The sequence below is a fragment of the Natrinema sp. DC36 genome (assembly GCF_020405225.1).
GTDB lineage: Archaea > Halobacteriota > Halobacteria > Halobacteriales > Natrialbaceae > Natrinema.
The window spans coordinates 500,744-722,094 of the sequence record NZ_CP084472.1 but is presented as its reverse complement, the minus strand read 5'-3'; the positions used below and the strand labels follow the sequence as shown (position 1 = coordinate 722,094).

General features: G+C 54.7%; 284 protein-coding genes and 4 tRNA genes (2 of these 288 running past the window's edge). 129 read left to right on the top strand and 159 right to left on the bottom strand.

Features of this window, described 5'->3' with window-relative positions:
- Both arsB and LDH74_RS04055 read left to right on the top strand, forming a co-directional pair.
- Positions 1-521: the 3' portion of an ACR3 family arsenite efflux transporter gene (arsB, locus tag LDH74_RS04060; RefSeq protein WP_226041256.1), read on the top strand. 640 nt of this gene lie to the left of the window's left edge; only the last 521 of its 1,161 coding nucleotides appear in the window; its start codon lies beyond the left edge, outside the window; the stop codon is at positions 519-521.
- Positions 522-533: 12 nt separating this feature from the next.
- Positions 534-1,004: a low molecular weight phosphatase family protein gene (locus LDH74_RS04055; RefSeq protein WP_226041255.1), complete on the top strand. Its 471-nt coding sequence runs from the start codon at positions 534-536 to the stop codon at positions 1,002-1,004.
- Positions 1,005-1,074: 70 nt separating this feature from the next.
- Here LDH74_RS04055 and LDH74_RS04050 read toward each other — a convergent pair whose 3' ends face one another.
- The 4 genes from LDH74_RS04050 to LDH74_RS04035 form a co-directional block, all read right to left on the bottom strand.
- The gene (locus LDH74_RS04050) at positions 1,075-1,797 is read right to left on the bottom strand and encodes a hypothetical protein (protein WP_345778548.1); all 723 of its coding nucleotides are present in this window, start codon (positions 1,795-1,797) and stop codon (positions 1,075-1,077) included.
- A 234-nt stretch (positions 1,798-2,031) separates the two neighbouring features.
- Positions 2,032-2,102, bottom strand: a tRNA-Gly gene (locus tag LDH74_RS04045).
- Positions 2,103-2,208: 106 nt separating this feature from the next.
- Positions 2,209-2,916: a class I SAM-dependent methyltransferase gene (locus LDH74_RS04040; RefSeq protein WP_226041253.1), complete on the bottom strand. Its 708-nt coding sequence runs from the start codon at positions 2,914-2,916 to the stop codon at positions 2,209-2,211.
- A gap of 319 nt (positions 2,917-3,235) precedes the next feature.
- Complete coding sequence (locus LDH74_RS04035) at positions 3,236-3,433, bottom strand: hypothetical protein (RefSeq protein WP_226041252.1); 198 nt, start codon at positions 3,431-3,433, stop codon at positions 3,236-3,238.
- Between the two features lie 409 nt (positions 3,434-3,842).
- Here LDH74_RS04035 and LDH74_RS04030 point away from each other — a divergent pair.
- From LDH74_RS04030 to LDH74_RS04020, 3 genes are all read left to right on the top strand, one after another.
- Positions 3,843-3,914: transfer RNA gene (locus LDH74_RS04030), tRNA-Ala, on the top strand.
- Positions 3,915-4,422: 508 nt separating this feature from the next.
- The gene (locus LDH74_RS04025; RefSeq protein ID WP_226041251.1) at positions 4,423-6,687 is read left to right on the top strand and encodes a PAS domain S-box protein; all 2,265 of its coding nucleotides are present in this window, start codon (positions 4,423-4,425) and stop codon (positions 6,685-6,687) included.
- A gap of 68 nt (positions 6,688-6,755) precedes the next feature.
- On the top strand, positions 6,756-7,481 hold the full coding sequence (locus tag LDH74_RS04020) for a DUF2071 domain-containing protein (RefSeq protein ID WP_226041250.1): 726 nt from the start codon (positions 6,756-6,758) through the stop codon (positions 7,479-7,481).
- Positions 7,482-7,508: 27 nt separating this feature from the next.
- On the opposite strand, the gene LDH74_RS04015 is transcribed toward LDH74_RS04020, so the two are convergent.
- Positions 7,509-11,606, bottom strand: coding sequence for a TaqI-like C-terminal specificity domain-containing protein (locus tag LDH74_RS04015; protein WP_226041249.1), 4,098 nt, complete (start codon positions 11,604-11,606; stop codon positions 7,509-7,511).
- A 351-nt stretch (positions 11,607-11,957) separates the two neighbouring features.
- Here LDH74_RS04015 and LDH74_RS04010 point away from each other — a divergent pair, with 351 nt between their 5' ends.
- On the top strand, positions 11,958-12,416 hold the full coding sequence (locus LDH74_RS04010) for an SPW repeat protein (RefSeq protein ID WP_226041248.1): 459 nt from the start codon (positions 11,958-11,960) through the stop codon (positions 12,414-12,416).
- A gap of 106 nt (positions 12,417-12,522) precedes the next feature.
- On the opposite strand, the gene LDH74_RS04005 is transcribed toward LDH74_RS04010, so the two are convergent.
- Together LDH74_RS04005 and LDH74_RS04000 are read right to left on the bottom strand one after the other, a co-directional pair.
- Positions 12,523-13,497, bottom strand: coding sequence for an SDR family oxidoreductase (locus tag LDH74_RS04005; RefSeq protein WP_226041247.1), 975 nt, complete (start codon positions 13,495-13,497; stop codon positions 12,523-12,525).
- 105 nt (positions 13,498-13,602) lie between these two features.
- Complete coding sequence (locus LDH74_RS04000) at positions 13,603-14,244, bottom strand: MSCRAMM family adhesin SdrC (RefSeq protein ID WP_226041246.1); 642 nt, start codon at positions 14,242-14,244, stop codon at positions 13,603-13,605.
- 327 nt (positions 14,245-14,571) lie between these two features.
- Between LDH74_RS04000 and LDH74_RS03995 the strand changes: the two genes are divergently transcribed.
- The gene (locus LDH74_RS03995) at positions 14,572-15,789 is read left to right on the top strand and encodes a tyrosine-type recombinase/integrase (protein WP_226041245.1); all 1,218 of its coding nucleotides are present in this window, start codon (positions 14,572-14,574) and stop codon (positions 15,787-15,789) included.
- Positions 15,790-15,910: 121 nt separating this feature from the next.
- On the opposite strand, the gene LDH74_RS03990 is transcribed toward LDH74_RS03995, so the two are convergent.
- The 43 genes from LDH74_RS03990 to LDH74_RS03780 all read right to left on the bottom strand — a co-directional run bounded on the left by LDH74_RS03990 (position 15,911) and on the right by LDH74_RS03780 (position 39,769).
- A complete protein-coding gene (locus LDH74_RS03990; protein ID WP_226041244.1) occupies positions 15,911-16,648 on the bottom strand; it encodes a hypothetical protein in 738 nt (245 codons plus the stop codon).
- Positions 16,557-17,099, bottom strand: coding sequence for a DUF5758 domain-containing protein (locus LDH74_RS03985; RefSeq protein ID WP_226041243.1), 543 nt, complete (start codon positions 17,097-17,099; stop codon positions 16,557-16,559). The genes LDH74_RS03990 and LDH74_RS03985 overlap by 92 nt, the downstream gene beginning before the upstream one ends.
- A gap of 34 nt (positions 17,100-17,133) precedes the next feature.
- Positions 17,134-17,814, bottom strand: a complete 681-nt coding sequence (locus LDH74_RS03980) for a helix-hairpin-helix domain-containing protein (RefSeq protein ID WP_226041242.1) — start codon at positions 17,812-17,814, stop codon at positions 17,134-17,136.
- 1 nt (position 17,815) lies between these two features.
- The gene (locus tag LDH74_RS03975; protein WP_226041241.1) at positions 17,816-18,238 is read right to left on the bottom strand and encodes a hypothetical protein; all 423 of its coding nucleotides are present in this window, start codon (positions 18,236-18,238) and stop codon (positions 17,816-17,818) included.
- A gap of 127 nt (positions 18,239-18,365) precedes the next feature.
- The gene (locus tag LDH74_RS03970; RefSeq protein ID WP_226041240.1) at positions 18,366-18,632 is read right to left on the bottom strand and encodes a hypothetical protein; all 267 of its coding nucleotides are present in this window, start codon (positions 18,630-18,632) and stop codon (positions 18,366-18,368) included.
- Positions 18,629-18,946 carry a hypothetical protein gene (locus LDH74_RS03965; RefSeq protein ID WP_226041239.1) on the bottom strand — a complete coding sequence of 106 codons (318 nt, stop codon included), beginning with the start codon at positions 18,944-18,946 and terminating at the stop codon, positions 18,629-18,631. Before LDH74_RS03965 ends, LDH74_RS03970 begins: the two co-directional genes overlap by 4 nt.
- A complete protein-coding gene (locus tag LDH74_RS03960) occupies positions 18,943-19,137 on the bottom strand; it encodes a hypothetical protein (RefSeq protein ID WP_226041238.1) in 195 nt (64 codons plus the stop codon). The genes LDH74_RS03965 and LDH74_RS03960 overlap by 4 nt, the downstream gene beginning before the upstream one ends.
- Entirely contained in the window at positions 19,134-19,508 is a 375-nt protein-coding gene (locus LDH74_RS03955) for a hypothetical protein (protein WP_226041237.1), read from the bottom strand. Before LDH74_RS03955 ends, LDH74_RS03960 begins: the two co-directional genes overlap by 4 nt.
- An 850-nt stretch (positions 19,509-20,358) precedes the next feature.
- Positions 20,359-20,477 (bottom strand) — tRNA-OTHER (locus tag LDH74_RS03950).
- Between the two features lie 360 nt (positions 20,478-20,837).
- Positions 20,838-21,320, bottom strand: a complete 483-nt coding sequence (locus LDH74_RS03945; protein ID WP_226041236.1) for a hypothetical protein — start codon at positions 21,318-21,320, stop codon at positions 20,838-20,840.
- On the bottom strand, positions 21,317-21,619 hold the full coding sequence (locus LDH74_RS03940; RefSeq protein ID WP_226041235.1) for a hypothetical protein: 303 nt from the start codon (positions 21,617-21,619) through the stop codon (positions 21,317-21,319). Before LDH74_RS03940 ends, LDH74_RS03945 begins: the two co-directional genes overlap by 4 nt.
- Positions 21,619-21,963 carry a hypothetical protein gene (locus LDH74_RS03935; RefSeq protein ID WP_226041234.1) on the bottom strand — a complete coding sequence of 115 codons (345 nt, stop codon included), beginning with the start codon at positions 21,961-21,963 and terminating at the stop codon, positions 21,619-21,621. Before LDH74_RS03935 ends, LDH74_RS03940 begins: the two co-directional genes overlap by 1 nt.
- Positions 21,960-22,604, bottom strand: a complete 645-nt coding sequence (locus tag LDH74_RS03930) for an HD domain-containing protein (protein ID WP_226041233.1) — start codon at positions 22,602-22,604, stop codon at positions 21,960-21,962. The genes LDH74_RS03935 and LDH74_RS03930 overlap by 4 nt, the downstream gene beginning before the upstream one ends.
- Positions 22,605-22,723: 119 nt before the next feature.
- Positions 22,724-22,957 carry a hypothetical protein gene (locus LDH74_RS03925; RefSeq protein WP_226041232.1) on the bottom strand — a complete coding sequence of 78 codons (234 nt, stop codon included), beginning with the start codon at positions 22,955-22,957 and terminating at the stop codon, positions 22,724-22,726.
- Positions 22,954-23,583, bottom strand: coding sequence for a hypothetical protein (locus LDH74_RS03920; RefSeq protein ID WP_226041231.1), 630 nt, complete (start codon positions 23,581-23,583; stop codon positions 22,954-22,956). The genes LDH74_RS03925 and LDH74_RS03920 overlap by 4 nt, the downstream gene beginning before the upstream one ends.
- The gene (locus LDH74_RS03915) at positions 23,580-23,720 is read right to left on the bottom strand and encodes a hypothetical protein (protein WP_226041230.1); all 141 of its coding nucleotides are present in this window, start codon (positions 23,718-23,720) and stop codon (positions 23,580-23,582) included. Before LDH74_RS03915 ends, LDH74_RS03920 begins: the two co-directional genes overlap by 4 nt.
- A 202-nt stretch (positions 23,721-23,922) precedes the next feature.
- Positions 23,923-24,387, bottom strand: coding sequence for a hypothetical protein (locus LDH74_RS03910; protein ID WP_226041229.1), 465 nt, complete (start codon positions 24,385-24,387; stop codon positions 23,923-23,925).
- Between the two features lie 47 nt (positions 24,388-24,434).
- Positions 24,435-24,722 carry a hypothetical protein gene (locus LDH74_RS03905; RefSeq protein ID WP_226041228.1) on the bottom strand — a complete coding sequence of 96 codons (288 nt, stop codon included), beginning with the start codon at positions 24,720-24,722 and terminating at the stop codon, positions 24,435-24,437.
- Between the two features lie 85 nt (positions 24,723-24,807).
- Positions 24,808-25,674: a hypothetical protein gene (locus LDH74_RS03900; protein WP_226041227.1), complete on the bottom strand. Its 867-nt coding sequence runs from the start codon at positions 25,672-25,674 to the stop codon at positions 24,808-24,810.
- Between the two features lie 64 nt (positions 25,675-25,738).
- A complete protein-coding gene (locus LDH74_RS03895) occupies positions 25,739-27,766 on the bottom strand; it encodes a hypothetical protein (RefSeq protein ID WP_226041226.1) in 2,028 nt (675 codons plus the stop codon).
- Positions 27,767-27,768: 2 nt separating this feature from the next.
- On the bottom strand, positions 27,769-28,206 hold the full coding sequence (locus tag LDH74_RS03890; protein ID WP_226041225.1) for an HNH endonuclease: 438 nt from the start codon (positions 28,204-28,206) through the stop codon (positions 27,769-27,771).
- Between the two features lie 61 nt (positions 28,207-28,267).
- On the bottom strand, positions 28,268-28,657 hold the full coding sequence (locus LDH74_RS03885) for a hypothetical protein (protein ID WP_226041224.1): 390 nt from the start codon (positions 28,655-28,657) through the stop codon (positions 28,268-28,270).
- Positions 28,658-28,698: 41 nt separating this feature from the next.
- On the bottom strand, positions 28,699-29,112 hold the full coding sequence (locus LDH74_RS03880; RefSeq protein WP_226041223.1) for a hypothetical protein: 414 nt from the start codon (positions 29,110-29,112) through the stop codon (positions 28,699-28,701).
- Positions 29,109-29,897 carry an AAA family ATPase gene (locus tag LDH74_RS03875; RefSeq protein WP_226041222.1) on the bottom strand — a complete coding sequence of 263 codons (789 nt, stop codon included), beginning with the start codon at positions 29,895-29,897 and terminating at the stop codon, positions 29,109-29,111. Before LDH74_RS03875 ends, LDH74_RS03880 begins: the two co-directional genes overlap by 4 nt.
- Positions 29,898-30,021: 124 nt before the next feature.
- The gene (locus LDH74_RS03870) at positions 30,022-30,192 is read right to left on the bottom strand and encodes a hypothetical protein (protein WP_226041221.1); all 171 of its coding nucleotides are present in this window, start codon (positions 30,190-30,192) and stop codon (positions 30,022-30,024) included.
- 291 nt (positions 30,193-30,483) lie between these two features.
- Entirely contained in the window at positions 30,484-30,816 is a 333-nt protein-coding gene (locus tag LDH74_RS03865; protein WP_226041220.1) for a hypothetical protein, read from the bottom strand.
- Positions 30,813-30,989 carry a hypothetical protein gene (locus tag LDH74_RS03860; protein ID WP_226041219.1) on the bottom strand — a complete coding sequence of 59 codons (177 nt, stop codon included), beginning with the start codon at positions 30,987-30,989 and terminating at the stop codon, positions 30,813-30,815. Before LDH74_RS03860 ends, LDH74_RS03865 begins: the two co-directional genes overlap by 4 nt.
- Positions 30,989-31,426, bottom strand: a complete 438-nt coding sequence (locus LDH74_RS03855; RefSeq protein ID WP_226041218.1) for a hypothetical protein — start codon at positions 31,424-31,426, stop codon at positions 30,989-30,991. The genes LDH74_RS03860 and LDH74_RS03855 overlap by 1 nt, the downstream gene beginning before the upstream one ends.
- A 74-nt stretch (positions 31,427-31,500) precedes the next feature.
- Positions 31,501-32,076: a hypothetical protein gene (locus LDH74_RS03850; protein ID WP_226041217.1), complete on the bottom strand. Its 576-nt coding sequence runs from the start codon at positions 32,074-32,076 to the stop codon at positions 31,501-31,503.
- 7 nt (positions 32,077-32,083) lie between these two features.
- Entirely contained in the window at positions 32,084-32,206 is a 123-nt protein-coding gene (locus LDH74_RS26420) for a hypothetical protein (protein ID WP_255680920.1), read from the bottom strand.
- Positions 32,207-32,281: 75 nt separating this feature from the next.
- Positions 32,282-32,875 carry a hypothetical protein gene (locus LDH74_RS03845; protein WP_255680919.1) on the bottom strand — a complete coding sequence of 198 codons (594 nt, stop codon included), beginning with the start codon at positions 32,873-32,875 and terminating at the stop codon, positions 32,282-32,284.
- An 82-nt stretch (positions 32,876-32,957) separates the two neighbouring features.
- Entirely contained in the window at positions 32,958-34,328 is a 1,371-nt protein-coding gene (locus LDH74_RS03840) for a hypothetical protein (RefSeq protein WP_226041215.1), read from the bottom strand.
- Between the two features lie 292 nt (positions 34,329-34,620).
- Positions 34,621-34,797 (bottom strand): hypothetical protein, encoded by a 177-nt coding sequence (locus LDH74_RS03835; protein WP_226041214.1) that lies wholly within the window; start codon positions 34,795-34,797, stop codon positions 34,621-34,623.
- Positions 34,794-35,303 (bottom strand): hypothetical protein, encoded by a 510-nt coding sequence (locus LDH74_RS03830; protein WP_226041213.1) that lies wholly within the window; start codon positions 35,301-35,303, stop codon positions 34,794-34,796. The genes LDH74_RS03835 and LDH74_RS03830 overlap by 4 nt, the downstream gene beginning before the upstream one ends.
- A gap of 23 nt (positions 35,304-35,326) precedes the next feature.
- A complete protein-coding gene (locus tag LDH74_RS03825) occupies positions 35,327-35,731 on the bottom strand; it encodes a hypothetical protein (RefSeq protein ID WP_226041212.1) in 405 nt (134 codons plus the stop codon).
- Positions 35,732-35,849: 118 nt separating this feature from the next.
- Positions 35,850-36,347 (bottom strand): hypothetical protein, encoded by a 498-nt coding sequence (locus LDH74_RS03820; RefSeq protein ID WP_226041211.1) that lies wholly within the window; start codon positions 36,345-36,347, stop codon positions 35,850-35,852.
- Between the two features lie 11 nt (positions 36,348-36,358).
- A complete protein-coding gene (locus LDH74_RS03815) occupies positions 36,359-36,688 on the bottom strand; it encodes a hypothetical protein (RefSeq protein WP_226041210.1) in 330 nt (109 codons plus the stop codon).
- A gap of 519 nt (positions 36,689-37,207) precedes the next feature.
- Entirely contained in the window at positions 37,208-37,396 is a 189-nt protein-coding gene (locus tag LDH74_RS03805; RefSeq protein WP_226041208.1) for a hypothetical protein, read from the bottom strand.
- A 17-nt stretch (positions 37,397-37,413) separates the two neighbouring features.
- Positions 37,414-37,779 (bottom strand): hypothetical protein, encoded by a 366-nt coding sequence (locus tag LDH74_RS03800; RefSeq protein ID WP_226041207.1) that lies wholly within the window; start codon positions 37,777-37,779, stop codon positions 37,414-37,416.
- 243 nt (positions 37,780-38,022) lie between these two features.
- The gene (locus tag LDH74_RS03795) at positions 38,023-38,325 is read right to left on the bottom strand and encodes a hypothetical protein (protein WP_226041206.1); all 303 of its coding nucleotides are present in this window, start codon (positions 38,323-38,325) and stop codon (positions 38,023-38,025) included.
- Positions 38,322-38,513 carry a hypothetical protein gene (locus LDH74_RS03790; protein ID WP_226041205.1) on the bottom strand — a complete coding sequence of 64 codons (192 nt, stop codon included), beginning with the start codon at positions 38,511-38,513 and terminating at the stop codon, positions 38,322-38,324. The genes LDH74_RS03795 and LDH74_RS03790 overlap by 4 nt, the downstream gene beginning before the upstream one ends.
- A gap of 90 nt (positions 38,514-38,603) precedes the next feature.
- Positions 38,604-38,903 carry a hypothetical protein gene (locus tag LDH74_RS03785; RefSeq protein WP_226041204.1) on the bottom strand — a complete coding sequence of 100 codons (300 nt, stop codon included), beginning with the start codon at positions 38,901-38,903 and terminating at the stop codon, positions 38,604-38,606.
- Between the two features lie 53 nt (positions 38,904-38,956).
- Complete coding sequence (locus LDH74_RS03780; RefSeq protein ID WP_226041203.1) at positions 38,957-39,769, bottom strand: hypothetical protein; 813 nt, start codon at positions 39,767-39,769, stop codon at positions 38,957-38,959.
- 320 nt (positions 39,770-40,089) lie between these two features.
- Between LDH74_RS03780 and LDH74_RS03775 the strand changes: the two genes are divergently transcribed.
- From LDH74_RS03775 to LDH74_RS03705, 15 genes are all read left to right on the top strand, one after another.
- The gene (locus tag LDH74_RS03775) at positions 40,090-40,509 is read left to right on the top strand and encodes a hypothetical protein (protein ID WP_226041202.1); all 420 of its coding nucleotides are present in this window, start codon (positions 40,090-40,092) and stop codon (positions 40,507-40,509) included.
- Between the two features lie 115 nt (positions 40,510-40,624).
- Positions 40,625-40,897, top strand: a complete 273-nt coding sequence (locus tag LDH74_RS03770) for a winged helix-turn-helix domain-containing protein (protein ID WP_345778547.1) — start codon at positions 40,625-40,627, stop codon at positions 40,895-40,897.
- Between the two features lie 299 nt (positions 40,898-41,196).
- Positions 41,197-41,493, top strand: a complete 297-nt coding sequence (locus LDH74_RS03765; protein WP_226041200.1) for a hypothetical protein — start codon at positions 41,197-41,199, stop codon at positions 41,491-41,493.
- A gap of 294 nt (positions 41,494-41,787) precedes the next feature.
- Positions 41,788-42,405, top strand: coding sequence for a hypothetical protein (locus LDH74_RS03760; protein WP_226041199.1), 618 nt, complete (start codon positions 41,788-41,790; stop codon positions 42,403-42,405).
- Between the two features lie 118 nt (positions 42,406-42,523).
- The gene (locus LDH74_RS03755) at positions 42,524-42,841 is read left to right on the top strand and encodes a hypothetical protein (RefSeq protein WP_226041198.1); all 318 of its coding nucleotides are present in this window, start codon (positions 42,524-42,526) and stop codon (positions 42,839-42,841) included.
- 38 nt (positions 42,842-42,879) lie between these two features.
- Positions 42,880-43,302 (top strand): hypothetical protein, encoded by a 423-nt coding sequence (locus tag LDH74_RS03750; protein WP_226041197.1) that lies wholly within the window; start codon positions 42,880-42,882, stop codon positions 43,300-43,302.
- Between the two features lie 39 nt (positions 43,303-43,341).
- Complete coding sequence (locus LDH74_RS03745; RefSeq protein WP_226041196.1) at positions 43,342-43,572, top strand: hypothetical protein; 231 nt, start codon at positions 43,342-43,344, stop codon at positions 43,570-43,572.
- Positions 43,569-43,769, top strand: coding sequence for a hypothetical protein (locus tag LDH74_RS03740; RefSeq protein WP_226041195.1), 201 nt, complete (start codon positions 43,569-43,571; stop codon positions 43,767-43,769). Before LDH74_RS03745 ends, LDH74_RS03740 begins: the two co-directional genes overlap by 4 nt.
- Positions 43,766-43,969: a hypothetical protein gene (locus LDH74_RS03735; RefSeq protein ID WP_226041194.1), complete on the top strand. Its 204-nt coding sequence runs from the start codon at positions 43,766-43,768 to the stop codon at positions 43,967-43,969. The genes LDH74_RS03740 and LDH74_RS03735 overlap by 4 nt, the downstream gene beginning before the upstream one ends.
- Positions 43,970-44,008: 39 nt before the next feature.
- Entirely contained in the window at positions 44,009-44,278 is a 270-nt protein-coding gene (locus tag LDH74_RS03730) for a hypothetical protein (RefSeq protein WP_226041193.1), read from the top strand.
- 235 nt (positions 44,279-44,513) lie between these two features.
- On the top strand, positions 44,514-44,750 hold the full coding sequence (locus LDH74_RS03725) for a hypothetical protein (protein ID WP_226041192.1): 237 nt from the start codon (positions 44,514-44,516) through the stop codon (positions 44,748-44,750).
- Positions 44,751-44,827: 77 nt separating this feature from the next.
- Positions 44,828-45,379, top strand: coding sequence for a hypothetical protein (locus LDH74_RS03720; RefSeq protein ID WP_226041191.1), 552 nt, complete (start codon positions 44,828-44,830; stop codon positions 45,377-45,379).
- Between the two features lie 614 nt (positions 45,380-45,993).
- Complete coding sequence (locus LDH74_RS03715) at positions 45,994-46,641, top strand: hypothetical protein (protein ID WP_226041190.1); 648 nt, start codon at positions 45,994-45,996, stop codon at positions 46,639-46,641.
- 596 nt (positions 46,642-47,237) lie between these two features.
- Positions 47,238-47,534, top strand: coding sequence for a hypothetical protein (locus LDH74_RS03710; protein WP_226041189.1), 297 nt, complete (start codon positions 47,238-47,240; stop codon positions 47,532-47,534).
- 409 nt (positions 47,535-47,943) lie between these two features.
- Positions 47,944-48,546, top strand: coding sequence for a hypothetical protein (locus LDH74_RS03705; protein ID WP_226041188.1), 603 nt, complete (start codon positions 47,944-47,946; stop codon positions 48,544-48,546).
- A gap of 281 nt (positions 48,547-48,827) precedes the next feature.
- Here LDH74_RS03705 and LDH74_RS03700 read toward each other — a convergent pair whose 3' ends face one another.
- From LDH74_RS03700 to LDH74_RS03685, 4 genes are all read right to left on the bottom strand, one after another.
- A complete protein-coding gene (locus LDH74_RS03700; RefSeq protein ID WP_226041187.1) occupies positions 48,828-48,989 on the bottom strand; it encodes a hypothetical protein in 162 nt (53 codons plus the stop codon).
- A 103-nt stretch (positions 48,990-49,092) separates the two neighbouring features.
- Positions 49,093-49,521 carry a hypothetical protein gene (locus LDH74_RS03695; RefSeq protein ID WP_226041186.1) on the bottom strand — a complete coding sequence of 143 codons (429 nt, stop codon included), beginning with the start codon at positions 49,519-49,521 and terminating at the stop codon, positions 49,093-49,095.
- Positions 49,522-49,567: 46 nt separating this feature from the next.
- On the bottom strand, positions 49,568-49,975 hold the full coding sequence (locus LDH74_RS03690) for an HNH endonuclease (RefSeq protein WP_226041185.1): 408 nt from the start codon (positions 49,973-49,975) through the stop codon (positions 49,568-49,570).
- Positions 49,976-50,531: 556 nt separating this feature from the next.
- On the bottom strand, positions 50,532-50,795 hold the full coding sequence (locus LDH74_RS03685) for a hypothetical protein (RefSeq protein ID WP_226041184.1): 264 nt from the start codon (positions 50,793-50,795) through the stop codon (positions 50,532-50,534).
- A gap of 336 nt (positions 50,796-51,131) precedes the next feature.
- On the opposite strand from LDH74_RS03685, the gene LDH74_RS03680 reads away from it, so the two are divergent.
- The 28 genes from LDH74_RS03680 to LDH74_RS03540 all read left to right on the top strand — a co-directional run bounded on the left by LDH74_RS03680 (position 51,132) and on the right by LDH74_RS03540 (position 77,533).
- Positions 51,132-51,665 carry a hypothetical protein gene (locus tag LDH74_RS03680; RefSeq protein WP_226041183.1) on the top strand — a complete coding sequence of 178 codons (534 nt, stop codon included), beginning with the start codon at positions 51,132-51,134 and terminating at the stop codon, positions 51,663-51,665.
- Positions 51,666-52,502: 837 nt separating this feature from the next.
- Positions 52,503-53,426: a hypothetical protein gene (locus LDH74_RS03670; RefSeq protein WP_226041182.1), complete on the top strand. Its 924-nt coding sequence runs from the start codon at positions 52,503-52,505 to the stop codon at positions 53,424-53,426.
- Positions 53,427-55,286: a hypothetical protein gene (locus tag LDH74_RS03665; RefSeq protein ID WP_226041181.1), complete on the top strand. Its 1,860-nt coding sequence runs from the start codon at positions 53,427-53,429 to the stop codon at positions 55,284-55,286.
- Between the two features lie 162 nt (positions 55,287-55,448).
- Positions 55,449-56,957: a phage portal protein gene (locus tag LDH74_RS03660; RefSeq protein WP_226041180.1), complete on the top strand. Its 1,509-nt coding sequence runs from the start codon at positions 55,449-55,451 to the stop codon at positions 56,955-56,957.
- Positions 56,958-56,959: 2 nt separating this feature from the next.
- The gene (locus LDH74_RS03655; RefSeq protein WP_226041179.1) at positions 56,960-58,339 is read left to right on the top strand and encodes a DUF2213 domain-containing protein; all 1,380 of its coding nucleotides are present in this window, start codon (positions 56,960-56,962) and stop codon (positions 58,337-58,339) included.
- A gap of 76 nt (positions 58,340-58,415) precedes the next feature.
- Positions 58,416-58,997 carry a hypothetical protein gene (locus LDH74_RS03650; protein WP_226041178.1) on the top strand — a complete coding sequence of 194 codons (582 nt, stop codon included), beginning with the start codon at positions 58,416-58,418 and terminating at the stop codon, positions 58,995-58,997.
- Between the two features lie 371 nt (positions 58,998-59,368).
- Positions 59,369-60,049, top strand: coding sequence for a hypothetical protein (locus LDH74_RS03645; RefSeq protein ID WP_226041177.1), 681 nt, complete (start codon positions 59,369-59,371; stop codon positions 60,047-60,049).
- A gap of 14 nt (positions 60,050-60,063) precedes the next feature.
- Entirely contained in the window at positions 60,064-60,234 is a 171-nt protein-coding gene (locus LDH74_RS03640; protein ID WP_226041176.1) for a hypothetical protein, read from the top strand.
- Positions 60,235-60,237: 3 nt separating this feature from the next.
- On the top strand, positions 60,238-60,660 hold the full coding sequence (locus LDH74_RS03635; protein WP_226041175.1) for a hypothetical protein: 423 nt from the start codon (positions 60,238-60,240) through the stop codon (positions 60,658-60,660).
- Positions 60,661-60,702: 42 nt separating this feature from the next.
- Positions 60,703-61,062 carry a hypothetical protein gene (locus tag LDH74_RS03630; RefSeq protein ID WP_226041174.1) on the top strand — a complete coding sequence of 120 codons (360 nt, stop codon included), beginning with the start codon at positions 60,703-60,705 and terminating at the stop codon, positions 61,060-61,062.
- Positions 61,063-61,082: 20 nt separating this feature from the next.
- Complete coding sequence (locus LDH74_RS03625) at positions 61,083-61,637, top strand: HK97-gp10 family putative phage morphogenesis protein (protein WP_255680918.1); 555 nt, start codon at positions 61,083-61,085, stop codon at positions 61,635-61,637.
- Positions 61,637-62,161 carry a hypothetical protein gene (locus LDH74_RS03620; RefSeq protein ID WP_226041172.1) on the top strand — a complete coding sequence of 175 codons (525 nt, stop codon included), beginning with the start codon at positions 61,637-61,639 and terminating at the stop codon, positions 62,159-62,161. The genes LDH74_RS03625 and LDH74_RS03620 overlap by 1 nt, the downstream gene beginning before the upstream one ends.
- A gap of 21 nt (positions 62,162-62,182) precedes the next feature.
- Positions 62,183-63,487, top strand: coding sequence for a DUF2586 family protein (locus LDH74_RS03615; RefSeq protein WP_226041171.1), 1,305 nt, complete (start codon positions 62,183-62,185; stop codon positions 63,485-63,487).
- A gap of 11 nt (positions 63,488-63,498) precedes the next feature.
- Positions 63,499-63,942 (top strand): hypothetical protein, encoded by a 444-nt coding sequence (locus LDH74_RS03610; protein ID WP_226041170.1) that lies wholly within the window; start codon positions 63,499-63,501, stop codon positions 63,940-63,942.
- A gap of 78 nt (positions 63,943-64,020) precedes the next feature.
- Positions 64,021-64,596 (top strand): hypothetical protein, encoded by a 576-nt coding sequence (locus LDH74_RS03605; protein WP_226041169.1) that lies wholly within the window; start codon positions 64,021-64,023, stop codon positions 64,594-64,596.
- Between the two features lie 536 nt (positions 64,597-65,132).
- Positions 65,133-66,743, top strand: coding sequence for a hypothetical protein (locus LDH74_RS03600; protein ID WP_226041168.1), 1,611 nt, complete (start codon positions 65,133-65,135; stop codon positions 66,741-66,743).
- Positions 66,744-67,172 (top strand): hypothetical protein, encoded by a 429-nt coding sequence (locus LDH74_RS03595; protein WP_226041167.1) that lies wholly within the window; start codon positions 66,744-66,746, stop codon positions 67,170-67,172.
- A 218-nt stretch (positions 67,173-67,390) separates the two neighbouring features.
- Positions 67,391-68,677 (top strand): hypothetical protein, encoded by a 1,287-nt coding sequence (locus LDH74_RS03590; protein ID WP_226041166.1) that lies wholly within the window; start codon positions 67,391-67,393, stop codon positions 68,675-68,677.
- Positions 68,677-69,123 (top strand): hypothetical protein, encoded by a 447-nt coding sequence (locus tag LDH74_RS03585; protein WP_226041165.1) that lies wholly within the window; start codon positions 68,677-68,679, stop codon positions 69,121-69,123. The genes LDH74_RS03590 and LDH74_RS03585 overlap by 1 nt, the downstream gene beginning before the upstream one ends.
- Positions 69,123-69,455 (top strand): hypothetical protein, encoded by a 333-nt coding sequence (locus tag LDH74_RS03580; RefSeq protein ID WP_226041164.1) that lies wholly within the window; start codon positions 69,123-69,125, stop codon positions 69,453-69,455. Before LDH74_RS03585 ends, LDH74_RS03580 begins: the two co-directional genes overlap by 1 nt.
- A gap of 6 nt (positions 69,456-69,461) precedes the next feature.
- Entirely contained in the window at positions 69,462-71,297 is a 1,836-nt protein-coding gene (locus tag LDH74_RS03575) for a baseplate J/gp47 family protein (RefSeq protein ID WP_226041163.1), read from the top strand.
- 2 nt (positions 71,298-71,299) lie between these two features.
- Entirely contained in the window at positions 71,300-72,481 is a 1,182-nt protein-coding gene (locus LDH74_RS03570) for a hypothetical protein (RefSeq protein ID WP_226041162.1), read from the top strand.
- 36 nt (positions 72,482-72,517) lie between these two features.
- Entirely contained in the window at positions 72,518-73,687 is a 1,170-nt protein-coding gene (locus LDH74_RS03565) for a hypothetical protein (RefSeq protein ID WP_226041161.1), read from the top strand.
- Positions 73,688-73,843: 156 nt separating this feature from the next.
- Positions 73,844-74,362, top strand: coding sequence for a hypothetical protein (locus tag LDH74_RS03560; RefSeq protein WP_226041160.1), 519 nt, complete (start codon positions 73,844-73,846; stop codon positions 74,360-74,362).
- Positions 74,362-74,676: a hypothetical protein gene (locus LDH74_RS03555; protein ID WP_226041159.1), complete on the top strand. Its 315-nt coding sequence runs from the start codon at positions 74,362-74,364 to the stop codon at positions 74,674-74,676. Before LDH74_RS03560 ends, LDH74_RS03555 begins: the two co-directional genes overlap by 1 nt.
- Positions 74,673-76,070: a hypothetical protein gene (locus tag LDH74_RS03550; protein ID WP_226041158.1), complete on the top strand. Its 1,398-nt coding sequence runs from the start codon at positions 74,673-74,675 to the stop codon at positions 76,068-76,070. The genes LDH74_RS03555 and LDH74_RS03550 overlap by 4 nt, the downstream gene beginning before the upstream one ends.
- 204 nt (positions 76,071-76,274) lie before the next feature.
- Positions 76,275-76,520 carry a hypothetical protein gene (locus LDH74_RS03545; RefSeq protein ID WP_226041157.1) on the top strand — a complete coding sequence of 82 codons (246 nt, stop codon included), beginning with the start codon at positions 76,275-76,277 and terminating at the stop codon, positions 76,518-76,520.
- 41 nt (positions 76,521-76,561) lie between these two features.
- Positions 76,562-77,533 (top strand): hypothetical protein, encoded by a 972-nt coding sequence (locus tag LDH74_RS03540; protein ID WP_226041156.1) that lies wholly within the window; start codon positions 76,562-76,564, stop codon positions 77,531-77,533.
- Positions 77,534-77,801: 268 nt separating this feature from the next.
- Here LDH74_RS03540 and LDH74_RS03535 read toward each other — a convergent pair whose 3' ends face one another.
- From LDH74_RS03535 to LDH74_RS03460, 16 genes are all read right to left on the bottom strand, one after another.
- A complete protein-coding gene (locus LDH74_RS03535) occupies positions 77,802-78,182 on the bottom strand; it encodes a hypothetical protein (RefSeq protein ID WP_226041155.1) in 381 nt (126 codons plus the stop codon).
- A complete protein-coding gene (locus LDH74_RS03530) occupies positions 78,179-78,793 on the bottom strand; it encodes a hypothetical protein (RefSeq protein ID WP_226041154.1) in 615 nt (204 codons plus the stop codon). The genes LDH74_RS03535 and LDH74_RS03530 overlap by 4 nt, the downstream gene beginning before the upstream one ends.
- 2 nt (positions 78,794-78,795) lie before the next feature.
- Positions 78,796-78,954, bottom strand: coding sequence for a hypothetical protein (locus tag LDH74_RS03525; RefSeq protein ID WP_226041153.1), 159 nt, complete (start codon positions 78,952-78,954; stop codon positions 78,796-78,798).
- A 26-nt stretch (positions 78,955-78,980) separates the two neighbouring features.
- A complete protein-coding gene (locus LDH74_RS03520; RefSeq protein WP_226041152.1) occupies positions 78,981-79,130 on the bottom strand; it encodes a hypothetical protein in 150 nt (49 codons plus the stop codon).
- A complete protein-coding gene (locus LDH74_RS03515) occupies positions 79,127-79,345 on the bottom strand; it encodes a hypothetical protein (protein ID WP_226041151.1) in 219 nt (72 codons plus the stop codon). Before LDH74_RS03515 ends, LDH74_RS03520 begins: the two co-directional genes overlap by 4 nt.
- A complete protein-coding gene (locus LDH74_RS03510; protein ID WP_226041150.1) occupies positions 79,338-79,691 on the bottom strand; it encodes a hypothetical protein in 354 nt (117 codons plus the stop codon). Before LDH74_RS03510 ends, LDH74_RS03515 begins: the two co-directional genes overlap by 8 nt.
- On the bottom strand, positions 79,675-79,866 hold the full coding sequence (locus tag LDH74_RS03505; protein WP_226041149.1) for a hypothetical protein: 192 nt from the start codon (positions 79,864-79,866) through the stop codon (positions 79,675-79,677). The genes LDH74_RS03510 and LDH74_RS03505 overlap by 17 nt, the downstream gene beginning before the upstream one ends.
- Positions 79,867-79,962: 96 nt before the next feature.
- Positions 79,963-80,214, bottom strand: a complete 252-nt coding sequence (locus tag LDH74_RS03500; protein ID WP_226041148.1) for a hypothetical protein — start codon at positions 80,212-80,214, stop codon at positions 79,963-79,965.
- 77 nt (positions 80,215-80,291) lie between these two features.
- Entirely contained in the window at positions 80,292-80,447 is a 156-nt protein-coding gene (locus LDH74_RS03495) for a hypothetical protein (protein ID WP_226041147.1), read from the bottom strand.
- Positions 80,444-80,671: a hypothetical protein gene (locus LDH74_RS03490; protein WP_226041146.1), complete on the bottom strand. Its 228-nt coding sequence runs from the start codon at positions 80,669-80,671 to the stop codon at positions 80,444-80,446. Before LDH74_RS03490 ends, LDH74_RS03495 begins: the two co-directional genes overlap by 4 nt.
- A gap of 2 nt (positions 80,672-80,673) precedes the next feature.
- Positions 80,674-80,937: a hypothetical protein gene (locus LDH74_RS03485; protein ID WP_226041145.1), complete on the bottom strand. Its 264-nt coding sequence runs from the start codon at positions 80,935-80,937 to the stop codon at positions 80,674-80,676.
- A gap of 138 nt (positions 80,938-81,075) precedes the next feature.
- A complete protein-coding gene (locus tag LDH74_RS03480) occupies positions 81,076-81,807 on the bottom strand; it encodes a hypothetical protein (RefSeq protein WP_226041144.1) in 732 nt (243 codons plus the stop codon).
- On the bottom strand, positions 81,807-82,040 hold the full coding sequence (locus LDH74_RS03475) for a hypothetical protein (protein WP_226041143.1): 234 nt from the start codon (positions 82,038-82,040) through the stop codon (positions 81,807-81,809). The genes LDH74_RS03480 and LDH74_RS03475 overlap by 1 nt, the downstream gene beginning before the upstream one ends.
- Before the next feature lie 2 nt (positions 82,041-82,042).
- A complete protein-coding gene (locus tag LDH74_RS03470; RefSeq protein WP_226041142.1) occupies positions 82,043-82,327 on the bottom strand; it encodes a hypothetical protein in 285 nt (94 codons plus the stop codon).
- A gap of 113 nt (positions 82,328-82,440) precedes the next feature.
- Positions 82,441-83,289, bottom strand: a complete 849-nt coding sequence (locus LDH74_RS03465; protein ID WP_226041141.1) for a site-specific DNA-methyltransferase — start codon at positions 83,287-83,289, stop codon at positions 82,441-82,443.
- A gap of 60 nt (positions 83,290-83,349) precedes the next feature.
- Positions 83,350-86,166: a DNA polymerase domain-containing protein gene (locus LDH74_RS03460; RefSeq protein WP_226041140.1), complete on the bottom strand. Its 2,817-nt coding sequence runs from the start codon at positions 86,164-86,166 to the stop codon at positions 83,350-83,352.
- Between the two features lie 216 nt (positions 86,167-86,382).
- On the opposite strand from LDH74_RS03460, the gene LDH74_RS03455 reads away from it, so the two are divergent.
- Positions 86,383-87,600, top strand: a complete 1,218-nt coding sequence (locus LDH74_RS03455; RefSeq protein WP_226041245.1) for a tyrosine-type recombinase/integrase — start codon at positions 86,383-86,385, stop codon at positions 87,598-87,600.
- Positions 87,601-87,721: 121 nt separating this feature from the next.
- Here the strand turns inward: LDH74_RS03455 and LDH74_RS03450 are convergent, their stop codons facing one another.
- From LDH74_RS03450 to LDH74_RS03240, 43 genes are all read right to left on the bottom strand, one after another.
- Positions 87,722-88,459, bottom strand: a complete 738-nt coding sequence (locus LDH74_RS03450; protein WP_226041244.1) for a hypothetical protein — start codon at positions 88,457-88,459, stop codon at positions 87,722-87,724.
- Positions 88,368-88,910, bottom strand: a complete 543-nt coding sequence (locus tag LDH74_RS03445; protein WP_226041243.1) for a DUF5758 domain-containing protein — start codon at positions 88,908-88,910, stop codon at positions 88,368-88,370. The genes LDH74_RS03450 and LDH74_RS03445 overlap by 92 nt, the downstream gene beginning before the upstream one ends.
- Before the next feature lie 34 nt (positions 88,911-88,944).
- Positions 88,945-89,625 (bottom strand): helix-hairpin-helix domain-containing protein, encoded by a 681-nt coding sequence (locus LDH74_RS03440; RefSeq protein ID WP_226041242.1) that lies wholly within the window; start codon positions 89,623-89,625, stop codon positions 88,945-88,947.
- A 1-nt stretch (position 89,626) separates the two neighbouring features.
- Positions 89,627-90,049 (bottom strand): hypothetical protein, encoded by a 423-nt coding sequence (locus LDH74_RS03435; protein WP_226041241.1) that lies wholly within the window; start codon positions 90,047-90,049, stop codon positions 89,627-89,629.
- A 127-nt stretch (positions 90,050-90,176) separates the two neighbouring features.
- Positions 90,177-90,443 (bottom strand): hypothetical protein, encoded by a 267-nt coding sequence (locus tag LDH74_RS03430; protein ID WP_226041240.1) that lies wholly within the window; start codon positions 90,441-90,443, stop codon positions 90,177-90,179.
- Positions 90,440-90,757, bottom strand: coding sequence for a hypothetical protein (locus LDH74_RS03425; protein WP_226041239.1), 318 nt, complete (start codon positions 90,755-90,757; stop codon positions 90,440-90,442). Before LDH74_RS03425 ends, LDH74_RS03430 begins: the two co-directional genes overlap by 4 nt.
- A complete protein-coding gene (locus LDH74_RS03420) occupies positions 90,754-90,948 on the bottom strand; it encodes a hypothetical protein (RefSeq protein ID WP_226041238.1) in 195 nt (64 codons plus the stop codon). Before LDH74_RS03420 ends, LDH74_RS03425 begins: the two co-directional genes overlap by 4 nt.
- Complete coding sequence (locus LDH74_RS03415) at positions 90,945-91,319, bottom strand: hypothetical protein (protein WP_226041237.1); 375 nt, start codon at positions 91,317-91,319, stop codon at positions 90,945-90,947. The genes LDH74_RS03420 and LDH74_RS03415 overlap by 4 nt, the downstream gene beginning before the upstream one ends.
- Positions 91,320-92,169: 850 nt before the next feature.
- Positions 92,170-92,288 (bottom strand) — tRNA-OTHER (locus LDH74_RS03410).
- A 360-nt stretch (positions 92,289-92,648) separates the two neighbouring features.
- On the bottom strand, positions 92,649-93,131 hold the full coding sequence (locus tag LDH74_RS03405; RefSeq protein ID WP_226041236.1) for a hypothetical protein: 483 nt from the start codon (positions 93,129-93,131) through the stop codon (positions 92,649-92,651).
- A complete protein-coding gene (locus tag LDH74_RS03400) occupies positions 93,128-93,430 on the bottom strand; it encodes a hypothetical protein (protein ID WP_226041235.1) in 303 nt (100 codons plus the stop codon). The genes LDH74_RS03405 and LDH74_RS03400 overlap by 4 nt, the downstream gene beginning before the upstream one ends.
- Complete coding sequence (locus LDH74_RS03395; RefSeq protein WP_226041234.1) at positions 93,430-93,774, bottom strand: hypothetical protein; 345 nt, start codon at positions 93,772-93,774, stop codon at positions 93,430-93,432. The genes LDH74_RS03400 and LDH74_RS03395 overlap by 1 nt, the downstream gene beginning before the upstream one ends.
- Positions 93,771-94,415 (bottom strand): HD domain-containing protein, encoded by a 645-nt coding sequence (locus LDH74_RS03390; protein WP_226041233.1) that lies wholly within the window; start codon positions 94,413-94,415, stop codon positions 93,771-93,773. Before LDH74_RS03390 ends, LDH74_RS03395 begins: the two co-directional genes overlap by 4 nt.
- 119 nt (positions 94,416-94,534) lie before the next feature.
- Positions 94,535-94,768, bottom strand: a complete 234-nt coding sequence (locus LDH74_RS03385) for a hypothetical protein (RefSeq protein WP_226041232.1) — start codon at positions 94,766-94,768, stop codon at positions 94,535-94,537.
- On the bottom strand, positions 94,765-95,394 hold the full coding sequence (locus LDH74_RS03380; RefSeq protein ID WP_226041231.1) for a hypothetical protein: 630 nt from the start codon (positions 95,392-95,394) through the stop codon (positions 94,765-94,767). Before LDH74_RS03380 ends, LDH74_RS03385 begins: the two co-directional genes overlap by 4 nt.
- Complete coding sequence (locus tag LDH74_RS03375) at positions 95,391-95,531, bottom strand: hypothetical protein (protein WP_226041230.1); 141 nt, start codon at positions 95,529-95,531, stop codon at positions 95,391-95,393. The genes LDH74_RS03380 and LDH74_RS03375 overlap by 4 nt, the downstream gene beginning before the upstream one ends.
- A gap of 202 nt (positions 95,532-95,733) precedes the next feature.
- Entirely contained in the window at positions 95,734-96,198 is a 465-nt protein-coding gene (locus LDH74_RS03370) for a hypothetical protein (protein ID WP_226041229.1), read from the bottom strand.
- A gap of 47 nt (positions 96,199-96,245) precedes the next feature.
- Positions 96,246-96,533, bottom strand: coding sequence for a hypothetical protein (locus LDH74_RS03365; RefSeq protein WP_226041228.1), 288 nt, complete (start codon positions 96,531-96,533; stop codon positions 96,246-96,248).
- 85 nt (positions 96,534-96,618) lie between these two features.
- On the bottom strand, positions 96,619-97,485 hold the full coding sequence (locus LDH74_RS03360) for a hypothetical protein (protein WP_226041227.1): 867 nt from the start codon (positions 97,483-97,485) through the stop codon (positions 96,619-96,621).
- Positions 97,486-97,549: 64 nt separating this feature from the next.
- Entirely contained in the window at positions 97,550-99,577 is a 2,028-nt protein-coding gene (locus tag LDH74_RS03355; RefSeq protein ID WP_226041226.1) for a hypothetical protein, read from the bottom strand.
- Between the two features lie 2 nt (positions 99,578-99,579).
- Positions 99,580-100,017: an HNH endonuclease gene (locus LDH74_RS03350; protein WP_226041225.1), complete on the bottom strand. Its 438-nt coding sequence runs from the start codon at positions 100,015-100,017 to the stop codon at positions 99,580-99,582.
- 61 nt (positions 100,018-100,078) lie between these two features.
- Entirely contained in the window at positions 100,079-100,468 is a 390-nt protein-coding gene (locus LDH74_RS03345) for a hypothetical protein (RefSeq protein WP_226041224.1), read from the bottom strand.
- A 41-nt stretch (positions 100,469-100,509) separates the two neighbouring features.
- Entirely contained in the window at positions 100,510-100,923 is a 414-nt protein-coding gene (locus LDH74_RS03340) for a hypothetical protein (protein WP_226041223.1), read from the bottom strand.
- The gene (locus tag LDH74_RS03335) at positions 100,920-101,708 is read right to left on the bottom strand and encodes an AAA family ATPase (RefSeq protein WP_226041222.1); all 789 of its coding nucleotides are present in this window, start codon (positions 101,706-101,708) and stop codon (positions 100,920-100,922) included. The genes LDH74_RS03340 and LDH74_RS03335 overlap by 4 nt, the downstream gene beginning before the upstream one ends.
- Before the next feature lie 124 nt (positions 101,709-101,832).
- Positions 101,833-102,003 carry a hypothetical protein gene (locus LDH74_RS03330; protein ID WP_226041221.1) on the bottom strand — a complete coding sequence of 57 codons (171 nt, stop codon included), beginning with the start codon at positions 102,001-102,003 and terminating at the stop codon, positions 101,833-101,835.
- A gap of 291 nt (positions 102,004-102,294) precedes the next feature.
- The gene (locus LDH74_RS03325) at positions 102,295-102,627 is read right to left on the bottom strand and encodes a hypothetical protein (RefSeq protein WP_226041220.1); all 333 of its coding nucleotides are present in this window, start codon (positions 102,625-102,627) and stop codon (positions 102,295-102,297) included.
- Entirely contained in the window at positions 102,624-102,800 is a 177-nt protein-coding gene (locus LDH74_RS03320; RefSeq protein ID WP_226041219.1) for a hypothetical protein, read from the bottom strand. The genes LDH74_RS03325 and LDH74_RS03320 overlap by 4 nt, the downstream gene beginning before the upstream one ends.
- Complete coding sequence (locus LDH74_RS03315) at positions 102,800-103,237, bottom strand: hypothetical protein (protein ID WP_226041218.1); 438 nt, start codon at positions 103,235-103,237, stop codon at positions 102,800-102,802. The genes LDH74_RS03320 and LDH74_RS03315 overlap by 1 nt, the downstream gene beginning before the upstream one ends.
- 74 nt (positions 103,238-103,311) lie before the next feature.
- The gene (locus tag LDH74_RS03310; RefSeq protein ID WP_226041217.1) at positions 103,312-103,887 is read right to left on the bottom strand and encodes a hypothetical protein; all 576 of its coding nucleotides are present in this window, start codon (positions 103,885-103,887) and stop codon (positions 103,312-103,314) included.
- Between the two features lie 7 nt (positions 103,888-103,894).
- On the bottom strand, positions 103,895-104,017 hold the full coding sequence (locus tag LDH74_RS26415; protein WP_255680920.1) for a hypothetical protein: 123 nt from the start codon (positions 104,015-104,017) through the stop codon (positions 103,895-103,897).
- Between the two features lie 75 nt (positions 104,018-104,092).
- The gene (locus LDH74_RS03305) at positions 104,093-104,686 is read right to left on the bottom strand and encodes a hypothetical protein (protein WP_255680919.1); all 594 of its coding nucleotides are present in this window, start codon (positions 104,684-104,686) and stop codon (positions 104,093-104,095) included.
- Between the two features lie 82 nt (positions 104,687-104,768).
- Entirely contained in the window at positions 104,769-106,139 is a 1,371-nt protein-coding gene (locus LDH74_RS03300; RefSeq protein WP_226041215.1) for a hypothetical protein, read from the bottom strand.
- A 292-nt stretch (positions 106,140-106,431) separates the two neighbouring features.
- A complete protein-coding gene (locus tag LDH74_RS03295; RefSeq protein WP_226041214.1) occupies positions 106,432-106,608 on the bottom strand; it encodes a hypothetical protein in 177 nt (58 codons plus the stop codon).
- Positions 106,605-107,114 (bottom strand): hypothetical protein, encoded by a 510-nt coding sequence (locus LDH74_RS03290; protein WP_226041213.1) that lies wholly within the window; start codon positions 107,112-107,114, stop codon positions 106,605-106,607. Before LDH74_RS03290 ends, LDH74_RS03295 begins: the two co-directional genes overlap by 4 nt.
- Positions 107,115-107,137: 23 nt before the next feature.
- Positions 107,138-107,542, bottom strand: coding sequence for a hypothetical protein (locus tag LDH74_RS03285; RefSeq protein WP_226041212.1), 405 nt, complete (start codon positions 107,540-107,542; stop codon positions 107,138-107,140).
- Between the two features lie 118 nt (positions 107,543-107,660).
- Complete coding sequence (locus LDH74_RS03280; RefSeq protein WP_226041211.1) at positions 107,661-108,158, bottom strand: hypothetical protein; 498 nt, start codon at positions 108,156-108,158, stop codon at positions 107,661-107,663.
- An 11-nt stretch (positions 108,159-108,169) separates the two neighbouring features.
- On the bottom strand, positions 108,170-108,499 hold the full coding sequence (locus LDH74_RS03275; RefSeq protein WP_226041210.1) for a hypothetical protein: 330 nt from the start codon (positions 108,497-108,499) through the stop codon (positions 108,170-108,172).
- Between the two features lie 519 nt (positions 108,500-109,018).
- On the bottom strand, positions 109,019-109,207 hold the full coding sequence (locus LDH74_RS03265; RefSeq protein WP_226041208.1) for a hypothetical protein: 189 nt from the start codon (positions 109,205-109,207) through the stop codon (positions 109,019-109,021).
- A gap of 17 nt (positions 109,208-109,224) precedes the next feature.
- Positions 109,225-109,590: a hypothetical protein gene (locus tag LDH74_RS03260; protein ID WP_226041207.1), complete on the bottom strand. Its 366-nt coding sequence runs from the start codon at positions 109,588-109,590 to the stop codon at positions 109,225-109,227.
- A gap of 243 nt (positions 109,591-109,833) precedes the next feature.
- Positions 109,834-110,136 carry a hypothetical protein gene (locus LDH74_RS03255; protein WP_226041206.1) on the bottom strand — a complete coding sequence of 101 codons (303 nt, stop codon included), beginning with the start codon at positions 110,134-110,136 and terminating at the stop codon, positions 109,834-109,836.
- Positions 110,133-110,324, bottom strand: a complete 192-nt coding sequence (locus LDH74_RS03250; protein ID WP_226041205.1) for a hypothetical protein — start codon at positions 110,322-110,324, stop codon at positions 110,133-110,135. The genes LDH74_RS03255 and LDH74_RS03250 overlap by 4 nt, the downstream gene beginning before the upstream one ends.
- A 90-nt stretch (positions 110,325-110,414) precedes the next feature.
- Positions 110,415-110,714, bottom strand: coding sequence for a hypothetical protein (locus LDH74_RS03245; RefSeq protein ID WP_226041204.1), 300 nt, complete (start codon positions 110,712-110,714; stop codon positions 110,415-110,417).
- A 53-nt stretch (positions 110,715-110,767) separates the two neighbouring features.
- A complete protein-coding gene (locus LDH74_RS03240; protein WP_226041203.1) occupies positions 110,768-111,580 on the bottom strand; it encodes a hypothetical protein in 813 nt (270 codons plus the stop codon).
- Between the two features lie 320 nt (positions 111,581-111,900).
- Here LDH74_RS03240 and LDH74_RS03235 point away from each other — a divergent pair, with 320 nt between their 5' ends.
- The 15 genes from LDH74_RS03235 to LDH74_RS03165 all read left to right on the top strand — a co-directional run bounded on the left by LDH74_RS03235 (position 111,901) and on the right by LDH74_RS03165 (position 120,357).
- The gene (locus LDH74_RS03235; protein WP_226041202.1) at positions 111,901-112,320 is read left to right on the top strand and encodes a hypothetical protein; all 420 of its coding nucleotides are present in this window, start codon (positions 111,901-111,903) and stop codon (positions 112,318-112,320) included.
- 115 nt (positions 112,321-112,435) lie between these two features.
- The gene (locus LDH74_RS03230) at positions 112,436-112,708 is read left to right on the top strand and encodes a winged helix-turn-helix domain-containing protein (RefSeq protein WP_345778547.1); all 273 of its coding nucleotides are present in this window, start codon (positions 112,436-112,438) and stop codon (positions 112,706-112,708) included.
- A gap of 299 nt (positions 112,709-113,007) precedes the next feature.
- Positions 113,008-113,304, top strand: coding sequence for a hypothetical protein (locus LDH74_RS03225; protein ID WP_226041200.1), 297 nt, complete (start codon positions 113,008-113,010; stop codon positions 113,302-113,304).
- A 294-nt stretch (positions 113,305-113,598) separates the two neighbouring features.
- A complete protein-coding gene (locus tag LDH74_RS03220; RefSeq protein ID WP_226041199.1) occupies positions 113,599-114,216 on the top strand; it encodes a hypothetical protein in 618 nt (205 codons plus the stop codon).
- 118 nt (positions 114,217-114,334) lie between these two features.
- Positions 114,335-114,652: a hypothetical protein gene (locus tag LDH74_RS03215; RefSeq protein WP_226041198.1), complete on the top strand. Its 318-nt coding sequence runs from the start codon at positions 114,335-114,337 to the stop codon at positions 114,650-114,652.
- Between the two features lie 38 nt (positions 114,653-114,690).
- Complete coding sequence (locus LDH74_RS03210) at positions 114,691-115,113, top strand: hypothetical protein (protein ID WP_226041197.1); 423 nt, start codon at positions 114,691-114,693, stop codon at positions 115,111-115,113.
- Between the two features lie 39 nt (positions 115,114-115,152).
- A complete protein-coding gene (locus tag LDH74_RS03205; protein ID WP_226041196.1) occupies positions 115,153-115,383 on the top strand; it encodes a hypothetical protein in 231 nt (76 codons plus the stop codon).
- Positions 115,380-115,580, top strand: coding sequence for a hypothetical protein (locus LDH74_RS03200; RefSeq protein WP_226041195.1), 201 nt, complete (start codon positions 115,380-115,382; stop codon positions 115,578-115,580). The genes LDH74_RS03205 and LDH74_RS03200 overlap by 4 nt, the downstream gene beginning before the upstream one ends.
- The gene (locus LDH74_RS03195) at positions 115,577-115,780 is read left to right on the top strand and encodes a hypothetical protein (protein ID WP_226041194.1); all 204 of its coding nucleotides are present in this window, start codon (positions 115,577-115,579) and stop codon (positions 115,778-115,780) included. The genes LDH74_RS03200 and LDH74_RS03195 overlap by 4 nt, the downstream gene beginning before the upstream one ends.
- Before the next feature lie 39 nt (positions 115,781-115,819).
- Positions 115,820-116,089 carry a hypothetical protein gene (locus LDH74_RS03190; RefSeq protein WP_226041193.1) on the top strand — a complete coding sequence of 90 codons (270 nt, stop codon included), beginning with the start codon at positions 115,820-115,822 and terminating at the stop codon, positions 116,087-116,089.
- Between the two features lie 235 nt (positions 116,090-116,324).
- Complete coding sequence (locus LDH74_RS03185) at positions 116,325-116,561, top strand: hypothetical protein (RefSeq protein WP_226041192.1); 237 nt, start codon at positions 116,325-116,327, stop codon at positions 116,559-116,561.
- A 77-nt stretch (positions 116,562-116,638) separates the two neighbouring features.
- Positions 116,639-117,190, top strand: coding sequence for a hypothetical protein (locus LDH74_RS03180; RefSeq protein WP_226041191.1), 552 nt, complete (start codon positions 116,639-116,641; stop codon positions 117,188-117,190).
- Positions 117,191-117,804: 614 nt separating this feature from the next.
- The gene (locus LDH74_RS03175) at positions 117,805-118,452 is read left to right on the top strand and encodes a hypothetical protein (protein ID WP_226041190.1); all 648 of its coding nucleotides are present in this window, start codon (positions 117,805-117,807) and stop codon (positions 118,450-118,452) included.
- Between the two features lie 596 nt (positions 118,453-119,048).
- The gene (locus LDH74_RS03170) at positions 119,049-119,345 is read left to right on the top strand and encodes a hypothetical protein (RefSeq protein ID WP_226041189.1); all 297 of its coding nucleotides are present in this window, start codon (positions 119,049-119,051) and stop codon (positions 119,343-119,345) included.
- Positions 119,346-119,754: 409 nt separating this feature from the next.
- Complete coding sequence (locus LDH74_RS03165; protein ID WP_226041188.1) at positions 119,755-120,357, top strand: hypothetical protein; 603 nt, start codon at positions 119,755-119,757, stop codon at positions 120,355-120,357.
- Between the two features lie 281 nt (positions 120,358-120,638).
- On the opposite strand, the gene LDH74_RS03160 is transcribed toward LDH74_RS03165, so the two are convergent.
- From LDH74_RS03160 to LDH74_RS03145, 4 genes are all read right to left on the bottom strand, one after another.
- Positions 120,639-120,800, bottom strand: a complete 162-nt coding sequence (locus LDH74_RS03160; RefSeq protein ID WP_226041187.1) for a hypothetical protein — start codon at positions 120,798-120,800, stop codon at positions 120,639-120,641.
- Between the two features lie 103 nt (positions 120,801-120,903).
- A complete protein-coding gene (locus LDH74_RS03155; RefSeq protein WP_226041186.1) occupies positions 120,904-121,332 on the bottom strand; it encodes a hypothetical protein in 429 nt (142 codons plus the stop codon).
- 46 nt (positions 121,333-121,378) lie between these two features.
- Positions 121,379-121,786, bottom strand: a complete 408-nt coding sequence (locus LDH74_RS03150; RefSeq protein WP_226041185.1) for an HNH endonuclease — start codon at positions 121,784-121,786, stop codon at positions 121,379-121,381.
- A gap of 556 nt (positions 121,787-122,342) precedes the next feature.
- Positions 122,343-122,606 (bottom strand): hypothetical protein, encoded by a 264-nt coding sequence (locus LDH74_RS03145; RefSeq protein ID WP_226041184.1) that lies wholly within the window; start codon positions 122,604-122,606, stop codon positions 122,343-122,345.
- 336 nt (positions 122,607-122,942) lie between these two features.
- Here LDH74_RS03145 and LDH74_RS03140 point away from each other — a divergent pair, with 336 nt between their 5' ends.
- The 28 genes from LDH74_RS03140 (at position 122,943) to LDH74_RS03000 (ending at position 149,344) form a co-directional block, all read left to right on the top strand.
- Positions 122,943-123,476 (top strand): hypothetical protein, encoded by a 534-nt coding sequence (locus LDH74_RS03140; protein ID WP_226041183.1) that lies wholly within the window; start codon positions 122,943-122,945, stop codon positions 123,474-123,476.
- Between the two features lie 837 nt (positions 123,477-124,313).
- Positions 124,314-125,237 (top strand): hypothetical protein, encoded by a 924-nt coding sequence (locus LDH74_RS03130; RefSeq protein WP_226041182.1) that lies wholly within the window; start codon positions 124,314-124,316, stop codon positions 125,235-125,237.
- Positions 125,238-127,097 (top strand): hypothetical protein, encoded by a 1,860-nt coding sequence (locus LDH74_RS03125; RefSeq protein ID WP_226041181.1) that lies wholly within the window; start codon positions 125,238-125,240, stop codon positions 127,095-127,097.
- A 162-nt stretch (positions 127,098-127,259) separates the two neighbouring features.
- Positions 127,260-128,768, top strand: coding sequence for a phage portal protein (locus LDH74_RS03120; protein WP_226041180.1), 1,509 nt, complete (start codon positions 127,260-127,262; stop codon positions 128,766-128,768).
- A gap of 2 nt (positions 128,769-128,770) precedes the next feature.
- Entirely contained in the window at positions 128,771-130,150 is a 1,380-nt protein-coding gene (locus tag LDH74_RS03115) for a DUF2213 domain-containing protein (RefSeq protein ID WP_226041179.1), read from the top strand.
- A 76-nt stretch (positions 130,151-130,226) separates the two neighbouring features.
- On the top strand, positions 130,227-130,808 hold the full coding sequence (locus LDH74_RS03110) for a hypothetical protein (protein WP_226041178.1): 582 nt from the start codon (positions 130,227-130,229) through the stop codon (positions 130,806-130,808).
- 371 nt (positions 130,809-131,179) lie between these two features.
- The gene (locus LDH74_RS03105) at positions 131,180-131,860 is read left to right on the top strand and encodes a hypothetical protein (protein ID WP_226041177.1); all 681 of its coding nucleotides are present in this window, start codon (positions 131,180-131,182) and stop codon (positions 131,858-131,860) included.
- 14 nt (positions 131,861-131,874) lie between these two features.
- Positions 131,875-132,045, top strand: a complete 171-nt coding sequence (locus tag LDH74_RS03100) for a hypothetical protein (RefSeq protein ID WP_226041176.1) — start codon at positions 131,875-131,877, stop codon at positions 132,043-132,045.
- Between the two features lie 3 nt (positions 132,046-132,048).
- Entirely contained in the window at positions 132,049-132,471 is a 423-nt protein-coding gene (locus tag LDH74_RS03095; RefSeq protein WP_226041175.1) for a hypothetical protein, read from the top strand.
- Positions 132,472-132,513: 42 nt separating this feature from the next.
- On the top strand, positions 132,514-132,873 hold the full coding sequence (locus tag LDH74_RS03090) for a hypothetical protein (protein WP_226041174.1): 360 nt from the start codon (positions 132,514-132,516) through the stop codon (positions 132,871-132,873).
- Between the two features lie 20 nt (positions 132,874-132,893).
- Positions 132,894-133,448 carry an HK97-gp10 family putative phage morphogenesis protein gene (locus tag LDH74_RS03085; protein ID WP_255680918.1) on the top strand — a complete coding sequence of 185 codons (555 nt, stop codon included), beginning with the start codon at positions 132,894-132,896 and terminating at the stop codon, positions 133,446-133,448.
- On the top strand, positions 133,448-133,972 hold the full coding sequence (locus LDH74_RS03080; protein WP_226041172.1) for a hypothetical protein: 525 nt from the start codon (positions 133,448-133,450) through the stop codon (positions 133,970-133,972). The genes LDH74_RS03085 and LDH74_RS03080 overlap by 1 nt, the downstream gene beginning before the upstream one ends.
- 21 nt (positions 133,973-133,993) lie before the next feature.
- Complete coding sequence (locus tag LDH74_RS03075; protein ID WP_226041171.1) at positions 133,994-135,298, top strand: DUF2586 family protein; 1,305 nt, start codon at positions 133,994-133,996, stop codon at positions 135,296-135,298.
- 11 nt (positions 135,299-135,309) lie between these two features.
- On the top strand, positions 135,310-135,753 hold the full coding sequence (locus tag LDH74_RS03070) for a hypothetical protein (RefSeq protein ID WP_226041170.1): 444 nt from the start codon (positions 135,310-135,312) through the stop codon (positions 135,751-135,753).
- Positions 135,754-135,831: 78 nt separating this feature from the next.
- On the top strand, positions 135,832-136,407 hold the full coding sequence (locus LDH74_RS03065; RefSeq protein ID WP_226041169.1) for a hypothetical protein: 576 nt from the start codon (positions 135,832-135,834) through the stop codon (positions 136,405-136,407).
- Positions 136,408-136,943: 536 nt separating this feature from the next.
- Positions 136,944-138,554 (top strand): hypothetical protein, encoded by a 1,611-nt coding sequence (locus LDH74_RS03060; RefSeq protein WP_226041168.1) that lies wholly within the window; start codon positions 136,944-136,946, stop codon positions 138,552-138,554.
- Positions 138,555-138,983, top strand: a complete 429-nt coding sequence (locus LDH74_RS03055; protein WP_226041167.1) for a hypothetical protein — start codon at positions 138,555-138,557, stop codon at positions 138,981-138,983.
- 218 nt (positions 138,984-139,201) lie between these two features.
- Complete coding sequence (locus LDH74_RS03050) at positions 139,202-140,488, top strand: hypothetical protein (protein ID WP_226041166.1); 1,287 nt, start codon at positions 139,202-139,204, stop codon at positions 140,486-140,488.
- Entirely contained in the window at positions 140,488-140,934 is a 447-nt protein-coding gene (locus tag LDH74_RS03045) for a hypothetical protein (RefSeq protein ID WP_226041165.1), read from the top strand. Before LDH74_RS03050 ends, LDH74_RS03045 begins: the two co-directional genes overlap by 1 nt.
- Complete coding sequence (locus tag LDH74_RS03040; RefSeq protein WP_226041164.1) at positions 140,934-141,266, top strand: hypothetical protein; 333 nt, start codon at positions 140,934-140,936, stop codon at positions 141,264-141,266. Before LDH74_RS03045 ends, LDH74_RS03040 begins: the two co-directional genes overlap by 1 nt.
- Positions 141,267-141,272: 6 nt before the next feature.
- Entirely contained in the window at positions 141,273-143,108 is a 1,836-nt protein-coding gene (locus LDH74_RS03035) for a baseplate J/gp47 family protein (protein WP_226041163.1), read from the top strand.
- A 2-nt stretch (positions 143,109-143,110) separates the two neighbouring features.
- Entirely contained in the window at positions 143,111-144,292 is a 1,182-nt protein-coding gene (locus LDH74_RS03030) for a hypothetical protein (RefSeq protein ID WP_226041162.1), read from the top strand.
- Between the two features lie 36 nt (positions 144,293-144,328).
- Positions 144,329-145,498, top strand: a complete 1,170-nt coding sequence (locus LDH74_RS03025) for a hypothetical protein (RefSeq protein WP_226041161.1) — start codon at positions 144,329-144,331, stop codon at positions 145,496-145,498.
- A gap of 156 nt (positions 145,499-145,654) precedes the next feature.
- Positions 145,655-146,173 carry a hypothetical protein gene (locus LDH74_RS03020; protein WP_226041160.1) on the top strand — a complete coding sequence of 173 codons (519 nt, stop codon included), beginning with the start codon at positions 145,655-145,657 and terminating at the stop codon, positions 146,171-146,173.
- Positions 146,173-146,487, top strand: coding sequence for a hypothetical protein (locus LDH74_RS03015; RefSeq protein ID WP_226041159.1), 315 nt, complete (start codon positions 146,173-146,175; stop codon positions 146,485-146,487). Before LDH74_RS03020 ends, LDH74_RS03015 begins: the two co-directional genes overlap by 1 nt.
- On the top strand, positions 146,484-147,881 hold the full coding sequence (locus LDH74_RS03010; RefSeq protein WP_226041158.1) for a hypothetical protein: 1,398 nt from the start codon (positions 146,484-146,486) through the stop codon (positions 147,879-147,881). The genes LDH74_RS03015 and LDH74_RS03010 overlap by 4 nt, the downstream gene beginning before the upstream one ends.
- 204 nt (positions 147,882-148,085) lie before the next feature.
- The gene (locus LDH74_RS03005; RefSeq protein ID WP_226041157.1) at positions 148,086-148,331 is read left to right on the top strand and encodes a hypothetical protein; all 246 of its coding nucleotides are present in this window, start codon (positions 148,086-148,088) and stop codon (positions 148,329-148,331) included.
- Positions 148,332-148,372: 41 nt separating this feature from the next.
- The gene (locus LDH74_RS03000; RefSeq protein ID WP_226041156.1) at positions 148,373-149,344 is read left to right on the top strand and encodes a hypothetical protein; all 972 of its coding nucleotides are present in this window, start codon (positions 148,373-148,375) and stop codon (positions 149,342-149,344) included.
- 268 nt (positions 149,345-149,612) lie between these two features.
- Here the strand turns inward: LDH74_RS03000 and LDH74_RS02995 are convergent, their stop codons facing one another.
- The 16 genes from LDH74_RS02995 to LDH74_RS02920 all read right to left on the bottom strand — a co-directional run bounded on the left by LDH74_RS02995 (position 149,613) and on the right by LDH74_RS02920 (position 157,977).
- Positions 149,613-149,993, bottom strand: a complete 381-nt coding sequence (locus LDH74_RS02995; RefSeq protein ID WP_226041155.1) for a hypothetical protein — start codon at positions 149,991-149,993, stop codon at positions 149,613-149,615.
- Positions 149,990-150,604, bottom strand: coding sequence for a hypothetical protein (locus LDH74_RS02990; protein WP_226041154.1), 615 nt, complete (start codon positions 150,602-150,604; stop codon positions 149,990-149,992). Before LDH74_RS02990 ends, LDH74_RS02995 begins: the two co-directional genes overlap by 4 nt.
- 2 nt (positions 150,605-150,606) lie before the next feature.
- The gene (locus LDH74_RS02985; protein ID WP_226041153.1) at positions 150,607-150,765 is read right to left on the bottom strand and encodes a hypothetical protein; all 159 of its coding nucleotides are present in this window, start codon (positions 150,763-150,765) and stop codon (positions 150,607-150,609) included.
- A 26-nt stretch (positions 150,766-150,791) separates the two neighbouring features.
- Positions 150,792-150,941, bottom strand: a complete 150-nt coding sequence (locus LDH74_RS02980; RefSeq protein ID WP_226041152.1) for a hypothetical protein — start codon at positions 150,939-150,941, stop codon at positions 150,792-150,794.
- Complete coding sequence (locus tag LDH74_RS02975) at positions 150,938-151,156, bottom strand: hypothetical protein (protein WP_226041151.1); 219 nt, start codon at positions 151,154-151,156, stop codon at positions 150,938-150,940. Before LDH74_RS02975 ends, LDH74_RS02980 begins: the two co-directional genes overlap by 4 nt.
- Positions 151,149-151,502 (bottom strand): hypothetical protein, encoded by a 354-nt coding sequence (locus LDH74_RS02970; RefSeq protein ID WP_226041150.1) that lies wholly within the window; start codon positions 151,500-151,502, stop codon positions 151,149-151,151. The genes LDH74_RS02975 and LDH74_RS02970 overlap by 8 nt, the downstream gene beginning before the upstream one ends.
- Positions 151,486-151,677 (bottom strand): hypothetical protein, encoded by a 192-nt coding sequence (locus tag LDH74_RS02965; protein WP_226041149.1) that lies wholly within the window; start codon positions 151,675-151,677, stop codon positions 151,486-151,488. Before LDH74_RS02965 ends, LDH74_RS02970 begins: the two co-directional genes overlap by 17 nt.
- Before the next feature lie 96 nt (positions 151,678-151,773).
- Positions 151,774-152,025, bottom strand: coding sequence for a hypothetical protein (locus LDH74_RS02960; RefSeq protein ID WP_226041148.1), 252 nt, complete (start codon positions 152,023-152,025; stop codon positions 151,774-151,776).
- Positions 152,026-152,102: 77 nt separating this feature from the next.
- Entirely contained in the window at positions 152,103-152,258 is a 156-nt protein-coding gene (locus tag LDH74_RS02955) for a hypothetical protein (RefSeq protein ID WP_226041147.1), read from the bottom strand.
- Positions 152,255-152,482 carry a hypothetical protein gene (locus LDH74_RS02950; protein ID WP_226041146.1) on the bottom strand — a complete coding sequence of 76 codons (228 nt, stop codon included), beginning with the start codon at positions 152,480-152,482 and terminating at the stop codon, positions 152,255-152,257. The genes LDH74_RS02955 and LDH74_RS02950 overlap by 4 nt, the downstream gene beginning before the upstream one ends.
- A 2-nt stretch (positions 152,483-152,484) precedes the next feature.
- On the bottom strand, positions 152,485-152,748 hold the full coding sequence (locus LDH74_RS02945; RefSeq protein ID WP_226041145.1) for a hypothetical protein: 264 nt from the start codon (positions 152,746-152,748) through the stop codon (positions 152,485-152,487).
- A 138-nt stretch (positions 152,749-152,886) separates the two neighbouring features.
- Positions 152,887-153,618 carry a hypothetical protein gene (locus LDH74_RS02940; RefSeq protein WP_226041144.1) on the bottom strand — a complete coding sequence of 244 codons (732 nt, stop codon included), beginning with the start codon at positions 153,616-153,618 and terminating at the stop codon, positions 152,887-152,889.
- The gene (locus LDH74_RS02935; RefSeq protein WP_226041143.1) at positions 153,618-153,851 is read right to left on the bottom strand and encodes a hypothetical protein; all 234 of its coding nucleotides are present in this window, start codon (positions 153,849-153,851) and stop codon (positions 153,618-153,620) included. Before LDH74_RS02935 ends, LDH74_RS02940 begins: the two co-directional genes overlap by 1 nt.
- Positions 153,852-153,853: 2 nt before the next feature.
- A complete protein-coding gene (locus LDH74_RS02930; RefSeq protein ID WP_226041142.1) occupies positions 153,854-154,138 on the bottom strand; it encodes a hypothetical protein in 285 nt (94 codons plus the stop codon).
- A gap of 113 nt (positions 154,139-154,251) precedes the next feature.
- On the bottom strand, positions 154,252-155,100 hold the full coding sequence (locus LDH74_RS02925; RefSeq protein ID WP_226041141.1) for a site-specific DNA-methyltransferase: 849 nt from the start codon (positions 155,098-155,100) through the stop codon (positions 154,252-154,254).
- Positions 155,101-155,160: 60 nt separating this feature from the next.
- The gene (locus LDH74_RS02920; protein ID WP_226041140.1) at positions 155,161-157,977 is read right to left on the bottom strand and encodes a DNA polymerase domain-containing protein; all 2,817 of its coding nucleotides are present in this window, start codon (positions 157,975-157,977) and stop codon (positions 155,161-155,163) included.
- 141 nt (positions 157,978-158,118) lie between these two features.
- On the opposite strand from LDH74_RS02920, the gene leuS reads away from it, so the two are divergent.
- From leuS to LDH74_RS02890, 6 genes are all read left to right on the top strand, one after another.
- Positions 158,119-160,854 (top strand): leucine--tRNA ligase, encoded by a 2,736-nt coding sequence (leuS, locus tag LDH74_RS02915; RefSeq protein ID WP_226041139.1) that lies wholly within the window; start codon positions 158,119-158,121, stop codon positions 160,852-160,854.
- Between the two features lie 188 nt (positions 160,855-161,042).
- Positions 161,043-161,336, top strand: a complete 294-nt coding sequence (locus LDH74_RS02910) for a HalOD1 output domain-containing protein (RefSeq protein WP_226041138.1) — start codon at positions 161,043-161,045, stop codon at positions 161,334-161,336.
- 92 nt (positions 161,337-161,428) lie between these two features.
- Positions 161,429-162,187 (top strand): J domain-containing protein, encoded by a 759-nt coding sequence (locus LDH74_RS02905; RefSeq protein WP_226041137.1) that lies wholly within the window; start codon positions 161,429-161,431, stop codon positions 162,185-162,187.
- Positions 162,188-162,309: 122 nt separating this feature from the next.
- Positions 162,310-162,912, top strand: coding sequence for a DUF420 domain-containing protein (locus LDH74_RS02900; protein WP_226041136.1), 603 nt, complete (start codon positions 162,310-162,312; stop codon positions 162,910-162,912).
- An 82-nt stretch (positions 162,913-162,994) separates the two neighbouring features.
- Complete coding sequence (locus LDH74_RS02895; protein WP_226041135.1) at positions 162,995-163,894, top strand: thiamine-phosphate synthase family protein; 900 nt, start codon at positions 162,995-162,997, stop codon at positions 163,892-163,894.
- Between the two features lie 4 nt (positions 163,895-163,898).
- Positions 163,899-164,612, top strand: a complete 714-nt coding sequence (locus tag LDH74_RS02890) for a class I SAM-dependent methyltransferase (RefSeq protein ID WP_226041134.1) — start codon at positions 163,899-163,901, stop codon at positions 164,610-164,612.
- 93 nt (positions 164,613-164,705) lie between these two features.
- Here the strand turns inward: LDH74_RS02890 and LDH74_RS02885 are convergent, their stop codons facing one another.
- Both LDH74_RS02885 and LDH74_RS02880 read right to left on the bottom strand, forming a co-directional pair.
- Positions 164,706-165,122 (bottom strand): thioesterase family protein, encoded by a 417-nt coding sequence (locus LDH74_RS02885; RefSeq protein WP_226041133.1) that lies wholly within the window; start codon positions 165,120-165,122, stop codon positions 164,706-164,708.
- Positions 165,123-165,449: 327 nt separating this feature from the next.
- A complete protein-coding gene (locus LDH74_RS02880) occupies positions 165,450-166,214 on the bottom strand; it encodes a DUF6775 family putative metallopeptidase (RefSeq protein WP_226041132.1) in 765 nt (254 codons plus the stop codon).
- 313 nt (positions 166,215-166,527) lie between these two features.
- Here LDH74_RS02880 and LDH74_RS02875 point away from each other — a divergent pair, with 313 nt between their 5' ends.
- Positions 166,528-168,084, top strand: a complete 1,557-nt coding sequence (locus LDH74_RS02875; RefSeq protein WP_226041131.1) for an alpha/beta hydrolase domain-containing protein — start codon at positions 166,528-166,530, stop codon at positions 168,082-168,084.
- Between the two features lie 301 nt (positions 168,085-168,385).
- On the opposite strand, the gene LDH74_RS02870 is transcribed toward LDH74_RS02875, so the two are convergent.
- Complete coding sequence (locus LDH74_RS02870) at positions 168,386-169,315, bottom strand: sulfide-dependent adenosine diphosphate thiazole synthase (RefSeq protein ID WP_226041130.1); 930 nt, start codon at positions 169,313-169,315, stop codon at positions 168,386-168,388.
- 356 nt (positions 169,316-169,671) lie between these two features.
- On the opposite strand from LDH74_RS02870, the gene LDH74_RS02865 reads away from it, so the two are divergent.
- Positions 169,672-172,152, top strand: coding sequence for a DNA topoisomerase I (locus LDH74_RS02865; RefSeq protein WP_226041129.1), 2,481 nt, complete (start codon positions 169,672-169,674; stop codon positions 172,150-172,152).
- A gap of 30 nt (positions 172,153-172,182) precedes the next feature.
- On the opposite strand, the gene LDH74_RS02860 is transcribed toward LDH74_RS02865, so the two are convergent.
- The 3 genes from LDH74_RS02860 to LDH74_RS02850 all read right to left on the bottom strand — a co-directional run bounded on the left by LDH74_RS02860 (position 172,183) and on the right by LDH74_RS02850 (position 176,308).
- On the bottom strand, positions 172,183-173,598 hold the full coding sequence (locus tag LDH74_RS02860) for an APC family permease (RefSeq protein ID WP_226041128.1): 1,416 nt from the start codon (positions 173,596-173,598) through the stop codon (positions 172,183-172,185).
- On the bottom strand, positions 173,595-175,253 hold the full coding sequence (locus tag LDH74_RS02855) for an ABC transporter substrate-binding protein (RefSeq protein ID WP_226041127.1): 1,659 nt from the start codon (positions 175,251-175,253) through the stop codon (positions 173,595-173,597). The genes LDH74_RS02860 and LDH74_RS02855 overlap by 4 nt, the downstream gene beginning before the upstream one ends.
- A gap of 413 nt (positions 175,254-175,666) precedes the next feature.
- Positions 175,667-176,308: a TlpA disulfide reductase family protein gene (locus LDH74_RS02850; RefSeq protein ID WP_226041126.1), complete on the bottom strand. Its 642-nt coding sequence runs from the start codon at positions 176,306-176,308 to the stop codon at positions 175,667-175,669.
- A 262-nt stretch (positions 176,309-176,570) separates the two neighbouring features.
- On the opposite strand from LDH74_RS02850, the gene LDH74_RS02845 reads away from it, so the two are divergent.
- Positions 176,571-177,251 (top strand): LysE family transporter, encoded by a 681-nt coding sequence (locus tag LDH74_RS02845; RefSeq protein ID WP_226041125.1) that lies wholly within the window; start codon positions 176,571-176,573, stop codon positions 177,249-177,251.
- 10 nt (positions 177,252-177,261) lie between these two features.
- On the opposite strand, the gene LDH74_RS02840 is transcribed toward LDH74_RS02845, so the two are convergent.
- Complete coding sequence (locus LDH74_RS02840; protein ID WP_226041124.1) at positions 177,262-177,933, bottom strand: HD domain-containing protein; 672 nt, start codon at positions 177,931-177,933, stop codon at positions 177,262-177,264.
- 235 nt (positions 177,934-178,168) lie between these two features.
- Between LDH74_RS02840 and LDH74_RS02835 the strand changes: the two genes are divergently transcribed.
- The 3 genes from LDH74_RS02835 (at position 178,169) to LDH74_RS02825 (ending at position 180,702) form a co-directional block, all read left to right on the top strand.
- Positions 178,169-178,585, top strand: a complete 417-nt coding sequence (locus LDH74_RS02835) for a cobalamin B12-binding domain-containing protein (RefSeq protein WP_226041123.1) — start codon at positions 178,169-178,171, stop codon at positions 178,583-178,585.
- The gene (gene meaB, locus LDH74_RS02830) at positions 178,582-179,676 is read left to right on the top strand and encodes a methylmalonyl Co-A mutase-associated GTPase MeaB (protein WP_226041122.1); all 1,095 of its coding nucleotides are present in this window, start codon (positions 178,582-178,584) and stop codon (positions 179,674-179,676) included. Before LDH74_RS02835 ends, meaB begins: the two co-directional genes overlap by 4 nt.
- An 81-nt stretch (positions 179,677-179,757) precedes the next feature.
- Positions 179,758-180,702: an alpha/beta fold hydrolase gene (locus LDH74_RS02825; protein ID WP_226041121.1), complete on the top strand. Its 945-nt coding sequence runs from the start codon at positions 179,758-179,760 to the stop codon at positions 180,700-180,702.
- Between the two features lie 27 nt (positions 180,703-180,729).
- Here the strand turns inward: LDH74_RS02825 and LDH74_RS02820 are convergent, their stop codons facing one another.
- The 3 genes from LDH74_RS02820 to LDH74_RS02810 all read right to left on the bottom strand — a co-directional run bounded on the left by LDH74_RS02820 (position 180,730) and on the right by LDH74_RS02810 (position 183,102).
- On the bottom strand, positions 180,730-181,386 hold the full coding sequence (locus LDH74_RS02820; RefSeq protein WP_226041120.1) for a DUF502 domain-containing protein: 657 nt from the start codon (positions 181,384-181,386) through the stop codon (positions 180,730-180,732).
- Positions 181,387-181,484: 98 nt separating this feature from the next.
- A complete protein-coding gene (locus tag LDH74_RS02815; protein WP_226041119.1) occupies positions 181,485-181,877 on the bottom strand; it encodes a Zn-ribbon domain-containing OB-fold protein in 393 nt (130 codons plus the stop codon).
- Positions 181,878-181,935: 58 nt separating this feature from the next.
- Positions 181,936-183,102, bottom strand: coding sequence for a beta-ketoacyl synthase N-terminal-like domain-containing protein (locus tag LDH74_RS02810; RefSeq protein ID WP_226041118.1), 1,167 nt, complete (start codon positions 183,100-183,102; stop codon positions 181,936-181,938).
- Positions 183,103-183,323: 221 nt separating this feature from the next.
- Between LDH74_RS02810 and LDH74_RS02805 the strand changes: the two genes are divergently transcribed.
- The 3 genes from LDH74_RS02805 to LDH74_RS02795 all read left to right on the top strand — a co-directional run bounded on the left by LDH74_RS02805 (position 183,324) and on the right by LDH74_RS02795 (position 186,517).
- Positions 183,324-184,391, top strand: coding sequence for a M42 family metallopeptidase (locus tag LDH74_RS02805; RefSeq protein ID WP_226041117.1), 1,068 nt, complete (start codon positions 183,324-183,326; stop codon positions 184,389-184,391).
- Positions 184,392-184,582: 191 nt separating this feature from the next.
- Entirely contained in the window at positions 184,583-184,828 is a 246-nt protein-coding gene (locus LDH74_RS02800) for a hypothetical protein (RefSeq protein ID WP_226041116.1), read from the top strand.
- A gap of 69 nt (positions 184,829-184,897) precedes the next feature.
- The gene (locus tag LDH74_RS02795; RefSeq protein ID WP_226041115.1) at positions 184,898-186,517 is read left to right on the top strand and encodes an SLC13 family permease; all 1,620 of its coding nucleotides are present in this window, start codon (positions 184,898-184,900) and stop codon (positions 186,515-186,517) included.
- Between the two features lie 216 nt (positions 186,518-186,733).
- Here the strand turns inward: LDH74_RS02795 and LDH74_RS02790 are convergent, their stop codons facing one another.
- Both LDH74_RS02790 and LDH74_RS02785 read right to left on the bottom strand, forming a co-directional pair.
- Positions 186,734-188,248: a PQQ-binding-like beta-propeller repeat protein gene (locus tag LDH74_RS02790; RefSeq protein WP_226041114.1), complete on the bottom strand. Its 1,515-nt coding sequence runs from the start codon at positions 188,246-188,248 to the stop codon at positions 186,734-186,736.
- Between the two features lie 229 nt (positions 188,249-188,477).
- On the bottom strand, positions 188,478-189,905 hold the full coding sequence (locus tag LDH74_RS02785) for a heme o synthase (protein ID WP_226041113.1): 1,428 nt from the start codon (positions 189,903-189,905) through the stop codon (positions 188,478-188,480).
- Between the two features lie 234 nt (positions 189,906-190,139).
- On the opposite strand from LDH74_RS02785, the gene LDH74_RS02780 reads away from it, so the two are divergent.
- Complete coding sequence (locus LDH74_RS02780) at positions 190,140-190,466, top strand: hypothetical protein (RefSeq protein WP_226041112.1); 327 nt, start codon at positions 190,140-190,142, stop codon at positions 190,464-190,466.
- Between the two features lie 84 nt (positions 190,467-190,550).
- On the opposite strand, the gene LDH74_RS02775 is transcribed toward LDH74_RS02780, so the two are convergent.
- Positions 190,551-190,850 carry a hypothetical protein gene (locus LDH74_RS02775; protein ID WP_226041111.1) on the bottom strand — a complete coding sequence of 100 codons (300 nt, stop codon included), beginning with the start codon at positions 190,848-190,850 and terminating at the stop codon, positions 190,551-190,553.
- A gap of 108 nt (positions 190,851-190,958) precedes the next feature.
- Here LDH74_RS02775 and LDH74_RS02770 point away from each other — a divergent pair, with 108 nt between their 5' ends.
- Positions 190,959-191,864, top strand: a complete 906-nt coding sequence (locus LDH74_RS02770) for a DUF3267 domain-containing protein (RefSeq protein ID WP_226041110.1) — start codon at positions 190,959-190,961, stop codon at positions 191,862-191,864.
- A 61-nt stretch (positions 191,865-191,925) separates the two neighbouring features.
- A complete protein-coding gene (locus tag LDH74_RS02765) occupies positions 191,926-192,213 on the top strand; it encodes a PadR family transcriptional regulator (RefSeq protein ID WP_226041109.1) in 288 nt (95 codons plus the stop codon).
- A gap of 699 nt (positions 192,214-192,912) precedes the next feature.
- Here the strand turns inward: LDH74_RS02765 and LDH74_RS02760 are convergent.
- Both LDH74_RS02760 and LDH74_RS02755 read right to left on the bottom strand, forming a co-directional pair.
- Positions 192,913-194,058 carry an acyl-CoA dehydrogenase gene (locus LDH74_RS02760; RefSeq protein WP_226041108.1) on the bottom strand — a complete coding sequence of 382 codons (1,146 nt, stop codon included), beginning with the start codon at positions 194,056-194,058 and terminating at the stop codon, positions 192,913-192,915.
- A gap of 123 nt (positions 194,059-194,181) precedes the next feature.
- A complete protein-coding gene (locus tag LDH74_RS02755; RefSeq protein WP_226041107.1) occupies positions 194,182-195,240 on the bottom strand; it encodes a complex I subunit 1 family protein in 1,059 nt (352 codons plus the stop codon).
- Positions 195,241-195,324: 84 nt separating this feature from the next.
- On the opposite strand from LDH74_RS02755, the gene LDH74_RS02750 reads away from it, so the two are divergent.
- Positions 195,325-195,975: a helix-turn-helix domain-containing protein gene (locus LDH74_RS02750; protein WP_226041106.1), complete on the top strand. Its 651-nt coding sequence runs from the start codon at positions 195,325-195,327 to the stop codon at positions 195,973-195,975.
- 42 nt (positions 195,976-196,017) lie between these two features.
- On the opposite strand, the gene LDH74_RS02745 is transcribed toward LDH74_RS02750, so the two are convergent.
- Positions 196,018-196,659, bottom strand: a complete 642-nt coding sequence (locus LDH74_RS02745; RefSeq protein WP_226041105.1) for an SDR family oxidoreductase — start codon at positions 196,657-196,659, stop codon at positions 196,018-196,020.
- Positions 196,660-196,822: 163 nt separating this feature from the next.
- Here LDH74_RS02745 and LDH74_RS02740 point away from each other — a divergent pair, with 163 nt between their 5' ends.
- Entirely contained in the window at positions 196,823-197,869 is a 1,047-nt protein-coding gene (locus LDH74_RS02740) for a phytoene/squalene synthase family protein (RefSeq protein WP_226041104.1), read from the top strand.
- Between the two features lie 73 nt (positions 197,870-197,942).
- A complete protein-coding gene (locus tag LDH74_RS02735; RefSeq protein ID WP_226041103.1) occupies positions 197,943-198,362 on the top strand; it encodes a thiol-disulfide oxidoreductase DCC family protein in 420 nt (139 codons plus the stop codon).
- A gap of 27 nt (positions 198,363-198,389) precedes the next feature.
- On the opposite strand, the gene LDH74_RS02730 is transcribed toward LDH74_RS02735, so the two are convergent.
- Together LDH74_RS02730 and LDH74_RS02725 are read right to left on the bottom strand one after the other, a co-directional pair.
- A complete protein-coding gene (locus LDH74_RS02730) occupies positions 198,390-199,697 on the bottom strand; it encodes a hypothetical protein (protein ID WP_226041102.1) in 1,308 nt (435 codons plus the stop codon).
- Between the two features lie 160 nt (positions 199,698-199,857).
- Positions 199,858-200,712: a 3-hydroxyacyl-CoA dehydrogenase NAD-binding domain-containing protein gene (locus LDH74_RS02725; protein ID WP_226041101.1), complete on the bottom strand. Its 855-nt coding sequence runs from the start codon at positions 200,710-200,712 to the stop codon at positions 199,858-199,860.
- 189 nt (positions 200,713-200,901) lie between these two features.
- On the opposite strand from LDH74_RS02725, the gene LDH74_RS02720 reads away from it, so the two are divergent.
- The 3 genes from LDH74_RS02720 (at position 200,902) to LDH74_RS02710 (ending at position 203,418) form a co-directional block, all read left to right on the top strand.
- Complete coding sequence (locus tag LDH74_RS02720) at positions 200,902-201,609, top strand: hypothetical protein (RefSeq protein ID WP_226042496.1); 708 nt, start codon at positions 200,902-200,904, stop codon at positions 201,607-201,609.
- A gap of 144 nt (positions 201,610-201,753) precedes the next feature.
- Positions 201,754-202,548, top strand: a complete 795-nt coding sequence (locus tag LDH74_RS02715; RefSeq protein WP_098724164.1) for an aldolase — start codon at positions 201,754-201,756, stop codon at positions 202,546-202,548.
- On the top strand, positions 202,549-203,418 hold the full coding sequence (locus LDH74_RS02710; RefSeq protein ID WP_226041100.1) for a class 1 fructose-bisphosphatase: 870 nt from the start codon (positions 202,549-202,551) through the stop codon (positions 203,416-203,418). It abuts the gene before it with no gap.
- A 28-nt stretch (positions 203,419-203,446) separates the two neighbouring features.
- On the opposite strand, the gene LDH74_RS02705 is transcribed toward LDH74_RS02710, so the two are convergent.
- A complete protein-coding gene (locus LDH74_RS02705; protein ID WP_226041099.1) occupies positions 203,447-203,707 on the bottom strand; it encodes a hypothetical protein in 261 nt (86 codons plus the stop codon).
- A 44-nt stretch (positions 203,708-203,751) separates the two neighbouring features.
- Positions 203,752-204,924 (bottom strand): hypothetical protein, encoded by a 1,173-nt coding sequence (locus tag LDH74_RS02700; RefSeq protein ID WP_226041098.1) that lies wholly within the window; start codon positions 204,922-204,924, stop codon positions 203,752-203,754.
- 467 nt (positions 204,925-205,391) lie between these two features.
- On the opposite strand from LDH74_RS02700, the gene LDH74_RS02695 reads away from it, so the two are divergent.
- From LDH74_RS02695 to LDH74_RS02680, 4 genes are all read left to right on the top strand, one after another.
- Complete coding sequence (locus LDH74_RS02695; RefSeq protein WP_226041097.1) at positions 205,392-207,281, top strand: acyl-CoA carboxylase subunit beta; 1,890 nt, start codon at positions 205,392-205,394, stop codon at positions 207,279-207,281.
- Positions 207,282-207,416: 135 nt separating this feature from the next.
- The gene (locus LDH74_RS02690) at positions 207,417-207,809 is read left to right on the top strand and encodes a DoxX family protein (protein WP_226041096.1); all 393 of its coding nucleotides are present in this window, start codon (positions 207,417-207,419) and stop codon (positions 207,807-207,809) included.
- 306 nt (positions 207,810-208,115) lie between these two features.
- Positions 208,116-208,466, top strand: coding sequence for a DUF5658 family protein (locus LDH74_RS02685; RefSeq protein ID WP_226041095.1), 351 nt, complete (start codon positions 208,116-208,118; stop codon positions 208,464-208,466).
- Positions 208,467-208,574: 108 nt separating this feature from the next.
- Entirely contained in the window at positions 208,575-209,675 is a 1,101-nt protein-coding gene (locus tag LDH74_RS02680; protein WP_226041094.1) for a plastocyanin, read from the top strand.
- 84 nt (positions 209,676-209,759) lie between these two features.
- Here the strand turns inward: LDH74_RS02680 and LDH74_RS02675 are convergent, their stop codons facing one another.
- From LDH74_RS02675 to LDH74_RS02665, 3 genes are read right to left on the bottom strand one after another with little or no spacing between them, the layout of a single operon-like run.
- Positions 209,760-210,395: a PH domain-containing protein gene (locus LDH74_RS02675; RefSeq protein ID WP_226041093.1), complete on the bottom strand. Its 636-nt coding sequence runs from the start codon at positions 210,393-210,395 to the stop codon at positions 209,760-209,762.
- The gene (locus tag LDH74_RS02670) at positions 210,373-211,041 is read right to left on the bottom strand and encodes a PH domain-containing protein (protein ID WP_226041092.1); all 669 of its coding nucleotides are present in this window, start codon (positions 211,039-211,041) and stop codon (positions 210,373-210,375) included. The genes LDH74_RS02675 and LDH74_RS02670 overlap by 23 nt, the downstream gene beginning before the upstream one ends.
- Positions 211,038-211,523: a MaoC family dehydratase gene (locus LDH74_RS02665; protein ID WP_226041091.1), complete on the bottom strand. Its 486-nt coding sequence runs from the start codon at positions 211,521-211,523 to the stop codon at positions 211,038-211,040. The genes LDH74_RS02670 and LDH74_RS02665 overlap by 4 nt, the downstream gene beginning before the upstream one ends.
- A 232-nt stretch (positions 211,524-211,755) precedes the next feature.
- Between LDH74_RS02665 and LDH74_RS02660 the strand changes: the two genes are divergently transcribed.
- Entirely contained in the window at positions 211,756-212,142 is a 387-nt protein-coding gene (locus LDH74_RS02660; RefSeq protein ID WP_226041090.1) for a hypothetical protein, read from the top strand.
- Between the two features lie 76 nt (positions 212,143-212,218).
- On the opposite strand, the gene LDH74_RS02655 is transcribed toward LDH74_RS02660, so the two are convergent.
- Positions 212,219-213,619, bottom strand: a complete 1,401-nt coding sequence (locus LDH74_RS02655; protein ID WP_226041089.1) for an NAD-dependent succinate-semialdehyde dehydrogenase — start codon at positions 213,617-213,619, stop codon at positions 212,219-212,221.
- Positions 213,620-213,738: 119 nt separating this feature from the next.
- Between LDH74_RS02655 and LDH74_RS02650 the strand changes: the two genes are divergently transcribed.
- The 4 genes from LDH74_RS02650 (at position 213,739) to LDH74_RS02635 (ending at position 217,357) form a co-directional block, all read left to right on the top strand.
- Positions 213,739-213,951 carry a transposase gene (locus LDH74_RS02650; protein WP_226041088.1) on the top strand — a complete coding sequence of 71 codons (213 nt, stop codon included), beginning with the start codon at positions 213,739-213,741 and terminating at the stop codon, positions 213,949-213,951.
- Positions 213,952-214,114: 163 nt separating this feature from the next.
- On the top strand, positions 214,115-214,981 hold the full coding sequence (locus LDH74_RS02645; RefSeq protein WP_226041087.1) for a CoA ester lyase: 867 nt from the start codon (positions 214,115-214,117) through the stop codon (positions 214,979-214,981).
- A gap of 108 nt (positions 214,982-215,089) precedes the next feature.
- A complete protein-coding gene (locus LDH74_RS02640; protein WP_226041086.1) occupies positions 215,090-216,343 on the top strand; it encodes a Glu/Leu/Phe/Val dehydrogenase in 1,254 nt (417 codons plus the stop codon).
- A gap of 246 nt (positions 216,344-216,589) precedes the next feature.
- The gene (locus LDH74_RS02635) at positions 216,590-217,357 is read left to right on the top strand and encodes a DUF6517 family protein (RefSeq protein ID WP_226042495.1); all 768 of its coding nucleotides are present in this window, start codon (positions 216,590-216,592) and stop codon (positions 217,355-217,357) included.
- 89 nt (positions 217,358-217,446) lie between these two features.
- Here the strand turns inward: LDH74_RS02635 and LDH74_RS02630 are convergent, their stop codons facing one another.
- Both LDH74_RS02630 and LDH74_RS02625 read right to left on the bottom strand, forming a co-directional pair.
- Entirely contained in the window at positions 217,447-218,589 is a 1,143-nt protein-coding gene (locus LDH74_RS02630; RefSeq protein ID WP_226041085.1) for an acyl-CoA dehydrogenase family protein, read from the bottom strand.
- Between the two features lie 58 nt (positions 218,590-218,647).
- Entirely contained in the window at positions 218,648-219,805 is a 1,158-nt protein-coding gene (locus tag LDH74_RS02625) for a hypothetical protein (RefSeq protein ID WP_226041084.1), read from the bottom strand.
- Between the two features lie 219 nt (positions 219,806-220,024).
- Between LDH74_RS02625 and LDH74_RS02620 the strand changes: the two genes are divergently transcribed.
- Positions 220,025-220,831, top strand: coding sequence for an RIO1 family regulatory kinase/ATPase (locus LDH74_RS02620; RefSeq protein WP_226041083.1), 807 nt, complete (start codon positions 220,025-220,027; stop codon positions 220,829-220,831).
- Positions 220,832-220,972: 141 nt separating this feature from the next.
- A protein-coding gene (locus LDH74_RS02615) for a hypothetical protein (RefSeq protein WP_226041082.1) crosses the window boundary here: on the top strand, positions 220,973-221,351 show its 5' portion. The gene runs 143 nt beyond the window's last position; the window shows 379 of its 522 coding nt (coding positions 1-379); its start codon is at positions 220,973-220,975; the stop codon falls past the right edge of the window.

The following is a 221,351-nucleotide window of genomic DNA, read 5'->3' as shown; positions in this document are numbered from 1 at the left end:
TTGGAATTCCGTTCGCAGGCGGCTTCCTGACCCGCTACGTTGGGACCCGCGTCAAAAGCGAAGCCTGGTACGATGATGAGTTCATTCCGAAGATCGACCCGCTAACGCTGGTCGCGCTGCTGTTCACCGTGATCGTGATGTTCGCCACGCAAGGGGGCGCCATCGTCGCCTCGCCGGGCGACGTCCTGTTGATTGCGGTACCGCTGACGATCTACTTCGTCGTGATGTTCCTCGTGAGCTTCGGGATGGGGCGCGGTATCGGCGCGGACTACTCGACGACGACCGCCATCGGGTTCACGGCGGCGTCGAACAACTTCGAGCTGGCGATCGCGGTTGCGGTCGCGGTATTCGGTGTCGGCTCCGGCGTCGCGTTCGCGACCGTCGTCGGCCCGCTTATCGAAGTCCCCGTCTTGCTTGCGCTGGTCAACGTTGCACTGTACTTCCAGCGAACGTTCGACTGGGGCGGCTTCGATACCGGGAGTCTCGATTCGTCCGCACCTGAGCCGACGACTGACGACTAACCACCAAGAACAATGTCATCCAATACTGAAGCAGACGATCCGATTCGCATCGCCTTCATGTGCGTCCAGAACGCTGGTCGCTCCCAGATGTCCACGGCCTTTGCGGAGCGGGAACGGGAGCGACGTGGTCTCGAGGACCGCGTCGAAATCCTCACTGGAGGAACCCACCCGGCCGACCACGTGCACGACGAAGTCGTCGACGTGATGGACGAAGCGGGATTTGACCTCTCCGACCGGACGCCACGAGAGATCACGCTCGACGAATTGCGCTCCTGCGACTACGTCGCTACGATGGGCTGCTCGACACTCGACGTCGGTGACGTTGGCGAAGCGGTCGATGTCCGTGATTGGGCGCTCGAGGATCCGGATAGCCAGGACCTCGAGCGAGTGCGGGAGACACGTGACGAGATCGAACGACGTGTGAAGGACCTGTTCGACGAAATGTGTGTACTCGATCCGAACGACTACTCGGGAGAGGCGTAGAAAGCGACGACTATTCCCACCTTCGTGGGCGGTACTGGACCTGAGTCAGCGGTACGTACACTCCTGGAGCTCAGTGCAACATATCGAGGAGAAAGATGAGAAGAAATCCGACGAAGAACAGCGTCGTGGATGTCGGTGTTTCCGGAACCTTCTGGGCTTTGACGAGGAGTTCCTCGGTCACCAGATACAGGAGGGCAGCAGATCCGAACGCGAGTACGAGCGCGATCGGAGCGCCCGTAACGCCGTCGAACACGAGTACGCCAGCGGTCACTCCGCTCAGCAGTAGAATTCCGAACCCGGCGGGGACGGCGAGTTTCTTCGGCGTACTCGTCTCTTCCGGGAGTGCTATGACGCCGGTAACGCCGAGAAAGAGGACCTCGATTGCGAGTGCCACTGCGATGAGAACGCCCGTGGCCGCCTCCGCCAGGAACGTTACGCCGATCAGGACGCCATCGATCAGCATGTCGATACTCACGGTGATCAGCAGGCCAGCAGCACCCGCCATCTTTCCGCCGATACCCCGCTTTTCGACGTACTTACTGAGTCGATGGATGCCAAGCATGGTGGCGACACCGATCGCAAATCCAACGACAACCACGGCCGGAGCCCGTGTATGGACATCCGGGAGCAGTTCGGCAGCGACGGCGGCGAACACGACGCCGGCCGCGAAGTGCTGGACGTTACTCTCCATTTGTGGTCCTGGCGTACGGTAGATAGCCACAATACCCCCGACGAGCGCAGCGACGACCGCCAACATCGTGTACGAAAGCGCTTGAACTAGGGTCCCAGCCATTCTACTAGTCATTGTGCCTCAAACTAGGTGAATGTACTCACCGTCACATTCGGGGTGAAGAAATACCCCCTGTCTACGGGCACGATATTTTCTCCTCACACTCCCTCGGACAGTGGGTGACTCGTTGGCGCCGTTGCCTCAGTACTGACGGTCTGGATACTTATCGCAGGCAGAGACGTACTGTACTGATACGGTCTTCGCTCGAGTGGACGCTGACGATGCGGAGAACGGCGATGCGCGGACCGGGATTTGAACCCGGGCCATGAGCTTGGAAGGCTCAGGTCCTACCACTAGACCATCCGCGCGCATTCTCGAATTTTCGTTCCACGTTTAAGGCTCTTCCTTTTCCTCGTGACCGCCCGCTGGCGATCAGCGTCGCCGAGTGGGAAATTAGCGATCTCCGAAACGGGATCAGTCGCCCGTCTCCGCACCTGCGACCGTCGCGTAACAGTTCCCGCTCGAGAGTTCCCACTCGAGTAGTGCGAGGTCGCTCTCGTCGAGATCGGCCTCGAACTCGTCGGGGGCGTAGATGTGGTAGAATCGATCGACCGGCTCGCCGCCTGGAAGGGTCCACTCGACCGTCGTATCGAATCCCTCGGTTTCCTCGAACCGGTCGTGTGCGGTCGACCACGCGCTGACCAGCGCGCGGCCGTCGGGGGCGAGCACTCGTGCGAGTTCGTCCAGACTCGCCCGGCGGGCCGCCCGCGTCGGTAGGTGGTGCAGCGTGGCAACGTAAACCGCGATGTCGATGCTGTCGTCGGCTAGCGGAAGCGTCGACGCGTCCCCCTGAACCAACTCGACGTCGAACCCGCGCTCGAGCGCGCGCTCCCGGCCCGTCTCAAGCAAGCCGCGGCTGACGTCGAGGCCGATCACCGACTCGAGGCGGGGCTCGAGGAGTTCGGCGTGGCGGCAGTTGCCGCAGCCGAGATCGAGTCCGACGCCGGCGCGCTCGGTCGCGTGGGCGTCGACGAAGGCCTCGACTTCGGGCCAGGCGTACTCCCGCGTGGATGCGAAGTGGGTCGCGATCCGGTCGTAGGTGTCGCGCACGTCGGCGCGGCGGGTGCACTCGTCGTCGTGGCTGTGTGTTCGATCGCGATCGCGACCTTGATCCCCGGCCATCGTCGGCTTTCGTCGGTGAACCCGCAAAAAATGTTCGTAACCCATCGAGGAGTTGCATATCGGTCTCTTGTGAGTATTCTCCACCCACTACGAACACCACGAAAGCCCCTGCTGGCTCCGGTCGAGGGACTCGCTGTGCGCGCTCCCGTCGGTCGCGTGCTTGCGTCGTCCGTCTTCCCGGAGCCAGCAGCCCCTTTCAGTCCCACCCGTATCGGCTGCTCGGGATGCCACCGCGGGTGGGACTGAAAGGGGCTTTCGTGGTGGTTTCGGTCATGCCCGTCTCTGCGGTCGCTCCGAGAACTCGTTACAACGGTCCGTATCAGAGCCGCTGGACCTGGCCGGGGCTGAGCCGACAGCCACACGGACCCGCGATATGCTCCATCGGCCCGCGAGTCGTCACCGTGATCACCGCGTCGTCGCACTTCGGACACGGCGGAAAGCTCGAGCGCTCGTCTCGATCGTCGTCGCCGTCACCGGCGGCTTCGGGCCCGCTCGAGCTCGAGTCGCGGTCGGTCATCGCGGCTCTCCGTTCGTGTTTCGGGCGTTGTTACTCGAGGGTCGGCGATCGCGGCGGTACTGGTGTCGTCGTGCGAGACGTTTATGTCTCGGTAGAATGAATTGAATCATGGCTTGCAAACCGCGCCGTTTGGAAGCCACGCTTCGGGTGCTGTAACACCCGGGGCATTTTAGCGCACGCCCCCGCGTTCGGAACCGTCGCTTCCGTTTCGATACTGTTTGTACTGTAACTTATAGCTGCTGGAATAAACGGTCTGCGTCGTGTTTCGGCGCGTTGGTGGGTGTTCGAGTCGGTTCGGATTCGCTCGAGAAAGAGGCAGTTGGATTCGTGTGAATGCGGGACTGTAACGGGGTCTCGAGGAATTCGAGGGGTTTATCTATTCCCGTCGGAAAGTGAGAGATGCGCTCGAGGGCTCGTAGATCAGGGGTAGATCACTCCCTTGGCATGGGAGAGGCCGCGGGTTCAAATCCCGCCGAGTCCACTGCGATTTTGGTGTTTCAACCCTTCTTGTTCCTGAATACGACTATATGAGGGTGTTCTGAAGACTATCCATGAGTCGAGGCTTACAGCTGCTTGTTGCGTAGTTATCTATTTCCTTTGCGACGATAGAATTAAATTGAAAATACGCTTTTACGCATATATGGTCCGTACCGACTTTTTCCTTGTGTTGATTACATATCTTTTAGCAGCACAGATATACCTGACCGCAGAAGGTAACACTACTCCCACCTTTATCGCAATTTCCATTATAGTCATTCTATTTGGAATACCAATCTACCTGATTGCCAATGTCATTGCGATCGTATTCGATCTACCAGGAGAACCAATCTTCAAATAGTATCTCCTAGAAGGGTGCGATTTCAGGCATTACTAGCCTGTATTTGGGGTAGCGGACCAGGAGAGATCGTCTTTCAGCGACCGAGAGATACCAATCTCTCGAAGGAGACCGTGCGGGGGACTTATTTGACTCGCTGATCATTTCCGCCAGTATGAGCGATCAGCGGGTGACGGCGGACGCGACTTTCTGGGGGGCGGCCGATGATGCCGCTGCCCTCCAGGGGTTCCGAACACTCGTGGAGACGACCGACGACGGGATCTACCGGCTCGACGCCGACGGTCACTTCGCCGCGGTCAACGACGCGTTCGCCGACCTCACGGGGTACGCACGCGAGGAACTACTCGAGGAACACGTCTCCGTGTTGCTCGAGAACGAGACTGGGGCGCTCGAGCGCTCGCTCACGAATCCGACCGAGAGCGACCTGCTCGAGTTCACCGTCCGGACCGCCGCAGGAACCGGGGTTCGCTGTGAAGTCCGCGTCAGTCCGATCGACGCGGACGACGTGCGAGGAACCGTCGGTATCGTTCACGACAGCACCGAGCGCGAGCGGGCCCGGAACCGCCTCGCGGAAGAGCGCGACATGTTCGCACAGGGGCCCGCCGTCGTCTTCAGGTGGGCGACCGAGGACGGCTGGCCGGTCGAGTACGTCTCCGCGAACGTCGAAGACGTGCTCGGCTACGCGCCGACCGAACTCGAGTCCGGGGCCGTCTCCTACGCCGAGTTGCTCCTCGAGGAGGAGCGCGACCGCATCGCCGGGGAGGTCGCGGCGAACAGCGACGAGACGACCGAGCGGTTCACCCACGACCCCTACCGCGTCCGGACGAGCGACGGCGACGTTCGGTGGGTGAAAGACACCACCAAGATCGTCCGCGACGAGAGCGGCGAGATCACGCACTATCTGGGCTATCTGGTCGACATCACCGAGCGCAGGGAGCACGAGCGCGCCCTCGAGCAGTCCGAACGGCGCTACCGCGCGCTCGCCGAGTCCGTCCCGAACGGGATCGTGACGCTGTTCGACCGCGGCCTCGAGTACACGCTGGCGGCCGGACAGGGATTCGACCGGATTCCCGTCGAACCGGCGGCGGTCGAAGAGCGGTCCGTCGGCGATATCTGGGGCGATACCGCCGGGGTCGAGCCCGCGTTCGAGGCGGCGCTCGAGGGCGACGAACGGTCGCTCGAGGTCGAGTACGCCGATCACGACTGGACCCTTCGCGCGGTGCCGATCACCGACGAGCGAGGGGACGTGTTCGCGGGGATGGCGATGGCACAGGACGTCACCGAGCGCACGGAACGCGAGCGGGAGCTGTCGAAGTACGAGACCATCGTCGAGACGATCGACGACGGAATCTACGTGAAAGACGAGGACGGCCGGTTCACGATGGTCAACGAGGCGTACGCGGAACTGACGGGCTACGACTGCGACGAGCTCATCGGGGAGCACGCCTCGCTCGTCGTCGACGAGGAGACGATCCAACAATCGCGAGCGATGCGAGCGGCCGAGACGGACGAGTCCGACTCGGCGATGGAGGCGACCATTCGAACGGCGGCCGGCGACCCCGTCCCGGCCGAAGGGACCTTCGCGACGCTTCGGACCGACGACGGCGAGGAGAAACGCGTCGGCGTCGTCCGAGACATCACCGAGCGCAAGGAGTACCGCCAGCAGCTCGAGGCGTCGAACGAACGCCTCGAACAGTTCGCCTACGCCGCCTCGCACGATCTCCAGGAGCCGCTGCGCATGGTCTCGAGTTACCTCCGATTGATCGAGCGACGGTACGCCGACGAACTCGACGACGACGGCCGGGAGTTCATCGAGTTCGCGGTCGACGGTGCCGACCGGATGCGCGAGATGATCGAGGGCCTCCTCGAGTACTCGCGGATCGAAGCCAGCGGTGATCCCTTCGAGCCGGTCGACCTCGAGACGGTGCTGGACGACGTGCTCGAGGACCTTCGCCTTCAGGTCGAGGAGAGCGACGCGGAGATTCGGATCGAGTCGTTGCCCACGGTCGAGGGCGATGCCAGCCAGCTCCGGCAGGTGTTCCAGAACCTGCTCGATAACGCCATCGAGTACAGCGGGGAGCAGCCACCGCGGATTCACGTTGAGGCCGACCAACGCGACACGGAGTGGGTCATCTCGGTTCACGACGACGGGATCGGTATCGATTCCGACGACGCCGACCGCGTGTTTCAGGTGTTCCAGCGACTCCACACTCACCAGGACCACGCCGGCACCGGGATCGGCCTCGCGCTCTGTCGGCGGATCGTCGAGCGCCACGGCGTCCGGCCGAACAGCGTGAGGCCGGGCTCGACGGACGAGCGAAGGGAGTCTGTCGGCGGCGAGATCTGGGTCGAATCCGAGTCCGGTGACGGGACAACGATCTCGTTCACCCTGCCGGCACCGACTGCCAGTGATTCCTGACCCGCCGCAACGAGCATCGCTTTCGAGAAACGGAAGCTGTTTTTTGCGTGGATACCGACGAGACAACGATGGCTATTCCGCTCGAGATGGGCTGGCGACACCTGCTGTTCGAGAACTGGCCGGTCGATCCGGCGATGATGGACGCGCATCTCCCCGACGCGCTCGAGGTCGACGAACACGACGGTGCCGCGTGGCTGTCGGTGATTCCGTTCACGAACGTCGCCGTCCGGCCGAAGGGGTTTCCCGAACGGGCCGGGATCCGATTGCCGGAACTCAACGTCAGGACGTACGTCACCCGCGACGGAGTGCCCAGCGTCTACTTCTTTAGCCTCGACGCACAGGGACTCGCGAGCGTCCTCGGTGCGCGCCTGTTTCATCACCTGCCGTACTACTACGCTCGCATCTCGCTCGACGTCGAGGCGACCCCGGAGGGGGACGGGGCCGACGGCCGGATTCGATTCAGCAGTCGGCGATGCCACCCCGGTAACCGACCGGCCGAGTACGAGGCGACCTATCGGCCGACCGACGAGCCGTTTTCGGCTCCCGACGACTCGCTGGGAGGGTTTCTCGTCGAGCGCTACCGGTTCTACACGGAGGCTCCCGACGGCTCGGTCCGGTATACGGACATCGAGCACGAGCCCTGGACGCTGTATCCGGCGACCGCCGACATCGAATCGAACACGGTGCTGGCCGCGAACGGTTTCGCGCACCCGGAGACCGACCCGGTCTACTTCTACAGTCCGGGCCTCGACGTCGTCGCGTCGCGGAGTGAGCGACTCGAGGACGAGCAGTAATCACCCGACTGGCCGAGCGAGCGCGGTCTACCACTGGCCCCCGAATTCGCGACGCACGATCTCGCGCTCCACGTCCGTCAGTCCGTACAGCGAGCACGCGCGATCGTCGATCCGCCGATCGGTCGCATCGATCGCCGCCTCGAGTTCCGCGGCCCGGTCTCGGGCGTCGAGAAACCGGCAAAGCCCGTCTTCGACCTCGTTCGGACGGGGCAGCGTCAGCGCCTCGAGGCGATCGAGTGGCGATATCGTCTTCGCGGCGGTCGGTCTGAAGCCGGCGACGCCGTCGCCCGCCTCGGTAGCGTAGGGGACGATGGCTTCGACGAGCGCCGCGAGTCGGGTCTCGACATCGACGAGTTCGACGGCCGGAATCGGATCGGTTTCCGCGTAGCCCCACCGATCGGTCTCGGCGGCCGCGGCGGGGTCGGGTTTGTACCGGACGGTCGCCGAGATGCGGACGATGTCCGAATCGCTCGAGTCGACCGCGACCGAACCGATCCGCAGGTTCGGGCACTCCTCGGTCGTCGACGCGAGTTTCGTCGCCGCGACGCCGTCCGTCCGTCGAGCGGCGTCGAGATCGCCGAGCGACGGCCCGTTTAGATCCCGACCGAGATAGTCGGGGACGTGCAGGTCGATCGCCGACCGTTCGGCGGTGAGCGCGAGCCGTTTCTCGACGGCCGCGACGAGTTCGTCGTCGGGACCGGCGGCCATCGGGATGGGGAGCCCCTCGAGCGTCGACTGGTTGATCTGCGGGAAGACGGCGCGGTACGCGGCGTGCGTGTAGTGGTGGTAGAACGCGAGCGCCGACGAGTGCAACGCGCCCAGGATGTGTTTCAACTCGGCCGGCGACTCGGCGTCGCTGCGGACGTTGTAGGTCGACTTGATCGTAGCGAGGTCGTCGGCGTCGTAGGTCCCGACGAGCGAGTCGCTGGTCTGCCGGACGAGCAGCTTCGGGCTCTCGTAGTTGGAGGCGACTTTCTCGAGGTCGGTCGGCTCGACGAACCGGAGTTCGTCGGCGTCGATCCCGTATCGGCACACCGCGCTCCCGGGGGCGATCGGGCGCGTCGTCGGCCCCGGCCGCTCCCGAAGGACGTCCGCTCGCTTGCTGATCTCCTCGCCGCGAGAGACGGAGACGGCGTCCCCCAGCGGCGGGTGGGCCGCGACGGTCGAGCAGACCGACCGCGTCTCGCGGTCGAGATAGATGAGGAACCGGTTCGCATCCGCTGCTTCGAACACGCTCGCGGGGATCGAATTCACGCGATCCGAGTCGGCGGAGAGCGACGCGAGGTCCGCCGCCGTCGTCGCGTCGGCACAGCGGACGTCAGTTCCGTCACCGCCGCTCACGAGGATCGCCGCGCCGCTTTCGACGCCGTCGAACGCGGTGCCGAGCCTGACGATTTCCGCGAGCGACGTCTCGCTCAGGACGTACTCCCGGATCGGCTCGTTCCCCTCGCGAGCGAGGATCGAATCGGGGACGACGATGCCGACCCGTCCGTCCCGGGACAGTCGGATCGACCGTTCGTAGAACGCGACGTAGAGATCGAACTGGTTCTCGGTCGCGCTGAACGCGTCCTCGAGGTAGGAGCGCAGGCTCGCGTCGATGGTCGCACTGATCGTCCCGCGCCCGGCGGTCGCGACCCAGGGCGGGTTGCCGAGTACCGCGTCGAAGCCGGGGGCCTCGACCCGGTCGTCGTCCCCGTTGGCGTTGGCGTCGGCGTAGAGTTCCGGAAACTCGAGTCCCCAGTGGAAGAAGCCCTCAGCGCTGGCCCGCTTCTGGGCCGCGGTGAACCACTCCGTTCGAGAGAGCGGGTCCCAGTCGTCGTCGCTCTCGAGCGCGGCAGCGAGCCGTTCGAGCGCGTCGTCAGGGACCCCCTCGAGCCCGAACTCGCGAGCGGTGTGGACGTTCGCCATCGCCTCGAGGCGCTGTCGCCGGTCGCGCCACTCTCGACCGTCCGTCCGCCCGAATACCCCGCCTCGAGTCGGCTCGGTTTCGAGACGCGTTGCGTCATCGCCGGTGAGATCGGCTCTCGACGCGCAGTCAGCGACCGCCTCGAGGTCGCTCCCGACGAGCGCGTTACCGGTTTTCAGGTGGTGATCGAGGGCCGCCGGCGGCCCCTCGGCGGACAGCGTTCGGAGTTGCAGCGACGCGGTCGCGAGCTCGACCGCGAGGGGATCCCGGTCGACGCCGTAGAGACAGCGCCGGGCGACCCGCCGCCGCACCTCGTCCACGCCGCGATCCGCCGGCACGGACTCGAGCCCCGCTCGAGCCGCCGCGTCTTCGGCGGCGACGATCTCCCGCGTCAGGTATTCGAGCGCGCACGTCAGGAAGTGGCCGGTCCCCATCGCAGGGTCGAGGACTGAGAGTTCGAACGCGCGCTCGGCGACTCCGTCCGTCCGGTCGAGATCGGCGTCGGCGAGCCCGTCGTCACGGTCGGCATCGACGGCGGCGAACTCCGTCCGTATCTCCTCGAGGAGCGGTCCGACCGTCTCCTCGACGACGTGTTCGACGACGTGCTCCGGGGTGTAGTACGACCCCGAGGCCTTCCGCTGGTCGCCGTCCGCGGTTAGATACACCTCGTTGGCCGCGACCGCGACGGTGTCGCCGTCGCTCGCGGGAACGTACTCACCGTCCGCGAGCGCCAGCGGTTCGTCGGCGATCGCGAGCCGGTACTCGAGCAGTCCCTCGTAGATGCCGCCGAGGCGGCGACCGTCGAGCGACGAGTAGTCGACGAACGGTTTCCCGCCGCTGTCAGTCCGCTCTCGAGCTAGCAGGTCAATAACTCTCGCCAGCGACGCGTCGCCGACGCGGTGGTTCTCGAGAAACCGTGCGGTACGACTGTCGTCCTCGTCGGCTCGATTTCGTCGGCCGATCGGCGAACCGAGGTCCTCGAGTCGCGACCAGAGCTCGGCCGTTCGATCGGTGTACGACGGACCCGAACCGTCGGATTCGGCCGCGACGGCTCGTGCGATCGACCGGAGGCTTGTCGACTGGACAGGCTCGGTACCGCTCTCCGCGCCTCTCTGTTCGTCGTCCCCATGTTTGTCGTCCCCGTGTTCGTTGCTCCCGCGTTCGTCGGGCAGTTCGGTGAGTCGCCGACGCCGACTCTCCGCAGCGAACGCGACGATGAGCCGAACGAGGACGACGAGGGAGGCGTCGTAGAGCAGGTCGAGCTCCCCGTGACCGGGAGCGTCGTCGGAGTCGGTCTCGGTGCGGTCTTCTCCGAGATCGTTCCCGGGATATCGACGGAATCCCCGCGCGAGGACCTCGAGGGCTTCGGCGGCGTTCTCCTCGAGCGTCGCCCCCATCTCACGGCTGAACTCGGCGGACCGGTCGTAGAGGTCGTCGAGAAGGCAGTTTCCCTCGGCGTCGTCGCGGAAGGCGTCGCGGCGGAAACACAGGTAGAAGTATTTGAACGTCTCGAGGTCCCCCGTCTCGAGCACGGCCGGCAGATCGATCTCGTAGTACGCGTCCAGGCGATGGCCCGTCCGCTCGGTGTAGAGTCGCCACCGTCGGCCGTTCGTGAGCACGGCCCACTCGACCGACGACTCGCGCAGAGCGGCGTGGATCCGGTAGCACGGGGTCTCGGCGTCGCGCTCGCGCTCACTGCCTCCGCGGGCCTCGAGCGCGCGCTCCCAGTGCCTGACGTCGGCGATCGCGACGATGGCTTCGTCACCGCTGTTGTCATTGTCGCCGCTGTCGCCGTTTTCATCACCGTCACCGCTGCCTTCGTCTTCATCACTGTCACTGCTATCGCCATCTTCGGTGCAATCGAACGCGTCGCGAGCGTCGTCGGACTCGAGGAAAACGTAGTCCGGCCGATATCGCGTTCGATCGGGCCGCTCGGTGCGCACGAACGAGTGTCCCAGCGCCTGGAACACGGGTCGAACGAACGTTTCCTCGAGTCGAGTGCGGCTTTCGCTTGCGGTCGATTTGCCGACTCGCTCCCAGCACGTGCGGATTTCCTCGAACGCCATTCGGAGTTCGTCTTCGTCGATCTCCTCCCACACGTCCGTTTCGGGGAGGCGATCCTCGAGGTATGCGCTCGAGAACACGTCGTGGCTGGTCCGGTAGTTGCACCCCTCGCGACGGGAGCTGTCGATGGGAGCGCCGACTCGGTTCCGGGACACCGCTTTCCTTTGCGTGATCCGAGTCGCGGCATATAGCTGTTCCCCCGGACGGGGGTTCCTCCCCGTCGGTTCGTCGGGCCGCCACCGCTCACTCACGACCGGTACCGTCTCGCTGGACCCGGGGCGTTCGCGTCAGACTCGAGAGTAATCCCGTCTTACCAGCCATCCGCATCTCACCCGGCATCTGCGGCTGTCGCCAGTCTCCGGTTGGCGTCCCGTAACGCCGATTTGGGGCCAGTCGTGATCGCTTACTCGAGACTGAGCGGGGCGATCTCACAGCCGATTTCCCCAGACGAGACGGAACGGTCGGTGCGGTTTTTCAGTCCGGTCAATGGAGTATCGGGAGACGCTATGAGCGAGTCCGCGGCCGACGACCCGACGACCGGCGAAGCGCACGCTCGCGGACGGGGTGAACCGGCCGGCCAGCGGTGGCTGAGCGGGATCGTCTCCCTGATCGGGCTGTGGCTGGCCGTCTCGCCGCTGGTCTACGAGACGGCCGACTCCGTGCTGTGGAACAACCTGTTGATCGGCGGCGCGATCGTCGTGTTCGCGGGCTACAACTACTACCGGATCACCAACGGTCACTCCACCAGTACCGGCGTGATGTCGCTGGCCGCCCTGCTAGCGCTGTGGCTCGTCGTCTCCCAATGGGCGATCGCCGGGCAGTTCGCGCTGGGCGGCCTCGAGGAAGCGAGCGAGGGCCAACTCTGGAGTAACGTCGTCTCCGGGTCGGTGGCCGCGGTACTGTCGGCGTACATCGCGTACGCCGGGGACCGCGAGGTCTCGAGGCAGGCGGCCACCGGAACGTGATCCTCGCTCGAACGGAATCTCCGACGGAACGCGGTGCCCCGAGCGGATACCGAACGGAGTTCGTTTCCTCGTCGGCGGTTCCGTCACCACCCTGTCGGCGGTTCCGTTACGGATACCGCTCCGAATCGGCGTCGGGTGTGCGTCGCTCGAGCAGGTCCAGGACGGGTTCGGTCGCGGCCAGTCGAATCCCGACTCGCGTCAGCCGATCTCGGATCGCGGCGGGAACGAGCGTGCCGTAGAGCGATCCGAGGAGCGGAACCGGACCGACGCGGTAGTGCGTGTCGGGGTTCGGGACGGTGGCGGCCTCCCGAATCGTCGCGGCGACTCGATCGGGCTCGTTGATCAGCGGACCGCCGCCCTCGACGGCGCGGACTCGCCGGAGAACGCGATAGAGATCGGTGTACTGCGTGGGTCTGACGACACTCCTGTTTCGGCGTTCGTCCGTGGTTCCCTCCGCGTCGACGTCGGAGCGCGACGGTGATCGCGCGGTCGCAGCCGCGTCGTCGATCGCCCGCAGGGCGCCGTCGTAGAACGGCGTTGCGACGACGCCGGGCTGGACGACGACGACCTCGACGTCCGAGCCGACCAGCTCCTGTCGGAGCGCGTCGCTGAGGCTCGCGAGCGCCCACTTCGAGGCGGTGTAGCCGCCGATGCCGGCGAGCGCGAGGCGATCCGCGGCGCTGGTGACGTTGACGATCCGGCCGCGGCCCCGCTCGCGCATTCCCGGCAGGACCGCTCGAATCAGCCGGTGGGGCCCGAAACAGTGGACGGCGAACTGGCGCTCGAGCAGGCTCGTCGGTACGTCTTCGACCGGCCCGAACTGGCCGTACCCCGCGTTGTTGACGAGGCAGTCGACGCCGCCGTCCTCGTCGCGGACGCGAGCGACGACGCGCTCGATGGCCTCGGGATCGGTCAGGTCCATCGCCGCGATCTCGGCACCGCGGTCAGACAGGTCCTCGAGACCGTTCCGATCGCTGTCTCGAGCGGTCGCGTAGACGCGCCAGCCGTCGGCCAGTAGCGCACGGGCCGTTTCGTAGCCGATGCCGGTGGAACAGCCGGTCACGAGGGCGGTCGAAGGCATGCTGCGGCCTACCACGACACCGGTAAAGGAAGTCCCGGTAGTCGAGTACGTGGAGTGTCACGGGTTGCGACGAATCCGGTGACGAAGCGCGGACGGACGCGCAGATCAGTCGTCGTCGAACGGTTCGTCATCACCGTCGAACGGCCCGTCGCCCTCGAACGGTCCGTCATCAGTGCCATCCGATGGACCCGCATCGTCAGGCGGGCCGGCGTTCTCGGGCGGTCCGGGGTCGCCTTCATCAGTGGATTCGTCCGCTCCGCCGGCTGGTTCGTCGCCCTCGTCGTTCGATCCGTCGTCTCCGAATACCCGCTCGAATAGATCGGGTTCGTCGTCGGACGAGTCGTCGATGGCGGACTCCTCGTCACTCGGCAGGTCGGAATCGGCTGGGCCATCGTCCTCGGTCGACGACGGATCGTCTTCAGGCTCACCGGTCGAACTGTCGTCGCCGGTGTCGTCGAGTCGGTTCTCGGTAGTCGTCTCGGTGGACGTTTCGGTAGTCGTCTCAGTGGACGTTTCAGTGGTTGACTCGGTTGTTGTCTCGGTAGACGTTTCAGTAGTTGTCTCGGATTCGCTCTCGTTCGACTGGGTGATCGACACGTCGTCGGACTCGAGCGACGAGGAGGTCGTATCGCCCGCCGTCATGCCCGGGGCGAAAAGCATCGCGAACGCTCCGAACACGAGCAGGACGACTGCGATGGTGGCGAGCAACGCCACGGTCGATGGAGAGTCGTCACGTCTGCCTGACATTCAGCTGATCGATACCGGACCCACCCGCTTTGTTAATTCCAGCCCACAGCGCTACAGGCATCGGATTCCCGCGCGTCGAACGGACGACACTGCTCTGCTCGAGCGGACTCGGCGTCGGCCGAGAACCACTTGGACGGATCCGCCGGCGGCCGCGATGTCCGATGAGACCGCCGTCTGCGGCCGAACAATGATATAGCCGGCCCACCGAGTGAAAGGCAACGGATCTCTCCGATAATGACGAGCCACTACGATCACGCGCAGGTACAGGAGTTCTGGCAGTAAGCATGATCCAAATACATTTATTCTTCCCCCGCAATGTCACTCAACATGGCAAAGTCAAACCGAGAGAGATACGAGAAATACAGAGATAGAATCCAGTCGTTAGAACAAGACGGTGTCATGTCCTCAGAGGACTGTGAAGCCATACTCGAGTTTCTCGATTCTGCCGATCCAGAAAGTGCGTTAATCAATGGTGATTCCATGTCTGATGGTACATTAGCAAGGTACGCATATACACTAAAACGTATCCCTGAGCTATCTGACTTTAATTTGAGTGATGCATCGGAGTACAAAATAAACAAGATCATGGATGATATACGACGTGGGAATGTCGATGGTGTGAAAGAGGGCGGTCTCACATCTGGATCGGTGCGGAACCACCAGTCCACAATACGGAAGTTCTACAAATACCATGATGATTTTAACGTCGATCCTGAAGAGATCATGCTCTTCGAACCGAATGATAGCTCCGTTGACGAGAGGGATATCCTCACCCGAGACGAATTCAATGCGATACGGAAAGCCGCACAACACCCTCGAGACAAAGCGTTAGTCGAATTGTTGGGATATACGGGACAGCGAATAGCAGCCATTCTCAACCTCCGACTTAAGGACATGAAACCCGAAGATGGAGTGTTTTATCTCAATACAAGTGATGGTGACATGAAGGGGGCTGAGGGGGCCAGATCATTGCTCTTGGCGGAGCACTCTGTAAGAAAGTGGAAGAATAATCACCCGTGTACTGACGACCCAGAAGCTCACTTTATTTGTAAAAAGAATGTCGATCAGAACAATGGTCAGGACTTAGGGGACAAGATGGACCATTCATCCATATACAGATTGCTTCAAAATATTGGTGAGAGAGCGGGGGTGGACAAACCTACCAACCCCCATAACTTCAGACACACGTTTGTTACGTGGGCGAAGAGAGATAAAGGAATGGACAATGATACGATTAAGCATATCATTGGTCATGACCCCGATTCCACCGTCATGGAGACAACATACGCCCATCTCACTGACGAGGATATGATGAAAAATGCTGAGCAGGCTGTAGGACTAATCGAAGAAGAGGACGATAGTCCGTTTGTTCCAGACAACTGTCCAGCGTGTCAGAAACCACTGGAAGGATCAGAACAATTCTGTCCAGACTGTGGGTCAAAAGTAGATATCGATGCGGATAAGGACGATATTGAGGAAAAATTAGACCAGTTCAGCGAAGACGAACTAATGGAGTTTATTCAAGAGAGGATGATGGGCAACTAACTCCTATGACACCGTAGGAGCGTGGCAACGAGATCCGATCTTTCATTCCCGTTTTCGGCATATATTTCCAATGCCAACTCGTTCTCTTGAATGAACGTCTCTAATTCTTCAAATTTTCCACTCATTTTACTTTCTGTGGTGGGGCGCAGAGATCTCGAACAGCCTCGACAGTGTAGTGGTCGGTCAGTTGGAACAACAACTCATCGAGAGAGTTGATCCGTTCCACACGGATGCTACTGTCGTCTACATCCTGATTGTACGGGCGGTCTCGCAGTGCGATAACTCGCTCTGGATCATTGGCAATGCGCTCTGCGAGGGCGGGTTTGTCGTCCACATACACGTCATAGTCCAATTCGTCCTTTTCCTCCGATGGGGCCAGGAAATTGTCGTACTCGACAGTGTAGTAGTCCAACCACGCCTTCACTTGCTCATCGACTTCGACGGGTGAGTACCCGTACTCACTCTCGAACGAATCGGCCAATTCGCCCGTGAGATTGTGGCGATGGGTGACGATATCGACAGTGTGTCCGTAGTCCCGAAGCCCGCTCGTCACCTCACGGAATGTTGCCCCACTCTCCATTGGTGGGATTTCTTCATGGTGGTTGTGCCAGAGGTTCTGTGAGACATGCATAAACTCCTTGTAATCGTCTTCAGTGGGGAAACCCCACTCCTGCATCATCTCTTCAGTAACTTGCTCACTGCGGGCACAGACGGCTTTGTGAGTGTTCGACAGCACGCCCTCCACGTCGAGACTGATTCGGACCATTTCAGTTGAAGTAGTCCGCTGCCTCTTCTCGAGTGGCGAAACAGTGAATTCCTCGAGTACATGCACGCCACGTCTGTGTATCCAGCGTTCCATCTGGTTCAACGAATCTCCCACGACGGTAAGTGAAGGAATGGTCGTGGATAGATCGGTCTTCAGTTTCTTTTTCAACCACTGGACCATCGTGTTTGTGGTAGAATTCACGGACATAGGCTTTGCTAACCCGCTTTTTCGAGTCTGTGGTATGGACGACCGTCTCACCAGCGGGGATCACCAGTTCGATAATATAAAACTGGCCTTTCTTCCAGACAACTCGAGGTTCGTCCAGTTCTTCAACCTTACAACTCTCGTCTTCGAGGTTGTCAAACTCGCCTGCCTCGAGTGCCGCTTTAAGCGACTCAACTGCGTCTTGCTCCCTCTCTCGCTGCGAATCGCGCATCCGCCGCAGCGTGCTCTTTCGTCGTTCTGCTCGACTAAGTTCCTGTTCCGTCTCTTCAAGTTCGTCTTTCAATTCAGCGACCGTCGAACTACGTGCAAGTCCTAACATTGTTGTAATCTTATAGCCAAAATTTTTTATCTGCTTACTCCGCTGCTACCGCTTCTGACGGAGAGTCAGCGGAGTCTCCGTCAACTTCTGAGTCCGATTCAGTCTCAGAATCTGCTTCCGCTTCAGACTCGGGGTCTTCAGCGTCGTCTTCGGTTTCAGTTTCCTCATCCCCAGTACTCCCATCCCCATCCGTATCGTCTTCCGACGTATTCGATTCGTCCGTTTCGGTGGAAGTGGATTCGGTCTCGGTGGATTCGTTCGATTCTCCATTTCCCTCATCCGAGTCAGATTCTCCATTTCCCTCTTCAACACTCCCGATGTCACCACGGATCTGGGAAACGGCGTGTTCGCCGAACCCATCAACGTCGAGAAGGTCTTCGTCAGCGGCGTTGTAGAGATCCTCAGCGGTCTCGAAGCCGTTCTCAACGAGGGTTTCTGCTCGAGTAGGACCGATTCCAGTGATAGTTTCGATATCCTCAATCTCGAGGATAGCGTCTGGAACGGGACTGTCTTCTTCCGCCCCATCGTCTTCAGTCGCCTCTTCTGCTTGACAGTCGTTTTCTGGCGGCGAACTGAACGTAACTTCGGTCTCGCCGTCCCCATCAACGTCACCCTCGACAGTACCGCCCTTACGGTAGAATCGGGCTGCGGCTGCGATTAGTGCAATTCCACCAACGACTACTCCCCCGCCAATGATTGATGCGTTTTCGATCATGTTAGCTTTCCTCTTCTTCGCTGTTTGGCGTGTTGACGACGACCTGACCGAACGAATCGATGTCTGCGTCCGCGGTCATTCCCTCGATGTTGGCGACGTGGTCGAACGTCACTTCAGCCGCATCAACACCGTTTGCCTCCGCAACGAAGGCCGCGAGCGGACTGTCAGCCTCATCGAGCCCGTCGTCTGGAATGGTAAATTCGCGTTGCGTCGTCCCGTAGATCTCACCGTCGTGGTAGAGAGTAGCGGGGAAAACGATGGTCTCCTCACCCATCTGATCGGGTTGTGGTTCTCGGTACACCGCCGAAAGCGCAAGCGTGGATTCACGCTTGTTGAGGATGTCTGCGAGTTGTTCGAGTCCGCTCTGTGTCTCCGTTCCACCGATACCGAATAGCGCCTTGAGGCCGTTTGCAATTCTTCCCATCTACACTTCTATATACGGGAGATACATACAAAAAGGTTGCGATGTACTTTCCGTTTAGTTACCAAGTGGTTTCTAAGACACAATCTCTAATTTTGTCTGAGAAGTAAGAGGCGCTTAGCGCCGAATGCTACCACATCATTGTGGCGTCTACTTCCGTCTCCCGCTCGTCAAGGATGTCCAAGATTCGAAAATACTGCTCAAGGGTGATCTGATCGGCCATGAACATCTCGGTAAGCGTGAACATGGTCATCATGATCTGCGACATCTCGAAGAATTCAGCCCGATCTTCCTCGAGATCTTCTTGCATATCGTCGTTGATATTGTCGTCGTTCAATTCAGCCAGTTCGCTATACGTCTTATCGCCATACTGCTCGAGGTATTCACTCTCGTTCATATGCTGTATTCGGCGTCTGGGATGATGATATTCGACGGAACGATACTTGCCGTTTTTAGAAACTCGTCGTGCTCTTCGATGTGCTCGAGGGTGTCAATCACGATTTGGGGGAGCGGATCGATATCATCAATGTGCCCCGCCCGATCGCCGTTAGAATCGTAGAATTTGATCTGGTCCACGACACCGTCGTAAACCTTCACCTCATCGAAGTAAACCACCATGTCCGTTCGACGGTCTTTGAAACAGTAGTGGTGTCCAGTTGATACAGGCATACACGTCGTAAGACGGAAGTTGGGCGTTTTGATCTCGCTCATTCTAATTCCATTGCCTCCATCTCAGCGACCAACATCGTCGCCTGTTTCTTACTGAAGCCAGCCTCCATGAATTCTTCGTAGAGCGTGTAACATGCCTGGGCGAGCGACGGTGCTGATTCTTCCAGAACTTCAGCTACCATCTCCATCTGTTCGACAGATTCCTGTTTAATCTCCTCTTCGGCGTGCATCATGCTGTTGCCTCCGTTTGGATACCACTTTCTTCGGCTCGAGGGGTGGGGGTTGAGTCTTCAGAACCCTCCTCTTCTCCATCGAGGTCGAGATGTTCGGTCGCTTTGGACAGACGACGGGCCAACTTCTTTCGAAGCCACCACGACCGTAGCGACTCATCCTCTCGAAGCGTTCGGAGGGCGCTGATAATTGTCGCCCACTCACCCACTTCAGCCGAGAACGTCCCATCCTCGTTGTCGATGATATCAACGTTCGAAAGGTCGTCCGCTTCATCCTCCAGTTCGATCTCTCGAAGATTCTCAATGGCTTGCGGAACAAACTCATCGAGTTGATTCTCCTCATTAGAACGAAGTCTAATTGGTATTCGAGTCACGTCTATTGATAGGTACTCTGGCTACAAAAACGTTACCATCTGGTAAGTACGTGGGGATAGAGAAAGCTTGTTGGTTTAATTCAAAGGGAGTGTGAATGGCACTCCCGCACTCCGAATCCCCGTTGTCGCGGGACTACGAAGCCATGTACGCTCCTCGAAAGGAGCACGTGGGTGTTGCTACTCGAGTATTATAATGTTTTCTAAAAAAGTGGAATCAGCATAGTGTAGAGGCTTCAACCACGTGAAAAGTACGCCACGATCATCACCCCGCGATATATGATTGGATCCTATCTCACTTCTGGTACAGTTTGGTTCCCACACCCACGTCCGTTAGTCGAGGGCGTTCTCTGTCTCACGTCCCTTAATACGGAGGACTATCTGAAGTTTCACCTTCAGGATCGTCGCATCCGCCAGGGCCATGATTTGATCCGCCATACTGTTGTGAGCTACTACCTCCCTACAGCGTTAGCAGACATGGTCATGTGGGCTTCAAGCCGAAACTGTCAAACGGCTCATACTCTTGCTCAGATGAACAGTAGGATGTCAGCCTTCTCCATTCACAGTTAGCATGTGTTCCGTGTGTGTTGACACAATCCGACTATGTAAGTCTCAGAGCCCTTCAGTGAGGGATCATTGTCTTACACGGCGGTAACAACCACGTCCGTGGGGGCTGCTCGAGGCGACCAGAGGATTACAAAGAATCATGGATTTACGCATCGACCTTGCCCCACTTTCGTGGCGTGAGCGATACTTAGTACACGCTGCCCAAAGGCGCGAGTGGGAGATGGTGGGAGTTGCACCCACACCCTTTTTGAGTTCTCTATTATGCTTGCAAGCTCGTTCTCCCGAATGGAAAGAGTGGGATTCGAACCCACGTTTGTGGTTAGATTCTCCAACGAATTTTATCCGTTGACCGCTCGCTTTTTCAGACGAGTCGGGACCACCGTGCTGCCACTACACTATCTCCCCAAATTGATCCGTGCTAACCTCGTATGGTGTCGAGGCCCCCGCGACTGGCACGAATCTGGTGCGGGTTTGGGTCAGTGCTTTGCCCATCTATACATAGGGACTGTGTATACTAAAAGGTTTCTATCTGGTCGTAATTTGGTAACTGGAGTGGTGTGGGGTTTAACCACATCTACGTACACATTCCTGTAACCACACAGTATTGAGAGGTAGAGCCACCCCGCGAAGTAACGGAGCCTGATCCCTTTCCAGGGACCAGAACAGTGAAGCCATTCCCGTTACAGTGATTCGTCCAATGCGTTGGAACGCCGCTTTCACGGCAATAATCTCTACGACATCTGGTAATAAAAGTCTTGTGAATTACTACGGATGTTCGATATCGTCTGGGGATATATTGAACAGAACTTCATCCGTGTCGATATTACGAACTTCAATTGTATTCCCATCCCCGTTGGTGCATGGTCCAACGAGTGCGCGTGGTCGTCCAGCCTTTACGATTGTAGCAACATAGATTTGCGAAAAACCGATATCGATTTCGTCGGTATCACTCACATCCCAGAGACCTTGAATCTCATCATGATCGATTGTCACCACATCGTCCTTCTCGAGATCGTCAACACCGTTGATCGTACCAGTATCCATGTTATCTACCGAATCGTTAATCTGCTCTTCTTTCCACTCCTCTATCTCCTCGTCAGTGCTGTTCCAACTGATATCAGCACTGTTCTTTGCGGCTGGACACGTGGATAGATTATTGCACGATCTCCGACCGTATTCATTAACCACGTTATCTCGTCCACAAACGTTGCACGTCTCGTCAGTCTCGTGTTTTTCGACAGTGTTCATTGTTTATCCCCATCGTATCGTTCACTTACTGCTAACTCTGCTACAATGTTTCCATCAGCATCGTATACCACAGGTTCCTTTTTCTCACGGATCAACCGTTTTGCCGCACTCGACAAGTATTCCTCACGTTCTCGAGTGCCGTGCATTCGACATGCCACCTCCTTGAAGCCGATATCCAGCGGCTTAAAGAAGATGCTACCATCGTGGGTTTCAGTTCTACTGCTGTGACTTGTGAAATAAACCTCGTACACATCATGTTCATCGGGCAGACGTGGGGCGTGATATTTTATTTTTGTCATTAGTATAGCATCTCCTCTTCAACGAATCGAAAGAACGATTCGTAGTGGTCAATCAAGACACTATCTCGCTCGAAATACTCGTGCCCACCAGTGGACCCGAGATCTGCTTTCATCCCAACAATTTCTTCGCTCTCCTCATCCCGCTCAACCGCGACGTATTCAACCCCACTTGGGTACATGAAGCCATTCTCATCAAGTACATCGAGACTGATGTGAACTGTTTCATTGTACGTTTCGAACGGGTATCCACTCCGCTGTCGAATGATGTCAAATTCCACTACGTCGTTCTTTGCACCAAACCGATAACCACTGACATTACATTCGAATAGGTTTACTACTGTCATCGTGAACCAACTCGAGGAAATGCGTCTTCGAGCGTTTCATGTGGGTCTTTAACGGGAATGCGCCAACCCTCACGACTCGCAGTCATGTCCGCAATGTGTACCATCTGCTCGAGGTGGGTAGTCGGATTATCTCCCTTCCCCCACGGACCCATGTGACTCTCGACAGCGTCAACGACCTTGTCTGGCAAATCGAAGTTTGCCTCGAGCCACTCTGCTGCGATAACATCATGGTTGTTAACCGTCCCATCGACGGACGTAGGCGGCTCACCATACTTCAGGATATCATGGATGATACACGCCGCTCGCCCGCATTCCACGTCTTCATCGGACATGAAACCCTGATTCACCATCGATTGATACAGTCCGTCGAACGCGGTACACACCCGCTTGGTATGCAGCCAGAGTCCGTGACGAGACTGGTGCTCAACTTGATGGTGGTTGCTCGCCGCTGGAGCCGTCCAGAAGTAATTTGGTGCTTCAGTAAGGACGTTGACCACCTCGTCGGCGAGGTCAGAATCTGATGGGGAGTCGGTGGAGTCCCCATCAATTTCCGAGTGCGGATTACACTCGGAACCGTCAATGTCCTCGATCTCTGGAAATCGTCGTAATACCTCTTCACGATCCAGTTCAGTTTCTCCCATCTACTACGTTAGTAGGTGGTAAGTAAGTAAAAGGTTTTCGGTGTGGGTTCGGTAAGTAAAACGCAGCGGACCCACAAATCAACGGTCAACTTGTTGACCGTAGGGGTAACTATTTGGTTCTACTCAGATGGGTGTCGAATAACTCGGTAGTTATCTTCAACCTCAATTCCTTTGAGGAATAAACGCCCTTCCAACGCATCAAGCGTGTGAGCCACCGAATCTGGGTGCCACCACACCACAGCCACACCACCAGTGTGCGCTTTCACTTCGGCGTAGAGATCTCCTTGACACGGGGTGGCAAATTTGATAATCGTTCCAATTTCAAACGGCCACATGTTGTTTTCTTCAGTCATGCTCGTCGGATCAGCGAAGTTAGCATACTCGAGTAGCCAGTCAGATCCTTGCCTGCGTCTTCGGTACTCTCGTTCTCCACGTCTGGTTCGTCCTTGAGGAAGAGGAGGTTGTACGCCCGTACGAGTTTGTCGAGAAGGCGCGTAATCACGTCGTCAGCGTTTTCTTCGAACGTGGAAGTCTTCTGGGGCGTGTCCGCAAGAATAACCGCTTCAAACGGCTCCACGTCGTCATCACTGCGTTTAGACTCAGACCACCCATCGGGGTAGAGATAAACGATCTGCGGTCCATCTTCATCGGCCATGACCCGTTTGAGAACACCCACCTTCTCCCAGGAATTACCGTAATCCCCCATCTTGTTCGTGACCGTATCGGCGGTCTCTTCAAGGACGTGGGCTGCCTCTGGACGGTCGTCGGTCTGTTCTAACACGACCGTAACATTATCGGGACCGAAATCCAACACCCCCTCCTCCTCGAGTTTGTCCATACCCGATGAACTAATATATCGTGAATTAATCTCATAATTTCCAGCACCCATTTTGGAAAAACTATACCCACCTTTTTTAACTACTTCACTTTCTTTTACTCGTTCCAGTTCGGACTCACTAAACTCAACTGTGTTACTCATTCTTCAATTTCTCCTTCATTTTGATCGAGAGTAAGTAGGGGACTGTCGCTACGATCAGCGTCACGGTCTTCACGAACCGAGTCGCTGTCTTCAATCTGTTGACGTATCTCATCGGTTTTGTCTGTATCGTCTCCCATGTCTACATGGTAAGTAAGAGGTACGTAAGTAAAAAGGTTGCGGAATCAAACATCAATTCCACAATTCACAGACCATCAGTTGATGGTCTGAGACTATCGGGCTACTGGAACGACCGATCGACTTGGTCGTGTCGATACCACTCGGCGTCTACGTTCGTTCCTGGCTGTACGGGATTGCTGATGATGTCTGGTGTGTTACTGTTCATGAGAAAGTTCGATCGACATTTTCGGGCTCATACCCCTCCGCATCGACGTTGTCACCAACGTCAACCCCCATCTCCTCCATCTCCTCTGGGAACATTTCCTCCATGAAGGCTTGCATGTCTTCAGCCTCGTTGTACGCTTCCATCAGTTCAATGCGCTCCTCGAACGCACTCTCAACGTCGAGATCGTTTTCATGGACGAATGCACCAATAGCGAGGATTACGTCGATAACGTCCTCCTCAAGTCCCTCTTTCCGCTCCTCGTCTTCGAACGGCTGATCCATACCTTCGGCCAACTCAACATTGGTCTGGGTGCCAAGGATGTCAGCCGCCCGCTGAACGATGAGGCGAGCGCCATGATCGGGCATTTCACCGTCGAATTCCTCTCGATTGTTTTCGACGGTAATCTCCGCCACATCCATGATCTTTGCAAAGGTCAGTGGGTCGTCTTCGTTGTCTCCCATCTATCTGTTAGTAAGTGGTAAGTACGTAAAAAGTTGTTGGTGTGTATCTATTCTGCGGGCTCTGGCGGTGCTTCTTGCGGTGGCTCTTGCGGGAGATCGATCACACCCGCGTTCGAGAGGACAGTGAGCGCCACACCGAGAGGAAGGTGAAACTCCACGTCATACAGTTCGCTCACAGCCGACTCGTTTCCACACATCACCTCACCCACTACATATGGATCTTGATTCTCAATATCTCCCTCTCGAGCGATAGCTAACGCTTGTTCGGGTGGTAGGTCTGAAACGTCGATAGAAACAGTTGCGTCTGGGCTGCTCATTACGGTATCGTCGTTCACCACGTCACTGACAAAACCTTTCGTCATCAACGTATACTACGAACTGGAATAAGAAAAAGGTTGCTATTTGGTTTCTACTTGGTAACTAAATAGTAGCTTCGACGGGGGTTCGACTCGATTCAATAATGTTATCTTCGTGGAATTCTTCAGGCCATTTATATTTGAACCCAGGAGGTATACCGTACTCATCTTCAAGCATATATTCTAACAACTCATATGATTCTTCTATATTCCAAACTGCATCACATATCACACCTCCGTCCCTTCGCTCACCAACTCCCCATCTATTCGGTCGTGGTAGCCCTACGTCTTCAAAATACCCCCCGACCTTTTCCTCACTATCTACTTCGTTGGAAAGAGATATTTTAATATAATCATTGCTATCGTGATCCACATAACACCCATCACCTACATACCAATGTTTTAATACAGTTGGTGTTAATTCAATGCCTTCAGACCACACCTTTTTACCACTGTCATACCATGATGCGAATTCGTTGAGATGGGGTGTATTGGACACCCCCCAATAATAACAATCATGATAGTTTTTCGAATCGGCGTTCGGGCGAAAATCATATTTGCGATTCAATTTAGCCCCCTCTTCCGCCGTTCTATACAGTGATACTCCAGTTCCAAGAATCTCAAACTCACTATCAAGAAACTCGAGATACTCCTTAGTAATCATCCTAACGTGTAGTCGGGGCGATTTACCATCCTCCCTACCCACACAACCGTCACCCATGACAAGTCCTGTAATTATTTCATACTGTCGTTGGGTTAAAGGAGGGTGTTGACATTCGGATTTGGACCAATGTTTTGAAATCGATTTGTATCTTTCACCACATGAATGACATTCATCCCACGACTGAGGTTTGTGTGAGGGAAATGATGTATGATAATGTTGATATAAACTCGCGTACTCATTCCCACATGTGACACAAACATCTCCCATACCAACAAATAATAGTCGTGGATATAAAAAGGTTACTAACTGGTAACTACACCACAACAACGCTTTATTCGATGTCGTGGACGACGAGATACATGCCTTCACCCTCGGGCTCGTCGTGCGATTCGAACACCTCCTCAGATCGTAGTTTCTTGATCGCGTTCTCGACGTTGCTCTGTGCCTGCCCACTCGAGATATCGCCCCACAGTGGACTGTCTGGGTCGAGCGGGCTATCGTCCTTATCACCACTCTGGTACGGTCGCTCCGCACGAACGTAAGGGAGACCACGATCGTCGGTATATTTCTCAACGGGGCTCGCACCAAGCATGTGAGACGTGGCGAGACCACCGTCAGCGTCTTCATCGAGATACTGCGGTTCAACTCTGCAATCATCCAGTGTCTCTCTAAGGGCGTCAGCGACAGCGTGCTCGGCTTCAGAAAACTCCACGTCGTCACCATCGCCTCCATCGGGACCGCGTCCCTGCGGGTCAGTGGAGTCGCTGGCGCGACTGCCAGCGGATACCCCACCTCCGAACGCTGAGAGACCATCCTCATTGCTCTCATCGGTCTCTGACTCGTCGTCACCATCGTCGCTCTGGATCATCGAGTTGTTACTGTCCAGAAGGTCTTCAGTCGTCTCAGTTGCCAGTTCCTTCTTGAACATCGATATCGTATCCGAGATAGGCTGGTCTCGAATCGGATCGGTGACGTGCTCGAACAGTTCGGCGTACTGTCCGATATTGGGGTGTCCGAACGTGCTCCCGCCAAGGAATTCGAACATGTGCGCCCCGTTCGGCCCATCTCCCTTGTGAATCTCGATGAGATAGTCCTCCTCCATTTGATTGAGAACACCATTGTTGGTGGTCGCATTATGGAGTTGGGACTTAGAAATCGCCGTGATGTCGGCGTGCTCATCGATGTACTTTGCGATATCCTTCAGCGTGGCCTGGACACCACCGTTTGGTCCCGTTCCGCCAACCCCGTTATGTGGGTCAGTGAGCGCCTCGATTACAGCGAACTTCTTTTCATCCATCCCGTGAGTGAGATTGAGGAGCAGATCTCGATACGAAATGACGTTCCCGATGTCTTGCGGCTCCGCAACGATGTGGTCTACACCGTTAATCTCCATCAACTCACGGTTGTGATAATTCAGTCGAGCGTGAGCCCGAATGTGGTTTGCAATCGCCTTCGCCCCACGCTTGCTGTCGGTTTTATTGTAATTGAGGATTGGGTCGAGGACCTTGAATGCAGCCCACCCATACGAGTCGATCGTTGGATGGTCGTTCACAGGCCACTCGATATCCTCGTCATACGGGATTGCAACGGGGTAGGAGTAGGTCTTTGGATCATCTTCCCATAGCGGGTCGAGCGGTCGAGGAATGCTCGCAATGTGGTTCTGAATTGCGTTCTTCCCCTCTTCGAAGTTGAAGTTGTATTCGAACTCCCGTTCGCCCGCCTCGACCTTTTGGTAATCGAACATCATCTTGGCGACGGCCCGATTGATGTCCTTGTCTGCCTCGACACGCACGGTCATTTGGCGAGTGCGCAACTCCCGAGGGATTTCGGCGTTATTCTCGTCAGCGAAAAGGAAAACGGTGGGCATTGCCTGCTTTTCGATCTCGTCCGCCCCACGTCCATCCTCACCTTCGTCAACGTTACGTGTGTGGCTAAACCCAACACCACGCTCGTCAGCGTCGTCGCCCGCACTCGACTTGACCATTTCCAACATCTTCCCTTGCATCTGCTGAAATTCAGCAAAGGCACCGATGTAGACCCCGTCCCACATACCACCCGAGTCAACAAGACCCATGTCAGACGTAGAACCAGTCCGCAGAAGCCAATGGTTCGGATAACCCTTGTCAACGTTCTGCTTCAGTTCTGTTTTCCCCTCACCGCTCTTTCCTCGAACGATGATCTGAAGATACTCATCTGGGTTTCGTGAAAGTCCACTCGCGTAGGCTGCGTTGAGTGCAAGGAACTGACCCTCGTTACCGACCATATCACTCCGAATCGCATCGACCAAATTCTCTGCGAAGTTATCTGCGACACTATAATCGGGCTCCGTCTCGTCACTTACTTCAATTTCGAAATCCATGTTTAAATATACTGACCGCTTTCATTTCTCTCACGATCCTGTTCAGAATGGTGGCGTCGGTGCTCACTCACACCCTTCACATCAATATTGTCTGGCCTATTGTCCCACCTAATTCCATTTTTGTGGTGAATGTCGGAACTTGTCACCTCGTCAAAGCCATGCTCTGAAACCGCGAGAAGACGGTGTACATATACACGAAGCACATCGTCTGATGTGTCCGCCCTCCACCACTCATAGCCTTGCTCACTGGTTTCAAAGGTGGCTGGACGAAGAGCCGCATACTCCTCCATACTTCTACCCTCAATGCCATGTCTCCGCCTCCAATGTCCAATCAGAGTGCGTGAAACGTCATATTTCTCGGCAATCTCACGGTCAGACATTCCACACCCCACATATAATCTCTGAAGTACCGATTTTTTCTGGTACTGCTTACCGTCCATTCTCACCAGATAATAGGCGCTGCTGCAATAAAAAGGTTCCTATCTGGTAAGTACTAAGCAATTACTGAGATCGGAGGGCGACTTTATACCCGTCGTACGTCGGCACGTCAGTCGGTTGCAACGTCTCGAGGATGTCGCCTTCATCAGTAAGTTCGAAACTAATTGGTCCAGTTTCTTGTACCATTTCATCACCTTCGTAAAAATAGACCCACAGATCCTTATTTTTCGGTTCTTCTTCGGGCTTGACGTACACTTTGACGTTCAAAGCATTACCTCTCCCAAGGGTACTATCTACGATTGGTGGACCTTCATGATCGTTGTGAACACCAAGGTTCTCTGCTACATCTGGCTCTTGTTTCTCGACATCTTTTTCGTCGTCACCTTCGTCCCCAGATGCTGAACAACCACTCAATGCTACTGCGATACATGTAACGAATGTTCTACGTCGCATGGCTACTGGTACGTAGAACTGAATGAAAAGACTTGTGACGCTTACTGTTCTCGAGCCCGAACAATAGCGGCCTGGATCTGGATGAGGAGCGCGGCTGTATCGGCTAACTCATCTTCAATCCGATCGAGATCATCTTCATATGGATCGAATTCGAACGAAGGTGGGTCGTCTACTGGATTACCATCCTCATCCTCGTAGATATTTTCGTGGACATCTCGAATATTAAAACCCAATCGTTCTATTTCCTTCAGCCCCGCCTTAAGTCCAAATTCACTGGGTTGAAGGTGAGGATCGGCCTCTTCAACCACCTCCGCAAGTTCCTCTTGCGTGGCGAGAAGCATGGTTCCAACGTCCTGAAGTCCCCACTTTGCCACGTTCGACGTGCTTTTCTCAAGCCACTGTCGAACGGCCTCATCAACTCGACGGTCGTAAATGAATTGATCGTGTTCGTTCATAGATACTGCGCGATGTGTTGGCTGCTGAGTCCGTCTGGGAACGGGTCTTCGGTGTACGGTTCGTACTCGAACCCGTCTGCAACGAAGTTACAAACCGAATTAACCTTGTTCTCGAACAGATCCTTCTCGAAATTGTTCGGAATGATATAGTCGTAATAATCGTCGTCCGTGAAGAATTTGATACAGTTCCACTCCCATAGTTCTCGCTGCTTCCGCTCATGGAACGTCGTATAGGAGTAGTCACCCTCACGTTCCTCAAGACGATCGTAACGGATGTCTGGAAGCGTCCAGATACTCACGGCAGTAACGTTCGTGAACCGCTCTCGAAACGCTTCAGCCTCTTCTGGCGACCGCACACCCGCCACGCACATGTTCTTCGAACGCGGAATCCCGCCTTGAGACAGAGACGTACAAAGTCCTCGAGCGAAGTGGTCTGCGCCTTCTTCAGCCTTCTTCTGTGCGGCCCACTCGCCAAGGGAATTATCATCCGTCTCGCCACCCGTCTCGGCTTCATACGCATACCGAACGTAGTCCGAAAACTCGTGTGACGTACCGTCGAGGGTCTCTGCTGCTACCTCAGCGGCGTACGTCTTCCCCGTTCCAGGCAGACCGATAAAGAGGAACACGTTCGCATCGATCTTGCTTGGTTCCCCATTGACCGTTTGAATCTGCTCGATCTCGACACTTGTCTCATCTTGGCTCTGTTGAACATTCATGGTAGTTTGCTCGAAATTTCGTAATTCGTACGCGCCTTCAAAACCCGAAGACTGTGTAGTGCCACCCACGTGTTCGGGTTATTGGTCCCTTTAACCCGAATGCCGAGTTTTCCATCGTGGTGAACCACTTCGAAATCGTCTATCGTTTCCATCCGATGGTAAGTAAGTGGTACGCAAATAAAAAGCTTCCTATCTATTCTATAGGAGTGAGGAATTTGATACGAACCATCTGCTTTCGTACCCACTCCCCGTCGATACTCGGATTGATCGTGTAATATTCCAGTTCCACTTCCTCAGCATCGTCTGGAACGTCGATCTCTTCACCGACCTCGGCCTCAATTAGATTTAGGGTGTATTTTGTCATTGTCCGATAACTGCATTTTTCGAACGGTGATTGGTTTTTCCACAGTGTTGACACTGGTGGTTGTGGTGATACCGCTTACATCGACATGACTGACAGTACAACGATCCGTGCTGCTCAACCTCGCTCATACTGCTGTATTCACCCCCTTACCGTTCGGACGAACGTCCGATTCGGTAATTCGGACATCGCCAGATGGATGAAGATCGCCCCCACTCTCCGTCAGCAGCGGCGAATCGCAGTTGTGTTCACTCGGTACGACCGTTCGCTGGCAAGTTGGACAATAGGCTTTATTCATGTTTCTGAGTGTACGAATTCGTCATACGTTTCGAGTTGTTCGGCAGACAGTTGACCGCCAGTCGGCCAATACGACCCAATGACGAGCGGTATTTCGTTGTTCTGTCGATCAGGCCACCATTCGCTAACCGTATACGGGTACCCATCGACCCACTCCTCGGCTGCATCTTCCAACATCTCTCGCTCGGTTTGGGTGAGGTTGCCCTTCGGAACAATGTGGATGCTCTGGTTATGAGCGTCCACTCGCTCGACAAGATCGTGGTTCTCTTTCTGAATTTCTAACGCTAACTCGAGTGCGCCGATCTGGAGTTTGTGGTCCGAATCGTTCATTCGGCGTCACCTCCCGCAATATCCACATCTTTAAACGTCTCTTCATGTCCGTCTTTAAACTCACAGTATAGCGATTCTCCAGGCTCGTCTGGATCATCAAGAACTTCGAAGTACTTGATGTTTGAGATAGGTTCGTAGCCTTGACTATAGGCGTGTTTAATGGTTAGTTCCATTATTCTTCAACCCCGTTGGGAGTGTAAATCGCTGTAATGTCGTTATACTCAGCAACTACACGCCCGTGAGTGGCGTCTGGATCGATCTCATCGATCTCCCCTTCCCCATCCCTCATTGCTTGTTCGATCTCCATGACGGCGCTCTCAACCGTCTCAAAATCCTCGTGGTCTTCGTTCCGCGAGAACCAGTCATTCACGCATTTAGCGAACGTGAACGTGTCGTCTCCAATACCGAGGGTTCGCATGTCCATGCGAATGTGTTGCGTCTCTGGGCACTGTGCGCCTTCCTCATAGAACGTCTCATCGTGACGAGAACTGGTCTGTGAGCCCAGAATTTCGACGTGGTCACACTGTTGGCGAAAAATGGCTGCACCATCTTCGAAGACTGGATCATCTTCGTCCAATGGTCTCCATTCGTGGGTATGGCTTCGTCCCATACCACTACCAAGTACCTACCACACTATAAAACTTTCCATACCAAACAATAACCGAAAAGAGACGTTATACTACGCTATGCAAACAGACCGTCAGACCCGCTACAACCGTCTGCTGTCACACCATCTTCCTCGCTTTCCGTGACGACATCGTTAATGGCGTCGTAGATGGGATTCGATTCCATGATGAGAGTGGCGCAATCATCATCCCGATGATACTGCTTGATCCAGTAATCCCCGTCAGAATCCTCATATACTTCGATAGGATTGTCTTCCCAAATCAGCGTGGCGGGATATCCGCGCAGTTCGGTTTCGTACTCTGGTTCAGTTTCCTCGACAGTAATCTCACGACCCTGTCGATAATACGTCCCCTCTTCTTCAGGAACCTCGATATCCTCTTCCGCATCGAATTCGGCAAGTACGTCTGCAAACTCACCGTTGGTTAGCGGGAGAATCGCATCCTCGGAACAGTGGCTCTTCGAAATCCAGTAATCCCCATCTTCATCCAGATAGATATCGACCCCTCCTCTGGTGGAGACCTTTGCAGCGTCGTAGCCCCCACCACCGAGTTCGTACTGGTAGTCGAGTTCAACCGTCACGTCATAGTCTTCGATACTGTGCTCGCCGTCTTCTGCTGGAATAGTTAGCGTCATTGTTGTGTTAGTTGAGTTTTTCGTACGCCCGACCGATGTTGAACATGCCGTACTCCTCGTCATCGTTGCTGAATGCCATTACCGCGCTGTCGAGTTGGCGTTGAGCGTCGTTCTTGTCTTCTTCGTTCATGGGTTGGGCTTCTCCGTATGTACATACGTGGTAAGTAAATAAAAAGGTTATGGTAACAACCCAACCCCAGTCCAATTAATACCCGTCAGGCCACTTGTATTCAAACCCAGGTAACGGGTCCCCCATATACTCAAACAACTCTCGAGTGGCGTCAGCCGACCAGACTACTTTAAATGCGTTCTCCGACTCATGGTAATAATTTGGTTCTGGTAAGCTTACATCTCTAAAGTAAGATGATATTTTGTCCACGTTTTTTCTCTCATTGTAACATGCGATGGAAACCCTAAACGCAGTGTTGGTATTATCAAAAGTCCCGTCCCCAACAAACCAGTGTTTCAGCGTTGTTGGTGTCAGATCAACACTATCAGGCCAAACCTTCTCACCACTATCATACCAGCCCGCAAATTTATCTAAATGTGGGTGTCGGCGGGTGGTTAGTACATAGAATGTCCCATTCCCATATCCTCCCCCATCATCCAGATCTCTCACTCGAATGTTAGTTGAAACGTTCCCCAACATCCCATCTACATAATTAACATATTCTTTTTCTTTAGAACCCACCCCAAAAGATGGGTTGCTACCGCTATGGTCAATCCATCCATCCCCCATCAAACATCCTGTAAAGAAATCATCTAAATGAGAAATGTCTGGATATGGACATGAAGACATGGCCCAGTGTTGACCAAGGTTCTCATAATCCGAGCTACAAAAATCGCATTTCATAAACTATACTAATAGAAACGGTATCTTCCTATAAGTCCCCAGTGTTCAGATGATCGGTGTTTGAATACACGACAGTTCGAATCGCGTCCACGTCGGGAGTTACGGAGAACTGTTCGGCGTTGAGTCCGACGAGCCCCTCGAGATCGGTCTTTCCATCCGCGCCCTCGAAGATATCATCGTCTGGATCAGCGTCCGTACGGCCAGCGATCTGCTCCGATATCATCTGACCGAACTGCTGCTCGTCTTCAGTGGGATGGTCAACACCGCTGTCGTCTGACTCATCCTCGTCGTCACCCATACTCACGTCGAACGAGGCACCAGACGTGTCAGTGTCGTTACCTTCATCACCACCGTCGATCTTCGGCTGCCAACCATCACCGTGGTACAGTTCGTAGACTTCGGTCGGATCATCTACGTCGAATTCTTCACAGATGATATCATCGATCTCTGGTTCGTAATGAAGGTCGATGTCGGTGGCGCTCTCGTAGTCGTCACCTTCGAAATCGTTGTAGGCGGTCGTCGCTTCCAACATCCGACCACCGTTATACCGATCGATTCCGATGAATACCGATTCTCCCTCGAGATCTTTCTGGAGAATAAGCGGACGAACAACACGCGGTGGACGACCGAGACCACCGTTCGACGCATCACGAGCGAGTTTCGAGCGGTCGGTACTATCGACGTTGTAGTTCTCCGTATCTCGGTCGAACCAACCGAGTGGGTGTTGAAGAACGCCTTTGACCAGATATCCGTCGTCCTTGTAACGAGCGGATGGGAGGCCGTTAATATCCAGCGCTCGAAGGATGAACTGACCTGCCATTCCCCCGTACCAAACCATCACTTCATCGTGGTCGAACGATTCAACTTCGGTGGATTGGAACGAACCCCCACCAACATCGATACCCGTCGTCTTTGTTTCACCGTCGAATTCTACCGTTTGAACCTCCACATCACGGTCGTTCTTATCGGCAATCTTGTAATCAACGGGGAGACGATAATCACGGAACTGGTCGTTCTCAGTATCCAGTTCGTTACCTTCACCGAGTGCAGCGTCGATTCGAACTACCGCATCGCCAATATCGACCTCGTCTACCTCGACACCGTTCACGTAGTCACCATCGTCCGCGAATGCAACCTTGAGATCGGCGTTGAATTCCGCAGCCGAATCGTGATAATCGCCTGGAATGTCTCGCTGCTTCCAGACAGAACCTTTCGGAACGGTCGGGTTTTTGAAAACAACACCAATACCAGTTCCAGTATCCTCGGTGTTGCTGTCAATCGTCGCGCTCGTGACGATATCCACAATCTCATCTCCCACAACGATCGAGTGGGGGTGCTGAGTGACCTGGGGATACGTCGTGTACCCGTCGTCGTCCGCGTTATTGTCTTCGTTGCTCATGCTTTGAACCTCATTGGGCACTTCACACTCATTAGTAGGTGGTATATATTAAAAAGCCTTTCGGTACGCATCTGGTAAGTAACACGCAACTGTGTGAGGCCAAAACATTCATTATCCTGTTGGGCTGTGGTAGGGACGTGGAATATTGCAACGTATGTCAATCGGGAAGAAAGGAAGACGAATTGAAAGAAAACTATCGTGGAATGCTCGAATGTCCAGACTGCGGAACGGAACTAAAAAAGAACAGTGCTCACGGTGGTAACGTCAAACGAGACCGCCACAATCACAAAAGTTAGATCCGCTCAATACGCTGGATGAACAACGTAAACAACCCCGTGAATACGGTAAGGAACACCGCACCACGGAGGGAGAGGTTGACCGCACCATACGTGAACGCGACGAACATCCCGATAAACAACAGCAGGACATCGGCGTGCTCAAACGTCCACGCAGTTACTCGGTGACTCACATTGCATCGGCCACCGTAGCGGATTCTTGTACGAGACCGTCTCCGAAACCAATCAGTGCGGTGTAATCCTTCGGTGCCCAGAAGACACCCGATTCGTCATGGAATTCGGAATCGCTCTGGTCAATCTCCTCGATCTGGCTGCGTCGGTCGTCCTCCTCCTCGAGCCACCACTGATCGACCGTGACTGCGTTTTTGCAGAGCCATGCATCACCCGAAACACCAAAGTTCGGTGTGACGAGTGCGAAGCGGTTTGGAACGGTCTCATCCCCCTTTTCGGACCCGCCGAACGTGTCCCAACAGAAGTTCTCCCACGTCGTACAAAGGAGGTAGTCCTTTGTCACTTCGAGCGGATTTCCACGGGATTGCGTCCGTTGTTTCGCTAACTCGATGAGACGCTCTGCCATGTCGCTGTTAATTTCTGGACCAAACTCGTTAGATTCAACGATCTGGACTAACTCATCCGATCCATATGCCGATACCACTTTCTTAGGGACTTGAACTGACATTATAAATATGGAGGTGACAGCGGTTAAATGTCGAGACTCGGCGCAGGATCGTACTCCTGCCTCCCCGCATCCGCATTGACGGTCTCGCTGTGGTGTCGCCCCCAGAGATCTATGAGAGCGGACGATATATCCGAGTATACGTCCCGTTTCAGTTGCTCTCGATAGTCGTTTGCCCACTGTTCGATCGCCTTGTTCAACGTCTCGGCGGCTTTCGGCGTGTGCGCGTAGATATCGACGGCGTTGTTCTCGAGTTTTCGCACGTTCTTTTGCATCCACTCGATATACCCCTTCGCTATCGAAGATTCCACATCATCACTGTGGTACGCAGCCCACTCACGCAACATCTGACAGAGATACAGCGCCTCATAGTCCTGAAGCGTTGTGTGAACAGCCTCCTCCCGCTTTGAAGGCATGTCTGGTTCAGCCATATGTTGCAAGTTGCTTCCGAAATTGTTACCGACCATGTCCATCTGAGTATAGTTTACGTGCATACTAAAGTGTTTCGTTATGGTATGTTAGTGGTAAGCTACTATCTTTAATTCGTGATTAACTGGTGTGTATCGTCAATCCACGCCTATCTGGGTCGTTCTCCACCGTAATTTCAGCCACATCAGAGTCCGTATCGTTGTCGTCATTACCCCCCTCGACAGCCGCTCCATCCTCAATCGGCTCTGTTTCAGCGCCCACAAGCGGCCCCCAAACACATTCCTCGAGCCTCTCTTCACCGACCTCGAGAACACCTTTAGCCACCGAATAATCGTCTTTCCCAGTCCGTACAACTGGGATTTGCACGCCAGACATCTCGAGTTTCGTTCCATTGAGGTCGGACGGGCGTCGTCCGATGTAGGCCAGGAATTGGAGCGTTGGGTTGAGGAGCGTGAAATCCCCGTTCGGAAGATCGTGGATATGGATATCACCACTCGGTCCACGGAACGTTACCCGTAGGACGTTCGTACCCGCACCCGTAGGACCGTTCTTCTGATCCCGCATTGGATCTTCGAACAGCGCGGCGGTCGTGTACTGTATCTTCTTTACAGTTCCCATTTTTGACGCATTCATAGTTCGGAAACAACAGATCGATCGACGCCTTCCTCTACCAGTTCGCATCGACGCCACACAGCCCCACACGTGCGGTGTGTCTGACTCTCCCCACTCCAGTACTTGAGCGCCGTCCGAATTTCGTATATCATCGCCGTCGTCTGGACGTGTCGCTTGATCTCGGTGGCTGGACCAAACTCGTCTCGCATCTCGAGTAGGCGGTCTCCATCGTAGAGCAGATCGTCACGCGAGATCTCGATTTGTTTCTCGACATCGACTTCGGGTTCTTGCGGGTCTGCGCGACGGTAGGCGTTTCCATCCGACGTGGCTTGCACGTTAGTTACCATCTACATCCCACTATAATGCGGGGTTGTTAATAAACCTTCTGGTATGGATATGGTAACAACAAATGAATGACACAAAAATCGCCAGAAATGTAATTAGGGGTGAAAATCGCAGATTTTCGATTAGGGGGTTAACCAACGGAGATGAGTCTGCGTGGCGAGTGTTGGTTAAAAATTAGAACGACGCTCGATCTTCAGCCGCACTCTGAATTAGTAAAATAATCAAATCTGTTCGGCGTTCGCCTTACGGTAGTAGTATAACCGTGCGTCTTCCACATTGCCCAATAGTAGGGCTATACGTGCGCGTTTTCCCCAATCCGTTTCGTGTTCACTCATGATTATTCAGGTAATCAAGCGCCTTCGTTTGGCGTGAACAGTGCATTTTCTACGTCTCGGGTGATAATACTTCTACACCTCTGGCAGACGTATTGGGCTGCTTTGTTCTCCGCTTTCTTCTCCTGATGTGCATCCCACGGGTACTTATGACCGAACAGTTTACAGCGAATGCTCATGATTATCTTTCTAATCAAGCCTGTTTTCGTGGTGCTCTGGATCCGTTGGACTGAACTTCTCTGCTATATCGTGGTACTGTTCGGTATTGAAGTATCCCACACGTTCGAGAAACACTTCAGCATCATCCATTGTAATATCCCACCGCTCTGCAAGGTCATGCATAGGATCGAAGGTATAAGCGTACTCTTCGTCGCTCATACGGTCGTTTTCTACCGTCATTCGTCGTTGAACACCTTGTTGATTTTCCAGTCGTCCCACGTCAAGTCATTAGGGATGTGGGACGCCATTTGATGAACTTTGCCCTCTCCAGCCAACTCGGGAATGTTGATATCCGCATTCTGATAATACGATCTAAAGAACCGCCCGTCTCGGTAATGTGTCTCCAGATATGAACTTGCCTTTACTGCTAACTCATCATCGTCATAAACGACGAGACCACCCACGTCAGCGATCGTTTTAAGGATCTCGACCCGCGGTATAGGCGAGCCCCACGATCCTCTAAGGCTCCGCATGACCATGTCTGCGTACACGTCTCGTTCACCGATATCGAGTGATTCGATGTACTCTCGTTTGTTATTCATTCTGCTAACACCTCTTCAATCGGATCTTCTAACTCTTCAAACTCGTCGTTTGGCAACAACAGCCAGCCTAAAATTCCAATTAGGCACTCTACCATCACCCAGGTTAGTATCAACGAACCGTGGACTGTGAGTAAGACCATTACCTTCACCAGTTTTAAGATCCCACGGTCGTCTTTATTCCAGATACTCTTCCACGATTTAACCACTTTCCGAATCAGTTTATTGTTGTATGATTGAATTGTCTTAATCATCGTTTTCCCTCATCTTTAACATCTCCATCTGCTCATCGTACACGACTCCCATATTATCGAGTGCGTCTTCGAGCGCCTCGAACGGGAATGCGTCGTTAGTGACAAGTCTGTGCAGCGCGAGAGCGGTTTTTTCAATGGCTTTGACCTCTTCTACCATCATTGAATCTCCACCATCATCACGCTGCTCTCTCGCCCTCATAAGCACTCCCAGTTGGAATGCGGTACTGCCGTGGCGATGCTCCTCGTGGTAATCGAGCAACTCGTTAATTCGTTTCTGTAGGTTGTTTCGTGTCATTGATCTCTCTCCTCTGGAACCGTGAACACCACGTGTCTCCCCACCATCTTCACATCAAGTGGGTGTCCTGATAACCCAAGTTGTTCTTTCACCGCCTCCGCATCTACTCCATGCTCCTCGAATCCGTCTGGAATATCATTATTCATCGTTCTACCCTCACCAATTTTTCTTCGAACCGCGTTCCGCATGTGGTACACTTCGCATCCACACCATCTCGGACATGAAGTTCGGTCACAAGACCGAGACACCCATCCTCTGGGCACTGACTCATTTCGTACTTACTCATCGTCCCACTCCAGGCACACGTCGAGGATTAGAACAGAACTGGTCGTCCCCGCGTATCCAGCCTTCACTTTTATCTCTTCAACTGGGATGTTGTTCGCCCAGAATTCTGATTCGATCTCGTCTGCGATTCGCTCAATTTCATCGAGCGTGCTTCCACGTCCGATCGACGCTTCCACAGACGGGTTGAACGAACTTGAAATGCCAGCGAAATCGGCCTCCTCTGGCAACATCTCCTTGATCTCCTCAAACTCGTCCTGCGTCCATTGACGGACATCGGTTGTTGTAATGGTCATGGCTTCTACCCTATCGTATACTTACCACGTACATACATAAAACTATCGAAGTTCTACAACCACGGCTCAATCTCGATCAAATCCTCGAGACGTTCCTCGCACTCGAGAATGTCTATGTCGCCACGCACGTACGCCTCTTTCGCTTCCTCAAGCGAGTCAGTGGTTACGGTCGTTTTCTCCGCGTAATCATTCTGCGGGTCATTGGGAGTGCCACAACCCCACTCTAAAATATTATCACTACAATCGTCGTTCTGTGATGTGTCTACGGTGCTGCGTTCGAACACCTCGAGAACGTTCTCGAAACTACCGTATTTCTCAATATACGGCTGTATCACATCCTCATCGATATCAGAAAAACTGTCTGCCTCGTCTAACTCAACAGCAAGCGGGAGGTGTTCGGTCTCAGTCAACATCGGCTCTGGTGGTAGTTCACCCGCATCAATACGCTCTTTCAACTCACCCAGAAGGGGGCTGTTAGCTAAACTACCAGAGTGAGGCGTTCCAGCGTACTGATCAGTGATATCATGGTTATCGACCAACAGACGGTCGTTATCCATCTTGATCTCTACTCCCTGGTACGTGGTCTGGTACTGGACATTCCCGTAATCTACACCACTGTTATCGACGGAAGATATACAAACTTTAACACCAGCACGAGTGTGTTTGTTACACTCCCTTGATAAGTTATTACATTCTACGGGACTTAGATCAGTTACTTCAATTTCAACCGTCCCTTCATCATTATGTTCATACACTTCCACATTCCTCGCACCTTGCTCATATGCCATTGCTGCAAGGTCTTGAAGTGATGAGACGTTCTCCGCCTCTGCAATCTCACTTTTCGAAAGCTCCATACTCTCTGTCATGTTATTAGAGGGTAACGAACGATGGTTTGATATCGCCCTCTCGAATGAGATCTGGAACCGTGTAATCACACTCACACTCGTCACACGTCCATGTCGGCTCATCCATTGTTGTTACTGCAAACTCCATGATGGAGTTGTGGTGTGGACAACGCTGCCCCTTCGGAATCGCGGTACCTACCTTCATACACCACTATTCAACACATAGGTACAAAAAACTTGCGTTTTACTTACCACTGATAACACACGTATGCGGAATACAAAATACAGTCGTGTAAAACATACCCGAAAACTTTAAGGCATATAGGTGGTAAGTACTGGGTATGAACATCGTAACAAACGGTGTGAGCGTGTATCATGAAGGAAACCAGATCGGTCGATGTGCTCGAGATCTCCATGCATCGGGGAGAAAGGGCGTCTTCGTCTGGTATAACGAGGGGCTGCGGCGTGCTCGCAAAGGTAAGTGGACGATGGATGTGTCGGTTGAGAAAAAGATCAGTGTGTCAATTAAAACAATCTTGGTTGCTGACGCATCTCGACACGCAGTTTACGCCATAGATCGTGAGGAATTTGTAAAATCGTCTACTACAAAGGGCCGTAGGAAACAGTATGTAGCAAAGGAGTCTGATGATTTCGTTGAAAAAGTGTCTGATAACCCAAACGATATTCTCAACGGGAATTTGTGGATAGAAAGCGGTAACAGGCCTGATACCCACTATCATGTAAAAGCCAATGAAGCATAACCATTCGAGAACGAACATTCCTATGGTATGAATCTTGTGGGCTTCTGACGATATTGTTACCACACCATAACCTTTTTATTATCTCCCGTCAAAGAGATGAGTGAAGACAAAAACAATGAATTGGGACAACGTCGGATATGTTATTAGTTCGCAGTACAGAATTGAAATTATGAAGCGGCTGGACGAAGGGCCAAAGACTCCGTCTGCAATGGCGAAACCAAACAGTGACATTCCCATTGCACACGTCTCTCGAGCACTCACTAACCTCCGTGAAAAGGATCTTGTAGAACTGCTCGTCCCAGAGGAGCGGAAGAAAGGACGAGTCTACGGGCTCACTGACGAAGGTGAGGCGATCTGGGAAGAAGCGAAGAAACAGGTAACTGCATGATACCTACCATCCACATACCAAATAGTAACAGTTATATGTATACAACTACTATACTGTAGTAGGGGGGAGTGTGGTCGGTTTGTGGGGTATAACTGTGCTAATTACTGTGTTGTATATTAACCGCACTGAAGTGCTGTAGCGGAGGCTGTTGCGGTATGGTTGTGGCGGAGAGACTTCTTGTATGCGGAGCGGTGGCTGTTGTGTTGCTGTAGTTACAATGTCGTATACACTGTCGTTAAACATTATCTGGTAACTACATCGGAATATTTATTACCCCACATGGTAAAGAAGTGGATGTGATGTCGAAAGCAGCCAACAACAGTGATTCGGGAACAGCGCCAACAGTCAATGGACACGCTCTCGACAGTGTTCAGGGCATAATACATGCCTTTTCATATCTCGGTGAGGAGTACAACAAAGGCGACATCTACGAGATCTCGACGTTGCACGGTCGTGATGCGGTTGCGATCGAGTCACGCACATCCCGATTTCAACACATGGATAAGATCCTCGCAGTTCACGGGAGAGACGTGCTCATCAGTGACATTACGTCACTGTCTGACGGTCGGCTCAAGATCGAGATAGTTGAGGAGTAGTTACCATTCCATAACAACTATATACCCACATGAATAACACATTCATGTAATGCAACCAGTTGAAGCCATTCAAGAACGGATTGACGACGGACAAATTATCGTGCTTTTGCAGGACGAATTTAACGAACCCCACGAGCGTGTCCGAACGACGTTCGAGGATTGTGATGCGCTCGAGTTGTACGCTCACCACTGTATGAGCGCGGCTGACCGTGAAAACGCTCGTGTCGAGCTTCACGAATTACGGTCATAGCTGATTTCGCAAGCCTTATTATCTGGTAACTACTATGTATGTATATGGGAGCAGATACCCACAGTACGGCGGTGCCAACGAATAGCGAACCAACCCTCCCCACCGACGATGTCCACGGTTTTCGAATTGAGTCTGTAGTTCACAAGAGTGGGTGTGATTACGCACTCGAAGATCAAGACGGGGATGTCTGGTTTTATCGGGATGGGTTGACTAAATCAGAGGTTGGTGGTTGTTTCGGAAGTTGGGACGGGACACTTAACGATCTCATTGAGGCGCTCATCGACTTCGCTGACTACGAGACCACTGACATAGGCGCTCGCCTGGACGAGATTGAGGCGCGTATCAGTGGCCTTGAGGAGACCGTCGAGGAGTTGAAGGGGAGTGAACAACCAGAAATGGATGATGAGTTGTGGTATAAATTCAGTGATGGTGGATACGACAAATTCTCTCGATCGAACGAGTCGGCTGTAATTGTGAACGATGAGGGTGCTATGAATAGAACAGTCGTTTCAAATAATATGTACGGTAGCGATGGTCAGGAGAATAGTGGATGGGGTGTTGATAGTACCATCCCAATGCCGTACCGAGGGGAGTATAATGAAGCGTGGAATGTTCGAAATCTCGAGACCCTCCGCGAGTCGGATCTGCCCTTCACTCCGTAAAGCGTAGTTCGCTATATCGATTCTTTTCGGTAGACTTCTCTGTCGATAATCTCGACAGCTAACTCATCGGTTGATCGAAACCGATAGAGTTATTATGAGGTAGCCATATGGTAGTAGTATGGGAAGTGAAGATCTGATCGTTGATGAAGTGGTTGCGACAGCAAAACGCATTGAAGCGATGGACGACCCAAGTGAAGAGCTTGATCCGTTTGAGATAAAAGTGGAAGCGTCTATCGACGGTGATATCAGTGAAATTATCGCCGTACTCACTACGGGCGGTCCGCATATCGAGGTTGCGTTATACGCGGGTCGAGTCGATGGATGGTGGGGCGGTGATGAACACACCGCTTCGATCATGGACGAAGATACCGAAACGCTACTCAGTCACCTCGCCGACCTACATCAAAGCTACTGGGAGAACAACGTCATCCAGTAATCGGCACACTTATTATGTGGTAAGTACATGGTTGTGGTATGGTAAGCGACCTTGTCGAACGGTTCAAAGAGGAATTTAATGCGGAAGAGGCATACGACATAGTAGCACACGCAACCGCTGACGATACATACGTCGGTGAAGACGGTATTGTCGCCCTCATTCCAAAAACCGAAATCAAATTCGGTGTTGTCGATCTCACCGAACTTGAGAGTGTGGGGTGGTCGCAGACAGACACTCTCGATGTCGATGGTAATATGACACGGACCTGGCGTTTCGAAAAAGAGGGTGTGCGTCATTACGTCACAGCCGAATACGTCGATCGCATTCTCGACGTGTTAGGTGAGGAACGCGAATATCTCAATAACAATTCCGAATCTCGGTTTGATCGAGGCAACGTCTATCCAGTCGTAATCGATGGTGGTGAGGACTACTGGTTCATGGTCTCACCTATCAAACTGTAAATCGGTACACTTATTATGTGGTAAGTACATGGTTGGTGTATGGTAGTCAGCGAGACACCCGATGCCGACCACGTTGAACAGATCAAAATTGGTGTAGCCGAAGAACACCTCGAAACCTATCCTGATAAACCAGACGATCATCCAAACACCATTACGGGGGAGGCGGAAGTCGAGATCGCTTTCGCTGATGGTGTTGAGTATGATCTCGATGTCGGTCCAGACGGTAACATCATCATTCAGTACTGGAAGAGTATGGAGGCGGAAGAATGAACGACGAGCGTCCGATCATTGACGACCGTGTGTTGATCGATGCTGGACGATTCACGTACAACGTGTCCAATATCTTCATTGATGGGGAGGGGACGACAGTAATTCGCCTTCGAGACGGCAACAGACACGTTGGAAAGACCAAAGAAGAGCTATACGAAAAACTCGATGAAGGGTGGAGCGTGGAGGAGAAACAATGATGAAACAAATTAGCATGGCCGTCGTTGTGCTCATCACCCTCGTTGGCACCCTTGCGTTCTGCGCTGCTGTAGGTGATGGTTTGTATTGGGCTGCTACGGGTGAACAAAACTTCTACGATCCAGTATTACTCGGGATCATAGGCGTCATGATCGCATGTTGCGGTGGGTTCGGTGTGTTCATCGTTGACGAAGAGTTGTAAAACAGAAGCTTTATTATGTGGTAGCCATATTGTACGAGTATGGCAAGTGAAGCCACCTCCGAAGAGGCAGAGGACATAATAATAACCGCGGAAGGCGTGCAGATCCGTGCGAACGAGACCGTCTCGACAGGCGAGTATGAGACGGGCAACGTTGGTGCGACGATCGATGCATCTGTCGAGGGTGTGGATATCACCAATGGACTACCAGACGAGGTTACACAACGCCTCTACGCCCTACAACGAACCATGCAAAACACGACGAAAGCGGCTGCGGAAGAGCGGAAGAAAGAGGCGGAAGGACTCAAATGAGAGTAGCATACGACGACGACAGCCACATGTACTTGCTTCAAGGACCAGGGGTCGGTATCTGGTTCAAACGGTGTGAGAAGCGAGGGAGCCGATTGGTGTTGTATAAATCACGTTCAATGGAAGAACGTGTGGGCTACGTCGATGGTGTCGATAAGGACAAGCTCGAGGTCGGAATGACAATGGTTCGTAACGATCTCGAAGAATTCGATCTCGAAGGAAATAACCAATATCAATAATGAACGGAGAACTACAACAATACATCGAGCAACTCAGAGAGTACGGTGATATCGACAAAGTCCACGTCCGCGATGATGAAGAAATCATCACAGTGATGAAAAATAATGAGGCGATGGGGCTCGGAAAACACGTTACAAAGAAATTCCTCGAGAATGGGTACGCGATCCTCGAGTGTGGTTACGGAAAGATCATGTTCGGACGTGTCGAACCGTCGTTTGAATTCTCAGACGAGTAAGATTTTCTTCTTACTTACCAACTGTGTGCTGAGTAGATACCACAAACTTTATGGTGTGGTAAGTACATGGATGTAGTATGGCAAGTGAAGCCAACTACGAAGTGACCGAAGATACGAACGGATCTGTTCGACGCAAATACAATACGCTAATAGCTCGAGACGACTGTGTGTTCACGTTCCTCGATGATACGTTCGTGTATCCAGATGATGAACGTGACTTTCATGGTGCGACTGGTACGCGCATGGTTCCCGTGACCGAGGAGGAGATGCAACGGCGGCGTGAGCAAATGCGAGATCCAGAATGGTCTGGACTACATCACATCTACGTTGAGCAAGTTGAAGACGGTCTTGACAAGTCGTGGACCCAGTGGATCGATGAACAGCTACGCATCGAGGGAGATCGACTGCTCTATGATCCGTCGTACGAACACAAGTACGGCGAGATCGTCCGTGAAAAAGTATCCCGTGAGTTGGGGATGGAAAATATTGTAGCCGTCGAATGCATCGGTGGGGGTCGCATGTTCTCTGGCGGTGAGAACGAAAATGAATGGGGGGTAGTGTACGATCAAGAGGCGGTTGCTGTGGCGTTCGATGCGGAGGAGGGACAGTTCCCCGACGACGGTTACTGAGAGGAGCATAGTCGTTTTCTGAGCGGTTTTTCAATTGGTTTGGTGGAAACCACGTGTCTTTTCTAAAAACAGTGTGGTGGGTGCCACAGCCACGTGAGGAGAGATCTGTGGGTGAGTTGCGCTCGAGCCAGAATTATAATTAGAACCGTTTTTAACTTTCCCCAAAAATCGCCAGAAATATTATTAGGGCCTATTTCGAGGTTGCTGAAAAAATCGCCAGAAATATTATTAGGACGCGATCTGCAAAGCAGATCACAATCCTCGCCGAAAATCGCAGATTTTCAATTAGGGTCTATTTCACTAATCTGATATTATCCCCTCGTTCCCTTCGGTCCACATAACTGGTGGTAATATTATCCTGAGTAATACTGATGGTGTGAGAAATACATCTGAGTAATATCGGCGAGCATAACTGTGGGTTATGCGGCGGTGTGATTTCATACACTCAAGTAATGGAGCGATCGACATAAAAGAGACCATGTCGGTAATATTTGTCACTCAATCCATTCGTGAGAGTAATATCCAATGATCGTATTTTCCATATCCTGTTACACGTGTGTGGTGCGTCGATATCGGTGGGTTTATGTGGGTCGGTATGTAAGTGGTAATTGGATATGAGCGATATAATCGTAACGGATAACGATACTCTCGACCGTGAGACCGCTGTGAGTAAGAGTCAAACACCGAACGGACACGCACCCTATGGTGTTGCTGGTATGTTCGTTGATGATGCACATATCGTATGCGCGGGCTGTGTGAGCGACGAAGAATGGCACAACGAAGATAACAGCGTAATGTTCGGTGATGCGGAAAGTGACTATCCTGGCACCCTTTGCGCCGATTGTGAAAAACCGCTCGACACTCACATTCTTGTCTACAAGTCACAAGATCCGAAGCTTTTCTTCAGGCTACGAATGTCTGAAGAATTGGGCGAGTATAACGAGTGTCTAACCATTGAACAAATCGCTGAGAAAGCGAAAGAAAAGGCCTATGAAATGGGATATGCGGAGGCAAGTCCCATTGAAGGTGAATACGGTGAAGGTGGCGAATTCGCCGATTCAAAACCCGAGGTTCCAACGGACTCCGCTCGTTGGGCTAACATTCTTGCCCCTAAGCTCCGTTCGATCGCTGGATACGAAGATAGTGGGTATGGTACCTATCAAGAGTTACCGATTGATGTCGTGCATGACATCTATAACGAAGATGTTTCCACCGCATTCCGTGAAGGATATTACGATTGTGCGGAGGGAAAAGAACAATGAAAACTGTTGCTTGCCACAGCGGTTGTAAGCGTGAATTTAAAGTCCCTGATAACCACAAGAATGATGTCGAATACTGTCCCTATTGTGGTGGTACGGAGATTTGGATTGAGCTATAAAACGGTTTGAAATAAAGTCAGTTATTTTTTGACCTTCGATTATTACTCTTGTGCATACCGCCACCTTTATGTGCGATGGTAACTAAGTGGTAAGTGTAACATGAGTAGAAGCCAACTCCCTGAAAAGTTCGTTGAAGCGCGTAAACGCCGTGAGAAACAGCGGGAAGTGAACGAGAGAAAGACGGATCAATGACGATCAAACCATACTGGGCTGCGGAAGTGACCGCGGTCGTTGTAACAGCGTTATTACTCATCGGTCTTGCACTAACATGATAATACAACACACGGTTGATATTGAACACTCGAGTGACATAATATCATTCGGTGGTACGTTTCAAGTCGGTAACTATTCTCATTCAGGATCGATCGACATTCCGAAACCGTAGCGGAGAGTCAGTTATTTTTTGGCTCCGAGTTATTACTGTGGCGCATTCCCAGGAAATCGGTAAGTTTATATGTGTGTATAAGTAAGTGGTATGTATGTCTCAAGACAAAGATACGGACGTACGACAGATAATAAACGCAGTCGCCGATGGTTGGAACGAATTTGACGGGCTCCCGCCATACTCTGCCGAATACGAACGTGATAAATTTGCACTGTCGATTCAGAAAACGAATTGTTATGAAATTTCACTTCATCATCCAAGTGGTGAAGATACGGGAATGGATGGATACGCAAAAACGAACGTGTTAGATCAAAGCGCATGTGATACTGTCAAAGAAGCTAAGAAAGTTGTGGAAAACTATTCTAACAATCCAAACGAATATCTGGGATAACTGAGACTTTTTTATTTGTCTCGAGAATATAACTGTGAGTTATACCGCCCTACAATGTGCATGATTCATTCGATGTGCTTGTATGCGGTATGCACGTAACGTAGGGAATCAGTCGGATCGACTGGAGAAACTGACCCACGGGCATTCTATGGCTTTCTATGAGTGTGTAGCAGTGGCTCAACGAGTGTAATACAGTGTTCAATGGGTGTGTACTCTTATCCGCAAATTATTATCTCGAGTAATATCCTCTTGTCTCGAGTGACTGCCATGCCTTGCGTACGCGGGAAACGAAAGCCTTATGTGTGTATGCACTAAGTGGTAAGTACGAGGCAACTCGTCGCGGGCTATCTGGTAAGCACATCCGCGTAAGATAGCCTAAACAAGCCACCAAAAACACAGTGATTCACCAATGTACAAAGCACACACGACGGTAAAACCGACGAATCTCGAAGGAAACAACGATATCGCTCGAGAGGACACACATCTGACTGAATCCGACCTATGCGATGTGTTGGGACGATGGTACGCCACAACCAACCCGAATCATGTCGAGTCATTCGTGCAAGGTGCGTACGATACGATCGCTCGAGTGAATTCGGTTTGGTACGACCGCATTCCTGTTCCAGTCATATGGACCGATGAGGATCCCTATGATAGTTTCGCTGATATGAAAGAGTCAGTCGCTCGAGATAATGAGCTTCGGGTGTTCAGTGGTGGTTCCACTCCAGAACACATGTCATGGGAAGATAACGTGAAGGCTCGAGCAGTGCATGATTGGTTTGGGCATCTCGAGTGTGATACCGACTTTTCGCTCGAGGGAGAGTATAAGAAATTTGAACACATCAAGGGGCGCTATCCCCGTTTCGTTCGCCCGCTATTGTTCACTGAGATAGTCGGTCAACGAGCGGCCGCATCCTACTACGATGGTTTCGGGTATCCCCGTTTCACACAAAAGGCACTGTTCGCTCCGTGTTATCTGCGTACCATGATGAGACATGCATTCAATGACTAACTCGAGTTAATTCAGGCACTAACTCGAGTGAAAGGCCCCCATCAAGATTAGCTTCGGTGGGGTGTCGCACGCTCGTTCCACTGGGGTCCATTAATTCCCCCTCTGTGTTGTAAAACGATAGCAGATATATGGAAACCGCCACCATGACTGTAAAAATTATTATTTTTGTGAGACGAGTTGCACCCAAATTTCCGCGCCCTTCCTACCGCTTAAAAGTTCCAGAAATATGATTAGGAGGGGTTACGCTCATTCATGAACGAGCATGAAACCGATCAGATGCATCATCGGGGAATGTCACTTTCATTACACCACCACTCATTTTCAGGTAGTCTGATGGGACACTTATAAACACCATCTACAGACATTATAGCCTCTGTTAGCTCATCAGAGTCGATATTGAATCCAGATACTTCTACAGTGTATTCATCTGCAATGAATGTCATAGCGTACCTCCACAGTACGGACAGTAACGCCAATTCCTATAGTTAGGCTGTTCTAACTCCATTCTATCGTACCACACTCGATTGCAGTTTGTGCATTCAACTTTCATACCGATACACCAGTCCAATTACAACCGATGATGTGTTCTGCTTGATGTTCCATGTCAACCATCAATTTAACGTTTGAGGGTCTATTATCTTGCTTATGTTTATTTATATGATGTACTTCAGTTCCATCTGCAAAGACAGCATGGGGGTCTTCTCCGTTTGCAATCACAAGGAGTTGATGAATATAAACTCCCTTGTTATCATCTCTACACCATGCTTTACGATATCCACGTGGATCTCGAACATATGATGCTATCGGAACTCCAGCACCGCCTGGTCCTCGAGCCTCTATATCGTATTTATCCAATTTCCTCCCAATAGTTCTGGCACTACAGTCAAGTTCATCACCAATCTCACTTTGACTCATCTCATCATCAATATACATTTTACGAAGCAACTCCTCATCTTCATATCTTTTACTCCCCATATACTTACTACGTACTACAGACTGATAAAAGTCACGGTTGTATCCATCAAATTGGTCCGCCATGCACCCTACCGTGACACGACTCGCAGAGGGTGATTAGGTTGCGAAACGTGTTGGTTCCTCCACACCCTAATGGAACGATGTGGTGGATCGGCGCTGAACTATTCACGTTCGTTCCACAGCCCTGGCACGTGTAGTCGTCCCGCTCGAGGACCGCAACACGCATCTCACGCCATTCGCTCTCCTCTGGGTAGTCAGCCATCTGAATACAGCCGAGTAGCTCGTCATACGGCTGTTGCTCGATCCAGTCGGTTGTGGCGATCACTCCAGCGTTGTCCTTCGATTTGACGCCTCTATACCAGACGTAGTTTGCAGAGTCGTGATGCGTAACAAGTATGTTCTCATCACGAGTCTTGTGCCAGTAATAATTACCGATACGGATGTGCTGACTCACGCTTGAAATAACACCTCTCCAGATTCGCTACACTCCCATCCCCCACATTTAGGACATCCAAATGTCTCTGCTTCAGCACCACATATTTTACACGTTTCTTCCCCGTCGAAATCAATGTGTCTCCCGTCCCATTCCGATGGGGGTATTTCTTCGTGGCTCATCCTTCCACGTAGATGTAGCCGTCGTATTCGACGTATAGCTCGTCTACATCAGACACGTCAATTGTTTCGATCTCTACATCCCTCGAACTATCTGATAGTAATTCAGTCATATTGATGGTCCTTGGTACTCGTAGTATTTCACATCAGTTGCATGGTACGGACACCCGTAGCAGTATCCACATTTGCTCCGCCCAGTAACGATATTAGGATGCGTCACGACAATGTTGTTCTCATATTCCCGTACAAGAGCCTGATATCGGTGTTCGCCCGTCCAAAACTGACTTGCGTAGTTCATCACGAATTTTGGCGACCTCGAGACATCTTGTATAGGTTCGGAATCAATCGCATCACAACCTCATCCCCCTCTTCTCCTTCAGGAACGTGGATTGTTCGAGTCACAGTGGAATCTCGTCACGATCGTAGCCCGCTTCAGCGATGCGGTCACGGACTCGTTGTCTGCGGTCAACACTCTCTCGCATCTTACGAGACTCTCTGATGAAGCGCATTTGTGCTGCTCGATGGTCGAGATATCCGAATGGGATATCATCTTCGTTTGCTTCACCCACAGCGAAGACAATAGCCTGATACTCCCCAGTATCAAGGTCCTCGAAGTATGTTACACCAACATTCTCAGTGAGTATATCAGTCCAATAGTCCATACTCTCCTCCTTATACTACTTACGTGTTACTTGCACTTTAATGTTCCGATTACAGACCTACGATTGTCACGACTGTCTCAATTCTCGCAACTGTTTTATATATTAGTTGTGTTCTGTGAGACGTGTTGTTAGCTTACGGACACTATTAGTCCCCCACTTAAAACGGGAAGAGGGGCTGGAAAAGCTACACCAATCTAATATCCCCTCTGAAATTAACTGGTAACTAAGTCGCAACATTTATGTGTCTGTGGTGCGTAAGGATAACTGTAAGTAATAGATATGGGAGTCGAATCGCATAATCTGTCTCGGAAGGCAAATGACGGTAGTCGAGATGATATGAGGGATGATCGGTACGACGAGCAGCGGTATGAGAGCCGTGACAGTCGATCTAATACCGATACTTCGTTTATCGAATACGATATAGATAGTCTTCAGGTTAGTCAGCGTCGGAAGAATGAGTATAAGCGGATGCTCCGTTGGCAGGAAGGTGAGGATCCGTACGACGCTTACTCATCCAATCGGAAGAGTCGTGAGCAGCAGAACCGAGAGGAATGGAAGCGACGGATTGTTGATACCTACACGTCTCATCTTGATCTAACTCGATATCAGAAGCAGCGAGTTAAGCACCTCACGCTCGATGTGATGCATATCAACTCGTTCGGTCACTTTTCCATTGAACAGATTGTTCTTGGAATTATCAACCGAGTTGCTCGAGAGGACGATCGTTGGATTGAGGACGAGAAAGGTTTCCAGAACCTCTGCATCGACGTTGGGTTTGAAGAAGGTGAGGTTGCTGGTCAGATGAAAACACTCCGCTCGATGGTCCGTGAGCGCATTCCGAGTGACAAGAAACGACAGCGTTGGGATTAGTTCGAAAGTTTAAATAGCATGTAAGACGTAATTACATGGTAAGTAATGAGCGTCTCAAGTTCATCGGCATCTTATACCAATATAGATACGGTTTGTGACAAGTGTGAAAAAGATTTTGACAGTGCCGAAGATCTAATAGTTCATCATACGAAGGTTCACACTCGAGGTGTGGATGGGGAGTACGAAGAATGTGATGAGTGTGATGAAGAATTTTACGACACTACATTGTATAGGCGACATTTATCAAGATCCCATGGGATAAGGAATGTTAGTAAAGTAGAAGTAGAATGTCACTGGTGTGAGGACGATCATTTGATTAACGAGGGTCAAGTGGGGCGATATGAAAGAACATTCTGTTCGAGAGATTGTCTTCACGAGTGGCAAAGTGAATGGATGAGTGGTGAAAACCACCATAATTGGAAAGGTGGGTGGAGTAGTGTAATATTTCCCAACGGTATGAGAGAAAAAGTTCTCGAACGGGATTATTACACGTGTAGATTGTGTAGAAAAACTGACGAGGAATCGAAGGAAGAACATGGTAGAGGATTGCATGTACACCATAGAACGCCACGAAGGTGTTTTGATAATGAAGATGAGTCTCATAGTCTCCATAATCTGATTTCGCTCTGCCCAAGTTGCCACAAACATATTGAATCAAAAATCGATCTTTTATAAGCGGGATACGAGATTACACTTTAAGTAGAACGAGTGTGAACCGATTGGTTCTCTCGTTCTGTTCGAGTCATTTCGCTGGGACCGAACGTGGCTCGTTCGTTTCTGCCCTTTATAGGTAGGAACGCCACCCCGACCACACCGTTTTGGTGTATCACTTCACTCATGGAACCTCCAGAACCTCCACACGACGATTACCCAGAGTCCTGGGAAACGTTTTGGCGTGGAGATGAACCGTGGGGTCGGACTGACGATGAAAAGGAGTTCTCGTTAGAGACGGGAAGTACGGAACCGACAGATGGTCGCTGTGGCGCACCAGTTCGTGATTACGAACGACGCTACGGCGAAGTCCGCTTCTGTACGCAAATGCCCGAATCTACGTTTGTAGAAGACGGTTCAGATTACTGCAAAACACACAAACAAATGGATGATCTAATGGAACGTGCCGACGAACTTTTCGAACATGGATACTTTGCAACGAACTTTATCAATTTTGCAAAGCACCTATCGCCTGAAAAGTTCCTTTTCGCCGTCGAGATGTTTGACGGTCTGACCGAACTTTCTCAGTTCGATCTCGAGGTGGAGCGTGTCGAACGTAACCTCGATACGTCTGGTTCTGATCTTATTCAAGAAAATTCGGTCAATGTTGAATTGCCGATGCCGCAGAGCGCCTTATACAAATTTCAGGCCACAGAATTGTGGTATGCAGCTCTCACCGAGGTTATGCAGCAGAACATGAAGGAGGTCGTGTTCAAAGACGGTGTCGCCGTCGATACGATTTCGCAGTCGGCTGATATGGAGGGGAAGATTACTGACACGAAAACGGAGAAAACTGAACATCATCTTCACCTCCCAATTTCCCGAGTCACGAAGGACATCAAAGAACACCTCAAGAACGGAGGTGTTGAGATCGATTCTGACGACGGTGGCGGCGTTCTGACGTTCCAGAAGAACGACTATACCCTATCGGTCAAGCCAGGTGAAGAATCGACTGACGACGAATCTGAGACGCCTGAGCCAATTTCTGCTGAACAGTTCACTCAAGAGATGGAGGACGACGGTGAAGCCGCAGAAATCGAATTAGAATAGATGACAGTACACCAGAACGTTCCAGACGAGTTGCGTCAGCGACTCCCACATGATATTAGACTGTATATCAGGAACTTCTGGCAGCATCCAAACGACCCAGAGCGGGATTACGACTTTTACGCCGACGACGGAGAGACGTTCCTGTCGTACATGGCTCACGAAGATGGGCCACTCGTCCCAGGTAACTGGGGAGACGTGGTCGTTCTGCTCTACGCTCGTGGTTGTCTGAAGACGACGACCGCGACAGCCGCAGCGGAGTGGGCTGTCTCAGAGTATCCGATGGTCGAGGTTGACGTTACTGCCCCACGGACGGAGCAGTTCGGTGAAGTGATGGACCGTTTCAAGTCTCACGTCAAACAGTCGGGACTGACATCGGTTCGAACCAAGAACAACGTCTCACACCAGAAGTTTGAGCGCCAACTCGAGAAGAGCAATGGAGACAAGGTCCACGTCGAGGCCGACGTAAAGGCACGATCGGCGTGGGGAGATGGTGACGGTCTGCGTGGTCTCCACGGTCACGTCGGTGTCATTGACGAGTTTCAGGACGTTGACGAGGGGATGTTCTCCACATTCCTCGAAGCAGTTGACCAGTCCGTTCCTCAAGTCGAATACTTCCCGACAATTGTTGTCATTGGAACGCCGAAAATGGCTAACTCTTTCTTCCACGAGTTGTGGGAGATGTCGGACCAGAAGTCTTGGGACGCCGACGAAGAGGCGTGGATCTCCCAGTCCGATGGTGACGAATTCATTCCTGTTGCACTCGAGGAGCAGCGAGAAGAACTTCGAGGAGAAGTAGAGGAGTTGGAAAAACACCTTGAAGGGTTGATTCGTGAGCGGTGGAATGAATATAAAACTCTCCACCGTGAGGACGCTCACACCGCCGATACGGAGTTTGAAACGGACGAGATCAAAGACATCCGTCGTGAGATAGAAGAGAAAACTGCTGCTGCTGATTCGATTGAGGGATATAAGGTCACTGGGTGGCACATCGATCAGTACGCTTCCCCGCTTCACGACGACGCTAAGATCGAGTTTAAGCGTCAGAAATACACGAAGAAGAAGTTTAAGAACGAAGTTCTGGCCGAGTTTTACACGCCAGAGAACGACCTACTGTCCGACAAGCACGTTGATGAGCGCCTCATCCCAGATAAGAGCTTTACCAACAAACGCGAGTTTGACGATAGTACGGTTGTAATGGGGGTTGACTGGGGTGGTGGTGGCGGTGAAGACGCATCTGATACGGTAATCGTCGTGGGTGAAAAGATCGAACACGACGATGAGTATACTATCGTCCTCCGTGACATCGAATTTATCGACTCTGATCTGAACAAGCAGGACGAGCTTGAGGAGGTCGAGAAGCGGATTCGAGACTATCAGGTTGATCGGGTCGCGGTGGACGAAGGATACGGTGCAAAGCAACGTGAGGACCTTCAGGACGGTAACAACATCTGGAACGACGATGGGTGGGATGACGTGTGTGGAGTTATTTACGGGAACATCAAAGACAAGGACAAGCCGAAGTTTTCCAATAACAACGCTCGTGACTCGGCGTTCTGTACGGTTGCACGCACCCACATGATTGAGGGGATGGTTGACGACTTTAAAAGTGGGAACATCGATATTCCTGCGGCGGACCTCTCCTTCGATCGAAACGGGGATGGGACGATGTTGAAGGATCAACTCACAGCCCCGTATACTGACCGAGTCGAAACGTCTGACGGGAAAAAGAAACTAAAAGTACTCTCCGATCGTAACGACGACGCTGCACATGCATTCACGTACATGTGGATTGCAGCAAACCGATTCGGGTCGCAACGGACGTTGAAAAGCATCTCGACCAACTCCCGTCGTGGATATTAAGTGATTTAAATGGCATTCGAAACTGACTCTACTCAAGAATCGTACGACGGGACTACGTCCCGAACCTCTACAACGACGTATTCGGAATCTGGGGCTCGAGCGACCAAGGGGATTGACACTCACGACGGTGACTCGTCTGACGAGGTTGATCCTCGGAAGCTTATGTCCGATCCCCACATTAATGACGTTCGGTGGCTCTATCGGACATCGTTTGCAAAGACGCTTGTTGATAAACCGATCAAAGACTCGTTTAAGAACGGGTTTGAGGTGAAGCGAACGGCAAGCGACAACACATCAAAGAGACTTAATGATGTGGAGGAAATTTACGAGGACACTGAGTTTGTACCGAAGTATAAACAAGCTCAGATGAAGGCGAGGCGGGACGGCTTCTCTCTGCTGTTCATGGTCCTTGAAGACGATTCGGACGGTGTTTACGAGGATCCCCTCGATGAAGATGTGTCTGTAAAGAACATTAAGAAGCTCCAGTGTCTTACGCTGGATGACATGTCCAAATACCACGGTGGCACTTCTCCGCCAACTGGCGAACTCGCCTCTCAAATACCGTATGACAGTGATGATTACGAGATTCGAGAGACGGGGATGGTTGTGGACATGGATCCGACTTCGGGGACTTATAAAGAACCACTCGGATACATCGTTGGACAAGATAATGCCCGCGGTGCTGAAGACGTAAACTTCATTCACGCAAACAGATGCTTCCATTACACGTGGAATACAGAGGTAGACAGTGATCTCGACCAAGACACTCTCGGCAATTTCGAGGGCGACTCGGTACTTGTCACCGTCTACCACATTCTTAAAGGAATTAAAAAGGGCAACTGGTCGATCATGCAGACGCTGTTCCGATATGCAGCGAAGCTATACCATGTTGCGCTTCCCGAAGACGCCGATGAAGAAGATCGGGAGAACGCTGAGGAGCAACTTCAGAACCTTAATGCGAAAGGCGAGTTGCTCACTCCGCATGGGTATGAGATAGACGATTTCCAGACTGACGGGCAACTACAGCCGAGGGAGTATTTCGACGTACTGTTCGATCAGGTCTGTGCGTCGATGGAGATGACCAAGTCCGTTCTCTTCGGCACTCAGAGCGGTGTTGTGAGCGGATCCGAGACGGACATTAAGAACTATTTCAATCAGGTCCAGCGCATTCGACAGTCCATCATGGACGAGGATCTGAAGGAATTTATTCAGCGGTATTACCGTATGATCGACGGACGGACGGATTCATACGGATATAAAGCCGAATTCGAGATCGATTGGGGGCCACTGTTCAAACTCTCCGATCTGGATCAGGCTGAAACGCTGAGTCGGACGATGCAGACGCTTAAAGCGGCTATTGACGGATTCATTATGACGCCGATGGAGGCTCGCTCCATTCTGAAAGAGGAATGGGCTGAGGCTGATATCGACTGGAATGATGAATTCTCGACGGAGGAAGAAGACTTCCTCAAAACGCTCAATATCGCCCAGATGGGTACTGAAGGGGCGTTGCCTGGAGGGTCTGAAATCAATGGTTCAACACAACAGCAAAACGGTGGTGGGATGGAACAAGGCCAAACCACCGCCTCTGAAGATCCGTCTACAGACAGTGAAATGAATGATGATATTCTCGACGCAATTGCTGAGAGAGTGGTTGCAAAGATGGACTAATTATGACTGACGATTATATTTTCACCCACGACGCTGCAACGGTCTCGTACGACTCGTGTGACGTTGATGGGATTACAGTTGACGACGATGGGACTGCTTCATTCGACTGGAATGAGATTCCCGTAGTCGAGATTGATGAACCGCCTCACGCAGAAGCGTTTGACACCGACGAGTACTACAAGATCGAGGATGCGACTGTCGCACGTCCGATCAAGCAGCCGTACCTCGTTGGTGATGAGATTGAGGTGTACAAGAAACCCGCAGACGAGCTTCGTCAAATGGCGTGGTCGCTCGATAACGCACCGTACACGCTCGAGCATCCCGACACGGGGATGGTGAAACGCACGGCTGACGTGCATGGATTCTGGCGAGACCCGCGTTACGACGACGATGAAGACCGTCTAAAGGAAAACCTCTACGTTCCGACGAACGACGATGATGCGAAGCGGTTCGTTGAGGAAAATCAGGACGTTTCGATCGGATTCTACAATCGTGTTCACGGCGAATACGATGGTGATACTGGGGATTTGACTGACGACGACGTTGATGGTTTCCAGGTCAACATGTATGGCGACCACATTGCTGGCGTCAAACGTGGACGCTGTAGTGGATCTGAGGGTTGTGGGATCAACCACGACCGATCCCACGAATCGCAGACTGGCGACCAGTCTGAGGGTTGCGGATTAGATCACGATTCGTCTGACGCACATGGCGAAGTGGTCTTGGAAACTGGAGAGACGCCGATTAATGCTGATGACGCTACAGATGGGGATAGCGAGGAAGAATGTACCCCATGTACTCAAACAATGACTGACGACAACAAGTTCGACATTTCCGTTGATCTTGACGACATGACGATTGATAGTATCGCAGAACAGTTCGACGCGGTTGCCGATCTTCGAGAGGAGCGTGATTCCGCTGTTGAAAGTGTTACCGAGATTCGGGAGGACCTCGATGAGCACGGCTTCGAAGTTGATGAAGACGAATGCCCGTGTGAAGTTGTTGACGATGTTCTCCACGACTATGAGGAGAAGGATGAGACTGTCGAGGCGGTAGAGGACGCTGTTCCAGAAGCGTTCAAGGACGCTGACTCGCTCGAGGACGCTATCGAAGAGATGGCAGACTCGTTTGCCGAGTATCGCAAGGGTGAGCGTGAAGAGGCGCTCGACGACCTTGAGGATCTCGGAGCAGACCGAGACGATTGGGATGAAGACTCTCTCGAGGATATCCGTGAAGAGATCGACCGCCGAGAAGAGGTTCTCGACGGGATCAATGTCGATGCGAAGGGCATTGAAACGGATAGCGGTGAAGAAACGACTGACGAAAACGTCGATACGACCTACAACGGCCGTCGTACTGTCGGACGTGGGTACAAGGCGTAACGGTTCTTTAAGTGTTTGATACGAGATTACACTTTAAGTAAGAAGCAGATACTACAACAGAAACTTAGATAAAACTATGGCAGTTCAATTTTACATCGAAAGTGCGGATCGAGCGTCTCAGAGCGGGGTCGCCAACGAGGAGATTGCCCCTGGTACGCTCGTTACTGACGAAGGCGCGGGTGTTACCCGATTTGCCTTTGCTGATGGGGAATACACGGGTCTTGCGCTATACGACCCCGAGTACCTCTCGGCCTATAATAACACCGTCGTTCAGCACGGTAGCACCACCTTTGACGAGACGTACGACGTTGACGACCGAGTTCGATACCATCCGAGTGAGGACTCGGCGGTTGTCAAGATTCGTACTATCGAAGAGGCCACTGCGGGCATTACAGCCAGTCCGAACATCGGACATGGTGATATCGTCGGCATCGTTGATGAATCCGATGCAGACGCTCCTACCTCGACGGGCCGAATTGTCGAGGAGGGGTACACCAACGACGAGAACGACGACGCCGCGTCTACGACGTTCAGTCGTGCGAATGGCAACTTCCTTGCGATCGGTCGGGCGTACCGACCTGGAAAGCAGAACAACGAGAATGTGACGGACTACGACGGTGTCGTTCGTACTGTTCTATTCTCTGAGGCGAAGAACTGAGGTAACTTATAATGACAACTACTTCCTTTCTGACTGAAGAAGCACAGACTCTCCTCGAACCCGACGAGGATCTTATGTTCGAGCGCCGTGGCCGCAGTCGCCGCGGTATTCGACGTGAACTTGCACCAACGACCGAAATGGAGCGCGGTACTCGGTATGTCGAGGAGGGTGACGGTGTTTACGCATCCCCCGAATCCGACATGCCAACGACCGATACTTCGGTCGGTGAAGTTCTCGGGAACGTTGACATCGTCCGACACGTCGGTGAAAACGTTCGAATCCCCCGCATGACTCACGGTCTCACTGTTGACGCGGAAGACCTCGAGATCGACGGTGCGGAAGAGAAGGTTCAGCGTTCGATGGACCTTCTGATGGAGACGTTCGACATTCAGGCCGATCTCCAGTTCCTCCTCGGCATTACTGACGAAGAGGGTACCTCGGTTCAGCCTGGGGTCTTTGAATGGATGGACAACAACATCAATCCTGATAACGTCATTGACGCATCGACGTATGACGTTGATACGGACCTCAATGGCGTTCCTGCCAACCTCATCGTTCAGGAGGCGTATTCCAACACGAGTGGCGAATACGTTGATGATGCGTGGGACATGGTCCTGTGGGACCACTCCACTCGAGCGCAGTGGAACCAGATCGATAATAACAGCGGCGTTCGACAGTCGTCCCAGTGGCTTGACCTTGGGTCTGACGCACAGAACGTCGGCCAGTCTCTCGTCAATGACGCTGTCGTAATTCCCGAAAAGATGGGGCTCACGACTGCGCCTGGAGCGGACGACTCGCTTAGTTTCGACATTCCGTTCCCCGACGACACGATGTATCTGGTCCCCGACCACGGTGGCGACTTCTTCCAGACCTACGAGCAGCCCGAACCAACGCTCGTTCAGGAACCCATCCGTAAGAACGGTGGGAAGATTGAGTACGAATACTACTGGCGTGGTGGGCAGGCATACGGATTCGGTACGCAGCGTGTCGATCAATACGATTACACCGCCAAGGACCTCGTTCGAATCGACAATGTGTCGAGCCTATTCTAATTGAGTGAATGGGAATGGCAACTGAAGAATCATATGATCCCTCATTTCGGGACAAACAAGCCGATGAAAGGCTTGACGAGCACGATGCTCGTATTTCTCGACTTGAAAAGGGATCTCTAATCGCTCTTGGTTTCTTCGTTGCTCAAGGAAATGAGATAGCAGATACCGTAATAGCGTTCATCTAACATATGCCCCTCCCCAACTTCGCAATCACGTCTGACGCAGAGCTTGAAGAGGCTGCCCGTGACAAGACGAGTTACAACGACTCGGTTGACGAATGGCCGTCTGCTCAAGCGTCTGGCAACATCGATGATGCGAAGCGTGTTCTCTACATGAAGACCCACTCTCAAAAGTGGTACTCTGATGTAGCGTATGGGCAAGCCCTTGTCGCTCTCACTGCAATGAAGGCGAAAGAGGCCGTCGAAAACGTCAATATCACTTCGTATGGTATTGGTGATGAACAAGTGGCGTTCTCTAACGCTAATCCAGAAACGAGTCAGCAGATTATTTCGTGGTCTGGAGAAGTGAACGATGGTATTGAGGAAAGCGAACTGGACTTTGATGGTGGCGAGTCACCATCGTTCAGCAACACAGCCTCATATATAGGGTAATAGATGACACAGCGATCATCTGGCTTTTCTCGAGGTCGTGCATTGGGTGGTATCACCCGCATCATTTCTGCTCGAGCAACTGCAAAGACATTCACGTCTGTTAGTCAGACGAAGAACAGCCTCGACCAGACCGATGAAACCACGTCGGAATACTCGGAGGATATGTGGTTGTTTGATCCAGAGGAACGCACCACATCTGAGGTCGCTGGTGAGCGCGTCAGAGGCGATCTGGGCGGTTTGATTATCGCTGAGGGGGATGGGTCGGGCAACTACGAAGAACCCGTTGAGCGTAACGACAGGATCGTTCATGGCGGCGTGGAGTACGAGGTCGATACGATCGTTGGTGTTCCCGACGACGAAGAGCCAAACTACTGGACCATTTCGTTTATTAGGCGACAATAATGGGACATAATATCAGTAGTGTGATTAGCGACATTGAGTACGTGAAGAAGGATCTTCGCCAGAATCTCATGTCCAAACTCGAGGGTGCAATGAAACTGCTCCTCGACACTGCTGTTGCCCACGTTGCTGATGATGCATATTGGCGTGGTGGTATTACTGCTTCACTCCGCTCTCATGGTGTAAAAACCGAACAGCGTGTGGGTGAAATGATGTTCTCCGTTGGAACAGATAAGAAGATTGCTCCGTATGCACCGTTCGTAGAATTTGGTACTGGCGCTCGTAGTGATGAGAAGGGGCCAACGTCAGTTCTCACTGGTAAACCCCACGAACATCCCCCAGGCTACCCGTATGATTCTCCCGATGTGAGTCCGAGTGAACTGATGGGTAGTATTCTCGAATGGATCAAGACGAAGCCAATTGAGACGGATAATATCTGGGCGTCGGCACGGAAGATATCTGAAACGATTGTGAAACTGGGGACGTATGCACACCCGTTCCTTCGTCCAGCGTGGTTCAAACATGAACTAAATCTCAAACGCGCAGTCCGTAGTGCGGTGAAGAAGACCTTCCGATAATGGCAACAAGGCGCAATATTCGTACGGCATTCTATGACGGGTTAGAAGTTGCATCTAACGGTCTTGTTGACCCAGATAACATCGGGGAAGAAGAGCCGAACGAAGAGGAAGACTATCCCGCGATTATCCACTCCGATGACCATCGAAAGGTTCGGATGAACGAGGGTAGTGGTGCTCCATCTGATCTTGTCCGTGATTCTAACGGAGACGTTATTCAGGAAATTTATACCAATGTTCACGAGGGGTCGTTCGGGGTGATGATTCAAGGAATGGACGAGAACCTTCGAGAAGATGTGTACGAGGCTGTCCATTCGTATTTCGAGAAATATGAACATCCAGCGTGGGACGAGACTGACATTCATACGGACGTAAAGTGGGTCAAGGTTCTCGACTCGAATTCTGAGGATAACACCGATGGGTCGCCCACTGTTCGTGGTGATAATCTGATTATTCGGATTGGATACACGAAGGAACACGTCAAAGACGTTGAGTCGATTGATAGTGTTCAAAGAACTATTAGTTAAATATACCAAGGTAACAAAAATATGGCAATTACTTACGGAAACACTGACATTCCATCTGCTCGAGTTACGGTTCGGAGTGGTGGCACGATTGCGATTAGTGCTGCGTTCTCTAACACCGCTGGACTCGTTGGTGTGATGGATACTGATAATGGTGAAGCCACGACTGGTGAAACCATTAGTATTAACTCGTCTTCTGACGCGGAAACACAGTTCGGTGAAACATCCGAGCTTACTGAACAGGTGAAGCTTGCATTTGGCAACGACACCTCGACGGTATATGCGTGTCCCGTCAGCGAGACTGAAGAAACTGAAACGTTTGACACGGTTTCGTCTGGAACTTTTTCGAACGTTCCAGCACTCGATCCGACTGTCCAGCCGAATCACGAGATTACGGCCCAGGATACTACGGAAGGTGCGTCGGTTACGGTAAACATCGTTCGTGAGGAGGGGGAGGATATTGCGAGCCCGACCGATGCAAACACGATTAACCTGAACCCGAACACTGGTGAGTGGGAGGCTGATGAGTCTTCCACGTATGAAATTACGTACACCCACGGTAGCTACAACGAGGCAATTCGGGGTGTTGTGAGCAAAGTTCCACGTCAAGTAGGTGTTTGTACCGAAAATAACCAGATCGTTGGCGAGCTTGGAACGCAACTTAGCGACTATGCAAACGATTTCGGCTTCATGCACGGTGCGTTCGGTCTCAATCCAGAGGTTGATTCCGCAACGTACACGAATTCGTATGACGACCGTCGTCTGATCGCTATCGCACCGTCTCGAGCGTACCTCGATGCTGCGAACGAGAACATGGTTCGGACAGTTGGTGCAGTTGTTGGGAAGCAGGCGTCCAAGGATCTGGGTGATAGCACGACGTATGAGACTGTTGCTGGATTTGCTGATCTTCACACGAAGTACACCAATTCGGAGCTTGGCACACTCATCGATGAGCAAGTTCTAACTCTCCGCCAAGGAGGTGGAATTAAGATTGTCAAGGATATGACTACCTCCACCGATCCTCGATTCGAGCGTATCTTTGCTTCCGAGATTACGGACGAGGCCACTGAAATTAGTCACCAGATTAGCCAGGGATACGTGGGTGAAGCGAACACTCTCACCAACCAGAAGTCTCTCGGAGAATCTCACGACAGTTCTTACAGTGAGATGGAGGACGATGCCCTTCTCGATAATTTCGATGTTGGGGTGTCTGAAGGGGGAGACAATCAGGTCGATCTCGATATCGCACTCGACATTGTTGACGTGATTGACACGGTTGACGTGACGATTACTGTTGGAGATGTCATTCGGAACGGAGGGGCAAGCTAAGGTGATTTATTATGACATGGAATCCTACTAACGCAAACGACGTTGAACTAATCGTCAGTCAGGTCGAACGGGACAATTCTGGTTCTCGTACTGGTGCGACGGAACTGGCTAATACGGCACGCATTGTCGTAGACGAATTCTCCATCGGAACGGAGGAAGACCTCTCTGGGCTGTCGGGAGTTGGAAACCCTCGAGCACTGGGCGTTTCGTCTGGTGACGTGGAAGACACGTTCTCGTTTACTGTGCAGGGCGAAGACGCTGAGCTATTCAAGGGTCTTGCCTCCGATAACGGTCGTGCAGTTGAGCTTGAGATCGTCGTCCGACTTGAAGACTATCGGGACAAGCTTACTGGGGCACGTGCTGGTACTCGCAACCTCTCTGGATCGAGCGGTGATGCAGTTGAATTCGAGGTTGAGGGTCTTGCAACTGGGCGTGATCCTGGTGACAATACGTAGAGTATAGAGCAGTCTAACTAATCGGTTGGTCGGGTGACACTTCGTCACCTGTCATGACACTATTAATAAGTCCTAACAATGAGCGATCTTTTTAAAACACGAGAAAAGGTAGAAAAAGGTGCGGAGTGGCGTGGAAACATTACGATTTCGATTGACGACGAGCAACAGAATCTTTGTGTCCGACAGCTACGTGACACGGAATTCTGGGAAGTGATGTCGTTGGTCGATACTGACGAACTTGAAGAACTTCAGGATAGTCTTCCCGAAGAGAAGATGGAAGACTTTCGTGAACTGCGAGATTCCGAGGAACTAACTGACGAGGAACAGTCTCGCCTCGATTCCCTTCAGGATGAACTTGAGGATGGTGAGGTCAATATGTTCGAAATCATCTCCTCGGATACTTTCAAAGGCATTCAGAAGGCCGCGAAGTATGGAGTTGAACCCGACAATGACGACAAGCGGGAGGCTCTGATCGAGTTTGGTGATAAGATCGAAGAGCAGTATGGTCGAACCACTCAAGAAGAGGCTGCGAAGTACATCAACAATCAGGTTATCCATCCTATGATCGATCGGGCAACTGGATTCGCTTCGTTCTCTATTGGCATCAAGTGTCTTACCGAGTCTATCGGTGACACGGGAAACTTAGAGAATTAGCCGAGTCAGACCAGGGAAACGAGATATTCGCCCTTCATGACAACGGGCGTAAGTTGTTCACCTCGGCACGAGATTGCACGCCAATGCAACGGTTTGTCTACGTAATGGCGAAGAACCATCACACAGACGATCCGAAGAAGGGCGACCCAAGCGGATATGAGAAGGGTCAGGACTTCCAGAATGCGACATCGAAGTTCTGACTAAGCACTTTTTTATGCGGTACAACACGTCGTAGACATATCTATCTCCATTCGTGATTTACCTTACTATAGAGACAACCGATGAGTATCATTCAGATAATTTCAAATTCATCGACATCTTAAAACGGGGGTTAAACTATCGCAGCAATTCAAAATCTCGAAGTTACTGTTGACGTTAATATTAAAAAGGCCATTGCCGCTCTTTCGGAACTACAAGACGAACTCAGAGACCTTGCAGCACAGATTGAAGCCGTTGACGCTCAAGGATCTGAGGGAATTGATATCAATACGAGCGTCGATAACCTTGACACCGAGTTAGCGAAGCTTAAAGCCCAGATGGAGGCGTTTGAAAAGTCTAACGAGGTTGAGATTATGGCAGACGGCGGTAATCTACCCGATCTATTTGGCGCTCATGATAGGGGACCGCTGGAAATCATGGGTCGTGGGGATTTTGACATCGATGATATCCAACCTAATATCGCCAAGATGAGCGAAGATATGAACGCTCAGATGTCTGCCGATATCAATGCAGCACTCGACAGTCCAAAATTCAATCGAAAGAGGGGCAGCCGTCTTTCCAAGATCATAGATAGTCTGGGAGATGGGGTGCGTGACACCCTTAAGAGTGTAAAGGATTTCAGACTCAATATGTCTGACATGCATAATCTCCTTGCCAACATCATGCCGTTGATGTTCACGTTCATCATGGCCATGCCCGCTGCTATTACGGCTCTTATGACGCTTGCCGCCGCTGCTATCTCTGCCGCCGCTGCATTCGGTGCAATCGGCATTCTTGGCGCTGTCGGTAGTGCAATGGGCGACAGTGGTGGAATGCCCGAAATGGAAGACTTCACGGAAATGTTCGAGGAGGTCCGTGATGATCTATTCGAGGCGTTTGCCCCACTCGCCGAGCGTCTCGCACCGCTGTTTGAAGACGGTCTTGACGGTCTCGAGAAGTTCTTCAACGAGGTCGCTGCGGAAGGCGACTCTCTTATGGCGCTGAGAGACTCTTCACGGGAGTTTGGGCGGTTCCTTATCGACTACATCCCTGGAGCCCTCTCTTCAATGGCTGGCACTGTGAAGGCAATGGCACCCGTCTTCGGGGCGATTGGGGAGTACCTTCAGGACACACAGATTCTCCGTACCTTCGTCAATCTGGCAATGGAATCGATGCCACAGTTGAAGGCACTTGCTGGTATGCTGATCGATGTTGCATACGCTCTTACGAAGACCTCTGTCGGATTCGTCATCGTGACGAACGCGGTCCTACAACTCTTCGGTGCTATCGCATCTATCTTCAACCTGTTCGGTATCACGAACGAGATGTTGGGGGTTATTGTGGGAAGCCTCCTCTCCCTTGCGTCGATCGTAGGAATTCTTAGTTTCCTTGTTGGGAATGCATTTGTCGGCGCTCTCGGCGCTGGTGTAGTGGCTATGTGGAACTTCTGGGCTGGTCTTATCGCTACTAACAACGCGCTTGGCTATCTTGCAGTGACGAATATAGGGAGAGCGGTCACATCGATGGTCGCATTCGTTAAGTCTCTCATCGTCGGTCAAACGTCGCTGATATCGTTTGCAGCAAGCGCGTTCACTGCGACGGGAGCATTGGCCGCATTCCTTACAGTCGCCTCACTCGGCGTTCTCGTCGGTCTTGGGGCACTTGCAATGGGGGCGGCAGAGAAGTGGTTAGGTCTTGCAGACGGGATTGATTCTGCAACAAAATCGTTGAAAGAATACGACAGTGTTGCGGGACGTGGTGGGGACGGAATGAATCCCTACCGAGACGGTGGCGCACCTCGAAGTGGTGCTGGATCTTCGTTCAGTACCAGTAGCGGCTCGAGTGTCACTAACTACACTGTCGAATCTACTGGAAATCGGAATAAGGACAATTCGAACCTCTCTGTATCGCAGTGGAGAATGGGGAGGACGAGTGGAGGACAAGCATAAATGTATGAAATTAATATCATTAATGAAGCGGGGGAACGTGACACACAACAGATTGAGTCTCGTGATGTCACGCTGATCGTTGACGGTGAAGAATTTAGTCCCACTGTTGTGGAGCGAATTGAGTATGACGATGAAGGTACTATGGACAGCACCAAAACCGTCTGTGGGGAGACTGAGAACCGTCGAGGGGGTGAGGAAGGCCCAGACATCACGGTTGAAGGAATCGTCGTAGAAGACGAACTGAGCGATCTGAAGGGGCTCAAGCGAGCGACCGAATTAGAGGTTATATCGCCAATTGATAAGAACGACGTTACGGTCAAACGAACGACCATCGAAATGAACACCGATATCATCCACATTATTCCGAATGGTGAAGAGCCGCAACTTGCATTCCCGTTCCAACTACAACTCCAGTATCCTGAAGCATGAGTGTCTCAACTGTTGAAGATACGTATATGGTTCGGGACTTGTCGTGTAAGTCCCCAGATACAGCACACGAGGCTGAGGTGCGAGTAGACGTACGTAACGGTGATGAGTGGGTTAGACTCCCCGTCACGCTTTGTGAGCTTTGGCTAAACAAAGATGGTCCGTCCGACCTCACTCGAACTGCGAAGGTGAAGATCCCAGTTGAATGGGGTGGGGAAGATATGACACAGTACATTAACGGATTTGACCCCCAGTCCGACACTCCGAATTCGCCCTTCGATCAGTGCAGAATCTGGTTCTACGACTTTCAGGATGAATACTATCAGGTAGAGCATTTCGGATACATCGGTGGTGTCGGACCCGCAGCAGAGAACGGTCAAATGAAGTTCTGGGTGTATGACGCAGCCGATCTTATGCGTGGAATTCCCGTTTCTAAATCGTTCGATGATGTCACCATACAACAGCTCCTCAATTTCGTTGTTCGAGGATATGATGATAACGGTGCCCCAGTCGGATTAGAGCATCGAACCATCTTTGACGATGTTGGAATGTATATCGCAGGCTTCCAGAACGTTCGGGTGATAAAGGATCATATCGATCCAACGGACCCAGATGTTGGAGGTGGGGAAGACTTTACGATTGAGGGAAGCCTTCCGATTGTTGGTTCTTTCCAACTCAATATCGATGATGTTATCGATGACATCTTCGAATTTATGCTCCCCAACGTTTCCGATATCATTGACGATCTCGTTGGTGGGGAGAAATCCTTCCGTCGAAATAGACACAACCTTGTCGATGTGATGGACTGGTTTGCTGGCCGTATAGGGGGGAAATGGCATTTCGAGCCAACTCCATACCGCCCAGTTCTATTCTTCGATAACACTGGTGACACTCGAGATAACGACGATCAGTTCGCTCGACGCTTGTTTAATGATAAATACATCGGTGAAGATTTCGAGGGAAATTACACTGATAATATAGACAAAGATTCGTTTGAAGATGTCACCGTGTTGGATAACCAAGCACTCTACGACATTAAACCGTTCAACACGATGCACGTACATGGTGAGGTTCCAGGCGATCTGAAAGCCACTATCTTACCGAACGTCAATAACGAATATTACCCGTATGCAGAACTGAAATATCCACCGCTTGTGGATAACGCTGGAGGATACGAGTATACTGCACCAGTAGTTAATTCGGACGATCTCACCCCGAAGCAAGCAGAGAAGACGGCGATAAACGAGTTTCGCCAACATCTCGAGGAGGAGACCGAGGGCAGCATTCTGCTGAAAGGGGAACCATACATCGCCCCATACGATTATATTAGAACCATTCCAGTGTGTAATGAGACGTACCCCAATCAAAATCTCGCCCCCATTACGTACGAAGTTAACTCCGTGAAACATACTCGGAGTGCAACAGAACAATACAAAACTGAACTTGGTGTGAGCCTTGTGTTTGACGAATCAAAGCTCGAAATCAACTCCGAATACAGAGAGGCATAATGGCGAAGAACAATCCTAAAAACCCACATACAAGAGACGAACAGCACATCCAACATGACATAGCACCACCGCTTTCGAAGGCGACGGTGATGTCTGCGGATAGTCACCCCGATGAAGACGGCTATCATGCGGTGAAGATCAAGGTTCGAGGTGAGAATTCGACCCAAATGGCGAGGGTTTTACCGTTCACAATTGGGTCTGCGTACGTTCCTCGGCAGGACGATGATGTCTCCGTCATGTATGGTGTCAACGATTCTGCGTGGATCGTAGGACCGTGGTATTCGTCTGAAAAGATTGCTGATGAACGTGCCAACCTCCCCGATTACGAGCCTGGAGAGGTCGTTCTCGGAAATCACACTGGGTCTAACATTCGAATTGATAACGACGGAGATATTCACATCAATTCTAACGATGGGGACGTATATATTAACGAGACCAAGCAATAATGTCAACTAACGAATTAACAGATATACGAATAGACGGTAACAGAGATATTGAAATCGGTCATTCGAATGATATTGCTGTTGTAAGTGGGCAAGCAAACGTCGAACAATCGATCTCCATTGCGACGAGCGATTCCATTTCGAAGTTTGTTGGGAGCCGCATTACTGGAACTAATATCAGTCTTCTCGAGAAGCGAGTTGAAGATGCGCTTGAGGACGATCCACAAGTCGGTGAAGTTCTCGACGTAACCATTCTTGAATTTGATAAGCGGAATGACACAATTGAAATCGGTGTCGAACTTGTTGAAGACGAAGATTTCACAATTGAGGTTTAAAATTACATGCCTGTTGAAGACGGAGAATATGTTGAACTAACGGAGAACGAGATTGTTAACGCACTCGAGAGCGAATTGCAAAGTGAATTTGGGAATAACATCGACCTAACAGAGTCGTCAGTTTTCTCAACATTCGCTGAGGTTATGGCGGCTGTTAGTAACGGCAACCAAGAACAGAGTCTTGGTGAAGTATACGAGAGTGGTTTTCTCGATACCGCAACTGGAGAGGATCTTGATCGCGTAGTCGCAATTGTCGGCATCCAACGCCGATCTGCTATCCACGCAACTGGTGTCCAGCAGTTCCGAAGTGATGATCCAGTCACAACGTCGTATAACATCCAGCGTGGAACGGTTATCCAAACTCAAGGAAACTCGTCTGCGCAGTTTGAGACCAGTGAGACCACGTATCTCCGATATATAGACGGGTTTGAAAGCGATGCGCTATCCGACTGGGGAGGTGACGTTGGAAGCGGTACGTTCGATACTGTTGCAATGAACGCGAGCGAGGGTTCAATCTCTCTCGAGGCAAATGCAACGAATGGAGACCACATCTACAAATCGGATGAGCTTGTCGATATTGGATCCACTATCGAATCCGATATCTATGCAGAAAGCAATACTGTTCCGACCTTCACATTCGGTGTTCAAAGCATTGACAACCACTATCAGGTTGCTATCGATACCAATTTAGGAGAAGTGCGAATTGAGAGAGTGGAGGATGGTGTTGTAGTTAATACTATTGACACACAGAATGAGACTGTTCCAACTGGAGAACACGTCCATCTTGTCGTTGATTGGTCTATTACTGGAAATATCGGTGTTGAAATAACTGACCAGAGTGGAAATAAGTATACCGCTGGTGGTGTTGACTCGAGTAATACCATTTGGCGAAACGGATATGTCGGATTCAAAAGTCTCGATAGTAGTGGGAACAAATACATCGATGAAATCAGCATGAGTGCTGTAAGTGTGAACATCCGTGCAATTAACGGGGGTTCTCACGGGAATGTTGGTGCCGAATCGATTAACGTCCTTCCTTCCCCACCCGCTGGCGTCGATGGTACGTCTAACCTCTACCCAACATCCGATCAGAGCTACAACGACATCAACGGAGATCCGTTCGTCGTCGGGCGTGGGGAGGAGGACGATGATAGTCTACGAGAACGTGCCAGGGACAGTGTTTCCAGCGGTGGTGACGCAACTGTCGCTGCCCTCACATCCGAACTGTTGAATGAAGTTAGTGGCGTTCGTTCCGTCACTCTATACGAAAATAAAACCAATTCAACAGATGTAGATGGGTTACCACCGTATTCATTCGAAGCAGTAGTGTTCGGTGGTGACGATCGTGAGGTGGCTGGAGCAATCTTTGATAAAAAGGCAATTACTTCCCGAGACCACGGTGGTGCTCACGGTACGGAACAGATTATAACCGTTACATCTGAATCTAATGGACAACAGTTCGACATCTCCTACTCCCGCCCCAGTTCTGTCAATATCGATATGGAGATGGATATTGTCGTCAATGATACGTATGTTGGAAGTGAGACTCTCAGAGACGAGATTGTTAGCTATGTTGGCGGTGTTAGCTCTGACGACACCGACGTTGTTGGACTTGAATCGGGTGAAGATGTTCACGCTAATGAGATAGAAGATATCATTCTCGGGGAAGATGAGACGGGTGTTATCGGATTCAATAACGATGCATCTGCGAACGACATCACGTTTACGCCAAGTACGACCACCAATAGCTACGGTCTTGAGGTGGTTAGCGTTGGTGAAAATGAGGTAGCTCAGACTGATGCTACTGACGGTAGTATTCAAATTAACGTCACAGAAATCTAATAATGAGTGAGTATATAGACGAAATAATCGATTCCAATTTCGATAGTTCTGATAACTGGACTATTGGCGGCGATGCAGCCATACGGAATGGGCGAGCCCGCATCACTCCAGAGAGTGTTGAGTCTGAAGGCAATATCACTCTCAGAAACCATCTCACTGAAAATGTATGGAGGTGTGATTTCAGACTCGACATAGAAAATGATGACTCTGGATCTGAACGAGAAGTGGCGATACTCTTCTTCCATGATGGTGTAGGAGAGTTATGGCAGCCAGATAACGGATACTACGTCTCGTTTGACCATGCCGACAATGAAGTTCGCCTCGTTCATCGAGTTGATGGGGAGGACAATATAACCCGATCGGGAGGGTTTGAGATTAGCGGGAACAGCAATGAGGAGAAACACCACATCCGTATTTCCTACGATTACGGGAATGTGAGTGTGTTGGTCAATTCACAAAACGCATTCGAAACGACAATTGAATCGCCAGACACCGAACATTCGAGATTCGGGTTTGGCGGTCGTACTGGATCTGACAATGCATCCGCACAGTACGTTGATAATGTTAAATTAAACACACTCACTACGAGGAATATAAGCGAGGCATCAAGCGAGTGGGATAATGGTGGTCTCACGTTTGGTGAGGGGTCTAACTCCTACAAGTTGATGCGAGCCCTCCTTTCCATCCGAGATAGGCAGGATCAGGCTCTTTACGACATCAAACGTGCCAAACACATCGATACTGCTGTTGGTGAGGAGCTTGACAAAATCGGCCAACTCGTTAACCTCGATCGGCGTAGTGGAGAAGCAGATGCAAAGTATAGAGCCCGTCTCAAAGTCCAGTTCCGTGTTGGGAATATCGGAACGACGTTTAATGAGTTTGTGGAGTTTGCTGCGTCGGTCCTTGAAACGACAGTAGACGAGATAAGCATCGGTTTTAGTTTCGATATCAATCCAGCCACAGTTGAATTTTCTGCCCAGTCGAATGTCTATGACAACGCGGCCCTCACCCGCCAAGAGGTTCAAGACTTCCTCTCTCGTGGCGTTCCTGCTGGACACGATGTTAACGCATCTGAGCAAGGAACGTTCATTCTCAAGGGAGATGATGAGCCAAACGACCCAGAATTAGGATTAGGGGGCGATAGCGGTGATGATAATGGAACACTTGCAGGAGATATTGTTTAGAGTCATTCGTGATTTATCTTACTATAGAGCAAACGTATGAGTGATTTAGAAAACGAATTCCCAAGTTGGGGTGAAACGGGCGAACTCCCCACGTCTGGGACGTATTATGAAAAGGGAGATCAGGTGAATGAAAAACACCTTGATGCGCTATGGTATAACATCAAGACCCATTTCGACTCGACAAACACCGCTATTCGAGATCGGATTAGGGATATCGAAGGTGATGTAATCCTCGACAGCGGGCTTGTCTCTTCAGAAGGCACTGGAACGCTCGAGATCGACGTGAGTGCGTCTTCTGAGGGAGCCTATGTTGATGGGCAAAAAACTGGATCGATCGGCTCCACGACCGTCACACTGTCTTCTAATGGTGGTACCTCCACTCGAACGGATTCGGTGTGGGTTAACACCAATGGGAGTGTCGGGAAAACTGACGGAGCTACGTCTGTTGCTACCGATCGAATGAAGATTGCTGAAGTGGATGTTGCAACTAACGACAGTGTTTCAGCGGTTCGGAATGTGGGTCGAGATCGTGTCCACACATTCGCATCTGAGAATAATCCCAGTAATCAGTCCGATGGGGATCTCTGGTACGACCTCCTATCTGACAAATTTAAAGGTCGTGTCGGAGGTGCATGGCGTAACTTCGCCACTGAAACGTGGGTAAATAATGGTATCCAATCGGAATTTAATACCCACGCAGCCGATGAAGGCAACCCTCACAACGTTACTGTTGGTCAGTTAGATGCGTATTCTACGAGTGAGACGTATTCTACGACACAAGCAGATTCTAACTTCGCTCCAGCAAGTCATAACCATGATGGGAGGTATTATACTGAAAATGAATCTGATTCAAGATATATTCAATCAATCCCATCAGAAACACAAGTAACCGCAACACAATCGGGGTGGGCCAACAAATCTGAATCACTAAATGAAATAATTGATGAATATGACGTTACAGTAGTCAATACAGATTCCAATTATGATGCCAATTACCGATATACAATGTCCTTTGAAAGTAGGACAGATATTGTACTAACGGGAACTCTACAAGAAAATGAATCAGTAACACTTACTGGTATTATAGACCCATCAGACAATCTTACTGGTACAACTATTGAGACAACCAATGTTAGTGGAGACCGTGCTGCAATGCAATCTGAATCATTTCACATCGTGGGATACCCACACAAACACGGAATATAATAATGCCAACAAGAGATCAACTTACGTATAAACGATTAAATGCATTGATTCGACTGATTACCGAAAATAACGAAACGGAAGCGGGTGAAATGCCGCCTATCAAATATCTAAATAGCATACAATATACAAAAAACCTCGATAGACCAGACAAAATATGTGAATACTGCCAAAAAGCAGGCGAGCATCTTCAAGATTATGAATCTGCTTAACGCTGACGACGACTGGATTGAATCGACACGTCGTTGGCTTTATCCTAAGCTACACCCATATCTGAAAAAGATCGGTGGATATGGTATCGGAACTGTTGGTGAAAATCAGTACGTTATGACAACCGAGATTAGTGAAGAACCACTCGAGGTGGAATTGGTTGATCTCGGTTTCGTACGCAATCCTATAGCGTGCTACAAGACTCTTGAGGACGGTCGAAAATCGGAAGGGTCGTGGGTCCTCTACCACAATGAAGCGCCTCAGATCGTCGCTGAGGGGATGCAACTACACGTTACGCTGTTCAATGATAATGGGGGTATGGGAATCTACGCCCATTACGAGCATGACTGGCGTGCTGATTGGTGGGCTCACCTCAATGAGAAAGACTTCAGCCCCGAGAAGGGTGTCGAGAAAGCGACCGAGGCGCTACATCCGATAGATAATGTAGAAGTAAAAACAGTTAAATAATGTCAGAATTTAGTTTTATAAGTTCAAAAGTTGACGTAGAAAGTGGTAGTAGTTTCATCCCAACCAGACACGATGATGAAGAAGATGTGTTCATTATCGACACGCTGATTTTAAGCGAATCGGTTGATGTGTTTTGGGAACGTGATGTTGACGAGGATGGTGAATTCGAAATATCGGTGAAACTCGATTCACTATCTTCTGGAATATCAAGCAATAATTCCATACCTGTTAATGAGTATAAGAATTCGCGTGTTAGAATTGTAAATACTGGCTCGGGTGTGGGGGACTTTACAGTTATGGGTGACCTTCTGTGAGTGGTCTAAACTCAACTGGATTGGGGGATCATGAGCAATTCGATTCGGTAAGTACAGGTGAGCTATCGAACATCGCTCGGTTCGTCTCTCCCGATGATTCGCTGTCCGATATCAACAGCGAACTCTCCACCCCTGGAGTGGTCTGGTTCAAGCAAGGCACATACTCGCTTAGTGGGACTGTCTCCGTGGGAACGGAAAACCTCACAATCGTCATCGAGGACGGGGCAACCGTTGAGTTGGCCGACGACGCTACACCGACGACGCTCATGGACGTACAGGGAGACGAGCACGATCTCCTCCTCTATAACAATGGCTACGATAGGGTTGATCTCATCTGCCGTGGAGAGTTAGACGGAAATCCAACGAGCCACACCACTCCGAAGGCATTTTACTGGGGTTCGTCACACGGATCTACACTCGATGGCCAAGGCGGTGAGATCCTTGGTGGCGTCGGATTCTTGACCGATTGTGACTCTGGTACAGTGAAGAACTGGCTAAGTACCTATGCAGGTGTTTCACAGGCAACTATCGGAGCGGAAGGGTGCCGTGGAACGACGTTCAAAAACATCAAGAAAGACGCATCTGACGGCGAGGCGCTTGACCTCAACGCTGCCAACGAGTACTGTAAGGTTGACACTGTAATCGGGATGGAGTGCAACGAAGTCTTGGACATCGACGCACGGAAAACGGAGATTCATAATGTCATTGGACGAAATGTAAGTAAACTCGTTGACATCAGTGGTGGCGGAGGGAATGGGCGCTTCAGCAGTCGGTACATCGAAAACGGAGACGGCATCACCGTAGACGGGATCAAGGGGGATTGCGGTGGCAACGCGATCTTCGTCAACGATACGAATAACAACACAGTGCAGGACCTCAAACTGCTGGGGATTGACATCGAGCAGACCGAATCCACAAACGATGTCCGCACCATCGACATCAATAGTGCTCACACCGACATGTGCAACGGGCTGAAGATCGAAGGGGCCGTCAGCCACCAGTCCACGGGAAAGGCTGCGGTGCAACTACGCGGATCTGGGCTGTCAAGTGGTCTGACTCTCGACCTCGATATCACAGCTCCGAACCAGAGTGGGATTTCGATTGAGTCGTTTGAAAATATCAGGGGGTCCGTGTATGTTCACGACTGCGGAGCAGACGGGTTTTTGACCACACAAAGAGTCAGCAACCTCGACATCACACTTCATACGATGAACAACGGCGGCGACGGAACCCAACTCAACGGCTCAGACCTCCAGATTAGTGGGGCAGCCTACGGTAACGGGGGGACGGATCTACTGCTTCAGGCTAACGCATCTTCCCCCGTCAGACTCGATATGCGATATGGGTCGTTCTTCGACGGGGGCAGTGTCGCTGTCGAGGCGAGTTATTCGTAATGTTCTGACGCCCTGTTGCCGCCGTTCGACACGCCAATCACACCTGAAAGAAAGTATATTTGGAATTTGGTAGTTATCGTGACGGGGGTGGGCCACCAATCGAAGTAACACGCAAGTAGTACGTAACAGTTAAGTAAGTACAGTTCTTATTAACGTATAGGGGGGAGTGCGGTGTGGTTTGGGGTCTAATGGTTCCAATTTTACATGGGAATAAAGACCTTAACAAAGAAGTTTATCGGAGAGCCGTGGTTGACCTTATTGTTTAGCAGCAAGGCGGTTGAAGAAATGGCGTATGCCTCGTCAGTGCTACCGCCAAAAATCGGTTTTCCGATCGAAGCACAGAAGATGCTGTCACTCGCCGTCGTTTCTGGCGTGTTGTGGTACTATTTTGGTGACGATGTCGAGGAGACAATTAACGAGACAGCGGAGTCTATCTCAGATGATGTATAACAGAACATTAAAGTGTACGCAGTACGTAAGTATATTATAAGATGAGTGTAAGTAGGAAAGTTCTGGACGGAGTTGGGCCAGACGGAATTGATGTCCGTCAATATACAGATCCTGATAATGGTGTCAAACTACCGTCTGTTACTACTGTCTTGAAGACTCGAGACGACGATAAGTCCAATCTATATGCTTGGCAGGATCGTAACGATGGTGAGGGTGACAACGCCCACCACGAGCATCTCTTTTGGTACAAGCGCAATCGGGGTACATTGTGCCACTGGTATGCCCTAAAGAAACTCGATGTGAATCTCGAGTGGTCTGAAGACGAAGCAGACTCATTCTGGGTTCTCAATAACATCGATAAGATCAATGACGATTCTGACATCTTCGTAGAAGATAGTCAACTCGGTGAGTTTGTTATCGACGGGTCTGACCACGAGGAGATTCACGACAGTTCTCCTCGAGACGTTCTTTACTCGGTCCTCAAATCACAACACGCTGTCGAGACGTGGGGTGAGTTTTATGATGAGTATGGGGCGTACGGAACCCACGACCATTATTCGGACGCCCTCACAGCACAGTGTAAGCGAGATCGAGAACACTTCGAGGATGTCTTTGACGAGATCGTCACGAAGCTTGGAATTGAGGACGAGCATGTACTTGCCGTCGAGGAATTCCTGTTCAACATCGAGGACGGATACGCTGGACAGGTCGATCTGGTGTACGAGTGTCCTGAGACGGGGGATGTTGTGGTCGCTGACCTGAAGACCTCCTCTGGCTGTTATGCAAAACACAAAATCCAAGGCTCTGCCTACGGGAATTCGGTGGAGAAACTACTCGGTCTTGACGTTGACCGATTAGAGGTGTGGCGCATTCATCCTGATAGCGGACAGTGGGCCGTTCACTGCCATGATGAACCGACCGAGATACATACGTCCAACTGGTGGAGGAAGTCGTTTGACGACCTACTCAGCGACTTCATGGACCTTGCAGACGACTTCGAGTATTCAGAATAATGACAGAGAAGCCAATTCACGAACCGTTCGAGTGTAGCGAGTGTGAAGGAGAGCTTATCTTAGATGGGGATGATAAGCGGTGTTCTGACTGTGGTCTCATCAACGGATATACCACAGTATCACGTACTGAAAGCCAAAACCCGTGGGAAGAGTGGTGGGACTACCGTCGAAACGATGATGACATTAGCGGTTGGTTCGGAAAAGACAGAATCACTATGGTCGGCGGATTTTTATCGCCCTGGTTTTCGGATGAAGGAGAGTTAGCGATCTAACGCTTTTCTGCAAACGTAACGTCTGTGAATTCGTAGTTGACCGTTCCAGCCAACTTTTCTCCTTCTGCAAAACTACCCAGATCAATATCGTAGTATATGTCTCTACAGTACCAGAGATACTTATATCCGTATAGAACTACAGTTTCTTCTTCTATACCACATCGCTCAAATTCTTTATAGATGGATGTGTAGCTATTTTCAACGAAGTCAAATTCTATCTTGAGTGTGTCCACCCCTTCATATGGGGTATTTAGACCGACACACAGACCGTCGATATCGTCTTGTTCGAGGTGGACCCTTGGGGTTTCGACTGCAAAACACCCCACCATAGCGGCAATTTGGAGATCCATCACCACTCGTGTTTCTATCTCGTTCATGCTGTTGCAGCCTCCGCCGAATCCAGTTCGAATGGTTGGATGCAGTGGTCTGGAACCCCAGTCTCGTATAAGATCTTTCGATGGTCGTCCAGGCCAGCGGTACTTGACTCCCAGTAGGATAGACACGGCTTCACCATAGAGATACTGTCAGAGGGCGTGAGACGAGCGCCATGCGTTTTCTCCTCCGCCTTGGTGATAGTAGACCATGCGTCGTCAAAGCCGCCCACGTCGCCCTCAAGACGCTTGAGTAGATATTCAGCGTGAAGGACGATGATCTCACGGTGGTCGAATTTGATACAGACGTATGCGTCTCCCCAGTTGGGTGTCCCCTCAATCAGTCGTTCAAGTTCCTCTTTCCCAGTTTCATCGTCATTCCCACCGCTCATAACGCTGACACGCTTTCCTTCGTCACCGCTACGTTTTTTCAGTTCGATGAAAGCACCGTGACAATGACCGTGATAATCTTGGGGCCATATTACCTCGAGATCATAGTACGTGTCTCGAGCGTTGCCAGAGTGGTCTGGAACGGCTGCATGGACGAACCGCTGATCGGTATCAACGACGATATCGTGAACTGTATCCAGTTCGAATGTGCGTCCTTTATTCGCCATTATCAGAGTAGTTGGGTGAGATGTCTAAGACCGTCAGACAGGATGAGGATCCCCACCAACATCATTGCTGTGTAGTATTTGTCTTCATATTCGTACTTTTCTCGGTCTTCGAACCAAGCCTTTGCGAATTCTACAGCACTGTAACCACCGACTCCAGTCATTACCGCTCCAAGTGTTAAGTCAATAATCATTCTTCACTCACCTCACTATCTGCCCGAATCGCATCCACATCCCAGTCAACTTCTTCTCTCATTTCTTTTAGTTCCTCCCACGCCTCTTCTGCTGTTTTTGAACCGTTCTTCGCTTGTTTAAACAACTCTGCTGCCCTATCGCTCATTCGAATGCCTCAATTGGAATTGTCAACTCTCCTCGGGTTCCGTCGTCGGCCTTAAATTCTATTAGGGTGTATCCGTCATTTTCCTTCACTCGTACTTCTGTGTCCCCGCCGAGGTCGAGGTGGGTACTTCCATTCGGTTTTGACGCTTTAAGTTCCCCGTCTACTGTATTGGCGTATTCAGACGGACCCAGTTTCTTGTATTCTCCCCTATGCATTACTCTTCACCCAGAAACACGTTCGCCCCCACATCTCACACCCAAAGGGCGGGTAATCGTCTTCAGGATCGTAGATTAGACCCCCCTCCGCTGCTCGACCCCAATCGTCTGGGTCGTGAACACTGTCGTTGGTGTGGACGTAGAGCGTGACCGCTTCATCGCACTCACAGTCGATTGCGTAGTACTTGTGGTTGTATACGTCGTCTGCCTCAATCCACTCTTCATCAGCGAACATAGGGCGGTCGCTGAGACACTCTTCAGTTACTTCGATCTCCTTCGTCTGATCGGGCTCTACGTCGCTGTAATCGTCTTGTCTATCGTGGTATAGTTTAACAGTTGCTTTCATAACAACTAACACTCTCTGCGATCTCGTTTGTCGATGTTGGTTCGTGCAATACCATTGCCATTAGTGCTGCACCAATTGTGATGTAGAAGAGCGCTTTTACAAACTCCTCAACACCACCGTCTGGACCGAAGAACGATGATAACCACTTCGGTCCTGTACTACTCTCCTGGCTCATTTCCGCTCGTTCAGATCGGTATATCTCATCACCCATTTGTTAGCATGATGAAGGTCAGTACAACCATCACTCCGAACACGATCTTTTGTATTCGATTCATACGTTGAATTTGACCACTGGGGAGAAGATGTGAACGGTCTTAAATTCTCCAGTCACCTTCGTCTCCCGCAGTTCTGGATTGCCGAACGTTGCTGTTTCATCTCCCTCAAGCGTGAACGACACCATCTTGTCCCACGGTGGGAGGAACGCATTGTGTTTGTTGAATTCGAATATGACGAGTGGCATGACCTGTTCACGGTGAACCTCACCGTAGAACACGTTCTCGGGCTCCGTTTCGACGTATTCCATGTCGAACACTCGTTTACATTCGAACGTCGCTGTGGGGCTCTCACCAATACGTTCTTTTAACTCGTCTGAGGTGTAACTCATTCCTTGTATCGAACTTCAACAGCCTGTTCTGTTTCACCATTTGGCGTCGTACCATCACGGATGTTGAAGTACGTCACATTTTCCTCGTTGTTCTCGATATCGTCAGCCGTATCTCGAAGGATGTCAGCGATATTTTTGTTGTGGTCGTTCATTCTTGAATCTCCTCGAGATCGATGAGCCGAGTTGTTTCAGCGTCTTGAGTGATTTTTGTTTCAAGTTCAAATCCAATCTTCACCACATCATCTGATTCTACAATTACGGAATCTGCGGCAGAATCAATGAGTGCTTCACCATCTTCGATATCATTTGCAAGGGTGTGAAGCGCTTCAATGATGTCTTCGGAGTTGATATCGTACGACGTAACCAGTAGTCCCATTATTATCGTGCCTCCTCGACAGCGTTGTGAACGTCATCTTTCACTTCGTCGTAGGCTGCTTGTTTTCGCTGTTGAAGGTCTTCATCATCGATCGTCTGCCCCATTCCAAACTCGTCGTCGGCGGTGTCGGTATGAGACCACGCCGAGGGCCACGAATATCCGTATAGTTCTACACCATCGTTTTGTGGAACGAATCGCACACCAACACCGTTTGACGCTTCTGCTTTGATCCGAGTCACACGGATATCGTCTTGGTCAAAGAACATTGTTTACACTCTATAGTAGGGTATCAAGCAATAAAAAGGTATCGAAATGGTAACTACGTGACTACAACAGATTGAGTGCCGCCCACACAAATAATACGACTGGGGTGAAGTAAATTAAAGCAATAAAAATTTGGTCACTCATAACACCTTTTCTGTGATGTAATCGAGGTTGTCGTATAGATCCTCGTTAGTACTCACGACGAGATTGCCGTCTGGTGCTCGAAACGTTCGATCAACAAGCGGGCAGTCACGTGCTGCGTCTTTACACTCGCCGTACGTGAGTCGGAGATCATCATCACTGTCGTAGTGGCGAGCCAGTTCTCCCCAGTACCAGTCGTGTGGAACTTCCATGATGATGTTCCGCTCACCCACCTCCTCGCTTTCCAAATCTACGAGTGTAAAGTACAGGAACACAGGAACGTCGTACGCCTCAGCCCAGTAGGAGTAGTGGGTGAGGTGACGGAGGTTGAACTTCCCAAGCCAGTCGGGGTTAGCTTTTGTCTTGATGTCGCACACGCCCTTGAGATCGTACTCTCGTTCTCCCTCGACGTGTTCACTGATTAGACCACCATCCGCCGCCACGCCTTCTTCAGACGACTTTGCAATGGACGCATCAGAGGGCCAGAACGTTGGCGCTCCGTAATCCCCTTGCGGTTCCCACAGCCGTAGGTCCATCTTATTGTCGAATATGAGCCCGTCTCCATCGTCGTGGCGCTGGTCGATGCCCCAGTTTTCTACCTCGAGACCAATCTGGTGGAGCCGCCCAGTGAGGTATGCTTCACCGATATCGTGCTTATCGTAGTTATTGACGAGACTGTTCCACTCTTCACGTTGCAGATCTTCGGGGTCCAATCGTTCTCTTCGTTCCATTACAATTCCTCTGCTGCGTTGAGTAGGCGTTCTGCCACCCTTTCGCTGATCTCATCTGGAACATGATCCAGACCAATGTTGTCGCGTTCAAACACCAAGTCTCCATTCTCGTATATCTTTACACTTATCTTGTAGAGAGTTCCAGTAATTTCATTGAAGTGAAACTCGTACTGCTCTGTACATCGTTCACCGTAGAGGTTCGCCCTTGTCTTCTGAGTTACTTCGAATGTCATTGTTACAGTGAATCAGTATCTCCTTCAGCCCAGTCCATCGCATTCTTCATTGCCTGGAGTTGGGTGTACTCGAGGAGGTTGATGTCTTTTAGAAGGTCGTATTCCAGTTCGTCACGGACTTGCCAATACTCACCGTTCTCACTATCTCGGATGAGGAGTAGTCCAGCCCGCTTTGCCTGCCAGATGGACAAGACGAGTGGTTTCACAGCGTGCTCAGATTCCGCATCACGTTCGATGCGGTTCTCGATGATCGAGATACCGCCCTCGATCTCCTCGTCAGTACGCATAGTACTTCCCTCCGTGGAATGCGTTCGGGAAGTTAACTGGTAATACAGGCCAAGTTGGACTTTGCATACCCAGTAGTAGGGCGTCTGGCTACAAAAAGGTTACTACTTGGTAACTACGCGGCAGCCACTTCTGCCTCAGATGTCTGGGCGTATTCCTCACCAATTTCAACACCGATATAATTTCTATCCAATTCGTCTGCAACTTTACCCACGGTACCAGATCCAGAGAAGGGGTCCAGAACAGTTCCACCTTCGGGGACACATGATTCGATGATCGGTTTTACAAGTTCCTCTGAGAACGTTGCATTGTGACCATCGGTGCTGCTCGATGTCGGTGTCTTCACCACATCACCTGGGTTCTTCTTCCCACCAGTCTTTGCCTCCACCTTAATGCTGTCGAGATCAAAGTAGTAATCCTGATCGACGGTGAAGAAGTAGAAGTGTTCCCACGACGTGTTCAGTCGATCTCGAACTGGGTGTGGGACAGGGTTGGACTTGTGCCACACCTTATCGTTTCGTAGAATGAAATCGTAGTCGTCAACCATCTCTATTACAAATCGTTCTGGCACGAGACAACGGGATTTTCGTGGAATAGACACATCGTTGTTCCAGTAGTTCTCCTCTGGGACAAACGATTCTTTAACATCCTCAGATGGGTCTTTCCACGCACCGTTGCCACTTCCAGAGTATTTGTCGTCAATGTTCACCCACATGGACCCGCTGTCCTTCAGCGCATCTTGATAGGAACTGAAAATCTCAGTGAGGTGGGAAACATAGTTCTGCGGAAACGGCTCTTGACCCAATTCACCATACCATCCGTCAGGCCACTCCATACGGGCGTCGGGGTACTTCCGCATCTTCCAGTACGGTGGAGATGTGATAATCGCATCGACGCTGTTATCGTCTAATTCATCACCGTTGGCAATGGAGAGCGCGTCCCCATGAATGATGGTTCCGACCATTACACATCAATAGAGGGACTGTGGTCATAAAAAGGTTACTACTTGGTAACAACTATGCAACTACATGAACGATGTGATGTCCGACTGTTCGCTGTCACTCAACGCTTCGTCAAATGACCAATTCAGCGGTCCCATGATCGGCCGCAAAGGATCTCGAAGCGTCTTCTCGATCATCGTATCGTAGTCAACGATGAACTCGTCTGGCACCCTCTCAGGATGCTCTACGGACAGCGCATCAACGACATCGCCGTCTTCTGCGGTCTCGGCGCTGTAGGTCTTCGGCCAATCGCCACGGACCTTGTCTATCGCAAGGAACTGTGGCTTCGAACCCTCACCCATCTGCTCCCAATCGAAATTCTCGTTGGCGTACTTAGCACCTCTGTAGGTGCTCGAGGGGCGTTTAGAGGCGCTACCGTACTCGCTTGGGTCCTGCCCCATCCCCTTCGGACGGGCGATATACGACAGCGGTTTCTCACCGTCTTTGATCTGCTCGACTGTGTTTTGTATCGCGTCATACGCTTCACGACGGGCCTCTTCACCATCATCGATACGGAGGATGGTCTCGATAACATCACTGACCATCTCCCGAGTAACGACAGCCCGATCAGACCGAACCACGTCGATTCCAGTGAAGCTCAATTCTGGTGGGTCGAGCCACTCACCTTCGTCCCAGGCGGTGATCTCTGCATATCGCTTCTTCGCTTTTTCCTTCGTGACGCCTTCTGGAACGAACAACCAAGGAGAGTAAGACTCAATCTCCAGTTCGATATACGTCCCATCACTGTTGAATTCTTCAGCGGCAAACTCATCGTAACTATCGTTGACCATGTCACACGCCTCGATAGCGAGATCAACGATCTGTTGCTGCTCATCCCGATTGGAAGCGTTCATGAACGGAATGCTTGTCATGACACTGTCCGTGTCTCCACCGACCTGATAGGCGTTCCGACCGTCGTAGTCGTACTTGTCCTTCAGTTCGTTGAGCGAGTTGACGTACTTCTCTGCGGAGTGTTGAATGACCTTTCGACCGTAGAGCGTAATCGACTCAGCGACACGCCAATCGAACAGGCGGTATCCTTTCCCGTAGGAATCGCTGTCGCCGTAGACGCCCCACACGGAGTTGACGACCTGTTTGACAGGACCGTAGAGGTCGGTTCCATCGTAGTCGTCCTTCAGACCCATAACGTGGTCCACGACCTTGTTCATGAACCCCTCCTTAATTTCAGGCTTGAGGTAGTAACATTTCTCGTACTCTGGTTCCGCAGCCCCGTCCATATCTGGTGGGTTCTTCACGTTGTCTGGACGGGTGTCGATATACGACCACCGACAGTCTTCTTCGGTGTACTCAGACGCCTCGAGATCCTCTGCGGTGCCAATAATCGTCTCTGGGGAGAGGTTGCACGTACGGAAAGCGTTCGGATATTCCGACCACACGTCGGGGTAAACGGCGTTCGGGTGTCGCCCTAACTCTGGTTCGAAGACGTAGCCGCCGTAGAACCACCCACGTTCTGGTTTCTCGTTCGTGGGGAGAGCGACGTTACGCTCGTGTGCAAAGCGAAGGATGTAGTGATCGAGAAGGTCGATATTGTTGTGACAGTCACCCCACTGCGCCCCAGTAAGCTTTCGGAGGTTCTGGAACAGATCGGTGACGCCCGCTGCTACGTCGATTCCGAGGACGGCCTGAACGTCACGAATGTTGTATTCGATGAACGCGGCTGGATCCCGCTTCCAGGCGTCGTCAATATCCTCCATTTCCAACTTACCTATCGGCAATTCTTCGGAGGAGATGTTCTTGAGCCCGTATCCGCCCTTGGGTTTCGACCAGCGTGTTTTCTTATACGCTTTCATCTGGTCATGAAACTCTACACCCTTGGCTCGAGGACCCCAATGGCTGTCCCACACCTCCCCAAACGGAGACCAATCTCGGTAGGACAGATCGTTCTTGGACTGACAACGGTTGATGAGGTACGGAAAGTCGAACGGCTTGCCTTTGTCCGTACAACTCGAATTCCATCCGCTCAATAGGTCTGGGCGTCGTGCTTCAACGTACTTGTTGAAGTTATGACGCATGTCGCCCTCGTCACTGAAGACTTTGACATCCTCAATCGGGACTGTGAGATCTTCGTAAATCGGCTCTCCATCGTCGTCCTCATCGATTTCGACGGAGATAGTTTCTGGCCGATGATCGATAACGAGGTTTTCTACTTCAACGTCGCTGTAGTCCCAATCGGGATGTCGTAGGACCCACACCGTATAGGCGTCCGTGTGACTGTCGTGAGCGGTGATTGCGGTGACTGGATGATCTGCATCAGATGGGTCTGGAAAACCGTCTGGCGACTCCACCTCGATGTCTATCGTGACCGTACGTGGGTCGGCTTTCCACGTTGGTTCCTCGACGGGTGTGACATCATCGACGTTGACTCGGTAGTCTCCTTGACACGATTGTGGTTCCCACGTCTCATCGAGATCGACTTCGAAGTGGGTTTTGATCCCAGTATCGATAAGAAAACGATTGACGTAAAATACGTCTGCTTCCCACGTTTTATCAAAGTATTCTCGAAGCCCCTTCTTGTCGTTTTTCCCATTGATCTGGCCTGGGAGGTTGCAGTATACTTTGACGAGTGACTGGCCTTTAATCGATTGGTGGCCTTCTTCGGCGTAGTCTACCCAATCGTTGTTTGCTACTCGTTTCGAGTAGGCGTCTTCAGGGATATAAAAAGAGGGTTTATGACCGACAATTTCAACGTGTCTCTGTTCACCTTCTTTGTCTCGAGTCAGCGTGTGGATAATTGGCTTACCAAACTCATCCTCGTGCTCGATATTCATCAAGTGGAGTTCTTCAGTATTCTCCTCGACAAAATCACCTAATCCAGACATCCTCTTACTTACCAAGTACGTACCGACTACTTATAAGTATTTCGTATTGTGAAAGACTTTTCTGTAAACATGATCTATACGGAACTGGGGTCGGATCATCTTCACCCATGTCCACCCGACCCCACTTACTTTCAAGAATAATTGTATCTATTTCACAGATACTGGCAGTAAGCATGATCCAAATACATTTATTCTTCCCCCGCAATGTCACTCAACATGGCAAAGTCAAACCGAGAGAGATACGAGAAATACAGAGATAGAATCCAGTCGTTAGAACAAGACGGTGTCATGTCCTCAGAGGACTGTGAAGCCATACTCGAGTTTCTCGATTCTGCCGATCCAGAAAGTGCGTTAATCAATGGTGATTCCATGTCTGATGGTACATTAGCAAGGTACGCATATACACTAAAACGTATCCCTGAGCTATCTGACTTTAATTTGAGTGATGCATCGGAGTACAAAATAAACAAGATCATGGATGATATACGACGTGGGAATGTCGATGGTGTGAAAGAGGGCGGTCTCACATCTGGATCGGTGCGGAACCACCAGTCCACAATACGGAAGTTCTACAAATACCATGATGATTTTAACGTCGATCCTGAAGAGATCATGCTCTTCGAACCGAATGATAGCTCCGTTGACGAGAGGGATATCCTCACCCGAGACGAATTCAATGCGATACGGAAAGCCGCACAACACCCTCGAGACAAAGCGTTAGTCGAATTGTTGGGATATACGGGACAGCGAATAGCAGCCATTCTCAACCTCCGACTTAAGGACATGAAACCCGAAGATGGAGTGTTTTATCTCAATACAAGTGATGGTGACATGAAGGGGGCTGAGGGGGCCAGATCATTGCTCTTGGCGGAGCACTCTGTAAGAAAGTGGAAGAATAATCACCCGTGTACTGACGACCCAGAAGCTCACTTTATTTGTAAAAAGAATGTCGATCAGAACAATGGTCAGGACTTAGGGGACAAGATGGACCATTCATCCATATACAGATTGCTTCAAAATATTGGTGAGAGAGCGGGGGTGGACAAACCTACCAACCCCCATAACTTCAGACACACGTTTGTTACGTGGGCGAAGAGAGATAAAGGAATGGACAATGATACGATTAAGCATATCATTGGTCATGACCCCGATTCCACCGTCATGGAGACAACATACGCCCATCTCACTGACGAGGATATGATGAAAAATGCTGAGCAGGCTGTAGGACTAATCGAAGAAGAGGACGATAGTCCGTTTGTTCCAGACAACTGTCCAGCGTGTCAGAAACCACTGGAAGGATCAGAACAATTCTGTCCAGACTGTGGGTCAAAAGTAGATATCGATGCGGATAAGGACGATATTGAGGAAAAATTAGACCAGTTCAGCGAAGACGAACTAATGGAGTTTATTCAAGAGAGGATGATGGGCAACTAACTCCTATGACACCGTAGGAGCGTGGCAACGAGATCCGATCTTTCATTCCCGTTTTCGGCATATATTTCCAATGCCAACTCGTTCTCTTGAATGAACGTCTCTAATTCTTCAAATTTTCCACTCATTTTACTTTCTGTGGTGGGGCGCAGAGATCTCGAACAGCCTCGACAGTGTAGTGGTCGGTCAGTTGGAACAACAACTCATCGAGAGAGTTGATCCGTTCCACACGGATGCTACTGTCGTCTACATCCTGATTGTACGGGCGGTCTCGCAGTGCGATAACTCGCTCTGGATCATTGGCAATGCGCTCTGCGAGGGCGGGTTTGTCGTCCACATACACGTCATAGTCCAATTCGTCCTTTTCCTCCGATGGGGCCAGGAAATTGTCGTACTCGACAGTGTAGTAGTCCAACCACGCCTTCACTTGCTCATCGACTTCGACGGGTGAGTACCCGTACTCACTCTCGAACGAATCGGCCAATTCGCCCGTGAGATTGTGGCGATGGGTGACGATATCGACAGTGTGTCCGTAGTCCCGAAGCCCGCTCGTCACCTCACGGAATGTTGCCCCACTCTCCATTGGTGGGATTTCTTCATGGTGGTTGTGCCAGAGGTTCTGTGAGACATGCATAAACTCCTTGTAATCGTCTTCAGTGGGGAAACCCCACTCCTGCATCATCTCTTCAGTAACTTGCTCACTGCGGGCACAGACGGCTTTGTGAGTGTTCGACAGCACGCCCTCCACGTCGAGACTGATTCGGACCATTTCAGTTGAAGTAGTCCGCTGCCTCTTCTCGAGTGGCGAAACAGTGAATTCCTCGAGTACATGCACGCCACGTCTGTGTATCCAGCGTTCCATCTGGTTCAACGAATCTCCCACGACGGTAAGTGAAGGAATGGTCGTGGATAGATCGGTCTTCAGTTTCTTTTTCAACCACTGGACCATCGTGTTTGTGGTAGAATTCACGGACATAGGCTTTGCTAACCCGCTTTTTCGAGTCTGTGGTATGGACGACCGTCTCACCAGCGGGGATCACCAGTTCGATAATATAAAACTGGCCTTTCTTCCAGACAACTCGAGGTTCGTCCAGTTCTTCAACCTTACAACTCTCGTCTTCGAGGTTGTCAAACTCGCCTGCCTCGAGTGCCGCTTTAAGCGACTCAACTGCGTCTTGCTCCCTCTCTCGCTGCGAATCGCGCATCCGCCGCAGCGTGCTCTTTCGTCGTTCTGCTCGACTAAGTTCCTGTTCCGTCTCTTCAAGTTCGTCTTTCAATTCAGCGACCGTCGAACTACGTGCAAGTCCTAACATTGTTGTAATCTTATAGCCAAAATTTTTTATCTGCTTACTCCGCTGCTACCGCTTCTGACGGAGAGTCAGCGGAGTCTCCGTCAACTTCTGAGTCCGATTCAGTCTCAGAATCTGCTTCCGCTTCAGACTCGGGGTCTTCAGCGTCGTCTTCGGTTTCAGTTTCCTCATCCCCAGTACTCCCATCCCCATCCGTATCGTCTTCCGACGTATTCGATTCGTCCGTTTCGGTGGAAGTGGATTCGGTCTCGGTGGATTCGTTCGATTCTCCATTTCCCTCATCCGAGTCAGATTCTCCATTTCCCTCTTCAACACTCCCGATGTCACCACGGATCTGGGAAACGGCGTGTTCGCCGAACCCATCAACGTCGAGAAGGTCTTCGTCAGCGGCGTTGTAGAGATCCTCAGCGGTCTCGAAGCCGTTCTCAACGAGGGTTTCTGCTCGAGTAGGACCGATTCCAGTGATAGTTTCGATATCCTCAATCTCGAGGATAGCGTCTGGAACGGGACTGTCTTCTTCCGCCCCATCGTCTTCAGTCGCCTCTTCTGCTTGACAGTCGTTTTCTGGCGGCGAACTGAACGTAACTTCGGTCTCGCCGTCCCCATCAACGTCACCCTCGACAGTACCGCCCTTACGGTAGAATCGGGCTGCGGCTGCGATTAGTGCAATTCCACCAACGACTACTCCCCCGCCAATGATTGATGCGTTTTCGATCATGTTAGCTTTCCTCTTCTTCGCTGTTTGGCGTGTTGACGACGACCTGACCGAACGAATCGATGTCTGCGTCCGCGGTCATTCCCTCGATGTTGGCGACGTGGTCGAACGTCACTTCAGCCGCATCAACACCGTTTGCCTCCGCAACGAAGGCCGCGAGCGGACTGTCAGCCTCATCGAGCCCGTCGTCTGGAATGGTAAATTCGCGTTGCGTCGTCCCGTAGATCTCACCGTCGTGGTAGAGAGTAGCGGGGAAAACGATGGTCTCCTCACCCATCTGATCGGGTTGTGGTTCTCGGTACACCGCCGAAAGCGCAAGCGTGGATTCACGCTTGTTGAGGATGTCTGCGAGTTGTTCGAGTCCGCTCTGTGTCTCCGTTCCACCGATACCGAATAGCGCCTTGAGGCCGTTTGCAATTCTTCCCATCTACACTTCTATATACGGGAGATACATACAAAAAGGTTGCGATGTACTTTCCGTTTAGTTACCAAGTGGTTTCTAAGACACAATCTCTAATTTTGTCTGAGAAGTAAGAGGCGCTTAGCGCCGAATGCTACCACATCATTGTGGCGTCTACTTCCGTCTCCCGCTCGTCAAGGATGTCCAAGATTCGAAAATACTGCTCAAGGGTGATCTGATCGGCCATGAACATCTCGGTAAGCGTGAACATGGTCATCATGATCTGCGACATCTCGAAGAATTCAGCCCGATCTTCCTCGAGATCTTCTTGCATATCGTCGTTGATATTGTCGTCGTTCAATTCAGCCAGTTCGCTATACGTCTTATCGCCATACTGCTCGAGGTATTCACTCTCGTTCATATGCTGTATTCGGCGTCTGGGATGATGATATTCGACGGAACGATACTTGCCGTTTTTAGAAACTCGTCGTGCTCTTCGATGTGCTCGAGGGTGTCAATCACGATTTGGGGGAGCGGATCGATATCATCAATGTGCCCCGCCCGATCGCCGTTAGAATCGTAGAATTTGATCTGGTCCACGACACCGTCGTAAACCTTCACCTCATCGAAGTAAACCACCATGTCCGTTCGACGGTCTTTGAAACAGTAGTGGTGTCCAGTTGATACAGGCATACACGTCGTAAGACGGAAGTTGGGCGTTTTGATCTCGCTCATTCTAATTCCATTGCCTCCATCTCAGCGACCAACATCGTCGCCTGTTTCTTACTGAAGCCAGCCTCCATGAATTCTTCGTAGAGCGTGTAACATGCCTGGGCGAGCGACGGTGCTGATTCTTCCAGAACTTCAGCTACCATCTCCATCTGTTCGACAGATTCCTGTTTAATCTCCTCTTCGGCGTGCATCATGCTGTTGCCTCCGTTTGGATACCACTTTCTTCGGCTCGAGGGGTGGGGGTTGAGTCTTCAGAACCCTCCTCTTCTCCATCGAGGTCGAGATGTTCGGTCGCTTTGGACAGACGACGGGCCAACTTCTTTCGAAGCCACCACGACCGTAGCGACTCATCCTCTCGAAGCGTTCGGAGGGCGCTGATAATTGTCGCCCACTCACCCACTTCAGCCGAGAACGTCCCATCCTCGTTGTCGATGATATCAACGTTCGAAAGGTCGTCCGCTTCATCCTCCAGTTCGATCTCTCGAAGATTCTCAATGGCTTGCGGAACAAACTCATCGAGTTGATTCTCCTCATTAGAACGAAGTCTAATTGGTATTCGAGTCACGTCTATTGATAGGTACTCTGGCTACAAAAACGTTACCATCTGGTAAGTACGTGGGGATAGAGAAAGCTTGTTGGTTTAATTCAAAGGGAGTGTGAATGGCACTCCCGCACTCCGAATCCCCGTTGTCGCGGGACTACGAAGCCATGTACGCTCCTCGAAAGGAGCACGTGGGTGTTGCTACTCGAGTATTATAATGTTTTCTAAAAAAGTGGAATCAGCATAGTGTAGAGGCTTCAACCACGTGAAAAGTACGCCACGATCATCACCCCGCGATATATGATTGGATCCTATCTCACTTCTGGTACAGTTTGGTTCCCACACCCACGTCCGTTAGTCGAGGGCGTTCTCTGTCTCACGTCCCTTAATACGGAGGACTATCTGAAGTTTCACCTTCAGGATCGTCGCATCCGCCAGGGCCATGATTTGATCCGCCATACTGTTGTGAGCTACTACCTCCCTACAGCGTTAGCAGACATGGTCATGTGGGCTTCAAGCCGAAACTGTCAAACGGCTCATACTCTTGCTCAGATGAACAGTAGGATGTCAGCCTTCTCCATTCACAGTTAGCATGTGTTCCGTGTGTGTTGACACAATCCGACTATGTAAGTCTCAGAGCCCTTCAGTGAGGGATCATTGTCTTACACGGCGGTAACAACCACGTCCGTGGGGGCTGCTCGAGGCGACCAGAGGATTACAAAGAATCATGGATTTACGCATCGACCTTGCCCCACTTTCGTGGCGTGAGCGATACTTAGTACACGCTGCCCAAAGGCGCGAGTGGGAGATGGTGGGAGTTGCACCCACACCCTTTTTGAGTTCTCTATTATGCTTGCAAGCTCGTTCTCCCGAATGGAAAGAGTGGGATTCGAACCCACGTTTGTGGTTAGATTCTCCAACGAATTTTATCCGTTGACCGCTCGCTTTTTCAGACGAGTCGGGACCACCGTGCTGCCACTACACTATCTCCCCAAATTGATCCGTGCTAACCTCGTATGGTGTCGAGGCCCCCGCGACTGGCACGAATCTGGTGCGGGTTTGGGTCAGTGCTTTGCCCATCTATACATAGGGACTGTGTATACTAAAAGGTTTCTATCTGGTCGTAATTTGGTAACTGGAGTGGTGTGGGGTTTAACCACATCTACGTACACATTCCTGTAACCACACAGTATTGAGAGGTAGAGCCACCCCGCGAAGTAACGGAGCCTGATCCCTTTCCAGGGACCAGAACAGTGAAGCCATTCCCGTTACAGTGATTCGTCCAATGCGTTGGAACGCCGCTTTCACGGCAATAATCTCTACGACATCTGGTAATAAAAGTCTTGTGAATTACTACGGATGTTCGATATCGTCTGGGGATATATTGAACAGAACTTCATCCGTGTCGATATTACGAACTTCAATTGTATTCCCATCCCCGTTGGTGCATGGTCCAACGAGTGCGCGTGGTCGTCCAGCCTTTACGATTGTAGCAACATAGATTTGCGAAAAACCGATATCGATTTCGTCGGTATCACTCACATCCCAGAGACCTTGAATCTCATCATGATCGATTGTCACCACATCGTCCTTCTCGAGATCGTCAACACCGTTGATCGTACCAGTATCCATGTTATCTACCGAATCGTTAATCTGCTCTTCTTTCCACTCCTCTATCTCCTCGTCAGTGCTGTTCCAACTGATATCAGCACTGTTCTTTGCGGCTGGACACGTGGATAGATTATTGCACGATCTCCGACCGTATTCATTAACCACGTTATCTCGTCCACAAACGTTGCACGTCTCGTCAGTCTCGTGTTTTTCGACAGTGTTCATTGTTTATCCCCATCGTATCGTTCACTTACTGCTAACTCTGCTACAATGTTTCCATCAGCATCGTATACCACAGGTTCCTTTTTCTCACGGATCAACCGTTTTGCCGCACTCGACAAGTATTCCTCACGTTCTCGAGTGCCGTGCATTCGACATGCCACCTCCTTGAAGCCGATATCCAGCGGCTTAAAGAAGATGCTACCATCGTGGGTTTCAGTTCTACTGCTGTGACTTGTGAAATAAACCTCGTACACATCATGTTCATCGGGCAGACGTGGGGCGTGATATTTTATTTTTGTCATTAGTATAGCATCTCCTCTTCAACGAATCGAAAGAACGATTCGTAGTGGTCAATCAAGACACTATCTCGCTCGAAATACTCGTGCCCACCAGTGGACCCGAGATCTGCTTTCATCCCAACAATTTCTTCGCTCTCCTCATCCCGCTCAACCGCGACGTATTCAACCCCACTTGGGTACATGAAGCCATTCTCATCAAGTACATCGAGACTGATGTGAACTGTTTCATTGTACGTTTCGAACGGGTATCCACTCCGCTGTCGAATGATGTCAAATTCCACTACGTCGTTCTTTGCACCAAACCGATAACCACTGACATTACATTCGAATAGGTTTACTACTGTCATCGTGAACCAACTCGAGGAAATGCGTCTTCGAGCGTTTCATGTGGGTCTTTAACGGGAATGCGCCAACCCTCACGACTCGCAGTCATGTCCGCAATGTGTACCATCTGCTCGAGGTGGGTAGTCGGATTATCTCCCTTCCCCCACGGACCCATGTGACTCTCGACAGCGTCAACGACCTTGTCTGGCAAATCGAAGTTTGCCTCGAGCCACTCTGCTGCGATAACATCATGGTTGTTAACCGTCCCATCGACGGACGTAGGCGGCTCACCATACTTCAGGATATCATGGATGATACACGCCGCTCGCCCGCATTCCACGTCTTCATCGGACATGAAACCCTGATTCACCATCGATTGATACAGTCCGTCGAACGCGGTACACACCCGCTTGGTATGCAGCCAGAGTCCGTGACGAGACTGGTGCTCAACTTGATGGTGGTTGCTCGCCGCTGGAGCCGTCCAGAAGTAATTTGGTGCTTCAGTAAGGACGTTGACCACCTCGTCGGCGAGGTCAGAATCTGATGGGGAGTCGGTGGAGTCCCCATCAATTTCCGAGTGCGGATTACACTCGGAACCGTCAATGTCCTCGATCTCTGGAAATCGTCGTAATACCTCTTCACGATCCAGTTCAGTTTCTCCCATCTACTACGTTAGTAGGTGGTAAGTAAGTAAAAGGTTTTCGGTGTGGGTTCGGTAAGTAAAACGCAGCGGACCCACAAATCAACGGTCAACTTGTTGACCGTAGGGGTAACTATTTGGTTCTACTCAGATGGGTGTCGAATAACTCGGTAGTTATCTTCAACCTCAATTCCTTTGAGGAATAAACGCCCTTCCAACGCATCAAGCGTGTGAGCCACCGAATCTGGGTGCCACCACACCACAGCCACACCACCAGTGTGCGCTTTCACTTCGGCGTAGAGATCTCCTTGACACGGGGTGGCAAATTTGATAATCGTTCCAATTTCAAACGGCCACATGTTGTTTTCTTCAGTCATGCTCGTCGGATCAGCGAAGTTAGCATACTCGAGTAGCCAGTCAGATCCTTGCCTGCGTCTTCGGTACTCTCGTTCTCCACGTCTGGTTCGTCCTTGAGGAAGAGGAGGTTGTACGCCCGTACGAGTTTGTCGAGAAGGCGCGTAATCACGTCGTCAGCGTTTTCTTCGAACGTGGAAGTCTTCTGGGGCGTGTCCGCAAGAATAACCGCTTCAAACGGCTCCACGTCGTCATCACTGCGTTTAGACTCAGACCACCCATCGGGGTAGAGATAAACGATCTGCGGTCCATCTTCATCGGCCATGACCCGTTTGAGAACACCCACCTTCTCCCAGGAATTACCGTAATCCCCCATCTTGTTCGTGACCGTATCGGCGGTCTCTTCAAGGACGTGGGCTGCCTCTGGACGGTCGTCGGTCTGTTCTAACACGACCGTAACATTATCGGGACCGAAATCCAACACCCCCTCCTCCTCGAGTTTGTCCATACCCGATGAACTAATATATCGTGAATTAATCTCATAATTTCCAGCACCCATTTTGGAAAAACTATACCCACCTTTTTTAACTACTTCACTTTCTTTTACTCGTTCCAGTTCGGACTCACTAAACTCAACTGTGTTACTCATTCTTCAATTTCTCCTTCATTTTGATCGAGAGTAAGTAGGGGACTGTCGCTACGATCAGCGTCACGGTCTTCACGAACCGAGTCGCTGTCTTCAATCTGTTGACGTATCTCATCGGTTTTGTCTGTATCGTCTCCCATGTCTACATGGTAAGTAAGAGGTACGTAAGTAAAAAGGTTGCGGAATCAAACATCAATTCCACAATTCACAGACCATCAGTTGATGGTCTGAGACTATCGGGCTACTGGAACGACCGATCGACTTGGTCGTGTCGATACCACTCGGCGTCTACGTTCGTTCCTGGCTGTACGGGATTGCTGATGATGTCTGGTGTGTTACTGTTCATGAGAAAGTTCGATCGACATTTTCGGGCTCATACCCCTCCGCATCGACGTTGTCACCAACGTCAACCCCCATCTCCTCCATCTCCTCTGGGAACATTTCCTCCATGAAGGCTTGCATGTCTTCAGCCTCGTTGTACGCTTCCATCAGTTCAATGCGCTCCTCGAACGCACTCTCAACGTCGAGATCGTTTTCATGGACGAATGCACCAATAGCGAGGATTACGTCGATAACGTCCTCCTCAAGTCCCTCTTTCCGCTCCTCGTCTTCGAACGGCTGATCCATACCTTCGGCCAACTCAACATTGGTCTGGGTGCCAAGGATGTCAGCCGCCCGCTGAACGATGAGGCGAGCGCCATGATCGGGCATTTCACCGTCGAATTCCTCTCGATTGTTTTCGACGGTAATCTCCGCCACATCCATGATCTTTGCAAAGGTCAGTGGGTCGTCTTCGTTGTCTCCCATCTATCTGTTAGTAAGTGGTAAGTACGTAAAAAGTTGTTGGTGTGTATCTATTCTGCGGGCTCTGGCGGTGCTTCTTGCGGTGGCTCTTGCGGGAGATCGATCACACCCGCGTTCGAGAGGACAGTGAGCGCCACACCGAGAGGAAGGTGAAACTCCACGTCATACAGTTCGCTCACAGCCGACTCGTTTCCACACATCACCTCACCCACTACATATGGATCTTGATTCTCAATATCTCCCTCTCGAGCGATAGCTAACGCTTGTTCGGGTGGTAGGTCTGAAACGTCGATAGAAACAGTTGCGTCTGGGCTGCTCATTACGGTATCGTCGTTCACCACGTCACTGACAAAACCTTTCGTCATCAACGTATACTACGAACTGGAATAAGAAAAAGGTTGCTATTTGGTTTCTACTTGGTAACTAAATAGTAGCTTCGACGGGGGTTCGACTCGATTCAATAATGTTATCTTCGTGGAATTCTTCAGGCCATTTATATTTGAACCCAGGAGGTATACCGTACTCATCTTCAAGCATATATTCTAACAACTCATATGATTCTTCTATATTCCAAACTGCATCACATATCACACCTCCGTCCCTTCGCTCACCAACTCCCCATCTATTCGGTCGTGGTAGCCCTACGTCTTCAAAATACCCCCCGACCTTTTCCTCACTATCTACTTCGTTGGAAAGAGATATTTTAATATAATCATTGCTATCGTGATCCACATAACACCCATCACCTACATACCAATGTTTTAATACAGTTGGTGTTAATTCAATGCCTTCAGACCACACCTTTTTACCACTGTCATACCATGATGCGAATTCGTTGAGATGGGGTGTATTGGACACCCCCCAATAATAACAATCATGATAGTTTTTCGAATCGGCGTTCGGGCGAAAATCATATTTGCGATTCAATTTAGCCCCCTCTTCCGCCGTTCTATACAGTGATACTCCAGTTCCAAGAATCTCAAACTCACTATCAAGAAACTCGAGATACTCCTTAGTAATCATCCTAACGTGTAGTCGGGGCGATTTACCATCCTCCCTACCCACACAACCGTCACCCATGACAAGTCCTGTAATTATTTCATACTGTCGTTGGGTTAAAGGAGGGTGTTGACATTCGGATTTGGACCAATGTTTTGAAATCGATTTGTATCTTTCACCACATGAATGACATTCATCCCACGACTGAGGTTTGTGTGAGGGAAATGATGTATGATAATGTTGATATAAACTCGCGTACTCATTCCCACATGTGACACAAACATCTCCCATACCAACAAATAATAGTCGTGGATATAAAAAGGTTACTAACTGGTAACTACACCACAACAACGCTTTATTCGATGTCGTGGACGACGAGATACATGCCTTCACCCTCGGGCTCGTCGTGCGATTCGAACACCTCCTCAGATCGTAGTTTCTTGATCGCGTTCTCGACGTTGCTCTGTGCCTGCCCACTCGAGATATCGCCCCACAGTGGACTGTCTGGGTCGAGCGGGCTATCGTCCTTATCACCACTCTGGTACGGTCGCTCCGCACGAACGTAAGGGAGACCACGATCGTCGGTATATTTCTCAACGGGGCTCGCACCAAGCATGTGAGACGTGGCGAGACCACCGTCAGCGTCTTCATCGAGATACTGCGGTTCAACTCTGCAATCATCCAGTGTCTCTCTAAGGGCGTCAGCGACAGCGTGCTCGGCTTCAGAAAACTCCACGTCGTCACCATCGCCTCCATCGGGACCGCGTCCCTGCGGGTCAGTGGAGTCGCTGGCGCGACTGCCAGCGGATACCCCACCTCCGAACGCTGAGAGACCATCCTCATTGCTCTCATCGGTCTCTGACTCGTCGTCACCATCGTCGCTCTGGATCATCGAGTTGTTACTGTCCAGAAGGTCTTCAGTCGTCTCAGTTGCCAGTTCCTTCTTGAACATCGATATCGTATCCGAGATAGGCTGGTCTCGAATCGGATCGGTGACGTGCTCGAACAGTTCGGCGTACTGTCCGATATTGGGGTGTCCGAACGTGCTCCCGCCAAGGAATTCGAACATGTGCGCCCCGTTCGGCCCATCTCCCTTGTGAATCTCGATGAGATAGTCCTCCTCCATTTGATTGAGAACACCATTGTTGGTGGTCGCATTATGGAGTTGGGACTTAGAAATCGCCGTGATGTCGGCGTGCTCATCGATGTACTTTGCGATATCCTTCAGCGTGGCCTGGACACCACCGTTTGGTCCCGTTCCGCCAACCCCGTTATGTGGGTCAGTGAGCGCCTCGATTACAGCGAACTTCTTTTCATCCATCCCGTGAGTGAGATTGAGGAGCAGATCTCGATACGAAATGACGTTCCCGATGTCTTGCGGCTCCGCAACGATGTGGTCTACACCGTTAATCTCCATCAACTCACGGTTGTGATAATTCAGTCGAGCGTGAGCCCGAATGTGGTTTGCAATCGCCTTCGCCCCACGCTTGCTGTCGGTTTTATTGTAATTGAGGATTGGGTCGAGGACCTTGAATGCAGCCCACCCATACGAGTCGATCGTTGGATGGTCGTTCACAGGCCACTCGATATCCTCGTCATACGGGATTGCAACGGGGTAGGAGTAGGTCTTTGGATCATCTTCCCATAGCGGGTCGAGCGGTCGAGGAATGCTCGCAATGTGGTTCTGAATTGCGTTCTTCCCCTCTTCGAAGTTGAAGTTGTATTCGAACTCCCGTTCGCCCGCCTCGACCTTTTGGTAATCGAACATCATCTTGGCGACGGCCCGATTGATGTCCTTGTCTGCCTCGACACGCACGGTCATTTGGCGAGTGCGCAACTCCCGAGGGATTTCGGCGTTATTCTCGTCAGCGAAAAGGAAAACGGTGGGCATTGCCTGCTTTTCGATCTCGTCCGCCCCACGTCCATCCTCACCTTCGTCAACGTTACGTGTGTGGCTAAACCCAACACCACGCTCGTCAGCGTCGTCGCCCGCACTCGACTTGACCATTTCCAACATCTTCCCTTGCATCTGCTGAAATTCAGCAAAGGCACCGATGTAGACCCCGTCCCACATACCACCCGAGTCAACAAGACCCATGTCAGACGTAGAACCAGTCCGCAGAAGCCAATGGTTCGGATAACCCTTGTCAACGTTCTGCTTCAGTTCTGTTTTCCCCTCACCGCTCTTTCCTCGAACGATGATCTGAAGATACTCATCTGGGTTTCGTGAAAGTCCACTCGCGTAGGCTGCGTTGAGTGCAAGGAACTGACCCTCGTTACCGACCATATCACTCCGAATCGCATCGACCAAATTCTCTGCGAAGTTATCTGCGACACTATAATCGGGCTCCGTCTCGTCACTTACTTCAATTTCGAAATCCATGTTTAAATATACTGACCGCTTTCATTTCTCTCACGATCCTGTTCAGAATGGTGGCGTCGGTGCTCACTCACACCCTTCACATCAATATTGTCTGGCCTATTGTCCCACCTAATTCCATTTTTGTGGTGAATGTCGGAACTTGTCACCTCGTCAAAGCCATGCTCTGAAACCGCGAGAAGACGGTGTACATATACACGAAGCACATCGTCTGATGTGTCCGCCCTCCACCACTCATAGCCTTGCTCACTGGTTTCAAAGGTGGCTGGACGAAGAGCCGCATACTCCTCCATACTTCTACCCTCAATGCCATGTCTCCGCCTCCAATGTCCAATCAGAGTGCGTGAAACGTCATATTTCTCGGCAATCTCACGGTCAGACATTCCACACCCCACATATAATCTCTGAAGTACCGATTTTTTCTGGTACTGCTTACCGTCCATTCTCACCAGATAATAGGCGCTGCTGCAATAAAAAGGTTCCTATCTGGTAAGTACTAAGCAATTACTGAGATCGGAGGGCGACTTTATACCCGTCGTACGTCGGCACGTCAGTCGGTTGCAACGTCTCGAGGATGTCGCCTTCATCAGTAAGTTCGAAACTAATTGGTCCAGTTTCTTGTACCATTTCATCACCTTCGTAAAAATAGACCCACAGATCCTTATTTTTCGGTTCTTCTTCGGGCTTGACGTACACTTTGACGTTCAAAGCATTACCTCTCCCAAGGGTACTATCTACGATTGGTGGACCTTCATGATCGTTGTGAACACCAAGGTTCTCTGCTACATCTGGCTCTTGTTTCTCGACATCTTTTTCGTCGTCACCTTCGTCCCCAGATGCTGAACAACCACTCAATGCTACTGCGATACATGTAACGAATGTTCTACGTCGCATGGCTACTGGTACGTAGAACTGAATGAAAAGACTTGTGACGCTTACTGTTCTCGAGCCCGAACAATAGCGGCCTGGATCTGGATGAGGAGCGCGGCTGTATCGGCTAACTCATCTTCAATCCGATCGAGATCATCTTCATATGGATCGAATTCGAACGAAGGTGGGTCGTCTACTGGATTACCATCCTCATCCTCGTAGATATTTTCGTGGACATCTCGAATATTAAAACCCAATCGTTCTATTTCCTTCAGCCCCGCCTTAAGTCCAAATTCACTGGGTTGAAGGTGAGGATCGGCCTCTTCAACCACCTCCGCAAGTTCCTCTTGCGTGGCGAGAAGCATGGTTCCAACGTCCTGAAGTCCCCACTTTGCCACGTTCGACGTGCTTTTCTCAAGCCACTGTCGAACGGCCTCATCAACTCGACGGTCGTAAATGAATTGATCGTGTTCGTTCATAGATACTGCGCGATGTGTTGGCTGCTGAGTCCGTCTGGGAACGGGTCTTCGGTGTACGGTTCGTACTCGAACCCGTCTGCAACGAAGTTACAAACCGAATTAACCTTGTTCTCGAACAGATCCTTCTCGAAATTGTTCGGAATGATATAGTCGTAATAATCGTCGTCCGTGAAGAATTTGATACAGTTCCACTCCCATAGTTCTCGCTGCTTCCGCTCATGGAACGTCGTATAGGAGTAGTCACCCTCACGTTCCTCAAGACGATCGTAACGGATGTCTGGAAGCGTCCAGATACTCACGGCAGTAACGTTCGTGAACCGCTCTCGAAACGCTTCAGCCTCTTCTGGCGACCGCACACCCGCCACGCACATGTTCTTCGAACGCGGAATCCCGCCTTGAGACAGAGACGTACAAAGTCCTCGAGCGAAGTGGTCTGCGCCTTCTTCAGCCTTCTTCTGTGCGGCCCACTCGCCAAGGGAATTATCATCCGTCTCGCCACCCGTCTCGGCTTCATACGCATACCGAACGTAGTCCGAAAACTCGTGTGACGTACCGTCGAGGGTCTCTGCTGCTACCTCAGCGGCGTACGTCTTCCCCGTTCCAGGCAGACCGATAAAGAGGAACACGTTCGCATCGATCTTGCTTGGTTCCCCATTGACCGTTTGAATCTGCTCGATCTCGACACTTGTCTCATCTTGGCTCTGTTGAACATTCATGGTAGTTTGCTCGAAATTTCGTAATTCGTACGCGCCTTCAAAACCCGAAGACTGTGTAGTGCCACCCACGTGTTCGGGTTATTGGTCCCTTTAACCCGAATGCCGAGTTTTCCATCGTGGTGAACCACTTCGAAATCGTCTATCGTTTCCATCCGATGGTAAGTAAGTGGTACGCAAATAAAAAGCTTCCTATCTATTCTATAGGAGTGAGGAATTTGATACGAACCATCTGCTTTCGTACCCACTCCCCGTCGATACTCGGATTGATCGTGTAATATTCCAGTTCCACTTCCTCAGCATCGTCTGGAACGTCGATCTCTTCACCGACCTCGGCCTCAATTAGATTTAGGGTGTATTTTGTCATTGTCCGATAACTGCATTTTTCGAACGGTGATTGGTTTTTCCACAGTGTTGACACTGGTGGTTGTGGTGATACCGCTTACATCGACATGACTGACAGTACAACGATCCGTGCTGCTCAACCTCGCTCATACTGCTGTATTCACCCCCTTACCGTTCGGACGAACGTCCGATTCGGTAATTCGGACATCGCCAGATGGATGAAGATCGCCCCCACTCTCCGTCAGCAGCGGCGAATCGCAGTTGTGTTCACTCGGTACGACCGTTCGCTGGCAAGTTGGACAATAGGCTTTATTCATGTTTCTGAGTGTACGAATTCGTCATACGTTTCGAGTTGTTCGGCAGACAGTTGACCGCCAGTCGGCCAATACGACCCAATGACGAGCGGTATTTCGTTGTTCTGTCGATCAGGCCACCATTCGCTAACCGTATACGGGTACCCATCGACCCACTCCTCGGCTGCATCTTCCAACATCTCTCGCTCGGTTTGGGTGAGGTTGCCCTTCGGAACAATGTGGATGCTCTGGTTATGAGCGTCCACTCGCTCGACAAGATCGTGGTTCTCTTTCTGAATTTCTAACGCTAACTCGAGTGCGCCGATCTGGAGTTTGTGGTCCGAATCGTTCATTCGGCGTCACCTCCCGCAATATCCACATCTTTAAACGTCTCTTCATGTCCGTCTTTAAACTCACAGTATAGCGATTCTCCAGGCTCGTCTGGATCATCAAGAACTTCGAAGTACTTGATGTTTGAGATAGGTTCGTAGCCTTGACTATAGGCGTGTTTAATGGTTAGTTCCATTATTCTTCAACCCCGTTGGGAGTGTAAATCGCTGTAATGTCGTTATACTCAGCAACTACACGCCCGTGAGTGGCGTCTGGATCGATCTCATCGATCTCCCCTTCCCCATCCCTCATTGCTTGTTCGATCTCCATGACGGCGCTCTCAACCGTCTCAAAATCCTCGTGGTCTTCGTTCCGCGAGAACCAGTCATTCACGCATTTAGCGAACGTGAACGTGTCGTCTCCAATACCGAGGGTTCGCATGTCCATGCGAATGTGTTGCGTCTCTGGGCACTGTGCGCCTTCCTCATAGAACGTCTCATCGTGACGAGAACTGGTCTGTGAGCCCAGAATTTCGACGTGGTCACACTGTTGGCGAAAAATGGCTGCACCATCTTCGAAGACTGGATCATCTTCGTCCAATGGTCTCCATTCGTGGGTATGGCTTCGTCCCATACCACTACCAAGTACCTACCACACTATAAAACTTTCCATACCAAACAATAACCGAAAAGAGACGTTATACTACGCTATGCAAACAGACCGTCAGACCCGCTACAACCGTCTGCTGTCACACCATCTTCCTCGCTTTCCGTGACGACATCGTTAATGGCGTCGTAGATGGGATTCGATTCCATGATGAGAGTGGCGCAATCATCATCCCGATGATACTGCTTGATCCAGTAATCCCCGTCAGAATCCTCATATACTTCGATAGGATTGTCTTCCCAAATCAGCGTGGCGGGATATCCGCGCAGTTCGGTTTCGTACTCTGGTTCAGTTTCCTCGACAGTAATCTCACGACCCTGTCGATAATACGTCCCCTCTTCTTCAGGAACCTCGATATCCTCTTCCGCATCGAATTCGGCAAGTACGTCTGCAAACTCACCGTTGGTTAGCGGGAGAATCGCATCCTCGGAACAGTGGCTCTTCGAAATCCAGTAATCCCCATCTTCATCCAGATAGATATCGACCCCTCCTCTGGTGGAGACCTTTGCAGCGTCGTAGCCCCCACCACCGAGTTCGTACTGGTAGTCGAGTTCAACCGTCACGTCATAGTCTTCGATACTGTGCTCGCCGTCTTCTGCTGGAATAGTTAGCGTCATTGTTGTGTTAGTTGAGTTTTTCGTACGCCCGACCGATGTTGAACATGCCGTACTCCTCGTCATCGTTGCTGAATGCCATTACCGCGCTGTCGAGTTGGCGTTGAGCGTCGTTCTTGTCTTCTTCGTTCATGGGTTGGGCTTCTCCGTATGTACATACGTGGTAAGTAAATAAAAAGGTTATGGTAACAACCCAACCCCAGTCCAATTAATACCCGTCAGGCCACTTGTATTCAAACCCAGGTAACGGGTCCCCCATATACTCAAACAACTCTCGAGTGGCGTCAGCCGACCAGACTACTTTAAATGCGTTCTCCGACTCATGGTAATAATTTGGTTCTGGTAAGCTTACATCTCTAAAGTAAGATGATATTTTGTCCACGTTTTTTCTCTCATTGTAACATGCGATGGAAACCCTAAACGCAGTGTTGGTATTATCAAAAGTCCCGTCCCCAACAAACCAGTGTTTCAGCGTTGTTGGTGTCAGATCAACACTATCAGGCCAAACCTTCTCACCACTATCATACCAGCCCGCAAATTTATCTAAATGTGGGTGTCGGCGGGTGGTTAGTACATAGAATGTCCCATTCCCATATCCTCCCCCATCATCCAGATCTCTCACTCGAATGTTAGTTGAAACGTTCCCCAACATCCCATCTACATAATTAACATATTCTTTTTCTTTAGAACCCACCCCAAAAGATGGGTTGCTACCGCTATGGTCAATCCATCCATCCCCCATCAAACATCCTGTAAAGAAATCATCTAAATGAGAAATGTCTGGATATGGACATGAAGACATGGCCCAGTGTTGACCAAGGTTCTCATAATCCGAGCTACAAAAATCGCATTTCATAAACTATACTAATAGAAACGGTATCTTCCTATAAGTCCCCAGTGTTCAGATGATCGGTGTTTGAATACACGACAGTTCGAATCGCGTCCACGTCGGGAGTTACGGAGAACTGTTCGGCGTTGAGTCCGACGAGCCCCTCGAGATCGGTCTTTCCATCCGCGCCCTCGAAGATATCATCGTCTGGATCAGCGTCCGTACGGCCAGCGATCTGCTCCGATATCATCTGACCGAACTGCTGCTCGTCTTCAGTGGGATGGTCAACACCGCTGTCGTCTGACTCATCCTCGTCGTCACCCATACTCACGTCGAACGAGGCACCAGACGTGTCAGTGTCGTTACCTTCATCACCACCGTCGATCTTCGGCTGCCAACCATCACCGTGGTACAGTTCGTAGACTTCGGTCGGATCATCTACGTCGAATTCTTCACAGATGATATCATCGATCTCTGGTTCGTAATGAAGGTCGATGTCGGTGGCGCTCTCGTAGTCGTCACCTTCGAAATCGTTGTAGGCGGTCGTCGCTTCCAACATCCGACCACCGTTATACCGATCGATTCCGATGAATACCGATTCTCCCTCGAGATCTTTCTGGAGAATAAGCGGACGAACAACACGCGGTGGACGACCGAGACCACCGTTCGACGCATCACGAGCGAGTTTCGAGCGGTCGGTACTATCGACGTTGTAGTTCTCCGTATCTCGGTCGAACCAACCGAGTGGGTGTTGAAGAACGCCTTTGACCAGATATCCGTCGTCCTTGTAACGAGCGGATGGGAGGCCGTTAATATCCAGCGCTCGAAGGATGAACTGACCTGCCATTCCCCCGTACCAAACCATCACTTCATCGTGGTCGAACGATTCAACTTCGGTGGATTGGAACGAACCCCCACCAACATCGATACCCGTCGTCTTTGTTTCACCGTCGAATTCTACCGTTTGAACCTCCACATCACGGTCGTTCTTATCGGCAATCTTGTAATCAACGGGGAGACGATAATCACGGAACTGGTCGTTCTCAGTATCCAGTTCGTTACCTTCACCGAGTGCAGCGTCGATTCGAACTACCGCATCGCCAATATCGACCTCGTCTACCTCGACACCGTTCACGTAGTCACCATCGTCCGCGAATGCAACCTTGAGATCGGCGTTGAATTCCGCAGCCGAATCGTGATAATCGCCTGGAATGTCTCGCTGCTTCCAGACAGAACCTTTCGGAACGGTCGGGTTTTTGAAAACAACACCAATACCAGTTCCAGTATCCTCGGTGTTGCTGTCAATCGTCGCGCTCGTGACGATATCCACAATCTCATCTCCCACAACGATCGAGTGGGGGTGCTGAGTGACCTGGGGATACGTCGTGTACCCGTCGTCGTCCGCGTTATTGTCTTCGTTGCTCATGCTTTGAACCTCATTGGGCACTTCACACTCATTAGTAGGTGGTATATATTAAAAAGCCTTTCGGTACGCATCTGGTAAGTAACACGCAACTGTGTGAGGCCAAAACATTCATTATCCTGTTGGGCTGTGGTAGGGACGTGGAATATTGCAACGTATGTCAATCGGGAAGAAAGGAAGACGAATTGAAAGAAAACTATCGTGGAATGCTCGAATGTCCAGACTGCGGAACGGAACTAAAAAAGAACAGTGCTCACGGTGGTAACGTCAAACGAGACCGCCACAATCACAAAAGTTAGATCCGCTCAATACGCTGGATGAACAACGTAAACAACCCCGTGAATACGGTAAGGAACACCGCACCACGGAGGGAGAGGTTGACCGCACCATACGTGAACGCGACGAACATCCCGATAAACAACAGCAGGACATCGGCGTGCTCAAACGTCCACGCAGTTACTCGGTGACTCACATTGCATCGGCCACCGTAGCGGATTCTTGTACGAGACCGTCTCCGAAACCAATCAGTGCGGTGTAATCCTTCGGTGCCCAGAAGACACCCGATTCGTCATGGAATTCGGAATCGCTCTGGTCAATCTCCTCGATCTGGCTGCGTCGGTCGTCCTCCTCCTCGAGCCACCACTGATCGACCGTGACTGCGTTTTTGCAGAGCCATGCATCACCCGAAACACCAAAGTTCGGTGTGACGAGTGCGAAGCGGTTTGGAACGGTCTCATCCCCCTTTTCGGACCCGCCGAACGTGTCCCAACAGAAGTTCTCCCACGTCGTACAAAGGAGGTAGTCCTTTGTCACTTCGAGCGGATTTCCACGGGATTGCGTCCGTTGTTTCGCTAACTCGATGAGACGCTCTGCCATGTCGCTGTTAATTTCTGGACCAAACTCGTTAGATTCAACGATCTGGACTAACTCATCCGATCCATATGCCGATACCACTTTCTTAGGGACTTGAACTGACATTATAAATATGGAGGTGACAGCGGTTAAATGTCGAGACTCGGCGCAGGATCGTACTCCTGCCTCCCCGCATCCGCATTGACGGTCTCGCTGTGGTGTCGCCCCCAGAGATCTATGAGAGCGGACGATATATCCGAGTATACGTCCCGTTTCAGTTGCTCTCGATAGTCGTTTGCCCACTGTTCGATCGCCTTGTTCAACGTCTCGGCGGCTTTCGGCGTGTGCGCGTAGATATCGACGGCGTTGTTCTCGAGTTTTCGCACGTTCTTTTGCATCCACTCGATATACCCCTTCGCTATCGAAGATTCCACATCATCACTGTGGTACGCAGCCCACTCACGCAACATCTGACAGAGATACAGCGCCTCATAGTCCTGAAGCGTTGTGTGAACAGCCTCCTCCCGCTTTGAAGGCATGTCTGGTTCAGCCATATGTTGCAAGTTGCTTCCGAAATTGTTACCGACCATGTCCATCTGAGTATAGTTTACGTGCATACTAAAGTGTTTCGTTATGGTATGTTAGTGGTAAGCTACTATCTTTAATTCGTGATTAACTGGTGTGTATCGTCAATCCACGCCTATCTGGGTCGTTCTCCACCGTAATTTCAGCCACATCAGAGTCCGTATCGTTGTCGTCATTACCCCCCTCGACAGCCGCTCCATCCTCAATCGGCTCTGTTTCAGCGCCCACAAGCGGCCCCCAAACACATTCCTCGAGCCTCTCTTCACCGACCTCGAGAACACCTTTAGCCACCGAATAATCGTCTTTCCCAGTCCGTACAACTGGGATTTGCACGCCAGACATCTCGAGTTTCGTTCCATTGAGGTCGGACGGGCGTCGTCCGATGTAGGCCAGGAATTGGAGCGTTGGGTTGAGGAGCGTGAAATCCCCGTTCGGAAGATCGTGGATATGGATATCACCACTCGGTCCACGGAACGTTACCCGTAGGACGTTCGTACCCGCACCCGTAGGACCGTTCTTCTGATCCCGCATTGGATCTTCGAACAGCGCGGCGGTCGTGTACTGTATCTTCTTTACAGTTCCCATTTTTGACGCATTCATAGTTCGGAAACAACAGATCGATCGACGCCTTCCTCTACCAGTTCGCATCGACGCCACACAGCCCCACACGTGCGGTGTGTCTGACTCTCCCCACTCCAGTACTTGAGCGCCGTCCGAATTTCGTATATCATCGCCGTCGTCTGGACGTGTCGCTTGATCTCGGTGGCTGGACCAAACTCGTCTCGCATCTCGAGTAGGCGGTCTCCATCGTAGAGCAGATCGTCACGCGAGATCTCGATTTGTTTCTCGACATCGACTTCGGGTTCTTGCGGGTCTGCGCGACGGTAGGCGTTTCCATCCGACGTGGCTTGCACGTTAGTTACCATCTACATCCCACTATAATGCGGGGTTGTTAATAAACCTTCTGGTATGGATATGGTAACAACAAATGAATGACACAAAAATCGCCAGAAATGTAATTAGGGGTGAAAATCGCAGATTTTCGATTAGGGGGTTAACCAACGGAGATGAGTCTGCGTGGCGAGTGTTGGTTAAAAATTAGAACGACGCTCGATCTTCAGCCGCACTCTGAATTAGTAAAATAATCAAATCTGTTCGGCGTTCGCCTTACGGTAGTAGTATAACCGTGCGTCTTCCACATTGCCCAATAGTAGGGCTATACGTGCGCGTTTTCCCCAATCCGTTTCGTGTTCACTCATGATTATTCAGGTAATCAAGCGCCTTCGTTTGGCGTGAACAGTGCATTTTCTACGTCTCGGGTGATAATACTTCTACACCTCTGGCAGACGTATTGGGCTGCTTTGTTCTCCGCTTTCTTCTCCTGATGTGCATCCCACGGGTACTTATGACCGAACAGTTTACAGCGAATGCTCATGATTATCTTTCTAATCAAGCCTGTTTTCGTGGTGCTCTGGATCCGTTGGACTGAACTTCTCTGCTATATCGTGGTACTGTTCGGTATTGAAGTATCCCACACGTTCGAGAAACACTTCAGCATCATCCATTGTAATATCCCACCGCTCTGCAAGGTCATGCATAGGATCGAAGGTATAAGCGTACTCTTCGTCGCTCATACGGTCGTTTTCTACCGTCATTCGTCGTTGAACACCTTGTTGATTTTCCAGTCGTCCCACGTCAAGTCATTAGGGATGTGGGACGCCATTTGATGAACTTTGCCCTCTCCAGCCAACTCGGGAATGTTGATATCCGCATTCTGATAATACGATCTAAAGAACCGCCCGTCTCGGTAATGTGTCTCCAGATATGAACTTGCCTTTACTGCTAACTCATCATCGTCATAAACGACGAGACCACCCACGTCAGCGATCGTTTTAAGGATCTCGACCCGCGGTATAGGCGAGCCCCACGATCCTCTAAGGCTCCGCATGACCATGTCTGCGTACACGTCTCGTTCACCGATATCGAGTGATTCGATGTACTCTCGTTTGTTATTCATTCTGCTAACACCTCTTCAATCGGATCTTCTAACTCTTCAAACTCGTCGTTTGGCAACAACAGCCAGCCTAAAATTCCAATTAGGCACTCTACCATCACCCAGGTTAGTATCAACGAACCGTGGACTGTGAGTAAGACCATTACCTTCACCAGTTTTAAGATCCCACGGTCGTCTTTATTCCAGATACTCTTCCACGATTTAACCACTTTCCGAATCAGTTTATTGTTGTATGATTGAATTGTCTTAATCATCGTTTTCCCTCATCTTTAACATCTCCATCTGCTCATCGTACACGACTCCCATATTATCGAGTGCGTCTTCGAGCGCCTCGAACGGGAATGCGTCGTTAGTGACAAGTCTGTGCAGCGCGAGAGCGGTTTTTTCAATGGCTTTGACCTCTTCTACCATCATTGAATCTCCACCATCATCACGCTGCTCTCTCGCCCTCATAAGCACTCCCAGTTGGAATGCGGTACTGCCGTGGCGATGCTCCTCGTGGTAATCGAGCAACTCGTTAATTCGTTTCTGTAGGTTGTTTCGTGTCATTGATCTCTCTCCTCTGGAACCGTGAACACCACGTGTCTCCCCACCATCTTCACATCAAGTGGGTGTCCTGATAACCCAAGTTGTTCTTTCACCGCCTCCGCATCTACTCCATGCTCCTCGAATCCGTCTGGAATATCATTATTCATCGTTCTACCCTCACCAATTTTTCTTCGAACCGCGTTCCGCATGTGGTACACTTCGCATCCACACCATCTCGGACATGAAGTTCGGTCACAAGACCGAGACACCCATCCTCTGGGCACTGACTCATTTCGTACTTACTCATCGTCCCACTCCAGGCACACGTCGAGGATTAGAACAGAACTGGTCGTCCCCGCGTATCCAGCCTTCACTTTTATCTCTTCAACTGGGATGTTGTTCGCCCAGAATTCTGATTCGATCTCGTCTGCGATTCGCTCAATTTCATCGAGCGTGCTTCCACGTCCGATCGACGCTTCCACAGACGGGTTGAACGAACTTGAAATGCCAGCGAAATCGGCCTCCTCTGGCAACATCTCCTTGATCTCCTCAAACTCGTCCTGCGTCCATTGACGGACATCGGTTGTTGTAATGGTCATGGCTTCTACCCTATCGTATACTTACCACGTACATACATAAAACTATCGAAGTTCTACAACCACGGCTCAATCTCGATCAAATCCTCGAGACGTTCCTCGCACTCGAGAATGTCTATGTCGCCACGCACGTACGCCTCTTTCGCTTCCTCAAGCGAGTCAGTGGTTACGGTCGTTTTCTCCGCGTAATCATTCTGCGGGTCATTGGGAGTGCCACAACCCCACTCTAAAATATTATCACTACAATCGTCGTTCTGTGATGTGTCTACGGTGCTGCGTTCGAACACCTCGAGAACGTTCTCGAAACTACCGTATTTCTCAATATACGGCTGTATCACATCCTCATCGATATCAGAAAAACTGTCTGCCTCGTCTAACTCAACAGCAAGCGGGAGGTGTTCGGTCTCAGTCAACATCGGCTCTGGTGGTAGTTCACCCGCATCAATACGCTCTTTCAACTCACCCAGAAGGGGGCTGTTAGCTAAACTACCAGAGTGAGGCGTTCCAGCGTACTGATCAGTGATATCATGGTTATCGACCAACAGACGGTCGTTATCCATCTTGATCTCTACTCCCTGGTACGTGGTCTGGTACTGGACATTCCCGTAATCTACACCACTGTTATCGACGGAAGATATACAAACTTTAACACCAGCACGAGTGTGTTTGTTACACTCCCTTGATAAGTTATTACATTCTACGGGACTTAGATCAGTTACTTCAATTTCAACCGTCCCTTCATCATTATGTTCATACACTTCCACATTCCTCGCACCTTGCTCATATGCCATTGCTGCAAGGTCTTGAAGTGATGAGACGTTCTCCGCCTCTGCAATCTCACTTTTCGAAAGCTCCATACTCTCTGTCATGTTATTAGAGGGTAACGAACGATGGTTTGATATCGCCCTCTCGAATGAGATCTGGAACCGTGTAATCACACTCACACTCGTCACACGTCCATGTCGGCTCATCCATTGTTGTTACTGCAAACTCCATGATGGAGTTGTGGTGTGGACAACGCTGCCCCTTCGGAATCGCGGTACCTACCTTCATACACCACTATTCAACACATAGGTACAAAAAACTTGCGTTTTACTTACCACTGATAACACACGTATGCGGAATACAAAATACAGTCGTGTAAAACATACCCGAAAACTTTAAGGCATATAGGTGGTAAGTACTGGGTATGAACATCGTAACAAACGGTGTGAGCGTGTATCATGAAGGAAACCAGATCGGTCGATGTGCTCGAGATCTCCATGCATCGGGGAGAAAGGGCGTCTTCGTCTGGTATAACGAGGGGCTGCGGCGTGCTCGCAAAGGTAAGTGGACGATGGATGTGTCGGTTGAGAAAAAGATCAGTGTGTCAATTAAAACAATCTTGGTTGCTGACGCATCTCGACACGCAGTTTACGCCATAGATCGTGAGGAATTTGTAAAATCGTCTACTACAAAGGGCCGTAGGAAACAGTATGTAGCAAAGGAGTCTGATGATTTCGTTGAAAAAGTGTCTGATAACCCAAACGATATTCTCAACGGGAATTTGTGGATAGAAAGCGGTAACAGGCCTGATACCCACTATCATGTAAAAGCCAATGAAGCATAACCATTCGAGAACGAACATTCCTATGGTATGAATCTTGTGGGCTTCTGACGATATTGTTACCACACCATAACCTTTTTATTATCTCCCGTCAAAGAGATGAGTGAAGACAAAAACAATGAATTGGGACAACGTCGGATATGTTATTAGTTCGCAGTACAGAATTGAAATTATGAAGCGGCTGGACGAAGGGCCAAAGACTCCGTCTGCAATGGCGAAACCAAACAGTGACATTCCCATTGCACACGTCTCTCGAGCACTCACTAACCTCCGTGAAAAGGATCTTGTAGAACTGCTCGTCCCAGAGGAGCGGAAGAAAGGACGAGTCTACGGGCTCACTGACGAAGGTGAGGCGATCTGGGAAGAAGCGAAGAAACAGGTAACTGCATGATACCTACCATCCACATACCAAATAGTAACAGTTATATGTATACAACTACTATACTGTAGTAGGGGGGAGTGTGGTCGGTTTGTGGGGTATAACTGTGCTAATTACTGTGTTGTATATTAACCGCACTGAAGTGCTGTAGCGGAGGCTGTTGCGGTATGGTTGTGGCGGAGAGACTTCTTGTATGCGGAGCGGTGGCTGTTGTGTTGCTGTAGTTACAATGTCGTATACACTGTCGTTAAACATTATCTGGTAACTACATCGGAATATTTATTACCCCACATGGTAAAGAAGTGGATGTGATGTCGAAAGCAGCCAACAACAGTGATTCGGGAACAGCGCCAACAGTCAATGGACACGCTCTCGACAGTGTTCAGGGCATAATACATGCCTTTTCATATCTCGGTGAGGAGTACAACAAAGGCGACATCTACGAGATCTCGACGTTGCACGGTCGTGATGCGGTTGCGATCGAGTCACGCACATCCCGATTTCAACACATGGATAAGATCCTCGCAGTTCACGGGAGAGACGTGCTCATCAGTGACATTACGTCACTGTCTGACGGTCGGCTCAAGATCGAGATAGTTGAGGAGTAGTTACCATTCCATAACAACTATATACCCACATGAATAACACATTCATGTAATGCAACCAGTTGAAGCCATTCAAGAACGGATTGACGACGGACAAATTATCGTGCTTTTGCAGGACGAATTTAACGAACCCCACGAGCGTGTCCGAACGACGTTCGAGGATTGTGATGCGCTCGAGTTGTACGCTCACCACTGTATGAGCGCGGCTGACCGTGAAAACGCTCGTGTCGAGCTTCACGAATTACGGTCATAGCTGATTTCGCAAGCCTTATTATCTGGTAACTACTATGTATGTATATGGGAGCAGATACCCACAGTACGGCGGTGCCAACGAATAGCGAACCAACCCTCCCCACCGACGATGTCCACGGTTTTCGAATTGAGTCTGTAGTTCACAAGAGTGGGTGTGATTACGCACTCGAAGATCAAGACGGGGATGTCTGGTTTTATCGGGATGGGTTGACTAAATCAGAGGTTGGTGGTTGTTTCGGAAGTTGGGACGGGACACTTAACGATCTCATTGAGGCGCTCATCGACTTCGCTGACTACGAGACCACTGACATAGGCGCTCGCCTGGACGAGATTGAGGCGCGTATCAGTGGCCTTGAGGAGACCGTCGAGGAGTTGAAGGGGAGTGAACAACCAGAAATGGATGATGAGTTGTGGTATAAATTCAGTGATGGTGGATACGACAAATTCTCTCGATCGAACGAGTCGGCTGTAATTGTGAACGATGAGGGTGCTATGAATAGAACAGTCGTTTCAAATAATATGTACGGTAGCGATGGTCAGGAGAATAGTGGATGGGGTGTTGATAGTACCATCCCAATGCCGTACCGAGGGGAGTATAATGAAGCGTGGAATGTTCGAAATCTCGAGACCCTCCGCGAGTCGGATCTGCCCTTCACTCCGTAAAGCGTAGTTCGCTATATCGATTCTTTTCGGTAGACTTCTCTGTCGATAATCTCGACAGCTAACTCATCGGTTGATCGAAACCGATAGAGTTATTATGAGGTAGCCATATGGTAGTAGTATGGGAAGTGAAGATCTGATCGTTGATGAAGTGGTTGCGACAGCAAAACGCATTGAAGCGATGGACGACCCAAGTGAAGAGCTTGATCCGTTTGAGATAAAAGTGGAAGCGTCTATCGACGGTGATATCAGTGAAATTATCGCCGTACTCACTACGGGCGGTCCGCATATCGAGGTTGCGTTATACGCGGGTCGAGTCGATGGATGGTGGGGCGGTGATGAACACACCGCTTCGATCATGGACGAAGATACCGAAACGCTACTCAGTCACCTCGCCGACCTACATCAAAGCTACTGGGAGAACAACGTCATCCAGTAATCGGCACACTTATTATGTGGTAAGTACATGGTTGTGGTATGGTAAGCGACCTTGTCGAACGGTTCAAAGAGGAATTTAATGCGGAAGAGGCATACGACATAGTAGCACACGCAACCGCTGACGATACATACGTCGGTGAAGACGGTATTGTCGCCCTCATTCCAAAAACCGAAATCAAATTCGGTGTTGTCGATCTCACCGAACTTGAGAGTGTGGGGTGGTCGCAGACAGACACTCTCGATGTCGATGGTAATATGACACGGACCTGGCGTTTCGAAAAAGAGGGTGTGCGTCATTACGTCACAGCCGAATACGTCGATCGCATTCTCGACGTGTTAGGTGAGGAACGCGAATATCTCAATAACAATTCCGAATCTCGGTTTGATCGAGGCAACGTCTATCCAGTCGTAATCGATGGTGGTGAGGACTACTGGTTCATGGTCTCACCTATCAAACTGTAAATCGGTACACTTATTATGTGGTAAGTACATGGTTGGTGTATGGTAGTCAGCGAGACACCCGATGCCGACCACGTTGAACAGATCAAAATTGGTGTAGCCGAAGAACACCTCGAAACCTATCCTGATAAACCAGACGATCATCCAAACACCATTACGGGGGAGGCGGAAGTCGAGATCGCTTTCGCTGATGGTGTTGAGTATGATCTCGATGTCGGTCCAGACGGTAACATCATCATTCAGTACTGGAAGAGTATGGAGGCGGAAGAATGAACGACGAGCGTCCGATCATTGACGACCGTGTGTTGATCGATGCTGGACGATTCACGTACAACGTGTCCAATATCTTCATTGATGGGGAGGGGACGACAGTAATTCGCCTTCGAGACGGCAACAGACACGTTGGAAAGACCAAAGAAGAGCTATACGAAAAACTCGATGAAGGGTGGAGCGTGGAGGAGAAACAATGATGAAACAAATTAGCATGGCCGTCGTTGTGCTCATCACCCTCGTTGGCACCCTTGCGTTCTGCGCTGCTGTAGGTGATGGTTTGTATTGGGCTGCTACGGGTGAACAAAACTTCTACGATCCAGTATTACTCGGGATCATAGGCGTCATGATCGCATGTTGCGGTGGGTTCGGTGTGTTCATCGTTGACGAAGAGTTGTAAAACAGAAGCTTTATTATGTGGTAGCCATATTGTACGAGTATGGCAAGTGAAGCCACCTCCGAAGAGGCAGAGGACATAATAATAACCGCGGAAGGCGTGCAGATCCGTGCGAACGAGACCGTCTCGACAGGCGAGTATGAGACGGGCAACGTTGGTGCGACGATCGATGCATCTGTCGAGGGTGTGGATATCACCAATGGACTACCAGACGAGGTTACACAACGCCTCTACGCCCTACAACGAACCATGCAAAACACGACGAAAGCGGCTGCGGAAGAGCGGAAGAAAGAGGCGGAAGGACTCAAATGAGAGTAGCATACGACGACGACAGCCACATGTACTTGCTTCAAGGACCAGGGGTCGGTATCTGGTTCAAACGGTGTGAGAAGCGAGGGAGCCGATTGGTGTTGTATAAATCACGTTCAATGGAAGAACGTGTGGGCTACGTCGATGGTGTCGATAAGGACAAGCTCGAGGTCGGAATGACAATGGTTCGTAACGATCTCGAAGAATTCGATCTCGAAGGAAATAACCAATATCAATAATGAACGGAGAACTACAACAATACATCGAGCAACTCAGAGAGTACGGTGATATCGACAAAGTCCACGTCCGCGATGATGAAGAAATCATCACAGTGATGAAAAATAATGAGGCGATGGGGCTCGGAAAACACGTTACAAAGAAATTCCTCGAGAATGGGTACGCGATCCTCGAGTGTGGTTACGGAAAGATCATGTTCGGACGTGTCGAACCGTCGTTTGAATTCTCAGACGAGTAAGATTTTCTTCTTACTTACCAACTGTGTGCTGAGTAGATACCACAAACTTTATGGTGTGGTAAGTACATGGATGTAGTATGGCAAGTGAAGCCAACTACGAAGTGACCGAAGATACGAACGGATCTGTTCGACGCAAATACAATACGCTAATAGCTCGAGACGACTGTGTGTTCACGTTCCTCGATGATACGTTCGTGTATCCAGATGATGAACGTGACTTTCATGGTGCGACTGGTACGCGCATGGTTCCCGTGACCGAGGAGGAGATGCAACGGCGGCGTGAGCAAATGCGAGATCCAGAATGGTCTGGACTACATCACATCTACGTTGAGCAAGTTGAAGACGGTCTTGACAAGTCGTGGACCCAGTGGATCGATGAACAGCTACGCATCGAGGGAGATCGACTGCTCTATGATCCGTCGTACGAACACAAGTACGGCGAGATCGTCCGTGAAAAAGTATCCCGTGAGTTGGGGATGGAAAATATTGTAGCCGTCGAATGCATCGGTGGGGGTCGCATGTTCTCTGGCGGTGAGAACGAAAATGAATGGGGGGTAGTGTACGATCAAGAGGCGGTTGCTGTGGCGTTCGATGCGGAGGAGGGACAGTTCCCCGACGACGGTTACTGAGAGGAGCATAGTCGTTTTCTGAGCGGTTTTTCAATTGGTTTGGTGGAAACCACGTGTCTTTTCTAAAAACAGTGTGGTGGGTGCCACAGCCACGTGAGGAGAGATCTGTGGGTGAGTTGCGCTCGAGCCAGAATTATAATTAGAACCGTTTTTAACTTTCCCCAAAAATCGCCAGAAATATTATTAGGGCCTATTTCGAGGTTGCTGAAAAAATCGCCAGAAATATTATTAGGACGCGATCTGCAAAGCAGATCACAATCCTCGCCGAAAATCGCAGATTTTCAATTAGGGTCTATTTCACTAATCTGATATTATCCCCTCGTTCCCTTCGGTCCACATAACTGGTGGTAATATTATCCTGAGTAATACTGATGGTGTGAGAAATACATCTGAGTAATATCGGCGAGCATAACTGTGGGTTATGCGGCGGTGTGATTTCATACACTCAAGTAATGGAGCGATCGACATAAAAGAGACCATGTCGGTAATATTTGTCACTCAATCCATTCGTGAGAGTAATATCCAATGATCGTATTTTCCATATCCTGTTACACGTGTGTGGTGCGTCGATATCGGTGGGTTTATGTGGGTCGGTATGTAAGTGGTAATTGGATATGAGCGATATAATCGTAACGGATAACGATACTCTCGACCGTGAGACCGCTGTGAGTAAGAGTCAAACACCGAACGGACACGCACCCTATGGTGTTGCTGGTATGTTCGTTGATGATGCACATATCGTATGCGCGGGCTGTGTGAGCGACGAAGAATGGCACAACGAAGATAACAGCGTAATGTTCGGTGATGCGGAAAGTGACTATCCTGGCACCCTTTGCGCCGATTGTGAAAAACCGCTCGACACTCACATTCTTGTCTACAAGTCACAAGATCCGAAGCTTTTCTTCAGGCTACGAATGTCTGAAGAATTGGGCGAGTATAACGAGTGTCTAACCATTGAACAAATCGCTGAGAAAGCGAAAGAAAAGGCCTATGAAATGGGATATGCGGAGGCAAGTCCCATTGAAGGTGAATACGGTGAAGGTGGCGAATTCGCCGATTCAAAACCCGAGGTTCCAACGGACTCCGCTCGTTGGGCTAACATTCTTGCCCCTAAGCTCCGTTCGATCGCTGGATACGAAGATAGTGGGTATGGTACCTATCAAGAGTTACCGATTGATGTCGTGCATGACATCTATAACGAAGATGTTTCCACCGCATTCCGTGAAGGATATTACGATTGTGCGGAGGGAAAAGAACAATGAAAACTGTTGCTTGCCACAGCGGTTGTAAGCGTGAATTTAAAGTCCCTGATAACCACAAGAATGATGTCGAATACTGTCCCTATTGTGGTGGTACGGAGATTTGGATTGAGCTATAAAACGGTTTGAAATAAAGTCAGTTATTTTTTGACCTTCGATTATTACTCTTGTGCATACCGCCACCTTTATGTGCGATGGTAACTAAGTGGTAAGTGTAACATGAGTAGAAGCCAACTCCCTGAAAAGTTCGTTGAAGCGCGTAAACGCCGTGAGAAACAGCGGGAAGTGAACGAGAGAAAGACGGATCAATGACGATCAAACCATACTGGGCTGCGGAAGTGACCGCGGTCGTTGTAACAGCGTTATTACTCATCGGTCTTGCACTAACATGATAATACAACACACGGTTGATATTGAACACTCGAGTGACATAATATCATTCGGTGGTACGTTTCAAGTCGGTAACTATTCTCATTCAGGATCGATCGACATTCCGAAACCGTAGCGGAGAGTCAGTTATTTTTTGGCTCCGAGTTATTACTGTGGCGCATTCCCAGGAAATCGGTAAGTTTATATGTGTGTATAAGTAAGTGGTATGTATGTCTCAAGACAAAGATACGGACGTACGACAGATAATAAACGCAGTCGCCGATGGTTGGAACGAATTTGACGGGCTCCCGCCATACTCTGCCGAATACGAACGTGATAAATTTGCACTGTCGATTCAGAAAACGAATTGTTATGAAATTTCACTTCATCATCCAAGTGGTGAAGATACGGGAATGGATGGATACGCAAAAACGAACGTGTTAGATCAAAGCGCATGTGATACTGTCAAAGAAGCTAAGAAAGTTGTGGAAAACTATTCTAACAATCCAAACGAATATCTGGGATAACTGAGACTTTTTTATTTGTCTCGAGAATATAACTGTGAGTTATACCGCCCTACAATGTGCATGATTCATTCGATGTGCTTGTATGCGGTATGCACGTAACGTAGGGAATCAGTCGGATCGACTGGAGAAACTGACCCACGGGCATTCTATGGCTTTCTATGAGTGTGTAGCAGTGGCTCAACGAGTGTAATACAGTGTTCAATGGGTGTGTACTCTTATCCGCAAATTATTATCTCGAGTAATATCCTCTTGTCTCGAGTGACTGCCATGCCTTGCGTACGCGGGAAACGAAAGCCTTATGTGTGTATGCACTAAGTGGTAAGTACGAGGCAACTCGTCGCGGGCTATCTGGTAAGCACATCCGCGTAAGATAGCCTAAACAAGCCACCAAAAACACAGTGATTCACCAATGTACAAAGCACACACGACGGTAAAACCGACGAATCTCGAAGGAAACAACGATATCGCTCGAGAGGACACACATCTGACTGAATCCGACCTATGCGATGTGTTGGGACGATGGTACGCCACAACCAACCCGAATCATGTCGAGTCATTCGTGCAAGGTGCGTACGATACGATCGCTCGAGTGAATTCGGTTTGGTACGACCGCATTCCTGTTCCAGTCATATGGACCGATGAGGATCCCTATGATAGTTTCGCTGATATGAAAGAGTCAGTCGCTCGAGATAATGAGCTTCGGGTGTTCAGTGGTGGTTCCACTCCAGAACACATGTCATGGGAAGATAACGTGAAGGCTCGAGCAGTGCATGATTGGTTTGGGCATCTCGAGTGTGATACCGACTTTTCGCTCGAGGGAGAGTATAAGAAATTTGAACACATCAAGGGGCGCTATCCCCGTTTCGTTCGCCCGCTATTGTTCACTGAGATAGTCGGTCAACGAGCGGCCGCATCCTACTACGATGGTTTCGGGTATCCCCGTTTCACACAAAAGGCACTGTTCGCTCCGTGTTATCTGCGTACCATGATGAGACATGCATTCAATGACTAACTCGAGTTAATTCAGGCACTAACTCGAGTGAAAGGCCCCCATCAAGATTAGCTTCGGTGGGGTGTCGCACGCTCGTTCCACTGGGGTCCATTAATTCCCCCTCTGTGTTGTAAAACGATAGCAGATATATGGAAACCGCCACCATGACTGTAAAAATTATTATTTTTGTGAGACGAGTTGCACCCAAATTTCCGCGCCCTTCCTACCGCTTAAAAGTTCCAGAAATATGATTAGGAGGGGTTACGCTCATTCATGAACGAGCATGAAACCGATCAGATGCATCATCGGGGAATGTCACTTTCATTACACCACCACTCATTTTCAGGTAGTCTGATGGGACACTTATAAACACCATCTACAGACATTATAGCCTCTGTTAGCTCATCAGAGTCGATATTGAATCCAGATACTTCTACAGTGTATTCATCTGCAATGAATGTCATAGCGTACCTCCACAGTACGGACAGTAACGCCAATTCCTATAGTTAGGCTGTTCTAACTCCATTCTATCGTACCACACTCGATTGCAGTTTGTGCATTCAACTTTCATACCGATACACCAGTCCAATTACAACCGATGATGTGTTCTGCTTGATGTTCCATGTCAACCATCAATTTAACGTTTGAGGGTCTATTATCTTGCTTATGTTTATTTATATGATGTACTTCAGTTCCATCTGCAAAGACAGCATGGGGGTCTTCTCCGTTTGCAATCACAAGGAGTTGATGAATATAAACTCCCTTGTTATCATCTCTACACCATGCTTTACGATATCCACGTGGATCTCGAACATATGATGCTATCGGAACTCCAGCACCGCCTGGTCCTCGAGCCTCTATATCGTATTTATCCAATTTCCTCCCAATAGTTCTGGCACTACAGTCAAGTTCATCACCAATCTCACTTTGACTCATCTCATCATCAATATACATTTTACGAAGCAACTCCTCATCTTCATATCTTTTACTCCCCATATACTTACTACGTACTACAGACTGATAAAAGTCACGGTTGTATCCATCAAATTGGTCCGCCATGCACCCTACCGTGACACGACTCGCAGAGGGTGATTAGGTTGCGAAACGTGTTGGTTCCTCCACACCCTAATGGAACGATGTGGTGGATCGGCGCTGAACTATTCACGTTCGTTCCACAGCCCTGGCACGTGTAGTCGTCCCGCTCGAGGACCGCAACACGCATCTCACGCCATTCGCTCTCCTCTGGGTAGTCAGCCATCTGAATACAGCCGAGTAGCTCGTCATACGGCTGTTGCTCGATCCAGTCGGTTGTGGCGATCACTCCAGCGTTGTCCTTCGATTTGACGCCTCTATACCAGACGTAGTTTGCAGAGTCGTGATGCGTAACAAGTATGTTCTCATCACGAGTCTTGTGCCAGTAATAATTACCGATACGGATGTGCTGACTCACGCTTGAAATAACACCTCTCCAGATTCGCTACACTCCCATCCCCCACATTTAGGACATCCAAATGTCTCTGCTTCAGCACCACATATTTTACACGTTTCTTCCCCGTCGAAATCAATGTGTCTCCCGTCCCATTCCGATGGGGGTATTTCTTCGTGGCTCATCCTTCCACGTAGATGTAGCCGTCGTATTCGACGTATAGCTCGTCTACATCAGACACGTCAATTGTTTCGATCTCTACATCCCTCGAACTATCTGATAGTAATTCAGTCATATTGATGGTCCTTGGTACTCGTAGTATTTCACATCAGTTGCATGGTACGGACACCCGTAGCAGTATCCACATTTGCTCCGCCCAGTAACGATATTAGGATGCGTCACGACAATGTTGTTCTCATATTCCCGTACAAGAGCCTGATATCGGTGTTCGCCCGTCCAAAACTGACTTGCGTAGTTCATCACGAATTTTGGCGACCTCGAGACATCTTGTATAGGTTCGGAATCAATCGCATCACAACCTCATCCCCCTCTTCTCCTTCAGGAACGTGGATTGTTCGAGTCACAGTGGAATCTCGTCACGATCGTAGCCCGCTTCAGCGATGCGGTCACGGACTCGTTGTCTGCGGTCAACACTCTCTCGCATCTTACGAGACTCTCTGATGAAGCGCATTTGTGCTGCTCGATGGTCGAGATATCCGAATGGGATATCATCTTCGTTTGCTTCACCCACAGCGAAGACAATAGCCTGATACTCCCCAGTATCAAGGTCCTCGAAGTATGTTACACCAACATTCTCAGTGAGTATATCAGTCCAATAGTCCATACTCTCCTCCTTATACTACTTACGTGTTACTTGCACTTTAATGTTCCGATTACAGACCTACGATTGTCACGACTGTCTCAATTCTCGCAACTGTTTTATATATTAGTTGTGTTCTGTGAGACGTGTTGTTAGCTTACGGACACTATTAGTCCCCCACTTAAAACGGGAAGAGGGGCTGGAAAAGCTACACCAATCTAATATCCCCTCTGAAATTAACTGGTAACTAAGTCGCAACATTTATGTGTCTGTGGTGCGTAAGGATAACTGTAAGTAATAGATATGGGAGTCGAATCGCATAATCTGTCTCGGAAGGCAAATGACGGTAGTCGAGATGATATGAGGGATGATCGGTACGACGAGCAGCGGTATGAGAGCCGTGACAGTCGATCTAATACCGATACTTCGTTTATCGAATACGATATAGATAGTCTTCAGGTTAGTCAGCGTCGGAAGAATGAGTATAAGCGGATGCTCCGTTGGCAGGAAGGTGAGGATCCGTACGACGCTTACTCATCCAATCGGAAGAGTCGTGAGCAGCAGAACCGAGAGGAATGGAAGCGACGGATTGTTGATACCTACACGTCTCATCTTGATCTAACTCGATATCAGAAGCAGCGAGTTAAGCACCTCACGCTCGATGTGATGCATATCAACTCGTTCGGTCACTTTTCCATTGAACAGATTGTTCTTGGAATTATCAACCGAGTTGCTCGAGAGGACGATCGTTGGATTGAGGACGAGAAAGGTTTCCAGAACCTCTGCATCGACGTTGGGTTTGAAGAAGGTGAGGTTGCTGGTCAGATGAAAACACTCCGCTCGATGGTCCGTGAGCGCATTCCGAGTGACAAGAAACGACAGCGTTGGGATTAGTTCGAAAGTTTAAATAGCATGTAAGACGTAATTACATGGTAAGTAATGAGCGTCTCAAGTTCATCGGCATCTTATACCAATATAGATACGGTTTGTGACAAGTGTGAAAAAGATTTTGACAGTGCCGAAGATCTAATAGTTCATCATACGAAGGTTCACACTCGAGGTGTGGATGGGGAGTACGAAGAATGTGATGAGTGTGATGAAGAATTTTACGACACTACATTGTATAGGCGACATTTATCAAGATCCCATGGGATAAGGAATGTTAGTAAAGTAGAAGTAGAATGTCACTGGTGTGAGGACGATCATTTGATTAACGAGGGTCAAGTGGGGCGATATGAAAGAACATTCTGTTCGAGAGATTGTCTTCACGAGTGGCAAAGTGAATGGATGAGTGGTGAAAACCACCATAATTGGAAAGGTGGGTGGAGTAGTGTAATATTTCCCAACGGTATGAGAGAAAAAGTTCTCGAACGGGATTATTACACGTGTAGATTGTGTAGAAAAACTGACGAGGAATCGAAGGAAGAACATGGTAGAGGATTGCATGTACACCATAGAACGCCACGAAGGTGTTTTGATAATGAAGATGAGTCTCATAGTCTCCATAATCTGATTTCGCTCTGCCCAAGTTGCCACAAACATATTGAATCAAAAATCGATCTTTTATAAGCGGGATACGAGATTACACTTTAAGTAGAACGAGTGTGAACCGATTGGTTCTCTCGTTCTGTTCGAGTCATTTCGCTGGGACCGAACGTGGCTCGTTCGTTTCTGCCCTTTATAGGTAGGAACGCCACCCCGACCACACCGTTTTGGTGTATCACTTCACTCATGGAACCTCCAGAACCTCCACACGACGATTACCCAGAGTCCTGGGAAACGTTTTGGCGTGGAGATGAACCGTGGGGTCGGACTGACGATGAAAAGGAGTTCTCGTTAGAGACGGGAAGTACGGAACCGACAGATGGTCGCTGTGGCGCACCAGTTCGTGATTACGAACGACGCTACGGCGAAGTCCGCTTCTGTACGCAAATGCCCGAATCTACGTTTGTAGAAGACGGTTCAGATTACTGCAAAACACACAAACAAATGGATGATCTAATGGAACGTGCCGACGAACTTTTCGAACATGGATACTTTGCAACGAACTTTATCAATTTTGCAAAGCACCTATCGCCTGAAAAGTTCCTTTTCGCCGTCGAGATGTTTGACGGTCTGACCGAACTTTCTCAGTTCGATCTCGAGGTGGAGCGTGTCGAACGTAACCTCGATACGTCTGGTTCTGATCTTATTCAAGAAAATTCGGTCAATGTTGAATTGCCGATGCCGCAGAGCGCCTTATACAAATTTCAGGCCACAGAATTGTGGTATGCAGCTCTCACCGAGGTTATGCAGCAGAACATGAAGGAGGTCGTGTTCAAAGACGGTGTCGCCGTCGATACGATTTCGCAGTCGGCTGATATGGAGGGGAAGATTACTGACACGAAAACGGAGAAAACTGAACATCATCTTCACCTCCCAATTTCCCGAGTCACGAAGGACATCAAAGAACACCTCAAGAACGGAGGTGTTGAGATCGATTCTGACGACGGTGGCGGCGTTCTGACGTTCCAGAAGAACGACTATACCCTATCGGTCAAGCCAGGTGAAGAATCGACTGACGACGAATCTGAGACGCCTGAGCCAATTTCTGCTGAACAGTTCACTCAAGAGATGGAGGACGACGGTGAAGCCGCAGAAATCGAATTAGAATAGATGACAGTACACCAGAACGTTCCAGACGAGTTGCGTCAGCGACTCCCACATGATATTAGACTGTATATCAGGAACTTCTGGCAGCATCCAAACGACCCAGAGCGGGATTACGACTTTTACGCCGACGACGGAGAGACGTTCCTGTCGTACATGGCTCACGAAGATGGGCCACTCGTCCCAGGTAACTGGGGAGACGTGGTCGTTCTGCTCTACGCTCGTGGTTGTCTGAAGACGACGACCGCGACAGCCGCAGCGGAGTGGGCTGTCTCAGAGTATCCGATGGTCGAGGTTGACGTTACTGCCCCACGGACGGAGCAGTTCGGTGAAGTGATGGACCGTTTCAAGTCTCACGTCAAACAGTCGGGACTGACATCGGTTCGAACCAAGAACAACGTCTCACACCAGAAGTTTGAGCGCCAACTCGAGAAGAGCAATGGAGACAAGGTCCACGTCGAGGCCGACGTAAAGGCACGATCGGCGTGGGGAGATGGTGACGGTCTGCGTGGTCTCCACGGTCACGTCGGTGTCATTGACGAGTTTCAGGACGTTGACGAGGGGATGTTCTCCACATTCCTCGAAGCAGTTGACCAGTCCGTTCCTCAAGTCGAATACTTCCCGACAATTGTTGTCATTGGAACGCCGAAAATGGCTAACTCTTTCTTCCACGAGTTGTGGGAGATGTCGGACCAGAAGTCTTGGGACGCCGACGAAGAGGCGTGGATCTCCCAGTCCGATGGTGACGAATTCATTCCTGTTGCACTCGAGGAGCAGCGAGAAGAACTTCGAGGAGAAGTAGAGGAGTTGGAAAAACACCTTGAAGGGTTGATTCGTGAGCGGTGGAATGAATATAAAACTCTCCACCGTGAGGACGCTCACACCGCCGATACGGAGTTTGAAACGGACGAGATCAAAGACATCCGTCGTGAGATAGAAGAGAAAACTGCTGCTGCTGATTCGATTGAGGGATATAAGGTCACTGGGTGGCACATCGATCAGTACGCTTCCCCGCTTCACGACGACGCTAAGATCGAGTTTAAGCGTCAGAAATACACGAAGAAGAAGTTTAAGAACGAAGTTCTGGCCGAGTTTTACACGCCAGAGAACGACCTACTGTCCGACAAGCACGTTGATGAGCGCCTCATCCCAGATAAGAGCTTTACCAACAAACGCGAGTTTGACGATAGTACGGTTGTAATGGGGGTTGACTGGGGTGGTGGTGGCGGTGAAGACGCATCTGATACGGTAATCGTCGTGGGTGAAAAGATCGAACACGACGATGAGTATACTATCGTCCTCCGTGACATCGAATTTATCGACTCTGATCTGAACAAGCAGGACGAGCTTGAGGAGGTCGAGAAGCGGATTCGAGACTATCAGGTTGATCGGGTCGCGGTGGACGAAGGATACGGTGCAAAGCAACGTGAGGACCTTCAGGACGGTAACAACATCTGGAACGACGATGGGTGGGATGACGTGTGTGGAGTTATTTACGGGAACATCAAAGACAAGGACAAGCCGAAGTTTTCCAATAACAACGCTCGTGACTCGGCGTTCTGTACGGTTGCACGCACCCACATGATTGAGGGGATGGTTGACGACTTTAAAAGTGGGAACATCGATATTCCTGCGGCGGACCTCTCCTTCGATCGAAACGGGGATGGGACGATGTTGAAGGATCAACTCACAGCCCCGTATACTGACCGAGTCGAAACGTCTGACGGGAAAAAGAAACTAAAAGTACTCTCCGATCGTAACGACGACGCTGCACATGCATTCACGTACATGTGGATTGCAGCAAACCGATTCGGGTCGCAACGGACGTTGAAAAGCATCTCGACCAACTCCCGTCGTGGATATTAAGTGATTTAAATGGCATTCGAAACTGACTCTACTCAAGAATCGTACGACGGGACTACGTCCCGAACCTCTACAACGACGTATTCGGAATCTGGGGCTCGAGCGACCAAGGGGATTGACACTCACGACGGTGACTCGTCTGACGAGGTTGATCCTCGGAAGCTTATGTCCGATCCCCACATTAATGACGTTCGGTGGCTCTATCGGACATCGTTTGCAAAGACGCTTGTTGATAAACCGATCAAAGACTCGTTTAAGAACGGGTTTGAGGTGAAGCGAACGGCAAGCGACAACACATCAAAGAGACTTAATGATGTGGAGGAAATTTACGAGGACACTGAGTTTGTACCGAAGTATAAACAAGCTCAGATGAAGGCGAGGCGGGACGGCTTCTCTCTGCTGTTCATGGTCCTTGAAGACGATTCGGACGGTGTTTACGAGGATCCCCTCGATGAAGATGTGTCTGTAAAGAACATTAAGAAGCTCCAGTGTCTTACGCTGGATGACATGTCCAAATACCACGGTGGCACTTCTCCGCCAACTGGCGAACTCGCCTCTCAAATACCGTATGACAGTGATGATTACGAGATTCGAGAGACGGGGATGGTTGTGGACATGGATCCGACTTCGGGGACTTATAAAGAACCACTCGGATACATCGTTGGACAAGATAATGCCCGCGGTGCTGAAGACGTAAACTTCATTCACGCAAACAGATGCTTCCATTACACGTGGAATACAGAGGTAGACAGTGATCTCGACCAAGACACTCTCGGCAATTTCGAGGGCGACTCGGTACTTGTCACCGTCTACCACATTCTTAAAGGAATTAAAAAGGGCAACTGGTCGATCATGCAGACGCTGTTCCGATATGCAGCGAAGCTATACCATGTTGCGCTTCCCGAAGACGCCGATGAAGAAGATCGGGAGAACGCTGAGGAGCAACTTCAGAACCTTAATGCGAAAGGCGAGTTGCTCACTCCGCATGGGTATGAGATAGACGATTTCCAGACTGACGGGCAACTACAGCCGAGGGAGTATTTCGACGTACTGTTCGATCAGGTCTGTGCGTCGATGGAGATGACCAAGTCCGTTCTCTTCGGCACTCAGAGCGGTGTTGTGAGCGGATCCGAGACGGACATTAAGAACTATTTCAATCAGGTCCAGCGCATTCGACAGTCCATCATGGACGAGGATCTGAAGGAATTTATTCAGCGGTATTACCGTATGATCGACGGACGGACGGATTCATACGGATATAAAGCCGAATTCGAGATCGATTGGGGGCCACTGTTCAAACTCTCCGATCTGGATCAGGCTGAAACGCTGAGTCGGACGATGCAGACGCTTAAAGCGGCTATTGACGGATTCATTATGACGCCGATGGAGGCTCGCTCCATTCTGAAAGAGGAATGGGCTGAGGCTGATATCGACTGGAATGATGAATTCTCGACGGAGGAAGAAGACTTCCTCAAAACGCTCAATATCGCCCAGATGGGTACTGAAGGGGCGTTGCCTGGAGGGTCTGAAATCAATGGTTCAACACAACAGCAAAACGGTGGTGGGATGGAACAAGGCCAAACCACCGCCTCTGAAGATCCGTCTACAGACAGTGAAATGAATGATGATATTCTCGACGCAATTGCTGAGAGAGTGGTTGCAAAGATGGACTAATTATGACTGACGATTATATTTTCACCCACGACGCTGCAACGGTCTCGTACGACTCGTGTGACGTTGATGGGATTACAGTTGACGACGATGGGACTGCTTCATTCGACTGGAATGAGATTCCCGTAGTCGAGATTGATGAACCGCCTCACGCAGAAGCGTTTGACACCGACGAGTACTACAAGATCGAGGATGCGACTGTCGCACGTCCGATCAAGCAGCCGTACCTCGTTGGTGATGAGATTGAGGTGTACAAGAAACCCGCAGACGAGCTTCGTCAAATGGCGTGGTCGCTCGATAACGCACCGTACACGCTCGAGCATCCCGACACGGGGATGGTGAAACGCACGGCTGACGTGCATGGATTCTGGCGAGACCCGCGTTACGACGACGATGAAGACCGTCTAAAGGAAAACCTCTACGTTCCGACGAACGACGATGATGCGAAGCGGTTCGTTGAGGAAAATCAGGACGTTTCGATCGGATTCTACAATCGTGTTCACGGCGAATACGATGGTGATACTGGGGATTTGACTGACGACGACGTTGATGGTTTCCAGGTCAACATGTATGGCGACCACATTGCTGGCGTCAAACGTGGACGCTGTAGTGGATCTGAGGGTTGTGGGATCAACCACGACCGATCCCACGAATCGCAGACTGGCGACCAGTCTGAGGGTTGCGGATTAGATCACGATTCGTCTGACGCACATGGCGAAGTGGTCTTGGAAACTGGAGAGACGCCGATTAATGCTGATGACGCTACAGATGGGGATAGCGAGGAAGAATGTACCCCATGTACTCAAACAATGACTGACGACAACAAGTTCGACATTTCCGTTGATCTTGACGACATGACGATTGATAGTATCGCAGAACAGTTCGACGCGGTTGCCGATCTTCGAGAGGAGCGTGATTCCGCTGTTGAAAGTGTTACCGAGATTCGGGAGGACCTCGATGAGCACGGCTTCGAAGTTGATGAAGACGAATGCCCGTGTGAAGTTGTTGACGATGTTCTCCACGACTATGAGGAGAAGGATGAGACTGTCGAGGCGGTAGAGGACGCTGTTCCAGAAGCGTTCAAGGACGCTGACTCGCTCGAGGACGCTATCGAAGAGATGGCAGACTCGTTTGCCGAGTATCGCAAGGGTGAGCGTGAAGAGGCGCTCGACGACCTTGAGGATCTCGGAGCAGACCGAGACGATTGGGATGAAGACTCTCTCGAGGATATCCGTGAAGAGATCGACCGCCGAGAAGAGGTTCTCGACGGGATCAATGTCGATGCGAAGGGCATTGAAACGGATAGCGGTGAAGAAACGACTGACGAAAACGTCGATACGACCTACAACGGCCGTCGTACTGTCGGACGTGGGTACAAGGCGTAACGGTTCTTTAAGTGTTTGATACGAGATTACACTTTAAGTAAGAAGCAGATACTACAACAGAAACTTAGATAAAACTATGGCAGTTCAATTTTACATCGAAAGTGCGGATCGAGCGTCTCAGAGCGGGGTCGCCAACGAGGAGATTGCCCCTGGTACGCTCGTTACTGACGAAGGCGCGGGTGTTACCCGATTTGCCTTTGCTGATGGGGAATACACGGGTCTTGCGCTATACGACCCCGAGTACCTCTCGGCCTATAATAACACCGTCGTTCAGCACGGTAGCACCACCTTTGACGAGACGTACGACGTTGACGACCGAGTTCGATACCATCCGAGTGAGGACTCGGCGGTTGTCAAGATTCGTACTATCGAAGAGGCCACTGCGGGCATTACAGCCAGTCCGAACATCGGACATGGTGATATCGTCGGCATCGTTGATGAATCCGATGCAGACGCTCCTACCTCGACGGGCCGAATTGTCGAGGAGGGGTACACCAACGACGAGAACGACGACGCCGCGTCTACGACGTTCAGTCGTGCGAATGGCAACTTCCTTGCGATCGGTCGGGCGTACCGACCTGGAAAGCAGAACAACGAGAATGTGACGGACTACGACGGTGTCGTTCGTACTGTTCTATTCTCTGAGGCGAAGAACTGAGGTAACTTATAATGACAACTACTTCCTTTCTGACTGAAGAAGCACAGACTCTCCTCGAACCCGACGAGGATCTTATGTTCGAGCGCCGTGGCCGCAGTCGCCGCGGTATTCGACGTGAACTTGCACCAACGACCGAAATGGAGCGCGGTACTCGGTATGTCGAGGAGGGTGACGGTGTTTACGCATCCCCCGAATCCGACATGCCAACGACCGATACTTCGGTCGGTGAAGTTCTCGGGAACGTTGACATCGTCCGACACGTCGGTGAAAACGTTCGAATCCCCCGCATGACTCACGGTCTCACTGTTGACGCGGAAGACCTCGAGATCGACGGTGCGGAAGAGAAGGTTCAGCGTTCGATGGACCTTCTGATGGAGACGTTCGACATTCAGGCCGATCTCCAGTTCCTCCTCGGCATTACTGACGAAGAGGGTACCTCGGTTCAGCCTGGGGTCTTTGAATGGATGGACAACAACATCAATCCTGATAACGTCATTGACGCATCGACGTATGACGTTGATACGGACCTCAATGGCGTTCCTGCCAACCTCATCGTTCAGGAGGCGTATTCCAACACGAGTGGCGAATACGTTGATGATGCGTGGGACATGGTCCTGTGGGACCACTCCACTCGAGCGCAGTGGAACCAGATCGATAATAACAGCGGCGTTCGACAGTCGTCCCAGTGGCTTGACCTTGGGTCTGACGCACAGAACGTCGGCCAGTCTCTCGTCAATGACGCTGTCGTAATTCCCGAAAAGATGGGGCTCACGACTGCGCCTGGAGCGGACGACTCGCTTAGTTTCGACATTCCGTTCCCCGACGACACGATGTATCTGGTCCCCGACCACGGTGGCGACTTCTTCCAGACCTACGAGCAGCCCGAACCAACGCTCGTTCAGGAACCCATCCGTAAGAACGGTGGGAAGATTGAGTACGAATACTACTGGCGTGGTGGGCAGGCATACGGATTCGGTACGCAGCGTGTCGATCAATACGATTACACCGCCAAGGACCTCGTTCGAATCGACAATGTGTCGAGCCTATTCTAATTGAGTGAATGGGAATGGCAACTGAAGAATCATATGATCCCTCATTTCGGGACAAACAAGCCGATGAAAGGCTTGACGAGCACGATGCTCGTATTTCTCGACTTGAAAAGGGATCTCTAATCGCTCTTGGTTTCTTCGTTGCTCAAGGAAATGAGATAGCAGATACCGTAATAGCGTTCATCTAACATATGCCCCTCCCCAACTTCGCAATCACGTCTGACGCAGAGCTTGAAGAGGCTGCCCGTGACAAGACGAGTTACAACGACTCGGTTGACGAATGGCCGTCTGCTCAAGCGTCTGGCAACATCGATGATGCGAAGCGTGTTCTCTACATGAAGACCCACTCTCAAAAGTGGTACTCTGATGTAGCGTATGGGCAAGCCCTTGTCGCTCTCACTGCAATGAAGGCGAAAGAGGCCGTCGAAAACGTCAATATCACTTCGTATGGTATTGGTGATGAACAAGTGGCGTTCTCTAACGCTAATCCAGAAACGAGTCAGCAGATTATTTCGTGGTCTGGAGAAGTGAACGATGGTATTGAGGAAAGCGAACTGGACTTTGATGGTGGCGAGTCACCATCGTTCAGCAACACAGCCTCATATATAGGGTAATAGATGACACAGCGATCATCTGGCTTTTCTCGAGGTCGTGCATTGGGTGGTATCACCCGCATCATTTCTGCTCGAGCAACTGCAAAGACATTCACGTCTGTTAGTCAGACGAAGAACAGCCTCGACCAGACCGATGAAACCACGTCGGAATACTCGGAGGATATGTGGTTGTTTGATCCAGAGGAACGCACCACATCTGAGGTCGCTGGTGAGCGCGTCAGAGGCGATCTGGGCGGTTTGATTATCGCTGAGGGGGATGGGTCGGGCAACTACGAAGAACCCGTTGAGCGTAACGACAGGATCGTTCATGGCGGCGTGGAGTACGAGGTCGATACGATCGTTGGTGTTCCCGACGACGAAGAGCCAAACTACTGGACCATTTCGTTTATTAGGCGACAATAATGGGACATAATATCAGTAGTGTGATTAGCGACATTGAGTACGTGAAGAAGGATCTTCGCCAGAATCTCATGTCCAAACTCGAGGGTGCAATGAAACTGCTCCTCGACACTGCTGTTGCCCACGTTGCTGATGATGCATATTGGCGTGGTGGTATTACTGCTTCACTCCGCTCTCATGGTGTAAAAACCGAACAGCGTGTGGGTGAAATGATGTTCTCCGTTGGAACAGATAAGAAGATTGCTCCGTATGCACCGTTCGTAGAATTTGGTACTGGCGCTCGTAGTGATGAGAAGGGGCCAACGTCAGTTCTCACTGGTAAACCCCACGAACATCCCCCAGGCTACCCGTATGATTCTCCCGATGTGAGTCCGAGTGAACTGATGGGTAGTATTCTCGAATGGATCAAGACGAAGCCAATTGAGACGGATAATATCTGGGCGTCGGCACGGAAGATATCTGAAACGATTGTGAAACTGGGGACGTATGCACACCCGTTCCTTCGTCCAGCGTGGTTCAAACATGAACTAAATCTCAAACGCGCAGTCCGTAGTGCGGTGAAGAAGACCTTCCGATAATGGCAACAAGGCGCAATATTCGTACGGCATTCTATGACGGGTTAGAAGTTGCATCTAACGGTCTTGTTGACCCAGATAACATCGGGGAAGAAGAGCCGAACGAAGAGGAAGACTATCCCGCGATTATCCACTCCGATGACCATCGAAAGGTTCGGATGAACGAGGGTAGTGGTGCTCCATCTGATCTTGTCCGTGATTCTAACGGAGACGTTATTCAGGAAATTTATACCAATGTTCACGAGGGGTCGTTCGGGGTGATGATTCAAGGAATGGACGAGAACCTTCGAGAAGATGTGTACGAGGCTGTCCATTCGTATTTCGAGAAATATGAACATCCAGCGTGGGACGAGACTGACATTCATACGGACGTAAAGTGGGTCAAGGTTCTCGACTCGAATTCTGAGGATAACACCGATGGGTCGCCCACTGTTCGTGGTGATAATCTGATTATTCGGATTGGATACACGAAGGAACACGTCAAAGACGTTGAGTCGATTGATAGTGTTCAAAGAACTATTAGTTAAATATACCAAGGTAACAAAAATATGGCAATTACTTACGGAAACACTGACATTCCATCTGCTCGAGTTACGGTTCGGAGTGGTGGCACGATTGCGATTAGTGCTGCGTTCTCTAACACCGCTGGACTCGTTGGTGTGATGGATACTGATAATGGTGAAGCCACGACTGGTGAAACCATTAGTATTAACTCGTCTTCTGACGCGGAAACACAGTTCGGTGAAACATCCGAGCTTACTGAACAGGTGAAGCTTGCATTTGGCAACGACACCTCGACGGTATATGCGTGTCCCGTCAGCGAGACTGAAGAAACTGAAACGTTTGACACGGTTTCGTCTGGAACTTTTTCGAACGTTCCAGCACTCGATCCGACTGTCCAGCCGAATCACGAGATTACGGCCCAGGATACTACGGAAGGTGCGTCGGTTACGGTAAACATCGTTCGTGAGGAGGGGGAGGATATTGCGAGCCCGACCGATGCAAACACGATTAACCTGAACCCGAACACTGGTGAGTGGGAGGCTGATGAGTCTTCCACGTATGAAATTACGTACACCCACGGTAGCTACAACGAGGCAATTCGGGGTGTTGTGAGCAAAGTTCCACGTCAAGTAGGTGTTTGTACCGAAAATAACCAGATCGTTGGCGAGCTTGGAACGCAACTTAGCGACTATGCAAACGATTTCGGCTTCATGCACGGTGCGTTCGGTCTCAATCCAGAGGTTGATTCCGCAACGTACACGAATTCGTATGACGACCGTCGTCTGATCGCTATCGCACCGTCTCGAGCGTACCTCGATGCTGCGAACGAGAACATGGTTCGGACAGTTGGTGCAGTTGTTGGGAAGCAGGCGTCCAAGGATCTGGGTGATAGCACGACGTATGAGACTGTTGCTGGATTTGCTGATCTTCACACGAAGTACACCAATTCGGAGCTTGGCACACTCATCGATGAGCAAGTTCTAACTCTCCGCCAAGGAGGTGGAATTAAGATTGTCAAGGATATGACTACCTCCACCGATCCTCGATTCGAGCGTATCTTTGCTTCCGAGATTACGGACGAGGCCACTGAAATTAGTCACCAGATTAGCCAGGGATACGTGGGTGAAGCGAACACTCTCACCAACCAGAAGTCTCTCGGAGAATCTCACGACAGTTCTTACAGTGAGATGGAGGACGATGCCCTTCTCGATAATTTCGATGTTGGGGTGTCTGAAGGGGGAGACAATCAGGTCGATCTCGATATCGCACTCGACATTGTTGACGTGATTGACACGGTTGACGTGACGATTACTGTTGGAGATGTCATTCGGAACGGAGGGGCAAGCTAAGGTGATTTATTATGACATGGAATCCTACTAACGCAAACGACGTTGAACTAATCGTCAGTCAGGTCGAACGGGACAATTCTGGTTCTCGTACTGGTGCGACGGAACTGGCTAATACGGCACGCATTGTCGTAGACGAATTCTCCATCGGAACGGAGGAAGACCTCTCTGGGCTGTCGGGAGTTGGAAACCCTCGAGCACTGGGCGTTTCGTCTGGTGACGTGGAAGACACGTTCTCGTTTACTGTGCAGGGCGAAGACGCTGAGCTATTCAAGGGTCTTGCCTCCGATAACGGTCGTGCAGTTGAGCTTGAGATCGTCGTCCGACTTGAAGACTATCGGGACAAGCTTACTGGGGCACGTGCTGGTACTCGCAACCTCTCTGGATCGAGCGGTGATGCAGTTGAATTCGAGGTTGAGGGTCTTGCAACTGGGCGTGATCCTGGTGACAATACGTAGAGTATAGAGCAGTCTAACTAATCGGTTGGTCGGGTGACACTTCGTCACCTGTCATGACACTATTAATAAGTCCTAACAATGAGCGATCTTTTTAAAACACGAGAAAAGGTAGAAAAAGGTGCGGAGTGGCGTGGAAACATTACGATTTCGATTGACGACGAGCAACAGAATCTTTGTGTCCGACAGCTACGTGACACGGAATTCTGGGAAGTGATGTCGTTGGTCGATACTGACGAACTTGAAGAACTTCAGGATAGTCTTCCCGAAGAGAAGATGGAAGACTTTCGTGAACTGCGAGATTCCGAGGAACTAACTGACGAGGAACAGTCTCGCCTCGATTCCCTTCAGGATGAACTTGAGGATGGTGAGGTCAATATGTTCGAAATCATCTCCTCGGATACTTTCAAAGGCATTCAGAAGGCCGCGAAGTATGGAGTTGAACCCGACAATGACGACAAGCGGGAGGCTCTGATCGAGTTTGGTGATAAGATCGAAGAGCAGTATGGTCGAACCACTCAAGAAGAGGCTGCGAAGTACATCAACAATCAGGTTATCCATCCTATGATCGATCGGGCAACTGGATTCGCTTCGTTCTCTATTGGCATCAAGTGTCTTACCGAGTCTATCGGTGACACGGGAAACTTAGAGAATTAGCCGAGTCAGACCAGGGAAACGAGATATTCGCCCTTCATGACAACGGGCGTAAGTTGTTCACCTCGGCACGAGATTGCACGCCAATGCAACGGTTTGTCTACGTAATGGCGAAGAACCATCACACAGACGATCCGAAGAAGGGCGACCCAAGCGGATATGAGAAGGGTCAGGACTTCCAGAATGCGACATCGAAGTTCTGACTAAGCACTTTTTTATGCGGTACAACACGTCGTAGACATATCTATCTCCATTCGTGATTTACCTTACTATAGAGACAACCGATGAGTATCATTCAGATAATTTCAAATTCATCGACATCTTAAAACGGGGGTTAAACTATCGCAGCAATTCAAAATCTCGAAGTTACTGTTGACGTTAATATTAAAAAGGCCATTGCCGCTCTTTCGGAACTACAAGACGAACTCAGAGACCTTGCAGCACAGATTGAAGCCGTTGACGCTCAAGGATCTGAGGGAATTGATATCAATACGAGCGTCGATAACCTTGACACCGAGTTAGCGAAGCTTAAAGCCCAGATGGAGGCGTTTGAAAAGTCTAACGAGGTTGAGATTATGGCAGACGGCGGTAATCTACCCGATCTATTTGGCGCTCATGATAGGGGACCGCTGGAAATCATGGGTCGTGGGGATTTTGACATCGATGATATCCAACCTAATATCGCCAAGATGAGCGAAGATATGAACGCTCAGATGTCTGCCGATATCAATGCAGCACTCGACAGTCCAAAATTCAATCGAAAGAGGGGCAGCCGTCTTTCCAAGATCATAGATAGTCTGGGAGATGGGGTGCGTGACACCCTTAAGAGTGTAAAGGATTTCAGACTCAATATGTCTGACATGCATAATCTCCTTGCCAACATCATGCCGTTGATGTTCACGTTCATCATGGCCATGCCCGCTGCTATTACGGCTCTTATGACGCTTGCCGCCGCTGCTATCTCTGCCGCCGCTGCATTCGGTGCAATCGGCATTCTTGGCGCTGTCGGTAGTGCAATGGGCGACAGTGGTGGAATGCCCGAAATGGAAGACTTCACGGAAATGTTCGAGGAGGTCCGTGATGATCTATTCGAGGCGTTTGCCCCACTCGCCGAGCGTCTCGCACCGCTGTTTGAAGACGGTCTTGACGGTCTCGAGAAGTTCTTCAACGAGGTCGCTGCGGAAGGCGACTCTCTTATGGCGCTGAGAGACTCTTCACGGGAGTTTGGGCGGTTCCTTATCGACTACATCCCTGGAGCCCTCTCTTCAATGGCTGGCACTGTGAAGGCAATGGCACCCGTCTTCGGGGCGATTGGGGAGTACCTTCAGGACACACAGATTCTCCGTACCTTCGTCAATCTGGCAATGGAATCGATGCCACAGTTGAAGGCACTTGCTGGTATGCTGATCGATGTTGCATACGCTCTTACGAAGACCTCTGTCGGATTCGTCATCGTGACGAACGCGGTCCTACAACTCTTCGGTGCTATCGCATCTATCTTCAACCTGTTCGGTATCACGAACGAGATGTTGGGGGTTATTGTGGGAAGCCTCCTCTCCCTTGCGTCGATCGTAGGAATTCTTAGTTTCCTTGTTGGGAATGCATTTGTCGGCGCTCTCGGCGCTGGTGTAGTGGCTATGTGGAACTTCTGGGCTGGTCTTATCGCTACTAACAACGCGCTTGGCTATCTTGCAGTGACGAATATAGGGAGAGCGGTCACATCGATGGTCGCATTCGTTAAGTCTCTCATCGTCGGTCAAACGTCGCTGATATCGTTTGCAGCAAGCGCGTTCACTGCGACGGGAGCATTGGCCGCATTCCTTACAGTCGCCTCACTCGGCGTTCTCGTCGGTCTTGGGGCACTTGCAATGGGGGCGGCAGAGAAGTGGTTAGGTCTTGCAGACGGGATTGATTCTGCAACAAAATCGTTGAAAGAATACGACAGTGTTGCGGGACGTGGTGGGGACGGAATGAATCCCTACCGAGACGGTGGCGCACCTCGAAGTGGTGCTGGATCTTCGTTCAGTACCAGTAGCGGCTCGAGTGTCACTAACTACACTGTCGAATCTACTGGAAATCGGAATAAGGACAATTCGAACCTCTCTGTATCGCAGTGGAGAATGGGGAGGACGAGTGGAGGACAAGCATAAATGTATGAAATTAATATCATTAATGAAGCGGGGGAACGTGACACACAACAGATTGAGTCTCGTGATGTCACGCTGATCGTTGACGGTGAAGAATTTAGTCCCACTGTTGTGGAGCGAATTGAGTATGACGATGAAGGTACTATGGACAGCACCAAAACCGTCTGTGGGGAGACTGAGAACCGTCGAGGGGGTGAGGAAGGCCCAGACATCACGGTTGAAGGAATCGTCGTAGAAGACGAACTGAGCGATCTGAAGGGGCTCAAGCGAGCGACCGAATTAGAGGTTATATCGCCAATTGATAAGAACGACGTTACGGTCAAACGAACGACCATCGAAATGAACACCGATATCATCCACATTATTCCGAATGGTGAAGAGCCGCAACTTGCATTCCCGTTCCAACTACAACTCCAGTATCCTGAAGCATGAGTGTCTCAACTGTTGAAGATACGTATATGGTTCGGGACTTGTCGTGTAAGTCCCCAGATACAGCACACGAGGCTGAGGTGCGAGTAGACGTACGTAACGGTGATGAGTGGGTTAGACTCCCCGTCACGCTTTGTGAGCTTTGGCTAAACAAAGATGGTCCGTCCGACCTCACTCGAACTGCGAAGGTGAAGATCCCAGTTGAATGGGGTGGGGAAGATATGACACAGTACATTAACGGATTTGACCCCCAGTCCGACACTCCGAATTCGCCCTTCGATCAGTGCAGAATCTGGTTCTACGACTTTCAGGATGAATACTATCAGGTAGAGCATTTCGGATACATCGGTGGTGTCGGACCCGCAGCAGAGAACGGTCAAATGAAGTTCTGGGTGTATGACGCAGCCGATCTTATGCGTGGAATTCCCGTTTCTAAATCGTTCGATGATGTCACCATACAACAGCTCCTCAATTTCGTTGTTCGAGGATATGATGATAACGGTGCCCCAGTCGGATTAGAGCATCGAACCATCTTTGACGATGTTGGAATGTATATCGCAGGCTTCCAGAACGTTCGGGTGATAAAGGATCATATCGATCCAACGGACCCAGATGTTGGAGGTGGGGAAGACTTTACGATTGAGGGAAGCCTTCCGATTGTTGGTTCTTTCCAACTCAATATCGATGATGTTATCGATGACATCTTCGAATTTATGCTCCCCAACGTTTCCGATATCATTGACGATCTCGTTGGTGGGGAGAAATCCTTCCGTCGAAATAGACACAACCTTGTCGATGTGATGGACTGGTTTGCTGGCCGTATAGGGGGGAAATGGCATTTCGAGCCAACTCCATACCGCCCAGTTCTATTCTTCGATAACACTGGTGACACTCGAGATAACGACGATCAGTTCGCTCGACGCTTGTTTAATGATAAATACATCGGTGAAGATTTCGAGGGAAATTACACTGATAATATAGACAAAGATTCGTTTGAAGATGTCACCGTGTTGGATAACCAAGCACTCTACGACATTAAACCGTTCAACACGATGCACGTACATGGTGAGGTTCCAGGCGATCTGAAAGCCACTATCTTACCGAACGTCAATAACGAATATTACCCGTATGCAGAACTGAAATATCCACCGCTTGTGGATAACGCTGGAGGATACGAGTATACTGCACCAGTAGTTAATTCGGACGATCTCACCCCGAAGCAAGCAGAGAAGACGGCGATAAACGAGTTTCGCCAACATCTCGAGGAGGAGACCGAGGGCAGCATTCTGCTGAAAGGGGAACCATACATCGCCCCATACGATTATATTAGAACCATTCCAGTGTGTAATGAGACGTACCCCAATCAAAATCTCGCCCCCATTACGTACGAAGTTAACTCCGTGAAACATACTCGGAGTGCAACAGAACAATACAAAACTGAACTTGGTGTGAGCCTTGTGTTTGACGAATCAAAGCTCGAAATCAACTCCGAATACAGAGAGGCATAATGGCGAAGAACAATCCTAAAAACCCACATACAAGAGACGAACAGCACATCCAACATGACATAGCACCACCGCTTTCGAAGGCGACGGTGATGTCTGCGGATAGTCACCCCGATGAAGACGGCTATCATGCGGTGAAGATCAAGGTTCGAGGTGAGAATTCGACCCAAATGGCGAGGGTTTTACCGTTCACAATTGGGTCTGCGTACGTTCCTCGGCAGGACGATGATGTCTCCGTCATGTATGGTGTCAACGATTCTGCGTGGATCGTAGGACCGTGGTATTCGTCTGAAAAGATTGCTGATGAACGTGCCAACCTCCCCGATTACGAGCCTGGAGAGGTCGTTCTCGGAAATCACACTGGGTCTAACATTCGAATTGATAACGACGGAGATATTCACATCAATTCTAACGATGGGGACGTATATATTAACGAGACCAAGCAATAATGTCAACTAACGAATTAACAGATATACGAATAGACGGTAACAGAGATATTGAAATCGGTCATTCGAATGATATTGCTGTTGTAAGTGGGCAAGCAAACGTCGAACAATCGATCTCCATTGCGACGAGCGATTCCATTTCGAAGTTTGTTGGGAGCCGCATTACTGGAACTAATATCAGTCTTCTCGAGAAGCGAGTTGAAGATGCGCTTGAGGACGATCCACAAGTCGGTGAAGTTCTCGACGTAACCATTCTTGAATTTGATAAGCGGAATGACACAATTGAAATCGGTGTCGAACTTGTTGAAGACGAAGATTTCACAATTGAGGTTTAAAATTACATGCCTGTTGAAGACGGAGAATATGTTGAACTAACGGAGAACGAGATTGTTAACGCACTCGAGAGCGAATTGCAAAGTGAATTTGGGAATAACATCGACCTAACAGAGTCGTCAGTTTTCTCAACATTCGCTGAGGTTATGGCGGCTGTTAGTAACGGCAACCAAGAACAGAGTCTTGGTGAAGTATACGAGAGTGGTTTTCTCGATACCGCAACTGGAGAGGATCTTGATCGCGTAGTCGCAATTGTCGGCATCCAACGCCGATCTGCTATCCACGCAACTGGTGTCCAGCAGTTCCGAAGTGATGATCCAGTCACAACGTCGTATAACATCCAGCGTGGAACGGTTATCCAAACTCAAGGAAACTCGTCTGCGCAGTTTGAGACCAGTGAGACCACGTATCTCCGATATATAGACGGGTTTGAAAGCGATGCGCTATCCGACTGGGGAGGTGACGTTGGAAGCGGTACGTTCGATACTGTTGCAATGAACGCGAGCGAGGGTTCAATCTCTCTCGAGGCAAATGCAACGAATGGAGACCACATCTACAAATCGGATGAGCTTGTCGATATTGGATCCACTATCGAATCCGATATCTATGCAGAAAGCAATACTGTTCCGACCTTCACATTCGGTGTTCAAAGCATTGACAACCACTATCAGGTTGCTATCGATACCAATTTAGGAGAAGTGCGAATTGAGAGAGTGGAGGATGGTGTTGTAGTTAATACTATTGACACACAGAATGAGACTGTTCCAACTGGAGAACACGTCCATCTTGTCGTTGATTGGTCTATTACTGGAAATATCGGTGTTGAAATAACTGACCAGAGTGGAAATAAGTATACCGCTGGTGGTGTTGACTCGAGTAATACCATTTGGCGAAACGGATATGTCGGATTCAAAAGTCTCGATAGTAGTGGGAACAAATACATCGATGAAATCAGCATGAGTGCTGTAAGTGTGAACATCCGTGCAATTAACGGGGGTTCTCACGGGAATGTTGGTGCCGAATCGATTAACGTCCTTCCTTCCCCACCCGCTGGCGTCGATGGTACGTCTAACCTCTACCCAACATCCGATCAGAGCTACAACGACATCAACGGAGATCCGTTCGTCGTCGGGCGTGGGGAGGAGGACGATGATAGTCTACGAGAACGTGCCAGGGACAGTGTTTCCAGCGGTGGTGACGCAACTGTCGCTGCCCTCACATCCGAACTGTTGAATGAAGTTAGTGGCGTTCGTTCCGTCACTCTATACGAAAATAAAACCAATTCAACAGATGTAGATGGGTTACCACCGTATTCATTCGAAGCAGTAGTGTTCGGTGGTGACGATCGTGAGGTGGCTGGAGCAATCTTTGATAAAAAGGCAATTACTTCCCGAGACCACGGTGGTGCTCACGGTACGGAACAGATTATAACCGTTACATCTGAATCTAATGGACAACAGTTCGACATCTCCTACTCCCGCCCCAGTTCTGTCAATATCGATATGGAGATGGATATTGTCGTCAATGATACGTATGTTGGAAGTGAGACTCTCAGAGACGAGATTGTTAGCTATGTTGGCGGTGTTAGCTCTGACGACACCGACGTTGTTGGACTTGAATCGGGTGAAGATGTTCACGCTAATGAGATAGAAGATATCATTCTCGGGGAAGATGAGACGGGTGTTATCGGATTCAATAACGATGCATCTGCGAACGACATCACGTTTACGCCAAGTACGACCACCAATAGCTACGGTCTTGAGGTGGTTAGCGTTGGTGAAAATGAGGTAGCTCAGACTGATGCTACTGACGGTAGTATTCAAATTAACGTCACAGAAATCTAATAATGAGTGAGTATATAGACGAAATAATCGATTCCAATTTCGATAGTTCTGATAACTGGACTATTGGCGGCGATGCAGCCATACGGAATGGGCGAGCCCGCATCACTCCAGAGAGTGTTGAGTCTGAAGGCAATATCACTCTCAGAAACCATCTCACTGAAAATGTATGGAGGTGTGATTTCAGACTCGACATAGAAAATGATGACTCTGGATCTGAACGAGAAGTGGCGATACTCTTCTTCCATGATGGTGTAGGAGAGTTATGGCAGCCAGATAACGGATACTACGTCTCGTTTGACCATGCCGACAATGAAGTTCGCCTCGTTCATCGAGTTGATGGGGAGGACAATATAACCCGATCGGGAGGGTTTGAGATTAGCGGGAACAGCAATGAGGAGAAACACCACATCCGTATTTCCTACGATTACGGGAATGTGAGTGTGTTGGTCAATTCACAAAACGCATTCGAAACGACAATTGAATCGCCAGACACCGAACATTCGAGATTCGGGTTTGGCGGTCGTACTGGATCTGACAATGCATCCGCACAGTACGTTGATAATGTTAAATTAAACACACTCACTACGAGGAATATAAGCGAGGCATCAAGCGAGTGGGATAATGGTGGTCTCACGTTTGGTGAGGGGTCTAACTCCTACAAGTTGATGCGAGCCCTCCTTTCCATCCGAGATAGGCAGGATCAGGCTCTTTACGACATCAAACGTGCCAAACACATCGATACTGCTGTTGGTGAGGAGCTTGACAAAATCGGCCAACTCGTTAACCTCGATCGGCGTAGTGGAGAAGCAGATGCAAAGTATAGAGCCCGTCTCAAAGTCCAGTTCCGTGTTGGGAATATCGGAACGACGTTTAATGAGTTTGTGGAGTTTGCTGCGTCGGTCCTTGAAACGACAGTAGACGAGATAAGCATCGGTTTTAGTTTCGATATCAATCCAGCCACAGTTGAATTTTCTGCCCAGTCGAATGTCTATGACAACGCGGCCCTCACCCGCCAAGAGGTTCAAGACTTCCTCTCTCGTGGCGTTCCTGCTGGACACGATGTTAACGCATCTGAGCAAGGAACGTTCATTCTCAAGGGAGATGATGAGCCAAACGACCCAGAATTAGGATTAGGGGGCGATAGCGGTGATGATAATGGAACACTTGCAGGAGATATTGTTTAGAGTCATTCGTGATTTATCTTACTATAGAGCAAACGTATGAGTGATTTAGAAAACGAATTCCCAAGTTGGGGTGAAACGGGCGAACTCCCCACGTCTGGGACGTATTATGAAAAGGGAGATCAGGTGAATGAAAAACACCTTGATGCGCTATGGTATAACATCAAGACCCATTTCGACTCGACAAACACCGCTATTCGAGATCGGATTAGGGATATCGAAGGTGATGTAATCCTCGACAGCGGGCTTGTCTCTTCAGAAGGCACTGGAACGCTCGAGATCGACGTGAGTGCGTCTTCTGAGGGAGCCTATGTTGATGGGCAAAAAACTGGATCGATCGGCTCCACGACCGTCACACTGTCTTCTAATGGTGGTACCTCCACTCGAACGGATTCGGTGTGGGTTAACACCAATGGGAGTGTCGGGAAAACTGACGGAGCTACGTCTGTTGCTACCGATCGAATGAAGATTGCTGAAGTGGATGTTGCAACTAACGACAGTGTTTCAGCGGTTCGGAATGTGGGTCGAGATCGTGTCCACACATTCGCATCTGAGAATAATCCCAGTAATCAGTCCGATGGGGATCTCTGGTACGACCTCCTATCTGACAAATTTAAAGGTCGTGTCGGAGGTGCATGGCGTAACTTCGCCACTGAAACGTGGGTAAATAATGGTATCCAATCGGAATTTAATACCCACGCAGCCGATGAAGGCAACCCTCACAACGTTACTGTTGGTCAGTTAGATGCGTATTCTACGAGTGAGACGTATTCTACGACACAAGCAGATTCTAACTTCGCTCCAGCAAGTCATAACCATGATGGGAGGTATTATACTGAAAATGAATCTGATTCAAGATATATTCAATCAATCCCATCAGAAACACAAGTAACCGCAACACAATCGGGGTGGGCCAACAAATCTGAATCACTAAATGAAATAATTGATGAATATGACGTTACAGTAGTCAATACAGATTCCAATTATGATGCCAATTACCGATATACAATGTCCTTTGAAAGTAGGACAGATATTGTACTAACGGGAACTCTACAAGAAAATGAATCAGTAACACTTACTGGTATTATAGACCCATCAGACAATCTTACTGGTACAACTATTGAGACAACCAATGTTAGTGGAGACCGTGCTGCAATGCAATCTGAATCATTTCACATCGTGGGATACCCACACAAACACGGAATATAATAATGCCAACAAGAGATCAACTTACGTATAAACGATTAAATGCATTGATTCGACTGATTACCGAAAATAACGAAACGGAAGCGGGTGAAATGCCGCCTATCAAATATCTAAATAGCATACAATATACAAAAAACCTCGATAGACCAGACAAAATATGTGAATACTGCCAAAAAGCAGGCGAGCATCTTCAAGATTATGAATCTGCTTAACGCTGACGACGACTGGATTGAATCGACACGTCGTTGGCTTTATCCTAAGCTACACCCATATCTGAAAAAGATCGGTGGATATGGTATCGGAACTGTTGGTGAAAATCAGTACGTTATGACAACCGAGATTAGTGAAGAACCACTCGAGGTGGAATTGGTTGATCTCGGTTTCGTACGCAATCCTATAGCGTGCTACAAGACTCTTGAGGACGGTCGAAAATCGGAAGGGTCGTGGGTCCTCTACCACAATGAAGCGCCTCAGATCGTCGCTGAGGGGATGCAACTACACGTTACGCTGTTCAATGATAATGGGGGTATGGGAATCTACGCCCATTACGAGCATGACTGGCGTGCTGATTGGTGGGCTCACCTCAATGAGAAAGACTTCAGCCCCGAGAAGGGTGTCGAGAAAGCGACCGAGGCGCTACATCCGATAGATAATGTAGAAGTAAAAACAGTTAAATAATGTCAGAATTTAGTTTTATAAGTTCAAAAGTTGACGTAGAAAGTGGTAGTAGTTTCATCCCAACCAGACACGATGATGAAGAAGATGTGTTCATTATCGACACGCTGATTTTAAGCGAATCGGTTGATGTGTTTTGGGAACGTGATGTTGACGAGGATGGTGAATTCGAAATATCGGTGAAACTCGATTCACTATCTTCTGGAATATCAAGCAATAATTCCATACCTGTTAATGAGTATAAGAATTCGCGTGTTAGAATTGTAAATACTGGCTCGGGTGTGGGGGACTTTACAGTTATGGGTGACCTTCTGTGAGTGGTCTAAACTCAACTGGATTGGGGGATCATGAGCAATTCGATTCGGTAAGTACAGGTGAGCTATCGAACATCGCTCGGTTCGTCTCTCCCGATGATTCGCTGTCCGATATCAACAGCGAACTCTCCACCCCTGGAGTGGTCTGGTTCAAGCAAGGCACATACTCGCTTAGTGGGACTGTCTCCGTGGGAACGGAAAACCTCACAATCGTCATCGAGGACGGGGCAACCGTTGAGTTGGCCGACGACGCTACACCGACGACGCTCATGGACGTACAGGGAGACGAGCACGATCTCCTCCTCTATAACAATGGCTACGATAGGGTTGATCTCATCTGCCGTGGAGAGTTAGACGGAAATCCAACGAGCCACACCACTCCGAAGGCATTTTACTGGGGTTCGTCACACGGATCTACACTCGATGGCCAAGGCGGTGAGATCCTTGGTGGCGTCGGATTCTTGACCGATTGTGACTCTGGTACAGTGAAGAACTGGCTAAGTACCTATGCAGGTGTTTCACAGGCAACTATCGGAGCGGAAGGGTGCCGTGGAACGACGTTCAAAAACATCAAGAAAGACGCATCTGACGGCGAGGCGCTTGACCTCAACGCTGCCAACGAGTACTGTAAGGTTGACACTGTAATCGGGATGGAGTGCAACGAAGTCTTGGACATCGACGCACGGAAAACGGAGATTCATAATGTCATTGGACGAAATGTAAGTAAACTCGTTGACATCAGTGGTGGCGGAGGGAATGGGCGCTTCAGCAGTCGGTACATCGAAAACGGAGACGGCATCACCGTAGACGGGATCAAGGGGGATTGCGGTGGCAACGCGATCTTCGTCAACGATACGAATAACAACACAGTGCAGGACCTCAAACTGCTGGGGATTGACATCGAGCAGACCGAATCCACAAACGATGTCCGCACCATCGACATCAATAGTGCTCACACCGACATGTGCAACGGGCTGAAGATCGAAGGGGCCGTCAGCCACCAGTCCACGGGAAAGGCTGCGGTGCAACTACGCGGATCTGGGCTGTCAAGTGGTCTGACTCTCGACCTCGATATCACAGCTCCGAACCAGAGTGGGATTTCGATTGAGTCGTTTGAAAATATCAGGGGGTCCGTGTATGTTCACGACTGCGGAGCAGACGGGTTTTTGACCACACAAAGAGTCAGCAACCTCGACATCACACTTCATACGATGAACAACGGCGGCGACGGAACCCAACTCAACGGCTCAGACCTCCAGATTAGTGGGGCAGCCTACGGTAACGGGGGGACGGATCTACTGCTTCAGGCTAACGCATCTTCCCCCGTCAGACTCGATATGCGATATGGGTCGTTCTTCGACGGGGGCAGTGTCGCTGTCGAGGCGAGTTATTCGTAATGTTCTGACGCCCTGTTGCCGCCGTTCGACACGCCAATCACACCTGAAAGAAAGTATATTTGGAATTTGGTAGTTATCGTGACGGGGGTGGGCCACCAATCGAAGTAACACGCAAGTAGTACGTAACAGTTAAGTAAGTACAGTTCTTATTAACGTATAGGGGGGAGTGCGGTGTGGTTTGGGGTCTAATGGTTCCAATTTTACATGGGAATAAAGACCTTAACAAAGAAGTTTATCGGAGAGCCGTGGTTGACCTTATTGTTTAGCAGCAAGGCGGTTGAAGAAATGGCGTATGCCTCGTCAGTGCTACCGCCAAAAATCGGTTTTCCGATCGAAGCACAGAAGATGCTGTCACTCGCCGTCGTTTCTGGCGTGTTGTGGTACTATTTTGGTGACGATGTCGAGGAGACAATTAACGAGACAGCGGAGTCTATCTCAGATGATGTATAACAGAACATTAAAGTGTACGCAGTACGTAAGTATATTATAAGATGAGTGTAAGTAGGAAAGTTCTGGACGGAGTTGGGCCAGACGGAATTGATGTCCGTCAATATACAGATCCTGATAATGGTGTCAAACTACCGTCTGTTACTACTGTCTTGAAGACTCGAGACGACGATAAGTCCAATCTATATGCTTGGCAGGATCGTAACGATGGTGAGGGTGACAACGCCCACCACGAGCATCTCTTTTGGTACAAGCGCAATCGGGGTACATTGTGCCACTGGTATGCCCTAAAGAAACTCGATGTGAATCTCGAGTGGTCTGAAGACGAAGCAGACTCATTCTGGGTTCTCAATAACATCGATAAGATCAATGACGATTCTGACATCTTCGTAGAAGATAGTCAACTCGGTGAGTTTGTTATCGACGGGTCTGACCACGAGGAGATTCACGACAGTTCTCCTCGAGACGTTCTTTACTCGGTCCTCAAATCACAACACGCTGTCGAGACGTGGGGTGAGTTTTATGATGAGTATGGGGCGTACGGAACCCACGACCATTATTCGGACGCCCTCACAGCACAGTGTAAGCGAGATCGAGAACACTTCGAGGATGTCTTTGACGAGATCGTCACGAAGCTTGGAATTGAGGACGAGCATGTACTTGCCGTCGAGGAATTCCTGTTCAACATCGAGGACGGATACGCTGGACAGGTCGATCTGGTGTACGAGTGTCCTGAGACGGGGGATGTTGTGGTCGCTGACCTGAAGACCTCCTCTGGCTGTTATGCAAAACACAAAATCCAAGGCTCTGCCTACGGGAATTCGGTGGAGAAACTACTCGGTCTTGACGTTGACCGATTAGAGGTGTGGCGCATTCATCCTGATAGCGGACAGTGGGCCGTTCACTGCCATGATGAACCGACCGAGATACATACGTCCAACTGGTGGAGGAAGTCGTTTGACGACCTACTCAGCGACTTCATGGACCTTGCAGACGACTTCGAGTATTCAGAATAATGACAGAGAAGCCAATTCACGAACCGTTCGAGTGTAGCGAGTGTGAAGGAGAGCTTATCTTAGATGGGGATGATAAGCGGTGTTCTGACTGTGGTCTCATCAACGGATATACCACAGTATCACGTACTGAAAGCCAAAACCCGTGGGAAGAGTGGTGGGACTACCGTCGAAACGATGATGACATTAGCGGTTGGTTCGGAAAAGACAGAATCACTATGGTCGGCGGATTTTTATCGCCCTGGTTTTCGGATGAAGGAGAGTTAGCGATCTAACGCTTTTCTGCAAACGTAACGTCTGTGAATTCGTAGTTGACCGTTCCAGCCAACTTTTCTCCTTCTGCAAAACTACCCAGATCAATATCGTAGTATATGTCTCTACAGTACCAGAGATACTTATATCCGTATAGAACTACAGTTTCTTCTTCTATACCACATCGCTCAAATTCTTTATAGATGGATGTGTAGCTATTTTCAACGAAGTCAAATTCTATCTTGAGTGTGTCCACCCCTTCATATGGGGTATTTAGACCGACACACAGACCGTCGATATCGTCTTGTTCGAGGTGGACCCTTGGGGTTTCGACTGCAAAACACCCCACCATAGCGGCAATTTGGAGATCCATCACCACTCGTGTTTCTATCTCGTTCATGCTGTTGCAGCCTCCGCCGAATCCAGTTCGAATGGTTGGATGCAGTGGTCTGGAACCCCAGTCTCGTATAAGATCTTTCGATGGTCGTCCAGGCCAGCGGTACTTGACTCCCAGTAGGATAGACACGGCTTCACCATAGAGATACTGTCAGAGGGCGTGAGACGAGCGCCATGCGTTTTCTCCTCCGCCTTGGTGATAGTAGACCATGCGTCGTCAAAGCCGCCCACGTCGCCCTCAAGACGCTTGAGTAGATATTCAGCGTGAAGGACGATGATCTCACGGTGGTCGAATTTGATACAGACGTATGCGTCTCCCCAGTTGGGTGTCCCCTCAATCAGTCGTTCAAGTTCCTCTTTCCCAGTTTCATCGTCATTCCCACCGCTCATAACGCTGACACGCTTTCCTTCGTCACCGCTACGTTTTTTCAGTTCGATGAAAGCACCGTGACAATGACCGTGATAATCTTGGGGCCATATTACCTCGAGATCATAGTACGTGTCTCGAGCGTTGCCAGAGTGGTCTGGAACGGCTGCATGGACGAACCGCTGATCGGTATCAACGACGATATCGTGAACTGTATCCAGTTCGAATGTGCGTCCTTTATTCGCCATTATCAGAGTAGTTGGGTGAGATGTCTAAGACCGTCAGACAGGATGAGGATCCCCACCAACATCATTGCTGTGTAGTATTTGTCTTCATATTCGTACTTTTCTCGGTCTTCGAACCAAGCCTTTGCGAATTCTACAGCACTGTAACCACCGACTCCAGTCATTACCGCTCCAAGTGTTAAGTCAATAATCATTCTTCACTCACCTCACTATCTGCCCGAATCGCATCCACATCCCAGTCAACTTCTTCTCTCATTTCTTTTAGTTCCTCCCACGCCTCTTCTGCTGTTTTTGAACCGTTCTTCGCTTGTTTAAACAACTCTGCTGCCCTATCGCTCATTCGAATGCCTCAATTGGAATTGTCAACTCTCCTCGGGTTCCGTCGTCGGCCTTAAATTCTATTAGGGTGTATCCGTCATTTTCCTTCACTCGTACTTCTGTGTCCCCGCCGAGGTCGAGGTGGGTACTTCCATTCGGTTTTGACGCTTTAAGTTCCCCGTCTACTGTATTGGCGTATTCAGACGGACCCAGTTTCTTGTATTCTCCCCTATGCATTACTCTTCACCCAGAAACACGTTCGCCCCCACATCTCACACCCAAAGGGCGGGTAATCGTCTTCAGGATCGTAGATTAGACCCCCCTCCGCTGCTCGACCCCAATCGTCTGGGTCGTGAACACTGTCGTTGGTGTGGACGTAGAGCGTGACCGCTTCATCGCACTCACAGTCGATTGCGTAGTACTTGTGGTTGTATACGTCGTCTGCCTCAATCCACTCTTCATCAGCGAACATAGGGCGGTCGCTGAGACACTCTTCAGTTACTTCGATCTCCTTCGTCTGATCGGGCTCTACGTCGCTGTAATCGTCTTGTCTATCGTGGTATAGTTTAACAGTTGCTTTCATAACAACTAACACTCTCTGCGATCTCGTTTGTCGATGTTGGTTCGTGCAATACCATTGCCATTAGTGCTGCACCAATTGTGATGTAGAAGAGCGCTTTTACAAACTCCTCAACACCACCGTCTGGACCGAAGAACGATGATAACCACTTCGGTCCTGTACTACTCTCCTGGCTCATTTCCGCTCGTTCAGATCGGTATATCTCATCACCCATTTGTTAGCATGATGAAGGTCAGTACAACCATCACTCCGAACACGATCTTTTGTATTCGATTCATACGTTGAATTTGACCACTGGGGAGAAGATGTGAACGGTCTTAAATTCTCCAGTCACCTTCGTCTCCCGCAGTTCTGGATTGCCGAACGTTGCTGTTTCATCTCCCTCAAGCGTGAACGACACCATCTTGTCCCACGGTGGGAGGAACGCATTGTGTTTGTTGAATTCGAATATGACGAGTGGCATGACCTGTTCACGGTGAACCTCACCGTAGAACACGTTCTCGGGCTCCGTTTCGACGTATTCCATGTCGAACACTCGTTTACATTCGAACGTCGCTGTGGGGCTCTCACCAATACGTTCTTTTAACTCGTCTGAGGTGTAACTCATTCCTTGTATCGAACTTCAACAGCCTGTTCTGTTTCACCATTTGGCGTCGTACCATCACGGATGTTGAAGTACGTCACATTTTCCTCGTTGTTCTCGATATCGTCAGCCGTATCTCGAAGGATGTCAGCGATATTTTTGTTGTGGTCGTTCATTCTTGAATCTCCTCGAGATCGATGAGCCGAGTTGTTTCAGCGTCTTGAGTGATTTTTGTTTCAAGTTCAAATCCAATCTTCACCACATCATCTGATTCTACAATTACGGAATCTGCGGCAGAATCAATGAGTGCTTCACCATCTTCGATATCATTTGCAAGGGTGTGAAGCGCTTCAATGATGTCTTCGGAGTTGATATCGTACGACGTAACCAGTAGTCCCATTATTATCGTGCCTCCTCGACAGCGTTGTGAACGTCATCTTTCACTTCGTCGTAGGCTGCTTGTTTTCGCTGTTGAAGGTCTTCATCATCGATCGTCTGCCCCATTCCAAACTCGTCGTCGGCGGTGTCGGTATGAGACCACGCCGAGGGCCACGAATATCCGTATAGTTCTACACCATCGTTTTGTGGAACGAATCGCACACCAACACCGTTTGACGCTTCTGCTTTGATCCGAGTCACACGGATATCGTCTTGGTCAAAGAACATTGTTTACACTCTATAGTAGGGTATCAAGCAATAAAAAGGTATCGAAATGGTAACTACGTGACTACAACAGATTGAGTGCCGCCCACACAAATAATACGACTGGGGTGAAGTAAATTAAAGCAATAAAAATTTGGTCACTCATAACACCTTTTCTGTGATGTAATCGAGGTTGTCGTATAGATCCTCGTTAGTACTCACGACGAGATTGCCGTCTGGTGCTCGAAACGTTCGATCAACAAGCGGGCAGTCACGTGCTGCGTCTTTACACTCGCCGTACGTGAGTCGGAGATCATCATCACTGTCGTAGTGGCGAGCCAGTTCTCCCCAGTACCAGTCGTGTGGAACTTCCATGATGATGTTCCGCTCACCCACCTCCTCGCTTTCCAAATCTACGAGTGTAAAGTACAGGAACACAGGAACGTCGTACGCCTCAGCCCAGTAGGAGTAGTGGGTGAGGTGACGGAGGTTGAACTTCCCAAGCCAGTCGGGGTTAGCTTTTGTCTTGATGTCGCACACGCCCTTGAGATCGTACTCTCGTTCTCCCTCGACGTGTTCACTGATTAGACCACCATCCGCCGCCACGCCTTCTTCAGACGACTTTGCAATGGACGCATCAGAGGGCCAGAACGTTGGCGCTCCGTAATCCCCTTGCGGTTCCCACAGCCGTAGGTCCATCTTATTGTCGAATATGAGCCCGTCTCCATCGTCGTGGCGCTGGTCGATGCCCCAGTTTTCTACCTCGAGACCAATCTGGTGGAGCCGCCCAGTGAGGTATGCTTCACCGATATCGTGCTTATCGTAGTTATTGACGAGACTGTTCCACTCTTCACGTTGCAGATCTTCGGGGTCCAATCGTTCTCTTCGTTCCATTACAATTCCTCTGCTGCGTTGAGTAGGCGTTCTGCCACCCTTTCGCTGATCTCATCTGGAACATGATCCAGACCAATGTTGTCGCGTTCAAACACCAAGTCTCCATTCTCGTATATCTTTACACTTATCTTGTAGAGAGTTCCAGTAATTTCATTGAAGTGAAACTCGTACTGCTCTGTACATCGTTCACCGTAGAGGTTCGCCCTTGTCTTCTGAGTTACTTCGAATGTCATTGTTACAGTGAATCAGTATCTCCTTCAGCCCAGTCCATCGCATTCTTCATTGCCTGGAGTTGGGTGTACTCGAGGAGGTTGATGTCTTTTAGAAGGTCGTATTCCAGTTCGTCACGGACTTGCCAATACTCACCGTTCTCACTATCTCGGATGAGGAGTAGTCCAGCCCGCTTTGCCTGCCAGATGGACAAGACGAGTGGTTTCACAGCGTGCTCAGATTCCGCATCACGTTCGATGCGGTTCTCGATGATCGAGATACCGCCCTCGATCTCCTCGTCAGTACGCATAGTACTTCCCTCCGTGGAATGCGTTCGGGAAGTTAACTGGTAATACAGGCCAAGTTGGACTTTGCATACCCAGTAGTAGGGCGTCTGGCTACAAAAAGGTTACTACTTGGTAACTACGCGGCAGCCACTTCTGCCTCAGATGTCTGGGCGTATTCCTCACCAATTTCAACACCGATATAATTTCTATCCAATTCGTCTGCAACTTTACCCACGGTACCAGATCCAGAGAAGGGGTCCAGAACAGTTCCACCTTCGGGGACACATGATTCGATGATCGGTTTTACAAGTTCCTCTGAGAACGTTGCATTGTGACCATCGGTGCTGCTCGATGTCGGTGTCTTCACCACATCACCTGGGTTCTTCTTCCCACCAGTCTTTGCCTCCACCTTAATGCTGTCGAGATCAAAGTAGTAATCCTGATCGACGGTGAAGAAGTAGAAGTGTTCCCACGACGTGTTCAGTCGATCTCGAACTGGGTGTGGGACAGGGTTGGACTTGTGCCACACCTTATCGTTTCGTAGAATGAAATCGTAGTCGTCAACCATCTCTATTACAAATCGTTCTGGCACGAGACAACGGGATTTTCGTGGAATAGACACATCGTTGTTCCAGTAGTTCTCCTCTGGGACAAACGATTCTTTAACATCCTCAGATGGGTCTTTCCACGCACCGTTGCCACTTCCAGAGTATTTGTCGTCAATGTTCACCCACATGGACCCGCTGTCCTTCAGCGCATCTTGATAGGAACTGAAAATCTCAGTGAGGTGGGAAACATAGTTCTGCGGAAACGGCTCTTGACCCAATTCACCATACCATCCGTCAGGCCACTCCATACGGGCGTCGGGGTACTTCCGCATCTTCCAGTACGGTGGAGATGTGATAATCGCATCGACGCTGTTATCGTCTAATTCATCACCGTTGGCAATGGAGAGCGCGTCCCCATGAATGATGGTTCCGACCATTACACATCAATAGAGGGACTGTGGTCATAAAAAGGTTACTACTTGGTAACAACTATGCAACTACATGAACGATGTGATGTCCGACTGTTCGCTGTCACTCAACGCTTCGTCAAATGACCAATTCAGCGGTCCCATGATCGGCCGCAAAGGATCTCGAAGCGTCTTCTCGATCATCGTATCGTAGTCAACGATGAACTCGTCTGGCACCCTCTCAGGATGCTCTACGGACAGCGCATCAACGACATCGCCGTCTTCTGCGGTCTCGGCGCTGTAGGTCTTCGGCCAATCGCCACGGACCTTGTCTATCGCAAGGAACTGTGGCTTCGAACCCTCACCCATCTGCTCCCAATCGAAATTCTCGTTGGCGTACTTAGCACCTCTGTAGGTGCTCGAGGGGCGTTTAGAGGCGCTACCGTACTCGCTTGGGTCCTGCCCCATCCCCTTCGGACGGGCGATATACGACAGCGGTTTCTCACCGTCTTTGATCTGCTCGACTGTGTTTTGTATCGCGTCATACGCTTCACGACGGGCCTCTTCACCATCATCGATACGGAGGATGGTCTCGATAACATCACTGACCATCTCCCGAGTAACGACAGCCCGATCAGACCGAACCACGTCGATTCCAGTGAAGCTCAATTCTGGTGGGTCGAGCCACTCACCTTCGTCCCAGGCGGTGATCTCTGCATATCGCTTCTTCGCTTTTTCCTTCGTGACGCCTTCTGGAACGAACAACCAAGGAGAGTAAGACTCAATCTCCAGTTCGATATACGTCCCATCACTGTTGAATTCTTCAGCGGCAAACTCATCGTAACTATCGTTGACCATGTCACACGCCTCGATAGCGAGATCAACGATCTGTTGCTGCTCATCCCGATTGGAAGCGTTCATGAACGGAATGCTTGTCATGACACTGTCCGTGTCTCCACCGACCTGATAGGCGTTCCGACCGTCGTAGTCGTACTTGTCCTTCAGTTCGTTGAGCGAGTTGACGTACTTCTCTGCGGAGTGTTGAATGACCTTTCGACCGTAGAGCGTAATCGACTCAGCGACACGCCAATCGAACAGGCGGTATCCTTTCCCGTAGGAATCGCTGTCGCCGTAGACGCCCCACACGGAGTTGACGACCTGTTTGACAGGACCGTAGAGGTCGGTTCCATCGTAGTCGTCCTTCAGACCCATAACGTGGTCCACGACCTTGTTCATGAACCCCTCCTTAATTTCAGGCTTGAGGTAGTAACATTTCTCGTACTCTGGTTCCGCAGCCCCGTCCATATCTGGTGGGTTCTTCACGTTGTCTGGACGGGTGTCGATATACGACCACCGACAGTCTTCTTCGGTGTACTCAGACGCCTCGAGATCCTCTGCGGTGCCAATAATCGTCTCTGGGGAGAGGTTGCACGTACGGAAAGCGTTCGGATATTCCGACCACACGTCGGGGTAAACGGCGTTCGGGTGTCGCCCTAACTCTGGTTCGAAGACGTAGCCGCCGTAGAACCACCCACGTTCTGGTTTCTCGTTCGTGGGGAGAGCGACGTTACGCTCGTGTGCAAAGCGAAGGATGTAGTGATCGAGAAGGTCGATATTGTTGTGACAGTCACCCCACTGCGCCCCAGTAAGCTTTCGGAGGTTCTGGAACAGATCGGTGACGCCCGCTGCTACGTCGATTCCGAGGACGGCCTGAACGTCACGAATGTTGTATTCGATGAACGCGGCTGGATCCCGCTTCCAGGCGTCGTCAATATCCTCCATTTCCAACTTACCTATCGGCAATTCTTCGGAGGAGATGTTCTTGAGCCCGTATCCGCCCTTGGGTTTCGACCAGCGTGTTTTCTTATACGCTTTCATCTGGTCATGAAACTCTACACCCTTGGCTCGAGGACCCCAATGGCTGTCCCACACCTCCCCAAACGGAGACCAATCTCGGTAGGACAGATCGTTCTTGGACTGACAACGGTTGATGAGGTACGGAAAGTCGAACGGCTTGCCTTTGTCCGTACAACTCGAATTCCATCCGCTCAATAGGTCTGGGCGTCGTGCTTCAACGTACTTGTTGAAGTTATGACGCATGTCGCCCTCGTCACTGAAGACTTTGACATCCTCAATCGGGACTGTGAGATCTTCGTAAATCGGCTCTCCATCGTCGTCCTCATCGATTTCGACGGAGATAGTTTCTGGCCGATGATCGATAACGAGGTTTTCTACTTCAACGTCGCTGTAGTCCCAATCGGGATGTCGTAGGACCCACACCGTATAGGCGTCCGTGTGACTGTCGTGAGCGGTGATTGCGGTGACTGGATGATCTGCATCAGATGGGTCTGGAAAACCGTCTGGCGACTCCACCTCGATGTCTATCGTGACCGTACGTGGGTCGGCTTTCCACGTTGGTTCCTCGACGGGTGTGACATCATCGACGTTGACTCGGTAGTCTCCTTGACACGATTGTGGTTCCCACGTCTCATCGAGATCGACTTCGAAGTGGGTTTTGATCCCAGTATCGATAAGAAAACGATTGACGTAAAATACGTCTGCTTCCCACGTTTTATCAAAGTATTCTCGAAGCCCCTTCTTGTCGTTTTTCCCATTGATCTGGCCTGGGAGGTTGCAGTATACTTTGACGAGTGACTGGCCTTTAATCGATTGGTGGCCTTCTTCGGCGTAGTCTACCCAATCGTTGTTTGCTACTCGTTTCGAGTAGGCGTCTTCAGGGATATAAAAAGAGGGTTTATGACCGACAATTTCAACGTGTCTCTGTTCACCTTCTTTGTCTCGAGTCAGCGTGTGGATAATTGGCTTACCAAACTCATCCTCGTGCTCGATATTCATCAAGTGGAGTTCTTCAGTATTCTCCTCGACAAAATCACCTAATCCAGACATCCTCTTACTTACCAAGTACGTACCGACTACTTATAAGTATTTCGTATTGTGAAAGACTTTTCTGTAAACATGATCTATACGGAACTGGGGTCGGATCATCTTCACCCATGTCCACCCGACCCCACTTACTTTCAAGAATAATTGTATCTATTTCACAGATACTGGCAGTACGTCTGGGAGCGCGACGACGTCTACGCGCTCGACGAAGACGCCGACGATCCGACCTACGTCCTCGGCATGTTTCCCTACACGTCGGGGACGCTCCACATGGGTCACATCCGTAACTACGCGATCACGGACGCCTACTCGCGCTATCGCCGGATGCGAGGCGACGACGTGCTCCACCCGATGGGCTGGGACGCGTTCGGCCTCCCCGCGGAGAACGCCGCGTTCGAGCGAAAGACCGATCCCGAGTCCTGGACGCAGGCGTGTATCCGGCGCATGCGCGAGGAACTCGAGACGATGGGCTTCGGCTACGACTGGTCGCGTGAGATCACCACCTGTGAGCCGGAGTACTACCGGTGGAACCAGTGGCTGTTCAAGCGGCTCTACGAGGCCGGACTCGTCGAGTACGAGGCGGCGACGGTCAACTGGTGTCCCGACTGCGAGACCGTCCTCGCCGACGCGCAGGTGGTCGAGCGCGAGGACGAACGCGGTGGGTCCTCGGATCAGGGGAGCAGCGAAGCCGCGAGTAGCGACGGGGAACGCGTCTGCTGGCGCTGCGAGACGTCCGTCGGGCGGCGCGAACTCGACCAGTGGTTCCTCACGATCACCGACTACGCCGAGGAACTCCACGAGGGGCTCGCGGACCTCGAGGGCTGGCCCGACGGCGTCCGCGAGATCCAGCGCAACTGGATCGGCCGGCAGGAAGGGGCCCGGATCACGTTCGACGTGTCCGACTACAGCGGCGATGGGAGCGACGGCGATGGCGACGGTGACCGAACCGTCGACGTGTTCAGCACCCGTCCGGAGACGGTCTACGGCGCGACCTACCTCGCCGTCTCGCCCGGACACGAACTGGCGCGGAAACTGGCAGATTCGGACGAGGCTGTCGGTGAGTACGTCGAAACCGTTCGCGAGCAGGACCCGGACGAAGTCGGCTTCTCCGGCATCGAGACGGACGCGACCGCGGTGCATCCCTTAACCGGGGCGGAACTCCCGGTCTACGTCGCCGGCTACGTCCTCGAGGACGTCGGCACCGGTGCCGTGATGGGCGTTCCCGGCCACAACGAGCGCGACCACTCGTTCGCGCTCGCACGCGACCTGCCGATCGAGCGCGTGATCGTTCCCGACGACGGGAGGGCCGAGTCCGGCGTCGAAAGCGAGGCTTACACCGGCGAGGGAACGCTCGAGGGAAGCGGCGAGTACGACGGACTCGAGAGCGAGACGGCCCGCGAGCGGCTCGTGACCGACCACGACGCGCTCGAAGAAGACACCACCTACCGGCTGCGCGACTGGCTGATCTCCCGGCAGCGCTACTGGGGGACGCCGATTCCGGTCGTCCACTGCGACGACTGCGGGCACGTGCTCGTCTCCGACGACGACCTCCCCGTCGAACTCCCGGAGTTCGTCCGGACGACGGGCAACCCGCTGGACGCGGCCGAGGAGTGGAACGAGACGACCTGTCCCGACTGTGGCGGGCCCGCGCGCCGCGAAACGGACACGATGGACACCTTCGTCGACTCCTCGTGGTACTTCCTGCGCTTCCTCTCGCCGGACCTCGCGGACGCGCCGTTCGACACCGACCGCGCGGACGACTGGATGCCCGTCGACGTCTACGTCGGCGGCGAGGAGCACGCCATCCTCCACCTGCTCTACAGCCGCTTCTTCACGAAGGCGCTGGCCGATATCGGCCTCCTCGAGCAACGGGAGCCCATTCGGGAACTCAAGAGCCAGGGGACGGTGCTGTACGACGGCGAGAAGATGTCCAGTTCGAAGGGGAACGTCGTCGCTCCCGAGGAGTACGGCGCGGAGACGACACGGCTGTTCGTGCTCTCGGCGGCCCACCCCGAGCAGGACTTCGAGTGGACTGCCAACAACGTCCGCGGGGCCTACGACCTCCAGCAGGCCCTCTACGGGATGGCGGCGGACTTCGTCGAGGCGGGCGACACCCGCGTCGAACGGCGAGATCACGACGAGTACGTCGACCGGGAGATCGATCGGACGATCGCCGCGGTCACCGAGGAGTACGAGCGGTTCCGATTCCACCGCGCGGCCACCGAAATTCGGGAACTGGCGCGCCTGCTGCGGCGCTACCGCGAGTACGACCGGCCACACGACGACGTCTACCGGCGGGGAATGTTGACACTCGCCGCGATGATCGCGCCGATGGCCCCGCACCTCGGCGAGGAGTGCTGGAACAAGCTCCGGGGCGACGGACTCGTCGTCGAGGCCGACTGGCCCGAACCCGACGGCGACGCGTCGGCCTACCGGCTCGAGCGGGGACTGGTCGAACGGACGCTCGAGGACGTTCGGGACATCGTCGACGTCGCCGCGATCGACGAACCGGAACGGATCGAGCTGGTCTGCGCTCGCGAGTGGAAGTATCGGGCCGCCGAACTCGTCGACGAGGCGGCGTCCGCCGACGCCCACGCGGTCCCCGATACCGACTCGATCGTCGACCGACTCCTCGCGGCCGACGGCGTCGCGGCAGACCGCGAGACCGTCGGCTCGTTCGTCGGCCGACTGGTCGGCCGCGACGGCGGCCCGGAACTCGGACAGCAGCCGGGCGCGAATCGCGAACTCGAGGTTCTCGACCGCGCGAGCTGGCTCGTCACCGACGAGTTCGGTGCGGACGTCACCGTCCGCCGGGCGGCCGCTGACGACGACCTGGCGGAGAAAGCGCGGCCGGGCAAACCCGCGATTCACATCGAGTAGCTCGCTTTTGCGTTCGATCTCGGGCGATGGTATCGAGTCTCGTCCAACGAGGTTCGGTTTTGCACGAGTGGCTTCGAACCCACACGAGAGATCCGCGTTTGTGGGGGAGCGATCGGATTGTCGTCTGGGGACACGACTCATCCAAGAAGGATAGTTTTATTCCACCGGATTTGGAAGGGTCGAATACGATGGTGGAGGGTGGCGATAGCGTCGGCGCGCCGTCAGCGGTGCCGCCGAGTCAGGCAGTGATCGAAACGGTTGCCGAGGCCGAGGGCGTGCAGCCGGCGGAACTGGCGCCGCCGCAGTACGAATCGCTTCACGCGGTCGTCGATCCGACGTCGCTCGACGCGCTCTTCGCGGACCGACCGAACGGCACGAACAGACCGGATGGAGCCGTCTCGTTTCGTTTCTGTGACTACCACGTCACTGTCGATCGGAACGGCACGGTCACGCTCGAGGAACCGACCGAACCCGCGGACTGAGGTGACGGACGGTCGAAGTACGATTTCTAACGGATGGGGTCGACGGTAAACACGGAAAGACTCTTTTCGACGAAGCATCGAGTACTCCATCGATGGAGAGCCACTACGAGGTCCTCGGGCTGTCGCCGGACGCCGACGACCGGGCGGTTCGTCGGGCCTACCGGCGCCTGTTGAAGGTTCATCACCCCGATCAGGGTGGCTCTCGAGAGCAGTTTCTGCGGATCAAGGACGCCTACGAGGCGATCCTCGGCGAACGAGCGCCGGGCGACCGCGAAACGGACGGCGGCGCGATCACGCGGGGCGATTCGAGTTCCGACCGTCGACCCAATCCGACCTACGATCCCTCCGAGCGTGTCAAAAGCGGCGACCGCGAGTACGAACTGACCGTCAGCGGCGAGTACCTCACGCTCAGCCTCGCCGGACTGGTCCACAATGTCGATCTCGCCTCGCTGGTCGACGGCCCCATCACCGTCGCGACCAGGCGGACGGTGGCCTTCTTCCGCGCCCACAACACGAGCTCGCGGCCGCTTCCCTGGCGGGGGAAAGCGAACACGAGTTTCTTCGGCGACGACGGCTTCCTCTACGAGGGCTCGAGCATCGTCGCTCCGCACGCGAACGACCTCCCCGAGCGCTGGACCGGCACCGACGTCGAACTCGAGCCGGGCCGCGCGGTAGACGGCGTCGTTATCGCCCAGGAGCTCCCCGACGACGTCTCCCTCGATCAGGTGATGTACGCCCAGCACGTCCCCGACGAGGACTCCGATGGGATCGCGGACACGGAGCGCTACCTCTTCGAGCTGAAGCCGCTCGTCCGCGAGCGGTTAAATCGGTTCCCGTTCGCTCGAGACTGAAAAATTGGTTCTCGAGGCTCGTTCGCTCGAGACCGAGCCTCGAGCGCCGACTCGCGTGCTGGGCGTGTGCGAGCCGTGCTGGAACAGCAAACGTGATACGGCGGTGCTCCGAACGTCCGATAATGGCAACCGCTGACGCGAGACGCCGGCTCCGCGAGCGCCCGATTGGCGTAACGGTCCTCCTGACGATCGTCGGCTACGCGCTGGTGCTCGGGACGTTCCTGCTCGACGTGCCGATCTATCCCGATCTGACGAACGCGCAGGTCAACCTGCTCTCTCACGTGATCGCGGTCATCAACACGACAGCGACGGTAGTGCTGCTGTCGGGCTGGTACTGGATCCGCGCCGGCGATGTCGAGAAACACCGGCTAGCGATGGTCTCGGGGTTCGTCCTGATCCTGGGCTTTCTGGTCGTCTACCTGCTCAAGGTCGGCGGCGGCGGAACGAAGGAGTTCGTCGGCCCCGAGGGGATCTACTACGCCTATCTCGTCATGCTGGCGATCCACATCATCCTCTCGATCGTCTCGGTGCCGGTCGTCCTCTACGCGCTGATCCTCGGACTGACCCACACGCCCGCAGAGCTCCGGCAGACGCCCCACGCCAGAATCGGTCGCATCGCCGCCGGCGCGTGGATTCTGAGTCTCTTCCTCGGCGTGGTCACCTACGTCCTCCTCAATCACGTCTACGACTACGAGTTCGCGGCGATGCTCGTGCCGATCCTGTGAGCGACTCGAGTCGGCGACGCGAGTCGGTTCACCGAACGGACCAACAGTTTCTCCCGTCAGCCGCCCGTACCCTGCACAACGAATGCAATTCGTCGAAGAAATCGTCGTGGACGAGTTCCTGCCCACCGTCCGATCGCTGCTGGCCGGCGATCTCCGAGAGCGCGGCCTCACGCAGAGCGAGGTCGCAGAGGTACTCGGCATCAGCCAGAGCGCCGTCTCGAAGTACGCCCACGGCGACGTGACCGTCAACGATCGCATCGCCACTGACGAGCGCGTCCGCGAACTCGTCGAGGAACTCGGAACGGGACTGGCGGCCGACGAAATCTCCCCGATGCAGGCCCTGATCGAGCTCGAGGTGCTGATCCGCGAACTCGAGGCCGGCGGGGACCTCCTCGCCCAACTTCACGAGGCGGCTGTCCCGGCGCTGGCCGACCACGGCTCGGGCTTTCGGGTGCACGATCCCGAGAGCGACCTCCGGACCAGCGAGCGGATCCTCTCGTCGGTCCGACGAGGGCTGCGCATCCTCGAGACGACTGGCGGGTTCACCGCGCTGATTCCCGCGGTCGGCTCGAACCTCGTCGCGTGCACGCCCGACGCCGACGACGTCGACGACGTGGCGGGCGTTCCGGGCCGAATATTCGACGTGAAAGGCCGGGCGACCGTCCCCGCGGATCCCGAGTTCGGCGTCTCCGAACACGTCGCGCGCGTCCTGCTGGCCGCGCGCCGTCACGGCGCGAACGTCTCGGCGGGGATCAACGTCACCTACGAGCCGGAACTGCTCGACGAACTGGCCGAACAGGGCCGCGTCGCCGCGGAGTTCGACGAATCGGGCGACGTCTCCTCGAGCGTCGGCGCGGCGATCGAAGAGGAACCCGAGGCGACGGTGCTCTACCAGACCGGCGGGATGGGGATCGAGCCGCTGATCTACGTCCTCGGCACCGACGCGGAGTCGGTCGCCGACACGATTCGATCGCTCGTTTGAGCAGATGGCGACCGAATCCGACTCCGCACAGGAGTTCTACGGCCGCTGGGCGCGCCTCTACGACCTGATCGCGCGTCGAACGCCCGGAATCGCACGACTCCGAAAGCGAGCGGCGGCCGCCTGCCGGCTCGAGCCCGGCGACACCGTCGTCGAGATGGGCTGTGGGACGGGCGCAAACCTGCCGTTTCTGCGCGAGCGGGTCGGTCCCGCGGGGACCGTGATCGGGATCGACTTCACGCGACCCGTGCTCGAGCGGGCCCGCGCGGCCACCGCGGCGTACGACAACGTCCACGTCCTACAGGGGGACGCGACGCAGCCGCCGGTGAGGGCTGCGCTCGAGGACGACGAAGGAGTCCCAGGGACGGACGACGACGGGGTCGACGCCGTCCTCGCGACGTTCGTCGTCGGGATGCTCGAGGATTCAGCGGGTGCGGTCGACGACTGGTGTGACCTCGTCGGCTCCGACGGCACCGTCGTGCTCGCTAACGCCGCCCGGAGCCGGGAGTGGTATGCGCCGCCGGTTAACGCCGTCTTCCGGGCGATCGTCGTCCTCTCGACGCCGCCGACGATGCAACTCAGATACGAGAGCGATCCCCACATCCGGCTCGACGAGAAAATCGACGCCGCACACGCCCGCCTCCGCGAGCGTGCGGTCGCCGTCGCGGACGAGACCCACATCTTCGGCGTCGTCCGACTGACGGGCGGGCGACTCGACTAGCGACCGAACCGTTTCGGACAAGAGGACGATATCTCCATTCGAACTCGCCGTCTCTTACTCGAACCGATGTAACGCCGGTGTTCGGTACTCGTTCTATCTACTGGCCACCGCCTCGAGTCCGTCGTGCTCCCGAATGCGCTGTGCTATCGCATGGGGGACCGGGCTCGGTCGTTCCGTGTCGGGATCAATGTGAACGATCGTCGTTTCGGCCGTCGCCGCGACGTCGCCGTCGACGCGGATCTCGTAGGACATGGTGCAACTCGAGTCGCCCAGCCGCGTCACCGAGAGCGCGACCGTGGGCTCGTCGCCCTTGGTGATCGGCCGCTCGTAGGAGAGCTGGAGGTCGACGATGACGAACGAGATCTCCTCGGGCTCGAGCCCGGCCACATCCTCGAGGTAGGCGGTCCGACCGGCCTCGAGGTAGCTCGCGTAGACGGCGTGGTTGACGTGGTTCATCGGATCCAGATCGCGGTAGCGAACGGGAACGTCGACGGTAAACTCGGCACTCATTGTACGTTTTCGGAGTCGGCTGAGACAAAAGTACGCACCGATTCCGACAATCGAATTGGACAGAGTGGGCAGTAAGTGATGCATCCGACTCGCGTTCTGTGCGAGAAAACGTCCTGCTACCGTGGCAACACGGGATCGCCACGCCCTCCTCAGCCGATTCGCTCGTTTCCGCTGGTCACTCGCTCATCCAACGGAAGACGCGTACGCGTCTTCCGAGCCGTTGCTCACTCCGTTCGCAAAGACCTCGCGCAATGTCGACTCGCGGCTCGCTAGTCGCTCGCCGCGATTCAGCGCGCGCCACCGCATGCCGAGCGCCAGCGGTGGGACTTACATCTCATACGATTGTGCGTGTTCACTGCAGAACGCCGGTTCGCGCAGTTGTGCGTCGATCAGGTCCTCGTGATAGTGGGCGTTGAATAGCCGACAGCCTTCCCGGTCGCAAAAGGGTTCGCCGGTCTCGAGGTAGTGGAACGCCTGCAGGGCGTACCCCTTCAGCGCGTCGGTGGTTCGCGGGTCGTCCTCGATCAGGAACTCGCCGTCGACTTGGTTCTCGAGGACTTCCCGCGGCGGCGCATCGCCCGACAGCAGCGCGTGGCGCTGCTTTTCCTTGTAGTACGCCTCCGGTTTCGCCGGGGCTTCGTAGAGACCCGGCACCGAGACCAGCGCCGGCTGTCCGAGCACGTTGACGCGCTTGTGCCAGCGACCGTCGTGGTCGCCCCACGTCCCGATCGCGCGGTCGAGGATCGCCACGTGGAGCGTCTCGAGGCCCCGTTCCTCGGCGGGGAGCGCCGCGTTGAGCGCCCGCTGGACGGCCGCGCCGTCGTAGAGGACGCCGCCTTCGCGTTCCGGGTGCTCGAGGGCGCGCTCCTCGTAGCGGATCGTCCCCAGCATCGTGTTGCCGGTCTCGCGCTCGTACGGCGAGGGAACCCGCGCCTCGGCGAATTTCTCTGGGAGGTCGTCTGTGCGGTGGGCCTCGAGGAATCGGTCCCGAACGCGCACGTCGGCGTCGACCCGCGCCCGTAACCAATCGGCTAGCTCGTCGACATCGGCGACCGTCGACGGCCCGCGGTAGCAAATAACTCGCTCGACCATATACTAACGCGTGGTACCACCGAGTGAAACAGTTACGATCGGACGCGGTTCGCGACGATCGAACTGACGATCCAACACGTATATAAATTATATTTGTCACGGTAGACGAGACCGGTCGTTCGGCGATACTGTCGGCCCTGGCGTAGTCACGACGCCACAATTCTGGCCCGGACGCCGTCCACAGTAAAAACACGCTCACTTCACAACCTAGTACTTTACGTTAAAAACCCATCTTCAAATTAATTTTCATAGGGTCAAATTAGTCTGGGACCAACGGATGAATATGTCCGATCGTGGTATGGCTGGGCGGACCATGGTAGACGATACGAACGATATCGACCGAACCGACTCGAGCGATCGATCGACCAAACCGAGTTACGGCCACAGGGCCTCCCGACGGGCCGTTCTCGGGAGTGTGGCGGGACTGACAGCGGCGGGCGTCGGGAGCGCAGGGGTGACCGCCACGTTCTCGTCGTCGGTCTCGAGTCCGACCGTCGAAGGACCGATCGAGGGCGGGAGTCGGACCGGCGGGCCGCTGCTCGCGGCGCCCCACGACCTCGAGTCGTACGGCTACGTCGAAGAGGAGTACTTCATCGCGGGCGAAGCGCGCCACGACGACTCCTTCGTCGACGGGGAACAGGCGAGGGAGACGAGCGAGTACAAGACGCGCGTCCTCGTCTACCGACCGAAATGCCGCAGGGATTTCAACGGCACCGTTACCGCCGAGTGGCTGAACGTCAGCACGCAGATGGACGCGCCGGTCGCGTGGCCGAACGCCTACGACTCGCTGATGCGCAACGGGACCGCCGTCGCGCTCGTCTCGGCACAGAAGGTCGGGGTCGACGACTCTCAGACCGACCAGGACCTGGTGAGTTGGGACCCCGAGCGGTACGGGAGCCTCCACCATCCCGGCGACCGATACGCGCTCGACATCTTCGCCCAGGCGATCACCGCGCTCAAGCCGCGCGGCTGGGACCGCTGGGACTTCGAGACCGATCCGCTGGGGCGGCTCCGGCCCGACAACGCCCTGGCGACCGGCCACTCGCAGTCGGCCTTCTTCCTGCTACGGTACATCAACCTGGCCGCGCCGGCGTACGGCGTCGTCGACGGGTTCCTGCCCGCGGGGAGCCCGCTCACGACGGCCCGGACCGACCAGGCGCCGATTCTGTGGTTCAACAGCGAGGACGAGGCCGCCGGCTTCGGGGATTTCTCGGGGAACGGCGACGCGCCGGAGATCGACATCCCGACGTCGGGGCTCCGCCTCGACGAGATGTCCATCGGGCCCCGCGACGACGAGGCCTACTTCGTGCTCTGGGAGGTCGCGGGGGCCTCGCACGTGAACAACTGGCTCAGGCGGTGGACCGAGGCGGTCCGCCGGCGGGACTTCCAGGGGCTCGAGCCGAACTGGGACCCCGAAGCCGCCGGTGACTACGGCCAGCAGCCCGACGGCACCTACGGCGAGTGCGGCTACAACTACTTCCCGGCGCGGTACGCCTGGCGAGCCGCCCTCGAACAGCTCCGGGAGTGGATCGCCCGCGGCGGCCGGCCGCCTCGCGCCGACCGCATCGAGCGCACCATCGACGACGGGGGCGTGACCCTCGAGCGCGACCGCTTCGGCAACGCCGAGGGCGGTCTCCGGCTCCCCGTGCTGGACGTGCCGGTGGCGACCTACGACGCCGCGAGCTGCGACCTGACCGGCCGGACCGACCGCTTCGACGCGGCGACGCTCGACCGGCTCTACCCGTCCCACGACGCCTACGTCACGGCGATCAGGACGGCGAGTGCGGCGGCCGTCAGGCGCGGCCACCTGCTCCCGAGTGACGCGAGGGACCTCCGGAAACGCGCCGCCGACTCGCCGATCGGCGAGTGACTGCCGGCGGTGACGACCCGGTGCAAGCGACCGTCGTCGAACTTTCCGTTCCGCGACGACAACCGGCGAGAACTGTTAGCGCACGAGGCCGCCGTAGAAGAGTTGCGTCGGGTCGCGAGGGAAGTGCAGGACGTTCCGCTGGCGTCGGTTGATCGAACGCGTTCGGCGTTCATCGACCGTCGGCGAGGCCCTCGAAGCCGACGGCCACCGCGTGGACCGACGGGGATGTTCCCTCGAGTTCCAGCCCGGCACGACGGGAACGCTGGTGGTCAGAAGCGGGGGTGACTGATTGCGGAATCGGTCAGTCGTCGGCCGGTGCGGCCCGGGAGGTCAACTCGACGGGCTCGGCGTCGACCTCGAGTTCGTCCAGCGCGACCTGTGCGGCGCGCTTCCCGGAGACGAGCATGGCACCGAAGGTCGGCCCCATCCGCGGGAGGCCGTAGGTTGTCGCGGTCGCCATCCCGGTCGCGATGAGTCCGTCGTGAACGAGGCCGGTGTGCTCGACGACGGCGTCCTCGGACTTGCCGACCCACATCGAGTCGTGACCGGGGGAGTCGTGGCCGGGCGCGCCGTAGGAGTCGTCGCCGGTCTGGTCCATGCCCGTCGCCGATTCCTCGGCGTCGGCGATGCCGGGCGCGTCGAGGACGCCGCGCTCGTCGAGTTTCTTGACGGCCATCGCGTCGTGGCCGGTCGCGTCGATGACCAGATCGGCCTCGACCGCGATCGGGTCGACGCAGGTGATCTCGCGGGGCAGCGCGTGGACCGGCGTCCAGTTCATCACGATGCCGCCGACGCGGTGGTCCTCGCGGATGACGATATCGGTAAACTCGGTCATGTTCTGCATCTTCGCGCCCGCGTCGCAGGCGGCCTTGATCAGCCCGGAACAGGCTTCCGGCCCGTTCGCGACGTAAAGTCCCTCGCTGTCCTGGGACCGCTTGTAGTCGACCTCGAGTTCGTCGAGGACCTGCTGGGCGGGATCCCGGACCGTGACCTTGTTCATCAGGAAGCCGCCGAGCCAGAAGCCGCCGCCGAGGTAGTTGTTCTTCTCGACGACCATCACCTTCACACCCCGTTCGGAGAGTTCCTTCGCCGCCGTCAGCCCCGAGGGACCGCCGCCGACGATGATGACGTCCGAGTCCGAGAAGTCCATGAACTCCTCGGTCCACTCCTGTCCGATCGCGCGGGTGACGTCTGCTTCGCCGACCTGACTAAACTGCTCGAATTCGCTCATACAACTAGGTGGTAACACAGAGTGGTGATAAGTCTGTCGTCGTCGCTAGCGGTGATAAATCAACGTTCGTGAGGGTTTCTCGAGGCGATAGAACAGTGGGGGAAGTCAGTGTCGCTTTGGCGTGGCAACGGGATGCAGCTCCGGGTTCGGGTTGCCGACTCCGCGCTCAGACTGCCGACCCCGCACGGTCCTTGGCACGCGCGACCGCACTCACGCGAGCCCGCGCGGCGCGCACACCCGCGCTGTCGGTCGGTTTCGGCGAAAACGTTATCAGATACTCAGCCGTACCGAGCGACGATGACCGATATTCGTCCGCGACGACGGCCGGACGCTCGAGGACCGGGAGGTGAACCGCGGTGGAGCTGATCATCACGGAGAAGGACAACGCAGCCCGCCGGATCGCCGACATCCTGAGCGGCGGGACCTACGACTCGAGTCGCGAGAACGGGGTCAACGTCTACGAGTGGGGCGGCAAGCGCTGCGTGGGGCTGTCGGGCCACGTCGTCGGCGTGGACTTCCCCTCGGAGTACTCCGACTGGCGGGACGTCGAGCCCGTGGAGCTGATCGACGCGAGCGTCGAGAAGACGGCCACGAAGGAGAACATCGTGGCGACGCTGCGCCTGCTGGCCCGTCGCGCCAATCGCGTGGCGATCGCGACGGACTACGACCGGGAGGGAGAGCTGATCGGCAAGGAGGCCTACGATATCGTCCGCGAGGTCGACGAGGACGTCCCTATTCGACGCGTGCGGTTCTCCTCGATCACGGAAAACGAGGTGCAAAACGCGTTCGACGAGCCCGACGAACTCGACTTCGACCTCGCGGCCGCCGGCGAAGCGCGCCAGATCATCGACCTCGTCTGGGGGGCCGCGCTCACGCGCTTTCTCTCGCTGTCCTCGGGACAACTGGGTAACGACTTCATCTCCGTCGGCCGGGTGCAGTCGCCGACGCTGAAGCTGATCGTCGACCGCGAGCGCGAGATCGAAGCCTTCGATCCGGAGGACTACTGGGAGCTGTTCGCTGACCTCCAGAAGGACGACACGGCCTTCGAGTCCCAGTACTTCTACCGCGACGAGGACGACAACGAGGCCGAACGCGTCTGGGAGGAGGCCGTCGCCGAGGACGTCTACGACACGCTCTCGAGCCGCGACGCGGCGACCGTCGTCGACGTCAACCGGCGGACCCGGACCGACACGCCGCCCGAGCCGTTCAACACGACCCAGTTCATCCGCGCCGCGGGTGCAATCGGCTACTCGGCCAAACGAGCGATGTCGATCGCCGAGGACCTCTACACCGCCGGCTACATCACGTACCCGCGGACCGACAACACCGTCTACCCCGACGATCTCGAGCCCGAGGATCTCCTCGACGAGTTCGTCGGCCACCCCTCGCTCGGCGACTCCGCCGAATCGCTGCTCGAGGCCGACGAGATCAGTCCGACGGAAGGGGACGAGGAGACGACCGATCACCCGCCGATTCACCCCACCGGAGAGATTCCGACCCGCGGCGACGTGAGCGACGACGAGTGGGAGGTGTTCGAACTCGTCGTGCGGCGGTTCTACGCGACCGTCGCCGACGCCGCGGTCTGGGAACACCTCAAGGTCGTCGCCGAGGTCGACGACTGCCGGCTGAAGGCCAACGGCAAGCGCCTCGTCGAGCCCGGCTACCACGACGTCTACCCGTACTTCTCGACGACGGAGAACTTCGTTCCCGACGTCGACGAGGGCGAGGAACTGGCGCTTTCCGACGTCGAACTCGAGGACAAACAGACCCAGCCGCCCCGACGATACGGCCAGTCGCGGCTCATCGAGACCATGGAGCAAATGGGAATCGGGACGAAGTCGACCAGACACAACACCCTCGAGAAGCTGTACGATCGGGGCTACATCGAGAGCGATCCGCCGCGGCCGACGAAGCTCGCGATGGCCGTCGTCGACGCGGCCGAGAACTACGCCGACCGCGTCGTCAGCGAGGAGATGACCGCCCAGCTCGAGGCCGATATGGACGCCATCGCAAACGGCGAGGCGACGCTCGACGACGTGACCGACGAGTCTCGGGAGATGCTCGAGGAAATCTTCGAAAACCTCGCGGACTCGCGCGACGAGATCGGCGACCACCTCCGCAAGTCGCTGAAAGACGACAAGCGCCTCGGGCCGTGCCCCGAGTGCGGCGAGGACCTGCTCGTCCGCCGGAGCCGCCACGGCTCGTACTTCATCGGCTGTGACGGCTACCCCGACTGCGAGAACACGCTGCCGCTGCCCTCGACGGGCAAGCCGCTCATCCTCGAGGACGAGTGCGAGGACCACGGCCTGAACGAGGTCAAGATGCTCGCCGGTCGGCAGACGTTCGTCCACGGCTGCCCGCTCTGTAAGGCCGAAGACGCCGGCGAGGGACCGATTCTCGGAGAGTGTCCTGACTGTGGCGAGGAACACGGGGGCGAGTTGGCAGTCAAAACGCTCCAGAGCGGCTCACGTCTCGTGGGCTGTACGCGCTATCCCGACTGCGAGTACTCGCTCCCCCTGCCCCGGCGCGGCGAGATCGAGGTCACCGACGAGTACTGCGACGAGCACGAGCTGCCCGAACTCGTCGTCCACAGCGGCGACGAGCCCTGGGAACTGGGCTGTCCGATCTGTAACTACCAGGAGTTCCAGGCCCGCGAGAGCGAGACGGGCTCGGACCTCGAGGCGCTCGACGGGGTTGGCGCGAAGACCGTCGAGAAACTGGCCGACGCAGGGATCGAGGACCTCGAGGACCTGACCGACGCCGATCCCGACGCGGTCGCGTCGGACGTCGAGGGCGTCAGCGCCGACCGCGTCCGGAGCTGGCAGGCGAAGGCGTAGGAGTAGACTCGGTTTCGTCCGTCGGCCGTTTCAGACCCGTTTTTCGACCTGTCGAACGCCTTCGGAGAGCGTCTCACGTTTGAAGTACATCGCTTCGACCGCGAAGACCACCGCCGCGATGGCGACGACCAGCCAGAAGACGGCGGGGAGCTGCGAGTAGAGGTACCACGTTAGCATGACGAAGAAGGCCGCCGAGCCGGCGACGCCCAGCAGCGGCGGCACGGGGTTGACGTCGACGTCGTCGGAATCGCGAACCGTCAGCGCGAGCGCGCTCATCGCGCCGAAGACGACGATGAAGGCCAGCGAGGCGAATTCGACGACGGCCTCGAGGCTCCCGAGGACGGTGAAGGCGGCCGTCAGGAGGCCGATGACGATCACGGTTCGCGCCGGTGCGGCGTCGGCGTCCGCATCGCCCATCTCGTCGGGGAGGATGTCGTCGCTGATCAGGTTCTTCGCGAAGATAGCCTCGCTGAACAGCGTCGAGTTGATCGCGCTGGCCGTCGAGATGAGGCCGGCGAGCCCGACGGCGAGCGCGAGCCACTTCGAGATGGTCAACGCGGCGTAGAGCAGCGACGGTTCGGGCTGGGCAGCGACCACTTCTTCGGGCAACAGCGTCGTGATCACGAACCCGACGAGGATGTAGATGGCCGCCGCGATCGGGATCGAGATGGACACCCCCTTCGCGAGGGTCTCGTCCGGATCGTCGAACTGCTCCTGATCGTAAAACAGCAGCTGCCAGCCCTCGAACGAGACGAACCCGACCGAGGCGGCGAGGATCGGATTGAGGCCGAGTTCGGCGAAGCCAAGCCGTAGCTGGTAGTTCGCCGCGCCGAACCAGAGTCCGATCAGGCCGAACGCGGCGATGATCCCCGCCTGGACGAACACGAGGTACCGTTCGACCGCCGCCGACGAGCCCGCGCCGAGGAGGTTGATCCCGACGAAGACCGCGAGTACGCCGACCGAGAGGAACTGCCGAATCGGGAGGCCCCAGACGTACTCGTAGCCGATCAGCATCTGGCCGTACATCCCGAACGCGTAGGCGTACATCGCCATCGTCCCGATGTAGCCGACGACGAGCGTCCAGCCGACGACGCCGGCGACCGTCGATCTCCCGGTCAGTTCTTCGATGTACGTGACCGAGCCGCCGTCGCTGTCGGTCGCGTCGTTCAATTTGATGTACGAGTAGGCGCAGCAGCAGACGACGACGGTCGCCAGCGAGTAGGCGAACCACGTCAGGATGCCCGCCGCGGCGACGACGATCCCGATCGCCGCGTAGATGCCGCCGCCGACGATGCCACCCACGCCCAGTGCGACGGCTGTTCCGACCCCGAACTTGTCGTCTCCGTTTCCGTCGTCTCCGTTTTCACTGTTTCCGCCCTCACCGCCGCCGTTCCCCCTGCCTTCGTTTCCGCCACCGGCGTTCTCGCTGCCGTCGTTCTCACTCATGATTCCGACCCCACCGTGACGACCTCGTCACCCGCCGCGAGCCGCGGATTGACCTGCGCGATCGGGTGGACGCGGAAGTTCTGCACGTCGGCGGCCACCGCGAAGCTGTTCTCGAACGAGCAGATGGGGAGACAGACCCGGTCCTCGAGCAGCCGGGTGATCGCCTCCTCGTAGAGTCTGCGTCGCCGCTCGCGGTTCTCGGTCCTGCGAGCCGCCGTGAGCCGCTCCATGACCGCGTCCTCGCGGTAGAAGGTCCCGTTTGTCACGCCCGCCATGTTTTCGTGGAACGTCGGGTAGAGGTGGGAGTCCGGGTCGGGCGTCCCGCTGATTTCCCCGACGAACACCGAGTAATCGCGCTCGGAGCCGGAGACGTATCGCTCGAGGAACGTCGATTCCGGTTTGGAGACGACGAGCGCGCCGTGGCTGGCGTCTCTGAGACCGCCAGCCAGCGCCTCGCCGAACTCCTTGTGTTTCGGGTCCGTCGAGGTCAGGATGCGGAGCTGACCGCTCGCTTCGTCGGCCTCGCGGAACAGCTGGCGGGCCCGTTCGGGGTTCGTCTCGTTCGCGAGGTCGGCCCACTCGTCGGTCGGCATGTCCCACTCGTTGGCGACCTGCGGCGGGAGCGGACCGTACTGGCGTTGCCCCATCGGCTCGACGAACTCGGCGACCGCTTTCTCGAGGTCGAGACAGTAGCTGATCGCCTCTCGTACGCGGGGATCGGTCGTCGGCCCCTGATTCAGGTTGAAGCCGAAGTAAAACGAGGTGAAACCCCGCCGGCGCTTCACCGACGCGTTCGCCACGTCACTGACGTGATCGACGATCATCGGCGACACCGGCTCGATCGCGTCGTTGCGGTTCGTCCGCAGACTCGTCAGCTGGGTCATCGGGAACTCGACGAACGCCGCGGTGAATCGGTCGATTTCGGGCATCGGCTCGTCCCAGTAGTCGTCCCACCGGCGCAGCGTCGCTTTCTTCTCGGCGCTGAACGACGCCAGCTCGAACGGACCGGCTCCGACAGGCTCCGTCGCGAACGCCTCTCTGTCGTCTTCTCGCTCCTGCCGGGGGACGATCGGCCGCGTGAGCGCGTGGTCGAACGCCGGATACGGATCTTCGAGCGAAAAGCGGACGGTGCGATCGTCGACGGCCTCGACCGAGTCGAACGGGCTCACCCACCACGCCGTCGGCGCGTCCTCCTCGAGCGGCGCGGAATAGGAGTAGACGACGTCGTCGGCGATCACCGCCCGATCGTTCTGAAACCGCGCGTCGTCGTCGAGTTCGACGACGGCCGCCCGGCCGTCGTTCTCGAACTGCGGCTCGCCGGCCGCGATTTTGGGGACGGTGTCTGTTCCCTCGCCGTACTCGTAGAGCCCGTCGAACACCCGCCCGATGATCTGTTCGGAGCCGATCGATTTCGCGGCGATCGGATCGAGCGTGATCGGCGGACGGAGCGTCCCGAGTCGGAACCGCGACCTCGAATCCGTCTCGAGCATCGTCGAACACCCGGCCGTGGCCGCGACGCCCGAACCGCCCAACGTGGCGAGCAGGGCGCGTCGCGTCGTCTCGCCTTCGCGTTGCGCCGTCCCGTTCTCGTCCGTCGTCGTCTCGTTATCGCGCTGTACCGCCTCGTTCACTCGATCGGTCGTTCCGTCGTCCATCCGTCTCACAGTCCAGTGGTCGGCTGCTGTCGTCTCGTGATCGGGTCCGATCGCACTCGTTGTCGAGATCGCTTCGTCGACCCTTTAGTGCCGGGTGACAGTGTGCGGTCGGCCTGCATCTGATGGGGTCACCACCGACGAACGCCCGTGCCTTTGTCGGGCCTGATACGGTCTCTGGGCCGTCAAAACACGCTCCGACGACCGATCAGTACCGGCGGATCTCTTCACCCGTGGGGTCCGCGGAAGGAGTCGGTTCCGAGTCCGTTATCCGGTTCCATAGCAAACCGGCGTCGCACCGACCGATCCCGGTCGCCGGCCGATTCTGACCGACCCCTCTCTCACGGTCGCCGACGCGCTCGAGCGGTCGGCTTCAGCGATCTTTGGGGGAACGCTGCTGTGATCGATCGACTCTCTCACGCGGTCTGTGACTCGTTCGCTCCGGCTGTAGTCGATTCGTTGGGTTCCGTCCCGTCGTTCGCCTCGAGAACGGGTTGGACGGCCTCGACGATGGTTTCGGGCGGCGCGAAGCCGAGTTTCTCCCAGCGTTTCTCGCCCCGTTCGTCGATGACCATGGTTACGGGATAGCCGACGGCGCCGTAGCGGGCCGAGATATTCCCCGTCGGATCGTAGCCGACGGGCCAGTTGCCGCCGTGACCGCGCCACCACTCCCGCAGTTCGGCCGGCGGCTTGCTGTCGGTGGATTGGTAAGTAGCCCCCAGGAACGTGAGACCATCGCCGTACTCCGCGGCGAGTCGAGAGTGCGCCTCGGCGAGCTTCCACATTTGCGCCTGACAGTTGCCACACCCGGTGACGAAGAGTTCGACGACGATGACGTCGCCGTTGGGGACGGTGACCGCGCCGGCCTCGCTCCCTCGAGCGTCGATCGTCTCGATCGTGATGGGGCCGTCGGAGCCGCCCTCGCGTTCCGATTCGGCGCTGTCGGCCTCGAAGGAGGGAACGGCCTCGAACGAGGGAACGCCTCCGAGGAAGAGCCCCCCTGCGCCGGCGAGGACGCCGACGCTCCCGAGTCCGGCGATAATTTCTCGGCGTCTCATAGCCGTCCCACCGTTCGGACGGAACGCGATCGAGACCGATAGTTCTCCATACGAGACGCGACGGGCGTCAGAAACTAAGATGTAACTAGTTACCGAATTGAACCGTACGGTAGTAGACACGGGCGCAGCGGTCTGTGAGGGCCATCTACGGACGTGCAAGGAGTGGGGCCGTTCGAGGCGGGGCGGAGAGTAATTCGAGCGAATTCACCGACGGTAGTTCGCTGAGCTTTTGCGCCTGTATCGCTCACTCGTGATCGAAACCGTGACCTCAGTCGTCGTCACAGTCCTGGCCGGCGTCTGCTTCGGGCTCGCGCTCGCCGCTCCGCCGGGACCGATGAACGCGATAATCGCCGAGGAGAGCGTCGTCCGCGGCTGGACGGCCGGCTTTCGAGCCGGTCTCGGTGCGATGGTCGCGGACGTGCTCTTCTTCGTCCTTACGCTGGCCGGTATCGTCGCCGTGATCGACCGCCTTTCGGGCGTCCGTCCCGCGCTCTATCTGGCGGGCGGCTGTCTTATGTTGTATTTCGCGATCGGCGCGATCAGCGAGGCCAGAACCGCCACGTCGTTCACCGACGCCGGTCGAGCCGCCGCCTCGGGGTTCCGAAAGACGTTCGTGCTCTCGCTGACCAACCCCTACCAGATCGGCTTCTGGCTCACCGTCGGCGTCGGCCTGCTCGAGCCGGGGACGCTGGACGTGCTCGCGCACGCCCCGGCGGTCGGGCAGGCACTTGAGGGCGCGCTGGTCGTCCAGACCGGGTCACCGGCGCTGTTGGTCGGCTTCTTCGGCGGCGTCGCGTGCTGGATCGTCGCCTATCCGGCGGCGCTGGTCGCGGCGGGACGACGCGTCGACGCCTTCGCACCCGCGGTCGCCGCGCTGAGCGCCGTCGTCCTCGTCGGGTTCGGACTGGTGTTCCTCGCGATGGGCGCGGTTCAGCTCGTCTGAAAACGGGCTACTAACCCAGCGCGGCGATCTCGTCCTCGAGCCACTCGCTGAACCACTTGACGCGTTTCAGGCGCTGGTGGGCGATGCTTTCGGCGGTATCGCTCTCGACCCGCGAGGCGGCGTCGTAGCCGCGCTCGAGGACGCGCTCGATCATCTCGTCGCACTCCATGTGGGTGCGGGCCTCGTAGCCCATCCGGAGGAGCATGAGGGCGGTGCCGTTCGCGCCGACCTTGTCGAGCAGGTCGGCTTCGATGAGACACTGCGTCTCCAGCGCGAGATCGGACAGATCGCCCTGATGGGAGTGGTGTTCGATGGCGCGACACACCTGCTGGACGAACGATTCGGGGTACTCTCCGCGCGACTCGAGGTACTCGCGGGCGACGCGAGCGCCGGCCTCCGCGTGGAGTTCCTGATCGGTCTCGAGTTTGGCGACGTCGTGGAAGAGGGCGGCGACGCGGGTGACGTCGGTGTCCGCGCCCTCCTTCTCGGCGATCTCGACCGCGAGATCGACCACGTTGAGGATGTGGTTGTGCCGGTATTCGGCGGAGTGCCAGGGGTACCAGCGCATCCGGCCGCCCTCGTCTTCTTTCTCGACGCTCGCGGCTAGATACTCGAAGACGAAGCCTTTCATCGCCTCGAACTCGGCGTCGGCCACTCGCGTTTCTTTTATTTCAACGCCCACGAGAGATCCCTCCGCAGCAGACGAATGATAGTCATTACCGGAATGTTCGGTCGTTTCGCTCTTTAGCCTTTGGTTCGGAACGGTTTCGGGATAACGTGATAGTCACGGCGCGAACAAACAGGCGATCGACCGCCGCACTCTCCGAATCGCTCCCGAATCGGAATTCCATCGCTGCGCCCTCGGATACGGATTATTTTCCGTTAAAGTCAAACGGTCGGCTCGGGAAGGTGTGGGTATGAGCAGCGAACAGGAAGCGGAGTCGATTCGGTGTCTCGTCGCCAAAGTCGGCCTCGACGGCCACGACCGCGGGGCTCACGTCATCGCCCGCGCGTTCCGAGACGCCGGCTTCGAGGTCATCTATTCCGGACTGCACAAAGCCCCCGACGAAATCGTTCAGGCCGCGGTTCAGGAGGACGTCGATGTCCTCGGCATCTCCATCCTCTCGGGGGCGCACGACACCCTCGTTCCGAAGATCATGGACGGCCTCGAAGAGTACGGTGCCAAAGACGACACGCTCGTCCTCGCCGGCGGCGTCATCCCCGACGAGGATCGGGCGGGACTCGAGGAAGCGGGCGTCGCGGCGATCTTCGGCCCCGGCACCTCGATCGAGGAGACCATCGAGTTCGTCCGCGAGAACGCGCCCCAGCGATGAGCGTGGACCCCGACGACCGGGCGCTGCTTGAGGCGCTGCTGGCGGGGGAACACCGCGCGCTCGCCCGGACCATTTCGAAGATCGAAAACCGCTCGCCGGGCTATCGAGATCTCGTCTCGGAACTCTACGCCCACACGGGCAACGCCGACGTGATCGGGATCACGGGCAGCCCCGGCGCGGGCAAGTCGACGCTGGTCGACAAGCTGGCGGAGTCCTACCGCGACCGCGGCGAGACCGTCGGGATCATCGCGATCGATCCCTCCTCGCCCTTCACCGGCGGGGCCGTCCTCGGCGACCGGATCCGGATGGCCTCCACCGTCGGCGACATGGACGTTTTCGTCCGGTCGATGAGCGCCAGGGGTACCCTCGGGGGTCTCTCGACGGCCACCGCGGACGCCGTGAAGGCGATGGACGCCTTCGGCAAGGACAAGATTATCATCGAGACCGTCGGCGCGGGCCAGAACGAGATCGACATCGTCCGTACCGCCGATACCGTCGCCGTACTCGTGCCACCTGGCTCCGGCGACGACATCCAGACGCTGAAGGCCGGTATCCTCGAAATCGCCGACATTTTCGTCGTCAACAAGGCCGACCGCGACGGTGCAGACCGGACCGTCCAGGAGCTGCGTGACATGGTTCAGCTCGGCGATGAAAGCGACCTCGACGGTGGCGGCGGCCACCACAGTCAGGAGGTCATCGACGCCCACGACGACTGGGACGGCGAGTCCGACGAAGGCGACGCGAACGACGAGAGCTGGACGCCGCCGATCGTCGAGACCGTCGCCATCCACGGCACCGGCGTCGACGAGTTCATCGACGAACTCGCGGCCCACCGGGAGTACCTCGTCGACTCCGGCGAGCACGCCGAACAAGTTCGCACGCGATACGCCGAGGAGATTCGCACCCTGCTGCGCGAGGACGTCCACGCGATGCTCGAGGACGAACTCGCCGACGCCGGCGGGATCGACGACCTCGCCGAGGCCGTCCGGCAAGGCGAGACCGACCCTTACTCGATTGCCAGCGACGTTCTCGACCCCGTCGAAGCCTGCCTCGAGGAGCTCGAGACCGACGCGGACGTGAACCCGCGATAGAGCACTCGCTCGCATTACCGTCCCCAACACGTTCTGAACCCGAACCCGAGGTCTAAGGCCGTTGCCGTCTTACGGTCCCGTATGAAAGCCCGAACAGTCCTCGGTGCAGCGCTCGGAACCGTCGGCGGCGCGGTCCTCGGAAACCGCCTCCTGAAACGGCGTGCCGGCGACCTCGAGAGCCCGCTCCCCGGTATCGAGCGAACGTATCGGTGGCGAGGAATCGAGACGACCTACACCGTCGCCGGCGATCCGAACGATCCCGACATGCTCTTGCTCCACGGTGTCCACACCGGTGCGAGCAGCAACGAGTTCCAGCCCATCATCGAACAGTTGGCAGAGGATTACCACGTCTACGCGGTCGACCTCCCCGGCTTCGCCCGATCGGAGCGGCCGCCGCTGATCTACTCGGCCTCTCTCTACGCCGAGTTTATCCGCGACTTCGCGGCCGACGTCACCGATGAGCCGATCGTCGTCGCGTCCTCGCTGACCGGCGCGTTCGCCGTCGACGCCGCCGGTGAGACCGATATCGAACGGCTGGTGTTGATCTGCCCTACCGAGGAGACGAGCGATGCGCGGCCGTGGGTCCGCACCCTCCTTCGGACGCCCATCGTCGGAACGACGCTGTACAACCTGTTCGCGAGCAAGCCGTCGATCCGGTACTTCTACGACCGCGACGGCTACTACGATTCCGACCGCATCGACGCCGACGAAGTCCAGTACGCCTGGGACAGCGCCCACCAGCCCGGCGCGCGCTACGCCCCCGCTTCCTTCGTCGCGGGCACCCTCGACCCCGAGTTCGACCTCGCGACGGAACTGGCCGCCCTCGAGACGCCGACCACGCTCGTCTGGGGTCGCGATGCGGAACTCGTCCCGCTCCGGGAGGGACGTGATCTCGCCGAGGCAGCCAACCTCGATCTGGTCGTCATCGATTACGCGACCCAACTGCCACACGCCGAACACCCCGACACGTTCGTCGAGTACCTGAGCGCGGAACTCCCGCGGACCGGTATCGGCGTCGACGAGTAGCCGGCCGTCTCCGCTGGCTTCGATCTCTTACTTCGGGACGTTCTCGATCACCGTCGGTGAGACGGCTTCTTCCTCTCGATCGTCGCCCATGCCGGTCGTGACGATGAGGCGCATCCCGCGGCGCACGCTCATGTCGATCTCGTGAACCTGATCTTCCGGAAGCAACACCAATCGGCCGGCGGTCGGGTTCGGACTGTTCGGCAGGAAGACGTTGTAGGCGTCCTGCCCGGCCACGTCCTCGACCGCCCGCGGGCTTTCGCCCGTGACGAGACCGATCGTGTAGACGCCCTCGCGAGGGTACTCGACCAGGACGACGCTCTCGTAACTCGTCTTCCGCTCGACGAGCGAGTCGGCGACCTGGCGAACGCTCCCGTAGATCGTGCTGACCAGCGGCACGACGTTGACGAGTCGACCGATATTGCCGAACAGGTGTCGACCGACGCTCTGCTGGGCGAGAAAGCCCAGCACGACGATCGCGGCGACGATCAGAACGACGGCCAACAGTTGTGCGACGACTTCGACGTTTCTCGTGTACTGCGCCAGTCCCGCGGCGCGAACGACCGGCGTGACGAACTGCAACGACCAGTTGACGAGGAATCGAAGAATGTACAGCGTGACCGCGAGCGGCGCGACCAGGATCAGCCCGGCGACGAAGCTGCTCTTGACACGAGATGAGAGAGTCATAGCGTGATGTACTCGCCGAAGTAAAAATAGCCTCTGGCGACCGAAAGAAACCGCGCGTCAAGCGATCGTCGCGACGGCCCCGATCGAATAGGAACCGGTTACGCCGGCCGGAATCCGATGACTCGCTCGGCGGTCGTCTCGGAGATCGCGATCTCGAGTTCGACCGTCATGCCGGTCTCGACGTCTCCGGGGTCCACACCGATAACCTGTCCCGTGATTCCCACGGAGCCGAAGTCGGCGATGGCATTCGCGTACGGAGCGTCCTCCTCGAAAGCGGGTGTCGGAACGTGCGTAACGGTAAACGTCTGGATATTCCCAGTATCGGGCAGCTCCGATTCCGCGAGGTCGGTCGAGCCGCAGTCGGGGCACACCCGTCGCGGCGGCAGGGAGCCGTGGCCGTTGGCGCACTCGAGGAAGTAGGCCTCGCCGTCCGCGGCAGCCTCGAGCCACTCGTCGAAGCCGGCGTCGGCGACGGATTCGGCGTCGCTCATCGCTCCGTCACCTCCAGAGCGAAGCTCTGGCGTACCCGCATTCGCTCACTTCGTTCGCTCATGCGACCACCTCCAGCACGTGAACGGTCGCACTGGCGACCGTGCCACCCGCGTTGTGGGCGACGCCAGTCGTCGCGCCATCGACGTGTTCGCTGTTGGGATGCTCGCCGGCCAGCAGGTCGGTGACTTCGGCGATCTGGGACGCGCCGGTCGCGCCGACGGGATGACCCTTGGCCTTGAGCCCGCCCGAGAGGTTGATCGGCGTCTCGCCGTCCGCGGTCGTCCGCCCGTCGCGGGCCGCCGAGATCCCCTCGCCGATCGGCTCGAGATCCAGGGCCTCGAGCGCGAGCACTTCGGCGATCGTAAAGCAATCGTGGACTTCCGCGAGGTCCACGTCGCCCGCGTCGACGCCGGCGTCGGCGTAGGCCTCCTCGCCGGCCGCGCGTGCGGCGGGCGAGCGGGCGAGATGCTCGCGGTCGTGCAGCGCCATCCGGTCGCCGCCCTGTCCGGTGCCCGTGATCGCAACGGGCGCCTCGAGGTCGTGTTCTTCGGCGTAGGATTCGCTCGTCAACACGAGCGCGGCCGCGCCGTCGGAGATCGGACAGGCGTCGTACAGTCCGAGCGGTTCGGAGACCGGCGGGGCCTCGAGGACGTCCGAGACCTCGATCGCGCGCTGGTACTGAGCTTTGTCGTTGTTCAGGGCGTTCGCGTGGTTCTTGACCGCGATATGGGCGAGATCCTCGTGCTCGCCGCCGAATTCGTCGAAGTAGGCCTGGGCCATCAGCGCGTACGCGCCGGGGAAAGTCACGCCGGCCCGCACCTCCCAGAGGTCGTCCGCGGCGATCGCGAGCGCTTCGGTCGCGCCCGCGGTACCGAGGTTGGTCATCCGTTCCGCGCCGCCGACGAGCAACACGTCGTTCTCCCCGTTACGGATCCGTTTGACGGCCTCGCGGACCGCGGTGCCGCTCGAGGCACACGCGGATTCGTAGCGGGTCGCGGGGGCCCGTACGCCCGCTGCTTCGGCCATCAGTGGTCCCTGATGGCCCTGATGTTCGGAGAGTTCACCCATGAAGTTGCCGTAGAGGACGGCCTCGACGTCGTCTCGAGGGACGCCGCTCGCTTCGAAGGCCGTGATGCTCGCTTCGGCGAAGAGGTCGCGGCCGGTCCGTTCGGGGCTGTTTCCGAACGGCGTCAGCCCTGTTCCTGCTACACGTACGTCACTCATAGACACAGCTAGCGGTCGGATCCGTTAATACTCCGCGGTTGCGGATCCGATCTCACGACAGATGACACGTCGCGATCAGCGATTATTCCGTCCGTTGATAGCTTGGACTGACGATCGCGTCCGACCGGCCGACGGCCCAATGACCGCTCTCGGATACCGGTCCGTCGCAGTGCGGTCGCCGTTTCCGCGAGCTTATATGATATCGCGCCTCACGGACGGGTATGACAACCGTTCCGTTCGATCTGGATCTCCTGACGGAACTCACCGAGACGAGCGGCGTCCCCGGCTACGAGGATCGCGTTCGCGACCTCGTCGTCCGAGAACTCGAGGAATCCGTCGACCGCATCCGCACCGACGCGATGGGCAACGTCGTCGGAACGCTCGAGGGCGAGAGCGACTATTCGGTGGCCGTCGCGGCCCACATGGACGAAGTGGGATTCATGGTGCGCCACGTCCGCGGGAGCGAGGACGAGTACGGCTTCGTCGAACTCGACGCGCTCGGCGGCTGGGACGCGCGCGTGCTCAAAGCCCAGCGGGTGACGATCCACGCCGAGGAGGAGGATATCCCCGCGGTCATCGGTTCGCCGCCGCCGCACACGCTCGACGAGAAAGAGGCGGAGAAGACCCCCGAGGTCGAGGACGTCGTCGTCGATCCCGGCCTCCCCTACGAGGACCTCGAGGAACGCGTCTCTCCCGGCGACCTCGTCACGATGGCCCAGACCACCGAGCGCGTCGGCGAGACGATTACCGGCAAGGCGCTGGACGATCGGGTCTGCCTGTTCGCCATGCTCGAGGCCGCCCGCCGATTGACCGACCCCGCGGTGACGGTCCACTTCTGTGCGACCGTCCAGGAGGAAGTCGGCCTGCGGGGCGCACGCACCCTCGGCGTCGATATCGACCCCGATCTCGCGCTCGCGATGGACGTTACCGTCGCCAACGACATCCCCGGCTTCGACGCCGGCGAGCGCGTCACCGAACTCGGCGACGGCACCGCGATCAAGCTCAAGGACTCGAGCGTGATTACCAACCCGAAGCTCCACGGTCGCCTGCAGTCGATCGCCGACGAGGCGGGAATCGACTACCAACTCGAGATCCTCCCCGCGGGCGGCACCGACACGGCGGGCTTCCAGCAGGCGTCCGGCGCGAAACCCGTCGGTGCGATCTCGATTCCGACGCGATACCTCCACACCGTGACCGAGACCGCCCACGTCGACGACGTCGCGGCGACGATCGACCTGCTCGAGGCGTTTCTGGCGACCGAAGACGGGGAGTACGACTACACCCTCTAAGCTGGCTCGGACGCGAGCGGTCGCGACGGCCCGTCCACCGCCGTCCCAGCTGGAGACGCACGGCGAGCGGTGGCGGCGTCGACGGCTCGAAATGGTTCGATCCGTTCGGGGCGACGAGTGCGGCGAGTATCGGCGGTGCCTGACGAAGCACATTTCAACGACGCCTCTTATTTCACTCGTACCTGACTATCATGGACGTTTCCGACGGTCCGGATCCGGACGCGGTCTCTCCGCTCGCGTGGCGACTCCTCCGGGTCGCGGCCGGATACGACCAGCGGGCGGTCGAACGGGAAATCGACGAACTCGTGCAGGCCCATCTCTCGATGCTCGAGAGCGGGAGTCGGTCCCTGTCTCGCTCCCGCCGACGAACGCTCCTGGAACTCTACGGCTCCGAACTCACTGACGACCAGGTGCGAGCGATCGTCGACCACTTCTAGCTGTTACGGTACGGCGCGCTTGCGAATGAAAGAGCTTAACAATACTAGTGATAATTCTCGACTGTATCAATGATACATAGACTGTTGGGTGGCTCAAATGGCCGAATAATACAGTTTCTCCTGGCGGGGATCGGGTTGGTGGCGATCGCGGCCGCACCCTCCCCATCGGGGCTCTCGATGACGGGGCAGTACGCCATCGCGACGATGTTCTTCGCCGGCTTTCTCTGGGTGAGCGGCGCGCTCCCGCTTGCGGTCACCGCACTGACGATTCCGGTGTTGTTGACCGGGACCGGCGTCTACGACACCATGGACGCCGCTCTCGTCGGGTTCGCCGACCACATCATCTTCCTATTTCTGGCCGGGTTCATGCTGGCGAACGGGATTCAAAAGTACGACATCGACCGACGAATCGCGCTGTACGCCATCGCCAGGATGGGAAGCTCACCGCGCCGGTTGATCCTCGCGATCATGGTCGTGACCGCCGTGTTGTCGATGTGGGTCTCGAACACCGCGACGGCCGCGATGATGACGCCCATCGCGATCGGCGTCCTCACGCAGGTGCTCGACCGGGACGACCTCGCGTCCGCAGGGGAATCGGCTCGAGATCCCGAGGCGGCCGAAACGGCCGCCGACGGCGGGGCCGTCGAACGGACGGCCGAGTTTACGAACCTCCAGATCGGGATGCTCCTCGGGACCGCCTACGCCGCGAGCGTCGGCGGCGTCGGGACGATTATCGGTACGCCACCGAACGCGATCCTCGTCGGCCAACTCAACGCGATTTTGGACTACGAAATCGGGTTCACCGACTGGTTCCTCATCGGCTTCCCGATCGTCGTCGTGACGCTCCCGATCGTCTGGTTCGTCCTGACATACGTGCTGTATCCGCCAAAGATTCCGGAAGTCGAGGGGGCTCGAGCCACCGCCCGCGACCAACTCGAGGCCATGGGCGAACTCGATCCCCGTGGGAAACGAGTGGCGGCGATCTTCGCCGTGACGGCCGGCCTCTGGATGCTCGGCGGGCTCGGCGAGTTCTTCGAGCCGTACCTCTCGAGCGTCTGGCTGACGACGCTGTTCGGCGGGGACGGGATGACGGTCTTCGGCGTCGAGGGCCATCAGGGGCTGCTCTACTACGTGATGGTCGGCGTCGCCGCGATTCCCGCGCTCGTGCTGGCCGATACGATGGAGTGGGACGAACTGGTCGACATCGACTGGGGAACGCTGTTGCTGTTCGGCGGCGGTATCTCGCTCGCGAACGCCCTCGCGGACACGGGCGCGACGGAGTGGATCGCGGATACGGTGTTCGGCGGCCTCGTCGGTGCCCCGATCGTACTCGTCATCGGTGCGGTCGTCCTGGTGGTCATCTTCCTGACCGAGATGACGTCGAACTCCGCGACGACCAGTATCATCGTTCCCATCCTGATCAGCCTGGGGAGCGTCTTCTCGGCGACGCTCGGGCTGACCGACTTCTCGACCGCGCTCTTCCTCTCGGTCGCCGGTGCGATCGCCGCGAGCTTCGCCTTCGCGCTCCCGGTCGCGACGCCGCCGAACGCCATCGTGTTCGGCAGCGGCTACGTCAAGCAGCGCCACATGCTCCGGACGGGGCTCGTTCTGAACGCAATTATGACCGCCATCCTGACGGGGCTCATCTGGTTCCTCTTTACGTTCGTCTGGCCGCACTTGCTGTGGTAAGCGACCGAAGACGGTGGCACAGTTGTTTGGAAAAGGAGTGCTGTCCGGAGCGCCGTGCTGAATAGAAGCCGCGAATACTGCACGAGATTCAGCTCGATTTGCGAAGGTGGTGATCGCTCAGTACAGAGCAAGTAGTGTGCGACCTTTCCAGTGAAATAGTGGATTCTGATACGTTGTTCGGTGATCTCGTCCGAATTTGCTCGACCCGGGATCCCCTTACTCAGACGGGTCGTTCACGCTGGTCGATTCGTCGACGCCGGCCTTTCGGCGAAGCCACTCGAGGCCGAGCGCCCCGCCGAGAAGTCCGCCACCGGCCGTGAAGCCGGGCACGTTGTCGGCGTCACTGTTGTTCTCGGCGTTCGTCTCGTTTCCAGCGTCCCCATTTCCGTCGTTTCCGTTCCCGACATCGCCGTCATCGTCATCGCCACTGGATCCGCCGTTATCGCTACCGGATCCGCCGTTGCCGCTGTCGCCGTCTCCAGGATCGCTGTCGTCCTTGCCGCCCTGCTGGTCCTCGTCTTGCTCGTCGGATTCGTCCTGCTCGTCGTCTCCAGGATCGCTATCCTCTGGATCGTCGGGCGCTTCGGTCTCGGACCGAAGCGCCAGCAGCTCGCCGTCACGCTCGAGATAGACTGTGTCGTCATCGACCGCGATCGCACTCATGCTACCATGCGTCCACTCGCGCTCGTCGAAGACGTAGCGCCACTGCTCCTCACCGGTCGCGAGGTCGTAAGCAACCACCCTATCTTCGTCTTCGCTCTCCTCGGGAGTGTGTTTGACGGAACTCGGTCCGTAGAGCACGATAGCCGTGTCTCCGACGACCTGCGGGAGGCTTTGGGCGTATTCCATCTCCCACGCCAGTTCGCCGCCAGCCGAGAGATCGTATGCCGAGACGTCGCCGTAACGGTTGGCACCGAAGAAGCCGTCGCCGCTGAACGTGTATCCGACTGACGGATACACACTACCGACGCGTTCCTTGGTCGATATGTCGTATAGAAAGCTGTAATCAAAGGTGGGTTGGATACCCATGTATCCGGATTCTGCGGCAAGCCCAGCGACTTGCTCCGTTCTACCCATGGTCATTTCCAGCTCGCCGGTCGTCGGATCGAGTCCGGCAACGGTAAACATCCCTGTTTCGACGTCGCCGGACACGTACACTAGGTCGTCGTCAGTGTCCCCAGCCACCAGGCTATCTACGGTGAACTCTTCGGTTTCGCCGCTGATCTCCCACTCGACCGTCAGCTCGTTGCGTTCCCACTCGATGGAGCCGTCCTCGGCGTCGAGAGCGTGGACTGTCCCGTCCTCGGAGGTGTAGACCATCCCGTGGCCGACCGCCATCTCGAAGCTCTCGAATTCGCTTTCCCAATTGACCTCCCCCGTCTCGGCGTCGATCGCCTGGACCGGCTCGCCGGCGACGTAGACAATCCCCCCTTCGACCACGGGCGGCCCGTCGGCCCCGATGTCACCGGTCTCCCACACTAGCGAGCCGTCCGCCGTATCGATCGCGTACACGGTGCCGTCGCTCTCGGTGTAGAGCCGGTCGCCCTCGACGGTCGCAGAACGCGTGTCGCGGGGACCGTCGTACCGCCAGGCGACCCCGTCTGGGCGCGTGAAGTCCGCGCCTCCATCCGGAAGTTCGTCGATGTCAGCCTCGGCGGCTCCCACCGAAGTGAGTCCGGTCCCGATCGACAGCGCTGCACCAGTCGCCAGCACAGATCGTCGTTTCCACATAACGACACGACGTACGAATATCGGTCATATCCCTATCCATTAATTAACGGTATTTCGTAGCTATGCAATTGTTTCAAACTATCAGGACGCATATCTACTGAACGGCTGATTCATTGCCTCTGGGGTGAAACAAACAAATCCGCCATGCTGAACTCGTCCTCTGTATTCAGCAGGCCGCTTTTAACAGTTATCACGGAGGCCGTTGCACGCGACGGGAGGGACAGCCGATTCAGAACGCGAGCGCGTCCACGAGGATCGCGACGAGCACCGCACCGAGGAACGCGTTCGAGGCGTGGAACGACCGGAACGCGGCGGCCTCGGTCCGTTCGAAGTGGAGGCGAACGGCGGCCCAGAGGAAAATCCCGCCGAAGACGACGACCGTGCCGGCGTACAGCGCGCCGAGTTCGGTGATCCACGCCAGGGCGATCGTGCTCACGAACGTCGCGGCGATGTAGTAGAGGATGTGTTTGCGGGTGACGGTCTCGCCCCGGACGACCGGCATCATGGGAAAGCCGCCGCGAGCGTAGTCGTCCTTGTACGCCAGCGCGAGGTTGTAGAAGTGCGCCGGCGTCCAGAGGAAGATGACGCCCGCGAGCGCGAGCCCGGGCCAGCCGATCTCGTTCGTCACGGCCGCCCAGCCGATCAGCGCGGGAAGCGCGCCCGCAGCGCCGCCGATGACGGTGTTCTGGACCGTGTTCGGTTTGAGTACCAGTGTGTAGACGACGCTGTAGAACATGATCGCGGCAAGTCCGAGCGCCGCCGCGAGCCGATTGATCGTCAGAAACGCTCCGAGCGACAGCGCGGTCAGCCCGAGTCCGAACGCGAGCGCGTTTCGAACCGGGATCAGGTCGACCGCCAGCGGTCGATCCGCGGTGCGGGACATCTTCTGGTCGACGTCGCGCTCGAGGACGTGGTTGAACGTCCCCGAGGCACCGATCGCGAGGACGCCGCCGCCGAGCGTCGCGACGATGGTATAGATCTCGAGTCCGGGGCCGGCCGCCAGCGCCATGCCGGCGGCAGCGACGAGGCAGAGCAGCCACATCAGCCGCGGTTTCATCATCTGGAAGTAGGCGAAGGCGGTGAGTCGGGCGCGAGCGAAACGACTCGAGGGCAGCGTGCGCTCGGACGCGGTCGGAACGTCCTCTTCGAGGTCCGCAAGCGGTTCCGGTGAGTCGATGGCATCGTCGTCGCTCCCGGTCGCGATCTCGAGGTCCCACGCGAGTGCGAGGACGATCCCCGAGAAGATCACGAGGCCGAGCGCGAGGTGGAGTCCAGGGAGGATCGCAGCGGGGCCGATCGTCGCGGTGACGGCCCCGACGCCGACCTGAACGATGTAGAGGAGGGTGGCGACGACCAGCACCGCTCGGACCTTACTCGAGGCGTCTCCGAATATCGCGGCGAGGGCCGTCGCGGTGACGAGCAGGCCGACGACGACGGCCGTGAGTCGGTGGGCCCACGCGATGGCGAGCTCGGTCTGGCTCAGCGGGTCGACGGGTGCGTGACAGGTCGGCCACGTCGAGCACGACGCGGCCGCGTTCGTCAGCGACGTCGTCGCGCCGACGATCAACAGCAGGTAGACGCCCAGCGCGGTCGCTGTGAGCAGTGCGGAGAAGCGGCGTCGCGTGCCGATCGGGCGGGGAAACGACTCTGTTGCCACGGCTTTTCTCGTCTACACCCTTCGACTCCGCGTATTTAGGGCTCCCGCTTTTTCCCATACGGAGTGCCATCGCACCGTCAACTATAGTAGCCACTGAAAGTCAATGGACACCTGATCGCACGACTGCGTTGCGATCAGTGTGTAAATCGTTTCAGTGGCTACTATAGCGGCGGGCGGTCCCATCGCGCTCGAGCCGACCAAAAAACAATCCGGGTCGCGGTCGTAGCGGTTACCGTGCCCGGCGAACCGCGCGGTTACGCGCCTACGGATGACAGCCCCGCCACGACGACCGTCACTACCGGGGAGTCCACGACCACCGACCGTGACGACGAGCCGCCGGCCCGCTGTCCCTACTGTGACCGACCGTTTCGGCGAGCGCGCTACGAGTCGCTCCACCGCGGTCTCGAGCACCCCGACCGACTCTCGGAGCGCGAACGCGCGACCGTCGAGCGGGCCGTCCGCGAGGAACGCGCGGAGACGCGACGCTTTCGGTTGTACGCGCTCGGCGTCCTGGTCCTGTTGTACTTCGGACTGTTGATCGTCGCCGCGTTCGTCGTCTGATACGGTCTGCTGTAACGATTTTACGGAGCAACCGCAGGACGGTTCGCGGTTGCTCTGGAAATGACTGACAGCAGTCCGTATGAGTTACATCCCCATATCGTCGGCCGCGTCCGGAACCGGGAGGTCGCGTGGTGAGACGCCGAGCAACTCACCGGCGTGATCGAGGGCCATATCGAACCCGTAGTAGCGCTCGAGTTCGTCGCCCTCGGCCGTCGGTCGGACTTTCAACATCGCGTACCCTTCGCGGTTCTGGGCGATCGCAGCCGTGGGGCCGGCCCCACCACCGTCGGCCCTCACGCGCTCGAACGAGAGGATGCGTTCCGTCTCGGTTTCGTCGTAGGTGGCCCTGATGCCGTCGGCCTCGGCCGTCCGATCGTCGGTCATGCCGATACCTCGCGGGGCGACCACCGGGAAGCTGTCGGTTCCGGTCGGCAACCCGCGGGGGCAGCGGACATCGACACCGATTTTTCAATCGACTTCGAGGTCCGTCTCGTGAGCCGATCGGAATCCGCCTCGGTCCCGCGTCCGCTCGCGACGTTTCGACTCACGCGAGCGGTCGCGCTGCAGTGGCTCGTCGTCTCCGCGGTCGGGTTTTTCTGCTTTGCGTACGGCTTCGGACACGTCCTCGCGTGGATTCGCGGAACGTCGCTCGAGCCGATCGTGATCGCGCCATCTTCGCCGCCGACGGTGGTCGGTGCGGTCGCCGTCTCCGTCGGGCTGCTCGTCTGCGTGGTCGTCCCCCACGAACTGCTCCACGGCGTGTTCATGGCTCGCTACGGCGACGATCCGAACTACGGCATCGGTTTCTCGTACTTCGTGTTGCCGTACGCCTACGCCGAAACGAGCGGCGCGAACTACACCCGGAACCAGTTGCTCGTCGCCCTGCTCGCGCCGTTCGCGGTGATCACGACCCTCGGACTCGCCGCGATGATCGTCGTTCCGTCACCCCTGTTGATCGTGCCGCTGGCGGCGAACGCCGCCGGCTCGATCGGCGACCTGTGGATGGCCGCCGTTCTCTGTCAGTACCCCGCGGACGTCCGCGTTGGTGACCCGCCCGGCGGCGTGCAGGGGTTCGGAATCTACGGAGCGAACGATCGCTCCGTCAGCCGACTTTCGGGCACGCCGCTTCTCGCACGATTTCTGACCGGGAGCGTCGGAACCCTCGCCGCAATCGTGATCTACGCGCTGGTCGCCGTCCTCCTTTCGCTCGCGGTCGGCTCCGGCGACGTCGTCCTCGGCGATCCGGAGGGAGGCTGGCTGCTCTTCCGTCACGACCGCCACCCTGACGGCACCGCGCTCCTCGAGATCGGTGACCGAGCGCTGCTCGCCGCGGCCGCGTTCGGCGGGATCGCGTGGACGCTCGTCGCGACCGTCCGCCAGTCCCTCGAGCGCGACTGAGCCGGAGTGCGACCGGGAGAAAACCGTAACGCTCGAGCGTCTCACGGACGCACCTCGAGACATGAGCAAGTGGCTCCGGAGCGGTCGCCGTCGGGACATCTGTTTCCTGCTCGCGGCGGCCGAGGAAGGCGAGCGACGCGGCCAAGAGCTGAAATCGCGCCTCGAGTCCCACTACGACGACCGACTCGATCCGAAATCGTTCTACGGCTCGCTGTCGGCGCTGGTCGAGGCGGGCTTCGTCGAGAAACGAACCGAGGGGCTGCACGATGTCTACGCGCTGACCGAGGGCGGCGAACGGCGGACGCGGGAGCACGGCGAGTGGGTTCGGGAGTGTCTCGAGGAACAGTAGCTCAGTCCCGTTATTTTGGGGATATCGATCTGTGTGATCGATGCGGATTGTGTACGCTTTGTAGAGTGTCGGCTCAAAAGAACTACTATGTAGAGGTGGCTCTTACTGCGTGAGATGAATGAAGACTCAGGCAACCGCTCGTATCGAAGACTTCGGCCGTCGGCGGTTTAGTTGCCGGTCTTCTCCATGCGGGTGTCGCTATTTTTCTCTGGAATTATTTCTTTGATGATCTACAGGGGGTTCTGCTGTCGAATTATTTCACGGGGTCGTATCTGATTGTGGGAGTGTTCGCTCTCGGATTCGTCCCGGTGATGCTCTACACGAGTCGGAAGACTATTTCGCCTCTTCTAATCGTCTCTATACTACTGATCGTCTCAGTATTCGATTCGTGGCGGGTGCATCCGATAGGTGCCCCGCGTGGCACGCCGTCAGGTTTCGGTGTGTACATCTTGCTTTGGGTCGGTGTGCTTGCTCTTGCGTGTCTGGCGAGCGGTTTCGAACTCAAACTCAGATAATAAGGCACAGGGTGAGTACGGTCAGTTCAGTTACTGATTGGTTCTATGCGACCGTTCTCGTTTCGCTTAATCCGTCCGTGCACCGACCGAATTCGACGATTCAGTTCCAGGAACGCGCTCCGAAGGAAGAACGAGTATTACGAACAACTGGTAATGCGAGGAGTACCGAGTCGACGGTCGACCGCTATTCCTCGAGCAACTGATCGCCGATCGTGTTCCGCAGCACCTCGCTGGTGCCCTCGTAGATCTCGTTGAGCTTGGCGTCGCGGTAGAACCGCTGGGCGGCGAAGTCCTTGGTGTAGCCGTAGCCGCCGTGGATCTGGATACCTTCGTTCGCCACCTCGCGGCTCACTTCGGAGGCGTAGAGCTTCGCCTGCGAGGCGTCCTTGATGTAGTCCTCGCCGCGGATCTTCTTGTCCGCGGCCTTGTGCATCAGCATCTTGGCGGCCTGAATCTTCGTGTCCATGTCCGCCAGCTTGTGTTTGATCGACTGGAACTCGCCGATGGGCTGGCCGAACTGCTCGCGCTCGTTGGCGTAGTCGCGGGCCTCCTCGAAGGCCGCGCGGGCGATGCCGACGCCGCGAGCGGCGATCGTGATCCGGCCGCCGTTCAGGGTCTTCAGCGCGTGGACGAAGCCCTCGCCCTCCTCGCCGAGCCGGCGCGATTCCGGGATCCGAAGGTCGTCGAATCGGAGCTCTGCGGTCGGACAGCCCTTGTCGCCGAGCTTGTCCTCCGTCCCCTCGACGATGAAGCCGTCGTCCTCCTCGGGCCGAACGATGAAAGAGGAGATCCCCTTGTTGCCCGCCTCCGGATCCGTTTTCGCGAACAGGGTGACCGTATCGGCCACGGAGCCGTTCGAGATCCAGAGCTTGCCGCCGTTGACGACGTACTCGTCGCCCTCTTTCTCTGCGGTGGTGTCCATCGCGGGGACGTCGCTCCCCGCACCAGCCTCCGAGAGCGCGAACGCGCCGATGTCCTCGCCAGCGGCCAGCGGCGTCAGGTACTCTTCTTTCTGGGAGTCGTCACCGAACTCGTAGAGCATGTTGCCCGCCAGCGACGTGTGGGCCGCGACGATCGTGCCGAGGCCGCCCGAGCCGCGGGCGATCTCCTCGAGGCCGATCGCGTAGGAGTGGTAGTCGAGTCCGGCACCGCCGTACTCCTCGGGGAAGGGCATCCCCATCAGCCCGAGTTCGCCCATCTCGCTCACGAGATCGGCGGGGAACTCGTCTTCGTGGTCGATCTCGTCGGCGACGGGGACGACCTCCTCGTCGACGAACTCCGAGACCATCTCCCGAATTTGTTGCTGCTCGGCCGAGAGCGCAAAGTCCATATCTCGGAATTCGGGACCTCGCTCCTTTATAGTTCGCTCTTCCGATAGCGAAATCACCCGATTCAGACAGCGGGGCCACCGGACGGCCGAACGAACGCTCGTCGAAGCGCCATCTCGACCGGCTCACGCGGCCAGCAGACCGACGATGACCGCGGTGATGAGCAGGTTGGCGAAGGAGAGTACGAGCAGTCCCTTCCAGCCGATCTCGATCAGCTGGTCGATCCGAACCCGCGGCAGTGCGGAGCGCGCCCACTGCGTGAACAGGAACACGGCCCAGATTTTGACGAGGAACCAGACGAAGCCGGGTAGGAACGGGCCAGCCGATCCGCCGAGGAAGACCGTCGCGACGATCGCCCCGCCCAGGAAGACGTGAACGAACTCGCCCATGTAGACGAGCACGAAGTAGACCGAGGAGTACTCCGTCTGGTAGCCGGCGACGATTTCGGTCGGCGCCTCCGGCGTGTCGAAGGGGTTGCGGCCCACTTCCGCGAGGTTCGCGGTCAGGAACAACGCGAAGGCGAAGGGGTTGACGATCGCGTACCACGACGGGACGGACAGCCCGCCGATCTCGAGAAGCGTCGTCCGCTGGGCGGCGACGATCTCGCTCGTCTGCAGCGAGCCCGCGAAGAGAACGACCGACGCGGCGGTCACGAGCAGCGGGATCTCGTAGGCGAGATTCTGTGCGACCGCTCGCAGTCCGCCGAGCAGCGAATACTTGTTGTTCGACGCGTAGCCACACATCGTGAGTCCGATCGTGGCGAGGGACGCGACCGCGAAGACGTAGACGAGTCCCGTCTCGGGGTCAGCGAGCTGCACGTCGACGCCGAAAATCGATCCCATCGGTACGACCGCGAACCCGACGACGGCCGAGAACACGACGAGGACTGGACCGAGGTCGTACGCGGGACGGTCGACGCCGTCCGGAACGATCAGCTCCTTACTGAGCAGCCGGACGACGTCGGCGACGATAATGAGCACCCCGAACGGGCCGATTCGGTTCGGGGCGATCCGGTCGGTGAACGCGGCCGTCACTTTGCGCTTCGCCCAGACGACGACCGCTGCACAGCCCAGCGGGACCGATGCGACGAGAACAGCGGCTGCAACCGCGGCGACGGTCTGCTCGAGGACGGTCGGCGAGCCGCCGAATATCGCTCGAGCGACCGCCTCGGGAAGGAGCGTCATGTGCGACGGTTCGAACTGTTCCCGAACGTCGATTCTGCGAGACATATTCGGACTTTTATATCAAGCAAGACCGAACGCCGAGCCATGCGGTATCTCCGCCTGACCGTTCGACCGACGGACCGCGAAATCCACCCGGTGCATACGGCCATGACGGAGCGAGCGTTCGTCGACCGCGTGCAGATGCTCCACTGGAACATCGTAGACATCGACATCCCCGCCATCCTGTTCTATATCGTCGGCGACGCCGAACGGCTCGCGGACGCGCTCGAGTCGATCCCCGAGATCGAGACGTTCTCCATCACGCGTATCGACGACCGTCGACTGTACTGTTACACGCAGGGACGGACGACCGAAATCGAGCGAACGCTGTACGACGCGTTCACTCGCGACGGGCTCGTCGTCCTTCCGCCGTTGACGTACGGGGACGACGGCGGGGTCCGCTTCGAAGTAGTCGGCGAGTCCGACGCGCTCAGAACTGCGCTGGCGTGCGTTCCCGACGGAGTCGACGTCGCGGTCGAACGCGTCGGGGAGTACGACGCGCCGCGTGAAACCGTCGACGCCGCCCTCACCTCGCGACAGCGCGAGGCGGTCCGCACCGCGCTGGCGGCGGGCTACTACGAGACGCCGCGTCGGGCGACGATCGAGGACGTAGCGACGGATCTGGGATGTGCGAGGAGTACCGCGGCTGAGCACCTCCAGAAGGCGGAGTCGCGCATCATACGGACGGTCCTGTAACCGCCACGCCGGTCGATTCGGCGAGCCGGATCGGTCAGTCGCTCAACTCGAGCCGATCGTCTCGAGCGCGGCCTCGATCGACTCGTCACCGGACAATATTTCGAACGTCTCGCCGGAGAGGGGCCCGAAGTCGAGCGCGGCCACCAGCGTTCGGGCGACGTCTTCGCGAGGGATATCACCGTCACCCAGCTCGAGCCCTTCCCCCGCTCGAATTTCGCCGGTTCCGGGGTCGGTGGTCAGCTCGCCCGGCCGAACGATCGTGTAGTCGAGGCCGCTGTTTCGAAGGTACTCGTCGGCCTCGGCCTTGGCGATCAAATAGTCCCGAAGCGCCTCGGGCCCCGATTCCGGGTCGTCGGCACCCATCGAACTGAGCATGACGAATCGGTCGATGCCCGCCTCGCTCGCCGCGTCGATCAGATTGATCGCGCCGTCGCGGTCGACGCCGTAGACGTCCTCGCCGCCGGAGCCGGCCGCGAAGATGATGGCGTCACAGCCCTCGACAGCGTGGTCGACATCCTCGGTCAGGTCCGCCACGACCGGCTCGCCGCCCAGTTCCGCCATCTCGTCGGTCTGGGACTCGTCGCGGACCATCGCTCGAGCGGTGCGATCGCTCTCGCCGAGTAGTTCCGTCACGTGCTGTCCGACCTGCCCGTGCGCGCCGGCGATGAGTACGGATTCGGTCACGACCCCGGCTTCGCGTCGCTCCGTGATACCGGTTTTGTCGGGAGTCGCCGGGTCGAAGTGGATCGCGTCCGCAGTCGATAGCTCCTTCGTTTGGCCACCGATCGGAAGAGTACGCCGCGACCGCGGCGTTTTTCCCCGATGGTCACGAAACTAACTCGAGTAGATGACTACGGGCCAGCCCGAATCCCCAACTGACGCCGACCTCGAGTGGTGTTATGACGCGGTTCACGGCGTTTCGCGGACCTTCTCGATTACGATCGACCGGCTCGAGGAGCCGATGTCGAGACACATCTGTGTCGGCTATCTTCTCTGTCGAATTGCCGATACGATCGAGGATGCGGGCCATATTCCGCCGGACGCACAGACCGAACTGCTCGCGACGTACGATCGACTGCTCGATCCGAACGCGGACCGCTCCGTTTCGGCGTTCATGGACGACGTCGAGCCGTGGATTCCCGAGGAGCGAACCGACGACTGGGAAGTCGTCGCCGAGACGCCCCGCGTCCTGCGGACGTTCGAATCGTTCGAAGAGGAGCCTCGCGAAATCATGCGCGAACCGGTCCGCGAACTCGTCGACGGAATGGCGATGTTCACCGATCGCTACGCGAGCGAGGGCGGATTGCGCCTCCAGACGATCGAGGAACTCGAGGAATACTGCTGGTACGCCGCCGGCACCGTCGGCACCCTGATTACCGGGCTGGTCGCTCGCGGCACCTCGCAGGAACGGGCCGATGAGATGCGGGGGAACGCGCGCTCGTTCGCGCTCCTCCTCCAGCTGGTCAACATCGCGAAGGACGTCGAGTCCGATTACCACGACGAGAACAACGTTTATCTCCCCGCCGAGTGGCTCGCGGCGGAGGACGTCGATATCGAATCGGTAACCGACGAGGACCACCACAGCGGCGTCACGAACGTCATCAAGCGGGTGACGAGCCGCGCCGAACGCTACCTCGACGACGCCCATCGCTATCTCGAGGTCGTGCCCGAACACCACGGCAACCGGCTCTCTGCGTGGGCGATCCCCTACCTGCTCGCGGTCGGGACCCTCCGCGAACTGCGCGAACGCCCGGAGGACGTCGTTCGCGAGGGCGACGTGAAGGTGTCTCGAGCGGAGGTGTACGCGCTCCTTCAGCAGTTCGAGAACGGCGTCTCCCAATCGCGACTGGACGAGCTTCGCGCCAAGATGGCCGAGCAGCCGCTCCACCAGTAGTAGCGACCGATGAGACGCGAGCGGCCGAGGACCGACATGTTGACTTCGGACCAGTTCTAACGATCGAATGACAATGAGTTCGGATATCCCGGACGGGCCGATCGTTCTCTTCGACGGCGTCTGCAACCTCTGTAACGGGTTCGTCCAGTTCATCCTGCCCCGGGATACCGACGGAACGTTTCACTTCGCCTCGCTCCAGTCCGATATCGGCACGGAGTTGCTCGCCGAACACGGGCTGCCGACCGACGAACTCGAGTCGATCGTGCTGATCGAGGGCGACGACTGTTACGTGAAGTCGTCCGCAGTCATTCGCATCGCGCGGCTCCTCGGCGGCGTCTACGCGCTTCTCGGACCGACTCGATTCCTGCCGCGCCGGCTCCGGGACTGGGCCTACGACTTCGTCGCTGCGCGCCGCTATCGCTGGTTCGGCAAAAAGGACCAGTGTGCCATGCCGCCGGCGGACGTGGACGTGAACGCTCGGTTTCTCGAGTGAGACGGGGATGAGTCTCCGATTTGCGGTTCAATCGGTATCGATAGCCAGCCGTCGACCGAGCAGCGCGAGCGGGTAGCCGAACACGGCGACGCTGGCGACCCACGGGAGCAACAAGAGGCCGTAGACGGCCGGCCCGTATCCGAAGACGGAAACGGGAGCGACGGCCGCGATCGCGGCGATCGGCGTGAGTGCGGCAACTGCAACGAGCGCGATCGCCGTCCGCCCGCGTTCGGCGGCGTGACCGATCGGGAGACAGAGCGCGGTCGCCAGGCCGAACAGCGCGGGAAACGCGTACACCGGCGGCCCGGCGAGCAGGAGGGAGACCCCTGCGGCGGCGACCGTCGCGAGCACCGACAGACCGACGAGCCCGCGAGTCTCGAGCCGATCGCCGAACCGACGTGCCGCGATTCCCAGTAGCGCGTAGCCGACCCCGAGGGAAGCCAGCGCGACGGCTCCGGGCGCGAAGCCGGCACCGATCGTGACCGCGCCGATGACGAGGAAACCGACCGCCCCGATCGACCCGACGGCGACGATCAGCCGCTCGAGCGTCGTCGCATCGAAGTCGGTAACTCCCCACTCGATGCGACCGATCGCGATTCCCACGATTCCGATCAGCAGTCCGGGAACGAGCCCGCCGCTGACGCCGTGAGAGAGCGCCGTCGGGCCGACATCGAGGCCGATCGTCGCGTAGCCGCTCGCCGTTCCGAGGACGCCACCGCTGCCGTACGTGACGCGCGTCTGCTCGCCGAAGTCGCCGCTCGCGCCGCGTTCGTTTCCGTTCGTCCACGTCGCAGCGTTGCCGTCGATCTCGGCGCCGGGGATTCGGTTCGTGATCTCGGTCCCGTGGGGCGCGTGGATCGTCATCCGGTCGGCCGCCAGCTGGTAGCGCGTCGGCGACGTGCCGGTCGCGAAGTAGTCGACGATCCAGTGTTCGCCGACGCCGCGTCTGGCCACGTCATCGACCGCGTAGTTCACGACGACGGTCTCGTCGTCGAGCCGCGATTCCACGGCCCGGACGTCGCCGTCGGCGACGTGCGAACGCGCCCAGGCGTCGTCGACCGCGGCCTCGAGGGCGGTCGCGTTGCTCCGGTAGCGCTCGGCGGCCGATGCGTTGACCGGGACTCGAGCCACCCACTGGGAATCGCCGGCCTCGTCGACGTACACGTCGAGCGTTCCGTGCCCCGTCGCACCCGCGATTTTGGCATCGTTCGCGACGCCGGGCCCGCAGACGCCACAGAGCTGCGATGGTGGGGGTGCGCCGGCGACGGCGGTGACGCCGGCCACGCCGACGAAGCTACAGCAGAGGGCGATGACGGCGAGGCGAGCGAGGCGCATCGATTCGACGGACGCGTGTCAACTGCAAATACGTTATGACGGTTTGAAACGAACTGGCGATACCTGCGGACTCTCTGCCGGACGATACGGCTCCGGACCGACGATACCGCCGGACGATACGATGCCTGATCGACGACACCGCGGGACGACTGCGGTTCGGTCAGTCGTACTCGTAGAACCCCGTCCCCGTCTTCTTGCCGAGGTCACCCGCCTCGACCTTCCGCTTGAGGAGGTAGGCGGGTTTGTAGCGGTCGCCCAACTCACCGTGGAGCGTTTCGGTGGCGTGGAGGCAGACGTCCAGCCCGATGTGATCCGCGAGGGTGAGCGGCCCCATCGGGACGTTCGTTCCGAGTTCCATCCCCGCGTCGATATCCTCCTTCGTCGCGACGCCCTCGTCGTAGGCCCGGATCCCCTCGTTGATCCACGGCATCAGAATCCGGTTGGTGACGAAGCCCGGTTTGTCGTCGGACTCCCAGGTCGTCTTCTCGAGGTCCTCGGCGATCTCGTGGGCCAGCGCGGTCGCCGCCTCGGTCGTCTTCTCGCCGACCACGACCTCGACGCCCTCCATGATCGGGACGGGGTTCATGAAGTGCAGGCCGATCACGCGCTCGGGGTGCTCGAGGTCGGCCGCGATCGAGGTGATCGAGATCGTGCTCGTGTTCGTCGCCAGCAAAACGTCCTCGTCACAGACCCGCTCGAGATCGGCGAAAATCTCTCGCTTGACGTCTAACTCCTCGAGCGCGGCTTCGACCACGAGATCGCACTCCGCGAGGTCCTCGAGGAGCGTCGTCCCCTCGATCCGATCACGGATCGTCTGGGGATCCGCCTCGAGATCGCCCCGGTTTGCGAGTCGTCCGAGGCTGTCGTCGATGGTGTCGAAGCCGTTCGCGACGAACTCCGATTCGATGTCGCGCATCACCACGTCGTAGTCGTGCGTGGCTGCGACCTGTGCGATACCGCTGCCCATCGTGCCCGCGCCGACGACGCCGATCCGGTCGATCCGTTCGCGAACCATACGGACGCTTCCGCCGTCGGAGCCGTAAGCGTGCCGGTGAAAGGCGCGTTGCGCCGTGGAGAACTCGTCCGGACAGAACGAACGAGTTTTCGGGTTGACAACCGAGGATAAGTTTCAAGACGCGAGAGTGTGAGCTACGGATAACCGGTGAATCGCGTGAACAAGGAAAACGTCGCCAACGACGCGGGAATGGGGACAACGAGTGAGAACACGACCGACGAGACCGGCGTCGTCGATATCGGTATCACCGTCGACGTCAGCGGCGACGATTCGAGTATCGATGGCGACGACGACGCCATCGAACTCGAGTTCGACGAGGGAATGGGAGACGAGACGGCCGAGTCGGCCGAAGCGGCCCCCGAGCCCGGGACGGTACCCGATTCCGCGCTCGAGCCCGCCGAACGCGAGGCCCTCGAAGCCGTCGATATCGACCCCGACGCGGTCGCGGCGAAGGAGTACTCCTATCGCCTGTTACTGGACGAGGGGGTAGACGAATCGGTTGCAGATTCCCTCCGACGGCGATTCTCGCTGCCGTGGTCGTTCGAGTCCGACGGTGACCTCGAGCGGCGCTCGACGGAAGTACGCGGGCTCGGCGACGCCGAGCGCGAGTGGATTGCCGTCAGCGGTGACGAGGACTGGCAAGCCTTCGAGTACGACCACACGGAGCCGATCTCGGTCGGACGGGAGCGACCGTCGGAGCGTCCGTATCCGGCGCCGACGCCGATCACGGCGGTGGCGGGGGTCGGCCCCGACGACGCCGACGTGCTGGCCGAGGCCGGCGTCCGCTCGGCGGAACGACTGGCGACGGTGAACGCGATGACGGTCGCACGCCTCCTGGATCTGAACGTGTTGCACGTCCGAACGTGGCGTCACAACGCGCGCGAACTGCTCAAGTAAACCGTTTCGGCTGTATCGTCGAAACGAACTGCACGCTTTTGACACGACCACTGGTCGAATACCAGTCTAATTACTACTTTTGTACGTAATTTCTATAACCCGGATCATCAGAGATTTATAGCGGTCTGTTGGACCCTCTAACAGATGATTCCGATCGACGACTCTCCGATCGTTCGCGACGGCAAGTCACTGATTCTGGCGATGGACCACGGGCTCGAGCACGGACCCGTCGACTTCGAGGCGGTCCCGGAGAAACTCGATCCGTCGACGGTCTTCGAGACGGCGACGCACGACGCCGTCACGTCGATCGCCGTTCAGAAGGGGATCGCGGAGGGCTACTACCCGAGCTACGAGGACGACGTCAACCTCCTCGTGAAACTCAACGGGACCTCGAACATGTGGATGGGCGAGCCCGACTCGGCGATTAACTGCTCGGTCGACTACGCGGCCGAGATCGGTGCCGACGCCGTCGGCTTTACGGTGTACAGCGGCTCGAACCACGAAGTCGAGATGTACGAGGAGTTCCGCCGGGTCCAGGAGAAGGCCCGCGAGTACGACCTCCCCGTCGTCATGTGGTCCTATCCGCGCGGACAGGGGCTCAAGAACGACACCAAGCCGAGCACGATCTCCTACGCCACGCGCATCGCCCTCGAGGTCGGCGCAGACATCGCGAAGGTCAAGTACCCCGGCAGCGCGGACGCGATGGAACACGCCTGCAAGGCCGCGGGCGACATGAAGGTCGTCATGAGCGGCGGCTCGAAGACCTCCGACTACGACTTCTGCTCGACCGTCGAGTCCGCCGTCACCGCCGGCGCGAGCGGGCTCGCCGTCGGCCGCAACGTCTGGCAGCGCGAGAACCCGACGCGGATCCTCGACGCGCTCGAGGAGGTCATCTACGAGGAGGCGACCGCCGACGCCGCCCTCGAGGCCACCGAATAGATGACGGTGTCAGACCCGGTCGTCGAGGATGTCGTGGCCACGATCAGCCGCTCGGCGACCGAAATCCGGCAGGGACTGATCGGCCGCCGCGGGACGGTCGACGAGGAGAACCCCAGCGGCGAGACCCAGGCCGAGGCCGACGTCTGGGCCGACGAGTTGCTGGGCGATCGGCTCGCCGCAATCGACGGTGTCGGCCAGTACGCCAGCGAGGAACGAGCCGAAGTCGTCGACTGCGGTTCGGATCCGGCTGCGAGCGACGCGTACGCGGTCGCGGTGGACCCACTCGACGGCTCCTCGAACCTCAAATCGAACAACACGATGGGAACGATCTTCGGCGTCTACGACGCCGCGCTTCCGGCTCGCGGTGACACGCTCGTCGCCGCCGGCTTCGTCCTCTACGGGCCGATCACGACGATGGTGATCGCGACCGACGACATCGTCACCGAGTACGAACTCTCCGGCGGCGAGCGGACGATCGTCGACCGCGACCTCGCCTTGCCCGATGAGCCAGTCGTCTACGGCTTCGGCGGCCGGGTCCCCGACTGGCCCGACGACTTCCGGGAGTACGCCCGCGAGATCGAATCGGAGCTCAAACTCCGCTACGGCGGCGCGCTAATTGGCGACGTTAATCAGGTGCTCACCTACGGCGGCACCTTCGGCTATCCGGGCCTCGAGTCCCGGCCGGAGGGCAAGCTTCGGCTGCAGTTCGAGGGGAATCCGATCGGCTACGTCGTCGAGCGGGCCGGCGGGCGCTCCTCGAACGGTGCGCAGTCGCTACTGTCCGTCGAACCCGACGACCTCCACGACCGGACGCCGGTTCACATCGGCAACGGGGAGCTGATCGACCGGCTCGAGGACGCGCTCGCGTAGCCGGCGAGCGGAGCGGGGGCGTCACAACTCACTTCGACTCGCCTCGATTTTCGCCTTCCCCGTCGATCCAGGCCGCGGTGAGGGCGACGTAGAGGCCGACTCCGCCGAGCAGGAGGCCGTAAAACGCCCAGCGGGGCCACCCGTTCTCGAGGAACCACAGCGTCAGGAACAGGACCCACAGCGAGACGGCGAGCAGGTCCACGAGAATGCGTAGGGCACCGCTCGTGACGGCGTTGAGGCCCCGTCGAGCGCGTCCGGTTCTCGAGGTGCGAGGGGTATCGTTACTCATGCTGCGTCGGTCGGTCGTATCGGCGCGGTGCGGTTCGTCGGCGATCAGAAGTGGTAGCCATGTTGTTCGGTCAGTCGATAGGCCCCGACACCCCAGACGTAGCTCTGTCCGGGCCACCAGGTGCGGGCGTTGTTGAAGCCCGCAATGAGGACGTCGTCGTCCTCGCCCTCCGGGTCGCGGTGATAGCTCACGGAGCCGCTGTCGCCGTCGGTCAGGTCCATCTCGCCGCCCCAGCGGATCTGTCCGCGGCGACAGAACTCGTCGGTGAAACAGGTCACCGCGTCGACCCCCTGGATCTTCCCCGTCGTGTGGCCGGACAGCGCGCCGACTTTCTCGAGTTCCGCGTCCTGGGCGACGAGATCGGCGAGGCCGAACTTGGTAAACTGGCCCCGAACTCGGGGTTGTCTCGGCGTCTCGATCCGGCTGGTGGGCTCGACTCGGCCGGTCGGCTCGACGGCGGCGACGTCCTCGGCGGGATGGTAGCGTGCGACGGTGCCCAGTTCGATGGCGTCTCGCTCCTCGCGAGGAAGGTGGAGTGTGCCGTCGGTTGTGTCGTGGTCGTCCATGAACGCGTGTTCGGCCGTCACGAAAAACTGGCGCTGCCCGTCGGGGTGATACAGCGCCGGCCCGAGCGTCGCCATGCTTGAGGGGGTTTCGCAGGCGACGCCGCTCGGGACTCCGCCGTCCAAGATGGAATCGGCGAATCGCGGTTCGCGGTGCTCCGGACCGTTCTGAATTTCGTCGACGTCGATGATCGTTTCGGCCTTGATATCGATTCCCTCGGCGAGTTCGCCGACCATCTCGGAGACGGAGTGGCCGTCGCCCGAGACGCCGACGGAGACGGTGGCGGTCCCGCTTTCGTGGTCGCCGGGAACGACTGCGCTGCCGAGATAGCCGGTAAAGGCGATCCGGGCCAGCCGTTGATTCAGTTCGAAGGCGGACTCGACGGCGGCGTACCACTCCGCGGGGACCGTCCGGGTTCGTTCCCGTATCGACCACGGGTCGTCGGGGTCCTCCCTGACGAGGGCCGTGACCACGGGCACCTCGCCGTCGTCCGCCGCGAGGAAGTCGTCGACGCCGAGCCACGTGGCCATTCCGAGGGCGTACCCGCCGCTGACGAGGGTCCGAAGGAACGAACGCCTGTCCATTCCGCGATTGATTCGGTCTCGAACCGTTGCGAGTCGCTGGGCTGACTGCTCGGTGTGCGCCTCAGACATATCGCGATACTGATCCTCGCTACTGTCCCGTTCCGCCACTGCAATCCGTCGAACGGACCGACCGCAGGCGTCGCGGATCGGAATCGGTAACCGTCGGAATACACGTCGAAATCGAGCAAAGGGATTCTGCCTGCAGGTGCCGCCGCCGGAACTGCCGCCGCCGTCGGCGACGGCAGCCGGATATAATGGCTGCACGACTAAACGCGAGCGTTCGTGACACGCGGCCGATCAGTACTGTCCGTCTCCGTGTTGGTGACCGCGGAGACGCGACGCACTCTCGATCGGTTCGCGCCGCGACCGCGAGTCTCCTCCTCATCCGCTCGCGGCGACCTCCGGATCGGTGGCGATCGACCCGGCGCGAACCGCTCTCTCCTCCGACTGTGTCGTCAGCGTTCCCGAGCTGATCGGCCCGCAACTCGACCCGCCGCGGCGAAAACGGTATCCCGCCGCCCGACACAGGTGGGAGCATGCGAGTTCGTATCGCGGCTGGTGCCGACGACGACGAGGCGGTGGCGATCGCCACCGCTCTCGCCGAGTACCTCGACGAATCGGTCTCGGTGTACGTCGGCGACGAACCGGAGCCCACGGCGGTCCACGACTTCGAGGAAGACGCGGTCGCCCCGACCGACGGCGGTCCGACCGCGTGGAACGACGAGCGTGATCGACCCGACGCCGATCGCGGTGACGCCGATCTCGGGCCGACCGAACGCGAGGAGCGGTTGTGGGACGAGATCGACGATATCCTCGAGGGGGGTCCCGAGAAGTACAGGGACCAGCTCCCCGAGCAGGGAAAGCTGTTCGTCCGCGACCGGCTCGAGCTGTGGTTCTCCGGCGAGGACAGCGAGATACGATTCGAGGACGGCAAATTCGCGGCGTTCGACGACTGGCATCCCAGCGGTGCGGGGACCGACGATGTCGGGGATGATGAGAGCGGGGACAGCGATGGCGGGGAGGGACCCGACGCTGGCGGGGACAGCGATGACGGAGCCGCTGCTGACGGCGACCGATTGCCGGCGGACGGGCTCATCACGGCCGCGGCGACGTTCGAGGGCCGGGACGTCCACGTCATGGCTAACGACTACACCGTCAAACGGGGCAGCATGGCCGCCAAGGGCGTCGAGAAGTTCCTCCGGATGCAACAGCGCGCGCTCAAGACGGGCAATCCGGTGTTCTACCTGATGGACTCCTCGGGCGGCCGGATCGATCAGCAGACCGGCTTCTTCGCGAACCGAGAGGGGATCGGGAAGTACTACTACAATCACTCGATGCTCTCCGGCCGGGTGCCCCAGATCTGCGTGCTCTACGGCCCCTCTATCGCCGGTGCGGCCTACACGCCGGTCTTCGCGGACTTCACGATCATGGTCGAGGGGATGTCCGCGATGGCGATCGCCTCCCCGCGAATGGTGCGGATGGTCACCGGCGAGGAGATCGACCTGCAGGAACTCGGCGGCCCGCAGGTCCACATGCGGGAGTCGGGCTCGGCGGACCTGATCGCGAGGGACGAGGAACACGCGCGCGAACTGGTGGCCCAACTGATCACCTACTTGCCGGACAACGCGGACGAGAAACCGCCGAAACGGGAGCCGACGCCCCCGGCGAAGTCTCCCGCTGGAATCGACGCGATCGTTCCCCAGCAGCCGAACAAAGGATACGACATGACCGACGTCATCGACCGGTTGGTCGATGAAGGGTCGTACTTCGAATTACGGCCCGATTACGGCCCGGAGATCATCACGGCCTACGCCCGGATCGACGGCCGTCCGGTCGGTATCGTCGCCAATCAGCCCGCCCACCGCGCCGGCGCTATCTTCCCCGACGCGGCCGAGAAGGCCGCGGAGTTCGTCTGGAAGTCGGACGCGTTCAATATCCCCTTACTCTACCTCTGTGATACCCCCGGCTTCATGGCCGGCTCACAGGTCGAGAAGGACGGCATTCTCGAGCAGGGAAAGAAGCTGATCTACGCGACCTCGTCGGCGACGGTCCCCAAACAGACCGTCGTCGTCCGCAAGGCCTACGGCGCGGGAATTTACGCGATGGGCGGCCCGGCCTACGATCCCGAGAGCGTCATCGGCCTCCCGTCGGGCGAGATCGCCATCATGGGTCCCGAAGCGGCGGTCAACGCGGTCTATGCACGCAAACTGGCCGAAATCGACGACCCCGAGGAGCGCGAGCGGACGGAGGAACGGCTCCGCGAGGAGTACCGCGAGGACATCGACGTCCATCGGATGGCCAGCGAGGTCGTTATCGACGAACTCGTCCCGCCGAGCACGCTGCGCGAGGAACTGGCCGCTCGCTTCGATTTCTACGCCGACGTCGAGAAGTCCCTGCCGGACAAGAAACACGGGACGATTCTCTGAGCCGGCGATCGGTTCGATCCCGACGGATTTGACCCTCGGCTCAAGGGCACCGCCGGTCGCGTCGGGTGACCGAGATCACGGCAACTGCGTCGAGAAAGCCAGCAATTATCCCTCTTCTCTCCCTGTGATCCACCGATGTCTGACTCGGACGCTGCCGACGATAGTGTACCGTCACGATTGGGCCGCTTCCTCTTCGGGAGCGCGCTGGTCGCCCTCGCGGTTCGCAATCTCACGAACCTCGAGGGTCGGGTCGCCTACGCGGACGCGAAGGGCGTTCCGGCCGCGAATTCGCTCGTCCCGGCGGCGAGCGGGCTCCTGCTCGGCGGGGGCATCGGAATCGGTCTCTGGCGGCTTCCGAAGCTGTCTGCCGGAAGTGTGATCGCGTTCTTCGCGGGAGTCACGCCCGTCATGCACGATTTCTGGAACGTCGACTCCGAGTCGCGCGGTGAAGAACTCACGTCCTTCCTGCAGAACCTCGCACTACTCGGCGCTGCGGTCGCCTTCTTCAAGCGCGCACGCGAGAACTGACGAATCGCTCGAAACGGTTCCGTTGACGAATCGTTCCAAACGGTATCCGTTCGCTTCTCGCGTCGGACGGCGATTCACGGTGTCGGGTAGGCCGTGATTGACACGGATACCGTCCAGTGAACCGCTCGTCCATCAGTTTGTACTCGCTCGCGGCCCCGCTCTCTCTCTCTCTCGAGGTCGACCGACAGTTACGACGCCTTACCGATGGCGGTTGCCGGCCTATGACTGACATAACAATACATCGAACGCTGGAACTGGAGCGTACTCCCAGCGGCACGGCTCCGGTTCGACTCCGGGAGGGAGGCTATGAGTTCCGAGGGCGCGTTCTTTCGCCGCCGCCTGCCCGGCGACGTCACGCCGGTCGACCTCGAGCGACTGTGCTGGGCGCTCGTCGCGCTTGCCCTGATCGCGGACGTCGTGACGACCTTTGTCGGCCTCCATCTCGGACTGTCCGAGTCGAACCCGGCCGCCCGCGGAGCGATCGAAGGCTACGGCCTGGCCGGGATGCTCACGCTGAAGGCGTTTGCGATCGGCGTCGGCCTCGTCTGTCGCCCGCTCCTCGAACAGGCGTACCGTCCGATCGTCCCGGCGGGGCTCGCGGTGCCGTGGCTGGTCGCCGCGATGGTGAACCTGTACATGATTTCGATCGTTCTCTGATCGCTCGACCACCGGTGAAGAGCGGCCGGCGGCTGCGACGCGGACGAACCGCGCTCGTTCGTTCCACGCGTCTCCGAGTTTATACGGGATACCGGCAGAAGTGACGCTATGGCTCGCTCTCGAACGTCGACTCGACGACAGTGGCTCCGTCGCGGGACGTCACTCGGCCTCGTCGGTCTGGCAGGCTGTCTGAATCCGTTCGCTGACTCGACGGGAATCGAATTTCCACCCGGGCTGACCTCCGACGGCGTCGACGACCCCGACGCGCTTCTCGAGGCGCACGGAGAGGCCGTGACAGCGACGTCTTTTACCGGCGAATACGACCGTCAACTCTCCGTGGACGTCCCGGAGGTCGACGACTCCAGAGAGTCACCGGTGACGATGGATGCGTTCGATATCCGAGCCGAACCGAGCGCAGAACGCGTCGTGCGATCACGGCGCGGCGGCGGCCCCACCCCCTCGCTGGAGCGGGTGATCTACATCGACGGCGACTATCGAGCGACCGATCATCCGGGTCCCCTCACGCAGGGCTCGGCCGAGAGCCTCATCGAGGACTCGCTCGAGCCGATCGGTGACTGGCTGCTCGAGGCCGTCGCTGAATACCGTGGAACGCGATCGAACGAGACGGGCCCCCTTCACGAGTACCGTCTCTCGGGGATCGATTCCGAGCGGATCCCGCGAGAGTTTCCGGACGGCGAGACCGACGGTGACGGACTCGTTCTCGTCGACGAGAAGGGGCGCATCCATCGATATCGGACGACACAGAGCGGGCAAAACGATGAGATCGCGATGGAACTCGGGATCGAGTTCGAATTCGGTCGGTTCGGAGAGACGACCGTCGAAGAACCCGCGGGGGTCGAAGCGGTCGGGCCGGACGGCTATCAGGTGATCGAGCCGGGAACGCGGATCGAACTCGAGGCACAGACCACCGACTGGGTCGGCATCGCGCCGTCGAAAATCGAAGGGTTCGAGAACCCGCCGTTCGCACTCGAGGCGGGAGAATCCTACGAAATCGGGTGGGCTGCGGGAGACGGCGGAACACACAATCTCGAGATCGTGGATGCAGACGGTACTGTCGTCGGCGATCTCGCAACTAAGCGGATCCACGGGCGAGACGGCGAACGGTGGTTCGAATTCACTGCGACCGAAGAGATGGCAGCGTACAGCTGCGGGCCGGACGGTACGACGGGAACGATCGCGGTTTACTAACCCAAATCGGACGGATCGATGCCGTCGGCACACTGTCGCCCGTTCGTGGCTGTGGACGGCCGGTCGGCTGCCGATCCCTCGTGATCACGAACTCCGCTCTGCGACGCGTCGCCACTCCTGTACCTCCTCGAGGATCGCGTCCCACTGCTCGGGCCGACCCGGAATCTCGCCGCCCGTCAGGCGCTCTCGTTCGGCCTCGAGTCGCTCGCGAATCCGCGCCGGCTCCTCGACGTTCCAGAAGGCGAGTTCCGAGCCGCTGGCCGTCTCGATCGTGACGGTGCCGTAGCCGACGAGCCGGCCGATCGGGTCCTGTTCGACGGTCGTGTTCTGGATCCGCTCGAGGGAGACGGTTCGAACCCGGATCCCGAGAACGCCGTGGCGGGTCGCGGCCACCGAATTCGTGACGACGAACGCCGTCCGCGAGACGCGGGCGTACTGCCACAGCGCCGGCGCGACGATGATCGGAATCCCGACGGCTACGAGGGCCGGGAGCACCTCGGTGACGACTGCGGCCAGCACCGCCAGCGTTCCGACGAGTGCGAACGCCGCCCACGGCAGGACGGTCTGGATTCGCGGGCTACCGTGCCAGCGGATCCGCTCGCCGTCCGCGGACTCGAGCGGGAGCCAGTCCGGGACCGCCGTCGGATCGCCGGAAGCGGCCGTCGCGTCGGACGACTCCACCGACTCCGCCGCCGAATCAGACGGATTCGTCCGTGTCATACTCGTTTCTCCGTCGATCGTCTTTCCGATCGGCCGTTCGATCGTCGCTCCGGCCGGCCGTTCCATCGTTACTCCGGTCGGCGTCACCACCGTTCGCTCGAACGGATCGGTCGTCCCCGACGGCCTCCCGAATCGCTCGCAGTTCGGTGAGGATCGCCGCGAGCGTGTCCTCGCTCGAGTGGCCGTCCGCGGGCTCGCCGCGGTTGCGGTCGACCCGTTCGCTGATAGTTCGTTGGACGGCTTTCGGGTCCGGCACGGATTTGAAGGCCATTTCGACGCCCGAGCCACCGGCAGTGCTGACCTCGACGTTCCCGTAGCCGAAGTGGGCTCCGAGGGCGCTCTGGCTGTAGGAGATGTCCTGTACCTTCTCGTGTTCGATCCGCTTGACGTCTCGGGAGAGCACGCCGGTCTTCGCGTACAGCGCGCGGTTCGTCACGACGTAGTGGGTGTTGGTCACGCGGAGGTACTCGCTCGCGATGATGACGATCCCGATCAGGACGATCGCGAGCGGGATTCCGATCGCAAACGCCGGGATGAGGGTTCGGCGGTCCGGACCGCCGGCCCAGACGATTTCTTCGTCGCCGTCCAGCGAGAGCCACTCGAGGTCGGCGGGGTCGACGCCGTCGGTTTCGATTCCGGCGCTCATCGTGCGTCCTCCCCGTCGTCGGCCGCGCGCTCGCGTTTCAGCGAGAGCACGGTCCGGTCGAACTCGCAGACGAGGGGTTCGTCCGGATCGTTCGTTTTGAACGCCTCGACGTGCATCGTGACGATCCCGCGCTCGCCGTCGCTGGTCTCGCGCTTGTCGGTGACCGTCGACTCGGCGCGGATCGTATCGCCGTGAAAGACCGGGTTCGGGTGTTCAACGTTATCGTATGAGAGGTTCGCGACGATCGTTCCGTCGGTCGTCTCCGGAATCGAGACGCCCACGGCCAGGCTCATCGTGTAGAGGCCGTTGACCAGCCGCTCGCCGAACTCGGTGTCGGCCGCGAACTCCCCGTCGAGGTGGAGGGGCTGCTGGTTCATCGTCATATCGCAAAAGCGCTGGTTGTCGCTCTCGGAGATCGTCCGCCGGCGATCGTGGGCGATGGTCTCGCCGACGGCGAACTCCTCGTAGTACAGTCCCGTCATAGGTCCGGAGTCACACAGTACCTACAAAAGCGTGGTGTCGGGCTCGAGCGATGTGCGGCTAAACACGATCCGTTCGGCGCTCGAGTGGTCCGCGGAGTCGAACGTGTGTAAATTCGAACATTTGTGGTTCCTGCAAACGTACGCAGTTCCGTTTCTCCGACATCTGAGCGACCGGTTTGGAATTATCTTATTTTCACACAAGACTAATGTTATTTACGGATCAGTATCCAGTATGGTCTCTCGAGAGCTGTCCGCCCAGATCGGCACAATTTCCGTCGCGTTCCTCGTATTGCTCGTCGCCGCGTACTTCGATGTGGGAGTCGGGACGGGACCGGCTGCGGTCGCGGTGGCCCTGCTTTTCAACGGTCTTGTTTTCGGCGGTGCACACCTCTATCTCGCCCTTCGAGGCGACGACGGGATGATTCCGGTCGAGGCACGATGGCGCTATGTGGCGATGCTCGGCGGGCTACTCGGTGGCGGAGTGCTCGTCTACGGCGGCGACCGAACGATCGCGGCCGTTACACTCAATACGATCGGAATCGCGGTTATGGCGCTTGCCGTCAGTAGTTATCTCGTCACCGAAACGATCGCCAGCTACCGCGACACCCGCGCGGAGTAAGCGAGGAGGAGGCTGTATCCGCGCCAGTTCTCGAGCCTGTTCGAAAATCGACATCGAACTACTGTTTAGCGCGACGTTATTCGACCATCTCCGACTCCTCGCCAGCGTCCTGCTGGACCCAGATCGTCTTCGTGTTGACGAACTCCCGAATGCCGTGTTGCGCGAGTTCTCGCCCGTAGCCCGAGTCTTTCACCCCGCCGAAGGGGAGTCGGGGATCGGACTTCACGAGTTCGTTGACGAACGCCAGCCCCGACTCGAACTGCCGGGCGACGCGCTCGCCGCGCTCTACGTCCGCCGTCCAGACGCTCGCGCCGAGTCCGAATCGGGTGTCGTTGGCCTTCTCGATGGCGGCTTCCTCGTCGGGGACCCGGAAGACCGTAGCCACGGGGCCGAACAGTTCCTCCCGGTCCGCGGGCGCGTTTTCGGGAACGTCGGTGAGCACCGTCGGCGGGTAGAACGCCCCGTCGCGATCCATCGGTTCGCCGCCGAGTTCGAGTTCGCCGCCCTGCTCGAGCGTCTCCTCGACCTGTCCGTGGAGGTCTTCCATGAGGTCCTCGCGGGCCTGCGGGCCGATGTCGGTGTCCTCGTTCATCGGATCACCGACGGTCTGGGCCGCCATCTCGTCGGCGAACCGGTCGAGGAACTCGTCGTAGACGTCGTCGACCACGATGAAGCGCTTGGCCGCGATACAGGACTGGCCGTTGTTGATGAGTCGGGCCTGCACCGCCGTCTCGACGGTTTCGTCCATCGGCGCGTCCTCGAGGACGACGAAGGGGTCGCTCCCGCCCAGCTCGAGGACGCTCTTCGTGAGCTGGCTGCCGGCGGTCTCGGCGACGGCCCGGCCCGCGCCGTCGCTGCCGGTGAGGGTGACGCCGGCGATGCGGTCGTCCTCGATCACGGTATCGATCTCGTCGGAACTGATCAGGAGCGACGTGAACGCGCCCTCGGGGAATCCCGCCTGCTCGAAGATGTCCTCGATGGCCCGCGCGCAGCCGGGGACGTTCGAGGCGTGTTTCAGCAGGCCGACGTTGCCCGCGGCGAGATTGGGGGCGGCGAAGCGGAACACCTGCCAGAAGGGGAAGTTCCAGGGCATGATCGCCAGCACCGGCCCCAGCGGCTGGTAGGCGACGACCGTGCGCGCGCTCTCGTCGCTCGCGATCACCTCGTCCTGCAGGTGTTCGGCGGCGGTCTCGGCGTAGTAGTCACAGACCCACGCGCACTTTTCGACCTCGTCGCGGGCCTGGCCGATGGGTTTCCCCATCTCTTCGGTCATCAGTTCGGCGTAGTCCTCTTCGTTCTCCCGCAAGACCTCAGCCGCTTTCGCCAGGAGTCGCTGGCGCGTCTCGATCGGCGTCTCGCTCCACTCCTCGAAGGTCTCGCTCGCCCGCCGAACGTGTTCGTCTCGCTCCTCGTTCGACGTCTCCTCGAAACTATCGACCACGTCTCCCGTCGCCGGATTGGTACTCTCGATGGACACGTGACGACCGACCACGACGAACCGCTTAGTACGTAGGGCTGCCCACTACGGGCGTCACAGTTCGTCACGGTCGTTCGTCTCACACAACTCCTATTGACGTCGAGCCCCTAGCGATGACAATGTCAACCTACACGTACCGCGACGACTCACACCCGCCGCCCGAGCGGCAAAAGATGGTCCTCTTCTGCCCCGAGTGCAGTCACGAGGGTCCCCTCTCTGACGACTGGGATGTCACGACGACCGGAAGCGATCGACTGCTCGTCTGCCCCGACTGCGGAACGACCGTCGACCGGCGGTCGCGATCCCGCTCCGACCTCCTCGAAGCGACGTAGCTCGAGTCCACCCCACTCGCTCCCGTCCCGGTCATCCCGCCCCACTCGTCCCTTCCCCGGCCGTTCCGTCTCGCTCGTCCGTTTTCTGGTCTCACTCGTCCATTTTCTCTCGCCGCTCGCGCTCGAGCCAACGACTTTGGCCGTGGACGACCGACCGAGCGGTATGGCCCGCAGAAGCGTCCTGTTCACCCCCGGCGATCGCCCCGAAATGTGCCGAAAAGCGCCCGATTCCGGCGCGGACGTCATCATCTTCGATCTCGAGGACGCCGTCGCCCCACAACGCAAGGCCGAGGCCCGCGAGACTGTTCGAGACGTGCTGTCGGATCCCGACTTCGATCCGGACTGCGAGGTCTGCGTTCGGGTCAACGCGATCGACGCGGCTGCAGGGACAGCCGTAGCGGACGATCTCGAGGGGCTGCTCGGAGACAGCGAGGGCGCCCTCGAGAGCCTCATGCTCCCGAAAGTCGACTCGCCCGACGACGTCCGTGCGCTCGTCGACGAACTCGACGACTACGACGCGTCCCTGCCCGTCTTCGCACTGCTCGAGAGCGCGGCCGGGATCCTCGCCGCGCCCGAGATCGCGGCCGTGCCCGCGACCGACGCGCTCGCGTTCGGCGCGGAGGACCTCGCGGCGGACATCGGTGCGACGCGGTCCGCGGAGGGTCTCGAGGTACTCTACGCACGCGAGCGGGTCGTCATCGCCGCGGCCGCGAACGACTGCACGGCGATCGACACCCTCGTCACCGACTTCGAGAACGAGGAGCAACTCCGCGAAGACGCCGACCGCTCCGTTCGACTCGGCTACGACGGCAAGCTGGCGATTCACCCCGCACAGATCGGGCCGATCAACGAGGCGTTCACGCCGTCGGCCGAGGAACGGGAGTGGGCCGACCGCGTGTTCGAAGCCAAACGCGAGGCCGACGCCGAGGGACGGGGCGTCTTCGCGGTCGACGGCGAGATGATCGACGCGCCGCTGATCGCACGCGCCGAGCGAATCCGAGATCGGGGCGAGGCGGCCGGGAATCGGTGACCGAATGGCCAATATAAAAGGCAATTACGCCGCGCCGATTGGATGAACGACGCATTCCGTGATAGACATTCGCTACGCTTATCCCCCGGTCGCCGAAATCATCCGTGTATGAGCGAGGATGTCAACCCGTTCGAGAGCCTGCAATCGCAGATAGACGATGCCGCAGCCGTTCTCGACGTGGGCGACGACGTGATCGAGCGGCTCAAACACCCCGAACGTGTCCTCGAGACCAACCTCACGATCGAACGCGACGACGGAACGCTCGAGCGGTTCACGGCGTTCCGCTCGCAGTTCAACGGCGACCGCGGCCCGTACAAGGGCGGCATCCGGTATCACCCGCAGGTCTCCCGCGACGAGGTCAGGGCGCTGTCGGGCTGGATGACCTACAAGACCGCAATCGTCGACATCCCCCTCGGCGGCGGTAAAGGCGGCATTATTATCGACCCTGACGACTACTCCGAAGCGGAACTCGAGCGGCTCACCCGCTCGTTCGCGAAAGAACTGCGCCCCCTGATCGGCGAAGACCGCGATATCCCCGCGCCCGACGTGAACACGGGCCAGCGGGAGATGAATTGGATCAAAGACACCTACGAGACCCTCGAGAACACGACCGAACCGGGCGTCATCACGGGCAAGGCGCTCGACTCCGGCGGCAGCGAGGGCCGCGTCGAGGCGACCGGCCGCTCGACGGTTATCGCCGCGCGCGAGGCGTTCGACTACCTCGATAAAGACCTCGAGGGCGCGACCGTCGCCGTGCAGGGCTACGGCAACGCGGGCTGGATCGCCGCCAAACTGATCGACGAGATGGGTGCGACCGTCGTCGCTGCCAGCGACTCGTCGGGCGGTATCTACGACCCCGACGGCTTCGATCCGGTCGCGGCGAAAGACCACAAGAACGAGACGGGCAGCGTCGTCGGCTTCGGGGGACGCGAGGAGATCACGAACGAGGACGTGCTCACGCTCGACGTCGACCTGCTGATTCCGGCCGCACTCGAGAACGCTATCGATGCCGACCTCGCCGAGGACGTCAAGGCGGACGTCATTTCGGAGGCAGCGAACGGGCCACTGACCCCGAAAGCCGACGAAGTCCTCGAGGAGAAGGACGTCTTCGTCATCCCGGACATCCTCGCGAACGCCGGCGGCGTCACCGTCTCCTACTTCGAGTGGGTGCAGAACCGCCAGCGCTTCTACTGGTCGGAGGAGCGCGTCAACGAGGAACTCGAGACGGTCATCGTCGACGCCTTCGACGCGCTGGTCGACACCTACGAACGACACGACCTCGAGAACCCCCGGACCGCGGCCTACGTCGTCGCGATCCAGCGCGTCGCTGACGCCTTCGCGGAAGCCGGAAGCTGGCCCTAACCCGGGTTCGATGGCCGTTTGCGCGACTCGGGCAGTAGTTTCGGCGAGCGCTTTCCCGTCCGTTCCGTCGACTCTTTCTCTCCGCGGAGGTCTGCCGAAATGGTCCGATACGTTCGACTCAGGGATCTCCAACCACCCGTATTCGTGGCGAACGTTACTGGGAAATCATTTCATATTGACAGACTGTCGTCGTTCCAATAAACACTTACCACCTGAATCACCATATGGTGGGAAATGGATCGACAACTGAATCGACGGAGCGTCATCGCGGGTCTCGGGGTCGCCGGCCTCGCGAGTCTGTCGGGCTGTCTGGGATTGATCGGAATGGCCGAACACGAGTCCTCGCCCGCGGGCGTCGAAGCCGCCGCCCGCGAGGAAACCGGCTACGAGCAGACCGAAATCGAGGAGCTCCCCATCGAGCGCGATGTCGGTCCCACGAACGAGACCGTCACGGTCCTCAACCACATGACCAAACACGAAAAACAGGTGAGTATCCTGGGTCTCGGCGAGCGGCGCGCCGCCATCTACAACGTGTTAACGACCCCGCAGGTCAGCATCTTCGGGCGGGAACTCAACCCCGTCGGGGAGATGTCGACGCAGGAACTCATCGACCTCGTCAGGAGCAACTACGACGGGATCAACGACATCTCCCACGAGGAAGATAGCGACGTCACGATCCTCGACCAGTCGACGACCCAGTCGCGGTTCACCGCCGACGCGACGTTCGATGGACAGGAACTCGCGGTCGATATCCACATCACCGAGGCCGTCGAGGCCGACGACGACCTGCTCGTGACCATCGGCGTCTACCCCCAGGACCTGCAGAGCCAGGAGCGGCCGAATATCACGACGCTCACCGAATCGGTGACCACCGACGTCGATCCGGACGACTCATCCGGCGGTTCCGGGGACGGCGGGAACGGCGGCTCGAACGAAAGTGATGACGGCAGCGACGCCGACAAAAGTGACGACGGCAGCGGCGACAACGAAAGCGACGACGGCGTCCTCGGGTAACGCCGTCTCGAGCGAGAGTTTCTATACAGCCTCGAGACGGTCGGTCGGCCGGTACCCGCGACGCGTGTGACTAGCTGATCGCGTCCCCCTCAGAGCCCGAGTTCTCGACCGATCACCAGATGCTGAATTTCGCTGGTTCCCTCGCCGATCTCCATGAGCTTCGCGTCGCGGTAGAACCGCTGGGGGGCGAAATCGGTGGTGTAGCCGTAGCCGCCGAGCACCTGGACGGCGTCCTCAGCGACCTCGCGGGCGGCCTCGCTGGCGTCGAGTTTCGCGAGGGCCGATTCCTTGGTAACCGGATCGCCCCGGTCGTATTTCCGGGCGGCCTGGCGGGTGAGCAGTCGCGCCCGTTCGGTCTTGCGGTACATATCGACGATCGTGTCCCGAATCGCGTCGAACTCGCAGATCGGCTGACCGAACTGCTCGCGCTCTTTGCTGTAGGCCTTCGCGTGTTCGTAGGCACCCTGTGCGAGCCCCGTCGAGAGCGCGGCGATCGAGATGCGGCCGCCGTCTAAGGTCTTCTTGGTCTGTTCCCAGCCGTCGCCCTCTTCGCCGAGCAGGCGGTCGTCGGGGAGCCGAACGGCCTCGAGCGAGATCTCGCAGGTCGGCGAGGCGTTGAGCCCCATCTTCTCCCAGGTCGTCGTCACCTCGAAACCGTCGTCCTCGCGGGGATCGACGATGAACGTCGAGATGCCGTCGTAGCCCGCGTCGGGATCCGTGACCGCCTTGACGAGGATCGAGCCGGCCTCGGAGGCGTTCGTGATGAACTGTTTGGTCCCGTCGAGTACCCACTCGTCGCCCTCCTTCCTCGCTCGGGTATCCATGTCGGATGCGTCGGAGCCGCTGTCGGGTTCGGTCAGCGCCCAGCCGCCGAGGTACTCGCCCTCCGCGAGCGGGCGCAGCCAGCGCTCTTTCTGTGCGCTCGTTCCGAACAGTTCGATGGGTTTCGAGGCGAGGGAGGTGTGGGCGACGTAGGAGAGCCCGATCGCGCCGGAGACGCGGCCGAGCTCTTCGGCGACGATCGCGTACATGAGCGTATCGCCGCCGAGACCGCCGTACGATTCGTCGATCGGGACGCCCATCATATCGAGGTCGGCGAGCTGGTCGAAGATTTCCGCGGGGAACCGGTGTTCGTCCTCGATTTCCTGGGCGATCGGTTCGACCTCGGTTTCGCAGAAGTCCCTGACGGTCTCCCGGATCATCCGGTGTTCGTCGGGTAGCTCGACGGGCATACGCAATACTTGCCGGGCTGAGGAATAAACGCACCGCCGACCGCGAACGGGCCGACCGTTACCAGCCGCGGTCGTCGTCCGACTCGCTCGAGTCGGTGTCGTCCCAACCGGTGTCGTCCTGCGAGTCGGTGTCGTCCGTATCGTTCCGCCCGTCGTCTCGAGACCGATCATAGCCCCACGGATCGGACTCGTCGTCCCAACCGCGCCCGTCCCCGTCGGGACCGTCACCACCGGAGTCCCAGCCACCGCTCGCTCCGCCGGTACGGTCCGACCCGTCGCCTCGGACCGCCGCTCGCTGCTCCGGGATCAGATCGAGTTCTGCATCCGTGTCTCCGAGGACCAACAGCGCGTAGTATCGCAGATACGTGACGATCGGCACCTGAATCAGTGCGCTGAGAAGGATGAACAGCAGGATGAGAATCGGGAGGAACAGCAGGATGAGCAGGTTCACGAACGGGATAAACAGGAGGATGAAGAGGAGAATCAGGAACGGAATCAACAGCACGAAGAGGAGCATCATCGTCGCGAAGCCGATGACCAACTGGAGCACCCAGACGAGCAGGAGGTAGACGACGTACTCCGTCCAGTGGCTGGTTAGTGTCGGCCAGAACCGTTTCCAGGCGGCGAGGACGCCGAGATCTCGCTCGAGCATCGTCGGTGCGACGAAGACGGTGGTGAACCGATCGACGATGACAAAGCCGAGCACGACCGGGATCGCGAACAGTGCTAGCAGGCCGATCAATCCCCACGCGATCCCCTCCGAGGTCGACAGCACGATCGCGGCGAGGGGACCACCGAGGAGAAGCAACGTGATCAGCCCGACTGCAACCCGGAATCCGAAGAGCCGGGCACCGCGGCCGACGTTGCGCGACGTGTAGCGACGAACGTGCACCTCGCCCGAACGCAGCGACTCGAGCAGCGTGAACTCGAACAGCGAGCTCAGGAAGAGGAATCCGAGCCCGACGACGAGAAGAATCACCCCGATTGCGATCAGTATCGGCACCCACTCGGCGAAATCGACGCTCGTCACCGGGTCGGTTCCCGTCTCCGACGGCGTTCCGCCGCCGAAACCACCGGAGAACGACGATCCGCCGAATCCGGTACCACCGACGAAGAAGGCAATGAGCGCTAATTTGAGCCACGTCCAGGGACGGACTGGCGTCAGGAAGTCTCGAGTCACGTCGATAGCGCCACTTAGATCGTCGATCGCAAACATTGCCTTCGAATAGGTTGTCTCGAGTGATAATCTTGTTGTTCTGTCAATAGTCGCGCCGTCGGCGTCGAATCGCGCTCCGAGTTCGGAATCCGTGCTCCGGGCCCGGAACTCCCACACAGGCCCGGAATCCGCGCATGGGACGCCGACCGCCAACGCGGGACACGTCCGACCGATATCAGTTCGGGACGCATTTAACGCCGACGCTCCTGACTGAAACGTATGGACATCCGCCGGCTCGCACGAGGGACCGTCGAGTGGAGCCGCATCGAGCGCGTCGTCCGGACGCTGGCGGACCGCTACGACCGCGAGTGCGTCCGCGTGGAGTTCCTCGAGGCCGACAACTGGCTCTCGACCCCGTGCGTTATCGACGACGAGTGGTTCGTCAAGATCGTCTCCCGGCAGAACGCGCTGGTCCACGCGGTGTTGACGACCGGTCGGAACGTCGGCGCGTTCTCCTCCGGGACTGAGGGCTTTTTCGACCGGTTCGACACCCCCCGCGAAATGGTCGAACACGAGTACGATGCGACCGAGCGCATGCAGGAGATCGGCGTCAACGCGCCTCGCCCGATCGACGCCTTCGAGGTCAACGGGCTCGGCGTGCTCGTCCTCGAGTATCTCCCCGAGTTCGAGTCGCTCGATGACGTCCCGGACGACGTCGTCACCGAGCGAGCCCCCGAACTGTTCGCGATGCTCGCCACCCTCCACGAGCACGGGCTCGCCCACGGCGATCTGCGGGCCGAAAACATCCTGCTCTGTGACGGCGAGTTCTACTTCATCGATGCGACCAGCGTCCACGAGGACCGCGTTGACGAAACGACCGCGTACGATCTGGCCTGCGCGCTGGCCGTCCTCGAGCCCCGAATCGGTTCCCGAGACGCCGTCGACGCGGCCGCGACGGTCTACGACCCGGCGAGACTGCTCTCGGCGCGGGAGTTCCTCGATTTCGTCCGCCTGCGCCCCGACCACGAGTTCGACTCGACGACGCTCCGCAGCGAACTCGAGAAGGCGGCCGATCTCGGCGAGTAGTGGCCCGCGTTCGAGTCCGTTTCGAGACCGTCGGCGATCGGGATCCGGCCGTCGCCGATCGCTGAGGACTGGAGCCCCATCGCCGGCGGACCGGCCAGTGCAGGCACCACGAGTTTTCGCAACCTGGCGCTACGCCGACGCATGTGCGCGACGTTCACCGACGACGACGTCGGCAAGCGGGTCGAAACCGCCGGCGGCGACCTGCTGGGAACCGTTCGGATGACCGAGGCCGAAACGGCCTACGTCGACGCGAACGAAGGGGCGACGGGGACGATCCGGGCGATCCTCGAGTGGGAGACCGACGAGGAGATCGTTCCGATGGACGAGAGCGCCGTTAGCGAGATCACCGAGACCGCGATCCGGCTCGAGGACGAGCGCTCGTCGCCGGCGGAACCGGCCGGGGAAGGTACCGACCCGGTCATCGAGCGCAACGAGCGTACCGAGGGGCGAGACGATAGCGACGAGCAGCGGACGCTGGGTTCGCAACCGGGTGCGCCCGACGAGCCGGCCTCGAGCGAGG

Coding starts and splice junctions, on each gene's coding strand:
- LDH74_RS04055 (WP_226041255.1), top strand. CDS start 534: ATGTCATCCAATACTGAAGCAGACGATCCGATTCGCATCGCCTTCATG.
- LDH74_RS04050 (WP_345778548.1), bottom strand. CDS start 1,797: ATGGCTGGGACCCTAGTTCAAGCGCTTTCGTACACGATGTTGGCGGTC.
- LDH74_RS04040 (WP_226041253.1), bottom strand. CDS start 2,916: ATGGCCGGGGATCAAGGTCGCGATCGCGATCGAACACACAGCCACGAC.
- LDH74_RS04035 (WP_226041252.1), bottom strand. CDS start 3,433: ATGACCGACCGCGACTCGAGCTCGAGCGGGCCCGAAGCCGCCGGTGAC.
- LDH74_RS04025 (WP_226041251.1), top strand. CDS start 4,423: ATGAGCGATCAGCGGGTGACGGCGGACGCGACTTTCTGGGGGGCGGCC.
- LDH74_RS04020 (WP_226041250.1), top strand. CDS start 6,756: ATGGCTATTCCGCTCGAGATGGGCTGGCGACACCTGCTGTTCGAGAAC.
- LDH74_RS04010 (WP_226041248.1), top strand. CDS start 11,958: ATGAGCGAGTCCGCGGCCGACGACCCGACGACCGGCGAAGCGCACGCT.
- LDH74_RS04005 (WP_226041247.1), bottom strand. CDS start 13,497: ATGCCTTCGACCGCCCTCGTGACCGGCTGTTCCACCGGCATCGGCTAC.
- LDH74_RS04000 (WP_226041246.1), bottom strand. CDS start 14,244: ATGTCAGGCAGACGTGACGACTCTCCATCGACCGTGGCGTTGCTCGCC.
- LDH74_RS03995 (WP_226041245.1), top strand. CDS start 14,572: ATGGCAAAGTCAAACCGAGAGAGATACGAGAAATACAGAGATAGAATC.
- LDH74_RS03990 (WP_226041244.1), bottom strand. CDS start 16,648: ATGGAACGCTGGATACACAGACGTGGCGTGCATGTACTCGAGGAATTC.
- LDH74_RS03985 (WP_226041243.1), bottom strand. CDS start 17,099: ATGTTAGGACTTGCACGTAGTTCGACGGTCGCTGAATTGAAAGACGAA.
- LDH74_RS03980 (WP_226041242.1), bottom strand. CDS start 17,814: ATGATCGAAAACGCATCAATCATTGGCGGGGGAGTAGTCGTTGGTGGA.
- LDH74_RS03975 (WP_226041241.1), bottom strand. CDS start 18,238: ATGGGAAGAATTGCAAACGGCCTCAAGGCGCTATTCGGTATCGGTGGA.
- LDH74_RS03970 (WP_226041240.1), bottom strand. CDS start 18,632: ATGAACGAGAGTGAATACCTCGAGCAGTATGGCGATAAGACGTATAGC.
- LDH74_RS03965 (WP_226041239.1), bottom strand. CDS start 18,946: ATGAGCGAGATCAAAACGCCCAACTTCCGTCTTACGACGTGTATGCCT.
- LDH74_RS03960 (WP_226041238.1), bottom strand. CDS start 19,137: ATGATGCACGCCGAAGAGGAGATTAAACAGGAATCTGTCGAACAGATG.
- LDH74_RS03945 (WP_226041236.1), bottom strand. CDS start 21,320: ATGAACACTGTCGAAAAACACGAGACTGACGAGACGTGCAACGTTTGT.
- LDH74_RS03940 (WP_226041235.1), bottom strand. CDS start 21,619: ATGACAAAAATAAAATATCACGCCCCACGTCTGCCCGATGAACATGAT.
- LDH74_RS03935 (WP_226041234.1), bottom strand. CDS start 21,963: ATGACAGTAGTAAACCTATTCGAATGTAATGTCAGTGGTTATCGGTTT.
- LDH74_RS03930 (WP_226041233.1), bottom strand. CDS start 22,604: ATGGGAGAAACTGAACTGGATCGTGAAGAGGTATTACGACGATTTCCA.
- LDH74_RS03925 (WP_226041232.1), bottom strand. CDS start 22,957: ATGACTGAAGAAAACAACATGTGGCCGTTTGAAATTGGAACGATTATC.
- LDH74_RS03920 (WP_226041231.1), bottom strand. CDS start 23,583: ATGAGTAACACAGTTGAGTTTAGTGAGTCCGAACTGGAACGAGTAAAA.
- LDH74_RS03915 (WP_226041230.1), bottom strand. CDS start 23,720: ATGGGAGACGATACAGACAAAACCGATGAGATACGTCAACAGATTGAA.
- LDH74_RS03910 (WP_226041229.1), bottom strand. CDS start 24,387: ATGGGAGACAACGAAGACGACCCACTGACCTTTGCAAAGATCATGGAT.
- LDH74_RS03900 (WP_226041227.1), bottom strand. CDS start 25,674: ATGGGAGATGTTTGTGTCACATGTGGGAATGAGTACGCGAGTTTATAT.
- LDH74_RS03895 (WP_226041226.1), bottom strand. CDS start 27,766: ATGGATTTCGAAATTGAAGTAAGTGACGAGACGGAGCCCGATTATAGT.
- LDH74_RS03890 (WP_226041225.1), bottom strand. CDS start 28,206: ATGGACGGTAAGCAGTACCAGAAAAAATCGGTACTTCAGAGATTATAT.
- LDH74_RS03885 (WP_226041224.1), bottom strand. CDS start 28,657: ATGCGACGTAGAACATTCGTTACATGTATCGCAGTAGCATTGAGTGGT.
- LDH74_RS03880 (WP_226041223.1), bottom strand. CDS start 29,112: ATGAACGAACACGATCAATTCATTTACGACCGTCGAGTTGATGAGGCC.
- LDH74_RS03870 (WP_226041221.1), bottom strand. CDS start 30,192: ATGACAAAATACACCCTAAATCTAATTGAGGCCGAGGTCGGTGAAGAG.
- LDH74_RS03865 (WP_226041220.1), bottom strand. CDS start 30,816: ATGAACGATTCGGACCACAAACTCCAGATCGGCGCACTCGAGTTAGCG.
- LDH74_RS03860 (WP_226041219.1), bottom strand. CDS start 30,989: ATGGAACTAACCATTAAACACGCCTATAGTCAAGGCTACGAACCTATC.
- LDH74_RS03855 (WP_226041218.1), bottom strand. CDS start 31,426: ATGGGACGAAGCCATACCCACGAATGGAGACCATTGGACGAAGATGAT.
- LDH74_RS03850 (WP_226041217.1), bottom strand. CDS start 32,076: ATGACGCTAACTATTCCAGCAGAAGACGGCGAGCACAGTATCGAAGAC.
- LDH74_RS26420 (WP_255680920.1), bottom strand. CDS start 32,206: ATGAACGAAGAAGACAAGAACGACGCTCAACGCCAACTCGACAGCGCG.
- LDH74_RS03845 (WP_255680919.1), bottom strand. CDS start 32,875: ATGTCTTCATGTCCATATCCAGACATTTCTCATTTAGATGATTTCTTT.
- LDH74_RS03840 (WP_226041215.1), bottom strand. CDS start 34,328: ATGAGCAACGAAGACAATAACGCGGACGACGACGGGTACACGACGTAT.
- LDH74_RS03830 (WP_226041213.1), bottom strand. CDS start 35,303: ATGTCAGTTCAAGTCCCTAAGAAAGTGGTATCGGCATATGGATCGGAT.
- LDH74_RS03825 (WP_226041212.1), bottom strand. CDS start 35,731: ATGGCTGAACCAGACATGCCTTCAAAGCGGGAGGAGGCTGTTCACACA.
- LDH74_RS03820 (WP_226041211.1), bottom strand. CDS start 36,347: ATGGGAACTGTAAAGAAGATACAGTACACGACCGCCGCGCTGTTCGAA.
- LDH74_RS03815 (WP_226041210.1), bottom strand. CDS start 36,688: ATGGTAACTAACGTGCAAGCCACGTCGGATGGAAACGCCTACCGTCGC.
- LDH74_RS03805 (WP_226041208.1), bottom strand. CDS start 37,396: ATGAGCGACGAAGAGTACGCTTATACCTTCGATCCTATGCATGACCTT.
- LDH74_RS03800 (WP_226041207.1), bottom strand. CDS start 37,779: ATGAATAACAAACGAGAGTACATCGAATCACTCGATATCGGTGAACGA.
- LDH74_RS03795 (WP_226041206.1), bottom strand. CDS start 38,325: ATGACACGAAACAACCTACAGAAACGAATTAACGAGTTGCTCGATTAC.
- LDH74_RS03790 (WP_226041205.1), bottom strand. CDS start 38,513: ATGCGGAACGCGGTTCGAAGAAAAATTGGTGAGGGTAGAACGATGAAT.
- LDH74_RS03785 (WP_226041204.1), bottom strand. CDS start 38,903: ATGACCATTACAACAACCGATGTCCGTCAATGGACGCAGGACGAGTTT.
- LDH74_RS03780 (WP_226041203.1), bottom strand. CDS start 39,769: ATGACAGAGAGTATGGAGCTTTCGAAAAGTGAGATTGCAGAGGCGGAG.
- LDH74_RS03775 (WP_226041202.1), top strand. CDS start 40,090: ATGAACATCGTAACAAACGGTGTGAGCGTGTATCATGAAGGAAACCAG.
- LDH74_RS03770 (WP_345778547.1), top strand. CDS start 40,625: ATGAATTGGGACAACGTCGGATATGTTATTAGTTCGCAGTACAGAATT.
- LDH74_RS03765 (WP_226041200.1), top strand. CDS start 41,197: ATGTCGAAAGCAGCCAACAACAGTGATTCGGGAACAGCGCCAACAGTC.
- LDH74_RS03760 (WP_226041199.1), top strand. CDS start 41,788: ATGGGAGCAGATACCCACAGTACGGCGGTGCCAACGAATAGCGAACCA.
- LDH74_RS03755 (WP_226041198.1), top strand. CDS start 42,524: ATGGGAAGTGAAGATCTGATCGTTGATGAAGTGGTTGCGACAGCAAAA.
- LDH74_RS03750 (WP_226041197.1), top strand. CDS start 42,880: ATGGTAAGCGACCTTGTCGAACGGTTCAAAGAGGAATTTAATGCGGAA.
- LDH74_RS03745 (WP_226041196.1), top strand. CDS start 43,342: ATGGTAGTCAGCGAGACACCCGATGCCGACCACGTTGAACAGATCAAA.
- LDH74_RS03740 (WP_226041195.1), top strand. CDS start 43,569: ATGAACGACGAGCGTCCGATCATTGACGACCGTGTGTTGATCGATGCT.
- LDH74_RS03735 (WP_226041194.1), top strand. CDS start 43,766: ATGATGAAACAAATTAGCATGGCCGTCGTTGTGCTCATCACCCTCGTT.
- LDH74_RS03730 (WP_226041193.1), top strand. CDS start 44,009: ATGGCAAGTGAAGCCACCTCCGAAGAGGCAGAGGACATAATAATAACC.
- LDH74_RS03725 (WP_226041192.1), top strand. CDS start 44,514: ATGAACGGAGAACTACAACAATACATCGAGCAACTCAGAGAGTACGGT.
- LDH74_RS03720 (WP_226041191.1), top strand. CDS start 44,828: ATGGCAAGTGAAGCCAACTACGAAGTGACCGAAGATACGAACGGATCT.
- LDH74_RS03715 (WP_226041190.1), top strand. CDS start 45,994: ATGAGCGATATAATCGTAACGGATAACGATACTCTCGACCGTGAGACC.
- LDH74_RS03710 (WP_226041189.1), top strand. CDS start 47,238: ATGTCTCAAGACAAAGATACGGACGTACGACAGATAATAAACGCAGTC.
- LDH74_RS03705 (WP_226041188.1), top strand. CDS start 47,944: ATGTACAAAGCACACACGACGGTAAAACCGACGAATCTCGAAGGAAAC.
- LDH74_RS03700 (WP_226041187.1), bottom strand. CDS start 48,989: ATGACATTCATTGCAGATGAATACACTGTAGAAGTATCTGGATTCAAT.
- LDH74_RS03695 (WP_226041186.1), bottom strand. CDS start 49,521: ATGGGGAGTAAAAGATATGAAGATGAGGAGTTGCTTCGTAAAATGTAT.
- LDH74_RS03685 (WP_226041184.1), bottom strand. CDS start 50,795: ATGGACTATTGGACTGATATACTCACTGAGAATGTTGGTGTAACATAC.
- LDH74_RS03680 (WP_226041183.1), top strand. CDS start 51,132: ATGAGGGATGATCGGTACGACGAGCAGCGGTATGAGAGCCGTGACAGT.
- LDH74_RS03670 (WP_226041182.1), top strand. CDS start 52,503: ATGGAACCTCCAGAACCTCCACACGACGATTACCCAGAGTCCTGGGAA.
- LDH74_RS03665 (WP_226041181.1), top strand. CDS start 53,427: ATGACAGTACACCAGAACGTTCCAGACGAGTTGCGTCAGCGACTCCCA.
- LDH74_RS03660 (WP_226041180.1), top strand. CDS start 55,449: ATGTCCGATCCCCACATTAATGACGTTCGGTGGCTCTATCGGACATCG.
- LDH74_RS03655 (WP_226041179.1), top strand. CDS start 56,960: ATGACTGACGATTATATTTTCACCCACGACGCTGCAACGGTCTCGTAC.
- LDH74_RS03650 (WP_226041178.1), top strand. CDS start 58,416: ATGGCAGTTCAATTTTACATCGAAAGTGCGGATCGAGCGTCTCAGAGC.
- LDH74_RS03645 (WP_226041177.1), top strand. CDS start 59,369: ATGGAGACGTTCGACATTCAGGCCGATCTCCAGTTCCTCCTCGGCATT.
- LDH74_RS03640 (WP_226041176.1), top strand. CDS start 60,064: ATGGCAACTGAAGAATCATATGATCCCTCATTTCGGGACAAACAAGCC.
- LDH74_RS03635 (WP_226041175.1), top strand. CDS start 60,238: ATGCCCCTCCCCAACTTCGCAATCACGTCTGACGCAGAGCTTGAAGAG.
- LDH74_RS03620 (WP_226041172.1), top strand. CDS start 61,637: ATGGCAACAAGGCGCAATATTCGTACGGCATTCTATGACGGGTTAGAA.
- LDH74_RS03615 (WP_226041171.1), top strand. CDS start 62,183: ATGGCAATTACTTACGGAAACACTGACATTCCATCTGCTCGAGTTACG.
- LDH74_RS03610 (WP_226041170.1), top strand. CDS start 63,499: ATGACATGGAATCCTACTAACGCAAACGACGTTGAACTAATCGTCAGT.
- LDH74_RS03605 (WP_226041169.1), top strand. CDS start 64,021: ATGAGCGATCTTTTTAAAACACGAGAAAAGGTAGAAAAAGGTGCGGAG.
- LDH74_RS03600 (WP_226041168.1), top strand. CDS start 65,133: ATGGAGGCGTTTGAAAAGTCTAACGAGGTTGAGATTATGGCAGACGGC.
- LDH74_RS03595 (WP_226041167.1), top strand. CDS start 66,744: ATGTATGAAATTAATATCATTAATGAAGCGGGGGAACGTGACACACAA.
- LDH74_RS03590 (WP_226041166.1), top strand. CDS start 67,391: ATGACACAGTACATTAACGGATTTGACCCCCAGTCCGACACTCCGAAT.
- LDH74_RS03585 (WP_226041165.1), top strand. CDS start 68,677: ATGGCGAAGAACAATCCTAAAAACCCACATACAAGAGACGAACAGCAC.
- LDH74_RS03580 (WP_226041164.1), top strand. CDS start 69,123: ATGTCAACTAACGAATTAACAGATATACGAATAGACGGTAACAGAGAT.
- LDH74_RS03575 (WP_226041163.1), top strand. CDS start 69,462: ATGCCTGTTGAAGACGGAGAATATGTTGAACTAACGGAGAACGAGATT.
- LDH74_RS03570 (WP_226041162.1), top strand. CDS start 71,300: ATGAGTGAGTATATAGACGAAATAATCGATTCCAATTTCGATAGTTCT.
- LDH74_RS03565 (WP_226041161.1), top strand. CDS start 72,518: ATGAGTGATTTAGAAAACGAATTCCCAAGTTGGGGTGAAACGGGCGAA.
- LDH74_RS03555 (WP_226041159.1), top strand. CDS start 74,362: ATGTCAGAATTTAGTTTTATAAGTTCAAAAGTTGACGTAGAAAGTGGT.
- LDH74_RS03545 (WP_226041157.1), top strand. CDS start 76,275: ATGGGAATAAAGACCTTAACAAAGAAGTTTATCGGAGAGCCGTGGTTG.
- LDH74_RS03540 (WP_226041156.1), top strand. CDS start 76,562: ATGAGTGTAAGTAGGAAAGTTCTGGACGGAGTTGGGCCAGACGGAATT.
- LDH74_RS03535 (WP_226041155.1), bottom strand. CDS start 78,182: ATGAACGAGATAGAAACACGAGTGGTGATGGATCTCCAAATTGCCGCT.
- LDH74_RS03530 (WP_226041154.1), bottom strand. CDS start 78,793: ATGGCGAATAAAGGACGCACATTCGAACTGGATACAGTTCACGATATC.
- LDH74_RS03525 (WP_226041153.1), bottom strand. CDS start 78,954: ATGACTGGAGTCGGTGGTTACAGTGCTGTAGAATTCGCAAAGGCTTGG.
- LDH74_RS03520 (WP_226041152.1), bottom strand. CDS start 79,130: ATGAGCGATAGGGCAGCAGAGTTGTTTAAACAAGCGAAGAACGGTTCA.
- LDH74_RS03515 (WP_226041151.1), bottom strand. CDS start 79,345: ATGCATAGGGGAGAATACAAGAAACTGGGTCCGTCTGAATACGCCAAT.
- LDH74_RS03510 (WP_226041150.1), bottom strand. CDS start 79,691: ATGAAAGCAACTGTTAAACTATACCACGATAGACAAGACGATTACAGC.
- LDH74_RS03505 (WP_226041149.1), bottom strand. CDS start 79,866: ATGAGCCAGGAGAGTAGTACAGGACCGAAGTGGTTATCATCGTTCTTC.
- LDH74_RS03500 (WP_226041148.1), bottom strand. CDS start 80,214: ATGGAATACGTCGAAACGGAGCCCGAGAACGTGTTCTACGGTGAGGTT.
- LDH74_RS03495 (WP_226041147.1), bottom strand. CDS start 80,447: ATGAACGACCACAACAAAAATATCGCTGACATCCTTCGAGATACGGCT.
- LDH74_RS03490 (WP_226041146.1), bottom strand. CDS start 80,671: ATGGGACTACTGGTTACGTCGTACGATATCAACTCCGAAGACATCATT.
- LDH74_RS03485 (WP_226041145.1), bottom strand. CDS start 80,937: ATGTTCTTTGACCAAGACGATATCCGTGTGACTCGGATCAAAGCAGAA.
- LDH74_RS03480 (WP_226041144.1), bottom strand. CDS start 81,807: ATGGAACGAAGAGAACGATTGGACCCCGAAGATCTGCAACGTGAAGAG.
- LDH74_RS03475 (WP_226041143.1), bottom strand. CDS start 82,040: ATGACATTCGAAGTAACTCAGAAGACAAGGGCGAACCTCTACGGTGAA.
- LDH74_RS03470 (WP_226041142.1), bottom strand. CDS start 82,327: ATGCGTACTGACGAGGAGATCGAGGGCGGTATCTCGATCATCGAGAAC.
- LDH74_RS03465 (WP_226041141.1), bottom strand. CDS start 83,289: ATGGTCGGAACCATCATTCATGGGGACGCGCTCTCCATTGCCAACGGT.
- LDH74_RS03460 (WP_226041140.1), bottom strand. CDS start 86,166: ATGTCTGGATTAGGTGATTTTGTCGAGGAGAATACTGAAGAACTCCAC.
- LDH74_RS03455 (WP_226041245.1), top strand. CDS start 86,383: ATGGCAAAGTCAAACCGAGAGAGATACGAGAAATACAGAGATAGAATC.
- LDH74_RS03450 (WP_226041244.1), bottom strand. CDS start 88,459: ATGGAACGCTGGATACACAGACGTGGCGTGCATGTACTCGAGGAATTC.
- LDH74_RS03445 (WP_226041243.1), bottom strand. CDS start 88,910: ATGTTAGGACTTGCACGTAGTTCGACGGTCGCTGAATTGAAAGACGAA.
- LDH74_RS03440 (WP_226041242.1), bottom strand. CDS start 89,625: ATGATCGAAAACGCATCAATCATTGGCGGGGGAGTAGTCGTTGGTGGA.
- LDH74_RS03435 (WP_226041241.1), bottom strand. CDS start 90,049: ATGGGAAGAATTGCAAACGGCCTCAAGGCGCTATTCGGTATCGGTGGA.
- LDH74_RS03430 (WP_226041240.1), bottom strand. CDS start 90,443: ATGAACGAGAGTGAATACCTCGAGCAGTATGGCGATAAGACGTATAGC.
- LDH74_RS03425 (WP_226041239.1), bottom strand. CDS start 90,757: ATGAGCGAGATCAAAACGCCCAACTTCCGTCTTACGACGTGTATGCCT.
- LDH74_RS03420 (WP_226041238.1), bottom strand. CDS start 90,948: ATGATGCACGCCGAAGAGGAGATTAAACAGGAATCTGTCGAACAGATG.
- LDH74_RS03405 (WP_226041236.1), bottom strand. CDS start 93,131: ATGAACACTGTCGAAAAACACGAGACTGACGAGACGTGCAACGTTTGT.
- LDH74_RS03400 (WP_226041235.1), bottom strand. CDS start 93,430: ATGACAAAAATAAAATATCACGCCCCACGTCTGCCCGATGAACATGAT.
- LDH74_RS03395 (WP_226041234.1), bottom strand. CDS start 93,774: ATGACAGTAGTAAACCTATTCGAATGTAATGTCAGTGGTTATCGGTTT.
- LDH74_RS03390 (WP_226041233.1), bottom strand. CDS start 94,415: ATGGGAGAAACTGAACTGGATCGTGAAGAGGTATTACGACGATTTCCA.
- LDH74_RS03385 (WP_226041232.1), bottom strand. CDS start 94,768: ATGACTGAAGAAAACAACATGTGGCCGTTTGAAATTGGAACGATTATC.
- LDH74_RS03380 (WP_226041231.1), bottom strand. CDS start 95,394: ATGAGTAACACAGTTGAGTTTAGTGAGTCCGAACTGGAACGAGTAAAA.
- LDH74_RS03375 (WP_226041230.1), bottom strand. CDS start 95,531: ATGGGAGACGATACAGACAAAACCGATGAGATACGTCAACAGATTGAA.
- LDH74_RS03370 (WP_226041229.1), bottom strand. CDS start 96,198: ATGGGAGACAACGAAGACGACCCACTGACCTTTGCAAAGATCATGGAT.
- LDH74_RS03360 (WP_226041227.1), bottom strand. CDS start 97,485: ATGGGAGATGTTTGTGTCACATGTGGGAATGAGTACGCGAGTTTATAT.
- LDH74_RS03355 (WP_226041226.1), bottom strand. CDS start 99,577: ATGGATTTCGAAATTGAAGTAAGTGACGAGACGGAGCCCGATTATAGT.
- LDH74_RS03350 (WP_226041225.1), bottom strand. CDS start 100,017: ATGGACGGTAAGCAGTACCAGAAAAAATCGGTACTTCAGAGATTATAT.
- LDH74_RS03345 (WP_226041224.1), bottom strand. CDS start 100,468: ATGCGACGTAGAACATTCGTTACATGTATCGCAGTAGCATTGAGTGGT.
- LDH74_RS03340 (WP_226041223.1), bottom strand. CDS start 100,923: ATGAACGAACACGATCAATTCATTTACGACCGTCGAGTTGATGAGGCC.
- LDH74_RS03330 (WP_226041221.1), bottom strand. CDS start 102,003: ATGACAAAATACACCCTAAATCTAATTGAGGCCGAGGTCGGTGAAGAG.
- LDH74_RS03325 (WP_226041220.1), bottom strand. CDS start 102,627: ATGAACGATTCGGACCACAAACTCCAGATCGGCGCACTCGAGTTAGCG.
- LDH74_RS03320 (WP_226041219.1), bottom strand. CDS start 102,800: ATGGAACTAACCATTAAACACGCCTATAGTCAAGGCTACGAACCTATC.
- LDH74_RS03315 (WP_226041218.1), bottom strand. CDS start 103,237: ATGGGACGAAGCCATACCCACGAATGGAGACCATTGGACGAAGATGAT.
- LDH74_RS03310 (WP_226041217.1), bottom strand. CDS start 103,887: ATGACGCTAACTATTCCAGCAGAAGACGGCGAGCACAGTATCGAAGAC.
- LDH74_RS26415 (WP_255680920.1), bottom strand. CDS start 104,017: ATGAACGAAGAAGACAAGAACGACGCTCAACGCCAACTCGACAGCGCG.
- LDH74_RS03305 (WP_255680919.1), bottom strand. CDS start 104,686: ATGTCTTCATGTCCATATCCAGACATTTCTCATTTAGATGATTTCTTT.
- LDH74_RS03300 (WP_226041215.1), bottom strand. CDS start 106,139: ATGAGCAACGAAGACAATAACGCGGACGACGACGGGTACACGACGTAT.
- LDH74_RS03290 (WP_226041213.1), bottom strand. CDS start 107,114: ATGTCAGTTCAAGTCCCTAAGAAAGTGGTATCGGCATATGGATCGGAT.
- LDH74_RS03285 (WP_226041212.1), bottom strand. CDS start 107,542: ATGGCTGAACCAGACATGCCTTCAAAGCGGGAGGAGGCTGTTCACACA.
- LDH74_RS03280 (WP_226041211.1), bottom strand. CDS start 108,158: ATGGGAACTGTAAAGAAGATACAGTACACGACCGCCGCGCTGTTCGAA.
- LDH74_RS03275 (WP_226041210.1), bottom strand. CDS start 108,499: ATGGTAACTAACGTGCAAGCCACGTCGGATGGAAACGCCTACCGTCGC.
- LDH74_RS03265 (WP_226041208.1), bottom strand. CDS start 109,207: ATGAGCGACGAAGAGTACGCTTATACCTTCGATCCTATGCATGACCTT.
- LDH74_RS03260 (WP_226041207.1), bottom strand. CDS start 109,590: ATGAATAACAAACGAGAGTACATCGAATCACTCGATATCGGTGAACGA.
- LDH74_RS03255 (WP_226041206.1), bottom strand. CDS start 110,136: ATGACACGAAACAACCTACAGAAACGAATTAACGAGTTGCTCGATTAC.
- LDH74_RS03250 (WP_226041205.1), bottom strand. CDS start 110,324: ATGCGGAACGCGGTTCGAAGAAAAATTGGTGAGGGTAGAACGATGAAT.
- LDH74_RS03245 (WP_226041204.1), bottom strand. CDS start 110,714: ATGACCATTACAACAACCGATGTCCGTCAATGGACGCAGGACGAGTTT.
- LDH74_RS03240 (WP_226041203.1), bottom strand. CDS start 111,580: ATGACAGAGAGTATGGAGCTTTCGAAAAGTGAGATTGCAGAGGCGGAG.
- LDH74_RS03235 (WP_226041202.1), top strand. CDS start 111,901: ATGAACATCGTAACAAACGGTGTGAGCGTGTATCATGAAGGAAACCAG.
- LDH74_RS03230 (WP_345778547.1), top strand. CDS start 112,436: ATGAATTGGGACAACGTCGGATATGTTATTAGTTCGCAGTACAGAATT.
- LDH74_RS03225 (WP_226041200.1), top strand. CDS start 113,008: ATGTCGAAAGCAGCCAACAACAGTGATTCGGGAACAGCGCCAACAGTC.
- LDH74_RS03220 (WP_226041199.1), top strand. CDS start 113,599: ATGGGAGCAGATACCCACAGTACGGCGGTGCCAACGAATAGCGAACCA.
- LDH74_RS03215 (WP_226041198.1), top strand. CDS start 114,335: ATGGGAAGTGAAGATCTGATCGTTGATGAAGTGGTTGCGACAGCAAAA.
- LDH74_RS03210 (WP_226041197.1), top strand. CDS start 114,691: ATGGTAAGCGACCTTGTCGAACGGTTCAAAGAGGAATTTAATGCGGAA.
- LDH74_RS03205 (WP_226041196.1), top strand. CDS start 115,153: ATGGTAGTCAGCGAGACACCCGATGCCGACCACGTTGAACAGATCAAA.
- LDH74_RS03200 (WP_226041195.1), top strand. CDS start 115,380: ATGAACGACGAGCGTCCGATCATTGACGACCGTGTGTTGATCGATGCT.
- LDH74_RS03195 (WP_226041194.1), top strand. CDS start 115,577: ATGATGAAACAAATTAGCATGGCCGTCGTTGTGCTCATCACCCTCGTT.
- LDH74_RS03190 (WP_226041193.1), top strand. CDS start 115,820: ATGGCAAGTGAAGCCACCTCCGAAGAGGCAGAGGACATAATAATAACC.
- LDH74_RS03185 (WP_226041192.1), top strand. CDS start 116,325: ATGAACGGAGAACTACAACAATACATCGAGCAACTCAGAGAGTACGGT.
- LDH74_RS03180 (WP_226041191.1), top strand. CDS start 116,639: ATGGCAAGTGAAGCCAACTACGAAGTGACCGAAGATACGAACGGATCT.
- LDH74_RS03175 (WP_226041190.1), top strand. CDS start 117,805: ATGAGCGATATAATCGTAACGGATAACGATACTCTCGACCGTGAGACC.
- LDH74_RS03170 (WP_226041189.1), top strand. CDS start 119,049: ATGTCTCAAGACAAAGATACGGACGTACGACAGATAATAAACGCAGTC.
- LDH74_RS03165 (WP_226041188.1), top strand. CDS start 119,755: ATGTACAAAGCACACACGACGGTAAAACCGACGAATCTCGAAGGAAAC.
- LDH74_RS03160 (WP_226041187.1), bottom strand. CDS start 120,800: ATGACATTCATTGCAGATGAATACACTGTAGAAGTATCTGGATTCAAT.
- LDH74_RS03155 (WP_226041186.1), bottom strand. CDS start 121,332: ATGGGGAGTAAAAGATATGAAGATGAGGAGTTGCTTCGTAAAATGTAT.
- LDH74_RS03145 (WP_226041184.1), bottom strand. CDS start 122,606: ATGGACTATTGGACTGATATACTCACTGAGAATGTTGGTGTAACATAC.
- LDH74_RS03140 (WP_226041183.1), top strand. CDS start 122,943: ATGAGGGATGATCGGTACGACGAGCAGCGGTATGAGAGCCGTGACAGT.
- LDH74_RS03130 (WP_226041182.1), top strand. CDS start 124,314: ATGGAACCTCCAGAACCTCCACACGACGATTACCCAGAGTCCTGGGAA.
- LDH74_RS03125 (WP_226041181.1), top strand. CDS start 125,238: ATGACAGTACACCAGAACGTTCCAGACGAGTTGCGTCAGCGACTCCCA.
- LDH74_RS03120 (WP_226041180.1), top strand. CDS start 127,260: ATGTCCGATCCCCACATTAATGACGTTCGGTGGCTCTATCGGACATCG.
- LDH74_RS03115 (WP_226041179.1), top strand. CDS start 128,771: ATGACTGACGATTATATTTTCACCCACGACGCTGCAACGGTCTCGTAC.
- LDH74_RS03110 (WP_226041178.1), top strand. CDS start 130,227: ATGGCAGTTCAATTTTACATCGAAAGTGCGGATCGAGCGTCTCAGAGC.
- LDH74_RS03105 (WP_226041177.1), top strand. CDS start 131,180: ATGGAGACGTTCGACATTCAGGCCGATCTCCAGTTCCTCCTCGGCATT.
- LDH74_RS03100 (WP_226041176.1), top strand. CDS start 131,875: ATGGCAACTGAAGAATCATATGATCCCTCATTTCGGGACAAACAAGCC.
- LDH74_RS03095 (WP_226041175.1), top strand. CDS start 132,049: ATGCCCCTCCCCAACTTCGCAATCACGTCTGACGCAGAGCTTGAAGAG.
- LDH74_RS03080 (WP_226041172.1), top strand. CDS start 133,448: ATGGCAACAAGGCGCAATATTCGTACGGCATTCTATGACGGGTTAGAA.
- LDH74_RS03075 (WP_226041171.1), top strand. CDS start 133,994: ATGGCAATTACTTACGGAAACACTGACATTCCATCTGCTCGAGTTACG.
- LDH74_RS03070 (WP_226041170.1), top strand. CDS start 135,310: ATGACATGGAATCCTACTAACGCAAACGACGTTGAACTAATCGTCAGT.
- LDH74_RS03065 (WP_226041169.1), top strand. CDS start 135,832: ATGAGCGATCTTTTTAAAACACGAGAAAAGGTAGAAAAAGGTGCGGAG.
- LDH74_RS03060 (WP_226041168.1), top strand. CDS start 136,944: ATGGAGGCGTTTGAAAAGTCTAACGAGGTTGAGATTATGGCAGACGGC.
- LDH74_RS03055 (WP_226041167.1), top strand. CDS start 138,555: ATGTATGAAATTAATATCATTAATGAAGCGGGGGAACGTGACACACAA.
- LDH74_RS03050 (WP_226041166.1), top strand. CDS start 139,202: ATGACACAGTACATTAACGGATTTGACCCCCAGTCCGACACTCCGAAT.
- LDH74_RS03045 (WP_226041165.1), top strand. CDS start 140,488: ATGGCGAAGAACAATCCTAAAAACCCACATACAAGAGACGAACAGCAC.
- LDH74_RS03040 (WP_226041164.1), top strand. CDS start 140,934: ATGTCAACTAACGAATTAACAGATATACGAATAGACGGTAACAGAGAT.
- LDH74_RS03035 (WP_226041163.1), top strand. CDS start 141,273: ATGCCTGTTGAAGACGGAGAATATGTTGAACTAACGGAGAACGAGATT.
- LDH74_RS03030 (WP_226041162.1), top strand. CDS start 143,111: ATGAGTGAGTATATAGACGAAATAATCGATTCCAATTTCGATAGTTCT.
- LDH74_RS03025 (WP_226041161.1), top strand. CDS start 144,329: ATGAGTGATTTAGAAAACGAATTCCCAAGTTGGGGTGAAACGGGCGAA.
- LDH74_RS03015 (WP_226041159.1), top strand. CDS start 146,173: ATGTCAGAATTTAGTTTTATAAGTTCAAAAGTTGACGTAGAAAGTGGT.
- LDH74_RS03005 (WP_226041157.1), top strand. CDS start 148,086: ATGGGAATAAAGACCTTAACAAAGAAGTTTATCGGAGAGCCGTGGTTG.
- LDH74_RS03000 (WP_226041156.1), top strand. CDS start 148,373: ATGAGTGTAAGTAGGAAAGTTCTGGACGGAGTTGGGCCAGACGGAATT.
- LDH74_RS02995 (WP_226041155.1), bottom strand. CDS start 149,993: ATGAACGAGATAGAAACACGAGTGGTGATGGATCTCCAAATTGCCGCT.
- LDH74_RS02990 (WP_226041154.1), bottom strand. CDS start 150,604: ATGGCGAATAAAGGACGCACATTCGAACTGGATACAGTTCACGATATC.
- LDH74_RS02985 (WP_226041153.1), bottom strand. CDS start 150,765: ATGACTGGAGTCGGTGGTTACAGTGCTGTAGAATTCGCAAAGGCTTGG.
- LDH74_RS02980 (WP_226041152.1), bottom strand. CDS start 150,941: ATGAGCGATAGGGCAGCAGAGTTGTTTAAACAAGCGAAGAACGGTTCA.
- LDH74_RS02975 (WP_226041151.1), bottom strand. CDS start 151,156: ATGCATAGGGGAGAATACAAGAAACTGGGTCCGTCTGAATACGCCAAT.
- LDH74_RS02970 (WP_226041150.1), bottom strand. CDS start 151,502: ATGAAAGCAACTGTTAAACTATACCACGATAGACAAGACGATTACAGC.
- LDH74_RS02965 (WP_226041149.1), bottom strand. CDS start 151,677: ATGAGCCAGGAGAGTAGTACAGGACCGAAGTGGTTATCATCGTTCTTC.
- LDH74_RS02960 (WP_226041148.1), bottom strand. CDS start 152,025: ATGGAATACGTCGAAACGGAGCCCGAGAACGTGTTCTACGGTGAGGTT.
- LDH74_RS02955 (WP_226041147.1), bottom strand. CDS start 152,258: ATGAACGACCACAACAAAAATATCGCTGACATCCTTCGAGATACGGCT.
- LDH74_RS02950 (WP_226041146.1), bottom strand. CDS start 152,482: ATGGGACTACTGGTTACGTCGTACGATATCAACTCCGAAGACATCATT.
- LDH74_RS02945 (WP_226041145.1), bottom strand. CDS start 152,748: ATGTTCTTTGACCAAGACGATATCCGTGTGACTCGGATCAAAGCAGAA.
- LDH74_RS02940 (WP_226041144.1), bottom strand. CDS start 153,618: ATGGAACGAAGAGAACGATTGGACCCCGAAGATCTGCAACGTGAAGAG.
- LDH74_RS02935 (WP_226041143.1), bottom strand. CDS start 153,851: ATGACATTCGAAGTAACTCAGAAGACAAGGGCGAACCTCTACGGTGAA.
- LDH74_RS02930 (WP_226041142.1), bottom strand. CDS start 154,138: ATGCGTACTGACGAGGAGATCGAGGGCGGTATCTCGATCATCGAGAAC.
- LDH74_RS02925 (WP_226041141.1), bottom strand. CDS start 155,100: ATGGTCGGAACCATCATTCATGGGGACGCGCTCTCCATTGCCAACGGT.
- LDH74_RS02920 (WP_226041140.1), bottom strand. CDS start 157,977: ATGTCTGGATTAGGTGATTTTGTCGAGGAGAATACTGAAGAACTCCAC.
- LDH74_RS02910 (WP_226041138.1), top strand. CDS start 161,043: ATGGTGGAGGGTGGCGATAGCGTCGGCGCGCCGTCAGCGGTGCCGCCG.
- LDH74_RS02905 (WP_226041137.1), top strand. CDS start 161,429: ATGGAGAGCCACTACGAGGTCCTCGGGCTGTCGCCGGACGCCGACGAC.
- LDH74_RS02900 (WP_226041136.1), top strand. CDS start 162,310: ATGGCAACCGCTGACGCGAGACGCCGGCTCCGCGAGCGCCCGATTGGC.
- LDH74_RS02895 (WP_226041135.1), top strand. CDS start 162,995: ATGCAATTCGTCGAAGAAATCGTCGTGGACGAGTTCCTGCCCACCGTC.
- LDH74_RS02890 (WP_226041134.1), top strand. CDS start 163,899: ATGGCGACCGAATCCGACTCCGCACAGGAGTTCTACGGCCGCTGGGCG.
- LDH74_RS02885 (WP_226041133.1), bottom strand. CDS start 165,122: ATGAGTGCCGAGTTTACCGTCGACGTTCCCGTTCGCTACCGCGATCTG.
- LDH74_RS02880 (WP_226041132.1), bottom strand. CDS start 166,214: ATGGTCGAGCGAGTTATTTGCTACCGCGGGCCGTCGACGGTCGCCGAT.
- LDH74_RS02875 (WP_226041131.1), top strand. CDS start 166,528: ATGGTAGACGATACGAACGATATCGACCGAACCGACTCGAGCGATCGA.
- LDH74_RS02870 (WP_226041130.1), bottom strand. CDS start 169,315: ATGAGCGAATTCGAGCAGTTTAGTCAGGTCGGCGAAGCAGACGTCACC.
- LDH74_RS02860 (WP_226041128.1), bottom strand. CDS start 173,598: ATGAGTGAGAACGACGGCAGCGAGAACGCCGGTGGCGGAAACGAAGGC.
- LDH74_RS02855 (WP_226041127.1), bottom strand. CDS start 175,253: ATGGACGACGGAACGACCGATCGAGTGAACGAGGCGGTACAGCGCGAT.
- LDH74_RS02850 (WP_226041126.1), bottom strand. CDS start 176,308: ATGAGACGCCGAGAAATTATCGCCGGACTCGGGAGCGTCGGCGTCCTC.
- LDH74_RS02835 (WP_226041123.1), top strand. CDS start 178,169: ATGAGCAGCGAACAGGAAGCGGAGTCGATTCGGTGTCTCGTCGCCAAA.
- meaB (WP_226041122.1), top strand. CDS start 178,582: ATGAGCGTGGACCCCGACGACCGGGCGCTGCTTGAGGCGCTGCTGGCG.
- LDH74_RS02825 (WP_226041121.1), top strand. CDS start 179,758: ATGAAAGCCCGAACAGTCCTCGGTGCAGCGCTCGGAACCGTCGGCGGC.
- LDH74_RS02820 (WP_226041120.1), bottom strand. CDS start 181,386: ATGACTCTCTCATCTCGTGTCAAGAGCAGCTTCGTCGCCGGGCTGATC.
- LDH74_RS02815 (WP_226041119.1), bottom strand. CDS start 181,877: ATGAGCGACGCCGAATCCGTCGCCGACGCCGGCTTCGACGAGTGGCTC.
- LDH74_RS02810 (WP_226041118.1), bottom strand. CDS start 183,102: ATGAGTGACGTACGTGTAGCAGGAACAGGGCTGACGCCGTTCGGAAAC.
- LDH74_RS02805 (WP_226041117.1), top strand. CDS start 183,324: ATGACAACCGTTCCGTTCGATCTGGATCTCCTGACGGAACTCACCGAG.
- LDH74_RS02800 (WP_226041116.1), top strand. CDS start 184,583: ATGGACGTTTCCGACGGTCCGGATCCGGACGCGGTCTCTCCGCTCGCG.
- LDH74_RS02795 (WP_226041115.1), top strand. CDS start 184,898: ATGATACATAGACTGTTGGGTGGCTCAAATGGCCGAATAATACAGTTT.
- LDH74_RS02790 (WP_226041114.1), bottom strand. CDS start 188,248: ATGTGGAAACGACGATCTGTGCTGGCGACTGGTGCAGCGCTGTCGATC.
- LDH74_RS02775 (WP_226041111.1), bottom strand. CDS start 190,850: ATGACCGACGATCGGACGGCCGAGGCCGACGGCATCAGGGCCACCTAC.
- LDH74_RS02765 (WP_226041109.1), top strand. CDS start 191,926: ATGAGCAAGTGGCTCCGGAGCGGTCGCCGTCGGGACATCTGTTTCCTG.
- LDH74_RS02760 (WP_226041108.1), bottom strand. CDS start 194,058: ATGGACTTTGCGCTCTCGGCCGAGCAGCAACAAATTCGGGAGATGGTC.
- LDH74_RS02755 (WP_226041107.1), bottom strand. CDS start 195,240: ATGACGCTCCTTCCCGAGGCGGTCGCTCGAGCGATATTCGGCGGCTCG.
- LDH74_RS02750 (WP_226041106.1), top strand. CDS start 195,325: ATGCGGTATCTCCGCCTGACCGTTCGACCGACGGACCGCGAAATCCAC.
- LDH74_RS02740 (WP_226041104.1), top strand. CDS start 196,823: ATGACTACGGGCCAGCCCGAATCCCCAACTGACGCCGACCTCGAGTGG.
- LDH74_RS02735 (WP_226041103.1), top strand. CDS start 197,943: ATGAGTTCGGATATCCCGGACGGGCCGATCGTTCTCTTCGACGGCGTC.
- LDH74_RS02730 (WP_226041102.1), bottom strand. CDS start 199,697: ATGCGCCTCGCTCGCCTCGCCGTCATCGCCCTCTGCTGTAGCTTCGTC.
- LDH74_RS02725 (WP_226041101.1), bottom strand. CDS start 200,712: ATGGTTCGCGAACGGATCGACCGGATCGGCGTCGTCGGCGCGGGCACG.
- LDH74_RS02720 (WP_226042496.1), top strand. CDS start 200,902: ATGGGGACAACGAGTGAGAACACGACCGACGAGACCGGCGTCGTCGAT.
- LDH74_RS02715 (WP_098724164.1), top strand. CDS start 201,754: ATGATTCCGATCGACGACTCTCCGATCGTTCGCGACGGCAAGTCACTG.
- LDH74_RS02710 (WP_226041100.1), top strand. CDS start 202,549: ATGACGGTGTCAGACCCGGTCGTCGAGGATGTCGTGGCCACGATCAGC.
- LDH74_RS02705 (WP_226041099.1), bottom strand. CDS start 203,707: ATGAGTAACGATACCCCTCGCACCTCGAGAACCGGACGCGCTCGACGG.
- LDH74_RS02700 (WP_226041098.1), bottom strand. CDS start 204,924: ATGTCTGAGGCGCACACCGAGCAGTCAGCCCAGCGACTCGCAACGGTT.
- LDH74_RS02695 (WP_226041097.1), top strand. CDS start 205,392: ATGCGAGTTCGTATCGCGGCTGGTGCCGACGACGACGAGGCGGTGGCG.
- LDH74_RS02690 (WP_226041096.1), top strand. CDS start 207,417: ATGTCTGACTCGGACGCTGCCGACGATAGTGTACCGTCACGATTGGGC.
- LDH74_RS02685 (WP_226041095.1), top strand. CDS start 208,116: ATGAGTTCCGAGGGCGCGTTCTTTCGCCGCCGCCTGCCCGGCGACGTC.
- LDH74_RS02680 (WP_226041094.1), top strand. CDS start 208,575: ATGGCTCGCTCTCGAACGTCGACTCGACGACAGTGGCTCCGTCGCGGG.
- LDH74_RS02675 (WP_226041093.1), bottom strand. CDS start 210,395: ATGACACGGACGAATCCGTCTGATTCGGCGGCGGAGTCGGTGGAGTCG.
- LDH74_RS02670 (WP_226041092.1), bottom strand. CDS start 211,041: ATGAGCGCCGGAATCGAAACCGACGGCGTCGACCCCGCCGACCTCGAG.
- LDH74_RS02665 (WP_226041091.1), bottom strand. CDS start 211,523: ATGACGGGACTGTACTACGAGGAGTTCGCCGTCGGCGAGACCATCGCC.
- LDH74_RS02660 (WP_226041090.1), top strand. CDS start 211,756: ATGGTCTCTCGAGAGCTGTCCGCCCAGATCGGCACAATTTCCGTCGCG.
- LDH74_RS02650 (WP_226041088.1), top strand. CDS start 213,739: ATGTCAACCTACACGTACCGCGACGACTCACACCCGCCGCCCGAGCGG.
- LDH74_RS02645 (WP_226041087.1), top strand. CDS start 214,115: ATGGCCCGCAGAAGCGTCCTGTTCACCCCCGGCGATCGCCCCGAAATG.
- LDH74_RS02640 (WP_226041086.1), top strand. CDS start 215,090: ATGAGCGAGGATGTCAACCCGTTCGAGAGCCTGCAATCGCAGATAGAC.
- LDH74_RS02630 (WP_226041085.1), bottom strand. CDS start 218,589: ATGCCCGTCGAGCTACCCGACGAACACCGGATGATCCGGGAGACCGTC.
- LDH74_RS02625 (WP_226041084.1), bottom strand. CDS start 219,805: ATGTTTGCGATCGACGATCTAAGTGGCGCTATCGACGTGACTCGAGAC.
- LDH74_RS02620 (WP_226041083.1), top strand. CDS start 220,025: ATGGACATCCGCCGGCTCGCACGAGGGACCGTCGAGTGGAGCCGCATC.